Source organism: Cupriavidus sp. PB-02 (assembly GCF_058252315.1).
The window spans coordinates 2,488,306-2,714,910 of sequence record NZ_CM177694.1; the positions used below are offsets into that span (position 1 = coordinate 2,488,306).

The 226,605-nt window shown below is 65.0% G+C and carries 206 protein-coding genes and 4 pseudogenes (1 of these 210 only partly in view); 105 read left to right on the plus strand and 105 right to left on the minus strand.

Annotated features, from left to right (window positions below):
• The first annotated feature begins 12 nt into the window (after positions 1-12).
• The 4 genes from AC10V3_RS11660 (at position 13) to AC10V3_RS11675 (ending at position 2,429) form a co-directional block, all read left to right on the plus strand.
• Positions 13-279, plus strand: a complete 267-nt coding sequence (locus AC10V3_RS11660) for a PepSY domain-containing protein (RefSeq protein ID WP_022535412.1) — start codon at positions 13-15, stop codon at positions 277-279.
• A 25-nt stretch (positions 280-304) separates the two neighbouring features.
• A complete protein-coding gene (locus AC10V3_RS11665) occupies positions 305-928 on the plus strand; it encodes a cytochrome b/b6 domain-containing protein (protein WP_490922243.1) in 624 nt (207 codons plus the stop codon).
• A gap of 320 nt (positions 929-1,248) precedes the next feature.
• Positions 1,249-1,740 (plus strand): polyhydroxyalkanoate granule-associated phasin, encoded by a 492-nt coding sequence (locus AC10V3_RS11670; protein ID WP_022535414.1) that lies wholly within the window; start codon positions 1,249-1,251, stop codon positions 1,738-1,740.
• 257 nt (positions 1,741-1,997) lie between these two features.
• The gene (locus tag AC10V3_RS11675; protein WP_022535415.1) at positions 1,998-2,429 is read left to right on the plus strand and encodes an HU family DNA-binding protein; all 432 of its coding nucleotides are present in this window, start codon (positions 1,998-2,000) and stop codon (positions 2,427-2,429) included.
• 93 nt (positions 2,430-2,522) lie between these two features.
• Here AC10V3_RS11675 and AC10V3_RS11680 read toward each other — a convergent pair whose 3' ends face one another.
• Together AC10V3_RS11680 and pedF are read right to left on the minus strand one after the other, a co-directional pair.
• Positions 2,523-3,431: a substrate-binding periplasmic protein gene (locus tag AC10V3_RS11680; RefSeq protein ID WP_022535416.1), complete on the minus strand. Its 909-nt coding sequence runs from the start codon at positions 3,429-3,431 to the stop codon at positions 2,523-2,525.
• 85 nt (positions 3,432-3,516) lie between these two features.
• Positions 3,517-3,996: a cytochrome c-550 PedF gene (gene pedF / locus AC10V3_RS11685; RefSeq protein WP_022535417.1), complete on the minus strand. Its 480-nt coding sequence runs from the start codon at positions 3,994-3,996 to the stop codon at positions 3,517-3,519.
• A 287-nt stretch (positions 3,997-4,283) separates the two neighbouring features.
• Here pedF and AC10V3_RS11690 point away from each other — a divergent pair, with 287 nt between their 5' ends.
• The gene (locus AC10V3_RS11690) at positions 4,284-6,281 is read left to right on the plus strand and encodes a sigma-54-dependent Fis family transcriptional regulator (RefSeq protein ID WP_022535418.1); all 1,998 of its coding nucleotides are present in this window, start codon (positions 4,284-4,286) and stop codon (positions 6,279-6,281) included.
• Between the two features lie 64 nt (positions 6,282-6,345).
• On the opposite strand, the gene AC10V3_RS11695 is transcribed toward AC10V3_RS11690, so the two are convergent.
• Positions 6,346-7,284: an alpha/beta fold hydrolase gene (locus tag AC10V3_RS11695; RefSeq protein WP_490922246.1), complete on the minus strand. Its 939-nt coding sequence runs from the start codon at positions 7,282-7,284 to the stop codon at positions 6,346-6,348.
• An 83-nt stretch (positions 7,285-7,367) separates the two neighbouring features.
• Here AC10V3_RS11695 and pqqA point away from each other — a divergent pair, with 83 nt between their 5' ends.
• The 5 genes from pqqA (at position 7,368) to pqqE (ending at position 10,581) form a co-directional block, all read left to right on the plus strand.
• Positions 7,368-7,442, plus strand: a complete 75-nt coding sequence (gene pqqA / locus AC10V3_RS11700) for a pyrroloquinoline quinone precursor peptide PqqA (protein WP_012355514.1) — start codon at positions 7,368-7,370, stop codon at positions 7,440-7,442.
• A gap of 134 nt (positions 7,443-7,576) precedes the next feature.
• Positions 7,577-8,494 (plus strand): pyrroloquinoline quinone biosynthesis protein PqqB, encoded by a 918-nt coding sequence (gene pqqB, locus AC10V3_RS11705; protein ID WP_022535420.1) that lies wholly within the window; start codon positions 7,577-7,579, stop codon positions 8,492-8,494.
• Entirely contained in the window at positions 8,491-9,183 is a 693-nt protein-coding gene (gene pqqC, locus AC10V3_RS11710; protein ID WP_349607307.1) for a pyrroloquinoline-quinone synthase PqqC, read from the plus strand. The genes pqqB and pqqC overlap by 4 nt, the downstream gene beginning before the upstream one ends.
• Positions 9,180-9,452 carry a pyrroloquinoline quinone biosynthesis peptide chaperone PqqD gene (gene pqqD / locus AC10V3_RS11715; RefSeq protein WP_022535422.1) on the plus strand — a complete coding sequence of 91 codons (273 nt, stop codon included), beginning with the start codon at positions 9,180-9,182 and terminating at the stop codon, positions 9,450-9,452. The genes pqqC and pqqD overlap by 4 nt, the downstream gene beginning before the upstream one ends.
• Entirely contained in the window at positions 9,424-10,581 is a 1,158-nt protein-coding gene (pqqE, locus tag AC10V3_RS11720) for a pyrroloquinoline quinone biosynthesis protein PqqE (RefSeq protein WP_374063675.1), read from the plus strand. Before pqqD ends, pqqE begins: the two co-directional genes overlap by 29 nt.
• A 59-nt stretch (positions 10,582-10,640) precedes the next feature.
• On the opposite strand, the gene AC10V3_RS11725 is transcribed toward pqqE, so the two are convergent.
• On the minus strand, positions 10,641-11,324 hold the full coding sequence (locus tag AC10V3_RS11725; RefSeq protein WP_022535424.1) for a Fe2+-dependent dioxygenase: 684 nt from the start codon (positions 11,322-11,324) through the stop codon (positions 10,641-10,643).
• A 447-nt stretch (positions 11,325-11,771) separates the two neighbouring features.
• Between AC10V3_RS11725 and AC10V3_RS11730 the strand changes: the two genes are divergently transcribed.
• Positions 11,772-14,042, plus strand: coding sequence for a TonB-dependent receptor (locus tag AC10V3_RS11730; protein ID WP_349607306.1), 2,271 nt, complete (start codon positions 11,772-11,774; stop codon positions 14,040-14,042).
• Between the two features lie 183 nt (positions 14,043-14,225).
• On the opposite strand, the gene AC10V3_RS11735 is transcribed toward AC10V3_RS11730, so the two are convergent.
• From AC10V3_RS11735 to AC10V3_RS11775, 9 genes are all read right to left on the minus strand, one after another.
• Positions 14,226-14,552, minus strand: a complete 327-nt coding sequence (locus AC10V3_RS11735; RefSeq protein WP_022535426.1) for a c-type cytochrome — start codon at positions 14,550-14,552, stop codon at positions 14,226-14,228.
• 90 nt (positions 14,553-14,642) lie between these two features.
• Positions 14,643-16,385: a PQQ-dependent methanol/ethanol family dehydrogenase gene (locus AC10V3_RS11740; protein ID WP_022535427.1), complete on the minus strand. Its 1,743-nt coding sequence runs from the start codon at positions 16,383-16,385 to the stop codon at positions 14,643-14,645.
• A gap of 207 nt (positions 16,386-16,592) precedes the next feature.
• Positions 16,593-17,405, minus strand: a complete 813-nt coding sequence (locus AC10V3_RS11745) for an ABC transporter permease (RefSeq protein ID WP_349607305.1) — start codon at positions 17,403-17,405, stop codon at positions 16,593-16,595.
• A 24-nt stretch (positions 17,406-17,429) separates the two neighbouring features.
• On the minus strand, positions 17,430-18,593 hold the full coding sequence (locus tag AC10V3_RS11750) for a type 1 periplasmic-binding domain-containing protein (protein ID WP_490922248.1): 1,164 nt from the start codon (positions 18,591-18,593) through the stop codon (positions 17,430-17,432).
• Positions 18,594-18,627: 34 nt separating this feature from the next.
• A complete protein-coding gene (locus tag AC10V3_RS11755) occupies positions 18,628-19,647 on the minus strand; it encodes a PQQ-dependent catabolism-associated beta-propeller protein (RefSeq protein WP_022535430.1) in 1,020 nt (339 codons plus the stop codon).
• Positions 19,644-20,417 (minus strand): ABC transporter ATP-binding protein, encoded by a 774-nt coding sequence (locus AC10V3_RS11760; protein ID WP_022535431.1) that lies wholly within the window; start codon positions 20,415-20,417, stop codon positions 19,644-19,646. Before AC10V3_RS11760 ends, AC10V3_RS11755 begins: the two co-directional genes overlap by 4 nt.
• A complete protein-coding gene (locus AC10V3_RS11765; protein WP_349607304.1) occupies positions 20,414-21,397 on the minus strand; it encodes a tripartite tricarboxylate transporter substrate binding protein in 984 nt (327 codons plus the stop codon). The genes AC10V3_RS11760 and AC10V3_RS11765 overlap by 4 nt, the downstream gene beginning before the upstream one ends.
• A gap of 208 nt (positions 21,398-21,605) precedes the next feature.
• Positions 21,606-22,226, minus strand: coding sequence for a response regulator (locus AC10V3_RS11770; protein ID WP_022535433.1), 621 nt, complete (start codon positions 22,224-22,226; stop codon positions 21,606-21,608).
• On the minus strand, positions 22,223-23,629 hold the full coding sequence (locus AC10V3_RS11775) for a histidine kinase (RefSeq protein ID WP_349607303.1): 1,407 nt from the start codon (positions 23,627-23,629) through the stop codon (positions 22,223-22,225). The genes AC10V3_RS11770 and AC10V3_RS11775 overlap by 4 nt, the downstream gene beginning before the upstream one ends.
• A gap of 179 nt (positions 23,630-23,808) precedes the next feature.
• On the opposite strand from AC10V3_RS11775, the gene AC10V3_RS11780 reads away from it, so the two are divergent.
• The gene (locus tag AC10V3_RS11780) at positions 23,809-26,259 is read left to right on the plus strand and encodes a TonB-dependent receptor (RefSeq protein WP_490922251.1); all 2,451 of its coding nucleotides are present in this window, start codon (positions 23,809-23,811) and stop codon (positions 26,257-26,259) included.
• Between the two features lie 496 nt (positions 26,260-26,755).
• On the opposite strand, the gene AC10V3_RS11785 is transcribed toward AC10V3_RS11780, so the two are convergent.
• Together AC10V3_RS11785 and AC10V3_RS11790 are read right to left on the minus strand one after the other, a co-directional pair.
• Complete coding sequence (locus tag AC10V3_RS11785) at positions 26,756-27,016, minus strand: alpha/beta hydrolase (protein ID WP_454752584.1); 261 nt, start codon at positions 27,014-27,016, stop codon at positions 26,756-26,758.
• Between the two features lie 442 nt (positions 27,017-27,458).
• Positions 27,459-27,707 (minus strand): hypothetical protein, encoded by a 249-nt coding sequence (locus tag AC10V3_RS11790; protein ID WP_041681068.1) that lies wholly within the window; start codon positions 27,705-27,707, stop codon positions 27,459-27,461.
• Between the two features lie 502 nt (positions 27,708-28,209).
• On the opposite strand from AC10V3_RS11790, the gene AC10V3_RS11795 reads away from it, so the two are divergent.
• Complete coding sequence (locus AC10V3_RS11795) at positions 28,210-28,419, plus strand: hypothetical protein (RefSeq protein ID WP_041681069.1); 210 nt, start codon at positions 28,210-28,212, stop codon at positions 28,417-28,419.
• A 55-nt stretch (positions 28,420-28,474) separates the two neighbouring features.
• Here the strand turns inward: AC10V3_RS11795 and AC10V3_RS11800 are convergent, their stop codons facing one another.
• The 4 genes from AC10V3_RS11800 to AC10V3_RS11815 all read right to left on the minus strand — a co-directional run bounded on the left by AC10V3_RS11800 (position 28,475) and on the right by AC10V3_RS11815 (position 32,477).
• On the minus strand, positions 28,475-29,296 hold the full coding sequence (locus tag AC10V3_RS11800) for an enoyl-CoA hydratase/isomerase family protein (protein WP_022535440.1): 822 nt from the start codon (positions 29,294-29,296) through the stop codon (positions 28,475-28,477).
• Positions 29,297-29,298: 2 nt separating this feature from the next.
• On the minus strand, positions 29,299-29,958 hold the full coding sequence (locus tag AC10V3_RS11805) for an enoyl-CoA hydratase-related protein (protein WP_490922252.1): 660 nt from the start codon (positions 29,956-29,958) through the stop codon (positions 29,299-29,301).
• 448 nt (positions 29,959-30,406) lie between these two features.
• On the minus strand, positions 30,407-30,724 hold the full coding sequence (locus tag AC10V3_RS11810; protein ID WP_022535442.1) for a hypothetical protein: 318 nt from the start codon (positions 30,722-30,724) through the stop codon (positions 30,407-30,409).
• Between the two features lie 427 nt (positions 30,725-31,151).
• Positions 31,152-32,477: an aminotransferase-like domain-containing protein gene (locus AC10V3_RS11815; protein WP_022535443.1), complete on the minus strand. Its 1,326-nt coding sequence runs from the start codon at positions 32,475-32,477 to the stop codon at positions 31,152-31,154.
• A 78-nt stretch (positions 32,478-32,555) separates the two neighbouring features.
• Here AC10V3_RS11815 and AC10V3_RS11820 point away from each other — a divergent pair, with 78 nt between their 5' ends.
• Together AC10V3_RS11820 and AC10V3_RS11825 are read left to right on the plus strand one after the other, a co-directional pair.
• Positions 32,556-33,185 carry a LysE family translocator gene (locus tag AC10V3_RS11820; protein ID WP_022535444.1) on the plus strand — a complete coding sequence of 210 codons (630 nt, stop codon included), beginning with the start codon at positions 32,556-32,558 and terminating at the stop codon, positions 33,183-33,185.
• Between the two features lie 35 nt (positions 33,186-33,220).
• Positions 33,221-33,628, plus strand: coding sequence for a VOC family protein (locus AC10V3_RS11825; protein ID WP_022535445.1), 408 nt, complete (start codon positions 33,221-33,223; stop codon positions 33,626-33,628).
• Between the two features lie 132 nt (positions 33,629-33,760).
• Here AC10V3_RS11825 and AC10V3_RS11830 read toward each other — a convergent pair whose 3' ends face one another.
• The 11 genes from AC10V3_RS11830 to AC10V3_RS11880 form a co-directional block, all read right to left on the minus strand.
• Positions 33,761-34,909, minus strand: coding sequence for a glycerate kinase (locus tag AC10V3_RS11830; RefSeq protein ID WP_022535446.1), 1,149 nt, complete (start codon positions 34,907-34,909; stop codon positions 33,761-33,763).
• The gene (pyk, locus tag AC10V3_RS11835) at positions 34,906-36,390 is read right to left on the minus strand and encodes a pyruvate kinase (protein ID WP_022535447.1); all 1,485 of its coding nucleotides are present in this window, start codon (positions 36,388-36,390) and stop codon (positions 34,906-34,908) included. The genes AC10V3_RS11830 and pyk overlap by 4 nt, the downstream gene beginning before the upstream one ends.
• 36 nt (positions 36,391-36,426) lie before the next feature.
• Positions 36,427-37,383, minus strand: coding sequence for a D-2-hydroxyacid dehydrogenase (locus AC10V3_RS11840; protein WP_022535448.1), 957 nt, complete (start codon positions 37,381-37,383; stop codon positions 36,427-36,429).
• Positions 37,384-37,630: 247 nt separating this feature from the next.
• Positions 37,631-38,605: a Bug family tripartite tricarboxylate transporter substrate binding protein gene (locus tag AC10V3_RS11845; protein WP_022535449.1), complete on the minus strand. Its 975-nt coding sequence runs from the start codon at positions 38,603-38,605 to the stop codon at positions 37,631-37,633.
• 61 nt (positions 38,606-38,666) lie between these two features.
• A complete protein-coding gene (locus AC10V3_RS11850) occupies positions 38,667-39,575 on the minus strand; it encodes an HpcH/HpaI aldolase/citrate lyase family protein (RefSeq protein WP_349606014.1) in 909 nt (302 codons plus the stop codon).
• Positions 39,572-40,762 (minus strand): CaiB/BaiF CoA transferase family protein, encoded by a 1,191-nt coding sequence (locus AC10V3_RS11855; protein WP_022535451.1) that lies wholly within the window; start codon positions 40,760-40,762, stop codon positions 39,572-39,574. The genes AC10V3_RS11850 and AC10V3_RS11855 overlap by 4 nt, the downstream gene beginning before the upstream one ends.
• 105 nt (positions 40,763-40,867) lie before the next feature.
• A complete protein-coding gene (locus AC10V3_RS11860) occupies positions 40,868-41,767 on the minus strand; it encodes a LysR family transcriptional regulator (RefSeq protein WP_022535452.1) in 900 nt (299 codons plus the stop codon).
• 100 nt (positions 41,768-41,867) lie between these two features.
• Positions 41,868-42,020 carry a hypothetical protein gene (locus AC10V3_RS11865; protein WP_349606012.1) on the minus strand — a complete coding sequence of 51 codons (153 nt, stop codon included), beginning with the start codon at positions 42,018-42,020 and terminating at the stop codon, positions 41,868-41,870.
• Positions 42,021-42,272: 252 nt separating this feature from the next.
• Positions 42,273-42,755, minus strand: coding sequence for a DUF4440 domain-containing protein (locus AC10V3_RS11870; protein WP_022535454.1), 483 nt, complete (start codon positions 42,753-42,755; stop codon positions 42,273-42,275).
• A 106-nt stretch (positions 42,756-42,861) separates the two neighbouring features.
• Positions 42,862-43,965, minus strand: coding sequence for a mandelate racemase/muconate lactonizing enzyme family protein (locus tag AC10V3_RS11875; RefSeq protein ID WP_022535455.1), 1,104 nt, complete (start codon positions 43,963-43,965; stop codon positions 42,862-42,864).
• A 54-nt stretch (positions 43,966-44,019) separates the two neighbouring features.
• Positions 44,020-44,235, minus strand: a complete 216-nt coding sequence (locus tag AC10V3_RS11880) for a CDGSH iron-sulfur domain-containing protein (protein WP_022535456.1) — start codon at positions 44,233-44,235, stop codon at positions 44,020-44,022.
• 408 nt (positions 44,236-44,643) lie between these two features.
• On the opposite strand from AC10V3_RS11880, the gene AC10V3_RS11885 reads away from it, so the two are divergent.
• Positions 44,644-45,669 (plus strand): ribonuclease Z, encoded by a 1,026-nt coding sequence (locus tag AC10V3_RS11885; RefSeq protein WP_022535457.1) that lies wholly within the window; start codon positions 44,644-44,646, stop codon positions 45,667-45,669.
• Positions 45,670-45,760: 91 nt separating this feature from the next.
• Here the strand turns inward: AC10V3_RS11885 and AC10V3_RS11890 are convergent, their stop codons facing one another.
• A complete protein-coding gene (locus AC10V3_RS11890) occupies positions 45,761-46,084 on the minus strand; it encodes a hypothetical protein (RefSeq protein WP_022535458.1) in 324 nt (107 codons plus the stop codon).
• A gap of 261 nt (positions 46,085-46,345) precedes the next feature.
• Positions 46,346-46,588 carry an AMP-binding enzyme gene (locus AC10V3_RS11895; RefSeq protein ID WP_022535459.1) on the minus strand — a complete coding sequence of 81 codons (243 nt, stop codon included), beginning with the start codon at positions 46,586-46,588 and terminating at the stop codon, positions 46,346-46,348.
• A 364-nt stretch (positions 46,589-46,952) separates the two neighbouring features.
• Here AC10V3_RS11895 and phaP3 point away from each other — a divergent pair, with 364 nt between their 5' ends.
• Both phaP3 and phbB read left to right on the plus strand, forming a co-directional pair.
• On the plus strand, positions 46,953-47,510 hold the full coding sequence (phaP3, locus tag AC10V3_RS11900) for a TIGR01841 family phasin PhaP3 (protein ID WP_022535460.1): 558 nt from the start codon (positions 46,953-46,955) through the stop codon (positions 47,508-47,510).
• Positions 47,511-47,778: 268 nt separating this feature from the next.
• Positions 47,779-48,522 carry an acetoacetyl-CoA reductase gene (gene phbB, locus AC10V3_RS11905; RefSeq protein ID WP_041681073.1) on the plus strand — a complete coding sequence of 248 codons (744 nt, stop codon included), beginning with the start codon at positions 47,779-47,781 and terminating at the stop codon, positions 48,520-48,522.
• 125 nt (positions 48,523-48,647) lie between these two features.
• Here phbB and AC10V3_RS11910 read toward each other — a convergent pair whose 3' ends face one another.
• Positions 48,648-49,544, minus strand: coding sequence for an AraC family transcriptional regulator (locus AC10V3_RS11910; RefSeq protein ID WP_022535462.1), 897 nt, complete (start codon positions 49,542-49,544; stop codon positions 48,648-48,650).
• Positions 49,545-49,641: 97 nt separating this feature from the next.
• On the opposite strand from AC10V3_RS11910, the gene AC10V3_RS11915 reads away from it, so the two are divergent.
• On the plus strand, positions 49,642-50,385 hold the full coding sequence (locus tag AC10V3_RS11915; protein WP_022535463.1) for an SDR family oxidoreductase: 744 nt from the start codon (positions 49,642-49,644) through the stop codon (positions 50,383-50,385).
• A 148-nt stretch (positions 50,386-50,533) separates the two neighbouring features.
• Here AC10V3_RS11915 and AC10V3_RS11920 read toward each other — a convergent pair whose 3' ends face one another.
• The 3 genes from AC10V3_RS11920 to AC10V3_RS11930 are packed head-to-tail and all read right to left on the minus strand — an operon-like array spanning position 50,534 to position 52,958.
• Positions 50,534-51,118, minus strand: coding sequence for an isochorismatase family protein (locus AC10V3_RS11920; RefSeq protein WP_022535464.1), 585 nt, complete (start codon positions 51,116-51,118; stop codon positions 50,534-50,536).
• A gap of 18 nt (positions 51,119-51,136) precedes the next feature.
• Entirely contained in the window at positions 51,137-51,874 is a 738-nt protein-coding gene (locus AC10V3_RS11925; RefSeq protein ID WP_022535465.1) for a pirin family protein, read from the minus strand.
• Positions 51,875-51,884: 10 nt separating this feature from the next.
• Entirely contained in the window at positions 51,885-52,958 is a 1,074-nt protein-coding gene (locus AC10V3_RS11930) for an alkene reductase (RefSeq protein WP_022535466.1), read from the minus strand.
• Between the two features lie 106 nt (positions 52,959-53,064).
• On the opposite strand from AC10V3_RS11930, the gene AC10V3_RS11935 reads away from it, so the two are divergent.
• The 6 genes from AC10V3_RS11935 to AC10V3_RS11960 all read left to right on the plus strand — a co-directional run bounded on the left by AC10V3_RS11935 (position 53,065) and on the right by AC10V3_RS11960 (position 58,230).
• Positions 53,065-53,943 carry a LysR family transcriptional regulator gene (locus AC10V3_RS11935; RefSeq protein WP_022535467.1) on the plus strand — a complete coding sequence of 293 codons (879 nt, stop codon included), beginning with the start codon at positions 53,065-53,067 and terminating at the stop codon, positions 53,941-53,943.
• Positions 53,944-54,014: 71 nt separating this feature from the next.
• A complete protein-coding gene (locus AC10V3_RS11940) occupies positions 54,015-54,932 on the plus strand; it encodes a LysR family transcriptional regulator (protein ID WP_022535468.1) in 918 nt (305 codons plus the stop codon).
• A gap of 300 nt (positions 54,933-55,232) precedes the next feature.
• The gene (locus tag AC10V3_RS11945; protein WP_022535469.1) at positions 55,233-56,276 is read left to right on the plus strand and encodes a CDP-6-deoxy-delta-3,4-glucoseen reductase; all 1,044 of its coding nucleotides are present in this window, start codon (positions 55,233-55,235) and stop codon (positions 56,274-56,276) included.
• 30 nt (positions 56,277-56,306) lie between these two features.
• Positions 56,307-56,858, plus strand: coding sequence for a VOC family protein (locus AC10V3_RS11950; protein WP_022535470.1), 552 nt, complete (start codon positions 56,307-56,309; stop codon positions 56,856-56,858).
• Positions 56,859-57,752, plus strand: coding sequence for a fumarylacetoacetate hydrolase family protein (locus AC10V3_RS11955; RefSeq protein WP_022535471.1), 894 nt, complete (start codon positions 56,859-56,861; stop codon positions 57,750-57,752).
• 73 nt (positions 57,753-57,825) lie between these two features.
• Entirely contained in the window at positions 57,826-58,230 is a 405-nt protein-coding gene (locus AC10V3_RS11960) for a heme-binding protein (RefSeq protein WP_022535472.1), read from the plus strand.
• Positions 58,231-58,389: 159 nt separating this feature from the next.
• On the opposite strand, the gene AC10V3_RS11965 is transcribed toward AC10V3_RS11960, so the two are convergent.
• From AC10V3_RS11965 to AC10V3_RS12030, 14 genes are all read right to left on the minus strand, one after another.
• Positions 58,390-59,082 carry an ABC transporter ATP-binding protein gene (locus AC10V3_RS11965; protein WP_022535473.1) on the minus strand — a complete coding sequence of 231 codons (693 nt, stop codon included), beginning with the start codon at positions 59,080-59,082 and terminating at the stop codon, positions 58,390-58,392.
• A 1-nt stretch (position 59,083) separates the two neighbouring features.
• Positions 59,084-59,827, minus strand: coding sequence for an ABC transporter ATP-binding protein (locus tag AC10V3_RS11970; protein ID WP_022535474.1), 744 nt, complete (start codon positions 59,825-59,827; stop codon positions 59,084-59,086).
• Positions 59,820-60,827 carry a branched-chain amino acid ABC transporter permease gene (locus AC10V3_RS11975; protein ID WP_022535475.1) on the minus strand — a complete coding sequence of 336 codons (1,008 nt, stop codon included), beginning with the start codon at positions 60,825-60,827 and terminating at the stop codon, positions 59,820-59,822. The genes AC10V3_RS11970 and AC10V3_RS11975 overlap by 8 nt, the downstream gene beginning before the upstream one ends.
• A gap of 7 nt (positions 60,828-60,834) precedes the next feature.
• Positions 60,835-61,746 carry a branched-chain amino acid ABC transporter permease gene (locus AC10V3_RS11980; RefSeq protein WP_022535476.1) on the minus strand — a complete coding sequence of 304 codons (912 nt, stop codon included), beginning with the start codon at positions 61,744-61,746 and terminating at the stop codon, positions 60,835-60,837.
• 24 nt (positions 61,747-61,770) lie between these two features.
• A complete protein-coding gene (locus tag AC10V3_RS11985; protein ID WP_022535477.1) occupies positions 61,771-62,958 on the minus strand; it encodes an ABC transporter substrate-binding protein in 1,188 nt (395 codons plus the stop codon).
• A gap of 180 nt (positions 62,959-63,138) precedes the next feature.
• Positions 63,139-64,230: a porin gene (locus AC10V3_RS11990; protein ID WP_022535478.1), complete on the minus strand. Its 1,092-nt coding sequence runs from the start codon at positions 64,228-64,230 to the stop codon at positions 63,139-63,141.
• Positions 64,231-64,503: 273 nt separating this feature from the next.
• Entirely contained in the window at positions 64,504-65,541 is a 1,038-nt protein-coding gene (gene dmpG / locus AC10V3_RS11995) for a 4-hydroxy-2-oxovalerate aldolase (RefSeq protein ID WP_022535479.1), read from the minus strand.
• Between the two features lie 20 nt (positions 65,542-65,561).
• Positions 65,562-66,506, minus strand: coding sequence for an acetaldehyde dehydrogenase (acetylating) (locus tag AC10V3_RS12000; RefSeq protein ID WP_022535480.1), 945 nt, complete (start codon positions 66,504-66,506; stop codon positions 65,562-65,564).
• A 40-nt stretch (positions 66,507-66,546) separates the two neighbouring features.
• Positions 66,547-66,771: a 2-hydroxymuconate tautomerase gene (gene thmT / locus AC10V3_RS12005; RefSeq protein WP_349606005.1), complete on the minus strand. Its 225-nt coding sequence runs from the start codon at positions 66,769-66,771 to the stop codon at positions 66,547-66,549.
• Between the two features lie 30 nt (positions 66,772-66,801).
• The gene (gene dmpH, locus AC10V3_RS12010) at positions 66,802-67,590 is read right to left on the minus strand and encodes a 2-oxo-3-hexenedioate decarboxylase (RefSeq protein WP_022535482.1); all 789 of its coding nucleotides are present in this window, start codon (positions 67,588-67,590) and stop codon (positions 66,802-66,804) included.
• A gap of 32 nt (positions 67,591-67,622) precedes the next feature.
• Positions 67,623-68,405, minus strand: coding sequence for a 2-oxopent-4-enoate hydratase (dmpE, locus tag AC10V3_RS12015; protein WP_022535483.1), 783 nt, complete (start codon positions 68,403-68,405; stop codon positions 67,623-67,625).
• 8 nt (positions 68,406-68,413) lie between these two features.
• A complete protein-coding gene (locus tag AC10V3_RS12020) occupies positions 68,414-69,868 on the minus strand; it encodes a 2-hydroxymuconic semialdehyde dehydrogenase (protein ID WP_022535484.1) in 1,455 nt (484 codons plus the stop codon).
• A 93-nt stretch (positions 69,869-69,961) separates the two neighbouring features.
• Positions 69,962-70,669 (minus strand): class II aldolase/adducin family protein, encoded by a 708-nt coding sequence (locus tag AC10V3_RS12025; protein WP_022535485.1) that lies wholly within the window; start codon positions 70,667-70,669, stop codon positions 69,962-69,964.
• Positions 70,666-71,532, minus strand: a complete 867-nt coding sequence (locus AC10V3_RS12030; RefSeq protein WP_022535486.1) for a VOC family protein — start codon at positions 71,530-71,532, stop codon at positions 70,666-70,668. The genes AC10V3_RS12025 and AC10V3_RS12030 overlap by 4 nt, the downstream gene beginning before the upstream one ends.
• Before the next feature lie 218 nt (positions 71,533-71,750).
• Here AC10V3_RS12030 and AC10V3_RS12035 point away from each other — a divergent pair, with 218 nt between their 5' ends.
• A complete protein-coding gene (locus tag AC10V3_RS12035; RefSeq protein WP_022535487.1) occupies positions 71,751-72,656 on the plus strand; it encodes a LysR family transcriptional regulator in 906 nt (301 codons plus the stop codon).
• A gap of 108 nt (positions 72,657-72,764) precedes the next feature.
• On the opposite strand, the gene AC10V3_RS12040 is transcribed toward AC10V3_RS12035, so the two are convergent.
• The 5 genes from AC10V3_RS12040 to AC10V3_RS12060 all read right to left on the minus strand — a co-directional run bounded on the left by AC10V3_RS12040 (position 72,765) and on the right by AC10V3_RS12060 (position 76,240).
• Positions 72,765-73,499, minus strand: coding sequence for a head GIN domain-containing protein (locus AC10V3_RS12040; protein ID WP_022535488.1), 735 nt, complete (start codon positions 73,497-73,499; stop codon positions 72,765-72,767).
• 93 nt (positions 73,500-73,592) lie between these two features.
• Entirely contained in the window at positions 73,593-73,898 is a 306-nt protein-coding gene (locus AC10V3_RS12045; protein ID WP_022535489.1) for a hypothetical protein, read from the minus strand.
• Positions 73,899-73,971: 73 nt separating this feature from the next.
• Positions 73,972-74,967 (minus strand): hypothetical protein, encoded by a 996-nt coding sequence (locus tag AC10V3_RS12050; RefSeq protein ID WP_022535490.1) that lies wholly within the window; start codon positions 74,965-74,967, stop codon positions 73,972-73,974.
• A gap of 191 nt (positions 74,968-75,158) precedes the next feature.
• On the minus strand, positions 75,159-75,284 hold the full coding sequence (locus tag AC10V3_RS12055) for an integrase core domain-containing protein (RefSeq protein WP_022535491.1): 126 nt from the start codon (positions 75,282-75,284) through the stop codon (positions 75,159-75,161).
• Positions 75,281-76,240 (minus strand): LysR family transcriptional regulator, encoded by a 960-nt coding sequence (locus tag AC10V3_RS12060; protein ID WP_022535492.1) that lies wholly within the window; start codon positions 76,238-76,240, stop codon positions 75,281-75,283. The genes AC10V3_RS12055 and AC10V3_RS12060 overlap by 4 nt, the downstream gene beginning before the upstream one ends.
• A 122-nt stretch (positions 76,241-76,362) precedes the next feature.
• Between AC10V3_RS12060 and AC10V3_RS12065 the strand changes: the two genes are divergently transcribed.
• From AC10V3_RS12065 to AC10V3_RS12100, 8 genes and pseudogenes are all read left to right on the plus strand, one after another.
• On the plus strand, positions 76,363-77,592 hold the full coding sequence (locus AC10V3_RS12065) for an acyl-CoA dehydrogenase family protein (protein ID WP_022535493.1): 1,230 nt from the start codon (positions 76,363-76,365) through the stop codon (positions 77,590-77,592).
• Positions 77,592-78,701, plus strand: coding sequence for an NAD(P)H-dependent flavin oxidoreductase (locus AC10V3_RS12070; protein WP_022535494.1), 1,110 nt, complete (start codon positions 77,592-77,594; stop codon positions 78,699-78,701). The genes AC10V3_RS12065 and AC10V3_RS12070 overlap by 1 nt, the downstream gene beginning before the upstream one ends.
• A gap of 48 nt (positions 78,702-78,749) precedes the next feature.
• The gene (locus AC10V3_RS12075) at positions 78,750-79,748 is read left to right on the plus strand and encodes a Bug family tripartite tricarboxylate transporter substrate binding protein (RefSeq protein ID WP_041681074.1); all 999 of its coding nucleotides are present in this window, start codon (positions 78,750-78,752) and stop codon (positions 79,746-79,748) included.
• A gap of 26 nt (positions 79,749-79,774) precedes the next feature.
• A complete protein-coding gene (locus tag AC10V3_RS12080) occupies positions 79,775-81,004 on the plus strand; it encodes a CaiB/BaiF CoA transferase family protein (protein ID WP_022535496.1) in 1,230 nt (409 codons plus the stop codon).
• 265 nt (positions 81,005-81,269) lie between these two features.
• Positions 81,270-81,422, plus strand: a pseudogene (locus AC10V3_RS12085) (double zinc ribbon domain-containing protein); the annotation flags it as partial.
• 624 nt (positions 81,423-82,046) lie between these two features.
• On the plus strand, positions 82,047-82,238 hold the full coding sequence (locus AC10V3_RS12090; RefSeq protein ID WP_041681076.1) for a hypothetical protein: 192 nt from the start codon (positions 82,047-82,049) through the stop codon (positions 82,236-82,238).
• 14 nt (positions 82,239-82,252) lie between these two features.
• Positions 82,253-82,924, plus strand: a complete 672-nt coding sequence (locus AC10V3_RS12095) for a hypothetical protein (protein WP_022535498.1) — start codon at positions 82,253-82,255, stop codon at positions 82,922-82,924.
• A gap of 53 nt (positions 82,925-82,977) precedes the next feature.
• The gene (locus AC10V3_RS12100; protein ID WP_022535499.1) at positions 82,978-84,144 is read left to right on the plus strand and encodes a hypothetical protein; all 1,167 of its coding nucleotides are present in this window, start codon (positions 82,978-82,980) and stop codon (positions 84,142-84,144) included.
• 164 nt (positions 84,145-84,308) lie between these two features.
• On the opposite strand, the gene AC10V3_RS12105 is transcribed toward AC10V3_RS12100, so the two are convergent.
• Positions 84,309-86,312, minus strand: a complete 2,004-nt coding sequence (locus tag AC10V3_RS12105) for a transcriptional regulator (protein WP_490922260.1) — start codon at positions 86,310-86,312, stop codon at positions 84,309-84,311.
• An 84-nt stretch (positions 86,313-86,396) separates the two neighbouring features.
• Between AC10V3_RS12105 and AC10V3_RS12110 the strand changes: the two genes are divergently transcribed.
• Positions 86,397-87,635, plus strand: coding sequence for an MFS transporter (locus tag AC10V3_RS12110; RefSeq protein WP_349605998.1), 1,239 nt, complete (start codon positions 86,397-86,399; stop codon positions 87,633-87,635).
• A gap of 10 nt (positions 87,636-87,645) precedes the next feature.
• On the plus strand, positions 87,646-88,545 hold the full coding sequence (locus AC10V3_RS12115; RefSeq protein WP_022535502.1) for an alpha/beta fold hydrolase: 900 nt from the start codon (positions 87,646-87,648) through the stop codon (positions 88,543-88,545).
• Between the two features lie 52 nt (positions 88,546-88,597).
• Here the strand turns inward: AC10V3_RS12115 and AC10V3_RS12120 are convergent, their stop codons facing one another.
• Positions 88,598-89,515 carry an AraC family transcriptional regulator gene (locus AC10V3_RS12120; RefSeq protein ID WP_022535503.1) on the minus strand — a complete coding sequence of 306 codons (918 nt, stop codon included), beginning with the start codon at positions 89,513-89,515 and terminating at the stop codon, positions 88,598-88,600.
• A 173-nt stretch (positions 89,516-89,688) separates the two neighbouring features.
• Between AC10V3_RS12120 and AC10V3_RS12125 the strand changes: the two genes are divergently transcribed.
• Genes AC10V3_RS12125 through AC10V3_RS12135 form a run of 3 tightly spaced genes read left to right on the plus strand, consistent with a single transcriptional unit; the run spans position 89,689 to position 93,572 of the window.
• Positions 89,689-90,783, plus strand: coding sequence for an NADH:flavin oxidoreductase/NADH oxidase (locus AC10V3_RS12125; protein ID WP_022535504.1), 1,095 nt, complete (start codon positions 89,689-89,691; stop codon positions 90,781-90,783).
• 58 nt (positions 90,784-90,841) lie between these two features.
• Positions 90,842-91,315 carry a (2Fe-2S)-binding protein gene (locus tag AC10V3_RS12130; RefSeq protein WP_022535505.1) on the plus strand — a complete coding sequence of 158 codons (474 nt, stop codon included), beginning with the start codon at positions 90,842-90,844 and terminating at the stop codon, positions 91,313-91,315.
• A gap of 10 nt (positions 91,316-91,325) precedes the next feature.
• On the plus strand, positions 91,326-93,572 hold the full coding sequence (locus tag AC10V3_RS12135) for a xanthine dehydrogenase family protein molybdopterin-binding subunit (protein WP_022535506.1): 2,247 nt from the start codon (positions 91,326-91,328) through the stop codon (positions 93,570-93,572).
• 57 nt (positions 93,573-93,629) lie between these two features.
• On the opposite strand, the gene AC10V3_RS12140 is transcribed toward AC10V3_RS12135, so the two are convergent.
• Positions 93,630-94,340 (minus strand): Crp/Fnr family transcriptional regulator, encoded by a 711-nt coding sequence (locus AC10V3_RS12140; protein WP_051369763.1) that lies wholly within the window; start codon positions 94,338-94,340, stop codon positions 93,630-93,632.
• A 77-nt stretch (positions 94,341-94,417) separates the two neighbouring features.
• A complete protein-coding gene (locus tag AC10V3_RS12145; RefSeq protein ID WP_022535508.1) occupies positions 94,418-95,113 on the minus strand; it encodes a TetR/AcrR family transcriptional regulator in 696 nt (231 codons plus the stop codon).
• A 290-nt stretch (positions 95,114-95,403) separates the two neighbouring features.
• Between AC10V3_RS12145 and AC10V3_RS12150 the strand changes: the two genes are divergently transcribed.
• From AC10V3_RS12150 to AC10V3_RS12170, 5 genes and pseudogenes are all read left to right on the plus strand, one after another.
• Entirely contained in the window at positions 95,404-97,128 is a 1,725-nt protein-coding gene (locus AC10V3_RS12150; protein WP_022535509.1) for an AMP-binding protein, read from the plus strand.
• Positions 97,129-97,199: 71 nt separating this feature from the next.
• Positions 97,200-98,381 (plus strand): isovaleryl-CoA dehydrogenase, encoded by a 1,182-nt coding sequence (locus AC10V3_RS12155; RefSeq protein ID WP_022535510.1) that lies wholly within the window; start codon positions 97,200-97,202, stop codon positions 98,379-98,381.
• Positions 98,382-98,458: 77 nt separating this feature from the next.
• On the plus strand, positions 98,459-100,066 hold the full coding sequence (locus tag AC10V3_RS12160; RefSeq protein WP_022535511.1) for a carboxyl transferase domain-containing protein: 1,608 nt from the start codon (positions 98,459-98,461) through the stop codon (positions 100,064-100,066).
• 18 nt (positions 100,067-100,084) lie between these two features.
• Positions 100,085-102,100 carry an acetyl/propionyl/methylcrotonyl-CoA carboxylase subunit alpha gene (locus AC10V3_RS12165; RefSeq protein WP_022535512.1) on the plus strand — a complete coding sequence of 672 codons (2,016 nt, stop codon included), beginning with the start codon at positions 100,085-100,087 and terminating at the stop codon, positions 102,098-102,100.
• A 387-nt stretch (positions 102,101-102,487) separates the two neighbouring features.
• A pseudogene (locus AC10V3_RS12170) lies at positions 102,488-104,231 on the plus strand (IS1634 family transposase).
• 273 nt (positions 104,232-104,504) lie between these two features.
• On the opposite strand, the gene AC10V3_RS12175 reads toward AC10V3_RS12170, so the two are convergent.
• The 3 genes from AC10V3_RS12175 to AC10V3_RS12185 all read right to left on the minus strand — a co-directional run bounded on the left by AC10V3_RS12175 (position 104,505) and on the right by AC10V3_RS12185 (position 107,734).
• Positions 104,505-105,887, minus strand: coding sequence for an MFS transporter (locus AC10V3_RS12175; RefSeq protein WP_022535515.1), 1,383 nt, complete (start codon positions 105,885-105,887; stop codon positions 104,505-104,507).
• A 225-nt stretch (positions 105,888-106,112) separates the two neighbouring features.
• Complete coding sequence (locus AC10V3_RS12180; RefSeq protein ID WP_022535516.1) at positions 106,113-106,787, minus strand: glutathione S-transferase family protein; 675 nt, start codon at positions 106,785-106,787, stop codon at positions 106,113-106,115.
• The gene (locus AC10V3_RS12185; protein WP_022535517.1) at positions 106,784-107,734 is read right to left on the minus strand and encodes a hydroxymethylglutaryl-CoA lyase; all 951 of its coding nucleotides are present in this window, start codon (positions 107,732-107,734) and stop codon (positions 106,784-106,786) included. Before AC10V3_RS12185 ends, AC10V3_RS12180 begins: the two co-directional genes overlap by 4 nt.
• Before the next feature lie 113 nt (positions 107,735-107,847).
• Between AC10V3_RS12185 and AC10V3_RS12190 the strand changes: the two genes are divergently transcribed.
• Both AC10V3_RS12190 and glnA read left to right on the plus strand, forming a co-directional pair.
• Positions 107,848-108,861, plus strand: a complete 1,014-nt coding sequence (locus tag AC10V3_RS12190; RefSeq protein WP_022535518.1) for an AraC family transcriptional regulator — start codon at positions 107,848-107,850, stop codon at positions 108,859-108,861.
• A 209-nt stretch (positions 108,862-109,070) separates the two neighbouring features.
• Positions 109,071-110,546 carry a type I glutamate--ammonia ligase gene (gene glnA, locus AC10V3_RS12195; protein WP_022535519.1) on the plus strand — a complete coding sequence of 492 codons (1,476 nt, stop codon included), beginning with the start codon at positions 109,071-109,073 and terminating at the stop codon, positions 110,544-110,546.
• Between the two features lie 635 nt (positions 110,547-111,181).
• Here the strand turns inward: glnA and AC10V3_RS12200 are convergent.
• Together AC10V3_RS12200 and AC10V3_RS12205 are read right to left on the minus strand one after the other, a co-directional pair.
• Complete coding sequence (locus AC10V3_RS12200; protein ID WP_022535521.1) at positions 111,182-112,153, minus strand: tripartite tricarboxylate transporter substrate binding protein; 972 nt, start codon at positions 112,151-112,153, stop codon at positions 111,182-111,184.
• Between the two features lie 20 nt (positions 112,154-112,173).
• Positions 112,174-113,370, minus strand: coding sequence for a threonine synthase (locus AC10V3_RS12205; protein WP_041681079.1), 1,197 nt, complete (start codon positions 113,368-113,370; stop codon positions 112,174-112,176).
• Positions 113,371-113,457: 87 nt separating this feature from the next.
• Here AC10V3_RS12205 and AC10V3_RS12210 point away from each other — a divergent pair, with 87 nt between their 5' ends.
• A complete protein-coding gene (locus tag AC10V3_RS12210; protein ID WP_022535523.1) occupies positions 113,458-114,357 on the plus strand; it encodes a LysR substrate-binding domain-containing protein in 900 nt (299 codons plus the stop codon).
• A gap of 137 nt (positions 114,358-114,494) precedes the next feature.
• Positions 114,495-114,950 carry a helix-turn-helix domain-containing protein gene (locus AC10V3_RS12215; protein ID WP_490922263.1) on the plus strand — a complete coding sequence of 152 codons (456 nt, stop codon included), beginning with the start codon at positions 114,495-114,497 and terminating at the stop codon, positions 114,948-114,950.
• Here AC10V3_RS12215 and AC10V3_RS12220 read toward each other — a convergent pair.
• From AC10V3_RS12220 to AC10V3_RS12230, 3 genes are all read right to left on the minus strand, one after another.
• Positions 114,914-115,408: an Lrp/AsnC family transcriptional regulator gene (locus AC10V3_RS12220; protein ID WP_013956719.1), complete on the minus strand. Its 495-nt coding sequence runs from the start codon at positions 115,406-115,408 to the stop codon at positions 114,914-114,916. The two genes, AC10V3_RS12215 and AC10V3_RS12220, sit on opposite strands and share 37 nt — an antisense overlap.
• 97 nt (positions 115,409-115,505) lie before the next feature.
• On the minus strand, positions 115,506-116,444 hold the full coding sequence (locus AC10V3_RS12225; protein WP_349607180.1) for a 2-hydroxyacid dehydrogenase: 939 nt from the start codon (positions 116,442-116,444) through the stop codon (positions 115,506-115,508).
• 5 nt (positions 116,445-116,449) lie between these two features.
• Positions 116,450-117,271 carry a GNAT family N-acetyltransferase gene (locus AC10V3_RS12230; RefSeq protein WP_490922264.1) on the minus strand — a complete coding sequence of 274 codons (822 nt, stop codon included), beginning with the start codon at positions 117,269-117,271 and terminating at the stop codon, positions 116,450-116,452.
• Positions 117,272-117,711: 440 nt separating this feature from the next.
• Between AC10V3_RS12230 and AC10V3_RS12235 the strand changes: the two genes are divergently transcribed.
• The 8 genes from AC10V3_RS12235 (at position 117,712) to AC10V3_RS12270 (ending at position 128,542) form a co-directional block, all read left to right on the plus strand.
• Positions 117,712-117,876 carry a hypothetical protein gene (locus tag AC10V3_RS12235; RefSeq protein WP_490922265.1) on the plus strand — a complete coding sequence of 55 codons (165 nt, stop codon included), beginning with the start codon at positions 117,712-117,714 and terminating at the stop codon, positions 117,874-117,876.
• Complete coding sequence (locus AC10V3_RS12240; protein WP_490922267.1) at positions 117,873-118,829, plus strand: ABC transporter permease; 957 nt, start codon at positions 117,873-117,875, stop codon at positions 118,827-118,829. The genes AC10V3_RS12235 and AC10V3_RS12240 overlap by 4 nt, the downstream gene beginning before the upstream one ends.
• Positions 118,830-118,860: 31 nt before the next feature.
• On the plus strand, positions 118,861-119,742 hold the full coding sequence (locus tag AC10V3_RS12245) for an ABC transporter permease (protein ID WP_490922268.1): 882 nt from the start codon (positions 118,861-118,863) through the stop codon (positions 119,740-119,742).
• Positions 119,743-121,386: an ABC transporter ATP-binding protein gene (locus AC10V3_RS12250; protein WP_022535530.1), complete on the plus strand. Its 1,644-nt coding sequence runs from the start codon at positions 119,743-119,745 to the stop codon at positions 121,384-121,386.
• A 25-nt stretch (positions 121,387-121,411) separates the two neighbouring features.
• Positions 121,412-122,893, plus strand: coding sequence for an NAD-dependent succinate-semialdehyde dehydrogenase (locus tag AC10V3_RS12255; RefSeq protein WP_022535531.1), 1,482 nt, complete (start codon positions 121,412-121,414; stop codon positions 122,891-122,893).
• 428 nt (positions 122,894-123,321) lie between these two features.
• A complete protein-coding gene (locus tag AC10V3_RS12260) occupies positions 123,322-126,279 on the plus strand; it encodes an FAD-binding and (Fe-S)-binding domain-containing protein (RefSeq protein ID WP_041681082.1) in 2,958 nt (985 codons plus the stop codon).
• Positions 126,276-127,568 carry a 4-aminobutyrate--2-oxoglutarate transaminase gene (gene gabT / locus AC10V3_RS12265; protein WP_022535533.1) on the plus strand — a complete coding sequence of 431 codons (1,293 nt, stop codon included), beginning with the start codon at positions 126,276-126,278 and terminating at the stop codon, positions 127,566-127,568. The genes AC10V3_RS12260 and gabT overlap by 4 nt, the downstream gene beginning before the upstream one ends.
• Positions 127,569-127,741: 173 nt before the next feature.
• Positions 127,742-128,542 (plus strand): transporter substrate-binding domain-containing protein, encoded by an 801-nt coding sequence (locus AC10V3_RS12270; RefSeq protein ID WP_022535534.1) that lies wholly within the window; start codon positions 127,742-127,744, stop codon positions 128,540-128,542.
• 62 nt (positions 128,543-128,604) lie between these two features.
• Here AC10V3_RS12270 and AC10V3_RS12275 read toward each other — a convergent pair whose 3' ends face one another.
• Positions 128,605-130,224, minus strand: a complete 1,620-nt coding sequence (locus AC10V3_RS12275; protein WP_041681083.1) for an ABC transporter substrate-binding protein — start codon at positions 130,222-130,224, stop codon at positions 128,605-128,607.
• Positions 130,225-130,491: 267 nt separating this feature from the next.
• On the opposite strand from AC10V3_RS12275, the gene AC10V3_RS12280 reads away from it, so the two are divergent.
• From AC10V3_RS12280 to AC10V3_RS12305, 6 genes are all read left to right on the plus strand, one after another.
• Positions 130,492-131,379, plus strand: a complete 888-nt coding sequence (locus AC10V3_RS12280; protein WP_022535536.1) for a GNAT family N-acetyltransferase — start codon at positions 130,492-130,494, stop codon at positions 131,377-131,379.
• A 181-nt stretch (positions 131,380-131,560) separates the two neighbouring features.
• Positions 131,561-132,964, plus strand: coding sequence for an aspartate aminotransferase family protein (locus tag AC10V3_RS12285; protein WP_022535537.1), 1,404 nt, complete (start codon positions 131,561-131,563; stop codon positions 132,962-132,964).
• A 49-nt stretch (positions 132,965-133,013) separates the two neighbouring features.
• Complete coding sequence (locus tag AC10V3_RS12290) at positions 133,014-133,388, plus strand: (2Fe-2S)-binding protein (protein WP_041681495.1); 375 nt, start codon at positions 133,014-133,016, stop codon at positions 133,386-133,388.
• On the plus strand, positions 133,385-134,785 hold the full coding sequence (locus AC10V3_RS12295) for an FAD/NAD(P)-dependent oxidoreductase (protein WP_454752026.1): 1,401 nt from the start codon (positions 133,385-133,387) through the stop codon (positions 134,783-134,785). Before AC10V3_RS12290 ends, AC10V3_RS12295 begins: the two co-directional genes overlap by 4 nt.
• Positions 134,782-135,972, plus strand: coding sequence for an NAD(P)/FAD-dependent oxidoreductase (locus AC10V3_RS12300; RefSeq protein WP_490922271.1), 1,191 nt, complete (start codon positions 134,782-134,784; stop codon positions 135,970-135,972). The genes AC10V3_RS12295 and AC10V3_RS12300 overlap by 4 nt, the downstream gene beginning before the upstream one ends.
• Positions 135,973-136,135: 163 nt before the next feature.
• Positions 136,136-137,527 carry an IS4 family transposase gene (locus AC10V3_RS12305; protein WP_490922273.1) on the plus strand — a complete coding sequence of 464 codons (1,392 nt, stop codon included), beginning with the start codon at positions 136,136-136,138 and terminating at the stop codon, positions 137,525-137,527.
• Between the two features lie 214 nt (positions 137,528-137,741).
• On the opposite strand, the gene AC10V3_RS12310 is transcribed toward AC10V3_RS12305, so the two are convergent.
• From AC10V3_RS12310 to AC10V3_RS12320, 3 genes are all read right to left on the minus strand, one after another.
• A complete protein-coding gene (locus tag AC10V3_RS12310; RefSeq protein WP_022535543.1) occupies positions 137,742-138,092 on the minus strand; it encodes a cupin domain-containing protein in 351 nt (116 codons plus the stop codon).
• An 87-nt stretch (positions 138,093-138,179) separates the two neighbouring features.
• On the minus strand, positions 138,180-138,881 hold the full coding sequence (locus AC10V3_RS12315) for an HAD-IA family hydrolase (RefSeq protein WP_022535544.1): 702 nt from the start codon (positions 138,879-138,881) through the stop codon (positions 138,180-138,182).
• A 117-nt stretch (positions 138,882-138,998) separates the two neighbouring features.
• Positions 138,999-140,321 carry an NAD(P)/FAD-dependent oxidoreductase gene (locus tag AC10V3_RS12320; protein ID WP_490923677.1) on the minus strand — a complete coding sequence of 441 codons (1,323 nt, stop codon included), beginning with the start codon at positions 140,319-140,321 and terminating at the stop codon, positions 138,999-139,001.
• Between the two features lie 273 nt (positions 140,322-140,594).
• On the opposite strand from AC10V3_RS12320, the gene AC10V3_RS12325 reads away from it, so the two are divergent.
• Positions 140,595-141,530, plus strand: a complete 936-nt coding sequence (locus AC10V3_RS12325) for a LysR family transcriptional regulator (protein ID WP_022535546.1) — start codon at positions 140,595-140,597, stop codon at positions 141,528-141,530.
• Between the two features lie 141 nt (positions 141,531-141,671).
• Here the strand turns inward: AC10V3_RS12325 and AC10V3_RS12330 are convergent, their stop codons facing one another.
• Positions 141,672-142,541, minus strand: coding sequence for a cupin domain-containing protein (locus AC10V3_RS12330; protein ID WP_349607188.1), 870 nt, complete (start codon positions 142,539-142,541; stop codon positions 141,672-141,674).
• A gap of 369 nt (positions 142,542-142,910) precedes the next feature.
• Here AC10V3_RS12330 and AC10V3_RS12335 point away from each other — a divergent pair, with 369 nt between their 5' ends.
• Positions 142,911-143,795: a GNAT family N-acetyltransferase gene (locus AC10V3_RS12335; RefSeq protein ID WP_454752586.1), complete on the plus strand. Its 885-nt coding sequence runs from the start codon at positions 142,911-142,913 to the stop codon at positions 143,793-143,795.
• A 25-nt stretch (positions 143,796-143,820) separates the two neighbouring features.
• Positions 143,821-145,020 carry an aminotransferase class V-fold PLP-dependent enzyme gene (locus AC10V3_RS12340; RefSeq protein WP_022535549.1) on the plus strand — a complete coding sequence of 400 codons (1,200 nt, stop codon included), beginning with the start codon at positions 143,821-143,823 and terminating at the stop codon, positions 145,018-145,020.
• 104 nt (positions 145,021-145,124) lie between these two features.
• On the opposite strand, the gene AC10V3_RS12345 is transcribed toward AC10V3_RS12340, so the two are convergent.
• The 5 genes from AC10V3_RS12345 to AC10V3_RS12365 form a co-directional block, all read right to left on the minus strand.
• A complete protein-coding gene (locus AC10V3_RS12345; RefSeq protein ID WP_022535550.1) occupies positions 145,125-145,448 on the minus strand; it encodes a hypothetical protein in 324 nt (107 codons plus the stop codon).
• Positions 145,438-145,572: a hypothetical protein gene (locus AC10V3_RS12350; RefSeq protein ID WP_349607184.1), complete on the minus strand. Its 135-nt coding sequence runs from the start codon at positions 145,570-145,572 to the stop codon at positions 145,438-145,440. The genes AC10V3_RS12345 and AC10V3_RS12350 overlap by 11 nt, the downstream gene beginning before the upstream one ends.
• A gap of 94 nt (positions 145,573-145,666) precedes the next feature.
• Positions 145,667-147,649, minus strand: a complete 1,983-nt coding sequence (acs, locus tag AC10V3_RS12355; protein ID WP_349607183.1) for an acetate--CoA ligase — start codon at positions 147,647-147,649, stop codon at positions 145,667-145,669.
• A 441-nt stretch (positions 147,650-148,090) separates the two neighbouring features.
• On the minus strand, positions 148,091-149,206 hold the full coding sequence (locus AC10V3_RS12360) for a porin (RefSeq protein ID WP_022535555.1): 1,116 nt from the start codon (positions 149,204-149,206) through the stop codon (positions 148,091-148,093).
• A 321-nt stretch (positions 149,207-149,527) separates the two neighbouring features.
• Positions 149,528-150,184: a response regulator gene (locus AC10V3_RS12365; RefSeq protein WP_022535556.1), complete on the minus strand. Its 657-nt coding sequence runs from the start codon at positions 150,182-150,184 to the stop codon at positions 149,528-149,530.
• A 462-nt stretch (positions 150,185-150,646) separates the two neighbouring features.
• On the opposite strand from AC10V3_RS12365, the gene AC10V3_RS12370 reads away from it, so the two are divergent.
• The 4 genes from AC10V3_RS12370 to AC10V3_RS12385 all read left to right on the plus strand — a co-directional run bounded on the left by AC10V3_RS12370 (position 150,647) and on the right by AC10V3_RS12385 (position 154,436).
• The gene (locus AC10V3_RS12370) at positions 150,647-150,808 is read left to right on the plus strand and encodes a hypothetical protein (RefSeq protein ID WP_022535558.1); all 162 of its coding nucleotides are present in this window, start codon (positions 150,647-150,649) and stop codon (positions 150,806-150,808) included.
• Positions 150,809-150,874: 66 nt separating this feature from the next.
• Positions 150,875-151,831 carry an ABC transporter permease gene (locus tag AC10V3_RS12375; RefSeq protein WP_022535559.1) on the plus strand — a complete coding sequence of 319 codons (957 nt, stop codon included), beginning with the start codon at positions 150,875-150,877 and terminating at the stop codon, positions 151,829-151,831.
• 31 nt (positions 151,832-151,862) lie between these two features.
• Positions 151,863-152,747: an ABC transporter permease gene (locus tag AC10V3_RS12380; protein ID WP_041681494.1), complete on the plus strand. Its 885-nt coding sequence runs from the start codon at positions 151,863-151,865 to the stop codon at positions 152,745-152,747.
• A complete protein-coding gene (locus AC10V3_RS12385) occupies positions 152,748-154,436 on the plus strand; it encodes an ABC transporter ATP-binding protein (RefSeq protein WP_022535560.1) in 1,689 nt (562 codons plus the stop codon). It abuts the gene before it with no gap.
• A gap of 268 nt (positions 154,437-154,704) precedes the next feature.
• Here the strand turns inward: AC10V3_RS12385 and AC10V3_RS12390 are convergent, their stop codons facing one another.
• From AC10V3_RS12390 to AC10V3_RS12405, 4 genes are all read right to left on the minus strand, one after another.
• The gene (locus AC10V3_RS12390) at positions 154,705-156,324 is read right to left on the minus strand and encodes an ABC transporter substrate-binding protein (RefSeq protein WP_022535561.1); all 1,620 of its coding nucleotides are present in this window, start codon (positions 156,322-156,324) and stop codon (positions 154,705-154,707) included.
• 74 nt (positions 156,325-156,398) lie between these two features.
• On the minus strand, positions 156,399-157,688 hold the full coding sequence (locus AC10V3_RS12395; protein ID WP_041681501.1) for an NAD(P)/FAD-dependent oxidoreductase: 1,290 nt from the start codon (positions 157,686-157,688) through the stop codon (positions 156,399-156,401).
• 28 nt (positions 157,689-157,716) lie between these two features.
• On the minus strand, positions 157,717-158,382 hold the full coding sequence (locus tag AC10V3_RS12400; protein ID WP_022535563.1) for a haloacid dehalogenase type II: 666 nt from the start codon (positions 158,380-158,382) through the stop codon (positions 157,717-157,719).
• A gap of 222 nt (positions 158,383-158,604) precedes the next feature.
• A complete protein-coding gene (locus AC10V3_RS12405; protein ID WP_022535564.1) occupies positions 158,605-160,128 on the minus strand; it encodes an aldehyde dehydrogenase family protein in 1,524 nt (507 codons plus the stop codon).
• 447 nt (positions 160,129-160,575) lie between these two features.
• Between AC10V3_RS12405 and AC10V3_RS12410 the strand changes: the two genes are divergently transcribed.
• The 3 genes from AC10V3_RS12410 to AC10V3_RS12420 are packed head-to-tail and all read left to right on the plus strand — an operon-like array spanning position 160,576 to position 163,534.
• Positions 160,576-160,950: a (2Fe-2S)-binding protein gene (locus AC10V3_RS12410; RefSeq protein WP_041681503.1), complete on the plus strand. Its 375-nt coding sequence runs from the start codon at positions 160,576-160,578 to the stop codon at positions 160,948-160,950.
• Positions 160,947-162,347, plus strand: coding sequence for an FAD/NAD(P)-dependent oxidoreductase (locus AC10V3_RS12415; RefSeq protein ID WP_022535566.1), 1,401 nt, complete (start codon positions 160,947-160,949; stop codon positions 162,345-162,347). The genes AC10V3_RS12410 and AC10V3_RS12415 overlap by 4 nt, the downstream gene beginning before the upstream one ends.
• Positions 162,344-163,534, plus strand: coding sequence for an NAD(P)/FAD-dependent oxidoreductase (locus AC10V3_RS12420; RefSeq protein ID WP_022535567.1), 1,191 nt, complete (start codon positions 162,344-162,346; stop codon positions 163,532-163,534). The genes AC10V3_RS12415 and AC10V3_RS12420 overlap by 4 nt, the downstream gene beginning before the upstream one ends.
• A 143-nt stretch (positions 163,535-163,677) precedes the next feature.
• Here AC10V3_RS12420 and AC10V3_RS12425 read toward each other — a convergent pair whose 3' ends face one another.
• Positions 163,678-165,099, minus strand: coding sequence for an aspartate ammonia-lyase (locus tag AC10V3_RS12425; RefSeq protein ID WP_349609259.1), 1,422 nt, complete (start codon positions 165,097-165,099; stop codon positions 163,678-163,680).
• A 28-nt stretch (positions 165,100-165,127) separates the two neighbouring features.
• A complete protein-coding gene (locus AC10V3_RS12430) occupies positions 165,128-166,312 on the minus strand; it encodes an amidohydrolase (RefSeq protein ID WP_022535569.1) in 1,185 nt (394 codons plus the stop codon).
• Between the two features lie 245 nt (positions 166,313-166,557).
• Here AC10V3_RS12430 and AC10V3_RS12435 point away from each other — a divergent pair, with 245 nt between their 5' ends.
• The 3 genes and pseudogenes from AC10V3_RS12435 to AC10V3_RS12445 all read left to right on the plus strand — a co-directional run.
• Positions 166,558-167,397: a TonB-dependent siderophore receptor gene (locus tag AC10V3_RS12435; RefSeq protein WP_022535571.1), complete on the plus strand. Its 840-nt coding sequence runs from the start codon at positions 166,558-166,560 to the stop codon at positions 167,395-167,397.
• Between the two features lie 28 nt (positions 167,398-167,425).
• Positions 167,426-167,587 carry a hypothetical protein gene (locus AC10V3_RS12440; RefSeq protein WP_374063604.1) on the plus strand — a complete coding sequence of 54 codons (162 nt, stop codon included), beginning with the start codon at positions 167,426-167,428 and terminating at the stop codon, positions 167,585-167,587.
• Positions 167,588-167,647: 60 nt separating this feature from the next.
• Positions 167,648-167,972 (plus strand): annotated as a pseudogene (locus tag AC10V3_RS12445) (isocitrate/isopropylmalate family dehydrogenase); the annotation flags it as partial.
• Between the two features lie 61 nt (positions 167,973-168,033).
• Here AC10V3_RS12445 and AC10V3_RS12450 read toward each other — a convergent pair.
• The 3 genes from AC10V3_RS12450 to AC10V3_RS12460 form a co-directional block, all read right to left on the minus strand.
• Complete coding sequence (locus AC10V3_RS12450) at positions 168,034-168,363, minus strand: hypothetical protein (protein ID WP_490922277.1); 330 nt, start codon at positions 168,361-168,363, stop codon at positions 168,034-168,036.
• Positions 168,364-168,407: 44 nt separating this feature from the next.
• Positions 168,408-169,493 carry an IS630 family transposase gene (locus AC10V3_RS12455; RefSeq protein ID WP_490922279.1) on the minus strand — a complete coding sequence of 362 codons (1,086 nt, stop codon included), beginning with the start codon at positions 169,491-169,493 and terminating at the stop codon, positions 168,408-168,410.
• 75 nt (positions 169,494-169,568) lie between these two features.
• Entirely contained in the window at positions 169,569-172,592 is a 3,024-nt protein-coding gene (locus AC10V3_RS12460; protein ID WP_490922280.1) for an adenylate/guanylate cyclase domain-containing protein, read from the minus strand.
• 346 nt (positions 172,593-172,938) lie between these two features.
• Here AC10V3_RS12460 and AC10V3_RS12465 point away from each other — a divergent pair.
• Together AC10V3_RS12465 and AC10V3_RS12470 are read left to right on the plus strand one after the other, a co-directional pair.
• Positions 172,939-173,143: pseudogene (locus AC10V3_RS12465) on the plus strand (rod shape-determining protein); the annotation flags it as partial.
• A gap of 135 nt (positions 173,144-173,278) precedes the next feature.
• Positions 173,279-174,433: a hypothetical protein gene (locus AC10V3_RS12470; RefSeq protein ID WP_022535575.1), complete on the plus strand. Its 1,155-nt coding sequence runs from the start codon at positions 173,279-173,281 to the stop codon at positions 174,431-174,433.
• A gap of 89 nt (positions 174,434-174,522) precedes the next feature.
• Here AC10V3_RS12470 and AC10V3_RS12475 read toward each other — a convergent pair whose 3' ends face one another.
• The 4 genes from AC10V3_RS12475 to AC10V3_RS12490 all read right to left on the minus strand — a co-directional run bounded on the left by AC10V3_RS12475 (position 174,523) and on the right by AC10V3_RS12490 (position 178,435).
• A complete protein-coding gene (locus AC10V3_RS12475) occupies positions 174,523-174,921 on the minus strand; it encodes a nuclear transport factor 2 family protein (RefSeq protein WP_022535576.1) in 399 nt (132 codons plus the stop codon).
• A 144-nt stretch (positions 174,922-175,065) separates the two neighbouring features.
• Positions 175,066-175,893 (minus strand): phosphate/phosphite/phosphonate ABC transporter substrate-binding protein, encoded by an 828-nt coding sequence (locus AC10V3_RS12480; protein WP_041681087.1) that lies wholly within the window; start codon positions 175,891-175,893, stop codon positions 175,066-175,068.
• Entirely contained in the window at positions 175,880-176,854 is a 975-nt protein-coding gene (locus AC10V3_RS12485; RefSeq protein ID WP_349609256.1) for a fatty acid desaturase, read from the minus strand. Before AC10V3_RS12485 ends, AC10V3_RS12480 begins: the two co-directional genes overlap by 14 nt.
• Positions 176,855-177,043: 189 nt before the next feature.
• On the minus strand, positions 177,044-178,435 hold the full coding sequence (locus AC10V3_RS12490) for an aminotransferase-like domain-containing protein (protein ID WP_041681088.1): 1,392 nt from the start codon (positions 178,433-178,435) through the stop codon (positions 177,044-177,046).
• Positions 178,436-178,633: 198 nt separating this feature from the next.
• Between AC10V3_RS12490 and cyoA the strand changes: the two genes are divergently transcribed.
• Genes cyoA through AC10V3_RS12520 form a run of 6 tightly spaced genes read left to right on the plus strand, consistent with a single transcriptional unit; the run spans position 178,634 to position 184,893 of the window.
• Positions 178,634-179,626: a ubiquinol oxidase subunit II gene (cyoA, locus tag AC10V3_RS12495; protein WP_022535580.1), complete on the plus strand. Its 993-nt coding sequence runs from the start codon at positions 178,634-178,636 to the stop codon at positions 179,624-179,626.
• A gap of 1 nt (position 179,627) precedes the next feature.
• Positions 179,628-181,604: a cytochrome o ubiquinol oxidase subunit I gene (cyoB, locus tag AC10V3_RS12500; RefSeq protein WP_022535581.1), complete on the plus strand. Its 1,977-nt coding sequence runs from the start codon at positions 179,628-179,630 to the stop codon at positions 181,602-181,604.
• Positions 181,605-181,606: 2 nt separating this feature from the next.
• A complete protein-coding gene (gene cyoC, locus AC10V3_RS12505) occupies positions 181,607-182,239 on the plus strand; it encodes a cytochrome o ubiquinol oxidase subunit III (protein WP_022535582.1) in 633 nt (210 codons plus the stop codon).
• Positions 182,236-182,613 (plus strand): cytochrome o ubiquinol oxidase subunit IV, encoded by a 378-nt coding sequence (gene cyoD, locus AC10V3_RS12510; protein ID WP_022535583.1) that lies wholly within the window; start codon positions 182,236-182,238, stop codon positions 182,611-182,613. Before cyoC ends, cyoD begins: the two co-directional genes overlap by 4 nt.
• A gap of 26 nt (positions 182,614-182,639) precedes the next feature.
• On the plus strand, positions 182,640-184,379 hold the full coding sequence (locus AC10V3_RS12515) for a nitrite/sulfite reductase (protein WP_022535584.1): 1,740 nt from the start codon (positions 182,640-182,642) through the stop codon (positions 184,377-184,379).
• A complete protein-coding gene (locus tag AC10V3_RS12520) occupies positions 184,372-184,893 on the plus strand; it encodes a DUF934 domain-containing protein (protein WP_022535585.1) in 522 nt (173 codons plus the stop codon). Before AC10V3_RS12515 ends, AC10V3_RS12520 begins: the two co-directional genes overlap by 8 nt.
• A gap of 66 nt (positions 184,894-184,959) precedes the next feature.
• On the opposite strand, the gene AC10V3_RS12525 is transcribed toward AC10V3_RS12520, so the two are convergent.
• On the minus strand, positions 184,960-185,868 hold the full coding sequence (locus AC10V3_RS12525) for a LysR substrate-binding domain-containing protein (RefSeq protein WP_022535586.1): 909 nt from the start codon (positions 185,866-185,868) through the stop codon (positions 184,960-184,962).
• A gap of 189 nt (positions 185,869-186,057) precedes the next feature.
• Here AC10V3_RS12525 and AC10V3_RS12530 point away from each other — a divergent pair, with 189 nt between their 5' ends.
• Genes AC10V3_RS12530 through AC10V3_RS12570 form a run of 9 tightly spaced genes read left to right on the plus strand, consistent with a single transcriptional unit; the run spans position 186,058 to position 194,365 of the window.
• On the plus strand, positions 186,058-187,089 hold the full coding sequence (locus tag AC10V3_RS12530; RefSeq protein WP_022535587.1) for an ABC transporter substrate-binding protein: 1,032 nt from the start codon (positions 186,058-186,060) through the stop codon (positions 187,087-187,089).
• A 50-nt stretch (positions 187,090-187,139) separates the two neighbouring features.
• On the plus strand, positions 187,140-188,207 hold the full coding sequence (locus tag AC10V3_RS12535) for an ABC transporter ATP-binding protein (protein ID WP_041681505.1): 1,068 nt from the start codon (positions 187,140-187,142) through the stop codon (positions 188,205-188,207).
• On the plus strand, positions 188,200-189,135 hold the full coding sequence (locus tag AC10V3_RS12540; RefSeq protein WP_022535589.1) for an ABC transporter permease: 936 nt from the start codon (positions 188,200-188,202) through the stop codon (positions 189,133-189,135). Before AC10V3_RS12535 ends, AC10V3_RS12540 begins: the two co-directional genes overlap by 8 nt.
• A 12-nt stretch (positions 189,136-189,147) precedes the next feature.
• On the plus strand, positions 189,148-189,942 hold the full coding sequence (locus tag AC10V3_RS12545; protein ID WP_022535590.1) for an ABC transporter permease: 795 nt from the start codon (positions 189,148-189,150) through the stop codon (positions 189,940-189,942).
• Positions 189,943-189,968: 26 nt separating this feature from the next.
• Positions 189,969-191,096 carry an NAD(P)/FAD-dependent oxidoreductase gene (locus AC10V3_RS12550; protein ID WP_022535591.1) on the plus strand — a complete coding sequence of 376 codons (1,128 nt, stop codon included), beginning with the start codon at positions 189,969-189,971 and terminating at the stop codon, positions 191,094-191,096.
• On the plus strand, positions 191,086-191,451 hold the full coding sequence (locus tag AC10V3_RS12555; RefSeq protein WP_022535592.1) for a (2Fe-2S)-binding protein: 366 nt from the start codon (positions 191,086-191,088) through the stop codon (positions 191,449-191,451). Before AC10V3_RS12550 ends, AC10V3_RS12555 begins: the two co-directional genes overlap by 11 nt.
• Positions 191,444-192,823 (plus strand): FAD/NAD(P)-dependent oxidoreductase, encoded by a 1,380-nt coding sequence (locus tag AC10V3_RS12560; RefSeq protein WP_022535593.1) that lies wholly within the window; start codon positions 191,444-191,446, stop codon positions 192,821-192,823. Before AC10V3_RS12555 ends, AC10V3_RS12560 begins: the two co-directional genes overlap by 8 nt.
• Positions 192,798-193,970 (plus strand): NAD(P)/FAD-dependent oxidoreductase, encoded by a 1,173-nt coding sequence (locus AC10V3_RS12565; RefSeq protein ID WP_349609250.1) that lies wholly within the window; start codon positions 192,798-192,800, stop codon positions 193,968-193,970. Before AC10V3_RS12560 ends, AC10V3_RS12565 begins: the two co-directional genes overlap by 26 nt.
• Before the next feature lie 41 nt (positions 193,971-194,011).
• A complete protein-coding gene (locus AC10V3_RS12570) occupies positions 194,012-194,365 on the plus strand; it encodes a RidA family protein (RefSeq protein ID WP_490922285.1) in 354 nt (117 codons plus the stop codon).
• Between the two features lie 69 nt (positions 194,366-194,434).
• Here AC10V3_RS12570 and AC10V3_RS12575 read toward each other — a convergent pair whose 3' ends face one another.
• A complete protein-coding gene (locus tag AC10V3_RS12575; RefSeq protein WP_022535596.1) occupies positions 194,435-195,352 on the minus strand; it encodes a YihY/virulence factor BrkB family protein in 918 nt (305 codons plus the stop codon).
• A 359-nt stretch (positions 195,353-195,711) separates the two neighbouring features.
• Here AC10V3_RS12575 and AC10V3_RS12580 point away from each other — a divergent pair, with 359 nt between their 5' ends.
• On the plus strand, positions 195,712-196,101 hold the full coding sequence (locus AC10V3_RS12580; RefSeq protein WP_022535597.1) for a hypothetical protein: 390 nt from the start codon (positions 195,712-195,714) through the stop codon (positions 196,099-196,101).
• 194 nt (positions 196,102-196,295) lie between these two features.
• Positions 196,296-196,757 (plus strand): transposase, encoded by a 462-nt coding sequence (locus AC10V3_RS12585; RefSeq protein WP_022535598.1) that lies wholly within the window; start codon positions 196,296-196,298, stop codon positions 196,755-196,757.
• 121 nt (positions 196,758-196,878) lie between these two features.
• On the opposite strand, the gene AC10V3_RS12590 is transcribed toward AC10V3_RS12585, so the two are convergent.
• From AC10V3_RS12590 to AC10V3_RS12610, 5 genes are all read right to left on the minus strand, one after another.
• Entirely contained in the window at positions 196,879-197,607 is a 729-nt protein-coding gene (locus tag AC10V3_RS12590; protein ID WP_022535599.1) for a GntR family transcriptional regulator, read from the minus strand.
• Between the two features lie 95 nt (positions 197,608-197,702).
• Entirely contained in the window at positions 197,703-198,944 is a 1,242-nt protein-coding gene (locus AC10V3_RS12595) for an NAD(P)/FAD-dependent oxidoreductase (RefSeq protein ID WP_022535600.1), read from the minus strand.
• Positions 198,945-198,947: 3 nt separating this feature from the next.
• A complete protein-coding gene (locus AC10V3_RS12600; protein WP_022535601.1) occupies positions 198,948-199,271 on the minus strand; it encodes a 2Fe-2S iron-sulfur cluster-binding protein in 324 nt (107 codons plus the stop codon).
• A 21-nt stretch (positions 199,272-199,292) separates the two neighbouring features.
• The gene (locus AC10V3_RS12605; protein WP_454752034.1) at positions 199,293-200,729 is read right to left on the minus strand and encodes a glutamine synthetase family protein; all 1,437 of its coding nucleotides are present in this window, start codon (positions 200,727-200,729) and stop codon (positions 199,293-199,295) included.
• Between the two features lie 79 nt (positions 200,730-200,808).
• Entirely contained in the window at positions 200,809-202,122 is a 1,314-nt protein-coding gene (locus tag AC10V3_RS12610; protein WP_490922288.1) for a Rieske 2Fe-2S domain-containing protein, read from the minus strand.
• A 375-nt stretch (positions 202,123-202,497) separates the two neighbouring features.
• On the opposite strand from AC10V3_RS12610, the gene AC10V3_RS12615 reads away from it, so the two are divergent.
• Positions 202,498-203,280 (plus strand): gamma-glutamyl-gamma-aminobutyrate hydrolase family protein, encoded by a 783-nt coding sequence (locus AC10V3_RS12615; RefSeq protein WP_022535604.1) that lies wholly within the window; start codon positions 202,498-202,500, stop codon positions 203,278-203,280.
• A 443-nt stretch (positions 203,281-203,723) separates the two neighbouring features.
• On the opposite strand, the gene AC10V3_RS12620 is transcribed toward AC10V3_RS12615, so the two are convergent.
• Positions 203,724-204,071 carry a hypothetical protein gene (locus tag AC10V3_RS12620; protein ID WP_022535605.1) on the minus strand — a complete coding sequence of 116 codons (348 nt, stop codon included), beginning with the start codon at positions 204,069-204,071 and terminating at the stop codon, positions 203,724-203,726.
• Between the two features lie 309 nt (positions 204,072-204,380).
• On the opposite strand from AC10V3_RS12620, the gene AC10V3_RS12625 reads away from it, so the two are divergent.
• From AC10V3_RS12625 to AC10V3_RS12640, 4 genes are all read left to right on the plus strand, one after another.
• A complete protein-coding gene (locus AC10V3_RS12625) occupies positions 204,381-205,064 on the plus strand; it encodes a heavy metal response regulator transcription factor (RefSeq protein ID WP_022535606.1) in 684 nt (227 codons plus the stop codon).
• Positions 205,061-206,479, plus strand: coding sequence for a heavy metal sensor histidine kinase (locus AC10V3_RS12630; protein ID WP_349609241.1), 1,419 nt, complete (start codon positions 205,061-205,063; stop codon positions 206,477-206,479). Before AC10V3_RS12625 ends, AC10V3_RS12630 begins: the two co-directional genes overlap by 4 nt.
• Before the next feature lie 290 nt (positions 206,480-206,769).
• Complete coding sequence (locus tag AC10V3_RS12635; RefSeq protein ID WP_022535608.1) at positions 206,770-208,362, plus strand: aspartate:alanine exchanger family transporter; 1,593 nt, start codon at positions 206,770-206,772, stop codon at positions 208,360-208,362.
• Between the two features lie 52 nt (positions 208,363-208,414).
• On the plus strand, positions 208,415-209,410 hold the full coding sequence (locus tag AC10V3_RS12640; protein WP_022535609.1) for a 2-hydroxyacid dehydrogenase: 996 nt from the start codon (positions 208,415-208,417) through the stop codon (positions 209,408-209,410).
• An 18-nt stretch (positions 209,411-209,428) separates the two neighbouring features.
• Here the strand turns inward: AC10V3_RS12640 and AC10V3_RS12645 are convergent, their stop codons facing one another.
• The 5 genes from AC10V3_RS12645 to AC10V3_RS12665 form a co-directional block, all read right to left on the minus strand.
• Positions 209,429-210,346 carry a LysR family transcriptional regulator gene (locus AC10V3_RS12645; protein ID WP_022535610.1) on the minus strand — a complete coding sequence of 306 codons (918 nt, stop codon included), beginning with the start codon at positions 210,344-210,346 and terminating at the stop codon, positions 209,429-209,431.
• A 198-nt stretch (positions 210,347-210,544) separates the two neighbouring features.
• Complete coding sequence (locus AC10V3_RS12650; protein WP_022535611.1) at positions 210,545-211,987, minus strand: efflux transporter outer membrane subunit; 1,443 nt, start codon at positions 211,985-211,987, stop codon at positions 210,545-210,547.
• The gene (locus AC10V3_RS12655; RefSeq protein WP_022535612.1) at positions 211,984-215,166 is read right to left on the minus strand and encodes an efflux RND transporter permease subunit; all 3,183 of its coding nucleotides are present in this window, start codon (positions 215,164-215,166) and stop codon (positions 211,984-211,986) included. The genes AC10V3_RS12650 and AC10V3_RS12655 overlap by 4 nt, the downstream gene beginning before the upstream one ends.
• Positions 215,163-216,350, minus strand: coding sequence for an efflux RND transporter periplasmic adaptor subunit (locus AC10V3_RS12660; protein WP_349609237.1), 1,188 nt, complete (start codon positions 216,348-216,350; stop codon positions 215,163-215,165). Before AC10V3_RS12660 ends, AC10V3_RS12655 begins: the two co-directional genes overlap by 4 nt.
• A gap of 72 nt (positions 216,351-216,422) precedes the next feature.
• A complete protein-coding gene (locus AC10V3_RS12665) occupies positions 216,423-216,827 on the minus strand; it encodes a hypothetical protein (protein WP_022535614.1) in 405 nt (134 codons plus the stop codon).
• Positions 216,828-217,256: 429 nt separating this feature from the next.
• On the opposite strand from AC10V3_RS12665, the gene AC10V3_RS12670 reads away from it, so the two are divergent.
• From AC10V3_RS12670 to AC10V3_RS12680, 3 genes are read left to right on the plus strand one after another with little or no spacing between them, the layout of a single operon-like run.
• On the plus strand, positions 217,257-218,399 hold the full coding sequence (locus AC10V3_RS12670; protein WP_022535615.1) for an alkene reductase: 1,143 nt from the start codon (positions 217,257-217,259) through the stop codon (positions 218,397-218,399).
• Between the two features lie 57 nt (positions 218,400-218,456).
• Positions 218,457-219,395: a TIGR03571 family LLM class oxidoreductase gene (locus tag AC10V3_RS12675; protein WP_022535616.1), complete on the plus strand. Its 939-nt coding sequence runs from the start codon at positions 218,457-218,459 to the stop codon at positions 219,393-219,395.
• Positions 219,392-220,294 carry a LysR substrate-binding domain-containing protein gene (locus AC10V3_RS12680; RefSeq protein WP_022535617.1) on the plus strand — a complete coding sequence of 301 codons (903 nt, stop codon included), beginning with the start codon at positions 219,392-219,394 and terminating at the stop codon, positions 220,292-220,294. Before AC10V3_RS12675 ends, AC10V3_RS12680 begins: the two co-directional genes overlap by 4 nt.
• 73 nt (positions 220,295-220,367) lie before the next feature.
• Here the strand turns inward: AC10V3_RS12680 and AC10V3_RS12685 are convergent, their stop codons facing one another.
• Entirely contained in the window at positions 220,368-223,835 is a 3,468-nt protein-coding gene (locus tag AC10V3_RS12685; protein ID WP_349609233.1) for an adenylate/guanylate cyclase domain-containing protein, read from the minus strand.
• Between the two features lie 201 nt (positions 223,836-224,036).
• Here AC10V3_RS12685 and AC10V3_RS12690 point away from each other — a divergent pair, with 201 nt between their 5' ends.
• From AC10V3_RS12690 to AC10V3_RS12700, 3 genes are all read left to right on the plus strand, one after another.
• Positions 224,037-224,453: a cupin domain-containing protein gene (locus AC10V3_RS12690; RefSeq protein ID WP_022535619.1), complete on the plus strand. Its 417-nt coding sequence runs from the start codon at positions 224,037-224,039 to the stop codon at positions 224,451-224,453.
• Between the two features lie 9 nt (positions 224,454-224,462).
• Positions 224,463-224,918, plus strand: a complete 456-nt coding sequence (locus tag AC10V3_RS12695) for a carboxymuconolactone decarboxylase family protein (RefSeq protein WP_022535620.1) — start codon at positions 224,463-224,465, stop codon at positions 224,916-224,918.
• Positions 224,919-225,187: 269 nt separating this feature from the next.
• On the plus strand, positions 225,188-225,727 hold the full coding sequence (locus tag AC10V3_RS12700; RefSeq protein WP_022535621.1) for a YkgB family protein: 540 nt from the start codon (positions 225,188-225,190) through the stop codon (positions 225,725-225,727).
• Positions 225,728-225,883: 156 nt separating this feature from the next.
• Here the strand turns inward: AC10V3_RS12700 and AC10V3_RS12705 are convergent, their stop codons facing one another.
• On the minus strand, positions 225,884-226,605 hold the 3' portion of the coding sequence (locus AC10V3_RS12705) for a galactose oxidase early set domain-containing protein (RefSeq protein ID WP_349609230.1). It continues 1,306 nt past the right edge of the window; only the last 722 of its 2,028 coding nucleotides appear in the window; the start codon falls outside the window, past its right edge; its stop codon occupies positions 225,884-225,886.

Here is a 226,605-nt window from a genome sequence, read left to right on the forward strand (position 1 = left end):
CGGAGACTTTTCATGCTTAGAATTGGCGCGCTGATGGCAATGATCCTGGTGTCCGGTTCCGCGCTGGCCAGCGCGAAATGTCCCGCGCATCCCAAAAGCGAATGGATGAAGGAAAGCGACGCCCGCGCAAAGATTGAAGCGCAGGGCTACAACATCAAGAAGTTTAAGGTAGATGGAAATTGCTACGAGATCTACGGCACGACCAAGGATGGAAAGAAGGCGGAGATCTACTTCGATACCAAGACACTGGATGTGGTAAAGGCGGAAATAGAGAAGTAACGTCGCACCTTCCTGTAGCCCCGCCGTGAAGCCGCCGCGCCCGACCATCCTGGTCTGGGATCCCGTCGTCCGTATCACGCACTGGAGCGTGGCGGTACTGGTGCTGTGGGACCTGTACGAGGATTCCGGCGGGCCGCTGCACCGCAATCTTGGCTACGCGGCCGCGTGCCTGGTGCTTATTCGCGTGGCCTGGGGCATGGTGGGCAACGGCGCAGGGAATTTCCGCGAATGGGTTCCCGGCCGCGCAGGCGTTGTCGCGTACGTCAAAGCCGCTGTTGCCGGGCATCCGCCCCGCTACCTTGGCCACAATCCACTGGGCGCGATGATGATGCTGGCGCTGTGGATCCTCATCCTCTCACTGGCGGCCACAGGCTGGATATCGCGGCTGGAAAGGTTCTGGGGTGAAGACTTGCCCAAGGACGTCCATGCCATCCTTGCATACGTGCTGCTGGCGCTGGTATGCGTCCACATTGGCGCCGCGATTCTCATGAGCCGGCTGCACAAGGAAAACCTGATCCTGGCCATGGTGACCGGCAGGAAGCCTGCGGGGGATCAAGGCAACCTATCCCCACAGGACGAATCCGCACGCCCATCGGGCTCAGCCGCGATCCCGAACTCCCCTGCTGTGTCGCCGGACCGCCACCCGTAGTCTTTCCACGAACTGCTGCATGGTATCCGACGGATGGCACGCAGGATAAGCGGCTGCTCTGCCACTTTTCCATCCCAACACGAAAGATATGTTGCAGTGCAACATATATGCACTTATCCTTGAGCATACGTTGGATCCGCGAGAAACAAAGCCTGCCCAGACGCCCTCATGAATACGAGTGCGCCCCCGTGCTTGTTGCGGCCTGACCTGTTCAGTTGTCGGCAAGCTGGGCCTCTACCCGACAACTCTTCGAACGCAGAGCCCCACGATCCTTACCCTCTTCCACTGTCCGTATCAAACGGACACCCAAGGAAAACACCTTGCCTTCCTCCGCTATCTCCCAGCCCGTCATTGACGTTTCCACAAATTGGTCGCGCCTCTTTAGTGAAATGTGCGAATTGCTCCAGGCGACGATCCATGTCGTCACCGTTCGCACGACGCGCATGGCGATAGCGGGTCCGTCGCCTGATGAGCAGGACCGGCACGAATTCAGCCTCATGAGTGTTGAAAAGGGGGAAGCCGCATCCGAATCGCTCCTTGCGATGCAATCGGGATTGATAAATCTGACCCTGGGGCTCGCAAAGGACACCAGCGATCATCTCTGGGCTACATCGGCTGCAGCCACGACGCTGGCGTCGAGTGGTTCGGCCGCGCAATGGTTCGAACGCCAGACCGAACTCTTGAGGTTGGCAACTGACTTCCCCGCCAGTCCCCTGCAATTGGTCAGTTCGGCGACATCCCTGATGCAGGAGATCCTCGCGCCGATTCACGGCCGTGCCACGGCAAATGCGCGACGCTTGGGCGCGGCATGAACGCCATCGCTGGCGGTGCTCGTCGCACCTGCTGAAGTTCAGCTTTTTCGGGCCGTAGCCAGATGCCTGGGCCGGCAAGCCACCGTACCTGCGACCGCATCGCGGCCACTATCCCGGCCGAGACGTTGCAAAAGCGCACCAGCCGGTGAGCGGCAGTGCTTTCCAGCCCTTGCATGCGCGGCAGCTTTTGCTATCCTTCGCCGGTGCGCTGCAACTGACTCCAGCCTGCAGGCGCGCATTTCCAACCAGACACGACTATGGCCACGAAAGCAAAACCTGTAGCAAAGACTGCCACGAAGACCGCTGCGAAGAAGGCTGCTCCGGCGAAGAACGCCGCTCCGGCCAAGAAGGCTGCCGCGCCTGCCCCGGTCGCCAAGCCGCTGAAGGACACGTTCACCAAGTCGAGCCTGCTGGCACACCTTGTCGCCCAGACCGAACTGGACAAGAAGACCGTGCAGACTGTGCTTACCCAGCTTGAAAACACCATGGTGAGCGCGATTCACAAGAAGGGCGCGGGTGAATTCACGCTGCCGGGTCTGTTCAAGGTGTCGGCCATTCAAGTGCCGGCCACGAAGAAGCGCTTTGGGAAGAACCCCTTCACCGGCGAAGATCAATGGTTTGCCGCAAAGCCGGCCAGTGTGAAGGTGAAGGTGCGTCCGATGAAGAAACTGAAGGACGCCGCCCTGTAATCGCGTCCGGCCACCGGCTGTCCCGAAAGAAAAGCCCCGGAATCTCGCGATTCCGGGGCTTTTTTATGGCTGCGACTACAGGTCGCAGCCGCCTCACGGCTCCTGCATCGTCACCCCATATCGCGCAAAGATCCGCTCCAGCTCGCCCTTCTTGCGCAGCGCGTCCAGCGCATTCTCCAGCGATTCCGCCAGGTCCTTCTGGCCGGCCTTGATGGCCATGCCCACGGCCCAGCCGCGCGGCGGCAGCAGCGGCGAGCTGATATCCGCCGTGGCAAAACGGGCGGCGGACTGATCGGCGCCCTTGAGTGCGCTTTCGTATTGCGCGCGCGTCACCATCGCCGCGGCGATATCACCGGCGAACAGCGCGCGCAGCGCGTCCTCGGCTTCGGGGTAGATCCTGACCTTGTTGCGCAAGGCGCCGCCCGCGCCGGCCAGCAGCGCATTGGCGCCGGCTGAGCCGGCGGCTGCGCCGGTCGGCTGCCCGGCCAGGTCTGCCAGGTTGCGGACGGCCGGCAGGCGCTGGCGGTCCAGCACCAGCACGAAGGTCTCGCGGTAATAGGGCGCGAAGATCAGCGCCTTGTCGTTCTCGCGCATGAAGGCCCGGTCGACCGGTACGTGCAGCATCACGTCCGCCGGCCCATAGCCAAGGTAATGGCCGCGCCAGACCATGGCGCGCAGGTCGTCCGACATGTTTTCATCGGCGTCGAACGGCAACAGCGACACGGACAAACCCAGCTCCTTGCCCAATGCCCTGGCCAGCGCCACGTCGATGCCCGCGTACTGGCTGCCCGCCGCCGCGGAGAATGGCGGCAAGCCTTTGTAGACCGCAACTTTCAGGGTGCCGCTCTGGCGGATCCGGTCCAGGTCTGCCATGGCAGGCTGCATGCCGAGCAGTGCGATCGCAGCCAGCAACGCGCCGCACAGCCAGCGCACGGCATTGGCCGCAGACGCCGGCGGTTGGATCACGGAACGCCTCGGGCCACAGGCAGGGCTGGCAGGCATGGGGGTCTCCTCGGGTTTTCATTGGGCCCCGCCGCTGCGGGGCCGGAAGCAGGACGATGGCAAAGGATGCTGACGTGCCCTCCCCTCACTCCCGCCGCGATTCCAGGTAGGTCTTGATCGCCCACACCGCTTCCTGGCTCAGCACGCCGTCAAATGGCGGCATATACACGCGCCCGTCGCGCGTGCGGCCCTTGCGCACGGTGGTGGTGTAGAACTGCGAGATCTCGCTCATGCACGCCTGCTTCTTCTTGGCATCGGCCAGCGAGGTGCAGTCGCTGTCGAGCTTGCGCAGGTCCGGCGCGATCCCGCCCGACACCGCTTCCAGGCCGTGGCAGCGCGCGCAGTTCTGGTTGTAGGCCGAGCTGCCGATGCGCATGGCTTCATCGTGCGCCGCGCCGGTCCGGTAGGGATTGTCCGGACGCCATTCGTCGCCAAGCGGCGGCAGCGCCTTGGTATCGACGGCTTGTGGCGTGACGTCGCCGTGGGCCAGCACGGTCCCGGCCGGGACGAGCGTCAGGGTTGCGCAAAGCGAGAGCAAGGCAAGCAGGCGGCGCTGCGGTTTCATGGATGTCTCCTACGGTGAATGGGTTTTGCTCTGTTGTTTGCCTCCCTTTCCGCAAGAGCCATACCAGCGGGACGGCAACGACACGCGCCTGGTTTTCACGGGCCTGGCGGGGCCTGCGCCGGCATGTGCAACGCAGCATCGGCTGCCCGTGTCCCGGAATGCCACACTCTGGCAAGCGTTTTGCTTCATGACGCAACACTGTCGACCAAGCCCCCGGTAAAGGCGGCGAAGGCGCCGACAGCGACCCGCGCAAAGATCGCGGGCGATTTTCCACAGGAGACACAGAGATGACCTTGCAAGCGGAACCTGTCCGCCCACAGACAGCTGGCGCGGCCCAGCCTGAACGCGCCGACCTGATTGCCCAGGCCCACCAGCGCTCCGCCTCCTACGGCCTGCGTCCCTACGAATCGCCGGACTTCTGTCCGGTACTGCAAAGCGAGCTCAAAACGCGGATCGAGCGCAGCCAGTCCCTGTTCACCTACGCGCTGCCGGTGATGGAAACGCTCTACGACCAGATCGTGAACACGCAGAGCATGGTCATCCTGACGGACGCCGACGGGCTGATCCTGCACTCAATGGGCGACGACGACTTCCTCGCCCGGGCCGACAAGGTGGCGCTGCGCCCGGGCGCGGACTGGTCGGAAGAACGCCGCGGCACCAACGCCATCGGCACGGCCCTGGCCGAGGACCGCGCCACCCTGGTACACGGCGCCGACCACTTCCTGGAGGCCAACCAGTTCCTGACGTGCTCGTGCATGACCATCCTCGATCCCTATGGCAAGACCGTCGGGGCCCTAGATGTAACCGGCGACCAGCGCGGTTTCCACAAGCACACCATGGCGCTGGTACGGATGTCGGCACAGATGATCGAGAACCAGCTCTTCGGCAACGCCTTCCGCGACATGGTCTGCATCCGCTTCCATTCGCGCGCGGAGTTCCTGGGCACGCTGGTGGAGGGCATCGTCTCGTTCACGCCCGGCGGCCGCTTCCTGTCGGCCAACCGCAGCGGGCAGTTCCAGCTTGGCCTGTCCAACGGCGCGCTGCAGGCGCACACGTTTTCCTCGCTGTTCGGCCTGTCGATGTCGCAGCTGTTCGATGCCGTGCGCGCCGGGCAGGCCGGCATGGTGCAGCTGCAGTTGCCGAGCGGCGTCAAGGTCAGCGCGCGGGTCGAGTCGAAAGCCTCGCCAGCCGGGGTGTCCACCGGCGGCGCGTATGCCGTCCACGCAGGCGCCGGGGACACGGCCATCGTGCCACGCAGCCTGTGCGCCGAGCCGGCACGGCCGGCGGGGCTGGACGACCTGGACACCGGCGATGCCCAGATCCGGGCGGTCATCACCAAGCTGCGCAAGGTGATCGGCAAGGACATTCCGGTGATGGTGCTGGGCGAAACCGGCACCGGCAAGGAACTGATGGCGCGCGCCATCCATGCCGACAGCCCGCGCCACGCCGGGCCGTTTATCGCCGTGAACTGCGCTTCGATCCCCGAGAACCTGATCGAGTCGGAGCTGTTCGGCTACGAGGAAGGTGCCTTCACCGGCGCCCGCAAGAAGGGCGGCATCGGCAAGATGCTGCTGGCCAACGGCGGCACGCTGTTCCTGGACGAGATCGGCGACATGCCGCTGCACCTGCAGGGCCGGCTGCTGCGCGCGCTACAGGAACGCGCGGTATCGCCGCTGGGCAGCAGCAAGGTGATCCATATCGACGTGTCGCTGGTCTGCGCCACCAATCGCAACCTGCGCGAGCTGGTGGCCAACGGCCAGTTCCGGGAAGACCTGTACTACCGCCTCAACGGGCTGGTGGTGCGGCTGCCGGCGTTGCGCGAGCGCAGCGATCTCGACGTGGTGGCAAACAAGCTGCTGCGCCTGGGCCAGGCGGAAAGCCACGCCACAAGCGAACCGCCCCGCATCGCCGCCGAGGTCATGGAGCTGTTCCGCCGCTACCACTGGCCGGGCAATATCCGCCAGCTCTGCAACCTGTTGCGTACGGCGCGGCTGATGGCCGAAGGCGAGGCCGAAATCACCCAGGACCATTTGCCCGACGATTTCCTGGACGACCTGCGCGAGCGGCAAGGGACGGCTGCCGTGCCTGTGAGCCAGCTACTGCCAGGCGCGCAACCAGGCGCCCTGCCGGCGCGGCTGGCCGATGTCGAGGCAATGGCCATCGTCGCCACGGTGAAGGCGCACAACGGCAATATCTCGGCGGCGGCCAAGGCGCTGGGCATCTCGCGCAACACGGTCTACCGGAAGATGGAAGAGGCGCGCGGGCTGCCGCACCAGGCGGGCTGATCTTCGCAGCCATCCGCAGCCCCGGCGAGCATCGCATCGGGAAAGCCACGCCGGGCCAGCGCTGTCACCGCTGCCAGCCGGCTGCGCGGATGGCAGCCGCCAGGGCATCGCCCATGACGCCACTGGCAAGGTGCCCGCCGGCCACCCATTCCAGTCGGGCGCCCGGCATGGCCGCCTGCAGGCGCAGTGCATTGGCGGGACGGCACACCGCATCGGCACGGCCATGCAGCACCGTTACTGGCAGGCCTCGCGCGGCGATCCTGCGCGCCGCCTTCAGCAAGGCGGGCTTGCCCAGCCCGGCCCGGTTGCGCAGGTAATGCGCCTGAATGCGGTACTTGTTCACCGTCGCGTCCCGCTCGCGCCGGGACTGGCGGCGGCAACGCAGCCGGGGCGACAGGCCTAGCAGCGCCTGTTCGCTGACTCGCCATGCCGCGGCAGTGTCCCGTTTTTGAACAGTCGTACCACTTTGCAACAGCCGTGACACAGTGAGCAGCCGGGCGCGCGGATCGGGCAGGCGTTCGCCCTGCGGCTTGACGCATTGCAGCATCCGGCGCCCTCCATGGCGCGGCGCGAACAACGCGAACACGTCGTCACGCCCGGTCAGGAAGGTGCCACGCAGCACCAGCGCCGCCACGGCGTCCGGGCATCGCGCCGCATACGCCAGTGCGAGCGCCGCGCCCCACGATCCGCCCACCACCCCCCATCGTTCGATTCCCAGGGTCCGGCGCAACTGTTCGAGGTCGGCCAGCAGCGCGCCCACGCTATTGCGGCGCAGGCCACCTGCCGGCGTGGATCGCCCCGCGCCGCGCTGGTCCGGCATCACCACGCGATGCCGTTCATGGTCGAACCATCCCGCCATCGCGTCAGTGCAGCCGCTACCAGGCCCGCCATGCAGGACGAGCCATGGCTCGCCATCCGCGGGGCCGACCAGTCGTACATGGATGCGCTGCGCGTCCGGCGTACGCAGGCAAAAACGGGCCGATGTCATGGGTGCGTCGGGCATGGATGTTGCCTTGTCAGCGAGGCGGCAGCCGCGCTGCCGTACCAGGACGATATTCACTAACCATGCCACCCAAGGAGACAGACATGACATGGACCACGCCCGCCTACACCGAGCTGCGGCTTGGCTTTGAAATCACGATGTACATCGCCAACCGTTGAGCGTGCGTGCGGTCGGGCAGGCGCAATGCCCGTCTTGCTGGCTGTTCAGCTAACGCATCGGCTTCTGCCGTCATTCCCGCGCAGGCGGGAACGACGGCGGTAAATGCCATGACTCACCACAAAGCGCACGCGCCATGACAACCATCCGGGTACTGGGGTCGGCCGCCGGCGGCGGCTTTCCGCAATGGAACTGCAATTGCCACAACTGCGATGGCGTGCGCCGGGGCTCGGTACGCGCCACGCCGCGCACGCAATCATCGATCGTGCTGCACGGTGAAGGACCGGACGCGATCCTCGTCAACGTCTCGCCCGATATCCTGCAGCAGCTACGCCAGTCGCCTGCGCTGCAACCGGCGCGCGCGCCGCGCGATACCGCCATCGCGGCGGTGGTGCTGATGGATGCGCAGATCGACCACGTGACCGGCCTGCTGATGCTGCGCGAGCACCGCCAGGCGCTGCCGGTCTACGCGACGGCATCCGTGCTCGATGATCTTGGCGCGGCCTTCCCGCTGACGCGCATCCTGTCGCACTACTGCGGGCTGCACACGCACGCCCTGCCCTGCGACGGCACGCCGCTTTCGATACCACCGCTGGACGGCGTGACGCTTGCCGCCGTACCGCTGCAAAGCAAGGCCCCGCCCTACTCGCCCAATCGCCACGCGCCCCGCCCCGGCGACAATATCGGCCTGCGCATCGAAGACCGCCGCAGCGGCCGCCGTGCCTTCTATGCGCCCGGCCTCGGCATGGTCGACGACCACGTCCTCACCGAGCTGCGCAGCGCGGACATCGTGCTGGTCGACGGCACCTTCTGGCGCGACGATGAAATGCAGGCCCTCGGCTTCTCCGGCAAGACCGCCGCCGACATGGGCCACCTGCCGCTGTCCGGCCCCGGCGGCATGATCGAAATCCTCGACCGGCTGCCCGCCAGCCGCAAGATCCTTATCCACATCAACAACACGAATCCGGTGCTGGTCGAAGACTCGCCGGAGCGCGCCGTGCTGACGCGGCACGGCATCGAACTCGCCTACGACGGCATGGAGATCACGCTATGACAGAACCGATCGCATGGAGCCCGGCAGAGTTCGAAGCCCGTCTGCGCGCCAAAGAAAGCGGCTACCACATCCATCATCCCTTCAACCAACGCATGGCCGCGGGGCAGTGCTCGCCCGCGCAGATCCGCGCGTGGGTGGCCAACCGCTTCTACTACCAGGCCTGCATCCCGCTGAAGGATGCCGCGATCCTGTCGAACTGCCCGGATCGCGATACCCGCCGGGAGTGGGTGGTGCGCATCCTCGACCACGATGGCACCGGCGAGCAGCCCGGCGGGATCGAGGCCTGGTTGCGCCTTGGCCAGGCGGTGGGGCTGGAACGCGAGGCACTGGTCCAACACCGGCACGTGCTGCCCGGCGTGCGCTTCGCCGTCGACGCCTATGTCAATTTCGCCCGGCGCGCGCCGTGGCAGGAAGCCGTGTGCTCGTCGCTGACGGAGATGTTCGCGCCCGCGATCCACAAGGAGCGCCTGGCCGGCTGGCCGACGCATTACCCGTGGATCGATGCAGCGGGCCTCGACTACTTCCGCTCGCGCATTCCGCTGGCCCAGCGCGACGTGGACCACGGCCTGCACGTGACGCTGGGCTACTTCCGCACCGCGGCGCAACAGCAACGCGCCCTCGATATCCTGCAATTCAAGCTCGACGTGCTCTGGTCGATGCTCGACGCCATCCAGCAAGCCAACCCATGACAGCCAGCGCTCCCGACCTTGCCAGACCGGTGCTGCAACGGACCTTCCGATTGCAATGGGAGGAGTCCCAGCAAAGCTGGGTGCTGCTGTACCCGGAAGGCATGGTCACCCTCAACGACAGCGCCGCGGCGATCCTGCAGCGCTGCGACGGCGGCCACACGCTGGACATGCTGATCGACGACCTGCAGGCCGCCTTCGGCGTGCAGGGCATCGCCCCGGAGGTACATGCCTTTGTCAAACATGCAATCGAACGCGGCTGGCTGGTCTGAGGTGTCGCCCGGCCCGCCACTGTGGCTGCTGGCGGAACTGACCTACCGCTGCCCGCTGCACTGCGCCTTCTGCTCCAACCCGGTGGACTACGCCCGCAACACGGCCGAGCTCGATACCGTGCAGTGGTGCGACGTATTCACCCAGGCCCGTGCGCTGGGCGCCGTACAGCTCGGCCTGTCCGGCGGCGAGCCGCTGCTGCGCAAGGACCTGGAGGCGCTGGTGCGGCACGCGCACGGCCTCGGCTTCTACACCAACCTGATCACCTCGGGCGTGGGGCTGACCGACGCCCGCCTGGCCGGCCTGCGTGAAGCTGGCCTGGACCATATCCAGCTCTCGTTCCAGGACTCCACCCGCGAGCTCAACGACTTCCTCTCCAGCACCCGCACCTTCGACCTGAAGCAGCGCGTGGCCCGCCTGATCAAGGCGCACGGCTACCCGATGGTGATGAACTGCGTGCTGCACCGGCACAACCTGGCGCATGTCGGCACCATCATCGAGATGGCGCTGCAGATGGGCGCCGAATACCTGGAACTGGCCAATACGCAGTACTACGGCTGGGCATGGGAGAACCGGCTCGCGCTGATGCCCACGCAGGAGCAGCTGCGCGACGCCGAGGCGGTGGTCAACCAGTACCGCGCGCGCATCGGCAGGCAATGCCAGATCCTGTTCGTGGTGCCTGACTATTTCGAGCCGCGGCCCAAGAAATGCATGAACGGCTGGGGCACGACCTTCCTTGGCGTCGCGCCGGATGGCACCGCGCTGCCGTGCCATGCGGCGCGCATGCTGCCGGGGCTGGTGCTGCCGAACGTCACCACGCAGAGCCTGCGCGCGATCTGGACCGAAAGCGATGCGTTCCGCCGCTTCCGCGGCACGCACTGGATGCAGGAGCCTTGCCGCTCGTGCGACCACCGCGAGGAAGACTACGGCGGCTGCCGCTGCCAGGCCTTCCTGCTCACCGGCGACCCTGCCGCGACCGATCCTGTCTGCGATCGCTCGGGCGAGCATGGGAAGGTCAGCGAGATCGTGCTGCAGGGCCGGCTGGCCGCTGTCCAGGCGCGTGATCAGGCGTACCCGATGGTGTTCCGCAGCGACGGCAACTCACTGCGGCTGAGCAGCGGCAAGACGTAAAAAAGGTTCTTTGCTCCAAGTGGAGTCAAATGCTGGCGTCGGGAACCGCGGAAGAGCGATCAGGCGTCGGCCCAGCGCCGCAGCAGATTGTGGTAGACGCCAGTCAGCCCTACCACATCGGGATTGTTCTGCCCAACGGTCTGCGCCACGCGCTGAATCCGCGTATCCAGCTCAAACAGCAGCGCGCGCTGGCCATCGTCGCGCACCATGCTCTGGATCCAGAAAAAGGACGACACCCGCGCTCCGCGCGTGACCGGCGTGACGTGGTGCAGGCTGGTGGCCGGATACAACACCATGTGGCCGGCAGGCAGCTTGACCCGCTGCTGGCCGTAGGTGTCTTCGATCACCAGCTCGCCGCCGTCATAGTCCTCCGGCTCGGTCAGGAACAGCGTTGCCGACAGGTCGCTGCGCACGCGGAAAGCGGTGCCGCGCAGGTAGCGGATGGCGTTGTCGACATGGTTGTCGAACGCCTGCCCGCCCTCGTAGCGGTTGAACAGCGGCGGGAACACCTTGAGCGGCAGCGCCGCCGAGAAGAACAGCGCATTGGCCCCGAGCGCGTCCTGGATCAGGTCGCCCACCTGACGCGCGACCGGCGACCCTTCGGGCAGCTGCAAATTGCGCTTGGCCAGGGCCGACTGGTGCCCGGAGGTCGCATTGCCATCGGTCCATTCGGACGCATCCAGCAGTTGCCGGCATTGCGCCACCTGCGTTTTGGACAGGACGTCAGGAATCTGCAGCATCATCGCTTGGGCCTTCCTTGGAATCGAAGTGAGAGCGGGCGGGCCGGGGCGACATCGCAAGCACAGAAGAGCGAGTTCACCGGCCAAGCCGCCGATTGTAGGAGATATGCCATGCCGGGCGCAAATAGGAATCATTCGCGACTTTAGCCTGGAGGCGGTGCAAAAGCCGCAAATCGGCGCTCCGGACAAGAAATGATCAAGGGGCTCTGGCAATCCTGCGCGGGATGATCCACGCCGCGCTCACAGAGATGCCGTTTCCATCACCTTTCTGTTGTTACTCTGTCTATTTTATGTAATAGGAATGATTCGTATTTGTCTTTTTGTTTCCATCCTTCTACAATCGGCCGCCGTTATGGACGACTAGCATCAACGGCTTTACCGCTGGCTGAACTTGTCTTCATGACCCATGTATGGATCGAGTCAGAACTAGAAAGACGGGGAGTTAGCAGCGTGAAACAAGAACAGGACAAATTGCGGCTGAAGCCGCTCGCCGCGGCATTGGCCGGCGCCATCGCAGCCTTCGCCGTGCAGGGCGCGGCCGCGCAGGAGAGCCAGCCTGCGGCCGGGGCCGCGCCCGCAGCCAGGCCGGTGACACTGCAGAGCGTGACGGTGACGGGCAAGCAGGATGATGGTTACAGGGTGGACGAGGCCCAGTCGCCCAAGTTCACCGCGCCGCTGCTGGACACGCCAAAGTCCGTCACGGTGGTGCCGGCCCAGGTGCTGCAGCAAACCGGCTCGAACTCGCTGCAGGACGCGCTGCGCACTACGCCGGGCATCACGTTCGGCGCCGGCGAAGGCGGCAACCCGATCGGCGACCGTCCGTTCATCCGCGGTTTCGATTCGATGTCGAGCATCTATGTCGACGGCGTGCGCGACACCGCCTCGCAGGTCCGCGACACCTTCAACATCGAGAGCATCGAAGTCATCAAGGGCCCGAGCTCGGCGTTTGGCGGCAAGGGTTCGGCCGGCGGCATGATCAACATCGTGTCGAAGCTGCCGACCGCCGAGAATTTCGTGCAAGGCTCGGTCGGCGTGGGCACGGACTCGTATTTCCGCGCCACGGCTGACGGCAACTACGTGCTCAACGACAACACCGCCGTGCGCCTGAACGCGCTGGGGTACAGCGCCGACGTGCCGGGCCGCAATGAAGTCGATCAGAACTCCTGGGGCTTCGCGCCGTCGGTGACCTTCGGCCTGAATTCGCCCACGCAGGTCACACTGTCGTACTACCACCTGCAGGGCAATGGGATGCCGGACTACAGCATTCCGTATTCCCGCCCCGCCAGCCAGTCGACCAAAGCCAATCCATCGCAGCCGGTCAACGTCAACCGCGACAACTTCTACGGCCTGACCGCCCGCGATTTCCAGAAGACGCAGTCCGACATTGCGACGGCCTCGGTCAAGCATGACTTCCGCAACGGCCTGGTGTTCCGCAACACCACGCGCTGGGGCCGCGCGAGCAACGACTACATTGTCACCAACCCTGACGACAGCCGGGGCAACGTGCCGCGCGGCTTCGTCTGGCGCAACACCAAGAACCGCGACTCTGCCACCGAGACGCTCACCAACCAGACCGACCTAAGCGCCGAGTTCAACACCGGCAGCCTCAAGCACAACCTGCTGTTCGGCTTCGAGTTCAGCCGCGACGATACCAACAACACGCCGTACAACGTGGTCTCGGCCAACCCCGCGGCCGCGGCAGGCACCTGCAACGCGTCGCTGGTGGCCAGCTTCGACTGCACGCCGCTCGCCAACCCGAACCCGAACGATCCGTGGCGCGGCAACATCACCAAGATGCCGTTCACGACCAACACGACCACCAATACGCGCTCCGTCTATCTGTTCGATACGGTGGAGATCACCAAGCAGTGGATGGTCAACGGTGGCGTCCGCTACGACAGCTATGACACGCGCGCATTCACCAACGCCTACACCAACCCGAACACCGGGGCGGCGGTGGCGCAGGTGGACATCCACAACAAGTCACACTTCTTTAACTACCAGGCTGGCGTGGTCTACAAGCCGGTCGAGTACGGCAGCATCTACGTGTCGTACGGCACCTCGTCGACACCGCCGGGTTCCACCAACGGCGACGGTGCCGACAACATCACCGCCGCGCAGCGCAACCTGGAACCGGAAACCGCGCGTTCGGTGGAAATCGGCACCAAGTGGGACCTGCTCGCCCGACGCCTGTCGCTGACCGGCGCCATCTTCCAGATCGAGAAGAACAACGCGCGCGTGGCAGTCGACGCCAACACCACGGTCAACGCCGGCAAACAGCGCGTGAAGGGCTTCGAACTGGGCTTCGCTGGCAACCTGACCGATAAATGGGGCGTGTTCGGCGGCTATACCTACCTGAACAGCGAACTGATCGACAACGGCCCGCAGGCAGCCAACGCGGCCAACAACGGCAACCAGTTCCCCAACACGCCGAAGAACAGCTTCAGCCTGTGGACCACCTACCAGGTGCTGCCGGCGCTGACAGTCGGCGGCGGTGCGTACTATGTTGACAAGGTCTACGCCAACCCGGCCAACTCGCTGTACGTGCCCTCCTACTGGCGCGTCGACCTGATGGCCGCTTATCGCGTCAACAAGAACCTGTCGCTGCAGCTCAATATCCAGAACCTGTTCGACAAGACGTACTACACCAAGGCCCACAACCACTACGGTGCGCTGGGGGCCGGGCGCTTTGGCATGCTGACGGCGAACTTCAGGTTCTGACCGATGTTCTGACGCCGGCAGGCAGGCTGAGATAGCCTTTGCGAGCAACCGCGGGTTCCGGTTTGATGCCGGACCCGCGGTTTTTTGTTTTTGAAGATCGGGCGGCTTTCCCCGGAAATCGGCGATGAACCAAAAAAAGGCCTGGCGCCTGCCAGGCCGGAGTATCGCCCACACCCTGCTTCCTTAACCCACCTTCAACACCCACTCCGCCAGCTTCTTCGCATCGTCCTCGCCAAGACTGCCGTGCGGCGGCATCGGAATCCGGCCCCACACGCCCTTGCCGCCTTCGCGGATCTTCCTGGCCAGCCGTTCGGCCGCCTGCCCATCGCCCTTGTACTTTGCCGCCACCTCGGCAAATCCCGGTCCCACCAGCTTCGACTGCATGCCATGGCAGGAAAAGCAGCCGTTCTTGTCAGCCAGCGCTTGCATATCGGCCGCCGTGGCGCCCGGTGCAGCAAAGGGCAGCAGCACCGCAGCCGCGGCTGCCTGCGCCATCCATTGTTTCTTCATACCTGTGTCCCGCTGTTTCGTGTTGCAACCGCGCCCGCGGCACGCCTGCGTCCACCACCGGCATGCCGCGGACAGCTTCCGTGAGCGCGTTCAGCTCTTATGCAGCTTGAACACCCACACCGATCCGCCCTGCTCCAGGAAATTCACCCGCTTGGCGACCTCGCCACCCCATAGCGGCACGGCGCCGCCCCAGCCGGACACCACGGCCACGTACTGCTCGCCGTTGTCCTCCCACGTGACCGGCGGCGCCACCACGCCGCTGCCGGTCTGGAACTGCCAGAGCTCCTTGCCGGTCTTCGCGTCGGCCGCCTTCAGGTAGCCCTCCGGCGTGCCCCAGAACACCAGCCCGCCGGCCGTGGTCATCGCGCCACCCCACAGCGGCGCGCTGTTCTTGACCTCCCATACGATCTTGCCGGTCTTGGGATTGATGGCGCGCAGCGAGCCGATGTAATCCTCGTTCAGCGGATGGATGGTGAAGCCGGCGCCAAGGAAGGCAGCGCCCTTCTTGTAGCTGACCGGCTCGTTCCAGATGTCCATGCCCCATTCGTTGGCGGGCACGTAGAACAGGCCGGTCTGCGGGCTGTAGGCCATCGGCTGCTGGTTCTTGCCACCAAGGAAGCCCGGCGCCGCGAACACGGTTTTGCCCTTCTTGGGGTCGCCGCCGTTGGCCGGGTCGCCAGGGCGGCCTTCGTTGATGAAATTGGGGCGGCCGGTCTTCAGGTCGATGCCGGTGGCCCAGGTGATCTTCCTGACGAAGGGGAAGGCGTTGACCAGCTTTCCGTTGGCCGCGTCGTTGACGTAGAAGAAGCCATTGCGGTCGGCTTTGCCGCCCATGCGCTTGCCGTCGAGGTCGAAGGTCACGAACTCATTGACCCCGTCAAAATCCCAGCCGTCGTTCGGCGTGTTCTGGTAGTGCCAGACGATCTTGCCGGTGGCCGGATCGATCGCCACCGTCGACGCGGAGTAAAGATTGTCGCCCTTGCGGATATGGCTGTTCCACGGCCCCGGGTTGCCGGTGCCAAAGTAGACCAACCCGGTCGCCGGATCATAGGTGCCGCCGAGCCAGGTGGCCGCGCCGCCGGTCTTCCAGGTCTCGCCCGGCCAGCTCGCGCCCTGGGCTCCCGTTACGCCATTCTCGGACTTGTTGCCGTCCTTGTCGTACTTGTAGCCCATATGGCCTTCGACCACCGGCCGCGACCAGACCAGTTGCCCGGTCTTTGCGTCGCGCGCATCGACCCGGCCCACCACGCCGAACTCGCCGCCGGAGATGCCGGTCAGCACCATGCCCTTGGCGATCAGCGGCGCCGCCGTATAGGAATAACCGGCGGCATAGTCCTCCAGCTTCTCCTTCCACACCACCTTGCCGGTGTTCTGGTCGAGCGCCACGAGCTGCGCGTCGAGCGTGCCGAAGATCACCAGGTTGTCGTAGAGCGCCGCGCCGCGGTTGACCACGTCACAGCACGGCATGATGCCTTCGGGCAGCCGGTGTTCATACTTCCACAGCTTGCGGCCGGTCTTCAGGTCCAGCGCGTAGATGCGCGAATACGAGGCCGTCACGAACATCTTGCCGTCATGGATCACCGGCTGCGATTCCTGCCCGCGTTGCTTCTCGCCGCCGAACGAGAACGACCAGGCCGGCACCAGGTGGCTGACGTTCTTCGTATTGATGCGCGACAGCGTGGAATAGCGCTGGCCTTGCGGGCCCATGCCCCACGACAGCACGTCGCCAGGGGTCTTTGCGTCGTTTTCGATCATGGCATCGGTCACCGCCGCCTGCGCGGCCAGACCTGCCATGGCAGCCGCAACTGCCACCACTGCTCGTAACGTCCTCATTGCCTTCTCCTCTCTTGTTTTGGTTTCCCTGGTGCGCCAACACCAGGCATGCATTTGGCAATTCCCGTGCCAATCGCAAACCCGCGCAAACCGGCCCCTTGGGGCCTGGTTGCGTTGTTGTCGCCGTGCCAGCGCGCAACACTGCGTTGCAGTTGCTCCAGGATTGAACAGTCCCAGAAGTCAGCACCGCGCAACGCCATCGGCCGCTCATGCCTGCTGACGGCGGCGCGCCATACCGCGCTGCGGGTCGTAACCCTGCAGCGCCAGCGCAAAGAACACCACGGCGCAGCCCGCCACCACCGCCAAGCTCACCGGTGCCGTCTGCCCGTACAGGGCAAAGCGGATCGCCTCGACCGCGTGCGTGAAAGGGTTGAAGCGGGCGAGCTGGTACACTACCTCCGCGCCCGACTCCTGCAGCTTCCACAGCGGATACAGCGCCGAGCTGACAAAGAACATCGGGAAGATCACGAAATTCATGGTGCCGGCAAAGTTCTCGAGCTGGCGCACATGGACTGACAGCAGCAGCCCCAGCGCACCCAGCATCAATGCGGCCAGCGCCATGGCGCCCGTCGCCGCCAGCAGGTTCAGCGGCTCGAAGCGGATGCCAAAGGCCATCGCCACCAGCAGGAACGCGGCCATCTGCAACAGCGACAGCACCATGCCCGCCGCCAGCTTGCAGCCCAGCAGCCAGCCGCGCGGCAACGGCGCGGTCAGCAGCAGCCGCATCACGCCCATCTCGCGGTCGTACACCATGGCGAGCGACGACTGCATGCCGTTGAACAGCGCGATCATGCCGAGCAGGCCGGGCGCCACGTAAACCTTGTATTCGATATAGATGTCGTAGGGCGGCGCAATGGCGACGCCCAGCGCGTTCTGGAAGCCGGCGGCGAACACCAGCAGCCACAGCAGCGGGCGCACCAGCGACGACAGCAGGCGCCCGGGCTGGCGCAGGTACTTGCCCAATTCGCGCCCGCAGATGGCGCGCAGCGCGCGCCAGCGATGGATCAGGATCGAGGCCATGGCGAGGTGCCTTAGGTGGATGCCTTAGGTGGACGGGGTGCGGCACGCCGTGTCGGCTTCATCGGCGCCCAGGGTGTCGAGATTGCTCTTTGGATGCAGCACGCCTTCCACCGGTGCCACGCTGACCACGCCGTCCGTGTGGGCGAGCAAGACCGGCTGGCGCAACTGGCGGTCCCAGCGCCGGAACGACAGTGGCGGGCCCTTGAAACCATCCACCACCACATTGCCCGCGGCCAGCGCTTGCGCCTGCGCGGCAAAGCCAGCGTTGGGCTGCCGCGCCACGCTCTCTGCAATCGCCTTGACCGCAACCCATGCAGCCCAGTCGTAGCCCGTCATCGGACGGCCCGCTGCCCGCGTGAAGCGCCGGTTGAGCTGCGGCCCGCCGTTTCGCTCCCAGGCCCAGTGCCACGCCTGCGCGCCGAGGCCGCTGGCGCCGACTACCGGGCGCGGCAGTTGCGTGGCGTAGGGCACGCTGCGGGCGAACTCGCCGTCGGCGTCGGCCACCACCACCACGTCGTAGTCCACGCCGGTGGTCAGCAGGTTGAGGTTGGCCTGGTCGCGCTCGCGCGGATCGTTGGAGAGCCGGAACGTGCGCTGTCCCGACCAGGCGATGCCGAAGCGCCGCGCCGACTTCGCCAGCGCGTCGCGCTGCGCCGCGTCGGCCGCGGACGGGCCGGTGAGCAGCAAGGCGCGGCGCCATTTGCGCAGGGCCAGGTATTGCATCAGGGCATCGGCGTGCATGCGCAGGCTGGGCAGCGTGTGCAGCAGCACCGGCGAACAGCCGGCGCCGCGCAGTTCGTCGTCATCGGCCGAGACGTTGAACAGCAAGGCCTCGCCCGGCCTGACCGAGCCCGCGGCCGCCCGCACCGCTGCGGACGGCAGGTCGAGCAGGATAAAGCGCGTGCCCTGGCGCACCAGGGCGGCGACCGTCGGCCCGATCTCGGCTTCGCTGCGCGCTTCATGCGGGTCGAGCCGGAGCGACTGGCCGGCAGCCTCCAGCGCGAAGCGCGCCTCGGCGGCCGCCACTTGCGCGCCGTCGAGCGCACGGCCTTGCGGCTGGCCGGGCAAGCGCTGCGCGAGGCGCCGCGCGTCATGGCGGGGGTCGCCGGCCAGCGAGACCACTGCCACGCGCACCTCGGCCGCCTGTGCCAGGGCCGACAGCAAGGCCAGCGTGGCGGTGGCAAGCATGGCCCGCCCTCCCCTGCATGCGCGGCGCGACGGGTCAGTCATCGATCGCCACCGAATGCGGCACCCGGCCCGCCTTGAGCGTGGCCACCGCCTTGCCGCTGGCGGTATCCACCACGCTGACATCGTCGGACAGGCCGTTGGCGACGTAGAGGCGGGCGTTGTCGCGGCTAAGCGCCAGCCCCCATGCGCGCCGGCCGACCAGCACGTAGTCCAGCACCCGGCGCGATGCCACCTCGACCACCGCGACATGATTGGCGCGTCCCAGCCCGATATACGCGCGCGTACCGTCGCGGCTGGCCGCCATGCCCACCGGGGTCACGTCCTCCGCGCGGAAGCCTCGCGGCGCGAACGCGATGGTCTGGGCAACCTCCAGCGTATCGGTACGGATCACGCTGACGCTGGCAGACAGCTCGTTGGACACCCACAGCTCCTTGCCGTCGCGCACCAGCAGCAGCCGGCGCGGCCGGTTGCCGACCTGGATGTTCCGGATCACCTTGCGCGCTGCCACGTCGATCACATGGACCAGGTTGGCGACCTCCGAGGTCACGTACACGTGCCGGCCGTCAGCACTGACCTTGACGCCTTCCGGCTCCTCGCCCACCTTGACCGCGAACACGCGCTTGCCCGAGGCGGTATCGTAGGCCGACAACAGCGCGTCTTCCTCGTTCGAGACATAGAGCGTGCGGCCATCCTGGCTCAGGTCGAACAGCTCCGGATCATCTCCCACCGGCAGCGAGGCAAGCGTCTTGCGGCTGGCCACGTCGACCACGTCCACGCGGTTGTCGTCGCTGCACGCCACGTACAGGCGCGCACGGTCCGGTGAAAGCTGCAGGTGGCGCGGCCGCTTGCACTGGCGCCACACCGCCAGCAGTTGCCGGGTGCGCGCATGGTAGGCGGCGACCGCATCGTCCTTCTCGCTTGACACAAAAACCTGTTCGCTGGCGACGCGCGCCGCGCCGCCTTGCGCGGCTTCGGCCAGGCCGGCGGCGACCAGCAAGGTCGTCGCCAGCAGCAGCGTGGCAGCAAACCAGCGCAGCGATGGCATCTCGTTCATGCGGGAACCCTCCTTCTCGCCGGGTTGTCCGAAGGCGGCGTCATTGCGAGGAAAGCGCTTTCGAGGCTGTCGCGCTGCGCGGCGCCGCGCAGCGCCGCAGGCGTGCCGTCGAAACGCACGCCGCCGCGATCCAGCACGATCACGCGGTCCGCGTGCTCCACTTCCTGCACCAGGTGGGTGGCCCACAGCACGCCGGCGTGCGCCTGCGCCGTGAGCCGCCTGGCATCGGCAACTAGCTGCGCGCGCGAGGCCGGATCGAGTCCTGCCGTGGGCTCGTCCAGCAGCAGTACCGCGGGTTCATGCAGCAGCGCGCGTGCCAGCTCCACCTTGCGCCGGTTGCCGCCCGACAGTTCGCGCACCGGCGCACGCGCACGCCCGGCCAGGCCAAAGGCATCCAGCAGCCGTTCAATGCGCTGCTTCGCGACGGCGCGCGGCAGCCCGTGCAGATCGGCATGGAAGCGCAGGTTGGCCAGCACCGGCAGGTCCAGGTCGATGGCCGGCTGCTGGAACACGATGCCGAGCTGCGCCAGCGCGCTCACCGGATCGCGGCGCATATCGCTGCCCATCACCGTCACGCGGCCGGCATCGGCAACGAACAGGCCGCCGAGGATCTGGAACAGCGTGGTCTTGCCCGCCCCGTTGGGCCCGAGCAGCGCCACGAATTCGCCGCGCCGCACGCCAAGCGAAACCCCGTCCAGCGCGGCGCGGCCGCCGAACGATTTGCGCACGCCGTCGCAACACAGCGCCAGCGGGGCTTGCGTGGCTGTCATAGCTGCCCCTTCGGAAGCGCCGTGCCCACGCGCTCGGCAAAGAGCCGCTCGGTGTCCCAGGCCTGACGCAGGTAGGCGTCGTACTGCGCGGTATTCAGGTAGGTAAGTTCCTGGTCGTACCTGGCCAACTCGGCCAGGTGGCGCGGGTGCCGCATGGCGGTGCGGAAGGCATCGTGCAGGCGGCTGACGATCGCCGGGTCCGTGCCGCGCGGCGCGCCGATGCCGTACGGCGAGTGATGGACCGCGTCGGCAAAGCCCAGTTCGCTGACCGTGGGCACGTCAGGCCAGCGCGCCGGGCGCTGCGCGCTGAACACCGCCAGCAACCGCAGCTTGCCGTTCTCCACGAAGGGCGCGAAGCCGGTGGAATTGACGCCCGCCATCAGCGTGCCGTTGGCGACCGCCAGCATCTGGTCGGCGGTGCCGTGGTACGGCACATGGATATAGCGCACGCCGCTGCGGCCGAGCACGTCTTCCATGGCGAGATGCGCGGTGGTGCCGATGCCGGTCGAGCCCACGGTCAGCGCGCCCGGATGCGCGCGGCCCCAGGCGACCAGCTCACGCAGCGAGCGGAACGGGCTGTCGGCCGGCACCACGATGCCGAAGGTATAGCCCGAGATCATCAATACGGGCTGGATGTCCCGCAGCGGCTGCCAGGCGGTCTTCTGCTGGTGCGGGAAACGATAGACCGTCAGCGGCAACTGGCCAATGGTGTAGCCGTCCGGCCGCGCTGCGGCCAGCACGCCGCCCACCAGTGTCCCGCCGACACCGGACCGGTTCTCCACCACGATGGGCTGGCCCAGTTCGCGCCCGGCCAGTTCCGCCAGGATGCGCATGGAGATATCGGTGGCGCCGCCCGCCGGCCACGGCACCACCAGCGTGATCGGCCGCGAGGGGTAAGCCTGTGCGCCTTCGGCCTGCGCTTCGCCCGCATGGGCGAAGCCGAGGCACAGCAACAGCAGGCAGGCGAGGCGTCGGAACATGATCGGGCGAGGTTGAGTGTGGATGCGGGAGAACAACGCAAAGCCGATACCATGTGCGGCGCAGCATGAGCGTGGTGTCCGTGCCGGTTGTTGTCCACGCAGGGCCGGAGGCGCTGCCAGCGGCCATCGCAGGTCCGTGCGTTGTGCGCTGCGCCGTGCATGACTGTCTCGTGGTGGAACACATCGCTGTCCTGCTTTGTGACAGCGATCACCCGAAGCCATGCTCGACCGCATAGCGGTGCATCTCGACGCGGTTGGCCAGCCCCATCTTCTTGCGGATCAGCGTCTGGTAGTTGGCGACGGTCTTCGTGCTCAGGCAGAAGCGGGCCGCCACGTCCTCGATCGCGATGCCGCGCGCGAACTGGCGGAACAGGTCGAACTCCCTTGGCGACAGCGTAAGGTGAGGCGGCGGCGCGCCGGTATCCACCAGCCCTGCCACGTCCGCGGACATCACCTGCTGCCCGGCCGCCACCTTGCGCACGGCATCGACCAGCGCCTCCGGCGCGCTGCTCTTGGTCAGGTAGCCGGCGGCGCCGGCGCGCATGGCCTGCATCACGATCGCCGCGCTGTCATGCATGCTGAACACCAGTGTCCGCAGCGCGGGAACACGCGCGCCCAGCCGATGCAGCATCTCCAGGCCGCCCCGGCCCGGCATCGACAGGTCCAGCACCAGCACATCGGCCGGATGCTGCGTGAGCCAGGCATAGGCGGCATCGCCATCGCCGAACTCGGCCACCACGCGCATGCCGTCCTCCAGTTCGAGCAGGCGCCGGTATCCCGTGCGCACGACCGCGTGGTCGTCCGCGATGACAACATCGATCATGTTCATGCTGGATGTCTCCCAAACGTAAGCGGCGCGGCTGCCGGCGCCGGCAGTGGAAAACTTGCGCTGAGGCGGCAGCCTACTGCTTCGCCCATCACTTCGGCCGGTCCGATGCACAGCGTGGCGCAATGCGCCCAGGCGCGCTCCTGCATGCCGCGCAGGCCATGGCTGCGCTGCTGTGCCGCGGTGATATCGCCGATGCCCCGGCCATCGTCTTCCACGCACCAGTGCACCGCGCCCCGGACCGTCGCGGCAATGCGGATCGCCACGCGGCGCGCGCCGGCATGGCGCATCACATTGGTCAGCGCCTCCTGCGTGATCCGGTAGAGCGTCAGCGTCAGGTCGGGCCCGAGCGCAGCGTCGCCAATGTCGACATCGCAATCGAGCCGCACCGACTGCCCCGGCTGTTCGCGCCAGCTCCGCACCAGGTCCTGCAGCAGCCGCTCCAGCGATGCCAGCCGCCCGTCGGGCCGCGCGCCATGCGGGCGCAGCCGGTGCAGCAGGTGGCGGACTTCGTCCTGGATCCTGGCGCAATGCCCGGCCAGGTCGTTCGCCACGATCTGCAGCATCGGCGCATGGGCGCTCTTGCGCACCAGATAGGTCGCGTCGGCGCGCATCGCGGTCAGCACCTGGCCGAACTCGTCGTGCAGCTCTCGCGCCAGCCGCGCGCGTTCGCATTCCTGCGCGTCGAGCAGCTTGCGGCTCAGCGCGCGGCGTTCGGCCTGGTGCTCGGCCAGCGCGCCGGCCAGGTGGTTCAGCGCGCCGCGGATCAGGTCCAGCTCGCGGATGCGCATGGCAGGCAGGCGCACGCTGTAGTCCTTCTGCTCGTAGTGACCGATGGCGTCGAGGATCTGCTGCAGCGGCGTGAAGGCGCGCCGCACCGTCCACAGCAGGCAGCCCAGCAGCAGCACGCCATAGAGCGCCAGCATGGCCAGGTTGCCGGCCACGTCGGCGCGCGCTTCGCGCAGCTCGCTGGCCGGGTCCCAGCGCAGCGCGGCACGGTAGACGGTGCCGTCGCGGGCACCGATTTCCCATGCGCTTTCCGCGGCCGCCATGTCGGCCTGCAAGAAGGTCAGCAAGCGGTCCTGGTCCTCCGCATCCTTGCGCCTGGCCGGTTGCGACGCGTCCACCAGTACGCGGCCAGCGCCGTCCTCCAGGTGCAGCCGCAGGTGCCGCATCTGCCCGGACGCGTTGATGGCGCGCAGCGCCGCCAGGTGCGCCGCGCGCTCCGCCGGCGTGGCGGACTGCAGCGCCGACAGTCGCGGAATGAGCTGCGCCAGCGCGGCCGCGCCGCTGCGTTCTTCGCTGACGGCCTGCCGCGCCAGCCACAGCGCCGCCAGCAGCGCGCAGCACAGGCACGCGGCAGACAGCCCGATGGCTCGGCTGGCCAGGTAGCGCGACATCGTCATGGCAGTGCTCCTCCGGAGGATGGCGGGCGTCGGTACGGGTCGCGGTTTCAGGCCGATTGCAGATCGGGAGTTTTTCCCGATGCCTGAGGTGCGAAAAGTGCTCCCGGTACCGTCAGCTTGTTCCAATTCAGGCGCTACCCAATGCAGGTAATGCGCCGGTATCCAGGAGGAGATGCAAGATGCCAGCCAACCCGTCCCGGGCACAGCAACGACAGCTGCCCAACCACGCCACGGCCCGCTGCGGCAGACCCGGCTGCGGCACTGCCACCGCGATCACGATTGCCGTGGCCCTGCTGGCCCAGCAGCCCGCTGTTGCACAATGGGACACCCCGGTACACCCTGTACCAAACCAGGACAGCGCGGTGCTGCCAGAGGTGCTGGTGGTGGCGGCCGCGCCGCTTCCCGGCATCGGCGTGGACAGCGACCTGGTGCCCTACACCGTGCAGACCGTGCGCGGCGATGCGCTGGACGGGTCGCGCGCCGGCAACCTGACCGACTACCTGGCGCGCAACCTGGCCGGCGTCAATGTCAACGACATCCAGGGCAGCCCGTTCCAGACCGACCTCACCTATCGCGGCTTCCGCGCCTCTTCGATCCCGGGCGTGCCGCAAGGCCTGTCGGTCTACCTCGACGGCATCCGCGTCAACGAGCCCTTCGGCGACGTGGTGAGCTGGGACATGGTCCCGGAAGCCGCGCTCGCGAGCGTATCGATGATCTCCAGCGCAAACCCGGCCTACGGCCTCAACACCCTGGGCGGCTCCCTGGCCATGACCACGCGCTCAGGCCTGGACTCGCCCGGCTTCACGGCCGACCTGTCCTACGGCAGCGGCAGCCGCAAGCGTGCCGACCTGTCCGGCGGCGTGCGCAGTGCCGGCGGCTGGCATGCCTTTGCCGCCGGCACGCTGTTCCAGGAGCACGGCTGGCGCGACCATTCGGATGGGCGGCTCGGCAACGTCTTCGCCAAGGCAGGCTATGCCGGCGACACCGATAGCTGGGACGTCTCCGTGCTGCACGGACGCAGTACGCTGACCGGCAACGGCCTGGTCCCTGCCTTCCGTACCAGCGGCGATGTCACCCTGCCCGACATCTACCAGGCCAATCGCCGTGCCGTATATACCTATCCGGACAAGACCAGCAACCAGGTGACCCAGGTCGCCTTCAACGGCCGCCACTGGTTCGACGACAAGACCAGCGCCGCGGCCCTCGCCTATGTGCGCACCAGCCGCCGCGACACCGTCAACGGCGACGTGAACCCCGACTACGAGGCCTATGCCGAAAACTGCGAGGACGGCTTCAACGCCGACGGCAGCCCCCGCGGCGAAGACTGTGGCGTGACCCGCGCCGAAGGCGCCGCGCTGCATCCCGCCGTGCTCAACTCCACCCATATGCGGCAGCGGACCGTCGGCGTGGCCCTCAGCCTGGCAAAGGAAACCGAGCACCACGTGATGAACGCCGGCGCAAGCCTCGACCGCAGCAACCTGACCTATTCACAGTACGCGCAGCCCGCCACCTTCACCGCCGACCGTGGCGCCGTGGCCGATCCGGACGAACCGAATGCCTTGTTCTCCGGGGTCAGCGGCACCTCACGCACCTTCGGCCTGTATTTGTCCGACACGTGGTCGCTGACGCCCAGCACCTTCCTGACCGCCTCGGCAAGATGGAATCTCGCCACGGTCAGCAATACGCTGCGCAACAGCGACGGCAGCGAACAGCCGCGCGAGCAATTTACCTACCGCCGGCTCAATCCTGCGCTGGGACTTGCGCAGAAGCTCGGCGGCGGCGTCACCGTGTTCGGCGGCTATGCCCAGAACAACCGCGTGCCGACGGTGCTCGAACTGGGCTGTGCCGACCCGACCAGGCCGTGCCGCCTGCCGGCAGGATTGCAGGCCGACCCTTACCTGAAGCAGGTCGTCTCCCACGCCTACGAAGCCGGCGTGCGCTGGCGCCCCGGCAAGGACACCGAAGTCACTGCCACGCTGTACCGCATCGATAATCACGACGACATCCTGTTCCTGCGCGCGCCCAACACCCAGCTGGGGTATTTCGCCAACTTCGACCGCACCCGCAACCAGGGCGCCGATTTCACGGCGCGCCAGCGGCTGGGCGATGTCACGCTGCGGCTTGGCTACAGCTACCTGCAGGCCACCTACCAGGCCGCAGGGCAACTCGCGGCAGGCGAACGCACCATCGACATCCGCCCGGGCATGCGCATGGCCGGCTTGCCGCGCCACACGCTCAAGCTCGGCGTCGACTGGCAGGCAATGGCTGGCCTGACGCTCGGGGCCGACATGGTGGCGGTGTCCAGCACTGTCGCCAGCGGCAACGAAGACGCCCTGCGCAGCGATCCCCAGCCGGGCGCGGCGCCGAAGACCGCCGACTGGCGCGTGCCTGGCTACGCGACCGTCAACCTGCGTGCGGCGTACAAGGTGAACAAGCGGTTCGAGATCTATGCGCGCGTGGCGAACCTGTTCGATCGCCGGTATGAGACCTATGGCCAGATCGCCAACAACGTATTTCCGGATGGCAACCTGGTGCAGCCGCATGTCGCGCCGGGGGATGGCGCCAGCGCATTGTTCGTGGCACCGGGGGCGCCGCGGAGTTTTTGGGTGGGGGTGGTGTATCGGATGTAGGCGATGTGGGGCGCCGTCCCGCGAATTCCTGGCCTGATAGTAAGAGCCGGCTAACAAAATCACTTAACGAATCTTTAAAAATGACGACGCAGTCCCGAGTGTGCAATGCCACATGGATGTCTGACTATCCCCAAGGCCACCGCACCGCTCAAGCCCAAGAGAGTAGCCGTCCTCCTCTGATCAGAGGATTTGCTTGTTGAAAAAAAAGCCCCCGGGGTCCGGGGGGGTGCCCCGAGAGCTTGGAAAAGCGGAGCGAACACCTGCTCCGCATATTCAATGCTGAACGATGGTCATTGAATCGGCATCCGTCAGAGTGTCTACATCCTTTCACATTTAAGTGTGTTTCAAAGGCGAACAGGACAATTCACTGCCATGCAGCGTTCGGAAAACAGCGCTCGGTCAGATAGTGAGGCATCGCACATACGTCATTCAGACGCAGATGGAGGGATGCAAATTTCCATGCCAGAGCGCATGTTCACCTTGAGGATGCGCTCATTCAGCAGCAATTGGTGGACCTGGAATGGCTGGATTCAGTCTGACGCCCCAGTTGGTCGAAGTTGCTGAATCCTTCCCGGATCAGCCGGCCGAAGTTGACGCCAGTGATCGAGGTCAGCGCCTTGATGCGGTGATCAGTCATCGCGGCGTGGATCGTATAGGCACCGCCGCCGCAGACGCCGATGGCGCCGATGCGGTTTTCATCGACATAGGGCAGCGTGACCAGATAGTCGATCGCAAATCGGATGTCGGACTCGCGGATGGGCTATCAAGCGCTATCCATTTGCCAGGAACGCGACACGACCGTCCTTCCGCACATACAAACCTGAAAACGACAGCACAGCGTTCAGTTCATCCCGGCACCAACGAAGCCCGTCGGCTTCACGAGCGGCCTGGTCAATCAGCAAAATTAGATGATTGCCCACCCGATATCGATTCTGTGCACTCGCCAGTGCCTTGAATAAGCGCTTCCACTTGGTCATGGTCTGGCATGGGTCCGGGAGTCCGATTTCCCGAAGCAGCCTCCCTATTTGCGGTCCGGTAAGGCCCCGTTCTGTGTCTCCAAGAACCCGGCATGCCGTTTCGAGATGCTGCGTAGTGAAGGGTACGAAATGCGTCATGAAAATATCTCCTTGCAGCGTTACCCGCCGCCCAAGGGTCCCGTCGTCAGAATGTCCCGATCGTCGGTGCCGCAGCAGTCTGATCTAGTCATCCCCACCCAGAATCACATCAATTGCGGCCCTTCCGGCCAACTCGCCGACGAGATAGGCCCAGCGCCGGCTGAACGGCCCCCCGAAGACTTTGACACGCTTTCCCAGCGCGGCCACCCCCGGCGGCTTCGTGGGCCCCTCTATCTGGAACCAGGTTTCGAACATGTCCTTAGAGCAAGCATTAAGGACAACCTGAATGTCGTATCCACGGTAGTGGGTAAGCCGCATTTCATCGATATCCATGTGCCGGGGCCCATAAGGTCGTCCCAAATGTGTCAAATTGTGAAGGTAGACGAGACGCTTCAGCGATGATTACCTGACGAGGCAATTCCCGTGCCGCGGGGCGGCGCGATTATCAAGCAAGGCCACTTTCTCAACCCACCGGTTCACCCGAGGCCGCTGCCAGATACCTTCTCGCTGACTGGGAGCACTGGGCTGTCGCTCCCCGCCAGCTGAAAATTGCGCTGCAGTCCCGGTAACTTAGACGGTGTCTTGTAGAAAGCGGCGTACCGGGGGTGGCTGAACCGAGTGCGGCGAGAGATGCCTGAAGGACTGGCCCTCCGCCGCCCTCGCCGGGCGAAATTAGTACTCTCGGCCATGGTGGCGCCTCACAGGACGATGACCACTACCCAGCGGCGCCGGTATGACGTGGCCGGCGTCGCCCTGGCACGGCGCTTGCGCACCGGGATATGTGGCATTCAGCCGCGCCAGCAAGGCGGTCAGCCAATCGCACCCGGAAAACCCTATGAAGAACCCCTGGAACAAGAAGAATCCGTTCATGAGCATGTGGCTCAGCAATGCCCACCGCATCGCCGGCGCGACACGCGGCCGGATGACGGCGGAGGGCAAGCGTCAGGCTTCAAACGCAATGACGGAAGGGGCGAAACAGGTGATGACGTATTGGTCCGATGCGCTGACAATCAAGAAGCCGGCCCCAAAGCGCAAACGCCGTTGAGCCTCGGCATATCGTTGAAGGAGATGGAGGCGGCTTGGGCCGCCTCTATTTCGGGCTATATTTCCGACTTGACGCTTTGAACATTAAACCGGGGCGGCTGCTTCTCGATGAAGGCGCGGACTCCTTCCAGTGCATCGTCGCTCCTCGTGCAATCCACAAGCAACGCCTGCTCCAGCGCGAGATGCTCCTGCAGATTGCGGTCCGGCAATCGGCGGCACAGCATCTTGATACTGGCCAGCGACCCGCTCGGGGATGCTGCCAGGCGCTGCGCCAGCTTCTCCGCGGCGTCGGCAAGCTCGGCGCCATCCGCGTACAACGCGTCAACCACGCCGTGCTCAAGGCAGCTCCGCGCATCGATGACATCGCTAAGCATCAACCACTGCTGGGCCCGCACTGTGCCAACGCGCCGGGCAAGGAAGTACGAGGCGCCTACGTCAGGCGACAGCCCGATCGCGGCGTAGCCGGTGCGGAGTTTTGTCGAAGCGGTGCCCAGTACGAAATCCGCACACAACGCCAGTCCGATGCCCGCACCGGCTACCGGGCCACCGACTGCCGCCACCACCGGGACAGGCGCAGTCGCCAGCCGGTGAATCGCGGGATGCGCGGCAGCCAGGATCTCTTCCACGTGCACATCCAACGCCGAGCCTGCAGACACAAAGCCATCGATATCGCCACCAGCACAGAAAACGCGTCCCTCGGCCGTGAGTAACACGACGCGTGCCTTGCGGTCCAGGACGTCATCGATGGCGTGCACCAATGTCTTGGTCGAAGCAGCCGTAATCGCATTCGCTCGCTCGGGCCGCACCAGCACGATACGGCCGATGCCATCGGTGACGCCCCAGGCAATGCCATCGGCCCGTTGCATTTGCTGTTCCATGTTCAAGCCTTCTCCTCCGTTGATTTCGCGCTCTTGTTTCCCGCAAGCGTCGATAGCCTGGCCAGCGGCGGTACACCTGCCGGATCGATTAGCATGCCAAAGCGCAGCATGTTGTGGCTGTGCGCGACCTGATGCAAGGCGAACGAGGTTTGCATCGCATTGACGCGCCCCTGGGCATCCTGTGCAGCATTGATCGATTCCTTCGCCAACTTCAATGCAAACAGCGGCTTCTGCGCTATCTTCGCGGCCAGGGCCAGCGTAAAGTCGGCAAGCTTGCCAGGTTCGACGACATGGTTGACCATCCCCATCCGCCATGCGTCCTTTGCGCTGAGCCAAGCAGAGGTGAACAGGAATTCCTTGGCCTGGCGCACGCCCAGCTCCCAGGGATGGGCAATGAACTCCGCGTCGTTGATGCCCATGGTGACGGTCTGGTCCATGAACATCGCGTCTTCCGCAGCCACGATCAGGTCGCACGGCCAGACAAGCATCAGGCCGCAGGCAATGCATTTTCCCTGTACCTGCGCGATGGTGGGCTTGGGAATATTGCGCCAACGCTCCGAAATTCCGACGCGCCTCGCCGCACTCGGCGCTGGAGCCCGAGTGCTGTCCGGAACAGCCTTCCTGCATGTCCGACCGCTTCCGCTGTGCGACCTGCAAAACACCCTGGGTACGACGCGTGCCGATGTGGGAGCCCTTTGCTGTATGGTCAGTCATACAGGACTGACAGAGCCGGCGCCGGCACCAGCATCCCGAGGAACCTCCGGACATGTGGCGGTGCATGCAAGCACGCCTCGCGGGAGTCGGATCCACGCGATGGCTTTGACCTCCGGCCGAGTGCCGGAGTTTTTTTGCTCGTCGCCGATCTGCGGGGAAGTATGAGCGTCCATCTCGGTCAGTCGGCCTGGCAGAAGCCAATGGCAGCGTCGGCCGATGAGCCGCCATCCAGCCTCCGCTCGCAGAACGGCCGGTGTGGGGTGGCTTGGGGTCTTCCAGTTCGAGGTGGGCGATCGCCGTTTCACGGGCCAACGCGGTCATGCGTTAGCGCGGCGTGCGTTCTACGCCTTTGACGGACCGGGTTGCAACGCTCACGACCAGCGCGAAGCGCTCCCGCTAGTGCGTATCTCCTTTCATGCTCTCGGCTTCCATCGCGGCATGCAATTCCTCATACGCCTCGATTGGCTCCATGTCCTGGTCGACGAACGCGGCTGCACGCTCTGCGGCGGCCAACGCGTCGCGCGGGATGTCGCTCTGGCTGTCGTCCTCGGTACTCGGCGGCAGCAGCATGTCCTCAAGCATCCCGCGCAGCTCGGGGGTATTCCATGGCTTGCCCAGCCTAGCCTTCCTGTTCAGGTAGTGACGAATTTCCGAGTCTTGCTCGGCGGTGAGCGGAAGCCCGCGAAAAGTGGGGTCCGTGATGTGATGGATCATGATGCGCCTCCCGAAGCGGTCTGCGCTTTCAATGTAGAGATATCAATTTCCTGCGGTGAACGTTGCAAGTTGCGTGTGATCACTGTGCCGCGTGTCCGCGGCCAACCGATTTACGTCTTCTTCTTGGCGACGCCTCCTTCGTTCCCGACCCTCGGATGAACTGTGCTGAACGGGGTTGCCGGCACTGACGGCTTCTTGGGCTGCTTGGGCTTCTTCGCTTCGCGAGTGCTGCGTAGTTGACTCTTGGCCATGGGTTGCTCCTGGTGCGTTGCTTGCCAAGGTGGCAGTTCCAGCATACGCCCATAGAAGCTCTAACCAAATAACTTTTAATAACGTCCGCACGAAAGCGCCGCTCGGCGCCCGCGTGGTCCCCGGCGCTCATGCGCTCGCGGATCGGTCCCAGCAGATCGGCCTGATGCGTTTCCGATCACTGCCCGACCACGGCCCGGATTTCACAAAGCGCCCGCTGCAGCGTTCCCAGTCCAATGGAGCCCAGCGCCACCCGCAATGCATGAGGGACATGAGGCGTTGTGGCAAATGGCTCGGCGGTCGTCACCAATACCCCCTTGCGCTCAAGTTCGGCCACGACACGGTCGGCGCGCAAGCCTTCGCCGAGTTCCAGCCAAAGGTAATAGGAGCAAGGGTGGGCAATGACCGTGCAGCCTTGCAAGACCTGGCGGGCAAGCTCCTGGCGCTGCCTGGCGTCTTTGCGCTTGCGGTCTTCCAGGGCATCCACCGTACCCGCTTCGATCCAGCGGCAGGCCAGGGCGACGGTCAGCGAAGGGGTATTCCAGGTGGATACGCGAATGGCTTGTTCGAGGGCGGGAATGTGGGCGTGGGGCGCCGCGACGAATCCAAACCGCAATCCGGATGCCACGCTCTTTGAAAGGCCCGACACATAGATGGTCCGATGTGGGGCATGGGTAAACACGGGTTTCGGCGATGGCTCGGCCAGGAAGGCATAGGCGCCATCCTCGACGATCAGAAAATCGTGCGCATCGGCAAGCGACGCCAGGCGGGCGCGATCCTGCTCCGGCATGACCGTTCCCAGCGGATTGTGCAGCGTGGGCATCGTATAGATGGCCCGCACGGGCCGCCGCCTGCAGAGCGCGGCCAGGGCATCGAGGTCAGTGCGGCAGGCGGACTGGGGTAGCGGCTCGAGATCCAGCCGGTACGCGTGCGCCAGCGCCTTCATGCCGGGATAGGTGAGGGCATCGACGGCCAGTACGTCGCCAGGCTTGAACAGGGCCATGACGGTCACGGCCAACCCTTGCTGGGCGCCGTTGACGATCAGTACCTGGTCGCCGCCCACGCGGATATCGCGGTTCCGCAAATGCCTGGCCACGGTCTGCCGCTCGTGCGGCCGGCCGCCCTGGGGCGCCGAATGCAGCAGGGCATCGAGATCGCCCGAGACGGCCAGGCTGCGCAGGCCCTCCCGCAATGTTTCCACCTGGTCCGGCAGCGAGGGGTAATTGAAGGTCAGGTCCACCGCACCGGCCTTGAGCGGATGCTGCTGCAGCCCCAGCCCGCGCGGCAGCGAGGTATCGCGTACGAAGGTGCCGCGGCCGGGTTCGCAGACCACCAGCCCGACCGCCTCGAGTTCGCCGTATACCCGCAAGGCCGTGGCCAGCGCGACGCGATGCTCCCGCATCAGCGCGCGAACTGTGGGCAACTGCGTGCCCGGTAATAGTTCGCCCACGCGGATGCGCGCCGCTATCCGATCCATGATCGACTTGTATCGCGCTCTGGTCATGGTTGTATCTAGAACAATTTTTTGGTTGTATCAGGTGATGGTCTTACTCTACCAGCATTCAACCAACAGGCAGCAGGCATGACGGATCTGGCAACCCTTTCTGTATTCGCCGTGGCGGTGATGCTCCTGCTGATGTCGCCGGGGCCCAATATGATGTTCGTGATCACGCATGGCGTGACCTACGGCTGGAGCGGCGGCGTGGCTTCGGCGCTCGGCATTGGCGCGGCGGATCTGGTACTGACGATACTCACCGCGACCGGCATCGCGGCCGTGGTCGGCAACATGCCGGCGGCCTTCGACGTCATTCGCTATTGCGGGGCCGCGTACCTTTTGTGGATGGCCTACAAGTGCCTGCAGGCACCGGCGGCACCAGGCGGGGCCATCGCGTCGCAGGCGACGCTGACAGCCGTGTTCGCGCGTGCCATGCTGAACAGCCTGCTCAACCCCAAGGCCTTGCTGTTCTTCGTGGTGTTCCTCCCGCAATTCGTCGTGCCAGGCCATGGGCCAGTCGCCCGGCAATTGCTGATCCTCGGGAGCGTGCTGACCGCGATCGCCTTCGTGTTCCACGCCGCCCTCGGCGTGGGCAGCGGCGCAGTCCGCCGCTTCCTGGATGGCAATCCGAAGTTCGCTCGCCTGCAATCGTTGGGGCTCGCCACCGTATTGGTGCTGCTGGCCCTCCGGCTGATCGTGATGGCGCGTCCGGCCTAAGTGGCAGGGCGCGGCAACAAGCAAGGATGACCCCAATGTTCAGCCACATCGCGGTCGGGTGCGCCGATCTGGAGCGTGCCGCCGCGTTCTATGACGCGGTGCTTATCCCCCTCGGCCTGGTACGGCGGGTGGTAGCAGCGGACAGCGGGCCTGCCGCGGCATGCTGGGTGCGCCCAGGACACGCGCTGCCAAGGTTCTACGTCTACCTCCCCTTCGACGGCAATGCCGCCAGTGCCGGGAACGGCAGCATGGTCGCCTTCGCCGCGCCGTCGCTCGCGGCCGTCGACACCGCCTACACGGCAGGGCTGGCCATGCGCGGAAGCTGCGAGGGAGAACCCGGGCCGCGTCCGCACTACGGCCATGGGTACTACGGCGCCTACCTGCGCGACCCGGATGGCAACAAGGTGCACATCGCCTACCGTGGCGATATCGCCGATCCCTGAGAGCTGCTCTGATATCGGAACCGACCGGCACCGACGGCCGCCGCAGTCCGTGGCTCGACGGCGAGCCGGAAGCGGCATCGCCACGCGCAAGGTCCATCCGATGAACGACTAGTGCGGATAGCCGATCTTCTTCTATGCGCCCCCTTGCTGCCTCGCGGCGACGTAAAGCCTCGCAAGCTGGAATGCAGCATCCTCAAGCAACGCCGCCGCATTCTCCATCGCAAAACCGATCGATACCGGCCCCTGCTGGATCGAGATACACCCATCGAAGGCTTCGGCCAAGCCGGCATCGGGCTCGACGGCGCCGGAGAGCAGCGTTACCGGCACGCCAGCCTCGCGCGCCATCCGCGCGATCATCGCCGGCCCCTTCCCCATCATCGTCTGCGCATCGGACCGTCCCTCGCCGGTCATGACCCAGTCGAACGCGCCGAGCCCCGCGTCGAGACCGGCAGCGCCAAGTACGAAAGCCGCCCCGGACACCATCTCTGCGCCAAGCAAGCGCAGCGCAAAGCCTATGCCGCCGGCGGCGCCGCTGCCTTCCGCATCGGCAACATCCTCCCCGACGGCGGCCGCGCATCGCTTCGCAAACCGTTCCAGCCTTGCATCTGCCGTAGCCAGGTCCTGTACGCCCTTCTGCGTGCCAAAGACAAAGGTCGCGCCGTTTGGGCCGCAGAGCGGATTGTTGACGTCTGACAGGCCGAGCAGCCGGACGCGGCCGAGCTGCGCAGGCCGCTGACAGGTTGCGGTGCGGATCGCGTCCAGCGTATCGAGGCTTGGCCACAAGGTCTTGCCATCCGCATCGGTGAAGCGGAAGCCTGTTTCCGCCAGCAGGCCGGCGCCCGCGTCATTGGTGGAAGATCCGCCCAGCCCGATCGCGATGGTATCGACACCCTGACCCGCGATCGCCCGGATGACATGGCCGATCCCCCTGGTCGTGCGTTGCCCCGGCTCCACCAGGGCGTGCGGAAGGCCGACCACTTCGGCCACCTCGAATATCGCGAGTTCGCCAAACTCCGGCGTGTGGCCGCGGAAGTAGCGGACCGGCTTTTGCGCGCCGTTGGCGTCGGTGGCGATCACCTCTTCCCAGACGCCCGGGAGCGTGGCCGCCAGGACCTCGGCGGTGCCCTCGCCGCCATCGGCAATCGGTGCCAGGGTAACGTCGGCACGAGGTACAGCGCGGCGGATGCCGGCGCGGATGCGGTCAGCCACCTCGGTGGCGGAAAGGCTGCCCTTGAACGAGTCAGGGGCAACCAGGACTTTCAGCACTGCTGCTTCCATCATTGTGAGATCGATCCGTCGTTGGCGAGCGCCTGCTCGTTGTGAACCGTCACGGCATCGGGGCTGCGCGGTGCCGTCACCTTTGCCACGTGAAGCAAATTGGTCGAGCCGTGCATGCCAAACGGCATCCCTGCCACGATCACGATTTCCTCGCCTTCGGCAGCAAAGCCTTCAGTCACCGCTGCGTTGCTGGCGACAGCGACCATCTCGTCGACATCCCGGACGTCAGGACTTACCGCCGCGTGAATGCCCCATGCCAGGCTGATGCGCCGCGCAACCTCCATCGACGGCGTCACGCCAACGATTGGCGTCTGTGGACGCACGCGCGCGGCGCGCAGCGTGGTTGCGCCAGACGATGTGTAGGCGATGGTGGTCTTGGCGCCCACGGTGCGGGTGATGTCGCGCAGCGCGCCGCATACCGCGTCCTGCCGGTTGGCAAGCGGGGCCACCTGCTGGGCATCCATGATGTTCCGATAGAGTGGATCGCTTTCGACCTCGCGGATGATCCGATCCATCATCGTGACCGCGGCGACCGGATAGCGCCCGGTGGCGGACTCGGCAGACAGCATGACAGCGTCAACGCCGTCATAAATCGCGCTGGCCACATCCGATGCTTCTGCCCGCGTGGGTACCGGCGCGGAGATCATGGATTCGAGCATCTGCGTGGCAACGATCACGGGACGGCCCAACTGCCGGCACAGGCGAGAGATCCGCTTCTGCACCGCTGGCACGCGTTCGGGCGGCAATTCAACGCCGAGGTCGCCCCGGGCCACCATGACGGCGTCAGACAGCGTGGCGATCGCTTCCAGATGTTCGATTGCGGAAGGCTTCTCGAGCTTGGCGATGACCGCCGCCCTGCCGCCGATCCGCTGCTTCGCGGCTGCCACATCGCCCGGCGTCTGCACGAAGCTCAGCGCTACCCAGTCCACGCCGAGCGCCAGGGCGAATTCCAGATCGGCAAGATCCTTGTCGGTCAGTGCGGGAATGGGGATCACGGCATCCGGCACATTGATACCCTTGCGCGATGACAGCGCGCCGCCGGTGACAACGGTTGTCACCAGTCTTGCCGGCTCGACTGCGTCGATACGCAGATGCAGCTTACCGTCGTCGAGCAGCAGGGTTCTTCCTGGCTCGGCACAGTCGAACAACTCCCGATGCGGCAGGAAGACCCGCGATGCATCGCCCGCTTCCTGAGACTGGTCCAGGATAAAGCGCTGTCCTTCCTCAAGCATGCCGGGTTGGCCCATCATGCCGACGCGAAGCTTGGGGCCCTGCAGGTCGGCCAGCACGGCGATCGGCCTTCCCACCTCCTTTTCCACTTGCCGTACCACGTCATAGGTATGACGATGGTCGTCGTGCGTGCCATGGCTGAAATTGAAACGGAAGACATCCGCGCCAGCGAGGAACAGCGCGCGGATGGCGTCCGCGGAGGAACTGACGGGTCCCAGCGTGGCTACGATCTTGGCCTTGCGAAATCGTCTCATCAGAGAGCTCAGCTTGTTGGTTGACGAACCGTGTTCCTACCCGACGACAACATTCCTGGGCGTTCCCTCCGCGAAGGCACGGATGTTGTCGATCAGCTGGTCGGCCAGGCCTTGCACTGCCTCGTCGCTCGCCCATGCCACGTGCGGCGTCAGGATGAAGTTGGGCGCATCCTTCAGTTGTTGGAATGGGTGGTCCGCGCCGGGCGGCTCTTCCGTCGCGACGTCAAACCCGGCCCCGGACACCTTCCCGGATTGCAGCGCTTCCACCAGCGCCGCTTCGTTGACCAGCCCACCGCGCGCGGTGTTGATCAGCAACGGACGCCGTTCCATCTGCGCGAACTCGGCCGTGTCGATCAGGTTGCGTGTCTGCGCCACCAGCGGGCAATGCAAGGTGATGATGTCGCTACGGCGCAGAACTTCCTCGAAAGGCGTATAGAGCGGACCCATATCCTGGCGTCCCTTGTAGGCGGCAAACAGCGGTTTCATGCCCAGCGCACTCGCCATCCGGGCCACCGATTGTCCGAGCACGCCGTCGCCGATAATGCCAAGCACCGATCCGTGCAAGTCCTTGATCGGGTAGTCAAAGAAGCAGAAGGCCCCGGATTCCTGCCAGCGGCCACGCCTGACGGCATCGTGGTAGGCCGCGAGGCTGCGCCGCAGCGCGAAGATCAGGGCGAAGGTATGCTCCGGCACCGTATGGACGGCATAGTTGCGGATGTTGGATACGACGATGCCGCAGGCGGAACAGGCTTTCAGGTCGACGATATCCGTGCCGGTCGCCGCGATGGCGACAAGCTTCAGGTTCGGCGCCTGCTCGAGCTGCCGGGCATCCAGCTTCACCTTGTTTGTGATGACCACGTCCGCGCCGGCGATGCGTGCGGCGACGTCCTCGTCAGCCGTTTCTCCGTGGAGTTCGAGCTCATGCGGGAACGGCAGCGCTCGCAGCGTGGTCTGCGGTGAGATGGTGGAACGGTCCAGGAATACGATCTTCATTGGAGTCACTTCGAGGTTTGGTGGTCTGCACGCAGCGTGCCGATGTGCGACACGAGTCATCCCACTGGCTTTGTATCGACGAGCGGCGGTCGATGGGCGGCGTTGAACCGCCCCCTTGCCGCGGTAAAGACATGATGAGGGGAAGGCGGGCCGAGGTGGAACCGCGGCTTTCTCCACCTTCCTTTCTCAAATGGAAAGGGACAGTGGCCACACCAGGCGCCGCGTCGGCCGCCCGGAGGCGGCGTGTTCAGTCGACGGTGGCGCCAGATGCCTTGACGATCCTGGCCCACTTGTCCATGTCGGACCTGAGCATGGCCGACAGTTGCTGAGGCGTGGCGCGCGGCAGCTCGGCGCCCTGCGCCTTGAGCTTGTCCTGGACGGCCTTGTCGTCAAGCACCTTGTCCACTGCCGCCGTCAGCTTGCTGGTGACATCCTTTGGCGTGCCGCGCACGGCGAACAGGCCGACCCAGAGATCTCCGCTGTAGTTGGGCACGGTTTCACTGATCGCCGGGATCTCCGGCGCAGCACTTGAACGCCTGGCCGAACTGATCCCGAGCGCCTTCAGCTTGCCGGCCCTGATGTGCGGCAGCACCGACGGCAGGCTGGCGAAGGCAAGCGGAACCTGGTTGCCCAGCAGGTCATTGAGTGCAGGCCCGATGCCCTTGTACGGCACATGTTCCAGCGAGATGCCGGCCATGCTGTTCAGCATCTCGCCAAGCAGGTGATTCAGCGAGCCGTTGCCGGCCGAGGCGTAGCGGAACTCATTCGGCTTGCGCTTGGCCAGCTCGATCAGTTCCTTCATCGACGATGCCGGGAACGACGGGTTGGCAACCAGCACATTGGGCACGCTGGCGACCAACGCGATGGGCTCGAAGTCCTTGACGGGGTCGAACGGTATCTTCTTGTACACCGCCGGATTGATCGCCTGGGTACTGCTGATCGTCAGCAGTACGGTGTAGCCGTCGGGGTTGCTCCTGGCGGCGTGCTGGCTGCCGATATTGCCGCCAGCCCCGGGACGGTTGTCGACGATAAACTGCTGGCCGGTCGACTGCGACAACGCCGCGGCCAGGATGCGCCCGACGATGTCGTTGGTCCCGCCCGGCGCCTGTGGCACCACGATCGTGACCGGCTTGGAAGGATAGGCATCGCTGGTGGGCGCTGCCTGTGCGAGGGAAGTGCCAAATACCAGGCACGCGAGTGCGGTCCGGATTCGTCGGTTCATACTGAGTCTCCTGGATTGATTCCGGCCATCTGTGGCGGCCGGTTGATTGGGTGATGACTGGCTACGCGCCGGCTCGGCCACGCATGCCGACGACCTTCATCGCCATCCTGATATTGGCGTAGTCGACCAGCTTGCCGTCGAGCTGCACCGCTCCGCGGCCCTCCCGCTCGGCATCGGCCAGCGCGGCCACCACGCGCTGCGCGGCCTGGAATTCATCATCGGTGGGGGTAAAGGCGCGGTTCGTGCTGTCCAGCTGCATCGGGTGAATGACCTGCTTGCCGTCATAGCCGAGCGCCGCGGCTTTCAGCGCGCTGGATTCGGTCAGCCTAGCGTCACGGAAGGCACCGCAAGGTCCGTCGATCGCACGCAGGCCAAACGCGCGCGCGGCCACCAGGATGCGCATCATCGGATAGGCCCACATATCAAGGGGGGTGTCGGCATAGCCCTCCGTGGCGCGCGCGGTCATGGCATAGCCCGGGTCGGACAGGCCGATTTCCACGCCCTTGGCCCCAATCGATGCGCCAAAATCGCCGACACCAAAATGCAGGGATTCGAGATTGCCGCCAGCCGCGGCGATCTGCTCGCAGAAGACCAGGCCTTTTGCGGTTTCGATCATTGCCTCGATGCCTATCCTGGTGCCGTCGAGCTGGCCCTGCACCTGGGCGATCTCCTGCGCCGACTCGACCTTCGGCAGCAACACGGCATTCAGGCGGCCGCAGCGTTCCACCAGCGCCTGGATCTCCTTGCGCTGCCGCTCCCCTGCCCCGTTCACGCGCACGACCACCACCTTGTCGCCCCAATCGAGCCCGTTGAGGGCCTCGATAGCGGCCGTCAGCGCGGCGGCTTTCATCGACTCCGGCACCGCGTCTTCCAGATCGAGGAAGACGGCATCGGCCTCGGATCGCGCTGCGGATGCCACCAGCCGATCCTGGTGGGCCGGCACGGCCAGGTAAGTCCGGGTGACTTTCATTGTGCGCACCCATATGCGCGGGCATCCGTCTCGCCTGGTTCCGCCGCGTCCAGGCCAAATTCTGCAAGTACCGCAGCGGTATGCTCGCCGATCGCCGGGACTGGTCCCATTACCGGTTCGATACCATCGATGATGAGGGGCGGCTTGAAGACATGGAGCGGCCCGACCGGGCTGGCAACCTCCTGGACCCGCCCGCGCTCGTGCAATTGCGGATGCTGCAGGAACTCGGCCACGTCATTCAGCCTGGCGTTCGCGATCGACGCCGCTTCCAGCTTCTCTGCGACCTCGGCGCTCGACCACCTGGCAAACCGTTCGGTGATGATCGCCTCGAGCGCCTCATGGTTGGCAAGGCGCTGGGGGTTGGCGCTGAAACGTGGGTCCGAAGCCAGCGCTTCATCCTCAAGCACGCGCGCGCAGAATGCCTGCCATTCGCGCTCGTTCTGGATGCCAAAGAAGACCGCCTTGCCGTCGCCTGCCTTGAATGGCCCGTACGGCGCGATGGTGGCGTGGCGGGCGCCCGCACGCGCAAGCGGGCTGCCGCTGTCGCGCGTGTAGTAGGCGGGATAGCTCATCCATTCCGCCATGCTGTCGAACAGCGAGACTTCGAACGCCGTGCCGCTGCCGGTGCGCTCGCGCCGGTACAACGCCATCAGGACCCCGTTCAACGCATACATGCCGGTCGCGATATCCACGATGGAGAGCCCGCATTTGGCCTGCGCCTCGGGCGTGCCGTTGATCGACAGGAAGCCGGTCTCGCACTGGACCAGCAGGTCATAGGCCTTCTTGTTGCGGAACGGCCCGGTTGAGCCGTAGCCGGAGATGTCGCAGGCAATCAGGGCCGGGTGACGCTCCACCAGCGTCCTGGCGTCCAGGCCGAGCTTGCGGGCCGCTCCGGGCGCCAGGTTCTGCAGGAAGACATCGGCCTTGCCGAGCATTGCATCCAGCGCGCGCCGGCCTTCCTCGGTCTTGATGTCGAGCGCCACGCTTTCCTTGGTCCGGTTGGCCCATACGAACTGGCTCGACATGCCTTGCATGACCTTGTCGTATCCGCGTGCAAAATCGCCGGCACCGGGGCGTTCGACCTTGATGACACGCGCGCCCCAATCGGCGAGGTGGCGCGTGGCCAGAGGGGCCGCTATGGCCTGCTCCAGCGCTACTACGGTGATACCGGTCAGAGGGAGATTCATGGGACGCCAGCCGTTTCGTTGCTCGAGTGGCTAGTGTCCGCAACTGTGGGGCGGCCGTAAATTATTGGATTTCGATGGCGGCCGTTCCTGATTCTGATGGCCGGCTCAGGCGGAAGCAGCGATGGACGGCGACAGGCTCTCGACGAAGAGCTGCGCGGCGCGCGGCAGCTCGGCAAAGTCCCGATATCCGACCAGCATGGCCAGCGAGGCCCAGTCGTCCAGAAGGGGTACGACATGGAGCCCACCGCTATTGGGCTGCGCAGCAACCGTCACGTCGGACATGATTCCAAGCCCCACGCCTGCAGACACCATGGTCCGCATAGCGTCGAAACTCGTGACCTGCAAGCGTGTCCGGATCGACCTCTGCAGCGCGGCCGCGCCCTGCTCCGTCAGCCGGTAGAGCATGCTGCCCTCATGGAAGGCGACGTGATCGTAGTTCAGGGTATCGCCGAAGAAGACTCCGGATTTGCCTGCCAGCGGGTGGCCGGCTGGCATTACCACCACCAGGCGAGCGGAACGGTAAGGCACCGTTGCCAGCCCCGCATGCGGGGTGTCGGCCCAGAACAGGCCGACGTCAGCCAGGCCGTCCTTCAGCGACCGCACGATGTACGGGCTGCTCCATTCTTCCAGGCGAACCTCCACCTCCGGATAGCGCCGCAGGAACGCCGGCAGATCGCTGCCGAGGAAGCCGACAATCGATGTACTGTTGGCGAAGACGCGCACGTCGCCCTTGGTGCCCTCGCTGTAACGGCTCATGTCAGCGCGCAACCGCCCCAACAGATCGACGATGCCTTTGGCGTATGCCACCAGTTCAAGCCCGGCCGCCGTCGGGCGCACCCCACCGCTGTGCCGGTCAAGAAGGCGTGCGGACAGCACGTCCTCCAGGTCGCTGATGCGCTTGCTGACCGCAGAGGCGGCCATGAAATGCCGCTCCGCCGCCCGCGCCAGGCTCCTTTCTTCCACGACCGTCAGGAAAATGGTCAGGGTGGTGGGGTCGATACGCACTGTGAATGCCCGCTGGTGGATGTGTTGGTAAGCAGCCAGCGCAGAGGATAAACCATGGAGGGCCGTATCGTGGGCTGGCCGCCGGAGCCTGGGCTCTGGCCTACCCGGTTCGTAGCATCTGCACTTTCAACCAGCGCTGACCCGGGCGGCAGCCCAGCCGATGCGCCATGGCATCGTCGCAGACGACCGCGCTGATCGTCCGGACATGCCGTTCGGTTATGGCCGCGTATTGCACCAGGTCGTTGACCGTCATCACGGACCCTGCGTAGTTCGTGGTCGGCTGCGCGCTTTCAGCAGGATTGGCGGCGGGTATGTGGAGCCGACGGATGCGCCAGGTTCTGGATTGGAAGAGAATGAGGGTCTCGCCGGAACGTTCGCCGGCCTTGCCCTCCAGGGAGAGGGGGTGAACAGCGCCACAAGGCACGAGGTACTGCCATCAGACAGTGTTCGCCCTTTGCAAATACTCCGGTCGCGCAAGCCTCGGGAACTGAGGCTTACGCCTCAGTTACGTCTTCTCCGGCATGGCCGACGAGTGATGACTTGTAATTAGCCATTGCGCACCATCCCAGCGATAGGTGTACGTATAGCGTGCCTTAACAACGGTTCCCGTTCGTGCGAAGGTGAATGTGTAGAGCCCGGAATCCACAGCAGAATTGCATCCCAGTTCAATGCTGCGGGAGTCGATCTTTCCGGACGGACCATCCTTCAGGAAGTGCTGGAAATAGTCTTCTTTCTCTGCGACCGTCAGCCGAGGCTTGTTGGATACTGTCGGAAGAAGAATTGACCGCTGTGCATAGTTGGCCACCACCTTGCGTGGATCGCCTGTCTGCAGTGACTGATTCCATCGATCAAACAACGCCGCAATCTCCTGCTCTGACGTGGCTTTACAAGGTTCTGTGCGCGACGCCTGCGTAGTGCCTGGCGTGCCCTGGTTCGTGGCGCATCCCGCGAGCGCTAGCGCCAGGACAGCGATGCGAAATGGCTTCATGGCGGAACTCCTCAGGTCAGGGGTTGAGAGCCAAGGTACACGGCTGAAGTATGGTACATCCCGCAAGCGTTAGCCATCTCCGACAACGCCTTGCAGCGCGGCCTTGTCACGAAATGCGATAGCGCCGGACGACCTCCGGATCCGGGTCGATGCCAAGACCCGGACCATCTGGGACTGCGATCACGCCGGCTTTCGGCACGATGGTATCGCCCAGCACCTGCGCTTCCATATCGAAGTAGCGCCACTCAATCATGGCCTCGGCGTCCCCTAGCGCTGCCGTGGCATGAATGCTGGCCAGCAGGCCCGGGCCATCGTAGAAGGTGTGGACCATCACCTGGGTGTTGTGCGCCTCGGCCAGTGCAAAGACCTTGCGCAGCGCGCTGATGCCGCCCATCTTCGCCGGGCTGGGTTGCAGGATATCGACGGCACCCGCGCTGAGCATCTGCTGGAACTCCAACAGCGTGGTGGCATTCTCTCCGGCGGCGATCGGGATAGCACAATGCTGGCGCAGCGCAGCAAGCCCGCTGAAGTTTTCCGGCGGCCAAAGGGGTTCTTCCAGCCATCGTAGCGACAACGGCGCCAGCGCTCGCGCCATCCCGATCGCCTCATGGAGTGTCCACGGGCAGTTCGTATCCAGCGTGATCTCAACGTCCGGGCCTGCGGCATCGCGGGCGGCCCGGATCACCGTGAGGTCGACTTCGTGCAGCTTCAGGCTCCGGTAGCCGTCTTCAATGGCGCGCCTGACGTTGGTCGCAATCGATTCCGGGTTCGCATACCGGATCAGGCTGGCATATGCAGGCAGGCGATCCCGACGTGCACCGCCGAGCAGCCGGTGGATGGGCAGTCCGGCCACTTTGCCGCAGATATCCCACAGCGCGATATCGAGCGCCGACAGGCCGTAGAAGATTGCGCCGCTGCGCCCGAAGACATGGAACCTGCGCTGGAGGTCGAGGCCGAGCGCGTCGATCTGCGCCGCGTCCCTGCCGATGCAGGCCGGCGCCAGCATCTGTTCAATCGCCACCTTGACCGCAGGAATGCCAACGAATCCGAAGGTCTCTCCCCAGCCAACCAGGCCATCGTCCGTGGTCACCTTGACGAGCAGCGAATCGGCGGCCTGCATCCCGGCACCGCCCCACACGCCGGCAGCGGAAACACCGCCCACCGCAAACGGAATGCGCAGGACGATGGCTTCGATGTTCCCGATCTTCATGGCGCAGGCACTGAACCGAGGTCTGCTACGCAGCGGTGCACGATCGAAGGCGGTTCAAGACTTCGGTTGTGGCGTGCTGATGAACCCCTGTCGCTTGTGCGAGCCATCACAGAAAGGCTTGTTTTCAGAATGGCCACACCGGCATAACCAGACCTGATCACCTTCGAAAGCAAAGGTGGCGCCTGCCGGGGTCACGATCCTGACGGGACCCTTTATGCGGTAGGGGCCATTGTCCTGTACCGTAACCGTGACGACGGTGTCTTCATCCATGATGCCCCCCATTCCCGAGCGGCGGCGACGCTGGCGCCTTTGGCAGGTAGCCAGCGCAACCTTGTGTGAGCCGGTCTTTCTTAATCTACTCCAGTTTGTGGCGGACCGGCGTCGAAGTTGTGCCTTGCGCGGCAGTCCCTTGCAAAGCACTTTTGGGCCAGGGACGGCCAGCTTCACGCACTCCGCCACGGCTGCCCAGCCCGGGTGTCACTTCCGGGCCACAATCGCATCGGGTGGCCTCCGATGAAATCTCGTCACGGTCCGCAGGTATCGCGCGGCTTCTCTATCCTTGATGAGAAGAGCCGGCCAGTACAGTCAGCCGAACACCAGCCATCCGGGCGACGTCTGGCTGCCCGGACGAGCACGCACCTTACCTGAGCCTCGGTGACTGTCGCACCGCGAGTGATCATGCGTCCCTTGCTGGAAGCCCGCCTCGTCAACGATGCCTTCGGCGACCCGGGACTGTTCGTAGACTTCCTGGACGAACGGCGCGCGCTGCTATTCGACCTGGGCGACATCACCACGCTGATGCCGCGCGAGCTGATGCGCCTGTCGCATGTGTTTATCACGCATGCGCACATGGATCATTTCTCTGGCTTCGACCATCTGCTGCGGGTGCTGCTCGGACGCAAGCCGCACATCGTGCTGTACGGCGGGCCAGGATTCGTGGCGCAGGTCGAGCACAAGCTGCTTGCCTATACGTGGAACGTGGTGCATCGCTACGCGATCGGGCTGGTCGTCGAAGCGATCGAACTCGGACTGGACGGGCAGATGCGGCGCGCATGCTTTTCCAGCCGTCACGGCTTCGCCAGGGAGGCCGAGGCACCCATCGAAAGGACCGGCGATATCGTTCACGACGAGACTACGTTTCGGGTGCGTGCCTGCTTTGTCGATCATGGGATTCCATGCCTGGCCTACCTTGTCGAGGAAAAGGTCCGGCTCGGCATCAACAAGGAGCGCCTGGCTGAATCTGGCTTGACCACCGGCGCCTGGCTGCGCGAACTGAAGCATGCCGTCCTGACCGGCGCCGCCGGCGATGCGCCGATTCTTGTGCAGTGGCGGGACAGGAGCGGCGACCATGCGGTGACGCGAACGGTCGGCGAGCTAAGCCGGCTGATCCTGGATGTCGAGCCCGGCCGGCGCATCGGCTACGTTACCGACCTGCGCTATACGAGCGAGAACGTGAAAGCACTGTCGCACCTGATGCAAGGCGTCGACCAGCTCTTTATCGAGAGCGTGTTTCTGGATGTCGACAGCGCGCACGGCCTGCGCAAGAACCACCTGACCGCTACCCAGGCCGGCCTGATCGCGCGCAGCGCAGGGGCCCGCGCGGTCACGCCATTCCATTTCTCGCCACGCTACCAGGGCCGTGCCACCGCACTGGCCGCCGAGGTACGGGATGCCTGGGGTGGGAGCAATCAGACGCCTTGCTGACCAAGCTGTGCAGACCCAGGACGGCATGGTCGGCAGGCGGCATGATCGCGCTGCGGTGTGCCACACCACAGCACGACAACGAGGCTGGCTGCTATTTGGACTTCGCGCCGTCCGTGTATGGATCCGCCTTGCCGGCCTTGGCGCCGTCGGTGTACGGATCGGCCTTGCCAGCCTTGGCGCCGTCCGTATACGGGTCGGCCTTGCCTTGTGTGGGATTGAGGGTTGATTGCGTGGATTGCTTTGCGCCGTCGGTGTAGGGGTCGAACTTTCCGGATTTTGCACCATCGGTATAGGGATCGGCTTTACCCGCCTTGGCCCCATCGGTGTACGGGTCGGCCTTCTTCTGCTGACCATAGCTCAAGCCTGAAGCCGTTGCAGCGGCAATAAGAAGCGTCATCGTGAGTGCTCTGCGCATGAGTTGCTCCAGTAGTGAACAAGTGTGTTGCGATTCCCCGGTCATTTGACAAGCCCTTGCTGCGCCGACACAAAGCTTCGGGCAGGCACCTCAAAACGCCCGCGGCGTACGCAGGTGATGCTTGCGGAATTCCTGCACCACCCACACGTATGCTACGCGCTTTACCCGCTGTCGAAGCGCCGCCTTTTTTGTAAACAAGCCGCTCTCCGGCAGAGAGTGCGCCATGGATTACTCGCTGTGCGCAAAGCCGCCCCATCCTGATCAGGCCGAGCGTTCGCGTAGCGCTTTCTCATTGATCTCGCCGACACTGGTTCGCGGAATCTCGGAAACAAAGACCATGCGGTCCAATTCCGGGACGGCATATTTGCTGATTCGCTTCGATTCGGCATGCTCCAGCAGTCGTTCGCAGATTGCGCCTGGCTCCAGCCGGATACCAGGCTTGCAGACGATGAACGCCATCGGGCGCTCGCCCCAGCCGAGTCTGCCGGCCTCTATCCCGGCCACTTTCGATTTTGACCTGACTCTGGCGACAGGTCGGTCTGGTCAGCGAAGACGCAGCGCTTCATCGAGTTCCAAAGGGAGCGTTCAGGGCCAGCCGGGCGTGCCGAAGAAGCGCGCACATCGCACCGCAGCATTTCTACGTAAGCATATGTAATTTATATGCCTCTTAAAGCACTTATATTGTCCGGCTTTCAATACTTTTTGGGTATATACCTAGGGATCGAATTAGAAGAAACACTCTAGGATTCGCACTCGGATGGTGCGCCGTAGGATTGGCGGCACTGCCAATCCGGAAACCGTACCTTGCCGGGTAACATTTGCAGCACTTTTGCGAGAATCCGGTCGATCAATCCACAGGAGATTACGCATGTCCCCTTTTATGCCCGATCAGTTTGCTGCAGTGCAAAAGGCCAATCTGGGCCATCTGTTCACGCTGACGAACATGGCTTTTGAAGGCTTCCAGAAGTTGACCGAGCTGAACCTGCAGGCAGTCAGGACGACGCTAGCCGAAGGCCAGGGCAATGTCGAAGCGGTGCTGGCCGGGAAGGACCTGCGTGAAGTGTTCGCCGTGCAGGGCAATCTGGCCCAGCCGGCGGCGGAGAAGGCTGTTGCGTATGCACGCGATGTATACGAAATCGCATCGAACACACAGGTGGAACTGACCAAGGCAGTCGAGGCCCAGTACGAGCAGCACAGCCGTAACGTGCAAGCCTTCGTTGACACCTTCGTGAAGAACGCGCCGGCCGGGTCTGAAGCGATCACCGCGCTGCTGCAATCGAGCGTAGCAGCCGCCAGCAGCACCTATCAATCGATCCAGAACGCGGCAAAGCAGACGGCTGAAGTTGCCAAGGCCAACTTTGCCACGACGGCCGCAGCCGCCTCTGGCGCGGCCCAGCAGGCAGCGCCCCGCGCTTCCAAGCAGTAACGGCGTTCCGCTGGCAAGGCAGGCCAGGCCAGCGCGCAAAACGGAGATCGCAGGCTTGCAGGCCAGGGACATCAACGCTCCTGGCTTGCGGCACCGCGACGCCAACCTTCCCGCATAAGCATACAAAGCGGGGCCGGAATTCATCCGGCCCCGCTCGCCCTCGCCTTTTGCGCTCCAGGGCAACGGGAACTTGCTCGGGACAACCGGGGCAAAAGCCCTTCCCGGCAAGGCAGGGGTCTTTCAACTTTACGAGAACGAAGCAAGCAGAATGACGAAGAAAATCGCACTAGTAACAGGTGGTATGGGTGGGCTGGGAGAAGCCATCAGCATCAAGTTGCACGACGCCGGCTATGCCGTGGTGGTAACGCACTCGCCGGGCAATGCCACCGCTCAGGACTGGCTTGCCGCGATGGACGCCACCGGCCGCCAGATGCGCGCCTACGAAGTTGACGTATCCGACTACGATGCCTGCCAGGCTTGCGCTGCGCAGATCCTGGCTGACGTAGGCCGCGTGGATATCCTGGTGAACAACGCCGGCATTACCCGCGACATGGCCTTCAAGAAGATGGACAAGCCGAACTGGGATGCCGTGATGCGGACCAATCTCGACTCGGTATTCAATCTCACCAAGCCGCTTTGCGAAGGCATGGTCGAACGCGGCTGGGGCCGCATCATCAACATCTCGTCGGTCAACGGATCCAAGGGCGCCTTCGGCCAGACCAACTATGCTGCCGCCAAGGCCGGGATGCACGGCTTCACCAAGTCGCTGGCGCTGGAAGTGGCAAGAAAGGGCGTGACGGTCAACACCGTCTCTCCGGGCTACCTTGCCACCAAGATGGTCAACGCCGTGCCCAAGGAAATCATGGAGACCAAGATCCTGCCGCAGATTCCGGTCGGCCGCGTCGGAAAACCGGAAGAAGTCGCAGCGCTGGTTGCCTACCTGTGCTCGGAGGAAGCGGCCTATGTGACCGGGTCCAATATCGCCATCAACGGCGGGCAGCACATGCAGTAAGGGCTGGTCGAGTGCTGGGCCGCTTGCGTTCGGCTACCCCCCGTACCCGAGCGCGCCCTCACCGCCTCTCCAGGCTACCCAAAAGCGGCCAATCGGTCCGGCGGAGTCGCGTTCGATGCGACGTTCTAATGTTCGCGCGCGAAGCGACCCGGCGCCTGGCCCACGTGCCGGCGGAACGCGGTGCTGAAGGTGCTCGCCGAGCCGTAGCCGACGCGTTCGGCGACCTCGGCGATCCCGAAGTCATGGCGACGGAGCAGATCCTTCGCGATGGCCATGCGCCAGGCGAGCAGGTATTCCATCGGCGGCATTCCCACCGCACGCGTGAAGCGATCGAAAAAAGCCGAGCGCGAAAGCGCGGCCTTCTTCGCGAGCTGGGCCACCGTCCACGGGCGCGCGGGATCGGCATGCATATGCCGCATCGCTGACCCGAGTCGCACATCGGCCAGTCCGCGCAGCAACCCCGGAGGCGCTTCCTCACCCGACGTCGAGCGTAGCGCTTCGATGAGCAGCACCTCCACGAGGCGCGTGAGCACGAGCTCGCGGCCCGACCTCCGTTCACCCGACTCCTCGCCGACGAGGCGCACCAGTACGGAAAGCCGCTCGGCGCCGCGCACGTGCACGAGCGCCGGCAACAGCGACACCAGCAAGGCCGCATTGGACGAGTCGAAGACAAAGTAGCCACCGAGCAAACGCACGTCGGGACGTCCGCCGCGCGTACCGTGGCGAACCTCACCCGTCGGCGCGGGCGTCACCTTCGGGTCGATGCGCTCGGGCGTCACCGGCTCAAAGCCCGACAGGATGAAGCCCGGCGTTGCCGGCAGGAGCACGAAGTCGCCCGCCTCGAGCGTGAGGGCATCCTGGCCGTCGACGGCGAGGCGACAGCTACCCTCGAGCACGGCACAGAAGCTTGGCTGGCCGAAGTCAGCGTAGCGAACCCCCCAGCGACCTGCGCCGCTGATGAGCTTCGAGAACACGGCACGCGGCTGAAGCAGTGAGATGACTTGCGAGAGGGGGTCGCGCATGGTGGACGATTGCAAATCAAATCTGGACTTCTCATTGTAGAAAGTCCGTCGCGTCCCCGCTATCGTTTCTGCCATCGAAACCACCATCGAAAGCCCCATGAAAACTGTACTGATTACTGGCTGCTCTTCTGGCTATGGCCTTGAAACCGCGCGCCACTTCCACTCGCAGGGCTGGAACGTCATCGCCACCATGCGTACGCCGAACGAAGACCTCCTGCCCCGATCCGACCGGATCCGCGTGCTGGCGCTCGACGTGACGAAGCCCGACAGTATCGCCGCCGCGCTTGAAGCGAGCGGGCCCATCGACGTCCTCATCAACAATGCAGGCATCGGCCTCTTTGGCGCCTTCGAAGCCACCCCGATGGCCACGACGCGCGAGGTGTTCGAAACCAACACCTTCGGTGTGATGGCGATGACGCAGGCGGTCCTGCCCCAGTTCCGTGCGCGCAGGTCTGGCGTGATAGTGAACGTGACTTCTAGCGTGACGCTGGCGCCGATGCCGATGGTGGCCGTCTACACCGCGAGCAAGATGGCCATCGAAGGGTTCACCGCGTCACTGGCGTTCGAGCTCGAAGCGTTCAACGTGAGCGTGAAGCTGGTCGAGCCTGGCTACGGGCCGACCACGCGCTTTACCAGCAATGGGATACCGCGCATGGAGGGCCTCGTCCCCGAGGCGTACGCACCTTTCGCGCAGCGCATCTTTACTTCATTCGCGCATCCGGCAGCGGTGACAAGCGAGGCCGATGTGGCCGAGGTGGTGTGGCGCGCCGCGAACGATACGTCCGGGCTGCTTCGATTTCCGGCAGGTGCGGATGCGGTGGCGCTGGCTCATTCAGGCTGAACTCCACGCAATTGGCCTGCTCGAACAACGCGTCTTCGTCGCAGGAACCGAATGGCTACTTGATTGAGAAGCGGACCACCAGCAGCCACAAGCACGTGGGCCTGCATCGGCATCAACATCTCTTCGCTCATTCGGTGCCTGCCTTTTCTCAAGCTTGCAGCGCCCCCATCAGCACCTGTACCAACTGGCCACCTTCTGGCGTGGCCCAGCTACCGGCAAGTTCCGCGATCAATTGATTGGTGCTGGTCAGGGTTACACCGCCGCGCTCCATCCGGCGCAGGGCGATGTCGTCGGCCATCTTGCTCGGCGAGCCGCCTGCATCAGCGACCACCTGTACCTCGAAACCATCGCGCACCAGGCTCAGCGCCGGATAGACCGTGCACACGTCGTTGGTGACGCCGGCAATGATCAGCTTCTTGCGCCCGGTCGCCTTGACGGCCGCGGCAAAATTCTCGTCGTCCATGGCATTGACGATGCCAAGCCGCTGGATGCGGGCAGCGAATTCGGACGGCAGGATCGATTCCAACTCTTCCAGCAGCGGCCCCTGCGCATGCTCCTCCATGCTGGAGGTCAGCACAACCGGCAGCTTCAGGATGCGAGCCGCCTGCGCCAGCATCAGCGCATTGCGTTTCATCTCCTCGAAGGAGATGGAATGTACCCAGCTCATGGTGCCGACCTGGTGGTCGATCAACAGAAGCGCGGCGTTATCTCCGGTGAATCGTTCGTAAGCCATGATGAGACTCCTTTGTGGTCATGTGGCAGTGGAGTGCAGCGGCGGGCCGGCAAAAAGCATGACCTTGGCGCTGCCGTGAGGGGCTTGAAGCGTGATCGCGCGAGGCGTGTCCCGTGCGGGAAAAACAGGGAGCTTGAGATCGTTGTGCTCGAAGCTTTGGCCGTCCACCATCGCCGTGCCGAAAATCGGCATGACGAAGGCGCAATGGCCCGCCGCGACGGGCACCGCCAGTTCGGCACCCTCCTCCAGCGAAATGTCGAGCATCGTCACTTCGGTTGGCGGGTTCAGTGGGGAACGTGCATCTCCGAAGCTCCCCACGGGCACGCGCACCCTGGCGCCTGGCAACTGCACCACCGGCACATCCTGCGGTTCCACGGTCAATGCGAAAGGCGCGATGCTCTGTCGCTCCGGGGCGAGGTTGACGAAGATCTGCAGCGAATGGACGGTCTTGCCGGTCTCGGCCGGAACTTCCTCATGGACGATGCCGCTCCCGGCCGTCGCCCAGTGCAGGCCACCGGGCCGGATCAGGTTGCGGGTACCGAGCGAGTCACGGTTGTCGATGCCGGTTTCCGAATCGAGGAACAGGTAGGACACCGCGGAGAAGCCGGCATGGGGATGCGGCGGAAAGGTCGGCGCGCTCATCCAGGCATGATCGACCCCGATGAAGGGGTCGATCAGCGCGACCACGCCACGCAGGCCATAGGCCCGGAAGTGGCTGCCGTGGTTGGCGCGCTGGAGCGGGGCAATGACGGACATGTTGGTGGCCTCAGGCAGCCTGCGCTTCGCTCAAGGTCGGGTAATCGGTGTAGCCCTGCGCCGTACCGCCGAAGAAACCATTGCGGTCCGCCTCGTTCATCGGCGCGCTGTCCTTCAACCGGGCGACGAAATCCGGGTTGGCAAGAATCAACTGACCGTAGGCTTCCAGATCGGCCAGCCCCGATGCCAGGTCGGCCCCGATCTGCTCACGCGGGCGGCCCGGCCGGTTCAGGATCAGCGTGCCCTGCCAGAGCTTGCGGATGTCGGCCAGCAGCGGTTCGTTGCCCTGGTGCATGATGTGCAAATAGGCCAGCCCCAGCTTGTCGAGTTCGGCGACCAGGTAGCGGTAGAGATCCGGCCCTTCAGCGCCTTCGTCGATGCCCCACATCGTCGTGCCGGGCGACAGGCGGATGGCGGTGCGATCCGCACCGATTTCCTCGGCAATCGCGGTGGCCACTTCGATGGCAAAGCGGGCGCGGTTCTCGATCGACCCGCCGTATGCATCGGTGCGCGTGTTCGCGCTCGGGGCGAAGAACTGCTGGATCAGGTAGGCGTTCGCACCGTGGATTTCGACGCCATCGGCACCGGCCTCGATCGCGCGGCGCGCCGCGTAGCGGAAATCCTGGACGGTCTGGCGCACTTCCTCGGTAGAGAGCGCACGCGGCACGGGAATATCCTGCATGCCCTTGGCCGTAAACATTTGCGTGCCCGGCGCGATGGCCGAAGGCGCGACGCCCGGGCGATGATGCGGCGTGTTGTCCGGGTGTGACATGCGCCCGGCGTGCATGAGCTGGATGAAGAGGTGGCCACCCTTGTCATGCACGGCATCGGTGGTCGTCTTCCAGCCGGCGACGTGCGCGTCGGTGTAAATGCCCGGCGTGGTCAGGTAGCCCTGTCCGTCGTCCGACGGCTGGGTGCCTTCGGTGACGATCAGGCCGACGCCGGCGCGCTGGGCGTAATACTCGGCGGCCAGCTCTCCCGGCGTGCCGTCGTACTGGGCGCGGCTGCGGGTCATCGGTGCCATGACCAGGCGGTTTTGCAGGGTGTCGCGGCCGACGCGGACGGGATCGAACAGTTTGCTCATGATGGAATGGCTTCCTCTGATTTGGATGGAAGCATCATCGCCTGCTTCTCGCGTGGGATAAATATGGTAACTTGGATAACATTGATCCACTGATGGAGCAGTGAGCGTGGAACTGCTGAACGACATGGCCTTGTTCGTGGAGGTCGTCAAAGCCAAGGGCTTTCGCAGCGCATCGGAGGCGATGGGAGTGCCGAATTCCACCCTGTCGCGGCGAATCAGCGCATTGGAGAAGGCGATCGGGCTGCGCCTGCTGCATCGCACGACGCGCAAGATCGAATTGACCGAGGCCGGCCAGATTTACTTCGAGCGATGCAAGCGCATCGTCGATGAAGCCCGGCTGGCACATGAGCAACTCGGCGAAATGGTCGCCCAGCCCAGCGGCGTGCTGCACGCGTCACTGCCGGTGGATTTCGCCAATGTCTTCCTCGCCCCCCTGATCGCGGAATTCGCGAACCGATATCCCGGCATCAGCTTCGAATTCGACCTCACGCCGCGGCGCGTCGATCTGGTGGCCGAGCCGTTCGATGTCGCGATCCGCATGGGGGAGCCGCCAAGTTCGAACCTGATCGCGCGCCGGCTCGCCCGCCTGCCCCGCTATCTATACGCTTCGCCGCAATATATCGAACGCTTCGGCGAGCCAGGCCAGCCGGCCGACCTCGTGCGGCATGAGTGCCTGCGGCTCCGCACGACGGAGGCCAGCACATGGACACTGCACGACGCGACGAAAACGGTTGACGTCACAGTCGGCGGCCGGTTCTTGCTCAACAGCGTCGGCATGATCCGGCGCCTGGCGACGCTCGACCTCGGCATCGCCGTATTGGCGGAAGAAATCATCGGGGACGACGTGGCCAATGGGCTGCTGCGTCGAGTGCTGCCACAGTGGCAGGCCACGCCCATCCCCGTCTATGCCATCACCGAGACGCGCCTGCTGCCGGCGAAGACGCAGCGCTTTATCGAGTTCCTGCGAGAGCGCCTGGTGCAGTGATACCGCTCTCCCCGGAGGCGCTCGCAGCGAACTACTATTGATGCAATCAATTCGCCCACCCCGATGCAACGATGAACAAGCTCTACTCACTGGACCTGAATCTCCTGCTGGTGTTTGATGCGATGCTCCGCGTCGGCAGCGTGTCCAGGACCGCAGAGGAGATCGGACTGACCCAGCCTTCCACGAGCAACGCGCTCGCGCGCCTGCGGAACTTCTTTGGCGACCCGCTGTTCGTGCGTTCTGACGGCGCCATGAGGCCGACGCCGCTGGCCTTGCAAATGGCGGAACCGGTCCAGGAGGCGCTGGGACAACTCCGCCGTGCGATCGAGGACAAGCGGCACTTTGACCCGATGACCTCCTGTCGGCGTTTTTCCATCTGCATGAACGAGATGGGACAACGCGTCTTCCTGCCGAAGATCGTCACCCACTTCGCCGAGATCGCGCCCGGGGTAGACCTCGAGGCGATCGAAATGACATCGCAGCAGGCCCAGGCGGCGATGCCCAATGGCGACGTGGACCTTGTGATCGGCTATTTTTCAGATTTCGGGCCGAGCTTTTTCCGCCAGCGCGTGACGACAGGTCATTACGTCGCCGTTGCGCGCAAGGGGCATCCCCATATAGACGGGACCCTGACCCTGCCCGCCTACCTGAACGCCTCGCACATTTCCTACGTGCCTGCACTCGGCAATCATGCTGCGCTGGAGGCGCTCCTCGCGGAAGAATTCATGAAACACGGCGTGCGGCGCCGTGTCGCGTTGCGCGTAGCGAATTCGCTCGGCATTCCGAGGATCATCTCCAGCACCGACCTGATCATGACCATACCGTCTGTGCTGGCGCAGGCGTTCTGCGAAACGGCCCCCGTACAGGTGTTCGACCTGCCGTTCGATATTCCGGATATCGAGATATTCCAATACTGGCACGCACGCTATCACCACGATCCCGCCAATCAGTGGCTGCGCGCCCAGTTCAAGAGCTTGTTTCCCGCCTGACACTCCGAACGCTATTGGCAGGATCAATCCTCTGCAGATGCTTGCAGGGCACATTTCATCGTCAGACCGTCCTGATCCCGGCGACTTCTCCCGCGCGCCTTCCGACTTCCTCCCCCGGTATTCACTGCGCCAATAACTTACATTGACGCTACTGCATAGACGCCCCGAGGGTCGCGCTCTAACCTCCCTTCACATTCCGGAAGAAGGAGGAGACGCAATGAAGATATCTGAGCTGCGGCCGTCAGCGCGTGTTACGGCAGCGCCCAAATCCGCGATCGCAGTGGCCTTGGAGCTTTTGCCATGACCAGGCACACGATCACCCTGCTGCCCAGTGGCAACCAGTTCGAGTGCGATGACGGCGAGACCATCCTGAAGGCCGGCCTGGCCGCCGGCCTGCTCATGCCTTTCAGCTGCCGCTCTGGTGTCTGCAACACCTGCCGCGGCACCGTCAGGCAAGGCACGGTGGATTTCGGCAATGTCCACCCGACCTACCTCAGTGAAGACGACAAGCGTGCCGGCAAGGCGCTGCTGTGCTCGGCCAAAGCCATCGGCGACTCCAGCATCGAAGTCGGCGAGCTGGACCCCGCGGAGGCTTTCCCGGTGCGCCGTTTGCCGTGCCGCGTACTGCATCTCGAACGGGTAGCGCCAGACGTCATGCTGATCACCATCGGCCTGCCGCCCAACGAGCCAACCGCCTTCAAGGCCGGCCAGTACGTTGACTTCGTGCTCAAGGACGGCACGCGCCGCAGCTACTCGATCGCGACCGCCCCCGCCAGCGAAGGGGTAAGGCAGTTCGACCTGCACGTCCGCCTCGTTCCCGGTGGTCGCTTCACGGAACACGTGTTCAGCACGATGAGGCTGCGCGAAACCATGATGCTGGAAATGCCGCTCGGGTCTTTCTATTGGCGCGCACGCAGCGACAAACCGATGATCATGCTTGCTTCGGGCACCGGCTTCGCACCGATCAAGTCCATCATCGACCACAGCATCGCTTGCGGAAACAAGCGTCCCATCACCCTCTACTGGGGCGGTCGCACACGTGCATGCATCTACATGGCGGCGCTTGCCGAGAAATGGGTCGCCGAGCACGACCACATCAAGTTCATTCCTGTCGTGAGTGACGCCACCCCGGAATGCAACTGGACTGGTCGCAGCGGATTCGTGCACGAGGCGGTCATGGAAGACTTCCCCGACATGTCCGCCTGCCAGGTGTATGCCTGCGGCGCGCCGGTCGTGGTCGATTCCGCCCGCCGCGATTTTACGGCGCGGTGCGGCCTTCCGGAAGGCGAGTTCTACGCCGATTCTTTCATCAACGAAGCAGACCGGCAGAAAGCCGCAGCTTGAGCCGACCGGCAATACTGAGGAGACAACACCATGGAAATCAATATCGAGGACGCCATTCCCGCGGACTTCACTGCGCCCGTCCCAGAGCGCAATTCTCACGTGAAACCCTTCTGCCTGGGACATGGCACCCTGGAATGCTACAGCCTGAAGGAGTCACGCAAGTTCTACGAGGAGTTCCTCGGCCTGGAGTGCCGCCGTCACGCCAAACCGTCGATGTCGGTTCGACTGGGTATGCGCTTCCACATTGTGTGCGTGGAAGTCGGCGACGCGGTCCACCCCTGCAACGTGCTTAACCACTGGGGGCTGGACGTCACGTCGCGCGAGAGCGTGGACGCTGCCTACCAGGCGGCGCTCAAGCACAAAGACCAATACAAGATCCGGCAGGTGCTGGAACCGCACGAACAGCACAGCGTGTACTCGTTCTACCTGGAAGACCTGGACCACAACTGGTGGGAGATCCAGTACTACCCGAACGGGTTCCAGCATGACGACTTCTTCGATTTCGGTGACCGATTCTCCGACGACGAAAAAGCCGACCTCAACGCGCTCCCTGAACTCAATATCTTCGGAAAGGCAGACTAAATGATCCAGCTCGTTACCTTCAAGGTGCCCGAGGGCGTGCGCACCGGCATGCTGACCAACGGCAAGATTTACCAGTCCCGCGCTTACCACGACATGCTCGAAGTGCTCGCGGACTGGTCCAACGCCTCCGCAAAGCTCGCGACGCTTGGCTCCAAACTGGCCGAGCGAGAAGACGTGAAGAATGCCGAACTGGTTGCGCCGCTTCTGGCGCCGCGGAACATCTATTTCGCGGGTGCGAACTACAAGGACCACGTAGAGGAAATGAGGGAGCGCCTCAAGCTCAATATCAACCCCGATCCGAAGGGCAGCGGCGAGAAACCCTGGCACTCACTCAAGGCGACCGGCTCGAGCGTGGTGGGTCCCGGCACCAGGGTGGCGCTGCCCGGCGGGTCGAAGATGCTCGACTGGGAGGTGGAACTGGCGGTCATCATCGGCAAGCCCGCAAAGGATGTGTCGCGGGACGAAGCGCTTGGCCATGTCGCTGGCTATACCGTTGCCAACGACCTGTCCGCTCGCGACCACATCTTCCGCCCCGAAGCGGCAGAGACCTCGCCCTTCCGCTATGACTGGATCGGCCAGAAGTCATTCGACGGTTCCTGCCCGATGGGCCCGGCAATCACGCCCGCGCAATTCATCGGCGACCCGATGAACCTGGGCATGAAGCTGTGGGTCAACGGCAGGCTCAAGCAGGATTCCAACACCAACCAGATGCTGTTCGACATCGCCGACCAGATCTCCCATCTGTCCTCGCGCGTCACGCTCCTCCCGGGCGACGTTGTCCTGACGGGTACGCCGGCCGGAGTTGGCATGCCGAACAGCGACTTCCTGAAGCCGGGCGATATCGTCAAGCAGTGGATCGAAAACATCGGCGAGTTCGAGTTCACGATCGCATAAGCGGCATCGAGATTGGCGGACCGCGCCGGCGCACCCTGGCGCCGGCGCTCGCATTATTGGAGAGGACTTAAAGATGTATCAGAAGATCAGTCTCGGTATGGCGGAACTGAAGCAGGTGGCCGACGCTGCCCTCGCCTATGCCAGCGCGAAGCAATGGGTCGTGACGATTGCCATCGTCGACGATGGAGGCCATCTGCAATGGCTGCAGCGGGCTGACGGTGCCCCGCCGGCGACCGCTTACATCGCAGCCGCCAAGGCCCGCACGGCGGCGATGGGCCAGCGTGAAAGCAAGTTCTATGAAGACATGGTAAATGCCGGCCGGCAGGCGTTCTTGTCGGCGCCCGGCCTGGATTGCCTGCTGGAAGGCGGCGTGCCGATCATGGTCAGCGGCAGCTGCGCGGGGGCGATCGGTGTGAGCGGCGTCCGCTCCAACGAAGACGCTGAAATCGCGCACGCCGGCATCGCTGCGCTCGCATAGCCCGTCTGCACGGGCGGCCAGGTTGGCCCGCACGGCAAGCGTCGACGCCAGATAACGACGCAGTTTGCGCACACGTGTTTCTGCAATGAAAAAGGCCGGAAATGTTTTTGGCAACATTTCCGGCCTTTCCTCGTTCACGCGGCTCCTACAGGCGAACGATCAAACGCCAAGATATCGCTCCCAGATCTCCGATTGCTCACTCAGCTGTGCGCTGCTTCCTGTCCATCCGATCCGTCCGTTTTCGATGAAGTAGTGACGATCCGCGAGGCCGATCAGGTTCTGGACATACTTATCGATCACCAGGATCGACTGGCCTTCCTTCTTCACCTCGTGCAGGCAGTGCCAGATCTCCTGGCGGATCAGCGGCGCCAGCCCCTCGGTCGCCTCGTCGATCAGCAGCAGCCTGGCGTTGGTCAGCAGCGCCCGCGAAATGGCCAGCATCTGCTGCTCGCCGCCAGATAGCTGGAAGCCCATGTTGTCCTTACGCCTTTCCAGTACCGGAAACAGCTTGTATATCCGCTGCAGGGTCCACTGGCCCCGGCGGGCGAACGCAACGAGGTTCTCGTATACCGTCAGGTTGGAAAAAATCCGGCGGCCTTCCGGCACCAGGCCGATCCCACTTCGACTGATGCGTTCCGGCGCCATCCCGGCCACCTCGCATCCGTTGAAGCGCACCCTGCCGCGCCTCGGCCGTAGCAGGCCGGAGATGGCCTTGACAGTCGTGCTCTTGCCCATGCCGTTGCGGCCGAGCAGCGTCACCACTTCGCCTTCATCGATGAAGAGGTCGACACCGAACAGCACCTGGCTCGCGCCGTAGCCGGCCTCAACCGACGTCAGTTCCAGCAGGCTCATATCACTCTCCCAGATAGGCGCGCTTTACTTCCGCGCTGTTCTTGACTTCGTCGGGAGAACCGTTGAAGATCCGCTTTCCCGACACAAACACCGAGATCCGGTCGGACAGCCTGAAGACTGCGTCCATGTCGTGCTCGATCAGCAGGATGGACAGGTCCTTGCCCTTCAGGCTCCTGATGAAGTCGACAAACCAGGGCACCTGGTTCGGGGACAGCCCGGCCATCGGCTCATCAAGCAGCAGCAGGCGCGGCCTGAGCGCCAGTGCGAGCCCAATTTCCAGCTGGCGCTGCTGGCCATACGACAAGTGGCAGGCCAGGGTGTGAAGTTCGTCCGCCAACTGGATGCGGTGCGCAACCGAAACCACTTCCTCGCGCAGCTGTTCGACCAATGCCTTGCCAAAGAAGCGGAAGCTTGCCTTCAGCCGCGACTGAATGCTGATGGCGAGATTCTCGAATACCGAGAGGTTGCGGAAAATGCTGGTGATCTGGTAAGAGCGCACCAGGCCCATGTCGGCACGCTCGGCCATGCTCAGGCGGGTTATGTCGGTTCCGTAGAATGAAATGGATCCCTTATCCGAAAGCAGACCGCCGGCGAGCTGCGATATGAACGTGGTCTTGCCTGCTCCGTTTGGCCCGATCAGCGCGTGGATCTGGTTGTCCGTAATGTCGAAGTCGACATGATCGGTGGCCATCAGTCCGCCAAAACGCTTGACGAGGCCCCTTACCGCTAACACTTGCTCAGCCATTACCCACCTCGCTCGACGAACGGCGCTGCGCCGCATGCGGGACGCGGACGCGCCACCGCAGGCCGGTCAATCCTTCCGGCACACGCATGACAACCAGGATGACAAAGACGCCCATGGCGATCTGCCAGTACCTGGTCAGGTGTGGCAGCACTTCTTCCAGCGCACAAAAGACGATGGCACCTACGGCGCCACCCCAGAAGTTCACGCTGCCTCCGAGGATCACCATGATGAGCAGGTTGCCGGACTGCAGCCAGCTGAACAGGCTCGGGCTGGCATAACTGTTCTGGTTGGCCAGCAGTGCGCCGGACAGCCCGGCTGCGGCGCCGGCGATCGCGAACACCATCAGCTTGTACCAGTAGGTGCGGTAGCCGAGCGCCTGCATCCGGGTTTCGTTCTCCTTGATGCCTTTCATCACGCGCCCCAGCGGCGACCGGATCAGGAAGCGGAAGAGCAGGTTCACCAGGACCACGGTAGCGAGGACCACGTAGTAGAACGTGACGTTGTCACCAGTATCGAGACCGAAGCCAAGCCTGGAGCGGTGCGCCATGTTGATGCCCTCGTCGCCACCGTACATCTTCAGTGATTCGAACAAATAGAACGTCATCTGGGCGAACGCAAGCGTGATCATGATGAAGTAAGCGCCCTTCGTGCGCAGCGAGATCATGCCGATCACCACCGCCAGCAACGCCGACACCATGACGGCAATCGGCCAGGCGATCCATGCGGAATCCGTACCAGGCAGCAATCCGACTGGTGCCGTCAGTTCCTTTGACAAGATGGCGACCACGAAGGCGCCGGTGCCAAAGAAGGCGGCGTGTCCAAAGGAAACGAGGGCCAGCTCGCCGACCAGCAGTCGCAGGCTGGTTGCGGCCAAGGCCAGGATCAGCACGCGCGTGGCGAAGCCGACGTAGAAGCTGCCGCCGAACGCCTGTGCCATCGCAGGGAAAGCGATCAGAAGGACGGCAAGCAGTGCCCAGGCAATGAGAGATTGGGATTTCATGACAGCCTCAGCGGGAGAATAGACCTTGCGGCCGCCAGTACAAGACCAGCGCCATCAGTAGATAGATCGAAACGGCGGACAGCGTGGATGCCAGCGAATCGGCCAGCCCCTGATCCGGCAAGCCGCGCAGCGCCATCGGAATCAACGCCCGGCCCAGCGCGTCGACAACGCCGACGAGCACGGCGCCGGCAAGCGCGCCCTGGACGGAACCGATGCCACCGATCACCACCACCACGAAGGCCAGGATCAGGATGCTCTCGCCCATGCCGACGTTGATCGACAGCAGAGGACCGAGCAGGCCTCCGGCGATGGCGCACAGCGCCGCGCCGAGACCGAAGACGAGCGAGAACACAAGGTTGATGTTCGCCCCCATGGCGCAGGCCATCTCACGGTCGGACGCACCCGCCCGGATCCACATGCCCACCCGCGTCTTCTTGATGAGCAGCGCCAGCAGTGCGGCGATCAGCAGGCCGACGACGATAATGAACAGCCGGAAGACCGGATATTCGAAGCTGCCGACGAGCGGCACAGACTCACTCAGCGAGGCCGGCATGCTGGTCATGATCGGCTGCGCCCCCCAGATCTCCTGCACCGCCTGGTTGGCGATCAGGATGATGCCGAAGGTGACAAGCACCTGGGTAAGATGGTCCTTGTCATAAAGCCGGCGCAACAGGCTCATTTCGAGCAGGATGCCAATCGCCGCGGTCAGCGCCACGCCGCCGATCAGCCCGAACAGGAAGCTGTCCGTCTTCAGGGTCAGCGTGGCGACCAGATAGGCGCCGATCATGTACAGCGACCCATGCGCCAGATTGATCATGTTCATGATGCCGAACACGAGTGTCAGGCCCGCCGACAGCAGAAACAGCATGAGCCCGAACTGCACGCCGTTGAGGAGCTGTTCGAACAGAAAAACCAGCATGATGTACTCCTTCCAACGGTTGTCCTATTTCGCCGCGAGCTTGCATTCGCCCATGTAGGGATCGCTCTGGTCGGCATATACCGGCGTGCTACTGACAGTCTTGTTGGTCAGCTTGCCCTTCTCGTTTTTCACCACCTGGCGCAAGTAGATGTGCTGGGTCGCGTTCTGGTTTGAGGAGAACTTGAAGTAGCTGCGTACCGATTCGTACTTTGCCGACATGATCGCGTCGTGCAGTACCTTGTCATCCTTGAACTTGCCCTTGCTGTCGCGAATCGCGGCATCCAGAAGCAGCCCAACCTCGTAGCCCTGCGAGGCGTAGCTCGATGCCGGACGCTTGAATTCCTTCTCAAAATCCTCGACGAATCTCCTGTTGACCGCGTTGGGAAAGTCCGGGCTCCACTGGCTGGTGTTGTAGATGCCGACAGCTGCATCACCCAGCGCAGGCAGGATGTCGGCGTCGACGGCGAAGCCGGCCGTGACCAGGTCGATCGTCTTGTTCAGGCCGGCCTGGTTGAACTGCTTGACAAAATTGATCGCCATCGGCCCCCACAGTGCGAAGAAGACCGCGTCAGGCTTGGCGGCGCGGATCTGGCCGATTTCTACCGAGAAATCCAGCTGGCCCACTTTGTTGCGGGCGCGGCCTGCGATCTCGCCCTTGTATTCTTTCTCGAAGCCCTCGGCATGCTCGCGACCTGCCTGGTAGTTCGGCGCAATCACGAATATCCGCTTGTACCCCTTCTGGGTGGCGAAGCGGCCAGCGGCCTCGGACAGCGCGCTGGTATGCCAGGTGGGATTGAAGTAATAGTAGTTGCACGAGGCCCCGGCGAGTTCCTTGGGGCCTGCGTTGGAATTGACGAAGAAGATCTTGTCCTTGAATGCCGTTGGCGCCACGGCCAGCATCACGTTGGTGAATGCCATGCCGGTGATGATGTCGACATTCTCGCTTTTGGCCATGCGCTCGTAGACCTGCTTGCCGGTATCCGGGTTGGCCTGGTCGTCGCCGTAAGCCACGACTGTGTCGACACCGCCCAGCTTGCCCCCCTTGTGCTTGAGCGCGAGATTGAATCCGTCTTTCATGTCGGTCGACAGCGTCGACAGTGGTCCGGTGAGGGAGCCGATGAAACCGATCTTGATTGGGTCAGCGGCCTGTGCACTCGGCGTGCAGGACAGGGCGATGGCAGCGAAGGCGATCCATCTCTTTGCTTGAAGCATGTGTGTCTCCTCTTTGTGTATTTGTGGTCCGTCTATTCCCGGCGGCCACTGTGTGCAAAGCGCATTGCGTACGGCAATACGGAATGCATGCGGAATGATTCTGTGGGGACCAGATGTAGCCTGAAGGCTGGCTGGATCCTCAAGGGGCGCCGCTCCCCGGCGCCAGGCAAAATGACTTGCCTAAAAGATGTGCTTCACGCCGACCATTGCGCCGAACTGGTTCCCACCTGGCGCCGGGTTGGTGCCGGCCTGACCACTGTTGACGGACAAGGCGAGGTTGCCGAGATTGTCGATAAAGCCTGCGGTCGCATACGCGGATGTCCGTTTTGAGAACGCATAGGTGCCGCGGCCTGCGAACATCCATGCCTTGTTCGGACTGTTGTGAAAGCGAAGGTGGAAGGCCTCAGCATCGACGCTGATCCTCGGCGTGATCGGGTAGGACGTCCCAAGGTAGTAGAGATCGCTGCGCGGCGTCGCGCTTGCCCGGTTGTCGCGGCGCAGCCATCCGCCCCCGATCTTCGCCTCTCCCACCATGAAGTACCCGTTGAGCGAAAGCCGGTCGTCGGTCAGGGCGCTGCTTGTCAGGCCACCAAAGGCACCAGGTCCGCCTCGCAACGAATCGTAGGCCGCCGCTACGCTCCAGCGCGCCGCATCGTATTTCAGGAGCACCGACCACTCGCGACACGCGCGCTGGTCTGCCGGGTTCTCCCCCGCGCAATTGGTGCCGCCCGGACTCGGGCCGGCATTGACCGTGTCGCGACCGAAGCTGTAGGTGGCGCCGACCGTCAGGCCACCAAAGGTGCCCTTGTAGGACACGGCATTGTCCGCGCGCGTATTGGGTATGTAGCTGTCGAGCGATCCGGAACCAAAGAGATTCGGCCCAAGCATGTCGGGCTCGGCCATGGCCCAGAACAGCATCGTGTACTGGCGCCCGATGGCCACCTGCCCCCAGCGCCCGGACAGGCCTACCAGCGCCTGGCGGCCGAACAGCCGCCCTCCCTGGCTCGACGCGCCGCTGTCTGGCAGGAAACCCGACTCCAACCAGAAGATCGCCTTGTTACCGCCACCGATGTCTTCGCTCCCGCGCAAGCCCCAACGGGACGGAACGGTACTGGTCAGGCCAGGCATGAAGGTTTGTGTGTCGCGTGCCTGACCGACTCCATTGACGAAGGCGATGCCGGTGTCAATGACTCCATATAACGTCACGTTTTGCGCGGCGGCCAATCCGGGAACTGCCATCAGAAGCGCAGCGGCCATCTTACGAATCTTCATGTCTCCTCCATTACTCTCATATAGTTATTGGCAGACGTTGCGGGAGCGCCACCAAGCCCCCGTCAAGGTGGGCAAATGCCCCGCCATACGTGCCTGCAATGCCTGTCAACGGGCGCGAGAATACGGAGCCCCGCGGCGAGCGCGGCGCCTTCTTTTTCTTGTTTCCATGCGATTTAAGCCCGGCCCGTTCGGCGGTCGTTCCAGCCTTCAGCCGCTGCGTGACCCGGCTCGCCTGAAGTTCGCCGCGTCAGCAATCCACGGCGAAGGATGTCCCTAAACCTCAGCGGGTTCCCCGCCTCGCTGCGCAACCAGGTCGAGCGCCACATCGACGATCATGTCCTCCTGGCCACCCACCATGCGACGCTTCCCCAGTTCCACCAGGATGTCGACGGTTTTCAGCTTGTAGCGTGCCGCTGCGGCTTCGGCGTGGCGCAGGAAGCTCGAGTAGACGCCGGCGTAGCCCAGCGCCAGGGTTTCCCGATCCACGCGTACGGGCCTATCCTGCAACGGGCGTACGATGTCGTCTGCAGCATCCATCAGGGTGTAAAGGTCGCAACCATGCTTCCAGCCCAGCCGGCTGGCGGCTGCGATGAACACCTCCAGCGGCGCGTTCCCTGCGCCCGCGCCCATGCCGGCCAGGCTCGCGTCCACGCGGTCGCAGCCCTCTTCCACCGCGACGATGGAGTTGGCCACACCCAGGCTCAGGTTGTGGTGGGCGTGAATGCCGGTCTGGGTCTCTGACTTGAGCACGTCCTTGAAGGCGCGGAAACGATCGCGCACATCGTTCATGTTCAGCGCCCCACCGGAATCGACCACGTAGATGCACTGTGCGCCATAGCTTTCCATCAGCTTCGCCTGCTGCGCCAGCGCGGCGGGATCGGTCATATGACTCATCATCAGGAAGCCGACGGCATCCATGCCGAGTTCACGCGCGAATTCAATGTGCTGGCGCGAGACGTCCGCCTCGGTGCAGTGCGTGGCTACGCGCACGACCCTCGCGCCGGCATCGTAGGCAGCGCGCAGGTCGTGCACCGTGCCCACTCCGGGCAGCAGCAGCGTCGCCACCTTGGCGCGACGCACGGTATCGGCTACCGCGGCGATCCACTCGACATCGGTATGCGCGCCGAAGCCATAGTTGAAGCTCGAACCCGAGAGGCCGTCACCGTGCGCGACCTCGATCGAGTCCACGCCCGCTGCGTCCAGCGCGGCGGCAATGCGGCGCACGTGGTCCAGGCTGTACTGGTGGCGGATGGCATGGCTGCCGTCGCGCAGGGTGACATCCGAGATATAAAGCTTCTTGTTCAGATCCATGTCTGTCTCCTTCTGCACGGTCAGGCGGCTGCCAGGCTGGTCTCGGCCAGGCGTTCGGCGCAAGCCAGCGCGGCGCTGGTCATGATGTCAAGATTGCCGGCATAGGCCGGCAGGTAGTGAGCGGCGCCCTCCACTTCCAGGAACACGGTGGTCTTCAATCCGCTGGCAGGCCCGATGCCCGGCACGTTCAGCGGCGCGGAAGCGGGAATGCGCTCAAACTGCACGCGCTGCTTGAGTCGGTAGCCTGGCACATAGGCCTGCACGGCCTGCACCATCTGCGCAATGCTCGCCTCGATCTCCGCCTCGTCGGCAAGATCGGACAGCGTGAACACCGTATCGCGCATGATCAGCGGCGGCTCGGCGGGGTTCAGCACGATGATGGCCTTGCCGCGCGCGGCGCCGCCTACCGAGCAGATCGCCTGGCTGGTGGTCTCGGTGAACTCGTCAATATTGGCGCGCGTGCCCGGCCCGGCCGACTTGCTGGAGATCGACGCCACGATCTCTGCATAGTGCACCTTCGCCACGCGCGATACCGCGGCCACCATCGGAATGGTGGCCTGGCCGCCGCAGGTGACCATATTGATATTGCTGGCCTCCAGGTGCTGGTCCAGGTTGACCACCGGCACCACATAGGGGCCGATCGCCGCTGGCGTCAGGTCGATCACCCGCACGCCGTGTTGCTGCAGCAACTGGTTATGGTGCGCGTGCGCACCTGCCGAAGTGGCGTCGAAGGCGATGCGGATATCGCCAAAGCCCTCCATCGCCAGCAGGCCTTCGATGCCCCCGGCGGTAGTCGGCACGCCCAGGCGCGCGGCGCGCGCCAGGCCGTCGGAGGCGGGATCGATGCCGACCATCGCGCCCATCTCCAGATGACGGCCGTGCCGCATCACCTTGATCATCAGGTCGGTGCCGATATTGCCCGAGCCGATGATGGCAACCTTGTGCTTGCCTGCTTTCATGTCCATCTTGATTCTCCCTTGCCGCCGCTGTCCGTTAGCGGCCTGATTAGCGGCCCAATTCCTTGGCGGATTTCCCGCCGATGCCGAAATGCGCCTTGGGCATTTCGGTGATCAGCACACGCACGGATTCGCGCGGGACGCCGATCGACGCCACCGCCGCGTCAGTGAGCGCGCTGATCAGGCCCGCCTTCTGTTCCTCGGTCCTTCCTTCCATCAGGAAAACTTGCATGATGGGCATTGCCTTACTCCTGTCATTTGCCATTGGAAGCACACAGTCTTGCTCCCGCCGGCTGTGCTGCGATCAGACAAAGCGCATCGATACCGTCCCCAGGTGCTGGTAGCGCACGGTGACGTTGTCGCCCGCCTGCACCGCCACCGCCTCGGTCACGCCGCCGGTCATGATGAAGGTGCCGGCCGGCAGTTCGCGCCCCCGCGCACCCAGCATGTTGGCCAGCATGGCCACGCTGCTGGCCGGGTGGCCGAGCACGGCGGCGCCGGCGGCGGTGGCGACCACGTCGCCGTTCTTTTCCATCACCACGCCGAGGTTCTTCAGATCGATGCCATCGGCGCTTCGATGTGTGCCGCCCACCACGAAGCGGGCCGATGAGGTGTTGTCCGCGATCACGCTCTTCAGGTCGAAACGGAAGTTCTCGTAGCGCGAGTCGATCACCTCCACCGCCGGCAGCACGAAGTCGGTCGCGGCCAGCACGTCGCCGATATGGCAGCCGGGCCCCTTGAGCGGACGCTTAAGGACGAAGGCGATCTCCGCCTCCACCTTGGGATGGATCAGCGATGCGGTATCGATGGCGCCGCCATCCATGCAGGCGCCGTAGTCGGTCACGAAGCCATAGACCGGCTCGGTTACGCCCATCTGGCGCATCTTGGCGAACGAGGTCAGCCCCATCTTGAGGCCGGCAATGCGCGTGCCGCGTGCCTCCTTGCGTGCCCGGATCGCGTCCTGGATCGCATAGGCGTCGTCCCAGTCCATGTCGGGATGGTCGTCGGTGATCTTGCGCACCGGTTCGCGGTTGAGTTCGGCGGTCTCCAGGTGCTCAGCGAGCTGCTGGATGATGTCTTGGGTGAGATTCATGGCGATGTCGTGGGCTGCTATGTGGAATCCGTTCAGATGAAGCGCACGCCGGCCGAGCCGATGCCGCCCAGGCTGATGCGAAGCTGGTCGCCGGCCTTGACCGGCACCATCGCGGCCAGCGAGCCGGACAGGATCACCTCGCCCTTCTTCAGCCCCATGCCGAGGCGGCCCAGCGTATTGGCCAGCCACGCCACGGCGTTGGCCGGATGGCCGAGGGCGGCGGCACCGGCGCCGGTGGCAACGATCTCGCCGTTCTTCTCCAGCGTCATCCCGACCGTGCCGAGATCCAGCCCGCGCGGGTCCACGGCGGCGTCGCCCAGCACAAACACGCCGGACGATGCGTTATCCGCCACCGTGTCCTGGATGCGAATCTTCCAGTCGCGGATGCGCGAGTCGACGATCTCGAAGCACGGCAGCACGTAGGCGGTGGCGCGCAGCACATCGGCATTGGTCACGCCCGGGCCTTCCAGGTCTTCCTTGAGCACGAAGGCAATCTCGCCCTCGGCCTTGGGCGCGATCAGCGTGTCGGCGGCAATGGCGGCGCCATCGCCGTAGACCATGCCGGACAGCAGGTGCCCGAAGTCCGGCTGGCGCACATCGAGCATGTCCATCACCACCCGGCTGGTCACGCCGATCTTCTTGCCGATGACACGCTCGCCGGCATCCAGCCGATGCTGCACCATGGCGAGCTGGATGCCGTAGGCGTCGTCGAGGGACAGATCTGGATAGCCTTCGGTCAGCGGTGCGATGGCCTGGCGCGCGGACAGCGCGTGGTGAAGGCCAGCAGCGATGTCGAGGATTTGTTCTGGTTTCATGGCCTGGCTCACAGTTTCACGCACACATTGCGCAGCTCGGTATAGAACTCCAGCGAATGCACCCCGCCCTCGCGGCCGATGCCGGATTGCTTGGCGCCGCCGAAGGCGGTGCGCAGGTCGCGCAGGAACCACGCGTTGATCCAGCAGATGCCCACCTCCAGGGCGCTGCCCATGCGGTGTGCCGTGCCGAGATCGGACGTCCACACCGTCGCAGCCAGGCCGTAGGGCGTGTCGTTGGCGAGCCGGACGGCTTCTTGCTCGGTATCGAACGGCGCGATATGGCAGCAAGGGCCAAAGATCTCTTCGTGGATCACGGCCGCATCCTCGGGCAGGCCTGTCCAGATGGTGGGCTGCACCCAGGCGCCTTCGGCCAGCGCTTCGGGCATCTCGGGCACGCCGCCGCCGGTGACTACGGTGGCGCCTGCGTCAGCCGCCTTCCTGTAGTAGGACAGCACCTTGGCCTGATGCTCCAGCGAAACCAGTGGGCCCATGTTCACACCGTCGGCGTCCGGGGAGCCCAGCCGCAAGCCTTCGGCCTTTGCCTTGAGCGCCGCGACGAAGCGCTCGAAAATCGGCCGCTGCACGTAGACGCGCTCGGTGCCCAGGCACACCTGACCGCTGTTCTCGAAGGCCGAGCGCGCAATGCCGGCGACGGCCTTGTCGAAATCCGCGTCGGCGAACACGATGCCGGCGTTCTTGCCGCCCAGCTCCAACGAAACCGGACGCACGCCATGGGCAGCTGCCTTCATGATGGCCTCGCCGGTACGGGTTTCGCCGGTGAAGGTGATGCCGTTCACATCCGGGTGCGAGGTCAGGAAGGCACCGGCAGAATCCGGGCCAAAGCCGTGGACGACGTTGTACACGCCAGGAGGCACGCCAGCCTCGTTCATGACTTCGCCGAGCAAGGTGGCTGTAGCCGGGGTTTCCTCGGACGGCTTGACCACTACCGTATTGCCGCAGGCCAGCGCCGGGCCAACCTTCCAGGTCATCAGCAGCAGCGGCAGGTTCCACGGGCACACCACGCCGATCACGCCGCGCGGCGAGCGCACCGCGTAGTTGATGGCCTCGCCGCCATCGGGCGTGGCCATGGCGAAACTCTCAGCCGGTACGTTCCTGATCAGGTCGGCGAACACCTTGAAGTTGGCCGCGCCGCGTGGAATGTCGACATGGCTGGCGAGCGACAGCGGCTTGCCGGTGTCGGCAATCTCGGCCTGCAGGAATTCGTCGAAGCGGCGGTTGATGCCGTCGGCCACGGCGTGCAGCAGTTCGACGCGCCGGGCCACCGTCATGCGCCCCCACTCGCCCTGCAACGCGCGGCGCGCGGCCGCCACGGCGGCGTCGACCTCTGCCTGGCCGGCCTCGTGGACATGCCCGATCAGGCTGTTGTCGACCGGATTACGGTTCTCAAAGGTCCGTTCGGTGCCGACCCATTCGCCGTTAATGAAGTTGCGAAATTGTTTCATGCAATTGCCTCGGTGACTGATTTTGAAAGGGATTGGGATCCGCACCGTCCAGGGCGCGTCGGAGCCGAGCAGCACGGCCTCTCGCCTGGAGCGCTAGGCTGGTCCGATTGCCGTGCCCTCCGAATCGCCGGCGGTCAGGTATTCCCACATCCGTTCGAAGATCCGGCCAACGCGAGTCGCGCGCAATTCGGCGTCCGCCTGCGGGATGACCGCGGCATGGTCGCTCAGTCCCGCACCGCGCAACGCGAGATCCATGCGTGCCGCATCTTCCAGGTACCACGTCAGCACCACCGCATCCTCCAGCGAGGCGCCGGCAACCACGGCGCCGTTGCCCCGCATCACCACCGCGCTGGCCGTACCCAGGGTTTCGACCACCGCTGCCGCCTGCCCAGGCGTGCGGACCAGTTGCGGGTTGTCCCACAGCGGCACCCCGGCGGAGAAATACGTGCCAATGCCGTGCAGGCAGCGCGGTGTCAGGCGTGCTGCCGACAACGCCATCACGGCCGGTGGCATGCTGCGCACGACGCCGCCAATGTGCGGATGCTGCCGGTAGATCTCCTGGTGAATGCGGACTTCGCCCAGCACGCCTTCAGGAAGCGTCCCGTTGACGCTCACCACCGTGCCGGTGTCGCTTGCCCCGATCAGCCCCATCGGCTTGGCCGCACACACCAGAAACTCGCCCGGGCTGAGGCGCACACTGCAATGTCCATAGGCATGGGCGAGATGAGCCCGACCGATCGCCCGTGCTGCTACACGCACGAGGCGTTGTTGCGCGTCAATGAGCGTGGAGGTCGTGCTCATGAACGAAACTCGGCAATGTCCGGCTTGGCACCCCACATGCAGAAGGATGACGAAGTCCCGGTGGGAAAATGCCGAGGGCGGTAGGTCTTCTCGTCTTCCACCGAGATGGTCCTGACGCCTGTCGAGTACTCGTAGATCATGTCGTCCGGACCTTCGAAATAGAGGAACACGGCGCCCGAGGTGGGATGCCGTCCCGGGCCGAACAGGATGCGTACGCCCCGTTCGCGCAGCAGGTAGTAAGACCGCATCAGGTCGTCGACACTCTCCACCTGGTGGTTGATATGCTGGACGCCGGCGTAACTCGAAGGGAACAGCGCGATCTTGTGGTGGATCTCGTCGATTCGCAGCAATGGCGCCTCGCCGATCCAGTCACTTACCTTTGCATTGCAAAGCCCCGTCCAGAACGTTTCGTCGCGCGCCGGATTGGTCGAGCGCAAGCCGATGTGGCTGAAGCCGGTGATGCCGGCATCGCGCGACGGAAAATAACGACGACCGCTGTGGTCGGGCGCGACCACGAGATCGATGCTGTTGCCGGACGGATCACGAAAGTTGATGAAGGCACCAACGCGTCGTAACTCGCACTGCTCTTTCGAGCCCGTGACGACACGCACGTCGTTGCGATCGAGCAAGTCGGCGGACGCGGCAAGCTCGGCGGGAGACGCTACCTCGAAGGCGGAAGTATGGTCTTTGGGGTCGCCCTCGAAATAGCACAGCGTGTGGTCGCGACTGTCCGAGCGGAAGTAGAGGGCGCCTCTCTCGCGATGCGCGACCTCCAGGCCCAGCACCTGCGTAGCGTACTGCTCGCAACCTTGCAGGTCGCGCGTCCCAAGGCGCACATAGCGGATATCGGAAAGGTGAATCATCTGGTCTCCTGTTGATCGCCGCCGGCAGATCACGAGGCAGGAGTCCTCAGGCATGTGCTTCCCGGTCACAGCGGGAACCTGCCTGCCTACGTTCGTCTCCTGCCCCGCAGGCATCGATGCTGAGCATCCCGCCGGCTGGTTTTCGGAAAATGTAGCGGCGCCGAACGCATAAACAAAGCAAATTGTTATAATTCAGATTATTTGATTTTCAAATATCCATGCGACTCGATCTGAATTTGCTGCGGGTTTTGCTGGCGATCTACGACACCGGCAGCGTGACGGCAGCGGCCAAGCGTCTGAACATGAGCCAGCCGGCGGCCAGCGCCGCTCTCGCCCGGTTGCGCGAGTCATTGGGAGATGCCCTGTTTATCCGCCAGGTCGATGGCATGTCGCCTACGCCCCGCGCGCAAAGCCTGGCGGGCAAGGCAAGGGAAGTCCTGGACGCCATCGATCACGATATCCTGCGGGCGCCGGAATTTGATCCGGGGGTGTGCGGCGATGAATTCGTCTTTTGCCTGAGCGCGATCGGAGAGATCGTGTTTCTGCCGAAGCTGGTGCAACACATCCGTGCTACGGCCCCGTCGGCGCGCATTCGTGGCGTCAGCCTCGCCCCTGCCCAGTTGGAAGAAGCCTTGCGGGTTGGCGAGGTCGATCTGGCGCTCGGCTATTTCCCGGATTTACGCAAGGCCGAATTCTTCCAGCGGCGCCTGTTCTCGCATGACCTTGTCTGTATGGTGCGCACCGGGCACAGGATCAAGGGACCGCGCATGACCCTGACGCAGTTCCAGGCGGCAGAGCATGCCTTCGTCAAGGATGGAAGTCGTAGCCAGGAGATGTTTGAAGAGGTTCTCGCCAAGCAGGGCATCCAGCGCAATATCGTGTTGCATACCGCGCACTATATGAGCATCCCCACCATCATCGCCGAATCCGACCTGGTGGTGGTGCTGCCGCGTACGGTCGCCAACGTGTTTGCCGACTCAAAAAGGGTGCGCATCGTAGCGCCTCCGGTTGAAATTCCGCATTACGATCTGAAGGTGTACTGGCATCGGCGCTTTGCCAAGGATCCCAAATCGAAATGGCTGCGCTCCGTGGTCACGGAGGTTTTCGCCACCGACGCCGACTGAGCAATTGGGTCGTAAATCGCTATCTGTTAACCGGCGACCAACCCGATTTTTCCAGTGCTCTCGATAACGCATATACCTGCGCACTGCAAAGCAGCCCGGGCATGGCGGCTACTCGAACCGTACGGATCCCGCACCGCTTCGGTCTACCGATCGCCTGGCAGGATTGCCGGAAATATGAACATTGCCAGCGCCACTCAACTCCACTTGCGCGGATTCAGAAGCATATGCCGAGACTAGCCCGGCTCCCGATACCTCAGCGGAAATCGACTTCGCGCGGAGGTTGGCCAGTTCCACACTGCCTGAGCCCGACACCGTAGCCTTGACTTCGCTGGCAGTGCCGTCGGCTACGATCGTGCCCGAACCGGACACCTGGAGCATGACGGCATTGACGTGCAGGCCGTTGGCCACAAGCTTGCCCGACCCAGAGATGACCGCGCGCGACAACTCCGGTCCTTCGACCAGCAGCCTGATTGGCTTTTCCGAAGAAAACGAGCCATCGGGGGCGATCACCAGAGTGCCGCCCTCAACGGTCGTTTTGATCTTCGACATGATGTCGGACTGGGCCAAGACGGTAATGCTTGGGTCGGGAGCGAACCGGTACGTCGCATCTGCACTCAGCATCATGTCAATGCCCTGAAACGCAGGTAGCGAACGGCGCTGGCTGACGACTGGACCCTTCGCTTTCACCATATTGGCGCCGCCGTAGACCTTGCCGTTGATGATAGCGACCGAGTCGCCCGTCACTACAACGTTCGAGCCATTGACGATCACGGTGCCGTCGCCATGCGCAATACCGGAGACCGCCGCAAGCATCGAAACACACAACTTGACGAGTTGCTTCACGGTGGTCCTTTTGTTAGTCCGCACTGAGCTGCGCGGGACTTGCACGCCGATAGCGCTCAAGCGCTTTACAGACGATAACCGGTAGCACGGTCGCTATTGCCACTTCGACCCAAGTGTTCCCAGTCCTGCCTTCCTGAGGTCCTCAGGGGCCATCACCACGCGAAACTCGCAATCAGCGTTGAACATCAGAAACCAGGGTTCTGCGAATGCGGGGATCTGCGATGGTTCGTCGAGATTGACGACGAGAATCGCTCCGCGCGCTCCGTTCTGCTCGGTAAAGTAGACGGCCTCCGGTTTCGTCTCTGCCAGAATCCTCTCTATAACGTCACCGATCGTGCCATCGCGCACAAAAGCATTGAATGGCTCGTGAGGTATTCGGATGTTGAGAAGCATGCGCATGTTAACCCTCCTTGATGGAACGATCTCTTCCGGCAGACTCGGGCGCGCCAGTGCCTTCCCATGACGAGCGCGTTTACTTCAAACCAAGCGTGAACGGCAGCAACAGTGCATTCACAAAAAGCAGGACATAGGCGATAACCATGACCGCCCGGACGGTGGAACGTGGCCGGTCCTGTGCGCGAGCGTTATGGCGAGTCCACAGGAAACCCACGCCCATGCCCAGGACGGCAAGCCCGGAAAACAGGCTCTCCACGGCAAGCGCGGCCGGACGGGATTTGCCAGGGCTGCTGTGCATGCCGTCTGCAATGGGGCGCGCCGCCGCTTGCCGGGCAGCCGGTGTTTCAACGGGGGTTGCAGTCAGCAGAGTGAACTCGGTGAGTTCCGGTCCGACCTGCATGGCAAGCGACGCAGTCGACGTCGGCTGTTCTTGCGCGCTCTGTGTCGGCGTAGTTGCCGGTGCCGGCTCATGCGTGGCCGGGCTTGAAATGGGGGCTTCGGTCGACCGAGTGAACTCGGTGGGTTCCGGGCTGTGCATGGCAAGCGACTCGGTCGACGCCGGCTGTTCTTGCGCGCTCTGCGTCGGCGCAGTCGACGGTGCCGGCTCATGCGTGGCCGGGCCTGACATAGCCGTGGCAGCCTGGGGTGGGGAGGCGGGCCGGGCCGGCGCGTTTCGCATCGAGTCCCGCTCCCGCCAGAACCTGGCGAACATGCCTTCCAGGCAGCGTACCGAGTCGCAGGCATCGCGCCGGGCACGCCAGGCCGTGATGTCCGAGTTTTGAATCCTACCCTTGCGCAGCATTCTCTGCTGCTCGGCGTAGATGCGCTCGTAGCGCTCTGACAGCCTGGTCGAATCGCAGATCAGGTGATGGCGCGCGCGCGGGCGGGGGTCGTCGGTCGCCAGCGTGCATCGCATCCCGACGCCGCGCGGGTCTTCGCAGCGGACCGAGGATCCGCCCGCAGGTGATTTACAGTCGATGTCGGAGGCCCGCGCACCGCTGACGCCGGACAGGCCCACTGCGAAGCCCACGGCAACAATCGTGGCCAGACGCCTTATGACCCTCTTCATCATGATTCCTCATCGAAGCGGCCCAAGGCTTTCAAGCTAGTCGATGTCGCGGCTTACCCCAAGTACCTGTTGTGGAGCGCGTGCGGTACGACACTTACCGCTGCATCGTCGGGCCAGAATGCGCCCTCTCCTTCTCCTGCCGGCGCGAGCTGGCAGATGTGCTGGGCAAGTCGATGTGATGTCCGACACGCTGCTCAAGGGACGATCACTTTCAGTGCAGCGGGTCCCTTGCCAGCCGTGCGCTGATCCAGCGCTTCATGCGGGCGCTGTTCGTTGCGGAAGCGCCGGAACGCATCCATGCGTCGTTGCTGCGCCGTCATCGTCTCCACTGGCCTTCGCGGATTAAAGCCTCGGCAATGCCGGGGATCATCTGCGCCACCTGCCTGGCGGCCGCCGTGAATGGGCGCTGACTGCTCGTGGCCAGCACGACGGTCTGCCGCAAGGCGCGGTCGGCCAGTGGCACGGCGTCGAACTCACCGGCCTCCAGTTCTGGTGCTACCGCGTGGTAAGGCAGCACGGAGAAAGCGGCATGGTCGAACATGATGCGCTTGATGACCACCGACGAGCTGGCCTCCATGCAGACGTTGAGCGCGATGCGGTGCGCGATGGCCATTTCGTCGAGGAGGTTGCGGATAGCGTTGGGGGGCACCGGCAGCACCAGCGGCAGGCCGCCGAGCTGGCGCAGCGGGATCGACGTCGGCCTGGCTCCCACTGCGCGCCAGTGGGCCTGCAATGCCTCGCGCCGGCCCACCAGCATCAGCGCCGTGTCCAGCAGGCGCCGGTAGCTGTTCCTGCCTTCGGCACGATAGCGGTTCAGCACGGCAAGATCGATGCCGCCCTGCGTCAGCTGTGTCTCGATCTCCCCGCTGTAGCCCTCCACGATGCGCAGCCGGACGGCCGGCAGGCGCTCCTGCACTGCTGCGTAGAGCCGGCTCGATAGCAGCGGCGCCACTGCCGGCACCAATCCGAGCGTGACCATTCCGCTTACCTTGCCCGCCTGGCCGCGTGCCGACTCGACCAGCTGCCGGGCGCCGGACAGCAGCGGCTCGGCGTCGGCCAGCACCTGCGCTGCCAGCGTGGTCGGCCGCACGCCGCGCCCCGTGCGATAGAACAGCGGCCCGCCAAACATCTTCTCCAGCTCGGCGACCTGCCGGCTGATGGCGGACTGCGCCAGCCCGAGCTGCGCCGCGGCCCCCGATACGCTGCCCGTGCGCGCCACGGCCACGAACGTGGCCAGCGCCTTGAACGTGAGGTCCTGCCCTGTTTCAGCCTGCATCGATCCGCTCCAGCTATCTTGTATCGAGAAATCTGCTTTCTCCTGTCGGCATTGATCGGAGAGTAGCGCCTCTTTATCGTTAGAGGCAAGCACACCGACCCACCTCGAGGAGACGACGACCCATGCCCCTATCTGCTGAACGCCATCCGCTGGCGCCGCTCGACGCGGCGGAGACCGGCACCCTGGCCCGAGTCCAGGCGCTGGTCCAGGAGACCATCGGCCCCAGGGCCAATGCGGTCAACCGCAATGACGAATTCGCGTGGGACACCTTCCGCGCGCTGGCCGGGAGCGGCGTCATCGCCACGGCGTTCCCCCGGGAGCTTGGCGGCACGGCTGCATCGATGCTGCTGCGTGTCAGGATCATCGAGGAGATCGCCCGTGTGTGCAGCACCGCGGCTTCGCTCGTCACGGGCACGGATCTGTCGTCGCGCCCGATTGTCGCGGGGGGATCGCCCGAACTGTGCGCGCAGACGGTCCCGCTGCTGGCCAGCGGCGAGAAGCAATCCGCCTTCGCGCTGACCGAACCCGGCGCGGGCTCGGACCTCGCGCGGCTGCGCACCGTCGCCAGCCGGCACCCTGGCGGCTATCGGCTGTCCGGCGAGAAGAAGTTCATTACCCGCGCCACGGTGGCCGACATGTTTGTCGTGGTGGCGTCACTCGCCGACGGACCTGGCGGCAGCAAGGGGCTGACGGCATTCCTCGTGCCGCGCGATGCCGAAGGGCTCAGCGTGTCGCCGGCCATCCCCAAGCTCGGCTGGCACGGCGTGCCGATCGCGGAAGTACGCCTGGACGATGTCTTCGTACCGCTGGCGGATCGCCTTGGCGAGGAGGGACAGGGCATGGCGCTGGCGCAGGACACGCTGGTGCGCGCCCGGATCGGCCATGCGGCCATTGCGCTGGGGCGGATGTCCGGGGCGCTGCAGATCGCGGCGCAGTACGCCGGGCACCGGCAGGTGTCCGGCAAGGCAGTCGGCGAGCACCAGGGCATCCAGTGGATGCTGGCCGACATGGCCGCGCGCATCGAGGCCGCACGCTGCCTGGTCTACAGCGCGGCGCAGCGCTACGACCGCAAGGACGCCGAGACTTCGATTCACGCATCGATCGCCAAGATGCACAGCACCGACCTGTGCATGCGCGTCGTGGTGGACTGCGCGCAGCTGCTCGGCGGCAACGGCTACCTGAATGCCTATCCGATCGAACGCTTCCTGCGCGATGCCAAGATGAACCAGATCGGCGAGGGAACCAGCGAGGTCCACAAGAACCTGATCGGCCGGCACGTGATGAAGACGGCGTCGGCGATGCCGCAGCACCCCTGCCTCGACCTTGAGCCGGACCTGTTCGGAGCGCACTGATGACCCAGACCCGCAACAATGCCCTGGCCAACGCGCTGTGCCGCCGCCTGGGCATCCGCTACCCGATCTTCGGGCTGGCACACAGCATCGAAGCTGCCGCGGCTATCTCCAATGCGGGCGGACTCGGCGTCTATGCCGCCGCGCGCGACGGCCCCGACGAACTCGCCCGGAAGCTGCGCGACCTGCGCGCGCTGTGCCCCGACGTCCCCGTCGGCGTGGACCTGCTGCTGCCGACCGCATTGCCGGGCGTCTCCACCCCCGATGACGTGGCGGCAGCCATTCCGGAGGGGCATCGCCGCTTTATCGATGGCCTGTTCGAGCGCTTCGCCGTGCCACCCGCCACGCAGGGCAACTTCTTCTCGCAATACGTGCGCTCGCAGGCGTTGTTCGAGGAGCAGGTCGTCGCCGTGGCGCAGAGCCAGATCGATGTCTTCGCGGCCGGGGTCGGCACGCCAGCCGGCACCATCGCGCAAGTGCGGCGCGCGGGCAAGACCACCATGGCGCTGGTCGGCGCCGTCAAGCATGCGCGCAAGGCCATCGAGGCCGGCGTCGACGTGCTGGTCGCGCAGGGCTATGACGCGGGCGGGCATACCGGGACGACCGGCACCTTCACGCTGGTACCGCAGATCATCGCGGCAGCCGGGGGGCGGCCGGTGCTTGCCGCCGGCGGCATCGGCGAAGGCAGCCAGATCGCCGCCGCACTGGCGATGGGCGCACAGGGCGCGTGGCTCGGCACGGTGTGGCTGGGCAGCACGGAGCACCGGCTGCCGGCCGCGCTGACCGAGCGGCTGCTGGCTGCCGGCAGCGAAGACACGGTCATCACGCGCGCGCACAGCGGCAAGCCGTGCCGCGTGGTGCGCAGCGCGTTCTCCGATGCGTGGGAAGCACCCGAGGCCCCCGAGCCGCTCGACATGCCCTACCAGCAGGCGCTGACCGGGCGGTTGCTGGCGGCCGTGGAAGAGCACGAGATCGCGCCGCTGATGTACGAGGCGGCGGGCCAGAGCGTCGCCTGGGTGCGGGAAGTCGAACCGGTGGCACGGATCATGGACCGGCTGGTACGGCAGACGCGCCAGTCCCTGGATGGCCTGCGCAGCTACCTGCCGGGCTGACCGGCAATACCCGACGGAAACAACGGGTTACCAGAACGAGGAGACAGCATGGATCGCCGAGCATTCGCAAGGACTGCGTTGCAAACCGCCCTGGCGCTGGCCGCGCCCGGCTGGCTGCCGGGGCTCGCCCGGGCCGCAACGGGCCCGGGCAATTTCCCCGACCGGCCGCTGCGCGCGGTGGTGCCTTACCCGGCGGGGGGCGTCGTCGACGTCACGCTGCGCGCGGCGCTCGACCGGATGTCGCTTGACTTGCCGCAGCGCGTGGTCGTGGAGAACCGGCCGGGTGCCGACGGCCGTATCGGCATCGAGTTCGCCAGCCGCGCACCGGCTGACGGGTACACGCTGCTCGGCGTGACCCCGGTGCTGGCGGTGGCCCAGACGCTCTATCCCGATTCCGGCATTCGTATCCAGAACTTCCGGGCCATCGGCGCAGTGGCGGCAGTGCCGTCGGTATTCGTGGTCCACAACGACGTGCCCGTGAAGACGCTGAAGGAATTCGCGGCATGGGGCAAGGCGCGGCCGGGTGCGGTGAACGTTCCGGTTCCGGGCGCTGGCAGCTCGCTGCATCTGGCGCAGGAGCTGTTCTTCGAATCCACCGGCGTGCGGGTGACCAACGTCGGCTACAAGGGCCAGCCGCCTTCGGTCTTGGATCTGGGGCGCGGGCAATTGCAGTTCGCGCTGGTGTCGCAAAACCTGGTGCTGCCGCTGATCCAGTCGAAGCGCGTGCGGCCGCTGGCGGTCAATGCCGCCAGGCGGACGCGTTCGCTGCCGGACATTCCGACCATCGCGGAAGCGGGCTACCCGGACGCCCTGGTGCAGTCGTGGTATGGCCTGGCGGTCCACGCGCGCACCGCGCCGGCCATCGTCGACTACCTCGGCGCTGCGCTGCAGGCGGCCATGGCCACCGCAGACGTGCGCAACAAGCTTGCGGCACTCGACGCGGAAATCCTCGCGCTCGACCCGAAGCAGTTCGACAGCCTTCTGCAGGCCGAAGCCACGCGCTGGGCAGCCCTGATCAAGGCACGGGAAATCAAGGTGGACGCATGAAGCCAGCTACGCATCCGGAAGCACGCATGACCGAAAACGCCGAGGGAGGCGCCAGGGGTAGCGCCAACGGCCCGCTCGCCGGCCTGCGCATCCTCGACATGGCCACGGTGCTGGCGGCGCCGCTGGCCAGCACGCTGTGCGCGGATATGGGCGCGGACGTCGTCAAACTCGAACTGCCCGACGGCAGCGACCCGCTGCGCGGCCTCGCTCCCGTCAAGGACGGCCTGCCGCTTTATTGGAAGGTGGCCAACCGCGGCAAGCGCGGCATCTCGCTCGACGTCCGGCAACCCCAGGGCCGCGAACTGTTTCTCAAGCTGCTGCCCGAATTCGACGTGCTGGTGGAGAACTTCCGCACGGGTACGCTGGACCGATGGGGCCTCGACGCCGACACCCTGCGCGCCGCGAACCCGCGCCTGATCATCCTGCGCCTCACGGGCTTCGGCCAGACCGGACCGTATGCGTCGCGCGCCGGCTTCGCGCGCGTGTTTGAAGCCATGAGCGGCTTCACCAACCTGGCCGGCGAGCCGGACGGCCCCCCGCTGCACATGAACTATCCGGCCGGAGACGTGATGGCCGGATTGTTCGGCGCCTTCGCCATCGCCACGGCGGCGGCCGAGCGTCGCCTGGATTCCGCCGCACCTGGCCGCGACATCGACTTGTCCGCGACCGAAGCGCTGTTCCGCCTGCTGGAGCCGCTCGCGGTGGAATACGAACAGCTCGGGCAGATCCGGCAGCGTGCGGGCAACCGGGCCACCTACACCGCGCCGTCGAACATGTATGCCACCGCGGACGGCCACTGGGTGTCGATGGTGGCTTCCTCCAACCCGATCTTCCGGCGTCTTTGCCTGGCGATCGGCAAGCCCGAACTGGCCGATGACCCGCGCTATGCCACCAACCCCGCGCGCGTCCGGCACCTCGAATCGCTGGATGCCGCGATCGGAAGCTGGTTCGCGGCCCACGACTACGACACGGTCGCTGCAGCACTGGAGGCGCAACAGATACCGTTCAGCAAGATCTTCACCATCCAGGACATCGTCAACGACCCGCACTTCCGTGCGCGCGAGGCGATCGTCCGCCTGCCCGACCCCGACCTGGGCTCCGTCCCGGCGCCGTGCCACGTGCCGCGCTTTTCCGGCTACGCGCCCGGCGCGCCACGAACCGGGCCGTCAGTCGGCGAGCATAACGAGGAGATCTATGCCAGGGTCGGCCTGACCCGACAAGACATGGCAACGCTGCGCGCGGATGGCGTTATCTGACATCGTTGCCGCTACAGCTAAAAAATCCCAGTCCCCTCCAATGTGGGGTTCAGCGCACACAACCGTCGTCCGTTAAAGCCCGGCAAGCCGAGCGTTCGAGGCAGGGCTCAAGTTGAGCCTGCCCCGGCCGGCCTCGCGATTTAGCAAAGAGTTTCGAATCGCGCGGGCCGTGACCATTTCCCTGCTGAGTCCCAACGAAAACACGATATCAGCCAATAGGAAACGAACGCCTGGAGAGATACCAATAGATTGCTAAGGGAATGGAATGACGAGTTGTACGAATTGCGGTGTCAGTACGCCAGCCGGCGCCCGCTTCTGCAAATCATGTGGAACACCAGTAAAAGTCCAGGCGGCGCCGGTAGCCGCATTGGGCTGCAGTGGCTGTGGCGCTGAACTGATCGCCGGGGCAAAGTTCTGCAGGAAGTGCGGAACGCGGCCGACGGATGCAAAAGCAGCGCAAGCGGAGGGTGCTTCGCTGCCTGCGGCTACGCCAGCGCCAGAGCGCCTGGCAACTGCCGAGGTAGTACTCGAGCCTGCGCAAGTGGAAGCGATCCCGATTCGCGACATAACACCAGAGGTCGCCCCGCCGGTAGCACTGCCGGCCGAAACTACCGTGGCCCGGGAAGCCGAGCCTGAGCACGTGCCTCGGCGCATCGCTCCCGAGCCCGCCCCGCGACAACCGTCGAATGCATTGATCGCCGCCGGCATCGCCGCCGCAGTCGCTGTTGGCGGAGGAGCCCTGTTCTGGTGGTATGGCGGCAAGCAGCCCAGCACGCCAGTCGATCAGGCGACGCAGGTGCAGGCTTCCCAGCCGACGTTGCCCACTGAAGCCACGGTGGCCACTCAACCGAGCGAACCTGCTCAGCCCATCCAGCCCCCCGAACCCCCGGCGCAGCCGGAGCCAGGCGTACCCGTGGCGTCTGCCCTACCGCCCGCACCAGCACCCGCGACGCAACCACCCCCGATCGCTGCCGCAGTGCCGGCCCTCCCCGCGCCCACAGCCCCGGTCAAACCCGCCAAGCCCGTAGTCCAGCCCGATCCCATGGAAGCAAAGATCGATGAGCTGTTGCGCAAAGCGAAAGTCCACGTCTCCAAAGGGCAGTTTGACAAAGCCATCGCTACGGCCGAAAGCGTCCTGGCAGTCGACGCCGGCAACCGCGCCGCAAGGTCTGTGATCAGCAACGCCAAAGCCAGGCAAATGGAAGCGCTCCGATCCAACACCTCTCTCGAATAACTACCAGCAATACCATGAAACTCCAGAAGACGATTCTTGTGGCGGCCCTTGGCACGCTACTGGCCAGCGGCTGTGCAACCCAGGGTGGCGAAGGCACCGTCGCCAGTGACACGGTCCTGCGCTGCGCGGCGCTCGGCACGGGTGGTGCCATTGTGGGCGCATTGATCGGCGGCACCAAGGGCGCCATTGGCGGTGCAGCTGCCGGCCTGGCTGCATGCTCGGTGATTGAGGTTGCCACGCGGCAGACCAAGACTGCGGCGGAGGTGGATCGCGAGTACAAGGTGAACAATCGCAATCGCCTGCCCCGCACTGCCGAGGTGAATGCGTACAACACCATTGTTACCCCCAGTGGTGCGGTGAAGGCTGGCGAAGCGATCAAGCTGCAATCGACGATCCGCGCCGTGTCTGGCACAAATGAACCGGTTCAGGAGGTGAAGGAGATCCTGACCGTTTACGCGCCGTCCGGGGAGGAGTTCAAGCGTGGCGAGAAGATCGTCAACGCGGCGTCGGGCAGCGGTGAGTATGACAACAGCTTCACGTTGAGGCTGCCGTCCGGCGCGCCGCAGGGCACCTATCGCCTGAAGAGCCAGGTGGTGCTGAATGGCAAGCCTGGCATTAGCCGGGAAAACCACCTGCAGCTGGCGCGGGTGGGAGACACGTTCACCGTTGCCATGCTGGACCACTGAGTCGATCACCGAAGCAACCGCAGAGCCAATAACAATACGGATAAACCAAGTTCATGACAACAAGCGAAAAAGCTGCAGCGGCGCCCTACGCCCTGCTTCGAGCGGCTGAGGCGATTACAAACTGGCGCGCATTGGCGATGTGCGGCATGGCGGGCGTGGCGACGCTGATTGCGGGCATGCTCACCAAGTACACGATTGCCCACAGCGTCTTCCTGGGGCTGGTGTTGGGATTGGTCACGCTGGGGGTGATGCTGGTGGGGTATTCCGCCGTGGGCATCACGCTGATGCGGCAGGCGCAGGGTCATACTATCGGCTTTGTCGATGCGGTGCTGCAGGCTGTGTTCACCGCGCACAGGTTCCTTGGCGTTGGCATCTTGCTGCTGCTGGGCTACCTGGCCGTGCTGCTCGCTGGACTGTTGATCTTCCTGCTGTGCAAGATCCCCGGGCTGGGGCCACTGCTGTACGCGTTCGCGTTTCCGGTGGTAGCGGTGGTCGTTGGCGTGACCTCCGCGGGACTGTGGTACGTGGGCTACCCGCTGGCCGCGCCGGCTATCTGGGAGGGCAACACGGCGGTGCAGACGGTGGCGCGCCTGATGCAGATCAGCCGCCACCGGCTGCTGCAGGTGATCGTGAACATGTTCCTGCTGCTGGTGCTGGTGGCTGTGCTGTCGATCGTGGTCTTTGGCATTCTGGCCTATGGGGCCATGATGGCGACGTCGCTGTCGAGCGCGGTTGGCGCCAGCCCGATGAGCACGCTGATGTCGATGTTCTCTGGCTTCCTGGGTCCGTTTGGTCGCAGCTACGGCGGCGGCTTTGGCCGTGGTGACATGGCAGCCTTGCAGGAAGGCATGGCCTACGCTTCGTCGTTTGGCTTTGGCGCGGGCTTGCTGTTGACGATTGCCTTGGTGATCCCGTTCCTCACCTTTATCAATGGTACTTGCCTGATCTATCTGCAGACCGTCAACGGTATGGACTTCTCGGACTCGGAAGCGATGCTGAAGGAGCGCATGGCACAAGCCAAGCGGCAGGCGGAACAAGCGCGTGATCGCGCCGTGGAGGGCATGCGTGAGACGAAGGCGTCGCCACAAGCCAGGCCCGCGGTGCAGGCTGCGCAAGTGGCTGCGCCTGCAACGGTGGCGTTGGCCTGCGGTAGCTGCCATGCACCCATGGCGGCCGATGACCTGTTCTGTGGCGACTGTGGGGCAAAACGGCCGGCCTGACGGCAAGGCTGCCTGTCAACTGGCAGGCGAGATGGCGAATGCAATGTCCGCCATCTCCCCACCGGAGCAACGCAACTTAGTGACAGAGAGTCCCCGAATCGATGGGCTCTTGACATCCTCCCTTGCGGCCGGCAACTTGCGCAGGCCCCGAACTTCCGTGCCGCTCACGCCATCCCAATGCGCCTGGCGCCTTCCCGGAATAGCGCTTCGCCTTCTGGATCGAAAGGGAAGGTCATCAGAAATTCGGCAAGGCTGTAGCCTGGGGCGATCTTGCGGATCGCAGCGGCCTGGGAACGCGCCTGGTCCAGCGAGTCAGCGAGCGCGAGCGTGCAGGCAGCAATCGCGTGGATGTGCGGAAAGACGTTGGGCCGCGCGGCTGCCTTGACGGCCCAGCCGGCCGCTTCCTCGAACCGCCCGAGACGGACCAGCGCCATCGCTCGGGTGGCGAGCATGCCAAAAAGCATGGGATCGAAAGGACTCAACTGGCGTGAGAGGTCCGAGGAAGCGATGGCAGCCTGCGGGTCGCCGGAAATCGAGCGGACGAATGACAGGTTGTAGTGACCCAACGCGAAGTTCGGGCTGAGATCGATGGACTGCTCAAGTTCGGCGACGGACTCTTCGGGGCGGCCCCGCAGCCAGAGCGCACGACCCATCGCCCAGTGCACCGCAGGGTCGCGGTCGTCGACCATGAGGCCCTGCGCCGCGGCGCCGTAGGCCTTGTCGATTTCCGGCCCGCGCTTCTCCCAATTCTGGAACGCGTCCTGGAAATGCGTGAAGGAGAGTCCGGCGTAGGCGCGCGAGAAGGTTGGGTCGAGCCGCAGCGCAGTCTGGAAGAAATGGCGGGCCCTCTCGTTGTCTTCCCTGCGATACCGGTACATATGCCACAGGCCGCAGTGGTAGGCCTCCCACGCATCGAGGGAACTCGGCGGCTTGAGAATGGCGCGGTTGCGCTCGAGGATCTCGATCTCGCTGGCGATGGAAGCGACGATCCGGTTGCCGACCTCCTCCAGCACGAGGAAAGCATCGTCCAGCTTATGGTGGAAGGTGTCCGCCCAGACGATCCGGGCGCTGCGCGTCTCGGCGAGTTCGACGGTCACCGTGAGGCGCCCGTTGCGCGTGCTCACCGATCCGCCCACGACGTAGTCGACATCCAGGGTCCGGCCTGCTTCTTCCGCGCCGACGTGCCGCTCATGCAGTGCGAACACCGTCCCTTGTGCGATGACAAACAGGCTGCGCAGTTTGGCGAGCCGCGTGATGACATCGTGCGCCAGCGCATCGGCCACGCCGCCGCGGGCCAGGGCCTCGGTGGAAGCATCGACAAACGGCATGACTGCGATGGAGCCGTGCCGGGGAATCGCTGCGGCGACCTTGGAGACCTGGGCGACCTCGGTGACCTCTGCGCGACCTTCGAACTCGACCACCGTCGCTGTCACGGCCGACCGCCAGGCGTTGCGGATCGGCCTGCTATCGAGGCCTTCGGCCTCGAACAGCCTGGCGGTCGTCGCCACATGCTCCTCCCCTTCGCGAATGCGGCCTTGCCGGGCGAGCGCGGCGAGAATGGTCGCGTGGACTTGCTGGTCGAATGGCGCGAGCTCGCGCCACTTGTCCAGATACTCAAACGTCTCTTCGCCGGCAGCGCGCTTCGCCAGATTCTCCAGCAGTGCGGTATGGCAAGCACGAAAGCGCCGGCGTTGCGCGGTGAGCCACGCGCTGAACTCCGGACAGCGGGCAAGTTCCAGACCGTCCAGGAAATCCCCTTCGAACAGCATCGCAATGCTTCTCTGCCGCTCCGGGCTCAGTGCCGTGACGCCTGCCTCGAGCGCATGAGCGATCTCGAGCGCATCGACGAAACCATCGGCGAGGTCGAGCCAGATCGTGTCTCCGCTGGTCTTAAGGCGCTGCCGTTCGCCCGAGTCAACGAGCCTCCTGATCCGGCTGAGGCACCAGCGCAACTCGCCGCGTGGATCGTTGGGCACCTCCCACAGCAATTCGCACAGATGGCTGCGCAAGACCGGGCGTGGCGCAAGCGCCAGATAGGCGAGGAGCGCGCGCACCTTCCTGGACGCCGGCAGCGAGAGGGCAACGCCATGCTGCCGGACGCGAAGCGGCCCAAGCATCTGAATCTGCACCGGAGGGAGGCCGTTTTCAGGCGGCCGATCTGATTCCACGGCAATTCCCACGCTGCCTACCACGCACGCGGCAAAAGATCGGGACCGGGACGACCTGGAACGGACGGAAAAGGAGAAGCAGTCATGGACACCATCGTGCACGTGCGCAGCCGCAGTCATCTGACCATCGCGCTCGCCGCGGGAGCGGTCTTCGCGCTTGGGCTCGGCCTGCGCCAGGCGCAGCCGCTCTTCATCAGCTTACTCAATTCCCATACCGGCGTCGGGTACGCCACGGTCAGCCTTGCCTTTGGCGTCTCACAGCTCATGTGGGGCGTGGCGCAGCCGGTGGCCGGCGCTGTCGCGGACCGCTGGGGACCGCGTCGGGTGATGATCGCAGGCGCGATCCTTTTTTCCGCCGCGATCGCAGCGACGCCGGTCTCGGACAATGCCTTCATGCTCATGCTGCTGATCGGCGTGGCGGGCGCCGCCGGCGCTGGCGCGATCGGCCCGGCAATGCTCATGTCGGCAGCGAATCGCCTGATCCCCGAGGCGAAGCGCGCGGTTGCGAGCGGCATCGTCAATGCGGGCGGCTCGGTCGGCCAGTTCACCATCCTGCCCCTCACCCAGTTGCTGATCGGGACCGCGGGCTGGCAGCAGGCAATGGTGCTCCTCGGCGTGGTGGGACTGGCCGCGGTCCCGGCAATCATGATCGTCACGCGCGCTGCGCCAGCGCCCTCTGTTCCGGGTGTGGCCGGCGGATGCACGATCGGCGTGGCATTGCGCCGGGCGCTGAACGATCCGGGCTTCCTCTTGCTCAACGCCGGCTTCTTCGCCTGCGGATTCCACGTCGCTTTTATCTCGACGCATCTGCCTGGCGTGGTGGCGCTTTGTGGAATGCCCGCCACAGTCAGCGCGTGGTCGCTGGCCATCATCGGGCTGTTCAACATCCTGGGGAGCCTGTCGATCGGCAAGGCCATCCAGACGGTCTCCATGAAACACGCGCTGGCTGCCCTCTACCTGGCGCGGGCGGTGCTGATCCTCGCGTTCTTCCTGGCCCCGAAGACACCGGTGGCCTTCGCCCTGTTCGCCGCCGGACTCGGCTTCACGTATCTCTCGACCGTCCCGCCGACCATCGGCCTGGTCGCAAACCTGCTGGGCGCCCGCTATCTCGCCACGCTCTTCGGCATCGTCATGCTCTCGCACCAGATCGGTGGATTCCTCGGCGCCTGGCTCGGCGGAAAGGCCTTCGAAGCAACCCGAAGCTATGACTGGATGTGGCTGGCAGACATCGCACTTTGTTTGTTTGCCGCCGCCCTTCACTTGCCGATCCGGGAGGTACGCCCCGTACCTGTCGTTGCCAGCCCAATACGCCAACCCACCTGAGGAGACAGCCATGCGTCCATTTCTCTCGACATCCTCGCTCCTGCCGCAGCAGACTCTGGATACTGCTGCCCGAGCGGAGAAAACCGTGAATACCGCGCTGCCAACAGGCATGCCCCAGCATGAGCCCTTCTTTCGCGAGGCGGGGGCCGGACCCGGGGTTGTATGCATCCATTCGAATGCGAGCAACTCCGGGCAATGGCGTGCGCTGATGGAACACCTCGCACCGAAGTTCCACGTCCTTGCGCCGGATTCGTATGATTCCGGCAAGGGTCCACACTGGCCCTCGGAGCGGGTCATTTGCCTGCGAGACGAGGCGGCGCTCATCGAGCCGGTGGTCAGGAGGGCTGGCTCATCGCTGGCATTCGTGGGCCACTCATACGGAGCCGCCGTCGCACTCATCGCGGCCCTGGCGAATCCTGAGCGCGTGCGCGCGCTGGCCCTCTACGAGCCAACGCTGTTTGCCCTGCTCGATGCGGAGATGCCCGCGCCGAACGAGGCGGATGGCATCCGCAATACCGTCGCTGGCGCGGGCGCCGCCCTCGATGCAGGGAACCAGGACGCCGCCGCCGAGCGCTTTATCGACTATTGGATGGGAACCGGGGCCTGGAAGCAGACCCCCGAACAACGCAGGCTGCCAATTGCCGCATCGGTGAAGAATGTCCGCAGATGGGCCCATGCGCTGTTCACAGAGCCCACTCGCTTGCAGGCATTCCGTTCATTTGACGTCCCGGTGCTCTACCTGGTGGGCAAGCGCTCGACCCCGTCAGCGCATGGGGTGGCACGGCTGCTTACCGCAGCACTGCCCCGTGTTGAACTGGTGGAATTTGAGAATCTTGGCCACATGGGCCCCGTTACCCATCCTGGCACGGTCAATCAGGTGATCGGGGAATTTCTCGAACGCCACCCATAGCAAGGCGGGAATGCACCCTCCGTTGGGCAGTCCTCACAAAGAAGCTGCCCTTTCAGCCAACGCGCATCCGTTGGATATCCCGCAAGGGAGGAGCACCGAAAAGCCGGGCATATTCCCGGCTGAACTGTGATGCGCTTTCATACCCGACGCGCAGGCTTGCCGTTCCTGCGTCGAGGTTCTGGCTCAGCATCAACTGGCGTGCTTCCTGGAGGCGCAGCTGTTTCTGGTATTGCAGCGGGCTGGTCCCGGTAATCGCGCGAAAGTGCTGGCGGAATGTGGACGGGCTCATGTGTGCATTGGCTGCGAGTTCTTCCACCTGGAACGACTGTGCAAAATTCAGCTTGAGCCACGCCACTGCCCTGGCAATCTGCTCACTTGGCGAGCCAGTGGCCGCGAACTTTCGAAGTAGCGGTCCATAGGCCCCGGCCAGCAGGCGAATGGCGATTTCCTGCTGAATCAATGCAGCGACGTGAGGCATGAGTTCTGGCTCGTCGAGCAGTCGTACGAGCCGGATCAATGCGTCCAGGACAGGCGGCTCAAGCTCACTAACGGAAATTGCGAGATTAGGACTCTCCTTCCGGGGCGCCATCCCTTCCATTTCCGCGGCCAGTTCCATGACGATGCGCGGCTCAAGCGCCAGCATCAGGCCAAGGAACGGCTTGGCCGGCGTAGCGACCGTGACGTTCGACACGACAGGCACGTCGATTGTCGTCAGCAAGGATTGTCCGGCAGCGTAGTTGAACACCTCGTTGCCAAGCATGACCTGCTTGCCACCCTGGGCGACCACCCCTAACCCGAACCCGTAGATGCATGGCATCGGCGCTGCGCTGGCGCTCCTGCGGTGGACTGTCAGGCCCCGAATCCCGGTGAAATAGTCGCCGTCATTTTGGGCAATTCGGCCGATTGCCTCGGCGAGGGTGTCAATGGCCGCAGCCATGCCAGGATGTCCAGTCTTGTCACGCGCATTCATGCTGCTGCTCCGCCCTCCTTTGCTGCAGGAAGTCTAGCACCGGCCCGAAGCCAGGCGGGCGTGACGGGCATGAAATCGTCGGATTGGGCAAAAAGTGGGGCGGAATTGGCAAACAGTTTTCAGACACCCTGCCTCAAACTGGGCCCCGTCGCTACTCTCCACGGGCTTGCCGGATGTCGTCCCTCTTCTCCCCCTACGCATTGAAGGGAGTCACCCTTCGAAATCGCATCGTCGTCTCTCCCATGTGCCAGTACATGGCCGAGGTCGGGCATCTGAGCGACTGGCATCAGAGCCACTACGCTTCGCTGGCGCGCGGCGGCGCCGGACTCGTGATCGTTGAAGCGACCGCCGTGTCACCGGAGGGACGGATTACGCCCGGTGACGTGGGTCTCTGGAGTGATTCGCACATTGCAGGCCTTGCCGAGGTGGCGAAGGCCATCATGGACGCCGGCGCCGTAGCCGGCATCCAGATCGGTCACGCCGGCCGCAAGGCCGGCTGCACGCCCCCTTGGGAAGGCGGTGCCCCACTGGACAGGAACGATCCGCGTGCCTGGCAGCCGGTGGCGCCGAGCGCGCTGCCGTTCATGCCCGCGAACCTGCATATGCCGCGCGAGATGAGCCTGGAGGACATCCGGCGCACGCAACAGCATTTCATGGATGCCGCCGCTCGTGCCCTGCAGGCGGGATTCCAGTGGCTCGAGCTTCATTTTGCCCATGGCTTCCTCGCGCAGAATTTCCTGTCCGCTCTCACCAATGCGCGGGACGACCAGTACGGCGGCTCCCTCGAAAATCGCGCTCGCTTCCTGATCGAGACGGTGGCCGCCGTAAGAGAGGTATGGCCGAAAAGCCTGCCGCTGACGGCACGCCTGGGTGTCGTGGAATTCAACGGTCGGAAAGACGAGACACTCGCGGAGTCCGTTCAGGTCCTGAAATGGCTGAAGGATGCCGGCCTGGATCTCGTCGACGTCGGACTCGCGCTGTCCACTGCGGACGAACAAGTGCCATGGGGACCCAACTTCCTGGTTCCCTACGCGCGACAGATTCGCGCGCAAACCGGACTGCCGGTTGCAACCAGCTGGCAGATCACGAGTGCGTCAGAGGCGGACGCCCTGATTCGCGAGGGGCAGCTCGACCTCGCGCTGTTCGGCCGTACCTTGCTGGCGAATCCGCACTGGCCGTTCCAGGCGGCGCGGGACCTCAAGGTCGAGCAGGCGGCGTCAGTGCTGCCAACGCCGTACGCCTTCTGGTTGCAGAGCTGGGCGGGCTGAGGCCAGGCGATTCACGGCACTCGTACCCTGACCACCACCTACGGAGAACCCATCCCCGATGAGCACGCTCAACGTTAACGGCCGTAAGCACACGATCGATGTCGATCCCGGCACGCCCATCCTCTGGGCGCTGCGCGACTCGCTTGGCATGACCGGCACCAAGTTCGGCTGCGGTGCCGCACTGTGCGGCGCCTGTACCGTGCATCTGGACGGCCAGGCCATCCGCTCGTGCATCACGCCGGTCTCTGCCGCCGAAGGGAAGACCATCGTCACCATCGAAGCTGCCACCGGTGGCAGCGACCGGGTCGGCAGCGCAGTCCATGCGGCCTGGGTCAAGCACGACGTGGCGCAATGCGGTTACTGCCAGAGCGGCCAGATCATGAGCGCCACGGCCTTCCTCAAATCCCTGCCTCGCGGCAAGCAACCCAGCGCTGCCGAGATCGACGCCGCCATGGCGGGCAATATCTGCCGCTGTGGCACCTACCCCCGCATTCGCGCCGCGGTGGCCGATGCCGCCAAAACCCTCGCCTGAAGGATCCACCATGTTGCCCAGTTTCGATCACGGCGAAATGCCGCGCAACCTGCAGCGGCTGCTGGCGCGGAGCCAGCGCGATGAACCCGCCATGCTGCCGCGCCGCAGCTTCCTGAAGCTGGCCGGCTCCGCCGGCCTGGCGCTCGGTGCATTTCCGCATCTGGCCATCACGCAGGCCGCCAGTGCCGGCGGTGCCGCGAGCGCCCTGAAGCCGACGCAGCAGCCATTGGCCTTTGTACAGATCGCTCCCGGCGGCGAGGTCACCGTGACCGTCAACCGGCTGGAGTTCGGCCAGGGCGTGCAGACTGCCTTGCCGATGATCCTGGCCGAGGAGCTCGACGCGGACTGGAGCCTGGTGCGCAGCCGGCACGGCTCGAACGACGCTGCCTACGTCGACCCGCTGTTCGGCATTCATCTCACCGGCGGTTCGCATTCGGTCAAGAACAGCTTCACGCAGTACCGTGAGCTTGGCGCCCGGGCCCGCGCGATGCTGCTGTCGGCGGCGGCGACGCGATGGAAAGTGGACGTGACCACGCTGCGCTCCCGCGCAGGGGTGGTGTTGGGTCCGGGTGGCAGCACGCTGACCTACGGCGAACTGGCCGAGGCCGCCATGGCCCTGCCGGTGCCGGAGAAGGTCACGCTGAAGGACCCGAAGGACTTTCGCATCATCGGCACGCCCACCACGCGCATCGATGCGCGTGCCAAGAGCAGCGGGCGCCAGGACTTCGGCATCGACACACGCCTGCCCGGCCAGCTCACTGCCGTGGTGGCACATCCACCTGTGTTTGGCGCGCGACTGACTACGGTGGACGACAGCGCCGCACGCGCCATCAAGGGTGTCAAGGCAGTGCTGCGCGTGCCGGTCGACCGCGGTGGCGAAGGCGTGGCCGTGGTCGCCGACGGTTTCTGGGCGGCCAGGCAAGGACGCGACGCGCTGAAGCTGCAATGGAACACGGCCGCAGTCGAAAAGGCTGACAGCGAACGGTTGCTGGCCCAGTACCGCGAACTGGCGGCGCGGCCCGGCCGGCGTCAGTTCGACGCGGACATGGCGCCGCTGGCCACCGCGCCGCGCAAGCTGGAAGCGGAATTCGTGTTTCCCTATCTGGCGCATGCGCCAATGGAGCCACTGAACTGCACCGTGCAGTTGTCCGACGGGCGCGCCGACCTGTGGGTAGGGAGCCAGTGCCCCGGCCTGGACGGTGCCGCTGCCGCGCGCGCACTTGGACTCAAGCCCGAGCAGGTGAAGATCCATGTGCAGATGGCGGGCGGCGGCTTTGGCCGGCGCTTCGCGAGCACGAGCGACTACGTGGTCGAGGCCTGCGCGATCGCCAGGGCCGCGCGCGCCGCCGGCATGAAGGCACCGATACGCACGCTGTGGAGCCGCGAGGACGACATCAAGGGTGGGTATTACCGCCCCATGCACCTGCATCGCGCGCGCATCGGCTTCGACGAGCAAGGCAAGGTGCTGGCCTGGGATCATGTCATCGTTGGCCAGTCGATTACCTCGGGCACGGTGTTCGGGGAGTTCCAGGTGAAGAACGGCATCGACGCCACGGCCACGGAGGGCATGCGCGATCCCTACCCGCTACCGATGCGCCTGACCGTGCATCACCCCACGCCCAACGTGCCGGTGCTGTGGTGGCGCAGTGTCGGGTCCACCCACACTGCCTACGTCATGGAGACACTGCTCGACGAGATTGCGCGCGTCACCAGGCAAGACCCGGTGGCTTATCGCATGCGCCTGTTCGGCGACAAGCATCCGCGCCATCGCGCTGCGTTGCAACTGGCGGTGGACAAGAGCGGGTACGGCAAGAAGAAGCTGCCCGCCGGCCGCGCCTGGGGGGTTGCGGTACATGAGTCGTTCGATTCCGTGGTGGCGTATGTCGTGGAGGCCTCGGTGAAGGAAGGCCGCCCGCAACTGCATCGCGTCACCGCCGGCGTGCATTGCAACCTGGTAGTGAATCCCCGCACCGTGGAAGCACAGGTGCAGGGCGCGGCAGTCATGGGGCTGTCCATGTGCCTGGCGGGCTCGGCCATTACGCTGAAGGACGGTGTCATCGAGCAAAGCAACTTTGGCGACTTCACGGTGGCGCGCATGACCGACACCCCCGCGTTCGACGTCCACATCGTGCCCAGCGCCGATCCACCCACGGGCATGGGCGAGCCCGGCCTGCCGCCGTTGGCGCCGGCGTTTGCCAACGCCATTGCGCGTCTCACCGGCAAGCCGCTGCGCCAGCTTCCCTTCAAACTGACCTGATTGTGAATGCCCGCCGACGGCAGGCAGGCATTGCCTGCTGCTGTCGGCGCGTGGCCGTCAGACCTGGGGCATCGATGCGGGATCTTGCTGCCTCGGGTCGATGCCTCGTCCAAACGCATGCAAGGCTGCGACATCCAGTACATGGATCGTGCCGTATTGCATTCGAACCAGGCCAGTTGCCTCAAGTTCATGCAGGGCGCGATTCACGACCTGACGGGACAGGCCACACAGGCGTGCGATCTCCTCCTGTGAAATCCGCAGGACGTCAGACGTAGCCGTGCATAGTGCCGGGTTGAACAGTTCCGCGACGCAAATGGCTACCTGGGCCGTGGTTGTCTGCATGCGGTAACTCTCCACGACCGCTACAAACTGGCCGAGTCGCGCGTTCAACTGGCGCACCAGAAACTGGTTGAAGCTCAGGCTAGTTTCGAACAGCCAGTCAAAGGTCTCTGCTGGCACCAACGCGATCCAGCTGTCGCGCAGCGTGACCACTTCGTAGGGGCGAAGCTCGTGCTTGAGCAGTGCCCCTTCTCCCAGCCATCCGCCAGTAGAAACGCCGATAAACGTGGTTCCCCGCCCATCCGGCGATACGGTATTGACCTTCACCATGCCGTCCAGCACGCCGACCCAATGCAGGGCCGCTGCGCCTTGCTGGCAGACCAGCGACCCCGCGGCGTAGCTCGACACGCGGGTGTCTCGTTCAACGCGCCCCCGCTGCTCTGCAGAGAGGTGTTGCGCCCACGGCGCTTCCAGCAGGCGATCGCGCATGACGGCGTATGAATCCGGCAAGAGTCCCTCGCAAGAACTAGATTAGTGGACCGGCGCTTCCAAGGCGCCCCCGCGCGTCAAGCGTTGCCCGCCCTTCTCAAGGCCGCCCCGACTTCTCCATAGAATGCCCGCAACTTCTCCACCTTGACATCCACAGGCAGCAAGGCGGGCCACAACAGCGCCACCATATCCCTGGCCGTCTTCTCGATATCCACCTGCCGCTGCCGGGCGATTGCGTCCCACAGGATGTGCTCCATCGGCCCGAGGATTGCCGAGCGCAACAGGCTCAACGGCAAGTCATCCCGGATCTCGCCGTTGTCCCGCGCCCGCGCCAGCAAGTCCATCAACGGCGCCGTATAGCGGCGCTGCAGCGGTACAAACACCTCTCCGAGCCCCGGCCCTTTGGCACGCCCCTCCGACAACACCAGCGCACACAAGCCCGTTCCCTGGATCAGGAACAGCCTCAAGTGCGTCCTGACATAGAACTCCAGCTGCACCTTTGTGCTCTGCCCGTGCGGCATGCCTTGTTCCACGGTGCCGATGATCTCGTCATACCAGTCCTCGATCACGCGTGCGCATAGCTCGCGCTTGCCATGGAAGTAGGTGAACACCGTGCCCTCGGAGATGCCCAGGCGCTGGGCGATCTCGGTGGTCGTGGTTCGCTCATAGCCGAGCTCGGCGAATACCTCGCGGCTGACGCGCAGGATGTCCCGGATGCGTTGCTCCGCCTTGGCGCCTGCCGGCACACGGCGGGGCGATGTGACGTCTTCCATCTTGATTGAGTCCTTGCTTGCCCGAAGGCGAGATTATAGGGCCGGCTCAACCCTTACTTGAGCTTTACTCAATTTTAGGTTGCCATTTCGATCTGCACCATGTATTTTTCAATCATCGCACCAACGGGCGTCAGGCGGACCTCGAAAGAATACCTCGAAATCCTAGCAACCAGCCAACAATATCCGGGAAAACCCGGAGACGCCGCCCCAGAATCCATCGATACGATGTTTGTTGAGTAATACTCACAAATGTCAACGAGACGAACCACAACCGGGCTTTGGAGACAAGTATGACGATGCAGGCCGAGTCCTCTTCCACCACCCTGCCGATTGGCGGGCTTTCGCATGTGAAGGGGGACACCACCATTCCGCTGTCGGAGCAAACCGTGCCGGAGTTGCTGGCGCAAACGGTGGCGCGCCACCCCGAGCGGGAAGCCGTTGCCTTTCGCGAGCAAGGGGTGCGCTGGAACTGGCGCGAATTCTCCGACGCCGTGGACGCACTGGCGGCAGGCCTGCACACGTTGGGGCTGGCGAGAGGCGACCGGGTCGGCATCTGGTCCCCCAACCGGGTCGAGTGGCTGGTCACCCAATTCGCCACCGCGCGGCTGGGGCTGGTGCTGGTGAACATCAATCCCGCCTACCGCCTGTCCGAGCTGGAATACGCGCTGAACAAGGTGGGCGTCAAGGCGATCGTCGCGGCGGAAGCCTTCAAGACCTCACGGTACCTGGAGATGCTCCAGGTACTCGCCCCGGAACTGGCCACCTGCGCGCCGGGCGAACTGCAGGCGGCGCGGCTGCCGGCCCTGCGCTGCGTCATCCGGATGGGCGACGACCATACGCCCGGGATGCTCCGCTATGCCGATGTGATTGCGCGCGGCACAGGCGTGGCGCGGTCGACGCTGGATGCCATCACGGCACAGCTGGATCGCCATGACCCGATCAACGTGCAGTTCACCAGCGGCACCACTGGCGCGCCCAAGGGTGCCACGCTGACCCATCGCAATATCGTCAACAACGCGCGCTTCATTGCCATGGCGATGCGTTTCTCCGAGCAGGACAAGCTCTGCATTCCGGTGCCCTTCTATCACTGCTTCGGCATGGTCCTGGCGGTGCTGGCCTGCGTGTCCTCCGGCGCGGCAATGGTGTTCCCCGGCCAGGCCTTCGAGCCGGAAGCCACCATGCAGGCAGTCAGCGAAGAGCGCTGCACGGCGCTGCATGGCGTGCCGACCATGTTCATCGCCCAGCTCGATCACCCGAATTTCTCGCGGTACGACTTCTCTTCCCTGCGCACCGGCATCATGGCAGGGTCACCCTGCCCGATTGAGACCATGAAGCGCGTCGTGTCGCAGATGCACATGTCCGAGGTGACCATCGCCTATGGCATGACGGAGACGAGTCCGGTTTCCTTCCAGAGCAGCACCACCGATCCGCTGGACAAGCGCACCACCACGGTCGGCCGCATCCAGCCGCACCTCGAGGTCAGGATCGTGGATGCGGCAGGTGCCACGGTCCCGGTAGGCGAAACCGGCGAGCTGTGTACCCGCGGCTATTCGGTGATGCTGGGCTACTGGGATGACGAGGCGCGTACCGCCGAAGCCATCCGCGACGGCTGGATGCACACCGGCGACCTCGCCACCATCGACGCCGAAGGCTACTGCAACATCGTCGGCCGCGTGAAGGACATGCTGATTCGCGGCGGCGAGAACATCTACCCGCGCGAGATCGAGGAGTTCCTGTTCCGTCATCCGAAGGTCCAGGCGGTCCAGGTGTTCGGCGTTCCCGACCAGAAGTACGGCGAGGAGGTCTGCGCGTGGATCGTGCTCAAACCCGGCGCGAGCGCCACGGAGGATGAAATTCGCGATTTCTGCCGCGACCAGATCGCGCATTACAAGATCCCGCGCTACATCCGCTTTGTCGACGAGATGCCCATGACCATCACTGGCAAGGTACAGAAATTCGTGATGCGCGAGCACATGACGCAGGAACTGAAGCTCAGCGAATCCAGGACGGCCTGACGCGCTGGCGCCAGTGCACGGCGCCAGCCATTCCCCCCGATCCCACAGACAACACCAGAGACGACACCGCTATGAACACCCTCCCCGGCCTCAAGTTCGACCTCGGCGAAGACATCGAAATGCTGCGCGATTCCGTGCGCGCCTGGGCCCAGGCCGAACTGGCCCCGCGCGCCGCCGAGATCGACCGCACCGACCAGTTCCCGATGGACGCCTGGAAGAAGATGGGCGACCTGGGCGTGCTCGGCATCACCGTGGCCGAGGAATACGGCGGCGCCAACATGGGCTACCTGGCGCACATGATCGCCATGGAAGAAATCAGCCGCGCCTCGGCCTCGGTCGGCCTGTCCTACGGCGCGCACTCCAACCTGTGCGTGAACCAGATCCACCGCAACGGCACGCCGGCGCAGAAGGCCAGGTACCTGCCCAGGCTGGTGTCGGGCGAGTGGATCGGCGCGCTGGCGATGAGCGAGCCCAACGCCGGCTCCGACGTGGTCAGCATGAAGCTGCGCGCGGAGCTCAAGGGCGACCGCTACGTGCTCAACGGCACCAAGATGTGGATCACCAACGGCCCGGACTGCGATGTGCTGGTGGTTTACGCCAAGACCGAGCCCGACCTGGGCGCGCGCGGCATGACCGCGTTTATCGTCGAGAAGGGCATGAAGGGCTTCTCGGTGGCGCAGAAGCTGGACAAGCTGGGCATGCGCGGCTCGCACACCGGCGAGTTGGTGTTCCAGGACGTGGAAGTGCCGGTCGAGAACATCCTGGGCGCCGAAAATGCCGGCGCCAAAGTGCTGATGAGTGGGCTGGACTACGAGCGCGCGGTGTTGTCGGGCGGCCCGGTCGGCATCATGCAGGCCTGCATGGACGTGGTCACGCCGTATATCCACGACCGCAAGCAGTTCGGCCAGAGCATCGGCGAGTTCCAGCTGATCCAGGGCAAGGTGGCGGACATGTACACCACGCTGCAGGCCGCGCGCAGCTACCTGTACACGGTCGGCAAGAACCTGGACGGGCTCGGCAGCGACCACGTGCGCCAGGTGCGCAAGGACTGCGCCGCGGTGATCCTGTACACGGCCGAGAAGGCCACCTGGATGGCGGGCGAGACCGTACAGATCCTGGGCGGCAACGGCTATATCAATGAATACCCCGCCGGCCGGCTGTGGCGCGATGCCAAGCTGTACGAGATCGGCGCCGGCACCTCGGAGATCCGCCGCATGCTGATCGGCCGCGAACTGTTCGCCGAGACCATGTAAGCGCGCCATAGCCGTACGCCTGCCTTCGCCATCTGCCGACCGACAGCACCATCTCGCGGCACACCAAGTAGCACGATATGCCAATCATCGAAACCAAACTGAACGCCCGCTCCGAATCCTTCAAGGGCAACGCCGAGGCCATGCAGGCCCTGGTAGCCGACCTGGAGGCCAGGATCGCCAAGCTCGCCGAGGGCGGCGGCAAAGACGCGCGCGACAAGCACCTGTCGCGCGGCAAGCTGCTGCCGCGCGACCGCGTGCAGCAACTGCTCGATCCGGGCACGCCGTTCCTGGAGCTGTCGCAGCTCGCGGCCTATGACATGTACGACGATGCCGCGCCCGGCGCGGGCATCATCACCGGCATCGGCCGCGTGGCCGGGCAGGAATGCGTGATCGTCTGCAACGACGCCACCGTCAAGGGCGGCACTTACTACCCGATGACGGTCAAGAAGCACGTGCGCGCGCAGGAGATCGCCGAGCAAAACAACCTGCCCTGCATCTACCTGGTCGATTCCGGCGGCGCCAACCTGCCCAACCAGGACGACGTGTTTCCCGACCGCGACCACTTCGGCCGCATCTTCTACAACCAGGCCAACCTGTCCAGGCAGGGTATTCCGCAGATCGCGGTGGTGATGGGTTCGTGCACCGCCGGCGGCGCCTACGTGCCGGCGATGAGCGACGAGTCCATCATCGTCAAGAACCAGGGCACCATCTTCCTGGGCGGCCCGCCGCTGGTGAAGGCCGCCACCGGCGAGGAAGTCAGCGCCGAGGACCTGGGCGGCGCCGACGTGCATACGCGCCTGTCGGGCGTGGCCGACTACTTCGCGCAGAACGACCACCATGCGCTGTCGCTGGCGCGCAATATCGTGCAGCACCTGAACCGCCGCAAGCCGGACCAGATCCGCCTGCACGAGCCGGTGGAGCCGCTGTACCCGGTGCAAGAGCTGTACGGCGTGATCCCCACCGACACGCGCAAGCCCTATGACGTGCGCGAGGTGATCGCGCGCCTGGTCGACGGCTCCGAGTTCGACGAGTTCAAGGCACGCTACGGCACCACGCTGGTGTGCGGCTTCGCGCGCATCTGGGGCTACCCGGTCGGCATCATCGCCAACAACGGCATCCTGTTCTCGGAGTCGGCGCTCAAGGGCGCGCACTTTATCGAGCTGTGCTGCCAGCGCAAGATCCCGCTGGTGTTCCTGCAGAACATCACCGGTTTCATGGTGGGCCGCAAGTACGAGAACGAAGGCATCGCCCGCAATGGCGCCAAGATGGTGACCGCGGTTGCCACCGCGCAGGTACCCAAGTTCACCGTGATCATCGGCGGCTCGTTCGGTGCCGGCAACTACGGCATGTGCGGGCGCGCCTATTCGCCGCGCTTCCTGTGGATGTGGCCGAACGCGCGCATCTCGGTGATGGGCGGCGAGCAGGCCGCGAGCGTGCTGGCGACGGTGCGCCGCGACGGCATCGAGGCCAAGGGCGGCAAGTGGAGCGCGGAGGAGGAAGACGCCTTCAAGCAGCCGATCCGCGACCAGTACGAGCACCAGGGCCACCCCTATTACGCCAGCGCGCGCCTGTGGGACGACGGCGTGATCGATCCCGCGCAGACCCGCACCGTGCTGGGCCTGGGCCTGTCCGCGAGCCTGAACGCGCCGATCGAGGACATGAAGTTCGGCGTGTTCCGCATGTAACCACGACAAGGAAGATCGATGTTCAACAAGATCCTGATCGCCAACCGCGGTGAAATCGCCTGCCGCGTGGCCGCCACCTGCCGCCGGCTCGGCATCCGCACCGTCGCGGTGTACTCGGACGCCGACGCCGACGCGCGCCACGTCGCCTTCTGCGACGAGGCCGTGCATATCGGCGGCGCGGCCGCGCGCGACAGCTACCTGCGCGCCGACCACATCATCGAGATGGCGAAGGAGACCGGCGCCCAGGCCATCCACCCGGGCTACGGCTTCCTGTCCGAGAACGAGGCCTTTGCCGAGGCCTGCGCCGCGGCCGGGCTGGTCTTTATCGGACCGCCCGCGTCCGCCATCAACGCGATGGGCAGCAAGAGCGCGGCCAAGCAGCTGATGGAGAAGGCTTCGGTGCCGCTGGTGCCGGGCTACCATGGCGAGGACCAGGATCCGGCCCTGCTGCGCCGCGAGTCCGATCGCATCGGCTACCCGGTGCTGCTCAAGGCCAGCGCGGGCGGCGGCGGCAAGGGCATGCGCGTGGTCGAGTCTGGCGATGGCTTCGAGGCCGCGCTGGCCTCGGTCAAGCGCGAGGCGTCGGCCAGCTTCGGCGACGACAAGGTGCTGGTGGAGAAATACCTGACCCGCCCGCGCCACATCGAGATCCAGGTGTTCGCCGATACCCACGGCAACTGCGTCTACCTGTTCGAGCGCGACTGCTCGGTGCAGCGCCGCCACCAGAAGGTGCTGGAAGAAGCGCCGGCACCGGGCATGACCGAAGCACGCCGCCGCGCCATGGGCGAGGCCGCGGTCGCCGCGGCCAAAGCCGTAGGCTATGTCGGCGCCGGCACGGTGGAGTTCATCGCCAACCAGGACGGCTCCTTCTACTTCATGGAGATGAACACGCGCCTGCAGGTCGAGCATCCGGTCACCGAGATGATCACCGGGCAGGACCTGGTCGAGTGGCAGCTGCGCGTCGCCGCCGGCGAGCCGCTGCCGCTGACGCAGGAGCAATTGCGCATCGACGGCCACGCGCTGGAAGCGCGTATCTACGCCGAGAATCCCGACAAGCAGTTCCTGCCCTCCACCGGCACGCTGCGCTTCCTGCGCACGCCGCCGGCGGTGCAGTTCATGCGCGGCGGTGATACGCACGGCCCGGCCGGCATCCGCATCGATGCCGGCGTGCGCGAGGGCGACACCATCAGCCCGTTCTACGACCCGATGATCGCCAAGCTGATCGTCTGGGGCAAGGATCGCGACGAAGCGCTGGCACGCATGCGCCAGGCGCTGGCGTCGTATCACGTGGTGGGCCTGTCGACCAACGTCGCCTTCCTGCAGAGGCTGGTGTCGTCCGAGGCGTTCCGCACCGCCGATCTCGACACCGGCCTGATCGAGCGCAACGAGAAGGTCCTGTTCCCGGCGCCGGCGCCGGTCGGCATGGAGATCATCGCGCTGGCCGTGGCCGCGCTGATGGATCGCGAGAACAAGGAACGACGCATCGACGCCGCCGACCAGCATTCGCCGTGGACCCACGGCGGCGCGTGGCGGCTGAACGGTGGCGCGACGCGCCAGTTGCGCTTTGCCTATGGCGAGCAGGTGCTCGACGTCACGCTGAACACCAATGAGCGCGGCAGCACGCTGTACTACGCAGGCATGGCCGGGCAGTTCTCCGCGCAATGCCAGGCAGACGATATCCGCGTCGACCTTGGCACGCGCCGCGCGCATGGGCAAGTGCATCTCGACGGCGAGACGTTCCACGTCTTCAGTGCCGGTCGTCACGTCACGCTGACCTGGCTCGATCCCCTGGCCCATGCGGGCGAATCGGAAAGCGAAGGCGGCAAGCTGACCGCGCCGATGCCGGGCAAGGTCATCGCGGTGATGGTCGAGGCCGGCAGCACCGTCACGCGCGGCGCCCCGCTGCTGGTAATGGAGGCGATGAAGATGGAGCACACCATCAGCGCGCCGGCCGACGGCGTGGTCAGCGAAGTGCTGTACGGCATCGGCGAGCAGGTGACAGAAGGGGCGCAACTGCTGGCGTTTGAGGCTTGATATGGGCAGGTTGCCGACAAGGCTCTGGCCTGTAGGCGCGGTAGCGCAACGTTGGTGCGGCAATGTGTTGAACGCGAGTCACCACCCTTGGTGAACGCTCCCCTCTCCCGCTTGCGGGAGAGGGGAGCAAACCGGCAGCACGCAGGCTTTGGCAGCAAAACGAGGTGGCATCGCAAGCGATGCCACCTCGTTTTTTTTGCAGGAAGCACGGAGCCCGCAAACCGGGGAACTAGTCCTCGTTTCAGGCAATACGCACGTGGGTTCCGGCTAGCCCGAACTTTGACTTCCCAAATAGCCGGAACCCGCATCGACGCTGGGTTTCGGCTATTTTTGAGACTATTATGTAGCCATGTAACTTAGTATTTATTTGTGCTTGAATAAGTGTTCATGTATATCGAACACGTCCCGAACCGCAACTCGCCCCCCGCCATCCTGCTGCGCGAGTCCTATCGCGACGGCAACACGGTCAAGAAGCGCACCCTCGCCAATCTCTCGTCGCTGCCCGCCGAGGTCATCGAAGGCTTGAAGGTGCTGCTACGCGGTGGCGTCGCGGTGTCGTCCGCCGATGAGGCCTTCGTGATCGAGCGCAGCCTGCCACACGGACACGTGGCCGCCGTGCTTGGCGCGGCGCGCGCCTGCGGCGCCGAGCAGTGGTTTGCCTCGGCACCGGCCGCGCTGCGCTCGGTGGTGATGGCACTGCTGGTGACGCGGGTGGTGTCACCCGCTTCCAAGCTCGCCACGCATCGCATGTTGCGCGACGAGACCGCGACCCACTCGGTGTCGCGGCTGCTGAAGTTGGGCGACGTCGAACTCGAACAGGTCTATGCCGCGCTCGACTGGCTGGGAGAAGCTCAGGAAGGCATCGAGAAGCGCCTTGCCAGGCAGCATCTGAGCGGCAGTACGCTGGTGCTCTATGACCTCACTTCCACGTGGGTGACGGGACGCTGCTGCGAGCTTGCCGCCCACGGCTACAGTCGCGATGGCAAGCGCGACGACCCGCAGATCGTGTTCGGTCTGGTTTGCACTCGTGAGGGCTGTCCGGTGGCGGTCGAAGTCTTCGCCGGCAACACCGCCGATCCGGCTACCGTGGCCTCGCAGGTGGACAAGCTCAAGAACCGCTATGGCATCGAGAAGCTCGCGTGGGTGGGCGACCGGGGCATGCTCACGCAGGCGCGCATCGACACGGTATTGCGCCCGGCTGGCCTGGACTGGGTGAGCAGCCTGCGCGCGCCGCAGATGGCCGCACTTGCCCGGGAGAAGGGCCCCCTTCCAGCCCTCGCTATTCGATGAGCGCAACCTGCTAGAGGTGACCAGCGAGGCGTTCCCCGGCGAGCGGCTCATCGTGTGTCGCAATCCGCTACTGGCCGAGGAGCGCAGCCGCAAACGCGAGGCGCTGCTGCAGGCCACCGAAGCCGAGTTGATGAAGATCACCGACGCGACCACGCGTGCCCGCAATCGCCTCAAGGGCACCGAGGAGATTGCCCTGCGCGTAGGCCGCGTCATCGATCACTTCAGGATGGGCAAGCACTTCGAGTTGAACATCACCGACTCGAGCTTCACGTGGGAACGCAAGGCCGAACAGATTCAGCAGGAGGCCGCACTCGATGGCCTTTACGTGGTGCGTACGAGCCTGCCGGCAACGGACTTGCCGGCTGAGGCGGCCGTGACGGCCTACAAGGGTCTGGCGGTGGTGGAGCGGGCCTTCCGTTCGCTCAAGACGGTCGATCTGCAGGTGCGTCCCATATTCCATTGGAACGCAGCGCGCGTGCGCGCTCACGTCTTTCTGTGCATGCTTGCCTACTACATCGAGTGGCACATGCGCGAGAAGTTAAAGCCGATGCTGTTCGACGATGAATACGTCGAGCTCGCGCGTACGGCCCGGCCCTCGCCAGTGGCCAAGGCACGACGCTCGGACCAGGCGAAAGCCAAGGACGCCACCAGGCTTGGCGAGGACGGCTTGCCGGTGCACAGCTTCCGCACGTTGCTCGATGATCTGGCCACGCTCGCGTACAACGTCTGTCACACACCCCTCAACCCGCAAGCAAAGATCGTCATGATCACGCGGCCGACCCCAGTTCAAGAAAAGGCCTTCCGCCTGCTCAACGTCAGCCCCGTCGCCTGTACCCAGTAATCGACTCGCTCGCGCGCACATAACCGTGAGAAACCAAAGCATTATGCGCGCCGCCAGCTCAAAGTTCGGGCTAGCGCCTCTCTGGCTCTCCCGGTGACAATGATCCCAGGTCGGCCGCCCCGGCGCCGCGGAGGCAGCTCCTGGCAGAAGGAACTGACAGAGCCTCCTGCAGGCGGTCCAAGCTCAAATTGGCGAATTCAGGTGAAGAAATAAAAAAAGGCCCCCTGCATCAGGGAGCCCCGAGGCGCGTTGCCGCACCCTCTGCATGCGACCTCAGTGGCGCAGTGTCGCCGGACGCGTGCCGGTTGCAACCGGCTCAGGAAGCTCGGCGCTGACGTCCTCGTCATGCGCCGAGGCCGAGCGGCGATGGTCCACCATTGCGATGGCGGCCAATGCAATCACCGCCGGCACGGCGATCGCGAAGAAGTTCTGCTGCAATGGCAGGTTCATCCCGACCAGGGTGCCGATCACGATCGGCGCCAGGATCGCGCCGCTGCGGCCGACGCCTGAAGCCCAGCCGATGCCGGTCGAGCGCACAGCCATGGGGTAGAACTGGCCAACGTATGCGTAGGCGAGGATCTGCGTGCCGATCGTCGTGGCGCCGGCCATGCCGACAAGGAAGTACAACATTGCGGTCGGAACCTTGTAGCCGAGCATGGAGATCGACACGGCCGCCAGCGCGAAGAACACCACCAGCACGTGCTTGATGTGAAAGCGGTCAGCCAGCCAGCCTCCGCCCACCGCACCAGCGATCGCGCCGAAATTCAACACCAGCACGAAAGTCAGCGCGGAGCCAAGGCTGTAGCCTGCATTGGCCATCAATTTTGTCAGCCAGGAACTGAGCGCGTACACCATGAACAAACACATGAAGAATGCGATCCAGAACATGACCGTGCTGAAACCGCGTCCCTCATGGAACAGGTGGCGAATCGGCGCATCGTCGGCCTTGTGCTCGGACGGCAGTGCGAAGCGGTCATTCGCATGCGGCTGGTAGCTCGGCTCCAGCTTCGCGACGGTTTGCTTCAGTTCGTCAATGCGGCCCGACTTGATCAGGAACGGCATCGATTCGGGCAGCGACTTCATGATCAGCGGGATCAGGATTGCCGGGAGTCCCGCCGCGACGAACACGGATTGCCAGCCGTAGGTCTCGATCAGGCCTTTGCCGAGGACTGCGGCCAACATGCCGCCCACCGCATACCCGCTGAACATCAATGTGACCATGGTGCTGCGGATCCGCTTCGGCGAGTACTCGGTCATCTGCGCCACCACGTTGGGCATCACACCGCCGATGCCGAGGCCGGCAAGGAACCTGGTCACGCTGAACGTTACCGGGTCGCTGGTGAAGCCGGCCGCCGCGGTGAAGACGCTGAACAGCCCGACGCAGATGGCAATGGCCCGGCGACGGCCGATCCTGTCCGCGATCGTTCCCAGGAAAATGGCGCCGACCATCATCCCGAACAGCGCTGAGCTGACCATGAATCCCGCACTGGTCGAGTTGACGCCCATGTCCTTCATGATCGACGGCAGCGCGATCCCGGCGACTGCCAGGTCGTAGCCATCGAAGACGATGATGAGCGCGCACCAGAATAGTACGAGCCTGTGAAAACCATTGAAGCGGGCCTCGTCGGCCAGCTTGTGAACGTCGACTTGACGCATTGCTTGTCTCCCCGGTGCTGCCTGCACCCATGTTGGCGGCCCGCATAACTCTGCAGGCCATTCCCCCGCGAACGTCGAGATTCAGGGGGGTTGTCTAATGACCGTAGCAGCATAGGCAATCCGTACGCATCGATCTGTCGTTGCAATGACAATCCGCACCGGGGATTTCCCTAGCGCGTTCGCGCCCTGCCCCCATCAAGTAGAGGATGCGTCGCGCGCCGCCACTTACGTGCCTGGCGCGGTGTCCGGCGCGGGGACAATCGAGATGCCCTGCGCCAGCGCTGCCGCCTCCTGGGCTTTCAGGGCACGGATGAAGCCGGGTCGCAGCTGCAAACGCTGCCAGTAATCCGCTATCGCCGGCGTGAAGCGCGGCTGAAGTCCCAAGTGCTGTGCGAGCAGCAAGGCGTAACTCACGGAAACATCGGCCGCGGTGAAACGACCCGAGCACAGGTATGCGTGCTTCTCGATGACCGGCTCCAATGTGCGCAATCGCGCCAGGAACCATTTCGCGTAATCCGCTGCGACGGTCGGCTGGCGCCGCTCTTCTGGCTCGAATCTCGAATAGCGAAGGACCAGCGTCTGCGGAAACGTAAGAGTAGCCTCACCGAAATGAAGGTAATTCAGGTAGGCGCCGAAATCGTCCTCCCCTGCCTCGACCTGCAGCGAGGTGGGCGCACCGGTTGCGCAGAGGTACTGGCAGATCGCAGCCGATTCTGACATCCGGGTCGTCCCGTCGATCAGGAATGGAACCGTACCCAGCGGATTGATCTCCAGGTAATCCCGCGACAGGACGCGCGGCGGGAAAGGAAGCATCACCAGCTCATATTGCCGGCCCAGCTCCTCCAGCATCCAGAGGGGACGGAAGGAGCGCGCACTCATGCAGTGATAGAGAATGGTCATGACTGGCAGGTCAACGATGTGACGTGACCGCGCTTCGCCATCAGTGCCCGTGCCGCTTTGGAAGCTGGCAGGCGGCCCAGATGATCCGAGATAAAGGCGCTTGCCGATAGCAGCTTGTCCATATCGACACCGGTCTCGATCCCCACGGAGCCGAGCAAGTAGACAACGTCCTCGGTGGCAACGTTGCCCGAAGCACCCGCGGCGTAGGGGCATCCCCCGAGCCCGGCAACAGAGCTGTCAAATACCGCCATCCCCAGCTCGAGTGCGGCGCAGATATTTGCAATGGCCATGCCAAAGGTGTCATGAAAATGACCGGCAAGCATTGCCATCGGCAAGCCTTGGCCGACGGCATCGAGCATTCGCCGCACCGACGTGGGCGTACCCGTTCCGATGGTGTCGCCCAGCGACACTTCATAGCAACCCATGTCAGCGAGCCCCCTGGCCACCTGCGCAACCTGGGCCGGTGCCACCGCGCCTTCATAAGGGCATCCGACCACGCAGGATACGTAGCCGCGCACCTTGATATCGTGGGCAAGCGCGGCAGACACGAGCGGCTCGAAGCGCCTCAAGCTTTCACTGATGGAGCAATTGATATTCCTCTGCGAAAATGCCTCTGAGGCAGCCCCAAATACTGCCACTTCGTCGGCGCCCGCCTCGATGGCAGCCTCCAGGCCCTTGAGATTCGGTGTCAGTACAGGATAGGAGGTGCCAGGTCTGCGCCGAATGCCCTTGAGGACCACTGCGTTGTCTGCCATCTGCGGCACCCACTTTGGCGAGACGAAGGCCGTGGCCTCCACCGCCGGCAGTCCCGCATCCGCCAGGCGTTCGATAAGCTCGATTTTTACTGCGGCGGGAACTATCTGCTTTTCACTCTGGAGGCCGTCCCGCGGTCCGACTTCGACAATCCTTACCTGTTTTGGCCATGACTTGCTGATTCCATCATCCATCTCGACTCTCCTCCGACTTCAAGATTCCCACGACGCGAGCATAGGGCAACAGCGGATGCAAAGCGTGCCAACTCCCTTGCAGATCGTGCCAGTTGGACCAAAACTCACCAGACATGAAATCGGTAGCAGAAACACCCATCGCGTTTGTTCGTTCGATCGTCCTGGCGTACGAGCGCTACGGCGTGGACCCGCGGCGAGCGCTGCGCGCAGCGCACATTTCACCGTCGATACTGCGCAGCGAGGATGCGCGCGTGACTGCCGATCAGTTCGAGGCGCTGTCGGCGACTGCCATGCAGGAGCTTGATGACGAGGGGCTTGGCTGGTTCTCGCGGCGCCTCCCCTGGGGAACCAATGGCATGCTTTGCCGTGCCTCGTTGCCGTCGCAGAATTTGCGGGTAGCGCTGCTGCGCTGGTGCCGGCACTATGGCTTGCTGGTGGATGACATCAAGCTGGAACTGAGCGTTGAGGCTCGGCTGGCGCACCTCATCATCCGCGAGAACCGTGACCTGCTCCGCCAACGTGAGTTTTGCCTGGTAAGTACCCTGCGGAACATCCACGGCTTCGCGTGTTGGCTGGTCGATTCCCGCATCCCGCTGTCGCGCGCCACCTTCCCGTTCAAGAAGCCGCGGCACGCCAGGGCCTATAACTTGATGTTTCGCGGGTCAATCGATTTCGAGGCGCCCCACGCCAGCCTGGTTTTCGACGCGGAGTATCTGCAATTGCCCGTACGACGGGACGATCACGATCTACGGCAGATGCTGCTTCGTCCTCTGCCGCTCATCGTGCTCCAGTACAGGCGCGACCGGCTCCTTTCGCAGCGAATTCGCAAGCTGTTCCGTACGCGTGGCTTCGAGGTTTCGACATCCGCCGCTGTGGCGGCGATGCTGAACGTTTCAACGAGAACCCTTTACCGGCACCTGGCAGAAGAAGGCGTCTCGCTTCAGGGCCTGAAGGATGAGGTCAGACGTGATCTGGCGATCCAGCAACTTACACGCACCGCCAGGCCGTTGAAGCAGATAGCGATCGCTGCGGGGTTCGGCAGCGAAGCCAGTTTCATCCGGGCATTCCGGCAGTGGACGGGGAAAAGTCCAGGGGAGCTCAGGCGAACAACATCCGTGGATAGGTGAGGCGCGCCGCCAGCAAGAAAGATTCCCAAAAAGATCGCCATGCATCACTTGTTTCCAGCCGTGGTGCGGTGAACTGCCTGGGGAGAACGCGGATTTCACCGCATCGGAGCCGTCTCGGGCAGACTGCAACGGGTTGCTATAGGCACTTTGCATTCGGAATTTGACAGGCTAATGTTGGACTATGCCGCGGGCAGACGAGGGAGGCAGTCATGGGCATGGTCTCGATAGAACCCGGCAGCTATCAATTTGCGCTGCCGCAAAACCCCGGTGAAGTCATCGATCTGATCAGGAAGCACGCGATCCAGGTCGTTGACCTCAGGTTCACCGACTTGCCCGGAGTGTGGCAGCACTTCTCGATCACGCTGCCGGAAATCAACGACGATCTGTTCTCGACCGGCATCGGGTTCGACGGGTCGTCCATTCGTGGATTCCAGGAGATTCACGAGTCCGACATGCTGGTCAGGCCTGACCCGGCCACGGCATTCATCGACTCGTTCTGCACGGCACCAACGCTGGTGTTGATCTGCGACGTGCTGGATCCTGTCCTGCACCAGCCGTACTCGCGCGATCCGCGCTACATCGCACGGAAAGCGGAGCTGTACCTGCAGCAAACCGGTCTTGCCACCGATTGCTACTTCGGCCCCGAACTGGAATTCTTCATTTTCGACTCCATTCGCTTCGGGCAGGACCAGCACTCAGGCTACTACTATGTCGAATCCGCCGAAGGCGACTGGGCCTCGGGCCGTGACGAAGGTGCCTATGGCGGAGGCAATCTTGGCTACAAGCAGCGCTATAAGGGAGGATACTTTCCCGTGCCGCCAAGCGATACGCTTCAGGACATCCGCTCCGAAATCGTACTCGCGCTGATGCAGGCCGGCATCCAGGTCGAGGTGCATCACCATGAGGTCGCTACGGCGGGCCAGAATGAAATCGACATGCGCTTCGCACGCCTGGCGCGCATGGCAGACAACGTGATGATGTACAAGTACATCTGCAAGAACGTTGCGCGCCGACACGGCAAGGTCGCGACATTCATGCCCAAGCCCCTGTTTGCCGACAACGCGAGCGGCATGCATTGCCACCAGAGCCTCTGGCGCGGCGGCGAGAACCTCTTCTATGACGCGAACGGTTGGGCGCAGACGTCCCAGATGTGCCGCTGGTACATCGGCGGCCTGCTCAGGCATGCGCCCGCCCTGATGGCGTTCTGTGCACCGAGTACAAATTCCTACAAGCGACTGGTGCCTGGCTACGAGGCACCTGTCAACCTGGCCATGTCGCAGCGCAACCGATCCGCCGCAGCCAGGATTCCAATGGTTTCGGATTCACCAAGCGCCAGACGCGTTGAATTTCGCTGCCCTGACCCGTCCGCCAATGCCTACCTCGCCTTCTCGGCAATGCTGCTCGCCGGCCTTGACGGCATTGAAAACCAGACGGACCCCGGCGACCCGCTCGACAAGAACATCTATGACCTGCCACCAGAGGAAGCCGCCGGCATCCGGCAGGTTCCAGGGTCCCTCGAAGAGTCGCTTGCCGCGCTGGAAGCCGACTCAGCGTTCCTGCGAAAGGGAGATGTCTTTACTGAAGACCTGATCAGGACCTGGATTGACTACAAGCGCACGCACGAGATCGATACCTTGAAGTTGCGGCCACATCCGTGGGAGTTCCAACTCTACTTTGACATCTGATCACCGTGCGCCCCATGCCAACTCAGGCACGGGTGTCGAGAATGGCGATGGCACTGCTTGCACTGCCACAGCAATTCACTGACAAGACGCCCGATAAGCTGGACGGCTTCTGGCGCGAATGCGCCCCAAAGCCTTGAGAAAATGGTACCCCTGGATTGTCACCTGAGGACGGCTGTGGTCTGGTCCGAGGCGTTCAAGCGTAATCAACTGATGCGTGAGCAGCATCTCCACATCCGTTCGGTCCAACTCACGCGCATCAGCGCTGTCGTTTACGAGTACGAGAGTAGCGAACTCATGATGACTCAGCACAGGCGTCTCCTCAGCAAATGGGGGTAGTTTTGCAGCGGGACTTCTTAATACGGGGAGTTGGCGGCAGAGACCTTGTCCTGGTGAGGCAAGATCTGGCCTGCGGGCACTTGCTCTTCGCGCCCGGAAAGTCCATGTTAGTTGATCACTCGGCTCTGATCAATACGAGACGCGCTGTTGCAGGTCGCGGCACGCATTACGGCATGCTTCAACGGTCGCCACTTTTCACTCCCGCATCGCGGCCGGGCCGACGGTTATGTCCGACCGTTCGGTCGGGATACGGGAGCGGACCGAGTCCACGCAGGATTGACACGCTAATCCCTGCTCCGTTATTCCGGCTGAATGCCGGCCTCCCGCACCACCTTGGCCCACCGGGCGATCTCGCTGCGCATGAACGCAGCGAGCTGTTCGCGTGAGGAACCCTTCAGCTCGACGCCCTGGCTACTGAGCCGGTCGCGTGTCGGTCCATACGCCAGCGCCTGGTTGACCTCCATGTTCAGTCGCGCCGCGATGTCCGGCGGCGTCCCGGCCGGCACCACGATGGCCCACCACTGGCTCAGCTGCATGCCGGGCAGCCTGGCTTCCATGGCCGTTGGCACCGCTGGAAGCGCCGTCAGCCTCGACGTGCTCGTGACCATCAACGCGGCAACCTTGCCAGCGCCCAGCAAGCTGCTGCCACTGGCCAGCGTGGCGAAGTGCGCGCCGACCAGTTGCGCCGCAACATCGCTCAACGCGGGCGCCGAACCCCGATAGGGGACCGGATCCACCTTCACACTGGCCTGCGCCTCCAGCATCTTTGCGGAAAGGTGGCTGATGGAACCGTTGCCGCTAGTCGCTATGAGCAGAGGCGCATCACCGCCCTTGCGTGCGTCGGCGAGAAAACGCTGGATGTCGCCGGTCTTGTAGCGAGCACTGTCGGCGAATAGGATCAGCGGCGACTCACCGATGAGCGAAACCGGCGCGAAGTCTCGCACCAGGTCGTACGGCATCTGCGTAAAAACGGCGGGAGCGATCGCGTGCGGCAGTTCCACGACCGCAAGGGTATAGCCGTCCGGGGGAGCTTTGGCGGCAATCTCCAGGCCGATCCGCCCAGAGGCGCCGGAGCGGTTCTCGACCACCACGGTCTGTCCCATGGTCTGGCTCATGCGCTGCGCGATGGCACGTGCGAGGGCGTCGGTGCTGCCGCCTGGCGCCCATGGCACGATCAGCCGCAGCGGCTTGTCCGGATACGCCGCCAGCGCAGCACTACTGCAAGCCGCGGCGAGAAAGAGCAGCGAAGCGATGATGCTGCGAATCGTCATGCCAACACTCCTTGGGAAGTTCATAGGGAATCGAATGGGAACGGGTCGCGGTCGCCCTTGGCCGTCAGCAGCAACAGCACTTGCTGGGACGGCGCAATACGCCCTGCGCAGCGCAACTGCCTGGCGGCGCTGTAGCATGCGCCGGCGCACAGCTCGACCCAAAAGCCGGCCTTCGCCAGGCGGGACATACCCTCCGCTGCGGCGCGATCGTCGACCACCACCGCGCCCCCGCCGGAAAGGCGGGCCGCCATTGCTTGTTGCAGCGTGACGGTGGTGCCCGCCGTGGAAAACTGCGCGGTCCGACCCTCGAATTCGGACTGGAGCGCCACGCCGTCCAGCACCCGCGACAAACGCGCAAACGGCTCGACCGCCCACAGTTGCGGCATGCGCGCGAGCATGCCGCCATGCACCAGGTCGCGCAGCGCGCTGTAGACGCCCCAGAGCAGGTCGCCCCGCGCCGTCGGCACCAGCACATGGTCCGGCCGGACGCCTTGGGCCACCCACTCAAGCGCCACGGCACGGTATCCCTCGACACCGAATACCGGACTGCCGACAGGCGGCACACAGTAGTTGGTCACGGCAAAAGCGCCGTCGCGCTCCACGCGCCGCCGTACGTGTTCCCAGCGCGCGTGCCCGCTGTCGAAGGCCACGCGCATCGCGCCGTACTCGTGAAGGGCGCGCGCGAACGGCGCAGGCAGGTCGCGATAGGTGGCGATCTCGCAGGGAAGGCCCGCGGCGGCGCAGTACGCCGCCGCCGAAACCGCCGCGTTGCCGCTGGACGCCAGCACGACAAGCCCGGCGCCAACGTGCAGGGCACGGCTGACGGCTTGCGCCGACATCCTGTCCTTGTGTGAACCGGTCGGGTTCATGCCCTCGTGCTTGATCCACAACTGCTCGACATCGAGGGTTCGCGCGAGCACGGGCACATCGAGGCAAGGTGTATTGCCCTCGCCCAGCGAAATGCCATCCGAATAGGGCAGCCATGCCCCCCACATATAACCCTGGCTTTTCGGCTGAAGCGGCAATGGCGCGCCAGCGTAGACCGCCTCGACGCTGCTCGGACGTCCCGCCCCGGCACAGCGCGGACAGCCCCTCGGCATGTCGGCTATGGGATACTGGGTGTGACATGCAATACAGCGCAAGGCGGCGAGGCGCTCATTGCGGCGCACGCGGCCCGTGGCGCGTATTTCGGATGGTGGTTGAAAGGATGTTTGCATGCGGTGGATGTTAGCGCCACTGCTCGCCCTGCACCGTCATGCGTCAGGTGCAATAATTAAGTAAAACTTATACCGTCAGATTTGCCCATGAGCATCAGCGCACGTCAGATCGAAATATTCCGCATGGTGATGCTGCTCGGTTCGGCGAAGCGCGCCGCCACCGCGCTGCACATCAGTCAGCCGGCGGTCACGCAATTGCTGCTCCAGCTGGAGGGCGGGTCAGGACTGAAGCTGTTCGACCGGCTCAAGGGCCGACTGGTCCCGACACCTGAAGCGCACGCCTTGATGACGGAGGTCGAGCGCGTCTATGTCGGCCTTGACATGGTGCAGCGCAAGATCGACATGCTTCGCTCGCACGAGGATTCAGTGCTGCGCGTAGGCACCCTGCACGCGATGTCAGCCAGCATCATGCCCGCGGTGGTGTCGGAGTTCCTGCATCTCTATCCGCGCATCCGCTGCCAGCTGGTGGTGGACAGTTCGCTCGCGCTGCGCGCCAGCTTGCTGCAGGGCGAACTGGACCTCGCGTTTATGGGCGACGAGGCTGACACTAGTGGGCTGGTGGCCTCGGCGTTCTATGAGGCGCCCGCGGTGTGCGCCGTGCCGGCCACGCATCCCTTCGCCCACCTCGCCCGCATCGAGCCGCGCGATCTGCAGGATGCGCCACTGATAGCGTTGTCGGCATCCGATCCCGCGCAGCGGCGGCTTGAGCAGTTATTCGCCGCGGCCGGAAAATCAGCCCGTTTTGTCGCCGAGACGCCGTACAGTGCGACGCAATGCGCGCTGGTGCTGGCGGGCGCTGGCCTGGCGATCACCAACCCGCTGGTTGCGCGCGAGTATGCGGCGCTGGGGCTGCGCGCAGTACCGTTTGCCCCAGCCTTTCATTTTCGTGCCCTGCTCGCCTTCCACCCGGGACAGGGACAATCGCGAGCCGCGCAGGAATTCGTCGCCCTGTGCCGCCGCCCGGTTGCGGACGTGCTGGCCACCTAGCGCATACCCGTAAGATCAGCCCGGCTGCACCCCTACCGCAGATTCTGCGTTCCGGACAAAGCAGTTCGCAATTCGATGTGGACTGGCGCGGCAAGATCAGCGTGATGCATGGCAACGTTGCACTTATGCTCGATAGCATGTCCACGACCGTTGCATCCTCTGAGCCGCCCCTCGCCGGCCCCACTGCGGACGAGCACGCCCATCCCCGCCTGGGCGCCGCGCTCGCCTACATTCACCAGCACCTGGGCGAACCGCTGCCGCTGCCGCTGCTGGCCGACCTCGTCCAGCTGAGCGTCGGGCGCTTCGTGACCGTGTTCCGGCTGACGGTGGGCATGACGCCGCATCGCTACATCAGCCTGAAGCGAATCCGGCGCGCGCAATGGTTGCTCAGGCAGGGCCACTCTCCGGCGCTGACGGCGCACGAGTGCGGGTTCTATGACCAGAGCCACTTCACTCGCTGCCTGAAGAGCGTTTGCGGCATGACTCCACGGCAGTTCCAGACGGCCAGCGCACCGCTCCCCGGGAATGCCGGCCGCAGCCTGCCAATGCCCAGGGCTCAGGTTGCTGATGGAAACAGCCGTTCGATGGGATAGTGCGTCTTAATGAAAGGCGACTTGATCACGATGAAGCTGAAGTACTTCTCGATGCCGATATTGCGCTCCAGCAGGCTTTCCATTAGTTCCTGGTAGTGGTTGACCCCACGGGTGATGAACTTGAGCAGGTAGTCATAGCCGCCGCTGACAAGGTGGCATTCGACGATCTCGTCCACCGCGCACACCGCCTTCTCGAAGCGCGCAAAGTCCTCGCGATGGTGGTCCTCCAGCGTGATCTCGGTGAACACCGTAAGAATATCGCCCAGCTTGTCCATCCGGATCTGGGCGCTGTATCCGCCGATATAGCCGGCCTGCTCCAGCCGCTTGACGCGAATCAGGCATGGGCTGGCGGAAAGACCCACCGCATCGGCGAGGTCGACGTTGGTCATGCGGCCGTTCTTTTGCAGCTGGGCAAGGATGCGGAGGTCGAGTCGGTCAAGTTTGATGGGGGCGGACATGGGCTTTCAAGACTGGAATGACTGAATCACATTGTCCCCGCATGGTTCGGCGAGGGCAATCGGGGCACGCCCGGAAAGTGAGGCACCGCATCGCCTTTCAGTACCCTTTCGCACGGTCCACCAGCCCGATCAGCGGCTCGCCGCGCTGCAGGCGGCGCAGATTGTCGAGCACGACCCGCGCCGCCGTGCCCGGCTGCGTCATGCTGGCGATATGGGGCGTGAGCCAGACCCTGGGGTGGCGCCACAACGGGTGGCCGGCAGGCAGCGGCTCTGGGTGCGTGACGTCGAGAATGGCATCGCCGATCTGCCCCGAATCCAGCGCGGCCAGCAGGTCGGCATCGTCGAGATGCTGCCCGCGCCCGACATGCACCAGCCCCGCCCCATTTGGCAGGGCGTCAAACACGCGAGCGCTCAATACTCCACGTGTTTCATCTGTCAGCGGCAGCAGGCAAACCAGGACATCGGTGCGGGCCAGGAACGCGTCCAGGGTCTGCGGGCCGGCATAGCACTGCACCCCTTCCAGGCTGCGCGGCGACCTTGCCCAGCCGGCACAATCGAACCCGAACAGCCGCAGCCGCTCCAGCACGGCCTGCCCCAGCGAGCCCAGACCAAGCACGCCGACGCGGCACTCGTGTGCCGCGCGCACCTGCAGGGGCCTCCACGCTTCCTGCGCCTGCTGCCGCCGGTAAGCCGGCATGTCGCGATGCAGCGCAAGGACCGAGAACACGACGTACTCCACCATCCCGTCGACGATGCCGGGCTCGATCATCCGCACCAGCGGTACGTGCGCAGGGAGCGCGTCCAGGTCGAACTGGTCGATGCCGGCCCCCGTTGAAAACAGTACCTGCAGGTTCGGGAACCGCTCTGCAATGCGGTCCGGCGCCTCCCAGGCCGCCAGGTAGCGGACCTTCCCGGGATCGCCGATATCGGGCCAGATGCGGAAATCGATGCCAGGCGCCTCGCGCGCAAAGACCTTGGCCCAGTCCCGGCCACGCACGGGATCCGCCTTGTACAGAAATGTCGTGTCTTGATGCATTGTTTCTATCCGAGGGCCTTGTCGGCCAGCGCAAAGGGTAGGAATGGTGCCGTTGGCGAAGCCGGGGTGCCGCGGGCCAGCACGGTCGCGTCGGCGACGTGCGCCAGGCCCAGGGAGCCGAGCCAGTCCTCGAGTTCACCATCGGCGTGAACGTCCAGGCGGAGTACGCGGCCTGTCACCAGGCCGGCCAGGTGCGCGATCATGGCTTTGGCCGCCATCGCGCAGGGTGCAACCACGGGGCCAACCATCGCGCCGCGGCCAAAGCGCCGCAGGATCGCGAAGCCGCGGGGCCCGTCGGAGTGATCGAGCACCACCGTGCCAATCGACTGGCGCAGCCAGGCCTGGATCAGGGACGGGCGTGCAACACCGCGGGCCCCCTGCTCCATGCCGACCAGCAGTTGCAGGTCATTGCGCCCGCCAGGCCGCAGGCGGCAGCCATCAGGTAGTGCCATCAACGGCGCCGGCAACGCCTTGCCCTGGTACTGACGCACCTCGCCGATGCGCTCGAACCCCATGCCCGCATAGAAGCGATGCAGCTTCCCGGGGGCGTGAAGCAGCACGGTGCGGGCGTCCAGGCCGGCACACAGCGCCTCCAGCAACGCGCTGCCGATTCCCCGCTCGCGGAAGGCCGGGGCGACGACGAGCAGCCCGACCGACGCGCCGCGCTCGTCCCACAGCCAGCGCATGCCGACACCGACCACCGCGCCGCCGACTTCGGCAACGCGGCCCTCGCCCATCTGGAACAGCGTCTTCCAGTCGCTGAGACGATGCGGCCAGCGTACATCTTCGGAAAGCGAAAGCGCGACGGGCAGATCGGACTGTGCCATCACGCGGATGGCAGGCGGTCCATCGCTTGCATGGAGTGGGAGCTGCGCGGAGTTCATTGCAGTAAAGGCCAGCGCCGGACGAAAAGAGAGAGCCCTGATGATGCGATGAACAGGCAAGACGCGGATAGGAAAAATTTGCTGCGTCGGACGATGCACCGACGCTGTGCCATGCCTAGGGTAATCCCGAAGATTGTTGCGGTGCACATGCACGCACGCAGTGCGCATGGCAGGCAATGCCAAACCGCCCACGCGAAACCGCAGGTTTTACTGCCACGGCTTGCAATACCCCACAAAGCCATCGGTCGCACATGCTTCAATGGCAGGGAAATGACACGCTGCGCGCCGTGCTGCCGCAGCAGCAGCCTGCCCCCGCGCCGCATGGTCCTGAGCTTGCACTTTCGCGATCCCCAGAACTCCGGCCCCCACCAGGAGCTATTGCCATGTCAGACAAGAAGCCATTCGACGGCCTCAGCGGCCCTGCCGAATTTACCCCGATCATCAGCGCCTTGCAGACGCCGCGCCGCGGCTGCCGCATCGGTGCCGGCATACCGCGCCTTATTGCCACCATCGACGGCTGCAACAAGGGGAAAGGAGAGACACCATGAACCGGTTCATCTTGCGTCTGCTGGCGCGGCGCGTCGGCATGGCGCTGATCTCATTGCTGGCCGTCTCGGCCATCGTCTTCGCGATCACCGCGGTATTGCCCGGCGATGCCGCGGAGGAGCAACTCGGACAGGACGCCACACCGGAAGCCCTGGCTGCGTTGCGTACCCAGATGGGGCTCGATGTCCCCGCGCCGGTGCGCTACGCGCACTGGCTGGGCGGCATGGCGACCGGCAACGCCGGCGAGTCGCTGGTCACGCGCATGCCGGTGTCGGAAGCCATCGGCAGCCGCCTGCCCCAATCGCTGCTGCTGGCCGGCCTGACCGCGCTGATCTCGGTGCCGGTGGCGCTCGGCCTCGGCATTCTGGCGGCGGTCTACCGCGGCACCTGGTTTGACCGCAGCGTCAGCCTGGGCGCGGTGGCAGTGGTCTCGGTGCCGGAGTTCCTGGTCGCGACGCTGGCGGTGTTGCTGTTCGCGGTCCACCTGCGCTGGCTGCCGGCGCTCGCCTATGTCGGCGCTGAAGATTCGTGGGACAAGATCCTGCGTTCGCTGGCCATGCCGGTGCTGAGCCTGTGCTGCGTGATCATCGCGCAGATGCTGCGCATGACCCGCGCGGCGGTGATCGACCAGCTCAAGGCGCCTTACATCGAGATGGTGCGGCTCAAGGGCGCCTCCTCCACCCGCATGGTGCTGTTCCACGCCCTGCCCAACGCCATCGGCCCGATTGCCAATGCCGTGGCGCTGAGCCTGTCTTACCTGCTTGGCGGCGTCATCATCATCGAGACCATCTTCAACTACCCGGGGATCGCCAAGCTGATGGTGGACAGCGTCGCCCAGCGCGACATGCCCGTAGTCCAGGTGTGCGCCATGATCTTCTGTTGCGCGTACCTGATCCTCGTCACGCTTGCCGATGTGTGCGGCATCGTCGCCAATCCGCGTCTGCGCCACCGCTGAAGCCTTGAACGCCATGCAGGAGCTGCAACTCATGTCCACTACCTCCAACACGCACGCCACCGCCGCCGTGAGTGCCCCCCAAAAAGGCGGTCGCCGCCCGCGCCTGCCCAGGCTGGGAATCGGCTGGATCGGCTGCCTGATCCTTATCGGCTGGCTGTTCGCCGCCATCCTCGGCCCGATCCTGATCAACGCTGACGCCACGCCCACGGGCGAGATCCAGGTCTTCGGCCCGATCAGTGCCCACCACTGGCTCGGCACCGACTACCTGGGACGCGACATGCTGACGCGCGTGATCCTGGGCGCGCGCTACACCGTCTGCGTGGCCCTGGTCTCGACCCTGTGCGCCAGCGGCATCGGCATCACGCTGGCATTGCTGGCCACCGTCAGCGGCCGCTGGATCGATGCCGGCCTGAGCCGCGGCCTCGATACGCTCACGGCGATCCCGAGCAAGATGTTCGCGCTGATCATGGTCGCGGCCTTCGGTTCGTCAGTCTGGATGCTCGCCCTCACGGCGGCGATCATCTACATCCCGGGCGCCTATCGCATCGCGCGCTCGCTGGCGGTCAACATCAATGCGATGGACTACGTGACCGTCGCGCGCACCCGCGGCGAAGGCACTGCCTACATCATGCGGCAGGAAATCCTGCCGAACATCCTCGGCCCCATGCTGGCTGACCTGGGGCTGCGCTTCGTCTACGTCGTGCTGCTGCTCGCGAGCCTCAGCTTCCTGGGCCTGGGCATCCAGCCGCCCGATGCCGACTGGGGTTCGCTGGTGCGCGAGAACATCGGGGCACTGTCCGAAGGCAGCATGGCCGTGGTGGCGCCGGCGCTGGCCATCGCCAGCCTGACCCTCGCCGTCAACCTTGTTATCGACAACCTGCCGGGTCGCTCGGCACGTAACGGAGTCAAATAAATGGGCACGTCCGTAAAGGTCAGCAATCTGCGCATCACCGCAGGCCAGGCGACGTTGGTAGATGGTGTGGACTTCGAGATCGAGCCCGGCAAGGTGCTGGCACTGATCGGTGAGTCCGGCTCGGGCAAGACCACGACCGCGCTGGCGCTGATGGGCTTCGCGCGCCACGGCTGCGAGATCTCCGGCAGCATCCGGGTCGGCACCACCGACGTGCTGCACCTGTCGCCGGGCGAACAGCGCCGGCTGCGCGGGCGCGAGATCACCTATATCGCGCAGAGCGCGGCGGCCTCGTTCAACCCGTCGCGCACCATCATGGACCAAGTGGTCGAACCGGCGCTGATCCACCGGCTCATGGATCGCAAGGCTGCCGAGAAGAAGGCGGTCGCGCTGTTCCGCGAACTGGCGCTGCCCGACCCTGATTCCATCGGCGAGCGCTACCCCCACCAGGTTTCCGGTGGCCAGCTACAGCGCCTGATGGCCGCAATGGCCCTGATCACCGATCCCGACCTGGTGATCCTGGACGAGCCGACCACGGCACTGGACGTCACCACGCAGGTCGAAGTGCTGCGCGTGTTCCGACGCGCGGTGCAGGAACGCCGCACCACCGCGGTCTATGTCAGCCACGACCTGGCCGTGGTGGCCCAGGTGGCGGACCACATCCTGGTGCTGCGCGAAGGCAAGATGCGCGAGCTGGGCGAGACCGACCAGATCCTGTACCAGCCCGCCGACGACTACACGCGCTGCCTGCTGGCCGCGGCGCGGCCGACCGAGCGTCCCGGCGCGCCGGTGGACCCGGACAAGAGCCCCCTGCTGCTCGAGGTCCGCGATCTTTCCGCCGGCTACGGTGCCGTCGATGCGCACGGGCAGCCGGCCTCGAAGATCCTGGAGGGCGTGGGCCTGAAGCTGTACCGGGGCCAGGCGATCGGCGTCATCGGCGAGTCGGGTTCGGGCAAGACCACGCTGGCGCGCGCGATTGCCGGCCTGGTGGCGCCGTGCTGTGGCAGCATCGCGTTCAACGGCCGTCCGCTGAAGCCGACAGTGGCCGAACGCAGCCGCGATGAGCTGCGGCGCATCCAGATCGTGTTCCAGATGGCCGACACCGCGCTCAATCCCGCGCGCACCATCGAGGAGATCCTGGCGCGGCCGCTGCAGTTCTTCCACGGCTTGCGCGGCGAAGCCCAGCGGGCGCGGATTCGCCAGTTGCTCGATCTGGTGCGGCTGCCGATCGGCGTGGCCCAGCGCACGCCCGGTGGCCTGTCCGGAGGGCAGAAGCAGCGCGTGAACCTGGCCCGGGCACTCGCGGCCGATCCTGAGCTGATCCTGTGCGACGAGATCACCTCGGCGCTGGACACCGTGGTCGGCGCGGCCATCCTCGACCTGATGGCCGAGCTGCGCAAGGAGCTGGGTGTCTCGTATCTCTTCATCAGCCACGACCTGCACACCGTGCGCTCGATCTGCGACGAGATCGTGGTGATGCAGCATGGCCGCAAGCTGACCCAGGTCGCGCACCAGGACTACGACCGCGGTCCGCACCACCCCTACTACGCGCTGCTGGCGCGCTCGGTGCCCGAGTTGCGCCGCGGCTGGATCGATGAAGTCGATCTCCATAGCGAAGGCGCAGTGGCCACCGCTGCCACCGCCTGACCCCATTCTTAAGGAGAGTTTGTTCATGCCTTTGTCCCTACAGAACCAGACCTTGCTTCCCGGCCGCAACTATATCGGCGGCGAATGGTGCGGCGCGGCCGACGATCGCACACTGTCCGTGGCGGACCCCGCGACGGATGAAGTCTTTGCGGCGGTACCGGATAGCAGTGCGGCGGACGCACGCCGCGCCGTCGATGTCGCGCACGCAGCGTTCCCAAGCTGGCGCAAAACGCCGGCCAAGCAGCGCGCGCAGATCATCAAGCGCTGGAACGACCTGATCGTCAGCCATGTGGAAGACCTTGGCCGCCTGATCTCGCGCGAGCAGGGCAAGCCATTGGCGGAAGGCAAAGGCGAGGTGCTGTACGCCGCGAGCTATGTCGAATGGTTTGCCGAAGAAGCCACCCGCGCCGATGGCGACGTGATCGCCGCGCCGGTCCCCGGTCGGCGCATGCTGGCACTGCGCGAGCCGGTTGGCGTCATCGCGGCGATCACGCCGTGGAACTTCCCGGCTGCGATGATCGCGCGCAAGATCGCGCCGGCGCTGGCGGCCGGTTGCACGGTAGTGTGCAAACCTGCCGAGGATACGCCGCTCACCTCGCTGGCGCTGGTCAGGCTCGCGGAACAGGCGGGCGTGCCGCCGGGCGTGCTGAATATCGTCACCGCCTCGCGCGAGCGCGCGGCCGAAGTCGTCGACGTATGGCTGGACGATGCCCGGGTGCGCAAAATCACCTTTACCGGCTCGACCCCGGTAGGCAAGCACCTGGCGCGCCGCTCCGCCGATACACTGAAGAAGCTGTCGCTGGAACTGGGCGGCAATGCCCCGTTTATCGTGTTCGACGATGCCGACCTCGACGCCGCCGTCGACGGCCTGATGGTTTCCAAGTTCCGCAACGGCGGGCAGACCTGCGTGTGCCCGAACCGCATCTATGTCCAGGACAAGGTGCATGACGCCTTCGTCGACAAGCTTGCCGCCCGCGTTGGCGCGCTGGTAGTCGCCCCTGCCACCAATCCCGCCGCGCAGATCGGTCCGATGATCAACGCGCGGGCGGTCGACAAGATCGAGCGTCATGTGAAGAACGCGGTCAGCCGCGGTGCGCGCGTGGTCGTTGGCGGCGAGCGCATCCGCAACGAGCAGTGCCCGGGGCCGAACTACTATGCGCCCACCGTGCTGGCCGACGTGGATGCGTCCATGGACTGCTCCTGCGAGGAGACCTTCGGGCCGGTTGCGCCGGTCACGCGCTTCGGTACCGAGGCGGACGTGGTCGCGGCAGCAAATGCGACCCCGTTTGGGCTGGCGGCGTATTTCTACTCGAATGACGTGCGGCGGATCTGGCGCCTTGCCGATGCGCTCGAGTCGGGCATTGTCGGTATCAACGAGGGAGCGCTGGCCGCGGAAGCGGCGCCTTTTGGCGGCGTGAAGGACTCGGGCTACGGGCGCGAAGGGTCTCGCTATGGGCTCGAAGAGTACATGCATATCAAGTACGTCTGCCAGGGGCTGCTGGACTGAGCTGTCGCGAAGCCACCGGGTCTTGAACTACCTTTTGGGTGCTCCCTCTCCCGCTTGCGGGAGAGGGTTGGGGAGAGGGCCGGCATGTCGACGAAGTCAAGCGCTGTGGTATGCCACCGCCTGCCCTCTCCCCCGCCCCTCTCCCGCAAGCGGGAGAGGGGCGCAAACCGGCAGCCCATAAAAGTCTCTCAGCAATCCCGCGGCCGGCGCAAGCCGGCCGCTTTGCATTTAGAGCCCCCCAGCAAGCTCCTCATCCATCCCATCGAAGGAACTGCTGTTCCTCCCGCCACAACAGAATTCACTGCTGATCCAGGCCCAGAATTCGGTAAGAGCGCGACGACCCTCGTCCCTATACTGGTCCCGGTGATTGCCAGAAAGCGTTGGCGATAGAACCCCAGCAGGCTTCGACCGTACCGCCCACGAATTCCATGAAAGCGATGCCCCAACGCCAGCCCAGTGCCCCCGCCGACCTCAATGCGCTGCTGCGATTGCGCACGCGCCTGGAAGCCGAAACCACGGCGGAAGTGCGCTTCGACGCAGTCACGCGCGCCATCTACGCATCGGAAGCCTCGAATTATCGACAGGTCCCCCTTGGCGTCGTCATTCCGAAGTCTGTCAAAGACCTGGAGACCACCGTGCGCCTGTGCGGCGAGCTCGGCGTGGCCATGGTGCCGCGCGGCGCGGGTACCTCGATGAGCGGCCAGTCGGTCAACGTTGCTGTCTGCATCGACCATTCCAAGTACTTGCACGCGGTTGAGCTGGTCGATCCGGCCCAACGCATCGGCCGCGTGCAACCCGGCGTCATCTGCGACCACCTGAAGCAGGCCGCCGCTGCGCACGGCCTCACCTTTGGCCCGGATCCGGCCACCCACAGCCGCTGCACGCTGGGCGGCATGATCGGCAACAACTCATGCGGCGCCCATTCGGTGATGGCTGGCAAGACCGTCGAGAACATCGAGCGACTGGAGATCGTGACCGCCACCGGCGCGCGCTTCTGGGTCGGCGCCACCGACGAGGCCGCGTATGCCGAACATCTGGCGGCAGGCGGGGAACAGGCGCGCATCGTCAAGTCCCTGCGCGAACTGGCCGAGCGCTATGCGGACGATATCCGCGCCGGCTTCCCGCGGCTCAAGCGCCGTGTCTCGGGCTACAACCTCGACCAGTTGCTGCCGGAAAACGGCTTCCACATCGCCCGCGCCCTGGTGGGGTCCGAGGGGACCTGCGCTACCGTGCTGCGTGCCGACACGTCGCTGGTGGAGGGACTGCCCGAGCGCGTACTGCTGGTGCTCGGCTTCGATACCATCTTCGATGCCGCCGACTGCGTGCCCGAGCTGCTGCCGCTCGGACCGATCGCAATGGAAGGCCTGGACACCGGCATCATCGGCGGACTGAAGCAACTCGGACTGAAGCTCGACGACATCGCCGAGCTGCCGGCCGGCAATGCCTGGCTGATGGTGGAGTTCGGTGCTGCCCTGCGCGACCAGGCCCGCGAACTGGCGGCCCGCGCCGCCAGCGCGGCACGCTCGTTCCCTACGCAGCCGAATGTAAGGCTGGTCGACGATCCCTCGCTGATGGGACGCCTCTGGGCCATCCGCGAGACCGGGGCTTCGGCAACGTCATTGTCGACCGTTCCCGGACAACCCGATCCCACCGTGGGCTGGGAAGATGCCGCGGTCGAGCCGGCCCGGCTTGGCGCCTACCTGAGGGAATTCTCCGCCCTGGTCGAACACTATGGCTACAAGACCAATATGTACGGCCACTTTGGCGATGGCTGCATTCATTCGCGCATCACCTTCGACCTGCGTTCCCCCACAGGCGTTGGCGACTGGCGTCGGTTCCTGGCGGAAGCCGCCGCGCTGGTCGTCAAGTACCAGGGCTCATTGTCCGGCGAGCATGGCGACGGCCAGGCAAAGGGAGAGTTCCTGCCCCTGATGTTCACGCCCCGGCTGATGCAGGCATTCCGCGAGTTCAAGGCCATCTGGGACCCGAACGGCCTGATGAACCCCGGCAAGCTGATCGATGCAATGCCGGTGGACGCCAACCTGCGCATGGGTCCGTCATACCGGCAGGATCAGGCAACCAGCGTCTTCACCTACCCGATGGGCGATGGCCCGGGCACCGGCTTTGGCCGCGAAACCGAGCGCTGCATCGGCATGGGCAAGTGCCGGTCGCTCGATGGCGGCACCATGTGCCCCAGCTTCAAGGCCACCCGTGAAGAGCGCTACGCCACGCGCGGCCGCGCACGCCTGTTCTTCGAGATGCTCAACGGCGAGGTCATCAGCGAGACCCGTGACGGCGAGGCGGTCAAGGACTCGATGGACCTGTGCCTGTCGTGCAAGGGCTGCAAGCACGACTGTCCGACGCATGTCGATATCCCCAAGTACCGCAGCGAGTTCCTGTATCGCTACTACAAGCGGCGCCTGCGCGCGCCAATGGATGCCGCAATCGGGCGCCTGGGGCAATGGCTGCCCACGGCCACGCGCGCGGCTGGTCTGCTCAATGCCCTGATGCGCAATCCGCTGACCCGGCGCGTTGGCCACGCTTTCGGCCTGGCGCGCTCGGCCGTGTTCCCCGAGATCGCCGCCACCGCATTCCGCCGCACCGGCACAGCGACACGCCTGCGGCAGGCCGGCACGCGGCCGTACGGCCAGCGCGACGTCGTCATATGGACCGATACCTTCAATAACGGCTTCACCCCGCATGTGCTCGAGGCCGCCGTCGCGGTGGTCGAGCGGCAAGGATGGAACGCGCGGCTGAGCACGCGCCACGTCTGCTGCGGCCGACCGTTCTATGACGTCGGCATGCTGGACCAGGCGCGCCGCAACCTGCTCGAGATCCTGGACGTACTGTCCGCGCCGATTGCCGCCGGCGTTCCGGTGCTGGTGCTGGAACCAAGCTGCCTGTCGGTGTTCCGGGATGAAATGCCGGCCCTGCTGCCTGACGACCCGCGCGCCAAAGCGCTGGCAGCACTGACGGTCACGATGGCCGAGTTCGCCACCCGCGCCGGCATGGCGCTGGACAACGATGCCGAGGTCCACCTGCACGCCCACTGCCATCACCGCGCCTGCGGCGGCACGGCGGCGGAGCGCCAGCTTGGCGCAAGCGTCCTCGACACCGGTTGTTGCGGGATGGCCGGCGCCTTTGGCTATCACCGCAAGACAGCCGAGCTGTCGCGGCGGATTGGCGAGAGCACGCTGCAGCCAAAGCTTGCCGCACTCCCGGCCGATGCGCTGGTTGCCGCGGACGGCTTCAGCTGCCGCACCCAGATCCGCAAGCTGACCGGACGCGAACCGCGCCACCTCGCAGAGATCCTTGCCGACTCCAACCCTTCGCAACCACACCGCGACACCGACTTCGCGGAACCTGAAAGAGGCGTAACGCAATGACCCAGTCCAACCAGGCCCATATCGCGGCCCGCACCCAACATGTTCCGCATGGCGTCGTCACCGCCCATCCGATCTTTGCCGACAAGGCCGAAGGCTCGTTCCTGTGGGATGTGGAAGGACGTCGCTATATCGATTTCGTCGGCGGCATCGGCGTGCAGAATATCGGCCATAACCACCCCAAGGTCGTCGAGGCGGTGCGCAGGCAACTGGGTCGGGTGACGCACGCAGCGTTCCAGGTGGTCGGCTATGACGTCTATGTCGAGCTGGCCGCGCGGCTGAACAAGCTGGTCGGCGGCGCCGAACACTACAAGACGCTGTTCGCGACAACCGGCGCGGAAGCGGTGGAGAACGCGGTCAAGATCGCGCGCGCCTACCGCAATGTGCCGGGGATCATCGCGTTCCGCGGCGGCTTCCACGGGCGCACGCTGCTCGGCTCGACGCTGACCGGCATGAGCACGCCGTACAAGCAGAACTTCGGACCGCTGGCCGGCGACGTCTATCACACGCCCTATCCCGATGAATTCCGCGGTTTCTCCGGCGCGGATGCGATCCGCGCACTGGAAGACCTCTTTGCCACGCAGATCGCCCCGGATCGCATCGCGGCCATCATCCTGGAACCGGTGCAAGGCGACGGCGGCTTCCTGCCGGCCGGCAACGAGTTCCTGCAGGCCCTGCGCGCGCTGACCCGCAAGCATGGCATCGTGCTGATCCTGGATGAGATCCAGGCCGGATTCGGCCGGACCGGCAAGATGTTCGGCTTCCAGCATGCGGGCATCCAGCCGGACCTGGTCACGGTCGCGAAGAGCCTGGCCGGCGGCATGCCGCTGTCCGGCGTGGTCGGGCGTGCCGAGATCATGGACGCGCCGGCACCCGGCGGGCTGGGCGGCACGTATGCGGGCAATCCGCTCGCCTGCGCCGCAGCGCTGGCGGTGCTCGACCTGTTCGAGGAAGAACAGTTGCTCGCCAGTGCGCTCGCACTGGCTGAAACGCTGCGCGCGGGGCTCGACCAGCTCGCGCGCGAGTTTCCCGCCATCGGGACCGTGCGCGGCGTTGGCGCGATGCTGGCGCTGGAGTTCGTCAAGGACAGCGATCCGTTCCAGCCCGACGCGACATTCGCTCAAGCAGTGATCGACCGCTGCCGCGAGCGCGGCCTGCTGGTGATCAAGTGCGGCGTGCATCGGAACAACGTGCGCCTGCTGGCGCCGCTCAACACCTCCTCGGAAACGGCGCAGGAAGCCCTGGAGATCTTGCGCGCCGCGATTGCGCAAACCAGCAACGAGGCCCGGTAATACGCCGCCCTCGCCGGGTCCGGCGGACAACAGCGGGCCCGGGCGAAGTATGATTGGGACGCCTCCGCCTGGAGGCCGCCCCTGTCCCGCATACCAGCCGAGGCTGCAGGGAGCGTGACCGCGGCGACGCCATCGGGAGCCGCCGTATCGAGTCCTCGCATGGGAGCTAACACGTGAAATTCCTGATTGCGCCAGTCTTGGCGCTGCTGTCGTCCGTGGCTGCGGCACAAACGGTGTCCGCCGTACCAACGAACCCGCCCACCTCACCGTCTGCCCTGAACCGGGTCGCCCAGAGCGGCACCCTGCGCGTATGTACGCCGGGTGACTACAAGCCTTTCAGCTTCCAGCGCCCGGACGGGAGTTTCGAAGGACTGGATGTGGACCTGATGGGCTCGCTCGCGACGGCGCTCGGCGCCAGGCCGCAATTCGTCAAGACTACCTGGGCGAACCTGATGCCCGACTTTGTCGCGGGCAAATGCGATATTGCGGCCGGCGGCATCTCGGTCACGCTGGAGCGCCAGAAGCTCGCCTTCTTCAGCGCGCCCTATATGGTCAACGGCAAGACGCCGATCGCGCGCTGCGAGAATGCGGCGAAGTACCAGAGCGTCGAGGCCATCAACCGGCCGGAGGTGCGCGTCATCGCCAATCCCGGCGGCAGCAACGAGCGCTTTGCCAAGACGCGGCTGCAACGTGCCCAGCTCACCGTCCACCGCGACAACCTCACCATCTTCGACGAACTGATCGCCGGCCGGGCCGATGTCTTTGTCACCGAGGCGGCGGAGGCCGTGGCGCAAAGCCGGATTCATCCGGAGCTTTGCGCCATCAACCCGGAGCAGCCGCTGCAATACGCGGAGATGGCCTTCCTGCTGCCCAACGGGGACACGGTATTCAAGGGCTTTGTCGACCAATGGCTGCACCTGGCCAGGGCAGGCGGTGACTACCAGGTGCATGCGGCCAAGTGGCTCGGCAAATAAGCCTGGCCCAACCGCGCAGGGGCGCAGGCGGAAACCTTGCGCAACAAGGCCCGCCCGCCCCGTCAGGCATCAAGCCAGACATGCTCCGCAAACGAATAGCCCATCAGCCCACCCAGCGGGATCGGTGACAAGCCCTTTAGCTTCGATGAATGTCCGTCGATGCTGGCCAGGAACAGCGGGATGCCGATGCCGGCGTCCTCGTGGATCATGGTCTGCATGTCGGCATACATCTGGCTGCGTTTGGCGGTGTCGGTTTCGGCCCGCGCCGCCAGCAGCAGCTGGTCGAACTTGGGGTTCTTCCAGCGCGATTCGTTCCACGGCGCATCGGACTTGAAGAACTGCGTGAGGATGGTGTCGGCGCTGGGGCGCGGGTTGACATTGCCGAAGCCCACGGGGCTGTTGAGCCAGTGGTTCGACCAGTAGCCGTCGGCAGGCATGCGCTTGATGTCGAGGTCCAGGCCCACGCGCTGCGCAGTCTGCTGCAGCACCGTCGCCATCTCGACCGAATACAGGGCGGCGGGCGAGGTCACCATCGGCACCTTGCCCGTCACGCCGGACTTGCGCAAATGGTACTTAGCCTTGTCAAGGTCGAAGGCGCGCTGCGGCAGGCCCTTGAAAAAGAAGCGGTTGGTGGGGTCGATCGGCTGATCGTTGCCGAGCACCGCGTAGTCGAGCGCGATGGCCTTCTTCATCTGCGCGCGGTCCTGCAGGTACTTCATCCCCATCACAAAGTCGGGGTTCATGCCTGGACCCGCGTCCTTGCGCATGATCAGGTCCGTGTACTGCCCCGATTGCGTGACGAGGGTGCCGAAGCCCGGCGTACCCTTGACGCGGGCCACGGAGCGCGGGTTGACAGAGCCCACCAGGTCCATGCCGCCGGAGAGCAGCGCGTTGATGCGCGCGCTCTCATCGCCGATACCGACGAACTCGATCTCGTCGAGGTAGGGCCTTCCCTGCCTCCAGTACGCATCGTTGCGCACTACCACCGTGCGCACGCCCGGCCTGAACTCCTTGATCTTGTAAGGCCCGGTACCGATGCCCGCGTTGAAGTCGGTGGTGCCGTCCTTGACGATGAGGAAGTGGAAGGTGCCCAGGATCACTGGCAGGTCGGCATTGGGGCTGGTGAGCACCACCGTGACCTCGTTCGGGCCGGTGGCTTTCACGCTCTCGATCTGCTCGGCCAGCACCTTGGCCTTGGAAGCGGTGGCGGGGTCCTTGTGGCGCATGATCGAGTACACCACGTCGGCCGGGGACAATGCCTTGCCGTCGTGGAAGGCCACGCCCTTGCGCAGCGTGAAGACCCAGGTCTTGGCATCGGTCGTGTTGAACGACTCGGCCAGCGCCGGCCGCGGCGTCAGGCTGCCATCGAGCGAGGTCAGGCCGTTGTAGACCATGTTGCAGCGCACGTAGTCGTTCTGGTTCGACTGTTTGGACGGGTCCAGCGTATCTGAGGCGGCCGCCGTGGCGGCTGCCACGCGGATGCGGCCGCCCCGCTTCGGCGTCTGCGCATGGGCCTTGACGGCCACGCCGGCCAGGCTGCCGGCCAGCGTGGCCTGCATGCCTCCCGCCAGCAGCATCGCGAGGACGTCACGCCGCGTCGCGCCGCGCTTGAGCAAATCCATCACACGAAGGCTTTCGCCGGGGCCGACAAGGTTCTCGAACTCTTTACGGCTTTCGCTCATCGTAGTGCTCCTGGTTGGTCTGGAAAGGCCGGCAGGCGCGGACTTGTCATGACGCACCGCTAATGACTGCAGGTCATTCATGCTAGTCAAGAAGGCTCAGCATTTGTCCCTGTTACAGCCTGCGCTACCGCATTGAATTGCAAAACCGGCACCTCCGGCAGACGAATCTTGCAAGTTACGGATAAACCCCAACTCGTTCTGGCTCGACCGCCCGATGTCGTTCAAGATAAATGTCGGTGCCAACCTTTCTTCCCGAGGACAACGCCCATGTTTGCCCCGCTACCACATGCCCAGGACACCATTGCCGACGACGGCGTGGTGCTGCGCCCGATGACTGCCGACGACCTGACGCGGGCCCACGCCCTGTCGCAGGAACAGCGCTGGCCCCATCGCCTGACCGACTGGGAGCAGATGTTCGCGCACGCCGAGGGCATCGTAGCCGAACTCGATGGCCAACTCGTCGCCACTGCCCTGCGCTGGCGCTGGGGCAAGCACCACGCCACCATCGGCATGGTGATCGTCACGCCGGCGTGCCAGGGCCGGCGCATCGGCTACCGGCTGATGCGCGCGCTGCTTGAAGGCCTGGACGACTGCACCGTGCTGCTGCACGCCACGGCCGATGGCCGCGGCCTGTACGAGCGCCTGGGCTTTGCGTGCACCGGCGCGGTCTGCCAGCACCAGGGCACGGCCCAGCCTGCCCCTTTGATCGCCCTGCCTGACGGCTGGCGTCTGCGCCCCGCGGGTCACAACGAGGCCGCCGCACTGCACCGGCTCGACGCGCAGGCGCGCGGTATGCCGCGCGAGGCGTTGGTCGACGACCTGCAGGCCAGCGCCGAGGCCTGCGTGGTGCTGGACTTCGAGGGCGAGCCGCGCGGCTTCGCCATGCTGCGCCGCTTCGGGCGCGGCCATGCCATCGGCCCCGTGGTAGCGCCCGGGGACAATGGCGCCAGGGCGCTGGTCGCGTACCTGGCCGGCCTGAATGCGGGCAACTTCACGCGCATCGACATCGACTGCGCCAGCGGGCTGGGCGAATGGCTGGAGAGCATTGGCCTGCCGCGTGTGGACGCGCCCGCGACCATGGTGCGCGGTGCGGCGCCGGCCACGTCACCGGGGGCGGCGGCGCTGTTCGCGCTCGTGACCCAGGCCATGGGCTGAAGACGCGCCAGGCTGCGGAAAGCGCACTGCCAAACAATCTGCTGCCACGGCCCGCATAACAGCAGCGTGCTTCGTTCAGTCCCCTCAATGCAGCATCCCGCCATGTTCAGCCTGCCGTAATCTTGAGGCATAGGCCAGCCTGTTGTGCTGCGCACACGAATGGACGCGAACGGACCCTGCCATGACCCAACTCACCGACCTGCCCCAGCTCGCCGCGCTTGAAGCCGCCGATCGCGCACACCTTATCCACCCTGTGTCGCCGTGGCGCGTGCACGAGCAGCGCGGCCCCACGGTGCTGTCGTCGGGCCGCGGCGCGTGGCTGACCGACGCCAACGGCCACGAAGTGCTCGATGCCTTCGCCGGGCTGTGGTGCGTCAACGTGGGCTACGGCCAGGAAAGCGTGGTGCAGGCCGCCGCCGAGCAAATGCGCCGCCTGCCCTACGCTACCGGCTACTTCCATTTCAGCAGCGAGCCGGCGATCCGCCTCGCCGACAAGCTGGTGCAGATCACGCCCCGCTCGCTGAACCACGTATATCTCACTCTCGGCGGCTCCGAGGCGGTCGATACGGCGGTGCGTTTCATCACGCAGTACTTCAACGCCACCGCGCGCCCGTCGAAGAAGCACTTCATCTCGCTGGAGCGCGGCTACCACGGCTCCTCGTCGACGGGCGCCGGCCTCACCGCCCTGCCTGCGTTCCACCGCGGCTTTGACCTGCCGCTGCCGACGCAGCACTACATCCCCTCGCCCAATCCCTACCGCGCCGCCGATCCCACCGATGCGCAAGGCATCATCGCCGCCTCGGTGGCGGCACTGCGCGCGAAAGTCGCCGAGCTGGGCGCGGACAATGTGGCCGCGTTCTTCTGCGAACCGATCCAGGGCTCCGGCGGCGTGATCGTGCCGCCCAAGGGCTGGCTCAGGGCCATGCGCGACGCGGCGCGCGAGCTGGACATCCTGTTCGTCGTCGACGAGGTCATCACGGGCTTCGGCCGCACCGGCCCCATGTTTGCCTGTGATGCCGAAGACGTCGCGCCGGACATCATGACGCTGGCCAAGGGCCTCACCGCCGGCTACGTCCCGATGGGCGCGACGCTGATCTCCGACCAGGTCTATGCCGGCATTGCCGATGGCGCACCCGGCGCAGCGCCCATCGGCCACGGCGCCACGTATTCGGCCCACCCGGTCAGTGCGGCAGTGGCGCTGGAAGTCCTGCGGCTGTATGAGGAAGGGGGCATCCTGGCCAATGGGCAGCGTGGCGCGGCAACCTTCGCAGCCGGACTGGATGCGCTGCGCAGTCATCCGCTGGTGGGCGACTCGCGCCATCGCGGGCTGCTGGGCGCGCTGGAACTGGTCAGCGACAAGGCCAGCAAGCGCGGCTTCGACGCATCGCTGGGCCTGTCCGATCGCATTGCCGCGACCGCCTACCGCAACGGCATCGTGTTCCGCGCCTTTGGCGACAATATCCTCGGCTTTGCCCCGGCGCTGACGTACACGGAACACGAATTCGAGCTGATGTTCGCGCGCGTGAAGCAGACGCTCGACGACGTGCTCGCCTTCCCCGAGGTGCGTGCCGCGCTTGCGAGCTGAGATAGCAGCAGTCAGACCATTGTTCCAAACCAACGCCGAGCCGCCGCCCATGCCCGACAACGCTCCCCCACTGCCTGCGCGATTCATGCGGCTGGCAGAATCCGACCGTCCCGCCATCACCCTGCGCATCGATGGCCAAACTGCCACTGCACTGGCGGGTGACACCCTTCTGGTCGCCCTGCTGCTGCATGGCCGGCGCGTGCGCGACAGCGAATTCGGCGACGGCCCGCGCGCGGGCTTCTGCCTGATGGGCGCCTGCCAGGACTGCTGGGTATGGACGCCCGCCGGCGAGCGCCTGCGCGCCTGTTCCACGCCTGCCGAGGCCGGCATGGAAGTGCTGACCCGACCGCCCGCGCACCACTGGCCCGCGACGCCAGACCTGCAGGAATCGCTCGCGCGCCACGCGCCGGGAGCCGCCGCATGAACGCGCCATCAGTATCGCCCCGCATCGTCGTGGTCGGCACCGGCCCCGCCGGCGTACGCGCGGCCCAGGCACTGGTGCAGGCCGGGCTGCGCCCTACCGTGATCGACGAAGGCCGGCGCGACGGCGGCCAGATCTACCGCCGCCAGCCCGAAGGCTTCAAACGCTCCTACGCCAAGCTCTATGGCAGCGAGGCCGACAAGGCCCAGGCGCTGCACCGCGACTTCGACGCACTGCGCGCGCAGATCGACTACCGCCCTAACACGCTGGCGTGGAACCTGACCGAGGGCGAGCTGCACGTCGTGCGCGAGGACGAGCCGCAGACGCTGCCCTTCGACGCACTGCTGGTGTGCTCCGGTGCCACCGACCGGCTCATGCCGGTGCCTGGCTGGCACCGCGCCGGCTGCTACAGCCTGGGCGCCTCGCAGATCGCGCTGAAGGCACAGGCCTGCGCCATCGGTACGCAAGTCGTCTTCCTCGGCAGCGGGCCGCTGCTCTACCTGGTGGCCTCGCAGTACGTGCAGGCCGGCGCGCGCGTGGCGGCGGTACTCGACACCGCCCCCGCTAATAAATCCTGGGGCGCCATTGCCGGCCTGCTGGCGCGCCCCCGGCTGGCGCTGCGCGGGCTCGGACTGATCCGCGGCCTCAAGCATGCCGGCATACCGGTGCTGCAGGGCGTGACCCCGCTGGCGATCGACGGCGATGACCGCCTTGGCGTGCAGGCCGTGACCGTGCGCGATGCGCGCGGGCGCGAGCAGCGCTTCGAATGCGACGCCGTGGGCCTGGGCTGGCACCTGCGCGCCGAGACGCAACTGGCCGACCTCGCGCGCTGCGAGTTCGCCTTCGAACCCGTGAGCCGCCAGTGGCTGCCGCGCATCGACACGGACGGCCGCAGCAGCACGCGCGGCGTGTACCTGGCCGGCGACGGCGCGCGCATCCTCGGTGCCGATGGGGCCGAGGCCGCGGGCCGGCTCGCGGCCCTGGCGGCGCTGGCCGACCTCGGGCATGAGCGGGGCCGCGCACAATATGCCGCGGAATCGGCTGCGCTGCGCCGCACCCTCGACCAGATGGACCGCTTCCGCCAGGGGCTGGCGCGCGCCTTCCCGTGGCCGCACGCGCAGGCCGCCGCCCTGCCCGATGCCGCGGTGGTATGCCGCTGCGAAGCCGTGACGGTGGGCGAGCTGCGCCGCTGCGTGACCGAACTGGACAGCCAGGAGGTCAACCGGGCCAAGGCCTTCAGCCGCGTTGGCATGGGCCGCTGCCAGGGCCGCTTCTGCGGCCATGCCGCGGCCGAGATCGTGGCGCAGGCCTGCGCCATCCCGGTCGAACAAGTCGGTCGCCTGCGCTCGCAGGCACCGGTCAAGCCACTGATGATGAATACACGTGAGGTGCAGCCATGAGTGGCACCAAAACTAGCACGACAGCGAGCACGGCAACCAGGACGCACGACGCCGATGTGCTGGTGCTCGGTGGCGGCCTGATGGGCACCACCACCGCCTTCTTCCTGCGCCAGCAGGGCCTCTCGGTGGTGCTGCTGGAACGCGAGCTGGTCGGGCGCCAGGCCAGCGGCACCAACTTCGGCAATGTGCGCCGCCAGGGACGCGCGCTGCACCAGATGCCGCTGGCCAATCGCGCGCGTGCCGTCTGGGGGCGCGTGAAGGAACTGCTGGGTGAAGACCTCGAGTTCGTCCCATACGGCCACCTGCGCGTGTGCTACACCGAACAGCAGGCCGCGGTGCTCGAGCAGCACGCGCGCGACGTGAAGCCGCTCGGACTGGAGCTGGAGCTCTTCAGCGCCGAGCAGTTGCGCCGGCGCTGGGGCATCTTTGCGCCCGGCGTGGTGGCGGGTTCGTATTCACCGCAGGACGGCCATGCCAACCCGCGCCTGGCCGGCCCGGCCTTCGCACGCGCCGCGCGTCGCGCCGGCGCACAGATCGTCGAGCACGCCGAGGTGATGCAGGTCGAGCACGACGCCAATGGCTTTGTTGCCTACACCGCCGATGGCCGGCGCTTTCGTGCTCCGCAGATGCTGGTGGCCTGCGGCGCCTGGTCCAACCACCTGGCCGAGCAGTTCGGCGAGGCCGTGCCGATGGACGCGCGCGGCCCGCAGATGGGCGTGACCGAGCCGCTGCCCTATGCCATCGGCCCTTCCATCGGCGTTTCGACGCCGATCGAGCATGAGAGCCTGTACTTCCGCCAGATCGCACGCGGCAACATCGTCTTCGGCGGCGGCCTCAAGGGGCCGGCCTACATCGACCGCATTCGCGCCTACGTGAAGCCCGACAACGTGCTGCGCCAGCTGCGCGAACTGCGCCACTTCGTGCCGGCCTTCGAGCATGTGCAGCTGATTCGCGTGTGGAGCGGCATCGAAGGCTATACCGCCGACTGGCAGCCCGTGATGGGCCCCAGCGCCACGGTGCCCGGCCTGTACTACGCCTTCGGCTTCAATGGTGAAGGCTTTGCGATCAGCCCCGGCGTCGGCGAAACCATGGCGGAGCTGATCGCCACGGGGAGTACCTCGATTCCCCTGGAGCCTTATGCCATCTGGCGCTTTGCGCGTGCGCAGGTGCTGCTGGAAACGAACTGATCCGCGTGGCTTTGATCCGATGACGCGGGTGTGCGATGCGCGAGCGTGCGGTGCACGCTTGTTTGCTCCCCTCTCCCGCTTGCGCTTGCCTTTACCCACATCTCGATAGGAAAGGTTGTAAACCGGATTGGACGGTGTTAACTTCGGGTGAAGTTGACAATCAGTGGTGGCAATTTTGCCTGATACGGAAGATCTGGAAGATTGGGCCAGCGACGAATTCGGTGGCGCTCAGTTGGGCGATGCACGTCGCACGCAGCGCCTTGTGGCATTGGCGCGCGGACTGGCGCAAAAGGCCCATGTTTCGTTCCCGCAGGCCTTGAGTGGTGCCCAACTCAAGGCGGCATATCGCTTCTTTGATAATGAGGCGGTTGACCCGGACGGAATACTGGCGAGCCACGTCGCTCAAACCGTGGGTCGCATGCAGCAGGTGCCTGTCGTCCTGACGGTGCAGGACACCACGGAATTCAATCTGGCAAATTTGCCCGCGACTGAGGGACTTGGTCACGGCACGGGCGGCAATTTGCACGGATTCATGTTGCACAGCGTGCTGGCGGTGACGCCTGAGGGCCTGCCACTGGGCGTGTTGAGCATGAAGACGTGGGTGCGTGCGCCGCAAGCATCGGGCAAGGCCAGGCAGCGCCGGGCGCTGTCCATTCGCGAGAAGGAAAGCGTGAAGTGGCTGGAGGGGCTGGAATGCCTTGAGCCGCTCAAGATGCAGTGTCCGGACACGCACCTTGTTGCCGTCAGCGATCGCGAGGGCGATGTGTATGACGTGTTTCTGGCGCCGCGCCCAGCGGGGGTGGACTGGTTGGTGCGGGCCGCCTGGAATCGGGGCGTGGACCACCCAGAGAAGTATCTGTGGGAGACGGTTGCCGCGGCTCCTGTACTTGGGGAGACCGTACTGCACGTGCCCAGGTCCGGCGCCAGGCAGGCACGTAGTGCCCGACTGGCTTTGCGCTGTGTGCCGGTCCAACTGCGAGCGCCGCGCAGCCGCGGTGCAGAGGGGCTACCGAGTCTCGAAGTGTTTGCCATTCACGCGCTGGAAATCGAGCCGCCCGAAGGCGTTGAGCCGCTCGAATGGATGTTGCTCAGTTCGATGCCCACCCAAACGCTGGAAGATGTGCTCGAACGGCTGAGCTGGTACGCCCGTCGCTGGACCATTGAATCCTGGCATCGTGTCCTGAAAAGTGGCTGCCAGATCGAGGCCCGGCAGTTCGGGACGCTGGAGCGGTTCCTGCGGGCCACGGCGCTGTTCGCCGTGATCGGCTGGCGCATTATGTACGCGACCATGCTGGGCCGGCTCGAAGCCGATATCCCTTGCTCGGTGCTACTGCAATCGCTCGAATGGCAGGCCTTGTACTGCCGCACGCACGGCACAACCAAGCCACCGGAGCAGGCACCCAAACTCAGCGAAGCGGTCCTTTGGATCGCCAAGCTCGGTGGCTACCTGGGTCGCAAAAACGACGATCCCCCCGGTGCTACTGTCCTCTGGCGCGGCTTCCTCGCCCTGCACGAAATCACCGAAATGTATCGGATCTTCCAGAAAAACGAGTAAGCCGCCGGAAGTTGTGGGTAAAGGCAAGCTTGCGGGAGAGGGGCCGGGGGAGAGGGCAGGCGCTGGCAACACCGGCGCGCGTTACTTCGTTGACGCTCCAGCCCTCACCCCACCCCTCTCCCGCACGCGGGAGAGGGGTGCGTATGCGTGAGCTCGCGACTTTGTCAGATGCGCGAGCGTGCAACGAGCGGCTTTCGTCCCGCTCGCGTTCCGATCACTGCAGGATCACATAGACCTTGCGCAAGGGTTCCAGAATTTCCCAGATGCCGGTCGTGTTCGCCGGGAAGAACAGCGTGTCGCCGGCCTTGATCCGGATCGGCGTGCCACCCGCCGGCGTGAACAGGCACTCACCGGCAAGGATGTGCATGACTTCGGCTTCCTCGACTTGCCGTTCGTAGGAGCCGACCGTGCATTCCCACAGTCCGGTCCGGTTCTGTCCGGCCCCCTCGAGGTCAACCTTGAAGCTGCTGGTGCGGCATGGTGGTTGGCTTAACGGCCTGCCGACAGGACCGTCGTCGGTCAGGTCGCTGCAAGTCACGGATTGCGGAATGATAGTGATGGGCATGTAGATCAGGGAGCGAGAGAAGGGAAAAGATAGGGAACGAACAAGGCGGTGCGACGCAGCGACACCGCCCCCCCGGATGGGACTGCCTTACTGGTTGTCCTCTACAGCGTCCGCCAGTTGTGCCAGCGAATGGAAGTGGTAGTCCGGCTTGGTCAGCTCCGGCACTTCCATGGTGCCGCCGAATCCCTTCTGCGCATGACGGCGCTCGATCCAGCAGGTCTTCAGCCCAAGCTTCTTCGCAATGCCGATGTCGTGGTATTGGCTCTGCGCCACATGAAGATTGTCTGCCTGCTTGTAACCCCATTTGCCGTCATAGCGGCCACGCGCATAGGCGAAGTACTGCGGATCGGGCTTTTCCGTCAGGGCATCGTCACAGGTGACGGTGTCGTCAAACGGGAAGTCCAGCGTCTTCTCGAAGTGAGTCAGTGCCCAGCGCTGGGCGTTGGTCATCGCCACCAGCTTGAAATGCTTGCGCAAACGCTTCAGCGCCTCGACCGAATCCGGGAACGCCTTCCAGTTGACCACGGAGTCCCGCAGGCCACAGGCGAGTTCGTCGGAGTCGGGGAGGCCAAGGCTCTGCGCCATCAGGTGCCAGCAACGTTCCAGGTCATCGGGATACCACATCGTCTTGTCAGCGGCGCGGGTACGGCGATAGGCGGCCAGGAAATCCTCATCGCTGATGGCGCTGCCGGGCACGGCGCGACGGAAGTAGTCGAGCATCCCGCCCTCGAAGTCAATCAGCGTGCCAACCACGTCGAACGTAAGTACCTTGAAGTCTTTGAGTGCCATGAAATACCTCTGCTAGTAAAGAAGAGAAAAAAAACTGCCTACTGGTCGCGTATGGAGGCGACCGCGGTGCCAGACATCGAAACAAAGCTTGCTTGCGCCACTTCCGTTACAGTGGGCTCACGACACCAGGTCCTTGAGCTTGAAGTACAGGCCGACGGCGGGAAGGAACCACGGCGGTCCCAGATGGCCCGGGATGGCCGGCCAGTCGCGCGTGCGCCAGGGGTTGGCCAGGATATCCCCCGCCATCACGCGGGCCATGCGCTGCCCCATCAGCACGGCCATCTGCGTGCCATGCCCGCTGAATCCCATCGCGTAGTAAAGGCCGTCGCGCTCGCCGGCGTGCGGCAGGCGGTCTTGCGTCATGTCGACCAGCCCGCCCCAGCAGTGCGTGATCGCCACGTCGGCAAGCTGCGGAAAGGCTTCCAGCATGGTTGCGCGCAGGATTTCGCCGCTGCGGCTATCGGACTGCGGTAGCGAGGCGGTAAAGCGCGCCCGGCCGCCGAACAGCAGACGGTCGTCGGGCGTGAGGCGGAAATAGTTGTGCAGGTTCGCGGTCGTGACATAGGTACGCCGCTCCGACAGCAGCGCCTGCGCGCGAGCGCGGCCCAGCGGCTCCGTGGCCATGACAAAGCTGCCGATGGGAACGATGCGCCGGCGGATCCATCCGAAGCTGCGGTAACCGCCGTGCTGCGTCGTGCCGGTGGCCAACAGCACCTGATTGGCCTGCACCGTACCGCGGGTCGTGTACAGGCGGTGTCCCTGCGCCTGCCCGATACGCTCGATCTTCTCCACGGCCGTGCGCAGATGAATTTGCGCGCCCTGGCGTGCAGCTGCCTGCGCCAGCCCGTGGGCAAAGCGGCCCATGTGCATCTGGCCGCTCTTGCGGTACAGCAGCCCGCCGGCGTAGCGGTCGCTGGCAACTTCCTGCCTGACGCGGCTTGCGCTCAGCAGCTCGACATCCGGGTCCACACCCGAACTCACCAGTTGTTCGCAGCTGCGCGCCAGCATGTCATAGTGCTCGGGCCGCGAGGCGAGCTTGAGCTTGCCATGGCGAACGAAATCGCAGTCGATGCCCTCGTCCCGAATCAGCGCCTCCACGGCATCCACGCCGGCGTCGTACGCGTGGTACCACTCGCGCGCCTGGTCGGCGCCGACGCGCGCGGCAAGCGTGGCGTAGTCGACGGCCAGGCCGTTGTTGACATGGCCGCCGTTGCGGCCGGACGCTTCCGCTGCAATGGACGCCTGCGCTTCCAGGACCACGACATTCGCCCCTTGCCTGGCCAACGCCAGCGCCGCGGACAAGCCGCAGAATCCGGCGCCGACGATTGCCACGTCGACTTTGGTGGGCAGTTCAGTCGCCGAGGTCGGGAATGGCGCGATGCCATCGTGCCAATAGCTGTCAGCAGAGGAATGCGCGCTCGACCGAGTGCGGTCTGACAGGATGCCGTTGCGGGTGATGAGAACGTTTCCCCATTTGCCGGCGCCGGGTGATGCTTGCGCCGGTTCTTGCCGGACCGTGCTGGTGCTCAATGTAATAGGCGTGTTGACGACGGCCTCGCCTCTCTTCTCGCCGGAAAAACCCACCGCCGATAACCCCATGTGACGCACAGACACGGCATTGCTCCGATAATCCGTTGTACGATGCACAAAGTGTAGGGAGCCCCCGCCAGCACGACAACTTCCTAATTGTTGGGGCGAACATAATCTGAGGTTATGGCTGATTTCCGGCGAAAACTTCCCAGCGCCAACGCATTGTTTGTCTTCGAGGCCGCCGGGCGATGCGGCAGCCTGACCAAGGCCGCCGCCGAGCTTTATGTCAGCCAGCCTGCCGTCAGCCGGATGCTGGCGCGCATGGAAGACCGCATGGGCGTGCAGTTGTTCGATCGGGTACGCGGCGGTGTCGAACTGACCGAGAATGGCCGCCTGCTACATCGCGCCATCACCGAAGGCTTCAACGTCATCCAGGCGTCGATCAGCGAGATTGAAGCGCGCGCAACGGGAATGGAGACCATCACACTCTCCGTTTCAACGGCCTTTACGACGCACTGGATCATGCCGCGCATGGAGAAGCTGCGGCGGGACTTCCCTGGCGTCGACCTGCGGTTCCAGCTGATCTCCGGCAAGGTGGGCGGGCCGATGCATGACGTCGACCTGGGGCTGCGCTTTTTCTCGCCCGGTGAAGCACCGTCGAACAGCGTACTGCTGATGCCGGAAATCATCCTGCCGCTATGCAGCCCGGCCTATCGGGACGATACCGGCCGCGACAGCGACGTGCTCATCAACCTGACCGACAGCAACCGGGACTGGCCGACGCTGTTCCCCGAGCTCGGCCAACGTAGCCGGGACTTGTACAACCTGAATTTTTCCGACTATTCGATCGTGGTACAGACAGCGATGCTCGGCCAGGGCATTGCGCCGGGCTGGCTGAACGTAGTTACCCACTGGATGAGACAGGGGGCACTGGTACCGGCCATCAACCAGGTCCACGTCGCGAACCGACAATGCTATCTGGTGCAGCAAGCGACCCCGTCACCTCGCCCTACCGTAACCAGGCTGCGCGACTGGATCCTCGAGGAGACCTACCAGGATCTGGTGGAGATCGACCGCATGTATCCGGGCCTGGGCCTGTTGAAGCTGGTCGGACGCTAATGATGCCCCTTGTGGCGCAGTCCATTGCGCAGCGCATCAGAGGCACCATCAAATAAAAAGCCCACAGGCATGACCGCCTGTGGGCAAGGCTTCACAGTGAAGCGGAGACCACCAGTGAACGTCAACGGCTCGCAATACTAATTAGGCCGGCCGGAAAATTCCATAAACCTTGGTCACCTGCTCACGGCTATCCCAGCTGCACTCCGCATTCTGTTCGACCAGGAAGATATCGCCGCGCGAAAATGTCCCGCTACGGCCGGTTTCATCTTCAAACGTCACGCTGCCTTCCAACAGATACATAAGTTCGTAGTGGGGATAGAACATCGCCCGACGATGGTAGGGAGTGGAATCCCAGGTGCCACAGACGAACTGCCCGTCCTGAGAGCGATAGTCTGTGTAGTTGCGACAAGCTGGAGTCGGCGTGAGCAGCAACTCGGCCGAAGGCGCGCCGGACGGTTCCAGTGCCGGCTCTTCCGCGATCGGCAGCAGCGCGCATACCCCAGGGCGGCTGTAGTTGTAGCGCATGAAGATGATCGACACCGAACAGTCAGCAGACCAGGCGAACTCTGCGTCATGTAACAGCACAGCGCTGTTGCCCGGACCCAGCACGGCCGTGCGATCCGGATGGGTCAGCGTCAGCTTGCCCTCGCAGACGATGATGAATTCATCTGCCGGCTGTGCCTTTACCGACCCGCGCCCGCTGTCCAGTGTGATAACGCCCACCGTTACCGGTCCCGGCGGCAAGTCCAGCATGCGACGGCGGAAAAGGAAGTCGTTCTCCTCGGAAGCGTCGGTGAAGGGTACACCGAGGGAACGGTCTTGCGCAAACGCGCGCAAATTGACAAACGTGGCCGGCGTGGCGCGCACGGTGGCACCCTGCTGCAAACTCGACATGACTTGTTCTCGCGATTCGATGAGGATTACGCTGCGTGAGACATGAGCCGCGCAAGCCTTCAATAGGAAAAAGTTCGATCGGTGTAGGTGTTGCCCGACATGGTTCAGCTTCGCCATGACGTCGCCTACGCCCCGGACAGAATTACAGCACTATCGAGCCTCTGAAGTATCGTGTTTGGACAGCGTTCAGGCATAGAAACAGTGGCATTTAACGTGCCGATCAGCAGAATTTGCTGCATCCGGAAAAAGTCGCTGATGATGGGCGTCGGTCAATCCCCTGCTGTGGGAAAGCGGGCTGCATCTCGCAAGCCCATTGCAGGTGCGCTGGCGTAGCAATTTGTGCGGTCTGGCGCGGGCCCAACGGCATAAGCTCTGCGTGACGAAGCGGCAGTCAGACGATCATGTGGAATCGCATTTCCGCCGTATAGAGGCGGGAACACTGTGGCAAGATTGCTTCAGTTCATAGCCCTGCCAGACGTGTTGCTGATTCGGCTTACTCAAAAGGAGGACACCATGCCAAGCCACGCTATCCTTGCTCCAGTTACCTACCGCGCGATGAGCGAAGAGGACGTGCCCGCGGCACATGAGCTGTCGCAAGCCTTGCGCTGGCCGCATCGTGCCGAAGACTGGCAATTTGTCCTTCGCCATGGAACCGGCTTTGTCGCCAAGGAAGCTGGCGTGGTGATCGGCACCGGGCTCTGCTGGAAGCAGGGACAGCAGGCATCGCTTGGAATGATCATTGTGTCGCCGGCGCATCAAGGCAAGGGCATCGGCAGTGAGTTGATGCGCCTGGTGCTGGAAGCGCTCGGCGACCGCTGCACGCTGCTCAATGCAACCCCCGCCGGACAGCCGCTGTATGAGCGCCTCGGCTTCGTCGCGACCGGCACCATCAACCAGCATCAGGGCACGATGAATGGCGTCGACCCGGTTGCACTTGACGGAAGGGAAACTCTGCGTCCATTCGAACCAGGCGATATCGAGACGATCATCGAACTGGGGAATCGCGCTACCGGCATGTCGCGGGGCGAAGTGCTGAAGGCATTGCTCTCCATGGCCGAGACCGTGGTGCTGGAGCGCAATGGCGAAGCGGTCGGATTCTCGGTCATGCGCCCCTTCGGGCGGGGCTATGCGATCGGGCCGGTGGTGGCCTCCGACAGTGAACGCGCGAAAGCCTTGATTGCCTGCTGGTCTGCCGCCTACACCGGGTCTTTCGTGCGCGTGGATGTCACGGGAACGAGCGGCCTGCAGGACTGGCTCACGCAGGCGGGACTGGTTCAGGTGGATACCGTCGTGGCGATGGCACGTAATGGCGTACCGCCGGCGGATAGCACGCTCAAGCAGTTCGCAATCATCAACCAGGCGCTCTGCTGAGCCACGTCGAAACAGCCGCCATCTTATGAATCGGGAAAAGGCAGGCGAATACCCAATGTCGAGTAGTCATCCCACCGATGAAGCATTCTGGGAACGCATTCGCGACGCGTATCCCAGGCAACAGCCGTTGCTGAACCTCAACAATGCCGCGGTCAGTCCCCCGCCGCTTGTGGTCGAACAGGCCATGATTGATGCCTATCGCCTCATCAGCCATAACCCGGATGTCAACATGTGGAGCAAGCTCGACGCCGCTCTCCCTGCCATCAAGCAGCAGCTCGCGCAACTGGCGGACTGCAGCCCGGAAGAAGTCGCGTTGAACCGCAATACTTCGGAGGGTCTGAGCACTGCCATTTTCGGCATACCGCTCACTGCCGGCGACCAGGTCCTGATTTCCGCGTGGGACTATCCGAGCGCGTGCGCGGCATGGCAGCAGCGCCAGCAAAGGGAGGGCATCGAGGTTGCGTGTGTCGACTTCGACCTGACGGCCAGCGACCAGGATATCTTCAAGGCGTACGAAGCGGGCATCACGCCGAAGACGCGAGTGATGCAGATCACCCACATGTATCACTGGAACGGCCGCGTCTTGCCGGTGAAGCGGCTCTGCGAGCTGGCCCGATCCAAAGGCATCATCACCATCATCGACGGCGCCCAGACTTTCGCCCAGATGCCGGTCAGCTTCCGCGATCTCGACTGCGACTACTTTGTTACAAGCCTGCATAAATGGCTTGGCGCACCGGTCGGCAACGGCATGTTGATCGTCAGGGAAAGCCGGATCGACAGCACCTGGCCGTTGCTGGCACCGTTCGATCCGCCGCCGCTGCGCATCAACAAGTTCGACCACTGGAATCTGGGCACCTATAACTCCGCGGTACAGGCGGGCATTGCGCCCGCGATCCACTTCCACCGGGAAATCGGCACCGAGAACATTCACGCGCGGCTGCGCGAGCTGACCCGCTATTGGGTGAACCAGGTTCGCGACCTCCCCGGATTCCGGCTATACACGCCGATCGATACGGACGAACTTGGCGCGGTAAGTTTGTTCTCCATGGATCGTCTGGATGCCAGGAAGATCGAGCAGGAACTCCGGCAGACCCACCGCGTGCACGTCAAGTTCCGCCAGGCCAGGCATGTCGCCGGACTTCGCGTATCTCCACATGTTTATATGCTGAAAAGCGATCTCGATCTCTTCGTGGATGCACTCAGGCGGGTCATCAGGCATGCCTGAGCATGCCGCGCTCCGCCGTCGACTTGGATGCTGCGGGCACGGTTCCCTGCGTTGACCAGTGCGCTGTCGGTCTTGCCGACAGCATGCACCGACGATGCAGGCGCTTACTCATCGCCTGCATGGAACTCTGATACGAATGCCGGCGCCTCTTCCATGCGATAGCGTCCGTTCTGGCACACGTAGTACATGGCCTGCTGGCCGCTGCGTGCGAACGTCACACAGCAGGAATGCTCGAAGCGTCCGAAACGGGTGATGCCGATCCCCGGCGAACCCGGCCACTCCCATACGCGCTGTTCTTCAACGCAGTCCAGCACGCGATGCTGCGTCCTGGGATGCATCGACGAATTGAGCATCATGTCGATGTACCCGAATACACCCAGCGATGGATAGCGCTGCCGCATTGCCGTCCATCGTTGCTTAGGCGACATTGCGGCCCTCCATGTCCGGCTTGATGTTCGCGGCCTTCAGCATTGCAATTGCCTGCAGATGATGGCTCCAGTGCCCGTCCTTGATCGTTTCGAGCATACGCATGGACTTGAAAACGTTCGTCATCAGTTCCTGAGTCTCTTCATATAGTCGCTTGTTGACAAACGTGCAGCGACCGGCAGCCCCGCCCGCTGTGCGGAGCGCCGGTCGGATTGCACGATTACTGCGCTTGCCTGAGTTGCTCCAGGATGCCAGCATCCTCAAGGGTCGACAGGTCTTGCGTAATCGGTTCGCCCTTTGCGATGGCGCGCAGCAGCCGGCGCATCACCTTGCCCGAGCGGGTCTTGGGCAGGTTGTCGGCAAAGCGGATTTCCTTTGGCTTGGCGATGGGGCTGATCTCCCTGGCGACCCAGTCGCGCAACTCCCTGGCGATCCGCTGCGCTTCATCGCCCTGAGGCCGAGTGCCCTTCAGCACGACATAGGCGCAGATGGCTTCGCCGGTGGTATCGTCCGGCTTGCCCACCACGGCGGCCTCCGCGACGTGCGGGTTGGCGACCAGCACCGATTCGATCTCCATGGTGCCCATACGGTGACCGGAGACGTTGAGCACGTCGTCGATGCGACCTGTAATGCTGAAGTAGCCGGTCTTTTCATTGCGCACCGCGCCGTCACCTGCCAGATAAAGCTTGCCGCCCAGCTCCTGCGGGAAATAGCTTGACTTGAACCGTTCCGGATCGCCCCAGACCGTACGAATCATGGACGGCCACGGGCGCTTGAAGACCAGGATGCCGCCTCGCCCATGCGGCAGTTCGTTGCCGGCTTCATCTACCACCGCGGCCATGATTCCCGGCAACGGCAGCGTGCACGAGCCCGGCAGCAACGGCGTCACGCCAGGCAACGGGCTGATCATGTGCCCGCCGGTTTCGGTTTGCCAGAAGGTGTCGACGATCGGGCATTTCTCGTTGCCAACATTCTTGTGGTACCACATCCACACTTCCGGATTAATCGGCTCGCCCACCGAGCCGAGCAGCCGCAGGCTGGACAGATCGTAGTGCTTCGGATGCAGGTCCGGGTCCTTGTCGCAAGCCTTGATCAGCGCGCGGATCGCCGTCGGGGCGGTATAGAAGATCGTGGTTCGATGCTTGCGGACCATGTCCCAGAAGCGATCGGCATTGGGGTAGGTCGGCACACCTTCGAACACGACCTGGGTCGCGCCCACCGCAAGCGGGCCGTAGGCGATATAGGTGTGGCCGGTGATCCAGCCGATGTCGGCCGTGCACCAGAATACGTCAGAGGGCTTAATGTCGAAGGTCCACTTCATCGTCAGCATCGCCCACAGCAGATAGCCACCGCATGCATGCTGCACCCCTTTGGGCTTGCCGGTAGAACCTGACGTGTAGAGGACGAACAGCGGATGCTCGGCTCCGACCCATTCCGGCTCGCAGGTGGTGAGCTGATCGACGATCAGCGAATCCAGCCAAAGGTCACGTCCGGGGACGAGATCGATGCTGGCGCCGGTGCGCTTGTAAACGATAACGTTGTTGACAGTGTCGCAACCGCCCAGGTCCAGGGCTTCGTCGACGATGGATTTCAGCGGCAGATGCTTGCCGCCACGCACCTGCTCGTCGGCCGTGATCACTGCCACCGCGCCAGCATCCGCAATCCGTTCGCGCAGGGACCTGGCCGAGAAGCCGGCGAAGACCACGGAATGCACCGCACCGATGCGCGCGCAAGCCTGCATGGCGGCGATACCTTCGATGGACATCGGCATGTAGATGACTACGCGATCACCCTGCCCGATGCCAAGCGCCCGCAAGCCGTTGGCAAACTGACAGACCCTTGCGTGAAGCTGCGCATACGTGATCCGCGTGACATGGCCGTCGTCGGCCTCAAAGATGATGGCTGTCTTCCCGGCATTGCCGTTCGCCAGATTCCGGTCCAGGCAGTTGTACGAAACGTTAAGCTCACCGTCCTCGAACCAACGGTAGAACGGGGCTCGCTCCTCATTCAGCGTCCTGGTGAACGGCTTATGCCAGCTGATGAGGTCATGCGCCTGCCGGGCCCAGAAGCCTTCGTAATCTCCTTCGGCTGCGGCGCATATCGCCCGGTAGCCATCCATGCCGGAAATGTTCGCGTTGTTGACAAACAGCGCGGACGGATTGAACAGCTCGGGTTCCCGTTTCAGGGGGGCGATGTCGGACATGGCTACTTCTCTGAGCGTTTTAGAAAATTTCCAACCGATGATCCAGCGTGCTGGTATCACCAGTAGCGATGTCTAAATGGCATCATGGCGACGAGGGGATCGGCGCAGCGCATGACAGTGATGGCTGTCGGCTACGGCGGTACGTACTTTGTATGTCCTCGGCATGAAGAGCGAGAGCAGGCTCGCGATCCGGATGAAGTATCGCATCGCAGCTCTGGCAGAAGCTGCCGAATACGCTTTGAACTTGCAATTTCCGGTGTTTTCTCGCCCGCTGTTGGAGGCCTGAACGCTGCGCCCCTGTGGCTGACAGGATGCGGAGGCCGGCGGCCAACGCGAAGCCGTCCCGGGACGGACGGCGCTCCAAACCTGGCAACCCTGAAGCAGAGCGGACTTGTATCAAAAACCCGGAGATGCCCCGGGTCTGCACTAACGGACTTAAGCTCAGAACTTGTGGCGGATGCCAACGACAGCGCCAAACTGGTTTGCACCCGGCTGCACGGCTTCGCTGCTCGCACCCAGCTGGTCATTGAACCCGTTCACCCCCAGGTTCGACTTGCCGCGGTTCAGTGCGTACGAAACCGTGGTGTAAAGATCCGTGCGTTTCGACAGTGCATAGTCAACCAGCGCAACGAACTGCCACGGGTTGCCGGCGTTCGACTGACGCAGGTTCTGGTAGTACGCAGAGCCGCTGACCGACAGCGCCGGCGATACCTGGTAGCCAACGCCGACCCAACCGAGGTTCGACACTGTGTTGGTCAGCGCAACGCCAGGCAGGGTGGCACCGTTGAACGCGTGGGCATATCGGTAACCGCCGTAGAGCTTGGCAGGACCGAATGTGTATGTCCCGGCGACTGCGGCCCGTCTGATCAGACTATTGGTCGACAGAGCCGTGGCCGCCGACCGGTTCGACTGGTCGTAAATGGCACCAACGGCGAATCCGCCTGCGGCATAGTTCACGGCGAACGAGTACTCACGCCCGTTGGTGAAATTGCCGGCGCGCTCCTGGTTGTTATTGTTGAAGCTATACAGGGCAGTCACGCTCAGGCCGCCGAACGTCCCCATATACTTGGCGGAGTTGTCGGCACGAGCCCCGCCCATGAAGGGGTCCTGTGCACCGATAGAATAGCGGCTCGCGATCGACATCGGGTCGTAGGTTACGCCAAAGTCATAGAATGGGGTCGTGTGCCGGCCCAGGGTCAGCTGGCCCCACTGGTTCTGCAGACCGACGTAGGCGCCGCGGCCAAAGAGTCGACCACCCTGCCCCGAGGCGCCGGTATCGAGGTTGAAGCCGCTTTCCAGCAGGAAAATGCCCTTCATGCCGCCGCCCAGGTCTTCTACGCCGCGCAATCCCCAGCGCGACCCGGACTGGTTGCCCGATTGCAGGGCCCACAGATTGTTGCCTTGAGCACCGGCGGGTACGGTACCCGTCGAAGCAACAGCCTTGTTCAGGTATTCAATACCCACATCAGCAACACCGTACAGCGTGACGTTCGATTGCGCATACGCGCTGGGGACCACCAGCAAGGCAGCCGCAATGGCTGACAGTTTGAATTTCATGAAATGATTTCCTCGAATAATGGTAAGTAGCCCATTCGCATCGGTTCGAATTCGGGCGAAGCAGATTCTGCATTAAATCCTCAAGACTTAACAATCTGCATTCAAGCCAGAATGTTGGTATTACATCTAAAGCTATTTTTAGGCCGGTGCTTATTTTCTTTTCAGAATTATCAGCCTAGAATGTGCGGGAGCTCTGCTGTCGCGTGTATGTCATCAGCATATATCGACACTTTCCATGGCTTTGCGGTAGAGCCCGTCCGGGGCTGCCCTTGGGCAGCCCTTCTTTTTATCAGCAACGGTTACACACTGCAGCGCTTGTAGTCAGGACGGGATCACCGCATGCCTGTGCTTCACCAGATACAACGCCAGTTCTATTTCATTTCGCAGCCCGAGCTTGCTCATGGCCGAGCACTTCTGGACGCTGATCGTCTTGACGCTGCGCTGGAATTTCCGTGCAATCTCCTGCAGCGGATAGCCTTGCACCAGAAGGCGAAGAACCTCGCGTTCGCGTGGGCTAAGACGATCGTCGCGCTGGTCTGCGCAATGGCGGGTCGGAGCAATCAACAACCCCTCAGTGGCCGGGTCTATGTACTTGGCACCTGAGAGGACGGTTTGGCATGCATCGGCCACGAACTGCAGACCCATCGATTTTGCAACAAACGCGTCGGCACCTTTCGCCAGCAATTGACGAACCAGACCGTGTGGACGCTCCCCCGAGAAGACCACGATCTTCACCTTCGGGTACATCCGGTGTAGCCGTTCGATCAAGCGCAACCCGTCGACCTCTCCACCATAGTCATAGCCGGTGATCACGATATCCGGCAGTAGCAGTGCATGCTTCCTGAGCTCCGAGAGAAGCCCATTGACGCTATCCGCGATGGCTATGACGTCAATGCCTTGACGGGCCATGTACGGCGCCAGTCCGGCGAGCACCACGGGATGATCGTCGGCAATCACAGCGGTAGTTTTGGTGCTCATTGCCCGGAAGCAGAATAGAGCCGCACAATCTTTCAGTATCCGTTTGCACGGTCGGCAAGACCGCTGAGCGGCTCACCGCGCTCGCCGCGGCGCAGATTGTCCAGGTCGGCCAGGACTGCCGTATCGTCTACCTCGTGCGGGGTCGTGGCGTATGTCATCGCAGTCGTAGCAGCGCCGGGCGAAAAAGGGGAAATCATGATGCGATGAACACGCCAGCATCTGATAGGAAAAAATTACTGCATCCGGGCACGCACCAAGATGACGCACTCCTAGGGTAAATCCCGACGAATATTGCGGTGCACATGTACGCGCGCTGTGCGCACGGCATGCAATGCCAAACGGGACACATGAAACCGCAGCTATTACTGTCATGGCCCGGAATACCCCACCAAGCGCGTGGGCGCACATGCTTCAATGTCGCATCCCACAAAGACCCTGGCCCCCGGTCCAGGAGTCGTTGCCATGTCAGAGAAGAAGCCGTTCGAGAGCTTTATCGGCCAAGACGAATCAACCCGGATCATGAGCGCCCTGCACCACCGGATTTCGGGATCTTGCAGCGCGAGGCGTTCCACACTGCAGCGGAAGCCGATCCAGGGCATTTGCCTGATCCCGCCGGGCGTCTGATGGGTGATTCGTCAGTCGATCACGTGCGACTCGCGGCCTGATTTATCCACTAAGAAAGGAGACACCGTGAACCCCTTCATCTTGCGTCTGCTGGCGCGGCGCATCGGTCTGGCGCTGATCTCGCTGCTGGCCGTCTCGGCCATCGTCTTCGCCATCACCGCGGTATTGCCCGGCGATGCCGCGCAGGAACAACTCGGCCAGGACGCCACACCCGAAGCCCTGGCCGCGCTGCGTTCCCAGATGGGCCTCGATGTCCCCGCGCCGGTGCGCTACGCGCAATGGCTGGGCGGTATGGTGACCGGCAATGCCGGCGAGTCGCTGGTCACCCGCATGCCGGTCTCGGAGGCCATCGGCAGCCGCCTACCCCAATCGCTGCTGCTGGCCGGCCTGACCGCGCTGATCTCGGTGCCGGTGGCGCTCGGCCTCGGCATCCTGGCGGCGGTCTACCGCGGGACCTGGTTTGACCGCAGCGTCAGCCTGGGCGCGGTGGCAGTGGTTTCCGTGCCGGAGTTCCTGGTCGCCACGCTGGCCGTATTGCTGTTCGCGGTCCACCTGCGCTGGCTGCCGGCGCTCGCCTATATCGGCACCGACGATTCCTGGGACAAGATCGTGCGTTCGCTGGCCATGCCGGTGCTGAGCCTGTGCTGCGTGATCGTCGCGCAGATGCTGCGCATGACCCGCGCGGCGGTGATCGACCAGCTCAACGCGCCCTACATCGAGATGGTGCGGCTCAAGGGCGCATCCTCGACCCGCATGGTGCTGTTCCACGCGCTGCCCAACGCCATCGGCCCGATTGCCAATGCCGTGGCGCTGAGCCTGTCTTACCTGCTTGGCGGCGTCATCATCATCGAGACCATCTTCAACTACCCGGGGATCGCCAAGCTGATGGTGGACAGCGTCGCCCAGCGCGACATGCCCGTGGTCCAGGTGTGCGCCATGATTTTCTGTTGTGCGTACCTGATCCTCGTCACGCTTGCCGATGTGTGCGGCATCGTCGCCAATCCGCGTCTGCGCCACCGCTGAAGCCTTGAACGCCATGCAGGAGCTGCAACTCATGTCCCCTACCTCCAACACGCACGCCACCCCCGCCGTGAGTGCCCCCGACCAAGGCGGTCGCCGCCCGCGCCTGCCCAAACTGGGCATCACCGGCTGGATCGGCAGCCTGATCCTCATCGGCTGGCTGGTCGCCGCCATTGTTGGCCCGATCCTGATCAGCCATGACGGCACGCCCACGGGCGAGATCCAGGTCTTCGGCCCGATCAGCGCCGCGCACTGGCTCGGCACCGACTACCTGGGACGCGACATGCTGACGCGCGTGATCCTGGGCGCGCGCTACACCGTCTGCGTGGCCCTGGTCTCGACCCTGTGCGCCAGCGGCATCGGCATCACGCTGGCATTGCTGGCCACCGTCAGCGGCCGCTGGATCGATGCCGGCCTGAGCCGCGGCCTCGATACGCTCACGGCGATCCCGAGCAAGATGTTCGCGCTGATCATGGTCGCGGCCTTCGGTTCGTCAGTCTGGATGCTCGCCCTCACGGCGGCGATCATCTACATCCCGGGCGCCTATCGCATCGCGCGCTCGCTGGCGGTCAACATCAATGCGATGGACTACGTGACCGTCGCGCGCACCCGCGGCGAAGGCACTGCCTACATCATGCGGCAGGAAATCCTGCCGAACATCCTCGGCCCCATGCTGGCTGACCTGGGGCTGCGCTTCGTCTACGTCGTGCTGCTGCTCGCGAGCCTCAGCTTCCTGGGCCTGGGCATCCAGCCGCCCGATGCCGACTGGGGTTCGCTGGTGCGCGAGAACATCGGGGCACTGTCCGAAGGCAGCATGGCCGTGGTGGCGCCGGCGCTGGCCATCGCCAGCCTGACCCTCGCCGTCAACCTTGTTATCGACAACCTGCCGGGTCGCTCGGCACGTAACGGAGTCAAATAAATGGGCACGTCCGTAAAGGTCAGCAATCTGCGCATCACCGCAGGCCAGGCGACGTTGGTAGATGGTGTGGACTTCGAGATCGAGCCCGGCAAGGTGCTGGCACTGATCGGTGAGTCCGGCTCGGGCAAGACCACGACCGCGCTGGCGCTGATGGGCTTCGCGCGCCACGGCTGCGAGATCTCCGGCAGCATCCGGGTCGGCACCACCGACGTGCTGCACCTGTCGCCGGGCGAACAGCGCCGGCTGCGCGGGCGCGAGATCACCTATATCGCGCAGAGCGCGGCGGCCTCGTTCAACCCGTCGCGCACCATCATGGACCAAGTGGTCGAACCGGCGCTGATCCACCGGCTCATGGATCGCAAGGCTGCCGAGAAGAAGGCGGTCGCGCTGTTCCGCGAACTGGCGCTGCCCGACCCTGATTCCATCGGCGAGCGCTACCCCCACCAGGTTTCCGGTGGCCAGCTACAGCGCCTGATGGCCGCAATGGCCCTGATCACCGATCCCGACCTGGTGATCCTGGACGAGCCGACCACGGCACTGGACGTCACCACGCAGGTCGAAGTGCTGCGCGTGTTCCGACGCGCGGTGCAGGAACGCCGCACCACCGCGGTCTATGTCAGCCACGACCTGGCCGTGGTGGCCCAGGTGGCGGACCACATCCTGGTGCTGCGCGAAGGCAAGATGCGCGAGCTGGGCGAGACCGACCAGATCCTGTACCAGCCCGCCGACGACTACACGCGCTGCCTGCTGGCCGCGGCGCGGCCGACCGAGCGTCCCGGCGCGCCGGTGGACCCGGACAAGAGCCCCCTGCTGCTCGAGGTCCGCGATCTTTCCGCCGGCTACGGTGCCGTCGATGCGCACGGGCAGCCGGCCTCGAAGATCCTGGAGGGCGTGGGCCTGAAGCTGTACCGGGGCCAGGCGATCGGCGTCATCGGCGAGTCGGGTTCGGGCAAGACCACGCTGGCGCGCGCGATTGCCGGCCTGGTGGCGCCGTGCTGTGGCAGCATCGCGTTCAACGGCCGTCCGCTGAAGCCGACAGTGGCCGAACGCAGCCGCGATGAGCTGCGGCGCATCCAGATCGTGTTCCAGATGGCCGACACCGCGCTCAATCCCGCGCGCACCATCGAGGAGATCCTGGCGCGGCCGCTGCAGTTCTTCCACGGCTTGCGCGGCGAAGCCCAGCGGGCGCGGATTCGCCAGTTGCTCGATCTGGTGCGGCTGCCGATCGGCGTGGCCCAGCGCACGCCCGGTGGCCTGTCCGGAGGGCAGAAGCAGCGCGTGAACCTGGCCCGGGCACTCGCGGCCGATCCTGAGCTGATCCTGTGCGACGAGATCACCTCGGCGCTGGACACCGTGGTCGGCGCGGCCATCCTCGACCTGATGGCCGAGCTGCGCAAGGAGCTGGGTGTCTCGTATCTCTTCATCAGCCACGACCTGCACACCGTGCGCTCGATCTGCGACGAGATCGTGGTGATGCAGCATGGCCGCAAGCTGACCCAGGTCGCGCACCAGGACTACGACCGCGGTCCGCACCACCCCTACTACGCGCTGCTGGCGCGCTCGGTGCCCGAGTTGCGCCGCGGCTGGATCGATGAAGTCGATCTCCATGGCGAAAGTGGGATCGCGGTTGGGGTCGCCGGCCCCGAATTCCACTACAAACAGCCGCGCATTGCATGCCCGCGCATCTGAACAAAGCCACGAGCCGACGCATACACTCCCCTCTCCCGCAAGCGGGAGAGGGGAGCAAACCATCATCCAGGGCTTGTCAGTAATCCGGGCCGGCTTGCGCCGGCCGCTTGTGAGGACTTCTTTTAAAGTCACTGGGTTCCCGCGCACGTGCCCCGGAGGGGTATGTGCGGGAACGACGGTCGTTAGCTAAACGACGTTAGCGCCGTCGCGCCGGATCTGCGAGAGCACGGTGGAGCCAAGGCCTACCGCACTCCCTGCCCCTTCAAGCTCAGGCATCCAGCCAGACGTTCTCAGCAAACGAATAGCCCATCAGCCCACCCAGCGGGATCGGCGACAAGCCTTTGAGCTTCGACGAATGTGCGTCGATGCTGGCCAGGAACAGCGGGATGCCGATGCCCGCTTCCGCATGGATCATGGTCTGCATGTCGGCATACAACTGCTTGCGTTTGGCGGTATCGGTTTCGCCCCGCGCGGCCACCAGCAGTTGGTCGAACTTGGGGTTCTTCCAGCGCGATTCGTTCCAGGGCGCATCGGACTTGTAGAACTGCGTGAGGATGGTGTCGGCGCTGGGGCGCGGGTTGACATTGCCGAAGCCCACGGGGCTGTTGAGCCAGTGGTTCGACCAGTAGCCGTCGGCAGGCATGCGCTTGATGTCGAGGTCCAGGCCGACGCGCTGCGCTGTCTGCTGCAACACCGTCGCAATCTCCACCGAATACAACGCGGCCGGCGAGGTCACCACCGGCACCTTGCCCGTCACGCCGGCTTTGCGGAAATGAAACTTCGCCTTCTCCGGATCGAAGGGTCGCTGCGGCAAATCCTTGAAGAAGAACCGGTTGGTGGGGTCGATTGGCTGGTCGTTGCCGACCATCGCATAGTCGAGCGCGATAGCTTTTTTCATCTGTTCGCGGTCTTGCAGGTACTTCATGCCCATCAAGAAGTCCGGGTTCATGCCTGGACCCGCGTCCTTGCGCATGATCAGGTCTGTGTACTGCCCCGATTGCGTGACGAGGATGCCAAAGCCCGGTGTACCTTTGACGCGGGCCACGGCGCGGGGGTTGACCATGGCCACCAGGTCCATGCCGCCCGACAGCAGCGCGTTGACACGCGCACTGTCATCGGCGATGCCGACGAACTCGATTTCGTCGAGATAGGGCTTGCCGGGCTTCCAGTAGGCGCCGTTGCGCACCACGAGCGTGCGCACGCCGGGCCTGAATTCCTTGATCTTGTAGGGTCCGGTACCGATGCCGGCACTGAAGTCGGTGGTGCCGTCCTTGACGATGTGGAAATGGAAGGTCCCAAGGATCACCGGCAGGTCGGCATTGGGGCTGGTGAGCACCACCGTGACCTCGTTCGGGCCGGTGGCTTTCACGCTCTCGATCTGCTCGGCCAGCACCTTGGCCTTGGAAACGGTGGCGGGATCCTTGTGGCGCATGATCGAATACACCACGTCAGCCGGGGACAACGCCTTGCCGTCGTGGAAGGTCACGCCCTTGCGCAGCGTGAAGATCCAGGTCTTGGCATCGGTGGTGTTGAACGACTCGGCCAGGGCAGCCCGCGGCGTCAGGCTTCTGTCGAGCGAGGTCAGCCCGTTGTAGACCATGTTGCAGCGCACGTAGTCGCTCTGGTTCGACTGCTTGGCCGGATCGAGCGTATCTGAGGCGGCTGCGGTGGCGACGGCCACGCGGATACGGCCGCCGCGCTTCGGCGTCTCTGCATGGGCCGTGGCGGCTACGCCGGCAAGGCTGCCAGCCAGCGTGGCCTGCATGCCGCCTGCCAGCAGCATCGCCAGCACGTCACGCCGCGTGGCGCCGCGCTTGAGCAGATCCATCACACGAAGGCTTTCGCCGGGGCCGACAATGTTCTCGAACTCGTTACCGCTATCGTTCATGGTTGGTTGTGCTCCTGATTATTCTAAGAGGGGAACAGGGGGACCGCGGCGAAAACCCAACAGCTGCGCAAGGCTTAGGCAAGCCGGTCCTTGAGCTGGTAGTACAAGCCCACGGCCGGCAGGAACCAGGGCGGGCCGAAATGCCCGGGAATGGCAGGCCAGTCGCGCTCGCGCCATGGATTGGCAGCCGCGTCGCCGGCCATCACCGCAGCCATGCGCTCGCCCATGTGCACCGACATCTGCGTGCCGTGGCCGCTGTAGCCCATGGAGTAGAAGAGGCCGTCGCGCTCGCCGGCATGCGGCAGGCGGTCCTGCGTCATGTCGACCAGTCCGCCCCAGCAATAGTCGAGCCTGACGTGGCCGAGTTGCGGGAAAATCTCGGCCAGGCCGGCGCGCAGGATCTCCCCGCTGGCGGCATCCTGCTGGGGGCTGGAAATGGCAAAGCGCGCCCTCCCGCCGAACACCAGCCGGTGGTCCGGCGTGAGGCGGAAGTAATGGTGAATGTTGGCCACCGTGACATAGGTGCGGCGTTTGGCCAGCAGTGCATTAGCACGCTTGGCGCCCAGCGGCTCCGTGGTCACGATGAAGCTGCCGATCGGCACGATGCGCCGGCGCAGCCACCCGAAGCTGCCGTAGCCACCGTGGCGCGAAGCCCCGGTGGCGAGCAGCACCTGCCGGGCCAGCACCGTGCCGCGCGCGGTGTGCAGGCGGTGCACCTGCCCCTGCACGCGTTCAATGCGGCTTACGCAGGTGCCAGTGTGGATCTGTGCGCCGTGGCGCTCTGCGGCCACGGCCAGGCCTTGCGCGAAACGGCCCATATGCATCTGGCCGCTGCGCTTGTACAGCAGGCCGCCATGGAAGCGCTCGCTCTGTACCTCGGCACGTACGCGCGCCGCGCTGAGAATTTCCACATCGGTATCCACGCCGTCGGCGATCAGGCGCTCGGCGCTGCGCCGCAGCGCGTCCATTTGGTGAGCCTTGGTGGCGAGCTTGAGCTTGCCGTTGCGCTGGAAGTCGCAGGCGATGCCCTCGTCGCGCACGATGCGCTCCACTGTATCGACTGCGTCGTCATAGGCGTGGTACCAGCCGCGGGCGCGTTCCACGCCCACCCGGGCGGCCAGTTCCGCGTAATCCACCGCGAGCCCGTTGTTCACATGGCCGCCATTGCGCCCCGAGGCCTCGGGCGCCACGGTGGCGCCGGCCTCCAGCACCACCACGCTGACGCCACGCCGCGCCAGCGCCAGCGCCGCCGAGAGCCCCGTGAAGCCGCCGCCGATGATGGCCACGTCGACCTGCGGCGGCAGATTGTGCGCGTCCAGTGCCAGTGTTGGCACTGAATCGTTCCAGTAGGAATCAAGCTTCATGGTGGGGACGGAGCTGTGGAAGCTAAATTCAAAGGCCGACGACGCCGGGCAGGCCACCGATGTCCTGGATCTCGGTGTAGCGGTACGCCGCGTTGCCCGGGCCGTGGCCGCGGTTCACGAATACCTTGTTGACGATGCCGATGTCGTCGGCCGACATCAGGTCGTAGCGCAGGCTCGACGACACGTGCAGCACATCTTCGGGATTGCAGCCCAGGGAGTCCAGCATGTACTCGAAGGCCTTCAGGCGCGGCTTGTAGGCCTGGGCCTGCTGCGCGGTGTAGACGCGGTGGAACGGCGCGCCGAGCATGGCCACATTCTTCTGGATCTGGGAGTCCGAGGCGTTCGACAGGATCACCAGCGGAATCTCCTTGGCCACCTTGGCCAAGCCGGCGGGCACATCCTCATGCGGGCCCCACGTCGGCACGGCGTCATAGTACTGCTGGCCATCGGTGTCGAAGTACTGGATCTTCCACTTCTTGCACAGGCGGCGCACGGCGTTCTTCAGCACCACTTCGTAGGGCTGCCAGTCGCCCAGCACCTCGTCGAAACGGTAGGCGCTGAAATCGGCGATGAACTGCTCCATCTGCTCGGCAGGGATGCGATCGGCGAACAGTTCGCGCGTCATTTCGCTCATGCGGAAACGCGTAAGCGTGCCGTAGCAGTCGAAGGTCACATACTTGGGACGGAAGGTCATGGTCTCTGATCCTCAGGGTTTACCGGTCGTCGACCGGGGTGGAGCCGCGCCTTGTCCGGCGCAGGCGACAGAATTATTGCGAAGGAATTAAAGCACGCGGCCGAACAGTGTTTGTACGGAAATGAGAGCGTGGCACGCGGCGAAACTGCGGTTTGTCATGGGTCCCGCGGCATGTCATGCGGTCGGCACCGCGGGCGAGCGCAGGCGAGTGATGACGCACCGCTAACGCGCCGCAGCAAAATCGATCAGCACGCTTTTGAAGCGCAAATTCGCCTCTACGGCCTGGCGCCCCAGATCCTTGCCGATGCCCGACTGGTGGTAGCCCCCGGTGGGAATCACGAAATCCGAACTGCGCCCGTAGCGGTTGATCCACACCGTGCCGGCGGCGATGCCGCGCATGGCGCGCAGCGCTCTTCCGATATCGGCCGTGTGTACGCCGGCGGCCAGGCCGTAACGCTCGTGCGAGGCGAGCGCCAGGCCCTCTTCTTCGTCGTCGAAGGTTTGCACCGTGAGCACCGGACCGAAGATTTCCTCCTGCACGGCAGGATTGTCCGCGCGCACGCCCTCGATCAGCGTGGGCTGGAAGTATGCGCCGCCCGGCCCGCCGTCGAACAGCCCGCCGCCGCTGCGCACCTGCGCGCCCGGGCCGCACGCGCGCTCGACGATGTCGAGGATGCGCGCCGCTTGCGCTGCGGAGATGATGGGCGGCAGCGTCGCCGCGTCATCCCAGGTCGCACCGGGCCGCAGCGCGGCAAAGCGCGCCGCGATGCGCTCGATCAGCGCCTCGGCGATGCCGCGCTGCACAATCAGGCGCGAGCCCGCGACGCATACCTGGCCGGCATTGCCGGTGATGGCGCCGGCAATAATGCCAGCCAGCCGATCGAGGTCCGGCGCATCATCGAATACCAATTGCGGGCTCTTGCCGCCCAGCTCCAGCGTGACTGGCTTGGGGCCGTGTAACGCGCAACTGGCCATGATCGCGGCGCCCGTTTGCGTCGATCCCGTAAAGGTCATTTTCGAGATCAGCGGGTGGCGCGTGAGCGCATCGCCCGTGGTCCGCCCGTCGCCCTGCACCACGTTGAACAAGCCCGGCGGCACGCCCGCCTCGATCGCCAGTTGGGCCAGGCGCACGGCGGAGAACGGCGTCAGCTCGGAAGGCTTGAGCACCACCGCGTTGCCGGCGGCAAGCGCCGCACCCACCTTCCACGACACCATCACCAGAGGGAAATTCCACGGGGTGATCGCACCCACCACGCCGTACGGCTCGGCCACCACCATGCCCAGGTGATCGTGCTGCGTGGCCGCCACGTCGCCACCGAGCTTGTCGGCATATTCGGCGAAGAATCGCAGGCCTTCGGCGGTGAAAGGCACATCCCAGGCCGAGGCAGCCCGCACCGGCCGCGTGGAGCACACGGCTTCGAGCGGCGCGAGACCCTGCACATCCGCTTCGATCAGGTCGGCCCAGCGGCGCAGCACGCGCGCCCGCTCACGCGGGGCACGGCGCGCCCAGTCGCTGGTGCGCCAGGCCTTCCACGCGTCCTGCACCGCTGCATCCACGGCGGCGGCGTCAGCCAGCGGCAGCTCGGCATGCACCTCGTTATCGGAGGGGCGCCGCACGGGGATGCGGCCGGCATCAGGCACGAGCCGTCCGCCGATGAAATGGCCCGAGGGAACGGAGACAGTCTGGGGGTCGAATAGTTGCACGGAAAGCGGGGCGCCGGGGGTCGGCACCGATAGTGGATTCATGCCTCCATGCTAGACAAGAAGCCTCAGCATTTGTCTCCGTTACGGACCGCGCTACCGCATCGAATTGCGAAACTGCCACCCCACGCGGACGATTCTTGCATCCTCCGGATAAACCCGAGGGCGTCCTGGCTCCGCGCGAACGATATGGTCCAGGATAAGTCCGATCGATCACCACAACGACATCGCCATGCCTGCGGCAGCGGGCCGGCCCAATGGCTGGACAGCTTTGACCTGCCGCGCCAGGCTGCCGGAAGCCTTCTGCCAAACATTCTGCTGCCACGGCCCGCATAACAGCAGCGTGCTTCATTCAGTCCCCTGAATGCAGCACCACGCCATGTGCCACCCGTCCTAAGCTTGAGGCAAAGACCTGCCTGTTGTGAAGTCCGCAAAGCGCGTTCTGTCAGTCCGGTCAGACCCTTGTTCCAAACCAACGCCGAGCCGCCGCCCATGCCCGACAACGCTCCCCCACTGCCTGCGCGATTCATGCGGCTGGCAGAATCCGACCGTCCCGCCATCACCCTGCGCATCGATGGCCACAGTGCCACCGCACTGGCGGGCGACACCCTTCTGGTTGCACTGCTGCTGCATGGCCGGCGCGTGCGCGACAGCGAATTCGGCGACGGCCCGCGCGCGGGCTTCTGCCTGATGGGCGCCTGCCAGGACTGCTGGGTATGGACGCCCGCGGGCGAGCGCCTGCGTGCCTGTTCCACGCCTGCCGAGGCCGGCATGGAGGTGCTGACCCGACCGCCCGCGCACCACTGGCCCGCGACGCCAGACCTGCAGGAATCGCTCGCGCGCCACGCGCCGGGAGCCACCGCATGAGCGCGCCGTCAGCATTGCCCCGCATCGTCGTGGTCGGCACCGGCCCCGCCGGCGTACGCGCGGCCCAGGCACTGGTACAGGCCGGACTGCGCCCTACCGTGATCGACGAAGGCCGGCGCGACGGCGGCCAGATCTACCGCCGCCAGCCCGAAGGCTTCAAACGCTCCTACGCCAAGCTCTATGGCAGCGAGGCCGACAAGGCCCAGGCGCTGCACCGCGACTTCGACGCACTGCGCGCGCAGATCGACTACCGCCCTAACACGCTGGCGTGGAACCTGACCGAGGGCGAGCTGCACGTCGTGCGCGAGGACGAGCCGCAGACGCTGCCCTTCGACGCACTGCTGGTGTGCTCCGGTGCCACCGACCGGCTCATGCCGGTGCCTGGCTGGCACCGCGCCGGCTGCTACAGCCTGGGCGCCTCGCAGATCGCGCTGAAGGCACAGGCCTGCGCCATCGGTACGCAAGTCGTCTTCCTCGGCAGCGGGCCGCTGCTCTACCTGGTGGCCTCGCAGTACGTGCAGGCCGGCGCGCGCGTGGCGGCGGTACTCGACACCGCCCCCGCTAATAAATCCTGGGGCGCCATTGCCGGCCTGCTGGCGCGCCCCCGGCTGGCGCTGCGCGGGCTCGGACTGATCCGCGGCCTCAAGCATGCCGGCATACCGGTGCTGCAGGGCGTGACCCCGCTGGCGATCGACGGCGATGACCGCCTTGGCGTGCAGGCCGTGACCGTGCGCGATGCGCGCGGGCGCGAGCAGCGCTTCGAATGTGACGCCGTGGGCCTGGGCTGGCACCTGCGCGCCGAGACGCAACTGGCCGACCTCGCGCGCTGCGAGTTCGCCTTCGAACCCGTGAGCCGCCAGTGGCTGCCGCGCATCGACACGGACGGCCGCAGCAGCACGCGCGGCGTGTACCTGGCCGGCGACGGCGCCCGCATCCTCGGTGCCGATGGGGCCGAGGCCGCGGGTCGGCTCGCGGCGCTGGCGGCTCTGGCCGACCTCGGGCATGAGCGGGGCCGCGCACAATATGCCGCGGAATCGGCTGCGCTGCGCCGCACCCTCGACCAGATGGACCGCTTCCGCCAGGGGCTGGCGCGCGCCTTCCCGTGGCCGCACGCGCAGGCCGCCGCCCTGCCCGATGCCGCGGTGGTATGCCGCTGCGAAGCCGTGACGGTGGGCGAGCTGCGCCGCTGCGTGACCGAACTGGACAGCCAGGAGGTCAACCGGGCCAAGGCCTTCAGCCGCGTTGGCATGGGCCGCTGCCAGGGCCGCTTCTGCGGCCATGCCGCGGCCGAGATCGTGGCGCAGGCCTGCGCCATCCCGGTCGAACAAGTCGGTCGCCTGCGCTCGCAGGCACCGGTCAAGCCACTGATGATGAATACACGTGAGGTGCAGCCATGAGTGGCACCAAAACTAGCACGACAGCGAGCACGGCAACCAGGACGCACGACGCCGATGTGCTGGTGCTCGGTGGCGGCCTGATGGGCACCACCACCGCCTTCTTCCTGCGCCAGCAGGGCCTCTCGGTGGTGCTGCTGGAACGCGAGCTGGTCGGGCGCCAGGCCAGCGGCACCAACTTCGGCAATGTGCGCCGCCAGGGACGCGCGCTGCACCAGATGCCGCTGGCCAATCGCGCGCGTGCCGTCTGGGGGCGCGTGAAGGAACTGCTGGGTGAAGACCTCGAGTTCGTCCCATACGGCCACCTGCGCGTGTGCTACACCGAACAGCAGGCCGCGGTGCTCGAGCAGCACGCGCGCGACGTGAAGCCGCTCGGACTGGAGCTGGAGCTCTTCAGCGCCGAGCAGTTGCGCCGGCGCTGGGGCATCTTTGCGCCCGGCGTGGTGGCGGGTTCGTATTCACCGCAGGACGGCCATGCCAACCCGCGCCTGGCCGGCCCGGCCTTCGCACGCGCCGCGCGTCGCGCCGGCGCACAGATCGTCGAGCACGCCGAGGTGATGCAGGTCGAGCACGACGCCAATGGCTTTGTTGCCTACACCGCCGATGGCCGGCGCTTTCGTGCTCCGCAGATGCTGGTGGCCTGCGGCGCCTGGTCCAACCACCTGGCCGAGCAGTTCGGCGAGGCCGTGCCGATGGACGCGCGCGGCCCGCAGATGGGCGTGACCGAGCCGCTGCCCTATGCCATCGGCCCTTCCATCGGCGTTTCGACGCCGATCGAGCATGAGAGCCTGTACTTCCGCCAGATCGCACGCGGCAACATCGTCTTCGGCGGCGGCCTCAAGGGGCCGGCCTACATCGACCGCATTCGCGCCTACGTGAAGCCCGACAACGTGCTGCGCCAGCTGCGCGAACTGCGCCACTTCGTGCCGGCCTTCGAGCATGTGCAGCTGATTCGGGTGTGGAGCGGCATCGAAGGCTATACCGCCGACTGGCAGCCCGTGATCGGCCCCAGCGCCACGGTGCCCGGCCTGTACTACGCCTTCGGCTTCAATGGCGAGGGCTTTGCGATCAGCCCCGGCGTGGGCGAAACCATGGCCGAGCTGATCGCCACGGGCCGTACCTCGATTCCGCTGGAGCCCTATGCCATCGGGCGCTTTGCCCGCGCGCAGGTGCTGCAGGAAACAAACTGATGCTTCCCTCGCCCGCTTGCGGGAGAGGGACCGGGGGTTGAGGGCAGGCGTTGGCAACAACACCGAAGCGCGTTACTTCGTTGACGCTCCAGCCCTCACCCCTCTCCCACTTCGCGAGAGGGGGAAAAAAACACTCGCAGCTATCAGGCCCTTGCTACCGCACGAGGCGCCACCATGTTCTCCGGGCGCAAGATTTCGGCCAGAAGCTCACTACTGATGAGCCGCTCGGATTGCACTAGCTCCACGACGGTGCGACCAGTCTCCTGTGCTAGCCTTGCGATCCGCGTAGCATTCTCATATCCGATGTACGGATTGAGCGCTGTCACAATACCAATCGACCGCTGAACCAGCGCGGAACACCGATCCGGGTTCGCGGTAATGCCCGCGATGCACTCGCGGTCCAGCATACGCACCGCCCGATCGAGTAGCCGGATGGAGTCAAAAAGCTTATATGCAATGAGGGGTTCCATGGCATTAAGTTGCAACTGACCGGCCTCGGCGGCCAGGGTCAGCGCCGCATCGTTGCCTGCGATTTCATAGGCCACCTGGTTCACCGCTTCTGGAATAACCGGATTGACTTTTCCGGGCATGATCGAGCTACCAGGCTGGCGCGGAGGAAGGTTGAGTTCCCCAAGGCCAGCCCGGGGACCGCTCGACAGCAAGCGCAAGTCATTGCTGATTTTCGAGAGCCGCAGGGCGGTCTTCTTGATCAGGCCTGAAAGCAGTACGAAGTCGCCCATGTCCGATGTTGCCGCAATGAGGTTGGCTGCGGAACGAATCGGGAAGCCGGAGAGCGCCGCCAGTTCCTCGATGGCGATCGCCTGATAGCGCGGGTCTGCGTTGATGCCAGTGCCGATCGCCGTACCACCGAGATTAACGGCGCACAGCGCAGCGGGGATGAGCGTGTGAAGCTGCTCGAGGTCCGCGGATACGGTGTCAGCCATGGCCCGGAACTCCTGTCCAAGCGTCATGGGAACCGCATCCTGGAGCTGGGTGCGGCCCATCTTCAGGATGGTGTCGAACTGCTCCGCCTTGCTCGCCAGGGTCGTGGCGAGGTGGCTGAGGCTCTCCAATAGCGGGAGATGGGCAAGCAGCAGCCCCACGCGGATGGCGCTCGGATACGCATCATTCGTCGATTGCGACATATTGATGTCGTTGTTGGGATGGAGGTGCCTGTAATCGCCTTTTTCTTGTCCCAGGTGTTCCAGTGCACGGTTGGCGAGCACTTCATTGACATTCATGTTCGAGGAGGTGCCAGCGCCGCCCTGAATCATGTCAACGACAAACTCGTCATGTAAGGCACCGTCGATGACTTCCGCGCACGCCTTTGCAATGGCCGCATGCTTGGCCGCATCCAGCAGGCCGATCCGGTAATTGGCATTGGCGGCCGCATGCTTGACAAGGGCCAGTGCCTTGACAAATTCTGCGTACTCGCCAATGCGGCGGCCGGAGAGATGAAAATTCTCCTTTGCTCGCAGCGTTTGAACGCCGTAGTACAAAGTGTTATCGAGATTTCTGACGCCCAGGAAGTCCTTTTCCTGGCGAGTGGATTGAAGTGCGGTCATAGTATGGCTGGAGTGCTGATCTGTTGAATTACGGCGCGGCCACCAGCGCCCGCCGGGCGACTTCGCAGAACCAGCGCACGCCCAACGGCAGCGCATCGTCGTTGAAGTCGTAGCAAGGGTGGTGCAGTGGACGCTCGCCGTCGGGCCCCGGTTCGGCACGGCCCTGGCCCAGCCAGAGATAAGCGCCGGGCTTGCGCTGCAGCATGAAGGCGAAGTCCTCCGAGGTGAAGGCGGCACGCGGAGCGATCTGTGCCTGCAAACCGATGGCGCGTGCCGCGTCCAGGGCCAGCGCCGCCTCGGGCGGCGTATTCACGGTGGCCGGATAGTAGCGGACGTAGTTGACTTCAACCTGCGTGCCGCTCCCCCGCGCCACGCCCTCGGCCATGGCACGCAGCGCGCTCTCGATGCGGTCCTGCGACGCGGCATCGAAGCTGCGCACCGTGCCGGTAATCTGCACTTCGGCCGGCAGCACGTTGTGGCTGTGCCCGCCCTCGATACGCGTGACCGACAGCACGGCCGATTCAGCGGGGTCGATGCAGCGCGCCACGATGGTGTGCAATTGCGACACCAGTTGGCTGGCGGCAAGAATGGCGTCGGGGGTGTGGTGCGGTTGCGCGGCATGTCCGCCGCGCCCGCGCAGCACGATGTCGAACCGGTCGGCAGCCGCCATGATGGCGCCTGGGCGCGTCTGCGCGTGGCCCAGCGGCAGGTCGGGCCAGTTATGCAGCGCATAGACGCTGTCGCAGCGAAAGCGCTCGAACAGGCCGTCTTCGATCATCCGGCCCGCGCCACCCTGCCCTTCCTCGGCCGGCTGGAAGATGAAGTGCACCGTACCGTCGACGCCGGTGCGCGCGAGCTGGCGCGCGGCGCCGACGAGCATGCTGGTGTGGCCGTCGTGCCCGCAGCCGTGGTGCTTGCCGGGCGCGCGGCTGGCATGGGCCGCACGGCCAAGTTCCATCATAGGTAGCGCGTCCATATCTGCGCGCAGGCCCACGGTCCGCTTGCCCTGGCCGCCGCGCAGCGTGCCCACCACACCGGTGCCGCCAATGCCCTCTTGCACCGTAAGACCAAGCAGGCGCAACGACTGCGCCACGATGCCTGCCGTGCGATGTTCCTCGTAGGCCAGTTCAGGATTGGCATGGAGGTCGCGGCGCAGCGCGACCAGGTCCGGCAGCAGATCGGCCACCGGTTCGGCGATCATGCTCCAGGTCACAGGCCGGCCTCCGCAGCATCAGCGAGTTGCGCCAGCGTGTGAAAGTGATAGTCCGTAGTAGGGACTTTGAAATCCCGAAGGGCCATGAGAACGCTCCTGAAAGGTTGGATGCCAAGAAGACACAGCACAGCGGCGCAGTCATGCTGCGTAACCCAAGCTTAAGAGCAGTCGCACCGACGATGGTACCGATCGCAGCGCACCGCACCGCAGTGAATTGCGTTTTGCCGCACCGTACGAGCAGATTGTTGGGCGCCTCAAATGGATCGCTTGTTGGCGTCGAAGCGTCGCGCCTGTTCATGGGTATGGATATCGCCTATTCGAACCTGGCGACGAATCCGTACGCGATTGATATCTACGAGCCGGTGTACGGGCAAGCGAAACCGCCGGTATCGCCAAACATACCGACGCGTGAAAACCAGCGTAATGTCGGCGCCTATCTTCAGGATGAGGTTTCGCTTGGAGAGCGATGGAAGCTGCTGGCAGGCGTCCGGTTCGACAACTACCACCAGTCGGTCGATAACCTCCTCACCGGGAGGTCGACCAACCAAAGCCAGACAGCCGTTTCGCCAAGAATCGGGCTGACGTGGTTGCCGACCGCCCAGCTCTCGGCGTACCTGTCCCTTGGCAAGTCTTTCCGCCCCAACAGCAGCGTGGACGAAGCTGGCAATGCGTTCGATCCTCAGCATGCACGCGCCGTCGAGGCGGGCCTGAAGTGGCAGTCCAGCGACGCGCGACTGGGAGCGACACTTGCGGCATTCGATATCCGCAAGAACAACGTCCTGACGCGCAGCCCCACCAACCCCAACTTCAACGTCGCCGCCGGCGAAGCCACGAGCCGCGGGCTGGAGGTGGACGCATTCGCGCAGCTCGATCAGCATTGGCGCATCAGCACCAGCTTCGCCCTGGCCAACGCCAAAGTCACCGAGGACAACTTCATTGCGCCCGGCACCCGCCTGACCAACATCCTCAAAGGTCAGCGCCAGTCTGCTGGCGATTCGGGAAGATGCCATGCCTTGGTCCGGCGGACGCTATGGCGTCGGCACGGGTATCGTCTATGTGGGATCGCGCTCGGGCAACGCCACTGATACGTACTCGCTACCCGCCTACGCCACCGTGAAGCTGATTACTTACTGGCAGATCGATCGCCGCACGCGCGTCTTCATGGACGTCCATAACGCGTTCAACAAGAACTACTATCCTGCGTCGTGGGGCAACCTTGCGGTCATTCCGGGACTCGGCCGGCAATTTGTCGCCGGACTGCGATATCAGTTCTGATTTCGGACCGATGCCATCGGCAAAGGATGGCCCGGTGCCAGCATGCAAGCATGCCAATGCACCGGAACGCTCGGACTGGCGCCTTCAGCCAATCTGGAATCCGGAGCGCAGGTTCCCGTCGCTGTTTGAGCCGGTGCATGGCTCTGCGCCCGACATCTATGGGAAGAATCTGGCGAACCCCATCGGGATGATCTGGTCAGGCGCCATGATGCTCGATTTCCTCGACACGGATGGCGATGCAGGGCGGAAGGCGCACGATGCCATTCTTGCCGCCATTCAGCATGTGCTGGTTCACGGCCCGCGCAGCGCCGACCTCGGCGGCAACGCGTCGACAACGGAACTGGGCATGGCCATCGCTGCCGAAGTGGAAAACGCCGGGCTGTGAAGCCAAGGGTAACCGTTGCGTTTCAGTGGCCCCGGCGGCCACGCTTCCGAGTCCTTCGGCATCAGGACAAAATCTCTTGCAGCTCTTTTGCCTGACGCCAATCCACGGAATCAAGCCCCTCCCTGAAGAGGCCTTGTATCTCGGCAAGCATCTGCCGCGCTGCACGGTTCCTGCCCTGGCTGTGCCAAAGCCGGGCCAGGCTCAGCGCGCACCGGAACTCGATCGACCTGGCCCCTTCGTCCCGGGCGAGGGCAATCGCTTTCCGAAAACACGCTTCCGCTTCCTTGTCCTCCGCCGTCATCAGCAGCAGCTCTCCTTTAAGCCGAATCAGTGTCGGTTCATCGAACCGCTCGCCGGTGCAGCTTACCAGTGTCAGCGCCTCGCTCAGCACGCGAAGTGCCGCCTCGCCTTGTCCGGCCCTTCCATAAGCATCGGCTAGTGCAGTGTTCCATTCTGTTTGGAACTTAAGCGGCGGTTGGCGCGAATGACTTTCTGCAAGATGTCGCGAGCGCTCTTGGTCCAGATGAACGGCTTGGGGTTGGTGTTGTGGTGAGCGATGTATTCGTTGATGGCGTCGACCAGTTCCGGCACGCTGGTGAATACGCCGCGGCGAAGTCGCTCGGTCGTGATGTCGCGAAAGAACCGCTCGACCATGTTCAGCCATGACGCCGAGGTGGGCGTGAAGTGCATGTTGAATCGCGGATGCTTGGCCAGCCAGTCTTGCACCGCAGGATGCTTGTGCGTGGCGTAGTTGTCGGCGATCAGATGCAGCGTTTTGTCCTTGGGCGTCTCGCGGTCAATCTTGCGCAGGAACTTCAACCACTCGGTATGGCGGTGGCGCTGCTGGCACTGGGCAATGACCTGGCCATCGAGCACGTTGAGCGCGGCAAACAGCGTGGTCGTGCCATTGCGCTTGTAATCGTGGGTCATGGTGGCCGCGCGCCCCTTCTTCAGCGGCAGCCCGGGCTGTGTGCGATCCAACGCCTGCACCTGGCTCTTCTCGTCGCAGCACAGCACCAGCGCGTGCTCGGGTGGCGACATGTACAGGCCCACGATGTCCTCAAGCTTGTCGACGAACTTCGGATCGCGCGAGACCTTGAAGCCGCGCACGAGGTGCGGCTTCAACCCATGGGCGTGCCAATGGCGCATGACCGTGCTGGCGCTCACGCCCAACTCGGCGGCCATCTTGCGCGTGCTCCAGTGTGTGGCCGCCACGGGCTTGGCTTGAGTGGTCAGCTCCACCAACCGCGCCGTGTCCACCTTCACCGGCGGCGCACCGCGCGGCAAGTCGCGTTCGATACCGGCCAGCCCCGATTGCGCATATCGCTCACGCCAACGCGAGACCTGCACGCGTCCGACTCCCAACTGCTCGGCGATGTCCTTGTTCTGCATTCCGTTGGCGGCCAGCAGCACGATACGCGCGCGCTGCGCCAGCCTCACGCTCGTGAGTTTCGACCGAACCAGCCTCGTCAACTTGGTTCGCTCCTCGTCGGTCAACATGATCTCGGGGGCAACTCGCACTCGCTCTCTCCACGCTGTGTCGCAGTAGCGCATTGGAGACGCCGAATTCATATAAGTTCCATCAAGAACAGAACGCTACACTAGCAGTCCCAGAAGCGAGGGCCGCCCGAGTACCGCTCCGGTGGCTTCGAGAGCGCGGAAGCCTTGCCGCATTTGGGCGATACCGTCCTCATGGGAACCGTGTTCGGCGAGCGCCCAGCCGCGGAGGATCGTTCCCCACGCCAGATAGAGCTGGAACCCATGGTCATTCGACAGTGCGATCGCTGCGTCTGCACACTCCAGTGCCCGTTGCACGTCGCACCGGCGCTGATGCAATTCGGCCGCGAAAATCAGGCTCAGCGCCAGGCCGAACGGATCGGAGGCCTTCCTGGCCAGGTCCATTGCCTCCTCACTTCGGGTGCAGGCCTGGTCCGCCAGGCCCAGATACCAAAGAATCCAGCTCAAGGTGCTGCGCATATGAACGGCCGGGTTTCGCGCATAACGCAGCAGATGTCCGTATGACTGCCGATCGGGGCGGTGCAGTGTCAGCGCCTCTTCCATGTGGGTGCGGGCCATGCTTATCTTCCCCTGGCGGAACAGCGTGACTCCCAGAACGCGGTGCGCCTCCGCGAGCTGTTCCGGTTCCTGCGTGTCCTGCGCGAGACCGTGCAGCCGCTCTGCCAGAGCCTGTGCCGTTTGGAGCTGTCCCCGCAACAGGTAAAAAGACCACATCCCCAACTGCGCGGAGAACACCTGTGGTGTTTCCCCGCCCTGTTCGCACAAGGCTAATGCACGTGTGTAGATCGTCTGCACCTCCGGCGCTCCGTGACCTCGAGCAGTGATGCAGGCAATGCCAAGGCTCAGCAGCAGGCTGAGTTCCTGGCGTGCGCGTTCGGGAGTGTCAGGCAACGACTTGAGGAACTCGAGAGCTGCGCTGAGATGACGGATCGCTTCGAGATGAGCCGACTGCTGCAAGGCCTGCTGGCCCGCCAGGTGCAGATATTCGATTGCCTTCCGGGTATTTCCGCTCTTGCTGTAATGGTGAGCCAACTCGCTACAGTAGTCCCTCAGCCGGCCTGGAAACAGTATCTCAATGGCCCGGGCCGTGCGTTCATGCAGCACACTGCGCCGGTCAGTCAGCAGCGAATTCGCGGCTACCTCCTGGGTAAGCGCGTGCTTGAACGCGTACTCCACTTCGGGGAATGCGGGACGCTCATAGATGAAATCGCCGGCCTGCAGGTCGCCCAGAAGCGAGCGCAGTTCATCATCCGGCAGTGCGGTGACATGTTGGATCAGACTTAAGGGAAACTCTTTGCCGATGATCGCGAGCGTCTGCAGCAACTCCTTCTGCGCGACAGCAAGCCGGTCCATGCGCGCTGCGAGCACCCCCTGCACAGTGGTCGGAATATGAAGTGAAACCAGGCCCTTCTCGACATGGAAGCTGCCCGGCTGGCCAAGCAAGACGTTTTCTTCGGCCAGCGTCGTGACGACTTCTTCCATAAAAAATGGGTTGCCCTCCGTCTTCGCCAGGATTTGCAGTTTCAGCGGCTCGAGCGAGAGATGCTCACCCAGCAGTGCCGTGAGGAGGCCCCGTGCCTCCCCTTGCCCCAGTGGTTCCAGATGCAATCGGGTGTAATAGGGCTTCCGGCCCCAGTCATGGGCGTATTCGGGACGGTAGTTGACAAGCAGAAGCATTCTCGCGCCCGACACATGTTCGATGAGGAGTTTGAGAAAGGTCTCCGTCTCACTGTCCAGCCATTGCAAGTCGTCGAACAGCACCATCAGCGGCTGATTCTGGCTCTCGCGCACCAGCAGCCTGGCAATGGCTTCGAACGTGCGCTGGCGCCGAAGGAAGGCGTCCATCGCGGGCAATGCCGAGCCCGGTTCGCTGATACCCAGCAGATAGAGCAGATAAGGAAGTTGGTCCTCCAGCGTACGATCCAGAGTGAGCAGCCTGCCGGTGACCTTCTCGCGATTCAGCCGTTCGTCATCCTGCGCGGTGATCTGAAAGTAGTTTCTCAACAGATCGATCAACGGCAGATAGGGAAACGCCTTGCCATGCGAAACCGAGAAGGTTTCGAGCACCTTGTATCCCTGCTGCGAGCGTGCCTTGAACTCGTGAAACAAGCGCGACTTGCCAACGCCCGCCTCGCCGACCACGCCGATGATCCGCCCATGCCCAGCCTTGGCCGACTCCAGCGCCTCGTGCAGGCACCCCAGTTCGGGCTGCCGGCCGACAAACCGCGCCAGCCCGCGATGCGCCGCCACTTGCAGGCGTGTGCGCAACACGCCGGGGCCAAGCACCTCATACACCGAAAGCGGATCCCGGAGGCCCTTTACGCGCGTAATCCCCAGGGCTCTGAATTCGAAGTACCCCTCGGTGAGCTTGTGGGTCGATTCGCTGACGAGGATCGACGACGGTGTCGCGACGCCTTCCATCCGGGAGGCGATATGGATTGTGTGCCCCACCGGATCGTAGTCCGTGCGCAGGTCATCCTTGCGAATCGAGCGCACCACGACTTCGCCGGTATGCACGCCAACCCGGACCTGCAGCGGGATACCCATCTCCAGGCGGACCCGGTCACCATGGCGGCGCATCGCTTCCTGCATGCGCAGCGCTGCGTACAACGCCCTCAGAGCGTGATCCTCGTGCGCAATCGGCGCACCGAACAGCGCCAGGATGCCATCACCCAGGCATTTGGCGACGTAGCCCTCATAGTGGTGAACGGCCTCCATCATCAGCGCCACCACGGGGTCGATCAGCCCGCGCGCCTCTTCCGGGTCGAGGTCCTGGATCAGGGCCGTCGAGCCGGCCATGTCCGCAAACAGCGCGGTTATGGTCTTGCGTTCGCCGGCAGCCTGTCCCCTGGCTTCCATCGCCGCATGCTCGGCAAGAATGCGCTCGGCGAGACGGGAGGGCGTGTAGTGAACCGGTGCAGGAACGACGGGCGTTGCGGCTGCGGCCGGCCTCGTAAGCAGTACGCCGCACGCGCCACAGAATTTTGCGGTCGGACCTGACTCGTAGCCGCATTGCGCGCAGATCTGCACAAGGCGTTCCCCACACTCCTCGCAGAATTTTCCTCCCGCAGGGTTGTCGAACCCGCACTTGCTGCAGCGCATATCACCCTCTGACAGTTACTGCCTGTCAATAGCCCATTAGAGGCGCAAGGATCGCGACGCGCAAGAGATAGGCGGCGCGCTTGCCACCTTGCCACGGGGGCAGGGTCTGGTGAGAGGGCCTGGAGCCGGGAGTGAACAGAGTCATCATGTATCATCCCGCTTCCGCTGACTATTCGGTCCTACGGGCCAGAACGAAGGAAGTCAGGTTCGCGTCACTCGTGGCGTCGGACTGAGAGGCTGTTCCGTTCCGTGGTGGTAGGCGATGTAATCAACAGTTCTCCTACATCACTACCCCAGGTGGTCTTGGCTGCCCCGGGGCTCTTCGGCAGCTCGTAACAGCTAGCAAGAACAGACCCCATCGGAACGCTGTGCCGACATTGCCGAGCGCGGCCTGATGCTGACCGGCGATGGCGCGCAGCCGCGTGACCTGGATCGCCTCCTGGCCGGGGAAACCAGCCTACCCAATGCTGGTGGCCGAAGATCCGTTGACCTGCGCAGTGCGGGGCGCCGCCATGGCGCCCAAACGCATTGACAAGCTCGGCAGCTTCTTTCTCGTACGAGTAATGACTACGCCGCAATGCGCCGAGCACGTACTGCTTGATCGCGAAGTGCTGTCGAATCGGTCCGACGCACGGACATGAATAGCCTTCGATCTGAAATTCGGATTTAAATCAATAGAAATCAATATGGATGTGAAATTTATTTACCCTTTGCATGGCCGTCCCTCCAGGGGATTGGTGCTCTTGACCGCTCTTTCGATGGCGCTGGCCGGTTGCGGCGGCGGCGACTCTTCAGAATCCACCGCGGCGCCTGCCGGTTCAACCGCAACGCATCAGCTTGCCAACGCAAATCAATCCGGATTCGATGTCCTCGCGAATTTGGACGCATTGAAGATTACCACCGGACCCTTTGCCGGGGCCTATCAGGTTGGCGCCGGAAGCCATTGGCTGAATTGGTACTTCGCAAATATTGGCTTGTTCGCATTCATCAAGGACCGCCCGAACGAGGTGCGGACTTACATGGATTTGTACATCAAGAACGTCAATCCCGCGAACCACACCATCAACGACATTAAATTTGCCGGTGATTTTAATTCGCCAATCCAGTGCCCCGCCGACTCTAACGATTCGTATGCGTCGACCTTCCTGTCGCTGGCGGCAGAGTATATGCGAGTGACGGGCGACGTCGCATGGTTTCGGAATAACCTGCCGCAGCTGAAAGCCATCGCCTACGCCAATCTGGCCGTTCCACAAAAGCCGGATGGCCTGATTTCGGTTTTCCGGCAAGACTACACGCCACCGACCCATCCGACTTATTGTGCGAGCTTTACGTCATCCAGCATTGCTTACACAGAGGACAATACGGAAAATTACCGGGGACTGGTGGACTTTGCCAATGCGCTCAATGCACTCGGCGATGCGGACTCGGGCTATTACAACCAGATTGCCGCATCGGTAGCCGTCGGCATTCAGGGGCGATCCAATGGCGCGGCCCTTACTGTCGCGGATTCCGAGAACACGATCAATCCGAATTTCTATCCCGGCACGGTCACGCAAGTTTTCCCGCAGCTTTATGAAGTCCCGCTATCGCCGGATACCCAGCGCCACTATGACAATGGCTATGCCTATTTGAACGCGCATGCGCCGGCCTGGTCCACGCAGATCGACCCAGGCGCAGGCTACCCATGGATGCTTTTGGGCTACGTGGCGGCGAAACGAGGCGATACGGCGCGCGCGCAGCAGCAGATGGCATTGCTGCGAGCCAATAGTGGCAAGGCGATCATCAACGAACTCGGCTTTTACAAACGCATTCTTAATGCAGGCGTTAGCGAAACGAGCTAGCGAACCGAGTTCGGCGCGCTGGAATGCACACGCCTACCCGCCGCAGACGCCGGACGCGGCATCGACCCTCGCTGTCGTCCGGCTTTCCACTACGCGTATTTATCGCCGACCGTACTACGGATCGGATGCGTATCGTAGACGATGACCATCCGCTCGATCAGTCCGTTCACGTCGAACTCGAACACGTCGACACATTCGAAGCGCACAGTCGATCCGTCTTTCAACATCCAGTCGTAGATAAAGTAACCGGTCGCACGTCGAGCTCCGGTCGTGCTCACACAGACGTCGATAGGCGTAATCGTGCTGCGGCCCGATGCTTCACTGACTTTGGCAAAGAATGGCGCAGGCGCCATCCAGCCGAGAAACGGCGAGTAGATCTGCGCATCCGGTGTAAACAACGCACAGATGGCAGCGACATCGCCGCGCTCCAACAACCCGAGGTAGGTGCGAACTTGCTGCGTGTATAGCGCTTCCGGTGGTGTGACCACAATAGTCCTCCGATCATTCGTTGAAAACGCAGACCGTCGGCAGCGTGGGCGAAAAGCTGCTGGTGTTCGCTGGCGACACGTCGCAAGAACGCCCTGGCACCTGCTGCACGATGGCGGCTTCACATATTAAGTGTTTCCATGAGGTCAGCCCAGCGCGCAATACCCTCGCATTCGCGCCTCCTGCGCCATCGCCGCAATTGGCAGATAGTGGGCCACGGTGCTTGGCACGATGTCTTCCAGGCGCAGCCGGGAGCGCAGGCCCGCGTCATCGCGCAATACCTCCCGCATTGCCACCCTCAGCTGCGTCACCAGCGAAGCACCAACCCGGCGTGAGGCGATAAACGGCAGCCCGGCGACCGCCTGCGTCGATCCGATCTGCCGGAGCCCAGCCACCAGCGCCGGGAAGTGTTCGGCGGCAAACGCCAGCGTCACGCAATCGATGGCTGCCACATCCGCCTCGCCATTGGCGACGGCGGCCAGCGACCCGAGATGCGAACCCGTGTGCAGGATTGCCCCGAAAAACCGGCCCGCCTGCGCGAGCGGCGCTACGGCATGGCGCAGCGCATTCATGCCGCTATGCGAGTCGGAGCTGTTGCAGGCAGCGCGTGCTCCTCTGCATGCGGCCAGCGTAGCGGGACCATCATTCGCGCGAACGACGATCGCGCTGCTATATGTCCCCCGGTCGCAACCCGGCACCGCAAACCGGGGCGTGCCGATCAGCCGCACATGCGGTGCGAGCCCGTGCACCAGCGGATAGCCACACGTATGCGACAGCAGTACATCCTCGCGCCGCCAGAACGCGTGCAGCGCGTCTGGCTCCTCCCCCGGGTCCACCGCCGTCAGGATCAACTGTGCATTGGTACGCTGCAGCGTCTCGGCGACGCGATCGATCAGCGTGAGCCAGTCCGCTCGCAACGACGGCGAGACGTTATACATCGGTAGCGCCGCTACCCAGCGCTCAGGCTTCGCCATAAGGATGCCGACCCGAGGGCCCATGGAACAACGGATGCGCAACCGGCGCCGCCGCACGCAATCCATACCGGACCAGCCATTCGCCATAGCCCCGGACGATAAAGCCGTCATTGCGCGCGAGGTAGTCATCGGCGCGGCGGCGATAGACCCAGGCCAGCGCGAACCACGGCACCGACGGAAGATCGTGGTGAACCAGGTGGTAATTGTTGTTGAGGAACAGCAGGCGCCACGCCAGCCCAGCGTCATTGATCACGCTGCGTGCCGCATGCGAGTCGGTGGCGCGATGCTCGTGGAAGGAACGGATCGCCGACAGCGACAGCGCCGGATAGGCTACGCCCGCAAGCATCAGCCACGCCGGCATGCCGCAGGACGTTTGCAGCCATGCAAGCAGCCAGGCCAGCGCCAGCAGGTGGGCCAGCCACATCGGCAGGTCGCGCCAGTCCCCGGCCCGCAGCCTGGTCCAGGCATCGGCAGCAATGGCGAAGATCGAGAAAGCCGGTTGCAGCAGCACCCGCCCCGCCAACGTATTGCGGGCCGCATATAGCCTGCGCATCGCGGGTCCCGTGGCATGCCAGTCCACCGCGTACAGGAAATAGCTTTCGGGATCGCTGGCCGGATGCGTCAGCTCGGCGTCGTGGTGCTGCAGGTGCGAGCGACGGTACAGGCCATATGGCAGCCAGACCCCGAGCGGCGCAGCGCCAAGCAGCGCATTGAGCCACGGCAGGCGCGTCGGATGGCCATGCAGCAGTTCGTGTTGCAATGACAGGTACCATGTGGTGCACAGTGTCAGCAGCACGCATGCCAGCGGCAATCCAAGGCGGCTCGCATTCGCGGCCACGCCAAACCAGGCGGCATACACCGCAGCGATAAGCAGCCACGTCGGCAGTTCGCTGCGCCACAACCAGTGACGGGCAGCGTGCGCGAGCTCCGCGCGCTGTCGTTCGTCGAGATAGTTGGCCATCGGTCCGGGATTGCGCTGTGAAACGAAGGCACAGCATACGGGCGCCGTGCGCGCAGCCGGAACGAAGGATTGCCGATAACGATATGACCCGCCGGGCGGGCAGCGCACATCGCGTGCGCGAACGCATCAGGTCAGATGGAATCTTTCTTTGGCGTGATGAGAGGGGGGCTTCCCTCCCCTCGCCACAACTCAGACCACCAGATCCGGCCCCGGCGTTGGCCTGCGCTCCAGCAACGCCGCCAGTTTGCGCAATGCCTGTGACAGCTGCGCACGGTCTTCGACGCCGCCGAGCGAGATACGGATCGCGTTCGGCGGACCAGGCCCGTCCCAGAATGCGTCAGAAGGCGTGACCCGCAAATCCTCCGCCAGCGCTGCCTTGGTGAGCTGATGCGTTGACCAGTGGTCCGGCAGGCGGTGCCATGCGTGGATCGCGCTCGGGGGCAGTTGCCCGATCCCGCTCAGCCATCGCCTGGCCAGTTCACATCGCGCGAAGGCCTCGGTGCGGATGCCGTCGAGCAATTGCATCGCCGAGCCGTCGTGCATCCATTGCGTCGCCAGGGCCGCCGTCATGGGTGCGGCCATCAGGGCAAAAGCGCGCAGTGCCGCGAGCAGGTCGTCGCCACCGCGGCCTTCCGGCAGCAGGACATAGGCGGTCCGCAATCCGGGGCTGAGCGTCTTGGACAGTGTCGATACGTAGTAGGTCCGTGCGGGCGCAAACTGCGCCAGCGGCGCAGGCGCGGCGGGCGTCAGCAGCCAGTAGGGATCGTCCTCCAGCAGGGTGATGTCGCATCGCGCGGCAGCGCGGGCGATTTCCTCCCTGCGCGAGGCCGGCATGGTATGCGTGGTCGGGTTCTGCGTCGTGGGGTTCAGGTAGGCCAGCGTCGCACCGTCGGCGCTGGCCGCTTCGAGCGCGCCAGGCAGCATCCCGTCTGCATCGCATTTCGCCGTGATGACGCGCCGCCCGAGCCGGGCCGCAGCCGCGCGAATGCCTGGATAAGCCAGTGGCTCGGTCACGATCGCATCACCAGGCCGGGTCCGGGTCAGGATCAGGGCGGCCAGGGCGGCCTGCGCACCGGGGCAGACTACCAGCCGCGACGTATCGGTGTGCCCGAAGATCTGACCGAGCCAGAGCGCACCCGCCGCCCGGTCGGAAGCGCTGCCGCCGCCAAGCTGGTAGGTCATCAGCAGATGCGGGTCACTGCGCAACAAGACCTGCGACAGGCCGCGCCGCAACAGGTCCTGGAAGTCCAGCCCGGCTGGTGGCGGCGGCACGTTCATGCTCATGTCCACCACCCTGGCCAGTTCGGCGCGCGGGGCGGCAATGAAGGTGCCAAGCGCCCCCCTGGCATCGATCAGGTGCCGCCGCTTGGCCTCGGTATAGGCGCGCGTCACGGTGGTGAGATCGACACCTAGCGCCTTGGCGAGACTGCGTTGCGGCGGCACGCGGTCTCCGGCGACGAGCCGCCCCTCCCCGATGGCCCGCTCGATGAACTCGACGATCTGCACGTACCGGGCACCGGCCCCACGCGTGATCCTTAAATCCCATTTTGTGTCGGAATCCGCCTCTTGCATGGCTTCCATGGAGAAAAATGTCCTCGATGTATGGGTTTTGTCTTCCGCTAGCATGCCAGACATCATCACGGTAATCCATACAACCTTCCCTTCACGCCGGCGTGACCGTCGCGCAGCGGGTACGGGCTGATGCCGACACGGCAGGCGCTTGCGCCGGACGACAAGGTTCGACGGATACCGCAGTGATGCGTAACCAAGGTGTCCGAAATGCTCAAACCTCCCGCCGGGCCGGCAGACAAGAACCGACATGGCCCGTTCCCCCTTACGTCCCCGCAATCGCCCCCTCGCTTCGCCACGCTTGCCCTGGCCGCTGCCGGCAGCGCGCTGCTGGCTGGCTGCGACCTGGAATTGCTCTCGCCCAAAGGCAGCGTCGGCGAACAGGAGAAGTCGCTGATCCTGATCGCCCTGTTCGTGATGCTGATGGTCGTGATCCCGGTGATCGTCCTGACGCTGTGGTTCGCCTGGCGCTACCGCGAGACCAACACGCGCGCCACCTACGCCCCGAAATGGGCGCACTCCACCAGGATCGAGATCGTGGTCTGGGGCATCCCCTGCGTGATCGTGGCCTGCCTGGCCGTGCTGATCTGGGACTCGACGCACAAGCTCGATCCTTTCCGGCCGCTGCAGTCGGAGGTCAAGCCGATCCAGGTCGATGTGATCGCGCTTAACTGGAAGTGGCTGTTCATTTATCCCGAGTACGGCGTCGCCTCGCTGAACCAGCTTGCGATCCCGGTCGGCACGCCGGTCAATTTCCGGCTGACCTCGGAATCGATGATGAACTCGTTCTTCATTCCGCAACTGGGCAGCATGGTCTACGCCATGGCGGGGATGCAGACACGCCTGCACCTGATTGCCGACACGCCAGGCGTCTATCTCGGGCAGTCTGCCGCCTACAGCGGCCCAGGCTTCTCGGACATGCATTTCAAGACCCTGGCCACCTCGCGCGAGGAATTCGACGCCTGGATCCGCGCCGCCAGGGCTTCGTCCCAGGCGCTCGACCTCAAGACCTACCGCTCGCTGGAACTGCCCAGCAGCAAGGACCCGGTCACGCTGTACGCCTCCGTCGCGCCGAAGCTGTTCGACCAGGTCGCCGACAAATACATGATGGCAAACGGCCAGGTCTGCCGCGCGGACGCCCCCGAATCTCTGCAGGCCTTCCAGCGCGTCCCGTCGGCGCCCGTGGGCCGCATGGAGCAATAACATGCTTGGAAAACTCAACCTCGACGCCATCCCGCTGCATGAGCCAATCATCATGGGGACCCTGGCCGTCGTGATCGTGCTGGGCGCCGCACTGATGGGCGCCATCACGTACTACGGCAAGTGGAAGACCCTGTGGAGCGACTGGATCTGCTCCGTCGACCACAAGAAGGTCGGCGTGATGTACATCATCCTGGCGCTGGTGATGCTACTGCGCGGCTTTGCCGACGCCATCATGATGCGCGCCCAGCAGGCGATCGCCTATGGCGATGCCGCGGGCTACCTGCCGCCGCACCACTACGACCAGATCTTCACGGCGCACGGCGTGATCATGATCTTCTTTGTCGCGACGCCGCTGGTGCTCGGGCTGATGAACGTGATCGTGCCGCTGCAGATCGGCGCGCGCGACGTCGCCTTCCCGTTCGTCAATTCCCTGAGCTTCTGGATGTCGGCAATGGGCGCGGTGCTGGTGATGATGTCGATGTTCGTCGGCGACTTCGCGGCCACCGGGTGGGTCGCCTACCCGCCGTTGTCCGAGCTCGGCTACAGCCCCACGCCAGGCGTTGACTACTACATCTGGTCACTGCAGATATCCGGGCTTGGCACCACGCTGACGGGCATCAACTTCATCGTCACGATCCTGCGCATGCGCGCACCGGGCCTGAACCTGATGAAGATGCCGGTCTTCACCTGGACCGCCCTGATCACCAACATCCTGATCGTGGCGATCTTCCCGGTACTGACCGCCACGCTCGCCCTGCTCACCGCCGACCGCTACCTCGGCATGCATTTCTTCACCAACGAGCTCGGCGGCAACGCCATGATGTACGTGAACCTGATCTGGATCTGGGGCCACCCGGAGGTCTACGTGCTGATCCTGCCGGCGTTCGGCGCCTTCTCCGAGATCATCGCCACGTTCTCGCGCAAGCCCCTGTTCGGCTACAAGTCGATGGTGTACGCGACCTCCTCGATCGGCGTGCTGTCGTTCTTCGTCTGGCTGCACCACTTCTTCACCATGGGGTCGGGGGCGAACGTCAATGCCTTCTTCGGCATCATGACCTCGATCATCTCGATCCCCACCGGCGTGAAGCTCTTCAACTGGCTGTTCACCATGTACCGGGGACGGATCCGCTTCCATACCTCGACCATGTGGACCATCGGCTTTATGGTGACGTTCGCGGTCGGTGGCATGACCGGCGTGCTGCTCGCCATTCCGGGCGCCGACTTTGTCCTGCACAACAGCCTGTTCCTGGTCGCGCACTTCCATAACGTGATCATCGGCGGCGTGCTCTTCGGCTGCCTGGCCGCGATCAGCTTCTGGTTCCCGAAGGTGTTCGGTTTCAAGCTCAATGAGTTCTGGGGCAAGGTGTCGTTCTGGTGCTGGCTGACCGGCTTCTTCCTGGCCTTCATGCCGCTCTACGTGCTCGGCTTCAAGGGCATGACCCGCCGGATGAACCACTATGCCAACGTCGACTGGCATCCCTACCTGGTGGTGGCGCTGGTGGGCGCCTTCGTCATCGGCGCAGGCATCCTGGCGATGATGGTGCAGTTCGCGGTCAGTATCCGCGACCGCAAGCAGAACCAGGACCTGACCGGCGACCCGTGGGATGGCCGCAGCCTGGAATGGTCGACGGCATCGCCCGCGCCGTTCTACAACTTCGCCCATGTGCCGCAGATCACGTCGCTGGAACAGCACTGGGATGACAAGGAAGCCGGGCGCGCGTGGCGCCAGCCCGCCCGCTACGAAGACATCCACATGCCTCGCAACACCTCGGCAGGCTTCATCGTGTCGGCGTTCGGGCTGCTGTGCTGCTTCGCGCTGGTCTGGCACATGTGGCTGGTTGCCGTTGTCGGCCTGGTCGGCGCCATCGCGACCTTCGTCGTGCGCAGCTATGACCGCGACGTGGACTATTACGTGCCGGCCGCCGAAGTCGAGCGCATCGAGCGCGCGCGCTATGCACAACTGCAGGAAGCTGCCTGACCATGAACCCGACTCTCTCCCCTACCCTGCACCATCCCGGGCACGAGGCGGCCCACGACGCGGCGCACCACCATCACGAAGCCGGCTCGCACACCCCGCTGGGGTTCTGGCTCTACCTGATGAGCGACTGCCTGATCTTCGCGGTGTTGTTCGCCACCTTCGGCGTGCTGTCCGGAAACACCGCCGGCGGCCCCGGCGGGCGGCAACTGTTCGAGCTGCCGTTCGTGTTCGCCGAAACCATGGTGCTGCTGCTGAGCAGCTATACCTTCGGCCTGGCCATGCTCAGGCAGGGCGCCGACGACGCGCCGCGGATGATCCGCTGGCTGGCGGTGACGTTCGCGCTCGGCGCACTGTTCATCGCCATGGAGGTCTATGAGTTCGCGCACCTGCTGCACCAGGGCGCGGGTCCCGGTGTCAGCGCCTACCTGTCGGCCTTCTTCACGCTGGTCGGCACGCACGGGCTGCATGTCACGTCTGGCCTGCTGTGGCTTGCGGTGATGATCCACCAGGTCAGGCATTTCGGGCTGGACGATATCGTGCGCCGCCGCCTGGCCTGCCTGAGCCTGTTCTGGCACTTCCTGGACCTGGTCTGGATCTGCGTCTTCACCTTTGTCTACCTGCGGGAGTTCGCATGAAGCCGTCCCATCTGCATTCCGTCCATGCGGACGAGCCAGCCGTGCATGGCAGCGTGCGCGGCTACACCGTCGGCCTGCTGCTGTCGGTCGCGCTCACCATTGCGTCCTTTGCGGCGGTGATGACCGGATCGCTGCAGACGCATGCCGCGATCGCGCTGGTGGTCGGCCTTTGCGTCGCGCAACTGCTGGTGCAGCTCGTCTACTTCCTGCACCTCGGCACCGGTCCTGGCCAGCGTGGCAACACCGCCATCTTTGCCTGTACCGGTTTCCTGATCGTCATCGTCGTGGCCGGCTCGCTGTGGGTGATGCACAACGCCGATATCAACATGATGCCGACCGACATGTCCATCGAACGGGCCCGTGCCAAAGACTAGCGCGCTTGCGCAAGGAGCTTTCCACCATGTATGTCTATGACGCCATTGACCAGCAACTGGTCGACGAACGGGTCGTACAGTTCGCCGACCAGACCCGCCGCTTCCTGCGCGGCGAACTGACCGAGGACGAGTTCCGCGTGCTGCGGCTGCAGAACGGCCTCTATATCCAGCGCCATGCGCCCATGCTGCGCGTGGCGATTCCATACGGCATGCTGGCGTCGCGGCAGTTGCGCAAGCTCGCGGAGATCGCTCGGCGCTGGGATCGCGGCTATGGGCATTTCAGCACGCGCCAGAACCTGCAGTTCAACTGGCCGAAACTCGAGGATGCTCCCGCCATTCTCGCGGAGCTGGCCACGGTGCAGATGCACGCGATCCAGACCAGCGGCAACTGCATCCGCAATACCACCACCGATCACTTTGCCGGCATCGCGCCCGATGAACTGGTGAACCCGCTGGTGTGGTGCGAGATCGTGCGGCAATGGTCGATGCTGCATCCCGAGTTCGCCTTCCTGCCGCGCAAGTTCAAGATCGCCATCAGCGGCGCGCAGACCGACCGGGCGGCGGTCGGCGTCCATGACATCGGACTGCAGGCCGTGGCGCAGGACGGGCAGACCGGCTTCAAGGTCTGGGTCGGTGGCGGCATGGGCCGCACGCCGATGGTCGGCAAGCTGATCAACCCCTTCGTGCCGTGGCAGGACCTGCTGACCTACCTGCAGGCCACGCTGCGCGTCTACAACCTGCACGGCCGCCGCGACAACAAGTACAAGGCGCGCATCAAGATCCTGGTGAAGGACCTGACTCCGGAGGTTTTCCGGGCGCAGGTCGACGAGCAGTGGCAACGCATCCGCGGGGGCCCGGACACCGTGTCCGAAGCCTTCGTCGCGTCCATCGCCGCGCGCTTCACGTTGCCGCCGTATGACCCCGCTGCCGCGGACGAGCCGGACGAGTCAGCCGAACTGGCAAAGACTGACCGCGCCTTCCGCCTCTGGCTGAAGAGCAACGTGCATCGGCACCGGGTACCTGGCTACGCGGCCGTCACGGCATCACTGAAAGCCACGGGGCAGGCGCCCGGTGACATCACCGCCGACCAGATGGAAATCATGGCCGATCTCGCCGAGCGTCACGGCTCTGGCGAGCTGCGCGTGTCGCACGAGCAGAACCTGATCCTTGCCGACGTCCGCCGCAGCCGCCTGCACGCCTTGTGGCGGGAGCTGGATGCCGCCGGGCTGGCCACGCCGAACGTGGGCCTGATCACCAACATCATCGCCTGCCCCGGCGGCGACTTCTGCTCGCTGGCCAATGCCGTCTCGATTCCGCTGGCCCAGGCCATCCAGGAGCGCTTCGAAGATCTCGATCACGTGCACGACATCGGCGAGCTGGACCTGAACATCTCGGGCTGCATCAACTCCTGCGGACACCATCATGTCGGCCATATCGGCATCCTCGGCGTCGACAAGGCCGGCGAAGCCTGGTACCAGATCACCATCGGCGGGCGCCAGAACGGCGCCGACGACCCGGGCCGCACGGATGGCGTGGCGGCCGGCGGCGCGGCCATCGGGCGCATCATCGGGCCCTCCTTCGCCCAGGAGCAGGTTCCTGATGTGGTCGAGCGGCTGATCGAGACCTACCTGGCGCACCGCGACAGCGAAGCCGAGCGCTTTGTCGACGTGGTGGGCCGCATCGGTCTCGAGCCCTTCCAGCGGGCCGTATACCCGGACGCCGGCAACGGCACGCGGCGCCCGCGCCAGGAGGCGGCGAATGTCTGAGCATGACCAACCCATCGGCAAGGTCCGGCCCAACGTGATCCGGGACGGACGCCTGACCACGGATGACTGGCGCGCGCACCTTGGCGATGCCTGCCCCCCTGACGAGCCCGGCTACCTTGTGACGCTGGAGAACTGGATCGCTTGCCGCCACCTGTACCGGGTGCGCCGGCATCCGGTCGCGGTATACCTGTCGCCGGATGCCGAGCCCGAGCACTTGCTGGAACCCGGCGCCACCATCATCGACCCGACCGGCATCGCGATGATCGCGATCGACTTCCCGGTCTACACGGACGGCCGTGGCTATTCGATTGCGCAGCTGCTGCGACGCCAGCTCGGCTGGACCGGCGAGCTGCGCGCCGTGGGCGACGTGATGATCGATACCGTGCACTACCTCGCGCGCTGCGGCTTCAACAGCTTCGCGGTCAAACCGGGGCACGATCCGGAAGCGGCGTTGCGCGCCCTGACGACGTTCTCTGCGTCGTACCAGCGCGCGTACGACGCGGTGCGTCCATAGTTCACGATACGGACGCGTCCGGGCCGGATGTCCATGCGGCCCGTCGCCCGTCGTCGCGAAGCGCCCTCAACTCACCACAAGCCGCGGATCCAGCTGCGCCACAGCAAATTCGCGCGTATGGGTAACAAAGGACTTCAGCAGGATCGAAGGGACCCGCTGCGCCGAGAACAGGACTGAAAAGTCCGTCGTCAGCAGCGGTTCAAACATGCGGAAGCAGACGCCCTTGCCCTGATAGTCCAGCGCCGTAATCGGATCGATCAGCGCCACCCCTAGCCCCGCCTCCACAAACGCGCAGATGCTCCACGACACCTGCGTCTCCACCTGCAGCTTGCGCTCGATCCCGTAGGACGCAAACAGCGCGTCGATCTGCAGGCGCGAATCCAGCACCCGCGGGTGCGACACAAAGCTCTCGCCCGCCAGGTCGTGCGGCGTGATCACCTCCTGGCTGGATAACCGATGCCCCACCGGCAATGCGCAGACCATCCGCGTGGTGATCAGCCGCTCCCCGTGGGTACTGGGGTGGTTCATCGACAGGATGGCGAAGCCCACGTCGCAACGCTGCTCCGACACCATGTTCACCACCGTGCGCGACGAATGCGCGAGCAAGGTGATCTGCGTCTGCGTGTGTTGCTGCATGAATGCCGCGATGGCCCGCGGCAGGAACGACAGGGCCAGCGCCGGCGCTGCCGCGATCTGCAATGACCCGCGCCGCATGTCGCGGATCTCCAGCGCGGTCTGGGCGATGCGGTCGATGCCGACCAGCGAGCGCTGCACTTCCTCGAATAGCGCCTGCGCCTCGGCCGTCGGGTGGAGCCGGCCGCGCATCCGCTCGAACAGGGTAAACCCCACACCCTCTTCCAGATCGGCGATCAGCCGTGTCGTGGCCGGCTGCGAGATATGCAGCATCTCGGCGGCGCGCGTGACCGTCTGGCAAAGCATCACGGCCCGGAAGGCTTCGAGCTGGCGGATCTTCATGCGGCAATTCTATAGCACGATGTTATGGACGTCGAAAAAAAAAGAATTTTCCACTGCCAATGCATCGCCCTACTCTATGCCGAGGCCGCATTTCTTCAGTCATTTTTCGTTGCGGTGCAACCATAACCCGTATGCATGGATTTTGTGATCGTTTGCATTTAGATGGTGCACAGGAGGAGGAGGAAAAACATGAAGCAACAAATTCTGGCAGCAGCCCTTGTCACGTTGTGCGGCACGTCCGCCGCACTGGCCCAGCAGCCCACGCTGTATGTCGGCTCTTACGGCGGCTCGACCGAGAAGGTGTTCAAGGAGAAAATCCTTCCGCCCTTCGAGGCGAAGCACAAGGTCAAGGTGGTATATGTGCCCGGCAATTCCACCGACACGCTGGCGAAGCTGCAGGCGCAGAAGGCCAGGCAGGAACTCGACGTGGTGCTGCTTGACGATGGCCCGATGTACCAGGCCATGCAGTTCGGCTTCTGCGACACCATCAAGGACGCGGCGGTCTACAAGGACCTGTACCCGCTGGCGAAGATGGGCGACAAGGCCACGGGCATCGGCGTGGTGGCAACCGGCCTCGCCTACAACGCCGAAGCCTTCAGGAAGGCCGGGCTGCCGAAGCCGGATTCCTGGGAAGTGCTGACCGACAAGAAGTACCGCCAGAAGATCGCGATCCCGCCCATCAGCAATACCTACGGCCTGCAGACGCTGATGCTGTTCGCCAAGATGCGCAAGGGCAGCGACCAGAACATCGATCCCGGCTTCACGGCGCTGACCAGGGAGGTCGGACCCAATGTGCTGGCATGGGAGCCGTCGCCGGGCAAGATGACGGAGCTGTTCCAGAACGGCGATATCACCCTGGCGGTCTGGGGTAGCGGCCGCGTGCAGAGCCTGAAGGACACGGGGTTCCCGGTCGAGTTCGTCTATCCGAAAGAAGGCGCCCCGGCACTGCTGACCGCCGCCTGCCCGGTGGTACAGAGCGACGTGCCCGAGCAATCGCAGGCACTGCTGCAGTACCTGCTGTCGCCCGAGGTGCAGGCCATCCTGGCCGACAGCCAGGGCTGGGGCCCGATCAACGGCAAGGTCAGGCTCGAACCGAAGGTGGCGGCGAAGGTCCCGTATGGCAAGGAGCAGATCGACAAGCTGCTCCCCACCAACTGGACCCTCGTCAACGAGAAGCGCGCCGAGTGGACCAATCGCTGGAACCGCACGGTGGAACGCTAGTACGGCATCCCATCAAGACCGCCCCCCCACACGACAGCCTCCGGATGACCATGAGCTTCCTCACACTGACCGGCCTCGCCAAGGCCTACGGCAGCGCCTTTGCCGTCGAGAACCTCAGTCTCGAAGTCCAGCGCGGAGAATTCCTTTCGCTGCTCGGGCCTTCGGGCTGCGGCAAGACCACCACGCTGCAGATGATCGCGGGATTCATCGAACCGACGCGCGGCCGCGTCGTGCTGGACGGGCGCGACATCACCGCGCTGCGCCCGGAGAAGCGCGGCATGGGCGTGGTGTTCCAGAGCTATGCGCTGTTTCCCCATATGACGGTGGCAGCGAACATCGGCTTCGGGCTGGAAATGCGCGGCGTGGCAGCGGCCGAGCGCTCGCGTCGCATCGACGAGGCGCTGGAGCTCGTGCGCCTTGGTGGTCTGGGCAAGCGTTATCCGAAGGAACTGTCCGGCGGCCAGCGCCAGCGCGTGGCGATCGCCCGCGCGCTGGCCATCCGGCCGGAAGTGCTGCTGCTCGATGAACCGATGTCCAACCTCGATGCCAAGCTGCGAGAGGACATGCATATCGAGCTGCGCGCAATCCAGCGGCATCTCGGCATCACCACGATCCTGGTAACGCACGACCAGGTCGAGGCCATGACCATGAGCGACCGCATTGCAGTGATGCATGGCGGCCGCATCGTGCAACTGGCCACGCCCTTCGAAGCGTACGAGCGACCGCAATCGGCGTTTGCTTCCGGCTTCCTCGGCAAGACCAACAGCATCCGGGGCGTGGTCGAGAACACCAATCCACGTTGTTGCGAGATACGCCTGGGCGAGACCCTGGCGCACGTACCGCACGAGGGCCGCGAGGTCGGGCGCGACGTCCATGTCTACGTCCGTCCAGAGAAGATCCGCCTGGGCCAGGCCGGCGACGGCGGCATTCCCGCCACGGTACAGACGCGCCTGTTCCTCGGCAATCACTGGATGCTGGAAGTGGACAGCGCGCTGGGCCCCCTGCGCGTGAGCCAGCCCAACCTCGGCGTGGCGCCGCCGGCGGAAGGCGCGGCGGTAAGCGTGCTGTGGTCCGATCACGACCTGCGCGTGCTGGCAACGGAGTCGCACCATGGCTGATACCGCCACGCCGAACCTGCCCGGCGGCAATATCGCCGCCCCTTCCTCCACATCGACCAACAACCGCAGGCCGCTCGCCAATGCCGCGCCGTGGCTGCTGTCGGCCCCGGCCCTGCTGCTGTTCTGTGGCTTGCTGCTGATCCCGCTGGCGCTGACGGCGTTGCTGTCCTTGCACGCCTTCGACGGCACGCGCGGCGTGCTGCCGGAGATGACGGCGGCCAACTACCTGGAGATCCTGGGCGACAGCTATTACCACGAGATCTTCCTGCGCACGGCGGGCATGGCGCTGGCGGTCACGTTGCTGTCGATCCTGTTCGGCGTGCCGGAGACGATCATCCTGTCGCGCATGGGCAGCCCCTGGCGCGGCCTGTTCCTGATCGTGATTCTCGGGCCGCTGCTGATCTCGGTGGTGGTGCGCACGCTGGGCTGGGCCATCCTGATGGGCAACAACGGGCTGATCAACGAGGCGCTGCAATGGCTGGGCATCGTGGACGGACCCGTGAAGCTGGTCTTCACGCAGACCGGCGTGATCGTCGCGCTGACGCACGTGATGATGCCCTTCATGGTGATCTCGGTCTGGGCCTCGCTGCAGAAGCTCGATCCCCAGGTCGAGCAGGCCGGCCAGGCCTTTGGCGCCTCGCCCTTCACCGTGTTCCGCCGCGTGGTGCTGCCGCAGATCATGCCGGGCATCCTGTCGGGCAGCATCATCGTCTTCGCGCTCTCGGCATCGGCCTTCGCCACGCCGGCGATCCTGGGCGGGCGCCGCCTCAAGGTGGTGGCCACGGCCGCCTACGACGAGTTCCTGAATACGTTGAACTGGCCGCTGGGCGCCTCGATCGCCGTGCTGCTGCTGATGGCCAACGTGGTCGTGATCGTCGGCTGCAACCGGCTGGTGGAGCGTCGCTTCCGCCAGGTATTCGAAGGGTAAGGAGTCGCAAGCATGCGCAAGAATGGACTGGTCTCGCTGCTGTACCACAGCCTCTTCATCGCTTTCATGGTCGCGCCGCTGCTGGTGGTGGTCGCGGTGTCCTTCACCGGCAAGGGCTATATCTCGATGCCGACCGACGGCCTATCGCTGCGCTGGTTCCGCGCCATCGGGGATGCGCGCGAGATCGTCGATGCGTTCCGGCTGTCGCTGATGCTCGGCCTGGTCAGCGCCACCATCGCCGTGGCGCTGGCCGTGCCGGCGGCGCTGGCACTGGTGCGCCACCGCTTTCCCGGCCGGGGTGCGCTGATGGGGTTCTTCCTGTCGCCGCTGATGATTCCGCACGTCGTGCTCGGGGTGGCGTTCCTGCGGTTCTTCACCACGCTGGGCGTGACCGGATCGTTCTTCTGGCTTGCGCTGACGCATGTGGTGGTGGTGATGCCCTACGCCTTGCGGCTGGTCCTGGCGGCTGCCACCGGGCTGGATCGCGATGCCGAACGGGCCGCGCTGTCGCTGGGCGCGACCCGCTTCACCGCGTTCCGCCGCGTGGTGCTGCCGCTGATCCTGCCCGGCGTTGCCGGTGGCTGGATGCTCGCCTTTATCCAGAGCTTCGACGAACTGACCATGACGGTGTTCGTGGCCACGCCCGGCACCACTACGTTGCCCGTGGCGATGTACAACCAGATCGCCCAGACCATCGACCCGCTGGTGGTCTCGGTTTCCACCGTGCTGATCGTGGGCACGCTGGTGCTGATGGTGCTGCTTGACCGCATCGTGGGCCTTGACCGCGTGCTGATCGGCCGCCATTGAGCGCCGTTCCCGAAACTTCCATTGACATGACGACAAGCGATCTGATCGTGATCGGCGGCGGCCTGGTAGGCACCGCCATCGCCTATGGCGCGGCACGCCAGGGCGCGCGCGTAACCATGCTCGACGAGGGCGACGATGCCTTCCGTGCCTCGCGCGGGAACTTCGGCCTGGTCTGGGTGCAGGGCAAAGGCTTCGGCATGGCGCCCTATGCACGCTGGACCATGGGCTCGGCCCGGCTCTGGCCGCAACTGCGCGATGCCTTGCGCGATGAAACCGATATCGATGTGCAGCTCAGGCAGCCAGGCGGATTTCATCTGTGTTTCTCCGGGCAGGAGATGGCGGCACGCCAGCAGCGCCTGCAGAGCATTCAGGACGATCTGGGCGGCGACTATCCGTTCGAGATGCTCGACCATCATGCGGTCGCACAACGACTGCCCGGTGTGGGCCCCGCTGTCATCGGTGCCAGCTACACGCCGATGGACGGGCACACTAATCCGCTGAAGCTTCTGCGCGCCCTGCACAGCGCCTGCCAGCGCCGCGGTGTGCACATCCTTGGCCGGCACGGCGCGCAGCGAATCACGCCCGAAGCGGGCGGCTTTACGGTCCATTCCGGCAATACCCGTTTTGCGGCACCGCGCATCGTGCTCGCCGCCGGCCTTGGCAATCGCCTTCTGGCGGAACAAGTCGGCCTGCATGCACCGGTGGCACCGAACCGCGGGCAGGTCCTCATCGGCGAACGCGTCGCGCATTGGCTCGACTTCCCGACGACCTACGTCCGCCAGACCGACGAAGGCACGATCCAGCTCGGCGACTCGATGGAGGACGTCGGCCTTGACGACGGCACCACCGTCGACGTGCTCGCCAGCATCGCGCAACGCGGCGTGCGCAGCTTCCCGGCCCTGGCCGGGCTCAAGCTGGTACGCGCGTGGGGCGCGTTGCGCGTGATGAGCCCGGACGGCTTTCCGATCTACCAGGAAAGCGCCAGCCATCCGGGCGCTTTCGTCACGACCTGCCACAGCGGCGTCACGCTGGCGGCCGCGCACGCCTTCCTGGTCGCCCCGTGGGTGGCCGGCGGCTCGCAGCCACCGGGCATCGACGTCTTTGCGGGCGACCGCTTCCTGAATGCCAACCAGCCTTTCCATCATGCCCACTGAGCGCTTGTTCCAACGGATCGCCCCGCCTGCAGGCAGTGCCGGCGCGGCCACCGTCACCATCGAATTCAACGGCGACCCGCGCCAGGTGCCGGCACAGTGCAGCGTCGCCGCGGCACTGCTGGCCAGCGGCGTGACGCGCTTCCGCAATTCCCCCGTCAGCGGCGCACCGCGCGCGCCGTACTGCATGATGGGCGTGTGCTTCGAATGCCTGATGGAGATCGACGGCGAGCCCAGCCGGCAGAGCTGCCTGGTCACGGTCCGCGAGGGGATGCGCGTGCGCACCCAGGATGGCGCCCGCACGCTGCCCTTGCCGCCCGTGCAAATCGATCACGCCGAGGAGGTCGAGCATGGCTGACATGGACGTCGATATCGCCATCATCGGCGCGGGCCCGGCCGGCATGGCTGCCGCGGTGGCCGCCGCCGCAAACGGCGCACGCGTGGCGCTGCTCGACGAGCAGGACGCCTGCGGCGGACAGATCTATCGCGCGATCCAGAGCGCCACGCCGGAACGCCTGCGCATTCTCGGCCCCGATTATGCCGCGGGGCGCGCGCTGGCCGACCGGTTCGCCGCCAGTGGCGCGCTGCATATCACCGGTGCGGCGGTCTGGCAGGTCACACGCGAGCACACCGTCCACTACCTGCGCGGGGGCAGCGTCGCCAGCCTGCAGGCAAGGCAGGTCATCCTGTGCACTGGCGCCATGGAACGCCCCTTCCCGATTCCGGGCTGGACCTTGCCCGGCGTACTGACCGCGGGCGCCGCGCAGATCCTGCTCAAGAGCGCTGACGTGGTACCGGCCGAACCCGTGGTGCTGGCCGGCTGCGGGCCGCTGCTCTACCTGCTGGGATGGCAGTACGTCCGCGCCGGGGTGCCGATTCGCGCCATCGTCGATACGACGGATGGCGCGGATCACCAGCGCGCACTCGCGCACCTGGGCGGTGCGCTCGCCGGCTGGCGCTACCTGAAGAAGGGACTGGCGCTGATGCGAACGCTCAAGCGCAGCGGTGTGCCGTTCCACAAGGGCGCCGCCGCGCTGCACGTGGAAGGCGAGACGGCCGTGCAAGCACTGCGCTTCACCAGCGGCGGCAAGGCCCAACGCATCAAGACGTCAGCCGTACTGCTGCACCAGGGCGTCGTGCCGAATACCCAGTTCACCTGGGCCCTGCGCGCGGCGCATCGCTGGGACGACGCCCAGCTTTGCTGGCAACCCGTAGTCGATGAATGGGGCGCGCTGGACATCCCCGGCATCCTGGTGGCTGGCGACGGCGGCGGCATTGGCGGCGCCGTGGCTGCCGCCCTGCAGGGCGAGCTGGCCGGCCTTGCCGCAGCCCACAATGTCGGCAAACTCGACGCGGCGCAACGTGACCGGCTGGCGGCGCCGCTGCGCCCGGCGCTTCGGTCCAACCTCAGGATCCGGCCTTTCCTCGATGCGTTGTACCGCCCCAAGGCGGCAAACCGCGTGCCGGCGGACGATGTGGTCGTCTGCCGCTGCGAGGAAGTGACCGCGGGCGATATCCGCGGCTTTGTGCAGCTCGGCTGCAGCGGCCCCAACCAGACCAAGTCCTTTGGACGATGCGGCATGGGCCCGTGCCAGGGCCGCCAGTGCGGGCTGACCGTGACCGAGATCATCGCCGACGCGCGCAAGGTCTCGCCGCAGGAAGTGGGCTACTACCGCATCCGCCCCCCCATCAAGCCAATCACGCTTGGAGAGCTGGCCCGTGAACCCTGATACCGCAACGGGTGCCGATGTCATTGTCATCGGCGGCGGGCTGCAGGGAACCTCCAGCGCGCTGCATCTGGCACGCCGGGGTCTGCGCGTCACGCTGCTGGAAGCCGAGTATTGCGGCCGGCATGCCTCCGGCGTCAATGCCGGGGGGGTGCGCACGCTGGGCCGGCACGTCGCCGAGATCCCGCTCGCGTTGGCCGCGCGCGAGTTGTGGCACCGGCTCGCCGAACTGACCGGAGACGACGCGGACTTCGTGCCGAGCGGACAGCTGAAAGTGGCGGAAACCGACGCGGAACTCGATGTCCTGCGCCAACGCGTGGCGGAACTCGAGGCCCTCGGCTTCACCCACGAGACCATCGTTGACGGGCACACCGTGCGCGAACTCGTACCCGCCATCGCGCCGCATGTGACGGGCGCTATCTGGGTGCGGGACGATGGCCACGCGTTGCCCTATCGTGCCGTCACCGCCTTCCGCAGGGCCGCCGAGCGCGCGGGCGTGAGCGTGCATGAAGCCACGCCGGCACAGCGCGTGGCGTACATGGGCAACCAATGGCAGGTGAACACGCCGCGCGGCGTATTCCGCGCAGGCCAGCTGGTCAACACAGCCGGCGCCTGGGCAGGCGAGTTCGCGGCGCAGATCGGCGAACCGGTGCCCGTCGAGGCGGGCGGACTGATGCTGATGATCACCCATCGTGTCGCGCCGTTCGTCAAACCCGTGCTTGGCGCGACCGGACGTGCCCTTTCATTCAAGCAGTTTGCCAACGGCACGGTACTGATCGGCGGCGGCCTGCGCTGCCCGGCGGACATCGAGGCGCGTCACGGCGAAGTCGACATGCTCAAACTCGGCACCAGCGCGCAGACCGTGACCGCCCTCTTCCCGCATCTCGGCCCGCTCGGCATCAATCGCGCGTGGGCCGGCGTGGAGGCCTTCATGCCCGACCAGATCCCGGTCATCGGTCCCAGCCGCACGGCGCCGGGCGTGGTGCATGCGTTCGGGTTTTCCGCACATGGCTTCGAGCTGGGGCCAATCGTCGGGCAGATCGTCGCCGAGCTGGTCACCAAAGGACGTAGTACATTGCCGATCGACGCCTTTGCCGTCGACCGCTTCAGCAAACCCCGCGCCGCCGTTGCAGGCGCGTTGCGGGACTAGCCATCTTTCTTGTTCAACCCTGAGCCTTGAGGAAATACACAATGAGCGAAATCCAGCGCTTCGATTCCAGCAAACGCCTGTCCCGCATCGTCGTGTACAACGGCGTGGTCTACGTAGCCGGCGTCACCGCAAGCGACACCTCCGGCGATATCGGCGCGCAAACCCGCGACGTGCTTGCCAAGATCGAGGGCTATCTCTCCAGCGTCGGCAGCGACAAGACCAGGCTGCTGTCCGCGCAGATCTGGCTCAAGGACATCGACAGCGATTTCGCCGGCATGAACGCAGCCTGGGAAGCGTGGATCCCGGAAGATGCCGTGCCGACCCGCGCCACCTGCGAAGCGAAGCTGGCCCGGCCGGAATTGCTGGTCGAGATTATCGTGACTGCGGCGGTCTGATGACCATCCGAAATCGATAGCCAGTGAAGCGGCCTGTCCCGTGCGTTGAGAGAACGGACAGCGCCGCCTTCAGTTCGTCGCCTCGGCGGCTTTTGCGCGCTCCTCCGCCGCTTCTTGCCGGCGCGAGCCGAAACGCCGTGCGTACTGCCAGGTAAATTCCGCGCCCAGCAGGAATATCTGCGCGGAGTAGTACACCCACAGCAGCACCACCACCAGTGATCCAGCTGCCCCATACCCGTTGGCCACGCCGCTCTTGCCGATATAGAGGCCGATCAGGAACTTCCCGAGCGTGAACAGCAACGCCGTCACCGCTGCCCCCAGCCACACGTCGGGCCATCGCACTTTCACCCGGGGCATGATCTTGTAGATCATCGCGAACACCACCGTGATCAGGACCAGGCTGACGATCATATCGAGCAGGTGCCCGATCAACTCTTCCGCGCCAAACAGCGGCCCCCAAAGCCGGTTAAGCGCCGAGATGGCCGCGCTCAGCACCAGCGACACCACCAGCAGGAAGCCGATGCCGAGAATCATGCCGAAGGACAGCAACCTCGCGCGCAGCAGCGCCAGGATGCCGGAGATCTTGCGGCGCTCCGGCACGCGCCAGATCCGGTCCAGCGCTGATTGCAGCTCGGCGAATACCGTGGTCGCGCCCACCAGCAGGACAAAGACCCCGAGCACCGCGGTCAGCGTGCTGGCAGCCGGCTCGCTGACCGCCAGCAACATGGTCTCGATGGTCTTGGCCCCATCCGGCCCCAGCAGGCCCTGCAGCTGCGCCACCACCTCGCCGCGCGCGGCTTCGGCCCCGAACACCACGCCGGCCACCGAGATCACGATCAGCAGCAGCGGCGCGATGGAAAAGACTGTGTAATAAGCCAGGGCCGCGCCCATGCTGGGCGCGTAGTCGTCGATCCACGCACTGACCGTATCACGGAGCAGTTCGAAGAGTAGGCGAGGTGAGGACACAATAACGGACAGGGACGGCATCGCTCGGAGGGAATGAGGGACACTGACCCACTGCTGCAATTCTCGTTCCCGCCGGCCTGGCAACGCTGTCATGGCGGGAGTGGCGGCGGCCAGATGTGGCGCCGTGCCGTTTTTCACCGCATTCCGTGCCGGGTTGTTTGCATCCTTTACAACTGGCGCCTTGCACCAGATGGCCAATCTGCAATGGCTACCCAGCCAAACACTGCGGGCGCTAATCAACAACACGCGCGCGTACCTAACCCGCCCCGGTGTCGATGGCAAGTCTCGTAAATCACCGTTGCAAAATCAAACAGAATGTCAGGGGCCTCGGCGCTAAAGTGGCTATTCCCATGCCTGTAGGCACTCTAGGAGGTACACGAATGAAGCAACATCTGGCGAAATCCCTGTTGATGGCTGGCGCGATGATCGCGTCCTACCCGCTGTTCGCACAGCAGGCACAGCCCCTTCAGCCGGCCCAGCCGATGCCCATGACTCAGCCGATGCAATCCACCCAGCCGGCGCCATCCGCCCAGCCCACGCAAGCCATGCCGGCGGCAGCACCGATGGCGCAGGGAACGGTACCCGCCGCGCGCGACCCCTATGCGCAACCTGCCGGCCAGGCGGCGCAGCCCGGCATGGCGCCCGCACCGGGTGCCCCGGCGCTGGCCGGCAGCCCTGATCCGTCGCTTGACCCCGCCAACCGGACCCTGCCTCCCGATGCGCTCGGGACCCGCGTGGGCCAGCGCAGCCCGTTCCTCGACGGCGCCTGAGCGTTACAGCTTGTATCGCCCGTTGATTCGGTGTTAGCTGTCATGCGCAGCAGTTCGTCGTGCGCCCGGAACAAAAAGGCCGCGGCATAGGCCACGGCCACTGATTCTTGACAAGCTTTACGCGCGGCATACCGACGCGCGCTCCTTCGTTGAGGCTCCGGCCCTCTCCCCCACCCATCTCCCGCGCGCGGGAGATGGGTGCGTATGCCTGGGCACGGGGCTTTGCTCAGATGTGCGAGCGTGCGGATGCGCGGCTTTTAACTCGATGGCCTACCGAGAAACACTTCACCGCATGGATGGGCCTGGCACCGGGAAGCCGCCAAAGCGGCAAGCGCCGCGGCAGCGTCAAACGCCACCGCAATCGCGCCGGTCGACTGTTCTGCCTGATGGCCCGGAGTCTGGCGCGTAGCAAGGACATCGCCTTGGGTGGCTTCTACCGACGCATGGCAGCACGACGCGGCGCACTGATTGCCAACATTGCGTTGGCACGCAAGCTGGCCATCCTCTTCTGGCGCGTCATGGTTAAGGGAATGCAGTACGTCGAAAGTGGCTTGGCACACTACGAGGCCCGCGTCCTCGAAACCAAACGGCGGGCACTCAGGCACCTGGCCAAACAACTCGGCCAGGAGCTAGTTCCCCTCCCTACTGCCGCATAGAAACCAATGGTTCATGGAAAGGGGCGGGCGAGAGGGCAGGCGCTTCCGGATGCGTCGCGCCTTGCCAAACCAAACCACCTCTCCCACTGAGACGACGCCCATTGCGCAGCGGCGCTTAACCTTAAGCCGCGCTGACAAACAACCGCATCGCCGGCATCACCTGCGATGCCTGTTCAGGCCGATCCAGCGCACTCTCCAGATTCATGCGTGCCACGTTGACGTGTTCCGTCGCAAGCGCCTGCGCGCGCGCGCCTTCGCCGCGCCGCATGGCGTCGAACAAGCTGTGATGCTGCCGGTGTGCATAGACCAGCCATTGCCCGCCCTCTTCCACCGCCGACTGCATCGGCAACATGGCGCTCGCCGCGGCGAATGGCAACCGGTTGTTGAGTTCGATGGCCCGTGCCAGCGCGCTGTTGCCGCTGCCCTCGACGATCAGCGCGTGAAAGCGATCGTTCATATTGCTGTACGCGACATAGTCGTCGTAGTCGAGCTGTGCCTTGGTCAGGACCCGGTCGCCTTCGCGCAGGCAGTCCTGGAGGTCCAGCGATAGTTGCCGTGACAGCCCATGCTCGGCAACCAGCCGCGCGGCCATGCCCTCCAGGTGTCCGCGTACCGCGATCGCATCCTGGATCTCCCGCGGCGTGAAGCGGCGCATCATGTAGCCGCTGCTCGGCGAAGGCTCGATCAGCCCCTCCTGCTCCAGCGCGGCGAGCGCAAGCCGGACCGGCGTGCGCGAGACGCCGAGCTTCTCAGCCAGCGGGATCTCGGCCAGGCGGGCGCCCGGTTCGAATTCGCCCTTAAGAATCAGGTCGCGCAGTTGCACCAAGACCCGTGTCTGGTGGGATTCCATTACACACCCTCGTCAAATCGTAGCCGCGGCCGCTGCATGCGAGGTTGGCCGGGCTGCATACAATATGCGACATGGTACACCAGACAACGGCCTGATCAGCTCGGAAACAGGCTCTTCAGCGCGACAGAGTCATCAGCGAGCACATCGGGATCGGGGCGAACGCGCGCGGCGATCAGGCGCCGTGCCGCCATGTGATCCTGCGGGCGGTTGATCGAATCCGCGGCGACGATCACTTCCTGCTTCAGGTACACGGCCGTGAATCGCCCCGCCAGCACGTCGCCGCGCACCACCGCCTGGTCATGCCCCGCCGAGAAGCCAGCCATCTGCAGCTTGTAGCCATGCTGGTCCGACCAGAACCACGGCACCGCCTCGTACGGCGCGGGACGATCGGCAACCGTCGCACCGGCCACCCTGGCGAGGTCGTTCGCGCTTTGTATAGATTCGACGCGCACGCACCGGCCTTGCGCTTCGCTCGCATCCGTAGGCATCCATGGATTTGGATACGCAGCACAATCGCCGGCCGCGACAATGGCGGGATCGCTGGTGCGCGCAAAGCGGTCGACCACGATGCCGTTGTCCACCGTCAGGCCGCAGTCCTCGGCAAGCTCCACGTTCGGTACCACGCCGAGGCCTGCGATGACCAATTCCGCCGGAAGGACCTCGCCGGAATCGAGCTCGACCCCGCTGACCGCATCATTGCCGAGCAGCCGCAGAATCCGGGTCGCAAGCCGAATGCGGACCCCTTGCCGCTGATGCACCGTCTGCAGGAACGTCGAGATCAGTGGCGGCACCGCGCGCTGCAGCAACCGCTCCTGCAACTCGACCACGGTCACATCGAGGCCGAGCGTGCGCAACGACGCCGCCACCTCCAGCCCGATAAAGCCGCCGCCCACTACCACGGCCTTGCTGGCCTCCCGCGCACGCGCCTTGATGTCGCACGCATCCGCGAGGTCGCGCAGGTAGTAGACGTGGCGCAGTTCCGCTCCCTCGCATGGCAGGCGCCGACAGCGCGCCCCAGTGGTCAGGGCCAGGTGGTCGTAGCGCAGCAGTGCCCCGTCGGACAATGCAACCGTGCGCGCCTGCCGGTCGATGCGGCGCGCCGAGACTCCGGTCCGCAGCGTGATCCGCTCTTCCCTGAACCGCTCGGGCGACTGCAGCGGCAGGCTCGATGCATCCACCGCGTCGCTCAGGAAGCCCTTGGACAGCGGCGGCCGCTGGTACGGTGCGTGGGGCTCGTCGCCGATCATGGTGATGCTGCCCTGGAAGCCGTTGGCGCGCGCGGCCAGCGCCAGCTGGGTGCCCGCGTAGGAGGCCCCGATGATGACGAGATCGGCCATGGTCTACCCCTGCTTTTCCGGGACGCGCACGACCAGGCCGTCGAGCGCGTCGGTCACGACGATCTGGCAGCTGAGCCGGCTGGCCGGCTGCCGTACGGCCGCCACGCCCTCGAGCAGTTCGTCTTCCATTTCGTCGGGCGCGGGCATATGGTCGGCCCAGGGCGAATCGATATACACATGGCAGGTCGCGCAGGAACAGCAACCGCCGCACTCCGCATCGATCCCGCGGACATTGTTGGCGATCGCGACTTCCATCAGCGTCTTGCCGCTGGCCGAAGCCACTTCCTTGCGGCTGCCGTCTTTCAGGACATAGGTAATCGTCGGCATGACATCCTCACTGCGGTTCGGTTAAAACGTGTCGAAGTACTCGCGCTGCTCCCAGTCGCTCACCTCAAGATTGAAGCGCGCGATCTCGGCCTGCTTGATATGGCAGAAGTAGTCGACAAAGCCACTGCCCATGCCTTCACGCAGGGCATCGTCTTCTTTCAGGCAGGCCAGCGCCTCGTCGAGCGTCCTGGGCAGATGGGGTGCGGGGGTCTCGTATGGCGAATCGGCGGACGGGCCCGGATCCAGGCGCCACTGGATACCGTCCAGCCCCGAGATGGCCTGCGACGCGAGATAGAGATAGGGATTTGCCGCGGGTTCGCCCACGCGGTTTTCGATGCGCGTGGCCGCATCGCCCGCGCCGCCCAGCACCCGCAGCATTGCGCCGCGGTTGTCGCGCGCCCAGATCGCGCGGTCGGGCGCCAGCGAATAGGCACGGAACCGCTTGTAGCCATTGATGGTCGGCGTGGAGAACGCGGTCGCCGCGCAGGCGTGCTGCAGCAGGCCGGCCAGGTAATGACGCCCGGTCGCGGACAGGTCTTGCCCGACCTCGTCCGGCATCATCGCATTCGCGCCGTTGTCCAGCCGCTTCAGCGACTGGTGCAGGTGCCATCCGCTCGACACTACGTTGCGGATCTTCGGGCGGCACATAAAGGTCGCGTGGTAGCCATGCCGCTTGCACACCTGCTTGACGGCGCTGCGGAACAACACCATCGCGTCCGCGGTGGCAACCGGCGTCGCCGGCGCGAAGGTGAATTCGAACTGGCTGGGACCGAACTCGATTTCCAGCGACCGCACCGGCAGGCCGAGCTGCTGCACGTTCTTGCGGATCAGCTCGATCACTTCCTCGGTCGCGTCATAGCGCAGCTCTGTCAGGAACTGGTAGCCGTGCGACAACAGCTCGACCTCGGGCGGCTCGCCCGGCTGGCCGGCATCGTCCGGCGTCATGTGTTCGCGCAGCAGGCGGAACACATGGAACTCGACTTCCAGTCCGGTGACGAGCTGGTATCCCGCTGCCGCGAGGCGCTCCTCCGCGTTGCGCAGGATGCGGCGGGTGGCAAAGGGCACCGCCCTGCCATCCTGGAAATACGGATCGCAAAGCAGCCAGCCGGTGCGCGGCGACCAGGGCAGCACGCGGAAGGTGGTGGGATCGGGAACCAGCGTGACGTCCGCCCCGCCCAGCATGCCAGGCATGTCGAAGCCGCCGCCAGAACTGAACACGGGGAACACCGTCCGGTGCGAAGTGTCCTTGGCGAACAGCGTGGTGGTCACGTTCACGCCGCCGCGCAACGCCTTGATCGCCTCCGACGCGACCAGCGTCTTGCCGCGCAGCACGCCATGCTGGTCCGGGAAGGAAAAGCGCACCACGTCGATGTCTCCCCCGGCGAGCTGACGCGCAACGTCGTCAGCAGCACGGGCATGGGTATCGGTCCAGAGGCCGAATTGTTCTACAAGCGCCATATGGGTCCGGCTCGCCGCATCGTGCAACGCGGTGGAGCCGCCTCGGTTAGTTAGTCGTGATCCTGTGGCTGCGTACCGGTCAGGCGCGCGACGCCCATTCCGATTCGGCCCGGCGCTTGGCATCGGCCCCGACCCAGTAGTCGTCGGGCGACTGCTCCACGCTGACCCCGTCGATCGATGCCGGCCCGGTAAGCGTACTGGCCTGCTGCGCGTCCACCATCATCAGCGCCCTCTCGCCGCGCTGGTTTGCCTCGATCGCCGCGACCAGCTGCTTGCGGTAGGCGATGATGCCCTTGTCGGTGGTGCCCAGGTGCTCGCGGGTGCGGTCCTGGATCGCGCCCTGCGATTCCACGGCCCACTGGTCGTGGACGTTGATGTCGTGGCCCATGCCCGTGTAGGTCTGCGTGCGCTGCTCGTAGGGGTTGAAGCCGTAGTGGTTGCGCTTGTTCAGCCGCGGGCGGTAGTCGGGCAGTTCGTACAGCGCCAGGCGCTGGTCGCGCATCTGCTGCTTGTCGACCGGCGCGGTGAAGCTGGTGAAGATGGCGTACCAGTAGCAACTGGTGTCGTCGACCGGCACATGCCATTGCGCAATCGTCATCTCGGCGCTCATCGGGATAATGAACGCCTGCGGAAACACGACGTTGGTCACGCGCACATGCTGCTGGCCGTCGCCGAGTTCGCGCAAGGCGGTCAGCCGCATGCCGTAGTCGGTCGGCGCGATGCTGATTTCCGGGCAGTCGAATTCACGGAGCACCTTCGTGATCGGCATGCCGGAATCGGCCGACGCGCCGCGAAACTGCTTGCCGTAGCTTTCCGCGACGTCTTCATCCTCGAAGAACCGGTGCAGGAAGGAAGCGTGCGCCGGATCGATGCCGACCTCGAGCGCCTGCAGCCAGTTGCACTCGAGCAATCCCTTGAAGGCGAAGGTGTACTGGTCAGGGGCGACAAAGCAGTCAAAGGCCGGGAATGCCGGCGGCTCGCCTTCGCCGATAAAGGCAAACAGCACGCCGCCGCGCTCGACGATCGGATAGGCGTTCTGGCGGATGAGCTGGCACAGCTTGCTGCCGGCGGGTTCCGCGGGCGTTTCCAGGCACGTGCCGGTACGGTCGAACAGCCAGCCGTGAAACGGGCAGCGCAGGCCGCCGTCCTCCAGCCTCCCGAAGCTCAGGTCCGCACCGCGGTGCGGGCAATCACGATCCAGCATCGCGTAGTGGCCTTGCTCGTCGCGGAACACGACGAAGTCCTGGCCCATCAGGCGCACGGCGCGCACCGGGCGCTCACCTTCGAACTCGTCCACCAGCGCAACCGGTTGCCAGTATTGCCGCAACAGCTTGCCGGCTGGGGTATCCGCGCCGACGCGGGTGATGAGTTCGTTCTGTTCCTTGGACATCATGATGGGGACATCTCCTGCTGGGTGGGTGGTTCCTGGGTGGGTTTTGCTGTATGCAGCGTCGTTGTATGCAGCATATTATTTGCTGCATACAGTCAAGACAAGGTCGATTTTGGGCGCATGCTCGGAAGCCATGCCGAACTTACTCCGCACTCGCGCCATTAAGTCACAATAGGCTATTGTTTTTATTATATATTTTCAGATATTTAGGGCCCATGAACTGAGGATTTAAGTGTTTACCCGCACCAACGAGGCGAGCTTCATATGACTGCTAAATAGCGCCTGTTGGTGCACATATTTTCATCTTTCTGGAATATCTGCATGCAGCGATATATTATCTGCATGCAGTGATGACCAGATGACCCAGGAGACCCACCTTTGCCCGCCCCCAACCCAATATCCGCCCAGCCCACACGTACCCATTGCCCGCTGGTCGGCATCGTCTGCGACCGGTTCTTCGTCGGGGATCACGACGTGCATGGCGTCAAGGAGAGCTACCGGCGCGCCCTTACCGAGGTCGCGCGCGTCGCACCGGTCTTTATCCCGGCCAGCGAGGACATCGATGACTTCAGCCCCTATCTGGCGTCGCTGTCCGGGCTGCTCTTTCCTGGCGGCGCGTCCAATGTCTCGCCCGGCCGTTACGGTGGACGCGAGTCTGCCGAATTCCTGGTCGACCGAGCGCGCGATCATGTCGCGCTGCACCTGATCCGGCGTGCCGCCGACCTCGGCATCCCGATGCTGGCGATCTGCCGCGGCTTCCAGGAAATGAACGTGGCCTTCGGCGGCACGCTGCGTGCCGATATCCATGCGGCCGGCCATTCGCCGGAGCACCGGGAAGACGCGTCGGAAGACCTGGTCGCACGCTATCGCTACAAGCACACGGTCGCGCTCGCGCGGGACGGCATGTTCAGCGCATGGATCGGTGACGCAAGCGCGCGCGTCAATTCCCTGCATACGCAAGGCATCGACACATTGGGGAACAACCTCGCGGTCGAGGCCAGCACCGATGACGGCCTGGTCGAGGCGATCCGCGTCGAGGGCGTCAAGTTTGCGGTGGGTGTGCAATGGCACCCGGAAGTCACGGCCGATTCCGATCCGCTATCCCGGTCGTTGTTCACCCACTTCGGCGACGCGTGCCGGCGTTACGCACGGCACGCCTGAGCGCCGCCTTGCCGGAACCTGGACGGGTTCCGGATCGAACCCCTCGAATGAGGCGAACTCATTCACCGCAACATGGTGGTGGCGCTCAACGACGGCGCAGCGCTCGGTGACCCGAGAGGATGGTGCTACGGCGGCTGGGCGGTTCCTGTCCTCGAAGATCGCGTCAAACACGCGCAACAGGTTGAGATCGACTCTGCCGAGGTTCATGGCGCCGCTCCAGCTCGCTACCGATTCACGAGTGTATTGAGCTGGAAGCGGCGTCCCGTTGTGCGCGGGGCGCGTGGATTCTCTCTGGCGATCGCCCTCCTGCGTGTGGGTCAAAGCCATGAGCCGGCACGCGGCGTGTGCCGGCCAGACTGCAAGGCGATAGTGATACCGACAGCGACGGACGCGGCCGCCAGCGGTCGGGGGTGCGGTTGGGGTGTTTACGGCCCTTCGCGGGCTCAGCCGTTCGCGTCCGCCGGCCGCGACTCACTACGCGCGCCATCCGTGAATGTGTCGCGCGGACCATTCACGCTGGCCCCGTCGGTGTACACATCGAAGCGCTTCTCGGCCGCCGCCGCGCTGGCCGCGCCATCGGTGTACGGATCCGCCGGCCGCGGCGCCGCCTTGGCCGATAGCGCAAAGGTGGCGCTGACCATCATCAGCAATGTCGGGAGCAAGGCATGCAGCATGGCGCGGCGGTAAGTTCCGGCATGCAGCCAACGCAGGTGCGGCCAGCGCGTTCTGGTCGCCCGCGCGGCGCGGCGGCCTGCGGTGTCAGGGAGGCGGGAGAGCTTGGATAAGGTCATGGAAGGACTCCGGTGCGTGAAGGAAAGCCGGCCTGGCCAGGCACCGGTGGAGTCTAGCGATCGCAGCCGACGCCGCCCTGACCCTACCCTGACAATTCCGTCAGGCAGGCGCGTTATCGGGGTGTGCCTTGCGCCAACAGTCTTTCCAGCCACGCAGAATCATGCCGGCGCGCAGCTGTGCCATGCTTGCGCAGCAGGCGCGCTCGGCACGCCCGCACCTGTTCAGTGCAGCCCCCGCAAAACTGACAAGACTGACAGGTTGGATTCGCACGCATCTTCTATATTTCTAGGATTCCGAGGAATGGACCCATGAAACTCCTGCTGGTCGAAGATGAGATCAAGACGGTCGACTACCTGCGCCGCGGCCTGTCCGAGAACGGCTACGTGGTCGACACGGCGCACAACGGGCTGGACGGCCTGCACCTGGCCTGTACCGAGCCGTATGACGCGATCGTGCTCGACGTCATGTTGCCCGCGCTGGACGGTGTCTCGCTGCTGAAGTCGCTGCGCCGCGAGCAGCAGACACCGGTGCTGATGCTGACCGCGCGCGACGACCTCGACGATCGCCTCAACGCCTTTGATGCCGGTGCCGACGACTACCTGTCCAAGCCCTTCTCCTTCCTGGAACTGCTGGCGCGCCTCAACGTGCTGACGCGCCGCGGCCGGCAGACCGAGCCATCGCAACTCACCGTCGGCGACCTGCGCATTGACCTGCTGTCGCGGCGGGCGACACGCGGCACGCGCCGGCTGGACCTGAGCGCGCGCGAATTCACGCTGCTGTCCGTGCTGGCGCGGCGGCAGGGGCAGATCGTTTCCAAGACCGCGATCACCGAACTGGTCTGGGACATCTCCTTCGACTGCAACACCAACGTGGTCGAGGTCGCCGTCAAGCGCCTGCGCGCCAAGCTGGACTGGCCCGGCGAGCCCAAGCTGCTGCACACCATCCGCGGCATGGGCTACGTGCTGGAACCCCGCGACGGGCTGACGGCATGAACCGGCATCGCTCCATCGCAGCGCGCCTGGCCGCGATGTTCGGCCTCGCGGCGGCCTTTGTCTTCGCCATCACGGGCGTGGTGCTCTACCAGGTGCAGTGCGTGGAACTGGAGAAGCGCCAGCTCGAAGAGATCCACGCGCGCTTCGACCTCGCCGGCCCCAAGGCGGCAGGCCTGGGCACCACGGCGCAATGGGAGCGCTTTGCCACCATGCTGCGCAGCATGACGCCGGCAGACCGCAGCGTGCGCTACTTTGTCGAGAGCACCGATCCGCGCTTCCGCTACGGCGAGCCGTTCCCGCGCGAGGCCGAAGCCACGCCGCGCGCCCCGCACGTGTGGGCGGTGGAGTTCGGCGACAACCGTTTCCTGATGCTCAAGCGCCCCATCCCCGCACTGCAGGACCGGCCGGAGGTGGCGCTGGCGGTCGCGGTCGACCAGGCGCCCTTCTTCGAGACCAGCCGCACGCTGGGCATTGCGCTGGTGGTGTCCTCGGTGCTGGGCGTGATCGCGGTGAGCCTGCTCGGTTGGCGTATCGCCAAGTCGGGCCTCGCGCCGATCGAGCGCTTGTCGCGCCATGCCAGCGCGCTCGATCCCAAGCAGCTCGAGCGCCTGCCCGACGCCAACCTGCCGGGCGAACTGTGTGGCCTGGTCCATGCCTTCAACGGCGCGCTCGACAAGCTCGAGCGTGCCTACCGGCAGCTTTCCGCCTTCAATGCCGACGTGGCGCATGAATTGCGCACGCCGCTGGGCAATGTCATCGGCCAGACCCAGGTGGCGCTGTCGCGGCCACGCAGCACTGCCGAGCTGGAAGAGATCCTGCAGTCCAACCTGGAAGACCTGGAGCGGCTCAGCCGCATCGTGATCGACATGCTGTTCCTGGCCCAGTCCGACCGCGGCGCGCTGGCGCGCGACCTGGTCGAGGTCTCGGTCGCGCACGAGGTGCGGCGCAGCGCGGACTTCCTCGACCTGCTGTTCGAAGACGCCGGCTCCACGCTGCACGTGACGGGCGATGCGCGGGTGCGCGTCAATGTCTCGCTGCTGCAGCGCGCGCTGACCAACCTGATGAGCAACGCCCTGCAGCATGGAAGGCCCGGGCGGCCGGTGACGGTGGCGATCGCGCAGGCGGCAGGCACGCTGACCATCACCGTGCGCAACGAGTCGGACCGCCTGTCCGCGATCCAGCCGAACCGCCTGTTCGACCGCTTCTACCGTGCCGACGCGGCGCGCAGCGACAGCCGGCAGAACCACGGGCTGGGGCTGGCCATCGTCAAGGCGATCGCCACCATGCACGGCGGCAGCGTGTTCGCGCAGGTGGAGCCGCACGCGATCCGGATCGGCATGACGCTGCCGGTCAGCCAGCCGGTGCCCGACGCGCCCGCGCCGGCGCGCCCGCTGGCGCGTCCCGCCGCAGCCTGAGGGCGGGCCGATTGCAGGTTTGGCAGATTTGGCAGGCCTGGCATCCACCACTGGCGCGCCGCTTCGATTCTTGAATTCGTGCGGCGCATCGTATATTTTCGAGGGGCATTCCCGTGGTTGCGCCGTGCCAGCCAGTGCCTGTCACGATGATCGGATTCGCGGCAAGCCACACCCGACAACGCATGTCCGGAACCGAAGGGCCTGGCAACCCCGTCCGCGCGGTGTGCGCGTGATCCTGCGCGGTTGCCTGTCGCTGCGCCCTTGCTCCTGTCCATCGAAGAGGAGCTGCCATGGATGCAGTCAGGACATTGCTCGAAACCCAGCCGCTGCTCACGCTGTTCCTCACGGTTGCGCTGGGCTATGTCATCGGCGAGATCAATATCAAGGGTGTGTCGCTCGGGTCGGGCGCGGTGCTGTTCGTCGGGCTGGCGATCGGCGGGTTCGCGCCCAAGTCCGCACCGCCCGCCCTGCTCGGCACGCTTGGGCTGCTGCTCTTTCTCTATGGCATCGGGATCCAGTACGGCGAGCAGTTCTTCAAAGGCCTGACCAGCCCGGACGGCCTCAAGGCCAACGCCGCCGCCGTGCTCGGCGTGGTCGGCTCAGGGCTGGTCGCGGTCGCGCTGGTGCCGCTGGTCGGCGTGAAACTCGACGAGTCGCTGGGCATGTTCGCCGGCGCGGGCACCAGCACGGCAAGCCTGCAGGCCGCAATGGCGGCGATGAAGAGCGACGGCGCCGCGGTGGGCTACAGCGTCGCGTACCCGGTCGGCGTGGCCGGGCCGATCCTGTTCCTGTATGCCCTCACCGCGCTGCTCAAGCCGAATATCGTGCGGCCGCCGCCAAAGCTGATCGAGACCGCCGAGATCGCACTGACAAACCCTGCGTTCATCGGCGCGCGGCTGTCGGAGCTGGTCGCACGCCTGCCGGACGGGGTGGTGATTGCTGCAGTGCGTCGCGCACACCACAACCAGCCGCCCGCCGACGACCTGGTCCTGCAGGCGGACGACGTGCTGCTCGCGACCGCCACCGACCCGGCCGTGCTGCGTGAAGCCACCTCGCTGTGCGGAGAGCTGCAGCCAGGCCGCATGACGAGCCATCGCGAAGACCTGGACTATATGCGCGTGTTCGCCTCGAGCCGGCTCGTGGTCGGGCACACGCTGCGCGACATCCGCTTTCCCGAAGGCATGGCCTGCTCGATCGCCCATGTGCGGCGCGGCGATGCCGACCTGATGCCCAGCCAGGATCTCATCCTCGAATTCGGCGACCGCGTCGGCCTGCTGGTCAATCGCGCCCACATGAAGCCGATTCGCGCGCTGTTCGGCGACTCCATCAAGGGCACCGCCGAGCTTAGCTTTATCTCGATCGGCATCGGCGCGGCCCTCGGGCTGCTGGTCGGGCTGGTCCCGGTGCCGATTCCCGGCGTCGGCACGCTGGCGCTGGGGCTCGCCGCGCTGCTGCTGGTCGCCCTCGTGCTCGGCCGGGTGCGCCGTCTCGGGCCGTTCGTCTGGACCATGCCGCTATCGGCCAACCTGGTGCTGCGCAACTTCGGGCTGACCATCTTCCTGGCACAGGTGGGCATTGCGTCGGGGCCGAAGTTCTTCGCCACCATCGGCGTAACCGGGGTGTCCTTCCTGATCTATGGCGTGGTGATCCTGCTCGCCCTGCTGCTGATCACTGCGATCTTCTGCCTCTGGGTCTTCAGGCTGCCGTTCGACCTGGCGGTGGGCGTGATCTGCGGCGCGACCGGCAATCCCGCCATCCTGGCCTTTGCCAACCGCGTCGCGCCCACCGACCGTCCCGACCTCGGCTACTCGATGATCTTCCCGTCGATGACCATCGTGAAAATCCTGTTCGTACAGGTCGCCGCCACGCTGGCTGGCGGATAGTGCGGCGCAACTTGGGCGCATCGCTGCACGCGATTCGCCGCGGAGACACATCATGGAAATCGCCGTCTTCAGCGCAAAGTCCTACGATCGCCAACATCTGGATGCCGCGAATGCGGCGGAAGGTCATCAGCTCAAGTACTTCGAAGTCCCCCTGGACAGTGAAACGGTGGGCCTCGCCGCGGGCCACGGCGCGGTGTGCATCTTCGTCAATGACCGGGCCGATGCGACTGTGCTGGAAGCGCTCGTGCGCGGCGGCACCAAGCTGGTCGCGCTGCGCTGCACCGGGTTCAACAACGTCGACCTGAAAGCCGCCCAAGCGCTCGGGATCAAGGTAGTCCGCGTGGTCGACTACTCGCCCAATTCGGTCGCCGAGCATGCGGTGGCCCTGCTGATGGCGATCAACCGCAAGATCCACCGGGCCTACAACCGCACGCGGGATTTCAATTTCTCGCTCGAAGGCCTGATGGGCTTCGACCTGTGCGGCAAGACCGTGGCCGTGATCGGCACCGGCAAGATCGGGCGCGTGTTCGCAAAGATCATGGTCGGGTTCGGCTGCAACGTAATCGGGTACGACAAGTACCCGTCTCCGGAATTCGAGGCCCTTGGCGGCCGCTACGCGGACGAGGGAGAAATCGGCGCAAGCGCGGACTGCATCTCGCTGCACTGCCCGCTCACGCCCGAGACCCATCACATCATCAACGCCGAAACGCTGTCGCGCGCCAAGACAGGCGCCTTGCTGATCAACACCAGCCGCGGCGGGCTGATCGACACGGAAGCGGTCATCGACGCGCTTAGGAGCGGACAACTCGGCGGGCTGGCGATCGACGTGTACGAGCAGGAGGCGGAGCTGTTCTTCCGCGACCTGTCCAGCACCATCGTCGACGACGCCGTGCTGCAGCAGCTCATCACGTTCCCGAACGTGATCGTGACCGGGCACCAGGCCTTCCTCACGCGCGAAGCCGTGACGACCATCTGCGAGACCACGCTGCGCAGCGCGACGGAATTCGAGGCCGGCAAGCCGCTGACGAACGAGGTCAGCGCCAGTTGAACGCGGCCGCTGCCGGCCTCATGCCGCGCCGCGCAGCGGCCCGAATCGCTCGACGTACAGCCCCGCCACCCAGTCCACGAACACGCGCACGCGCGGCGCCAGTTGCCGGTGGAACGGGTACAGCGCCGACACCGGCAGGTCCGGGCACGGCCACTGGGCCAACACCTGCACCAGCCGGCCAGCGCGCAGGTGCTCCTCGACGCGGAAGCGCGGCACCTGGACCAGGCCGCAGCCGGCCAGCGCCGCGCTGGTATAGCACTCGGCATCGCTGACCGAGATCCAGCCGCGCGCCTTGAACTCCTGCACCTCGCCATCGACGGTCAGCGTGAACGGATACCGGTTGTCACTGTTGCGCGAGAAGAAACCCACGCCCACATGCTCAGCCAGCTCGGACGGCTCCTGCGGCGTGCCGTGCGCGGCCAGGTAGCCGGGGCTGGCGCACAGCACCTCCGGCATATCCGCCAGCCGCCTGGCCACCAGCGACGAATCGCGCGGACGCCCCGCGCGCACCACGCAGTCGATGCCCTCGCCGACCAGGTCGACCAGCCGGTCGCCGCTGCTGACGACCAGGTCGATATGGGGATAGCGGTCGCGGAACTCACCGATGCGCGGCAGGATGATCATGGTCGCGTGGGTGCCGTGCAGGTCAAGCCGCAGCGTGCCGCGCGGGCTGGCCACCTGTGTGCTGAGCGAGGTCTCGGCGTCTTCCAGGTCCTGCAGCACGCGCTTGCTGCGCTCGTAGAACGCCTGGCCGTCCAGCGTCGGGCGCACCTGGCGCGTGGTGCGTTCCAGCAGCCGTGCGCCCACGCGGGCCTCCAGTTCCTTGATGGCGTGCGTGGCGGTGGCGCGCGGGATATCCAATGCGCTGGCGGCGCCGGTGAAGGAGCCCAGTTCCACGATCCGGGTGAAGAGTTGCAGCGCGTCGAAGCGGTCCATAGCGGGCAGTCATAACGGAACGGTCACCCCCGGATTGGAAGCAGGTTCGAGGCTGGCGTCAAGCCCGGCCGCAGCCGGCGCGCAGGGGCGGGTCGCGTTCGGGCCTGCCGCACAAGGGGCAGGTATGGGTCATGAACGGTCTCTTCAGGGAATGCCCCGCCGGAGGCGGGGCTGTTCAGGAAGGCCGGCGCCGGGGCCCTACTGGCCCAGCGCCGTCACCACGCCCACCTGGCTGCGCAGCGCGGCGGCCTGGGCGATGGAGAGCTCTTCCTCTGCCTCCAGCAGCGTGCGCTGGACCTGCAGCGTGTCGATAAACGCGGATTCGCCGGCGCGCCAGGAGCGGTTGATCTGGTCATACGCGGCCCGCGCACTTGACGCCGCCTGCTCCAGCCGCGCCACTCGGTCGCGGTTGCGCGCCGATGCCGCCACCGCGCCCTCGACCTCGGTGACCGCGCGCAGCACCGTGGTGCGATAGCGCTGCAGGGCCTGCTCTGCCTCGGCCTCGCGCAGTCGCACCGTGCTGCGCCGGCGCCCGCCGTCGAACAGGGGCAGCGCCGCGTCGGCGCCGAACATCCACGCCAGCGAGCGCGCCAGCGTGGCGCCGGAAACCGCATCCGCGGCCACGCCGATCGCGCCGGCCAGCCGCAGGTGCGGCAGCAGCTCGGCTCGTGCGACGCCGACACGTGCATACGCCGCCACCACGACGCTTTCGGCCGCCTTCACATCGGGACGCAAGCGCAGCAGGTCGGCCGGCGTGCCGATCCCCGCCGGCGGCGTCCACTGCGGCCGGGCCGCGAGCGGCTCCATGCGCGCATAGATGTCCTGCGGCGTGGTGGCGACCAGGATCGAGAGCCGGTGCAGCGCGTTCTGCCGCTCCAGCTCCAGCAGCGGCAGCTGCGCGTGCGTGGCTTCGGACTGGGCGCGGGCGCGGTCGACATCGGCAATGGGCACCGCGCCGGCATCGAACAGGCGCCGCGTCAGCGTCTCGGTTTCCGCCTGGCTGCGCGCGTTGGCGCTGACCAGTTGCAACCGGTGCTCCAGGTTGCGCGCGCCCAGGTAGGTCTGCACCACCTCGCCGGTCACGGCCACGCGCACGGCCTGCGCGGCGTCGGAGGCGGAGCGCAGCTCGGCATCGGCCGCGGCCACGTCCTGCCGGATGCGGCCGAACAGATCGACTTCCCATGACGCGCCCAGCCCTGCGCCGAAGACGTTGCCGGTGTCCGGGTTGCCCGAGGCCGATTGCGATGCTGACAGCCGCTGCCGGCCCGCCGAGGCGCCCAGCCCCAGCTGCGGCAGCCCCTGCGAGGCCGTGCCGGCCCGCAGCGCACGCGCGGCATCGATGCGAGCGATCGCGGACTTCAGGTCGGTGTTGCCGTCCAGCGCGGACGCGACCAGCTCGTCAAGCACCGGGTCGCCGAAGCGCTGCCACCAGTTGGACAGGTCCGGCACCTCGCCGGCCGCGGCCAGCGATGCGTTAGCGTAGCCGGTCGCCAGCGGCAGCGGTGTGGGTGCGACCGGTTGCGGTGTGGCGCAGGCAGCCAGCAGCATGGCGCCGGTGGTCAGCGCCGCTACGAGCGGGAGGCGCTTTGCGATTGCGATTGCGATTTCGATTGCGATTTCGATTGCAACTGGGGCCTTCATTGCGCCACCTCCACCGCCACAGCCGGCACAGTCTTCGCGCCACCTGCAAGCCGCCGCACCACCACATAGAACACCGGCGTGAAGATCAGCCCGAACACGGTCACGCCGATCATGCCGAGGAACACCGCCGAGCCCACCGCCTGGCGCATCTCGGCGCCGGCGCCTTCTGAGATCACCAGCGGCAGCACGCCGAGGATGAACGCCAGCGAGGTCATGATGATCGGCCGCAGCCGCTGCCGGCTCGCCTCCACCACCGCCTCGACCAGCGCACTGCCCTGCTGCTCGAGTTGCCTGGCCACCTCCACGATCAGGATCGCGTTCTTGGCCGCCAGCCCGACCAGCACGATAAAGCCGATCTGCGTCAGGATATTGATGTCCTGCCCCATGGCGCGCACGCCCAGCGACGCGGCCAGCAGGCACATCGGCACGATCAGCAGGATCGACAGCGGCAGACTCCAGCTGCCGTACTGCGCGGCCAGCACCAGGTAGACCAGCAGCACGCACAGCGGGAACACCAGCAGCCCGGTATTGCCGGCCGTGGTCTGCTGGTACGAGAGATCCGTCCACTCGTAGGTGATGCCCGGCGGCAGCACTTCTGCCGCGAGCCGCTCCATGGTCTGGATCGCGTAGGCCGAGCCCAGGCCGGGCAGCGTGTCGCCATTGATCTCGGTGGCCGGGTAGAGGTTGTAGCGCGGCGCGCGGTCCACGCCGAGCGCTTCGCTGACGCGCGTCACACTGCCGATCGGCACCATCTCGCCATCCTTGTTGCGCACCTTCAGCCGCGCCAGGTCGTCGGGGGTCACCCGGAACGGCAGGTCGGCCTGCGCGGTCACGCGGTAGGTGCGCCCGAGGATATTGAAGTCGTTGATATAGGTCGAGCCGAAATAGGTTTCCACGGCGTCATTGATCTCCTGGCTGGGCACGCCCAGCATCTCCGCCTTCTCGCGGTCCAGCTCGACGAACACCTGCGGCGTGGTGGCCGAATACGGCGAATACACGCCGACCATGCCCGGCGCCTGGTTGGCCGCCGCGATCAGGTCCTCGGTGGCCTTGGCCAGCGCGGCGGTACCCAGCCCGTTGCGGTCCTCCAGGCGCATCGAGAAGCCGCCCGTGCTGCCCAGCCCCTGCACCGGCGGCGGCATTGCCACCACGATCGAGGCTTCGGTCACGCCGGCCAGCCGCGCGCGCAGGTCGGCCGCGATCTTGTCGATGGTCAGGCCCTGAGGCTTGCGCTCCTCCCACGGCTTGAACACCGGGAACAGGCCGGCATTGCTGGCGGAGTTGGTGCCGGTGGCCGCGGAGACGCCCGAGAACACCGGCACGCGCTCCACGCCCGGCACCTGCAGCGCGATGTCTTCCACCTTGCGCGCCACCGCACTGGTGCGTTCCAGCGTAGCGCCGTCCGGCATGCGGATCAGCACCACCAGGTAGCCGCGGTCCTGCGCCGGGATAAAGCCCTTGGGCGTCGACACCAGCAGGTAGACCGTGCCGGCGATCAGCAGCACGTACAGCGCGAGCATCGCCGGCGTGATCGCCACCACGCGCCGCACCACGCGGCCGTAGCCATCGGCAAAGCGGTCGAAGCCCGCGTTGAAGCGGCCGGCGAGCCACCGCACGGGCCGCAGGATGCCGCCAAACCGGGACGCAGCCTGGCCGTGGCCGGCTTCGCCCTGCGCATGCCGCTTCAGGATCGCGGCCGACAGTGCCGGCGCCAGCGTCAGCGAACTGAACAGCGAGATCGCCGTCGATACCGCGATGGTGATGCCGAACTGCCGGAAGAACTGGCCGGAGATGCCGGTGATAAAGGCCGTCGGCACGAACACCGCGCACAGCACCAGCGTGATCGCGAACAGTGCGCCGCCCACTTCCTTCATCGTGACCAGCGTCGCTTCGCGCGGGGTGGCGCCAAGCGCCAGGTGGCGCTCCACGTTCTCGACCACCACGATGGCGTTGTCCACCACGATCCCCACCGCGAGCACCAGCCCGAACAGCGTCAGGTTGTTGATCGAATAGCCCAGCATCGCCATCACGGCAAAGGTGCCCACCAGCGACACCGGGATCGCCAGGATCGGGATGATCGACGGGCGCCAGCCCTGCAGGAACACCAGCACCACCAGCACGACCAGCACCACCGCCTCGTAGATGGTCTTGACCAGTTCGTCGATGCTGTCGCCGATAAAGGCGGTGGGGTTGTAGCCGATGTTGTAGACGATGCCCTTGGGGAAGGCCTGGCTCAGCTCGGCCATCTTGTCCTGCACCGCGGCCATGGTGGCGACGGCGTTGGCGCCGGGGCGCTGCAGCACCTGCAGCGCGATGGTGGGGTTGCGCAGCATGTAGCTGTCGGTGGCGTATGCAAGCGCGCCTACCTCCACGCGCGCCACGTCCTTCAGGCGCACCACGCGCCCGCCATCACCCTGCTTGACGACGATGTCGTTGAACGCCACCGGCTCGCGCAGCCTGCCTTCGAAGATCAGGTTGGGCTGGAAGGCCTGGTCCGTCACCGGCGGCTGCGCCACCACGCCGCCGGCCACCTGCGTGTTCTGCGCGCGCACCGCGGCAATCACGTCGCCGGGGCTGAGGTTGAACGAGGCCACGCGCTCGGGATCCAGCCAGATGCGCATCGAATATTCGCGCGCGCCCAGCGGGTTGATATCGCCCACGCCGTCGATGCGCTTGAGCGCGTCGGCGACGTTGCGGATGGCGTAGTTGGAGACATAGAGCTGGTCATAGCTCTTGTCTGGCGAGTACAGGAAGATCGTGCCCAGCTGCGTCGGCGAAGACTTGCGCACCGACACGCCGCTGCGCTGCACGGGTTGCGGCAGCCGCGGCGTCGCCAGCGCGACGCGGTTCTGCACCAGCACCTGGGCCTTGTCGACGTCGGTACCGGGCTTGAAGGTCACGGTGATATTGAGGCCGCCGTCGGAGGTGGCCTGGCTGTACAGGTACAGCATGTCTTCCACGCCGTTGACTTCCAGCTCGATCGGCGTGGAGACGGTTTGCGACACGGTCTCGGCCGAGGCGCCGGGATAGCTGGCCTGGATCACGACCGTGGGCGGCGCGATCTCGGGATATTCGGACACTGCCAGCGTGAAATACGCCAGCGCGCCCGCCAGTGTCAGCACGATCGACAGCACGATAGCGAGCACCGGCTGTTCGACGGAAAGGCGACCGAGGTTCATGGCTGCGCTCCCTGCGAAGCCGGCAGGCTCGCCGTGGCCACCGCACGCACGGTGGGCTTGACGGTCTCGCCGGGGCGCACGCGCTGGAAGCCCTCGACGATGACGCGATCGCCCGCGTTCAGCCCCGACGCGACTTCGCGCAGGTTGCCGAACAGCTTGCCGAGCACCACCGGACGCACCTCGACGCTCTGGTCCGCCTTGACGACATAGACCACGCGCCGGGTGGCGTCGGTGGCTACTGCGGCATCGGGCACCAGCAGCGCATCGTGCGCGGCCTGCGCGGCCACATGGGCGCGGCCGAACTGGCCCGGGGTCAGCTTGTGGCCCGGATTCGGCAGCCGCACGCGCTGGCGCAGCGTGCCGGTGGAGTTGTCCAGCCGGTTCTCCACGAAGTTCATGCTGCCGGCGAGCGTCGGTTCGCCGTCGCCCGGCAGCGCGATGCGGACCGTGCGCGTGCCCGCCGCGGCACTGGCTTCCTGGCGGGTGTAGCGCAGGTAGCTCTGCTCGTCGACATCGAAATAGAAATCGATCGGGTCCTGCGACACGATCGTGGTCAGCAGCGTGGCGTTGCTGTCGCCGCCGTTGACCAGGTTGCCTTCGCTGACGCGCTTGCGGCTGATGCGTCCGGACATCGGCGCGGTGATGCGCGTGAAGGACAGGTCGAGCCGGGCACGAGCAAGCGCCCCTTCGGCGCTGGCCACTTCGGCGCGTGCGCTCTGCAGCGCCTGCTCGCGCTGCTCGAACAGGCTGCGCGCGATGGTGTTGGTTTCGATCAGCACGCGCGCCCGCTCGTATTCCTGCTGGCTCAGGCTCAGTTGCGAACGCGCCTTGGCCAGCGCGCCTTCGGCCTCGTTCACCGCCGCCTGGAACGGCCGCGGGTCGATCACGAACAGCAGGTCGCCCTTTCTCACCAAGGCGCCGTCCGTGAACGCGACCTTCTCCAGGTAGCCGCTGACACGCGCCCGCACGTCCACGTTGTCGATCGCTTCGAAGCGTCCCGTGAAGGTGTCGACGTCAGTGACCTGCCGCACCAGCGGCTGGCTGACCACCACGGCCGGCGCCGCCGGTGCCTGCACAGCCTCCGACTTGCAACCCGCCAGCATCGCTGCCGCGGCAGCGGCAGCGGCAAGGGCCGCGAGCGACGCTGCGCGTGCCGCCATGCCCGTCCTTCGTACCTGTTTCATTCTGAGTTCCCTTCTGCGTGGCAAGAGCAGGCTGGCAACGGCATCGGCCGCGGCGCCTGGCGTCGGCCGGTGTCAGGCGCGGGCGCCGTCGGTGAAGACGTCGCGCGTACGCTGCGGGGGCGCCGACACGCCGCTACGGTCCATGCCGGCGAGACGGGCGCCATCGGTGAAGGGATCGACCTGGCGGGCGCCGTCCGTGAAGGGGTCCGGCTTGCGCGCGGGGTCGGCCGAGGGACCGGTGCGATCCATGCCGGCGACGCGTGCGCCGTCGGTGAACGGGTCTGCCTGGCGGGCACCGTCGATGAACGCATCAAAGGCCTTGCGGGCGCCGTCGGTGAAGGGATCGACGCGCTGGTGCGCGCCGTCGACAAACGGATTGCGTTCGCGCGTGACGCGGTTGGGGCCGTCGGCATGGGCGAGGCCGGCAAGGAGAGCAGTGAGCATGCCGCTGGCGGCGATCAGGGTACGGGTCTTCATGATGTGGATTCCAGTCAATGCGCAGCAAGCGCGAATGGCGTCGGTGGCGTTGGCCGGCACGGAACGGCCCGGCGGCCTGTCGGCATGCATCGGTTGCAAACGCCCTGACACGGAGCGCCGACGGGGCGAAGTATGGTCAGCACCTGCCCCGAAAAAAACCCGCCGCGCAACAGAAGACCTTTGCATCCGCGGAAACAATGGCGCCATGCGCGCCTGCAGCCGCCCCGTCCTCGCGGCCCGGCCGCGCCTGCCCGGCGCACGCATGGAAGGACCGGGCGCCGCGGCGCGACCCTTGACTGCCGCGCAAGAATCATTTGCCCCTGACCGGGTTTTTCCGCGCGAAGCTTGTGCCGACAATGCCCTCATCGCAGCCGTGCCTGCCGCCTGCGCAGGGCCGCTGCCCACGTCACTCACTTGCCGGAGCCGACCATGCTCTTCACCCCTTACCGCCTTGGCGAGCTCGACTTGCCCAACCGCATCGTCATGCCCCCGATGACCCGCTCTCGCGCCGGCGCCGGCGATGTCGCCACGCCGCTGATGGCCGAGTACTACCGCCAGCGCGCGTCGGCGGGCCTGATCATTTCCGAAGGCACGCAGATCAGCCGGCAAGGCCAGGGCTATGCCTGGACCCCGGGCATCTACAACGCCGCGCAGGTGCAGGGGTGGCGCCAGGTCACCGACGCCGTGCACGCCGCCGGCGGGCGCATGTTCGCCCAGTTGTGGCACGTCGGGCGCGTCTCGCATACCTCGCTCCAACCGGGCCAGGGCGCGCCGGTGTCGTCGTCGGCGCTGGTGGCCGAAGGTGTAAAGGTGTTTATCGACCCCGAGGGCCGCGGGCCCGCGCAAGGCGCGGGCGAGATGATCCAGCACTCGGCGCCGCGCGCACTGAAGCTCGAAGAGATTCCGGGCATCGTCGCGGACTACGCCAATGCGGCGCGCCATGCGCTCGAAGCCGGCTTCGACGGGGTGGAGCTGCACGGCGCCAATGGCTACCTGATCAACCAGTTCATCGATTCGCAGGCCAACCTGCGCGGCGACGCCTATGGCGGCTCGCTGCACAACCGGCTGCGCTTCCTGCGCGAGGTGGCGCAGGCGGTGACCGACGTGGTCGGCCCCGGCCGGATCGGCGTGCGGCTTGCGCCGCTGACCACGCTGCAGGGCGCGGTCGACGACACGCCGCAGGCCACCTACCTGGCCGCGGCGCATGCGCTGGCGCAGATCGGCGTGGGGTATATCCATATCGCCGAGGCCGACTGGGAAGACGCACCCGCGATGCCGGCCGCGTTCAAGGAAGCGCTGCGCGCGATCTACCCCGGCACGCTGATCTACTCGGGCAACTACAACAAGGCCCGCGCGGAAGACGCGCTGGCCCGCGGCTGGGCGGACCTGATCGGCTTCGGGCGCAGCTTTATCGGCAACCCCGACCTGCCCTACCGCCTGCGCCACGACCTGCCGCTCAACCCGGGCATCCGCGCGAAATACTTCGGCGGCGGCGCGGCCGGGTACACCGACTACCCCGCACACCAGCCAGCGCACCACGCAACGCCCGCCGCGCAGCCGGCAAGCGCCTGAAACCCCGCCTTGTACCCACTGGCTGGCGCTAGCACGCCTGCCCGGAGAGAAGCTGTCATGTCATCCGCATTGCAAACCCTCGGCGCCGGCGGCTTCAGCATCGGCGTGGAGCTGCCGCTGGACAACGACTGGTCGCCCACGGGCGACAGCGCGCGCCGCCAGGCCGGCCGCCTGCCGGGCGAGCCCGACATGGCCCGCCATGGCGAACTGGCGCGCCTGGCCGACCGGCTGGGGTACCGCGCCCTGTGGGTGCGCGACGTGCCGCTGTACGACCCGCAGTTCGGTGACGCCGCGCAGGTGTTCGAGGCCTTCACCTACCTGGGCTACCTGGCCGGCATCACCGAACGCATCCTGCTCGGCACCGCGGCAGTGGTGCTGCCGCTGCGCGAGCCGCTGCTGACCCTCAAGTCCGCCAACACGGTCAACCAGTTAAGCGGCGGGCGCCTGCTGCTCGGCGTGGCCAGCGGCGACCGCCCGGTCGAGTATCCGGTGTTCGGCCGTGATTTTGCCCAGCGTGACGATAATTTCCGCGGACAGGTGGCGATCTTGCGCAATACCGGCGCCGCCGGCCTGCCGCCCGGCGTGCAGCTGCTGCCACGCACCGAACCGCCGCTGACGCTGCTTGTTGCCGGGCTGGCGCAGCAGACGCCGCAATGGGCCGGCGTCAACATGGACGGCTGGCTGGCCTACCCCGGTTCGCCCGCCGACCACGAACGCCGCAGCGCGCTATGGCGCAATGTCGCCGGCAACAAGCCCTACATCAGCTTTATCCACCTGGACCTGCTGGACGATCCTGACGCGCCGATGCAGCGCCACCGTTTCGGCGGCACGGTCGGCCGGCACGGGCTGATCGCCGAGCTGGAGGCGATGCGCGCAGCCGGCGTGCACCATATCGGCCTGCATTTCCGCCGCAGCCGGCGGCCCGTGGCCGAGGTGATGGAAGAGATCGCAGCCCATGTGCTGCCGCACTTCCACGAGCAGGCACTGGCTGCATGAAAACGACGCTGGACGAGTTGCTCACCTTCACCACGGTGGTCGACAGCGGCTCCATCACGGCCGCGGCCGAGCAGCTGCAGCAGACCGTCTCCGCGGTCAGCCGCGGCCTGACCCGGCTCGAGGAGAAGCTGGAAACCACGCTGCTGCGGCGGACCACGCGCCGCCTGGTGCTGACCGAGGAAGGCGAGGCCTTCCTGGCCCATGCGCGGCGCGTGCTCGACGCCATCGACACCGCCGAGGAGCAGATGGCGATCCGGCGACGCAAGCCCACCGGCAAGCTGCGCGTCAACGCTGCCACGCCGTTCATGCACCACGTGATCGTGCCGCTGGTGGAGGGCTTCCGCGAACGCTATCCGGAGATCGAGCTGGAGCTGCATACCAGCGACCAGATCATCGACCTGCTGGAGCAGCGCACCGACGTGGCAATCCGCATCGGCGCGCTGCGCGACTCCACGCTGCACGCGCGGCCGCTGTGCAGCAGCCGGCTGCGGCTTCTGGCCAGCCCGGCCTACCTGAAACGCCGCGGCGTACCGAAGACCATCGAAGAGCTCTCGTCCCACAGCCTGCTGGGCTTCGCGCAGCCCGATTCGCTGAACCACTGGCCGCTGCGGCATGCGCAGGGCGACAGCCTGCGCATCGCGCCTGATGTGCGCGCCTCCAGCGGGGAAACACTGCTGCGGCTGGCGCTGGCCGGCCAGGGCATCGTCTGCCTGGCCGACTACATGACGCACGCCGGGCGCGCCAGCGGCGACCTGGTGCAGGTGCTGATGGCCCATACCGTCGATGTCCGGCAACCGATCCACGCGGTCTACTACCGCAATACGCAAGTGTCGTCGCGCATCACATGCTTCCTGGACTATGTCGGCGCGCAACTGGCCGCGGACACCGACCAGGCTTGACCCCGCCGGACCAGGCATTTGACGCAGCTTCCGGGCCCGCGTCAAGCCATTCCTGACGGCGGTAACCAGTGGTTCAAGGCTTGTCCGAGCCAACTGTTCCCGGCGCACGATGCTGCCAGGCCGAAGCCTCAAGCAGCGCTTTGGCCTGCTGCAAGTCAGCGGTATCGAATCCTTCGGTGAATGCGCCATGAATCTCGGCCAGCCTGCGCATCCCCGCTTCTGTCTTGCCTGATCGTTGCCACAGCCGAGCCAGGCTGAGGGTCGCCCGCAGCTCCAGCCACCTGGAACTTTGATGGCGAGCCACCGCGATCGCCTTGTGAAAACACGCTTCGACGTCTTCCCCACTCACGGACGCCTGGTCCCGGACGCTCGCACAGTGAAGCATCAGCTCCCCCTTGAGCCGATGCAATTCGGCTTCGTAGTAGCGTTCTCCGGATCTGTCCGCCATGTCCATCGCCTCGTTCAGCACGCTGAGCCCGGTTTCGGCCTGCCCCACCTTTCCATAGGCCTGGGCCAACAGCGCCAGAAAGTGTGACCGGCCCCGCTCGGCCCCGGTGGCGTGATAGGCGGTCAGGCCGCCACGTATCCGCGCGATGCCATCCTCTGCGCTTTCCCGCTCGGCCAGCGCCCAACCCTGAACGATGGTTGCCCACCCCAGCCAGAACGGAAAGCCCTGCTCTGTCGAGAGCGTGATGGCGGCCTCGGCGCATTCCTGCGCAAGTTGCGGGTCACGCCGGAACTGGTGAAGCTCGGCCATGAAGACCAGGGCATGCGCCAGGCTAAAGGGGTGAGACACCTTCCGGGCGAGCGTCAGCGACTCCTGCCCTCGCCTGAAAGCCTGGTCGGGGTAGCCCAGGTACCACAGGGCATGGGCCGAAATCGCAAGCGCACGGACTTCGGGATGGACCCCGTGGAGAAGCGGATGCGCGTGCTGCGCCGCAGGGCTGTAGAGGGCGAGTGCCTGCCCCAGATGGGCATGGGCCGCGTTGAATTCGCCCATGAAAAACAACGTGGCACCGAGCGAGATATGCGCTTCCCCGACCAGTTCCTGGTCTTGTCCGTCCTCGGCCAGGCTGAGCAGCCGCTTACCCAGCTCATGGGCTTTCCCGTATTCCGCGCGCAAGGAAAAGTAGGTACGCAGTCCCAGCTGCGCCGGAAACAGTTGCGGTGTTTTGCCGACCTGCCCACACAGCGCCAGCGCACGGCTATACGCAGCCTCAACCTCCGACGAGGCATAACCCCTGGCAGCAATCAAGGCCCGACCGATGGCGAGCTGCAAAGTAAGTTCCTCGCGTGCGCGTTCGGGTGTGTCGGGCATTCGCTTGAGCAACTCCAGGGCCGCGCCGAGGTGGCGGATCGCTTCGCGATAGGCGGAATGATCGAGCGCCTGCTGCCCCGTCCAGCGAAGGTACTCCACAGCTTTCGGATTGTTGCCGCTAAGGCTGTAGTGGCGCGCCAGCTCACCGCAATAGTCCTTCAGCCGATTGTGGAAGAGTGCCTCGATGGCCTGGCCTATGCGTTCATGCAGCACGCTGCGCTGCTCCGTGAGTTGAGAGTTGCCGGCAACTTCCTGGGTGAGGGCATGCTTGAACGTGTATTCCATATCGGGGAATGCGGGCCGCTCGTAAATAAACTCGCCAGCCTCCAGGCGGGCCAGCAGGTGGCGCAACTGGTCATCAGACTGGGCGACGACCCGCTGGATCAGGCTCAGGGGAAACTCCTTGCCAATCACGGCAAGTGTCTGCAACAAGTCCTTCTCGGCCCGGGGCAGCCGATCTATGCGGGCAGCGAGTACGCCTTGCACCGTGGTCGGGATATGCAGCACGGTGGGGGTTTTGTCGATGCGGTAATGTCCGGGGTCGCCGAGCAGTGCCTTCTCCTCGGACAGGGTCTGCACCACCTCTTCCATGAAAAATGGGTTGCCCTCGGTCTTCTCCAGGATGAGGGTCTTGAGGGGCATCAGCGTGGGATCCTCCCCAAGCAAGGCAGCGAGCAATCCCTGGGACTCGGACTGGCCCAACGGATCCAGCCGAAGCTGGGTGTAGTAGCTCTTGTGGCCCCAGCCATGCTGGTATTCGGGCCGGTAATTCAGGAGGAGCAGAATCCTGGCGCTTGGCAGGCGGTCGATGAGGACATCAAGGAACGCCTCGGTTTCGCTGTCCAGCCATTGCAGGTCCTCGAACAAGAGTTCAAGCGGTTGATTCAGGCTTTCGCGCACAAGCAGCCGCGCGATCGCCTCGAACGTGCGTTGGCGACGGATCTGAGGGTCCATGTTCGGTAATGCTGAACCGGACTCGCTGATGCCTAACAAATGAAGCAGGTAAGGCAAGAGATCTTCCAGACTGCGCTCGAGCATCAGGACCCTACCGGCGACCTTTTCGCGGCTGCTTCGCTCATCATCCTGGGCGTTGATCAGGAAATAGCTCTTCACGAGTTCAATCAGCGGCAGATAGGCAAAGGACTTGCCGTGCGAGACCGAGAAGGTCTCCAGCACCAGGCAGCCTCGCTGCGAGACGCCCTTGAACTCGTGGAAAAGCCGGGACTTTCCCACTCCCGCCTCGCCGACTACCCCGACGATTTGCCCGTGCCCCCCCTTGGCCCGATCCAATGCCCTGTGCAATTGCTCCAGCTCGGCCTGGCGCCCGACAAACCGTGCCAAACCGCGATGCTGCGCCACTTGCAAGCGCGTGCGCAACGCGCCGAGGCGCAGCACCTCGTACACGGCGAGCGGCTCGGGGATGCCTTTCACCTGAGTGGCCCCCAGGGCCTTGAAGTCAAAGTAACCCTCGGTCAGCTTGCGTGTCGACTCACTCACGAGAATGGACGAAGGCGTGGCGATGCTTTCCATCCGCGCGGCGATATGGATCGTGTGCCCCACCGGATCGTAGTCCGTGCGCAGGTCGTCCTTGCGAATCGAGCGCACCACCACCTCTCCAGTGTGGATCCCCACCCGAATCTGGAGCGGTATGCCTTGCTCGAGACGGATCCGGTCGCTGTGGCGGCGCATGGCTTCCTGCATGCGCAGCGCCGCGTACAAGGCTCGCTGAGGATGATCTTCGTGGGCAATGGGAGCACCGAACATAGCGAGGATGCCATCACCCAGCGACTTGGCCACGTAGCCCTCGTAGTAATGCACGGCCTCCATCATCAGGGCCACGACGGGGTCGATCAGGCGGCGTGCTTCTTCCGGGTCCAGGTCGTGGATCAATGCCGTGGAGCCGGCCATGTCGGCGAACAGGGCCGTAATGGTCTTGCGTTCGCCTGCCGTCTCTTCCCTGGCCTCCATTGCCGCCTGCTCCGCCAGGATGCGCTCGGCCAGGTGGCGCGGGGTGTAGTGGATCGGGGCGGGCGGAGCGTTTTGAGTGCGCCCCTTCGACGCTTCAAGCGAGTCGCTCAGGAATGCGCCGCATTCGCTGCAAAACCTGGCTGCAGCGCTCGACTGGTGGCCACAGTTCGGGCAGAGCTGGACAAGCCTGGTCCCGCAGTCCTCACAGAACTTGGCGCCAGCGGGGTTCTCCGCTCCGCAGTTTGTGCAGCGCATAGCGCACCTATTGTTTCCTCAGCCCTCTCCTGAACGATTAGACGCCTTCCCTACTCCCGTATCAAGTTGGGTCCGCGGCTCGGGGCACTGGACTTCGCCATCGCCCATGGTACATCCAAGATTTCGATTTTTGGTTCTTTCGCATGAACCAGGGCGAGCGCATGATGCTTTCACCAAAAGAGATCCCCAAGGAGATCAAATATGAAACTCAAGCGCACCCTCTTGCTGTTGCTGGCCGCCACCGGGATGGCCGCTGCGGGCGTCGCCGCCGCGCACGGGTCTGGAGAAACGGTCAAACCGAACTTCACACACGCGATCCCGAACATCCCGGGCAAATCGCTCGTTGCCCTGGAAGTGCTTTATGCCCCTGGCGGCGCCTCGTTGCCACACCGCCATGCCAAGTCGGCGTTCATTTACGCCTATGTCGTTTCGGGCAGCATCGCCAGCAAGGTCAATGACGGGCCGGAACGCATCTACAAGGCGGGCCAAAGCTTCTACGAGGAGCCAGGGTCAAGTCACCCGGTCAGTCGCAACGCGAGCAAAACGCAACCGGCCAAGCTGCTGGCCGTTTTCGTCGTCGATTCTGACGATAAAGAACTTACCACCAACGAAAAGTAGGAGTCTGAAATGAGACTGGATTACACGAAAGCGTCCCCCGGCGGCGTAAAGGCCTTTGGCAGTGTCTACGGCTACATCATGCAGTCGGGCCTCGACGATGTACTGGTCGAGCTGGTCTATCTGCGCGTGAGCCAGATCAACGGATGCGCATATTGCCTCGATATGCACACGCGTGACCTGGTCAAGAAGGGCGTCAAGATCGAAAAGCTCGCACTGGTGCAGGCCTGGCATGAAGCCGGCAGCCTGTTCAGCGACCGTGAAAAGGCTGCCCTTGCATGGGCCGAGTCAGTGACTCGCGTTGCTGATACGCATGTTCCTGACGACGTGTTCCTGGCAGCCGAGGCAGTCTTCAGCGAAAAGGAACTGGCCGACCTGACCATGGCCATCAGCCTGATGAATGCGTTCAATCGCCTGGCGATCAGCTTCCGCCGCGCGCCGGAAGCGGCGCTCGCGCTCAAGGACTGATTGGCCACGCACGCACTGCGGGTAGCTTCCTGACCGGGGGCGTGCGGTTTTCTGCGGCGGCTTACGCGAAGGCGTGCTTTCCGCCTGGCAAAAACAAATCATCGTCGTAGTGGCACTTGCAACCCGGTGCGCCACTACGTCGAACTCCATACCAGGCGGCGCCGCGACGCAGATGCGACCGATGCGCAGCCCACCGCCGCCGGCTTTGCCGCGGCGATCCGCGCATGCGGTCCTATGACCCACACCACCCATCTGTTCAGGAGTTGAATATGAAACCGATCTTTTCCCTCGCCCCGACACACCCCGCAGCGGCTATCCCAGACTATACGGCCTTGTTGCGCTGGTCCCTGGTCGTGGTCTTCCTATGGTTCGGCGCGATGAAGTTCACCCTCTACGAAGCGCAGGGCATTGCACCGTTTATCGAACATAGCCCCTTCATGAGTTGGCTTCTCAGCGCATTCGGCGTGCGTGGCGCCAGCGGCGTCATTGGTGCGCTGGAACTCGCCACTGCCGTCACGCTGGCCACCGGTGCCTTCCACCGCGGGGCTTCCGTGCTCGGTGCGGCAATGTCGTGCGCGACCTACGCCATCACGCTCACGTTCTTTTTCACCACCCCTGGCGTCGCGGAGCCGACAGCTGGCGGATTTCCGGCAATTTCCGCACCAATCGGTCAATTCTTGCTGAAGGACCTGGTGCTGCTGGCGGCGTCCGCCGTGCTACTGCGCACGTCCCTGGCGCACTGGCAAGTCGCGCGTGGCGCATCTCGCCGACTGCTGACCGGCAGTGCGCACCAGCCGGCCAGTGCCTGACAGCGGCGGCGCGGGCTATGCCCCGACATAGCGCCGCACGCAGACCGTCCACCGACCCCGTTCGGGCGTTCCGTGACCGGAACATCCGATCGGGGTTCAGCAGTTGGGGCGATGCCTGCCAGCTCCCGGCGGGAAGGCAATACGGGGATTGCGTCCTCAATCGGGCTCAGGATCGTCCTTGAACTTCAGTTGCACATGTCGCCCTTCGCTGACGGTTCCATTCTTGGCGACGGCGAAGAGCAAATAGTCCCCGGCAATCGCAAGCCCTGGCAACGGCGGGGCCGTGACTTCCAGCTTGCCGCTGTTTTCCTTCGCGACCGGCAGCTTCACGTACCGGTTGCCCCAAGTCCAGTTGTGGGTGATCGGACCAGTACGAATCAGCGCAACCGATTCGACCTCGGCGCCGGAGACGTCCAGCTTGAACTTCTTGCCGTAGCGGATGCTGTTCGGGGATTTGTCGATGACCGGCTTCACACCCTTGAAGAAATAAGGTGGCTTGTAGAACTCGAGTACCGGGACGGCGGCATCCCGTTGTGCCTGGGTCTGGGGTGATCCTGGTATCAGGTTGACCCTGTTGCCTCCCATCACCCATACGCCACCATTGGGCATCAGTAGCGCAGTGGAATGGTCATGCCGGGGCACCGGCGAAGTGACCACGTCGGTCCTGCTGCCGTCGGCCGGATTGAACAGCTGATAGGCAAGGCTGTTCACGTTTCCATCGGCACCACCGACGACCAGCAGTTTCCCATCTGGCAGCGCGACCACATTGTTCTGCGTGGCCGGCAGGATGAGATTGCTGAGGGGCTTCCATTTTGGTGTCGGACTGGAGAAATTGATCGTTTCCGCAACCGCTGAAGCGGGTGTATTGCCGCCATCCG

Bases quoted from the DNA above. Each gene is read 5' to 3' on its own strand.
- AC10V3_RS12665 (WP_022535614.1), bottom strand. From the start codon at position 216,827: ATGAAGACCCGTACCCTGATCGCCGCCAGCGGCATGCTCACTGCTCTC.
- AC10V3_RS11800 (WP_022535440.1), bottom strand. From the start codon at position 29,296: ATGGAACAGCAAATGCAACGGGCCGATGGCATTGCCTGGGGCGTCACC.
- acs (WP_349607183.1), bottom strand. From the start codon at position 147,649: ATGTCCGACATCGCCCCCCTGAAACGGGAACCCGAGCTGTTCAATCCG.
- AC10V3_RS12525 (WP_022535586.1), bottom strand. From the start codon at position 185,868: ATGAAGATCCGCCAGCTCGAAGCCTTCCGGGCCGTGATGCTTTGCCAG.
- cyoA (WP_022535580.1), top strand. From the start codon at position 178,634: ATGCTCAAACCTCCCGCCGGGCCGGCAGACAAGAACCGACATGGCCCG.
- cyoC (WP_022535582.1), top strand. From the start codon at position 181,607: ATGAACCCGACTCTCTCCCCTACCCTGCACCATCCCGGGCACGAGGCG.
- AC10V3_RS12110 (WP_349605998.1), top strand. From the start codon at position 86,397: ATGGACACCATCGTGCACGTGCGCAGCCGCAGTCATCTGACCATCGCG.
- AC10V3_RS12535 (WP_041681505.1), top strand. From the start codon at position 187,140: ATGAGCTTCCTCACACTGACCGGCCTCGCCAAGGCCTACGGCAGCGCC.
- AC10V3_RS12600 (WP_022535601.1), bottom strand. From the start codon at position 199,271: ATGCCGACGATTACCTATGTCCTGAAAGACGGCAGCCGCAAGGAAGTG.
- AC10V3_RS12580 (WP_022535597.1), top strand. From the start codon at position 195,712: ATGAAGCAACATCTGGCGAAATCCCTGTTGATGGCTGGCGCGATGATC.
- AC10V3_RS11855 (WP_022535451.1), bottom strand. From the start codon at position 40,762: ATGAATCTCCCTCTGACCGGTATCACCGTAGTAGCGCTGGAGCAGGCC.
- AC10V3_RS12570 (WP_490922285.1), top strand. From the start codon at position 194,012: ATGAGCGAAATCCAGCGCTTCGATTCCAGCAAACGCCTGTCCCGCATC.
- AC10V3_RS12055 (WP_022535491.1), bottom strand. From the start codon at position 75,284: ATGACGGCGCAGCAACGACGCATGGATGCGTTCCGGCGCTTCCGCAAC.
- AC10V3_RS12640 (WP_022535609.1), top strand. From the start codon at position 208,415: ATGGAAATCGCCGTCTTCAGCGCAAAGTCCTACGATCGCCAACATCTG.
- AC10V3_RS11830 (WP_022535446.1), bottom strand. From the start codon at position 34,909: ATGATGGAAGCAGCAGTGCTGAAAGTCCTGGTTGCCCCTGACTCGTTC.
- AC10V3_RS12135 (WP_022535506.1), top strand. From the start codon at position 91,326: ATGTTGCCCAGTTTCGATCACGGCGAAATGCCGCGCAACCTGCAGCGG.
- AC10V3_RS12260 (WP_041681082.1), top strand. From the start codon at position 123,322: ATGAAAGCGATGCCCCAACGCCAGCCCAGTGCCCCCGCCGACCTCAAT.
- AC10V3_RS12210 (WP_022535523.1), top strand. From the start codon at position 113,458: ATGAGCATCAGCGCACGTCAGATCGAAATATTCCGCATGGTGATGCTG.
- AC10V3_RS11910 (WP_022535462.1), bottom strand. From the start codon at position 49,544: ATGCGCGACCCCCTCTCGCAAGTCATCTCACTGCTTCAGCCGCGTGCC.
- AC10V3_RS11840 (WP_022535448.1), bottom strand. From the start codon at position 37,383: ATGAAGATCGTATTCCTGGACCGTTCCACCATCTCACCGCAGACCACG.
- pyk (WP_022535447.1), bottom strand. From the start codon at position 36,390: ATGAGACGATTTCGCAAGGCCAAGATCGTAGCCACGCTGGGACCCGTC.
- dmpG (WP_022535479.1), bottom strand. From the start codon at position 65,541: ATGGATCTGAACAAGAAGCTTTATATCTCGGATGTCACCCTGCGCGAC.
- AC10V3_RS11750 (WP_490922248.1), bottom strand. From the start codon at position 18,593: ATGCTTGCCACCGCCACGCTGGCCTTGCTGTCGGCCCTGGCACAGGCG.
- AC10V3_RS12395 (WP_041681501.1), bottom strand. From the start codon at position 157,688: ATGAAGCTTGATTCCTACTGGAACGATTCAGTGCCAACACTGGCACTG.
- AC10V3_RS12460 (WP_490922280.1), bottom strand. From the start codon at position 172,592: ATGCGCTGCAGCAAGTGCGGGTTCGACAACCCTGCGGGAGGAAAATTC.
- phaP3 (WP_022535460.1), top strand. From the start codon at position 46,953: ATGTCCCCTTTTATGCCCGATCAGTTTGCTGCAGTGCAAAAGGCCAAT.
- AC10V3_RS11920 (WP_022535464.1), bottom strand. From the start codon at position 51,118: ATGGCTTACGAACGATTCACCGGAGATAACGCCGCGCTTCTGTTGATC.
- AC10V3_RS11850 (WP_349606014.1), bottom strand. From the start codon at position 39,575: ATGAAAGTCACCCGGACTTACCTGGCCGTGCCGGCCCACCAGGATCGG.
- AC10V3_RS11965 (WP_022535473.1), bottom strand. From the start codon at position 59,082: ATGAGCCTGCTGGAACTGACGTCGGTTGAGGCCGGCTACGGCGCGAGC.
- AC10V3_RS12425 (WP_349609259.1), bottom strand. From the start codon at position 165,099: ATGACCGCACTTCAATCCACTCGCCAGGAAAAGGACTTCCTGGGCGTC.
- AC10V3_RS12160 (WP_022535511.1), top strand. From the start codon at position 98,459: ATGCCAATCATCGAAACCAAACTGAACGCCCGCTCCGAATCCTTCAAG.
- pedF (WP_022535417.1), bottom strand. From the start codon at position 3,996: ATGAAACCGCAGCGCCGCCTGCTTGCCTTGCTCTCGCTTTGCGCAACC.
- AC10V3_RS12620 (WP_022535605.1), bottom strand. From the start codon at position 204,071: ATGACCTTATCCAAGCTCTCCCGCCTCCCTGACACCGCAGGCCGCCGC.
- AC10V3_RS11770 (WP_022535433.1), bottom strand. From the start codon at position 22,226: ATGAACATGATCGATGTTGTCATCGCGGACGACCACGCGGTCGTGCGC.
- AC10V3_RS11725 (WP_022535424.1), bottom strand. From the start codon at position 11,324: ATGATGCTGCAGATTCCTGACGTCCTGTCCAAAACGCAGGTGGCGCAA.
- AC10V3_RS11775 (WP_349607303.1), bottom strand. From the start codon at position 23,629: ATGACGATGTCGCGCTACCTGGCCAGCCGAGCCATCGGGCTGTCTGCC.
- AC10V3_RS12240 (WP_490922267.1), top strand. From the start codon at position 117,873: ATGAACCGGTTCATCTTGCGTCTGCTGGCGCGGCGCGTCGGCATGGCG.
- AC10V3_RS12385 (WP_022535560.1), top strand. From the start codon at position 152,748: ATGGGCACGTCCGTAAAGGTCAGCAATCTGCGCATCACCGCAGGCCAG.
- AC10V3_RS12575 (WP_022535596.1), bottom strand. From the start codon at position 195,352: ATGCCGTCCCTGTCCGTTATTGTGTCCTCACCTCGCCTACTCTTCGAA.
- AC10V3_RS12030 (WP_022535486.1), bottom strand. From the start codon at position 71,532: ATGATTCACCTTTCCGATATCCGCTATGTGCGCCTTGGGACGCGCGAC.
- AC10V3_RS11955 (WP_022535471.1), top strand. From the start codon at position 56,859: ATGATCCAGCTCGTTACCTTCAAGGTGCCCGAGGGCGTGCGCACCGGC.
- AC10V3_RS12610 (WP_490922288.1), bottom strand. From the start codon at position 202,122: ATGATGTCCAAGGAACAGAACGAACTCATCACCCGCGTCGGCGCGGAT.
- AC10V3_RS12530 (WP_022535587.1), top strand. From the start codon at position 186,058: ATGAAGCAACAAATTCTGGCAGCAGCCCTTGTCACGTTGTGCGGCACG.
- AC10V3_RS12045 (WP_022535489.1), bottom strand. From the start codon at position 73,898: ATGCGCATGCTTCTCAACATCCGAATACCTCACGAGCCATTCAATGCT.
- dmpE (WP_022535483.1), bottom strand. From the start codon at position 68,405: ATGAAACCAGAACAAATCCTCGACATCGCTGCTGGCCTTCACCACGCG.
- AC10V3_RS12380 (WP_041681494.1), top strand. From the start codon at position 151,863: ATGTCCCCTACCTCCAACACGCACGCCACCCCCGCCGTGAGTGCCCCC.
- AC10V3_RS12590 (WP_022535599.1), bottom strand. From the start codon at position 197,607: ATGGAATCCCACCAGACACGGGTCTTGGTGCAACTGCGCGACCTGATT.
- AC10V3_RS11760 (WP_022535431.1), bottom strand. From the start codon at position 20,417: ATGACAGCCACGCAAGCCCCGCTGGCGCTGTGTTGCGACGGCGTGCGC.
- AC10V3_RS12075 (WP_041681074.1), top strand. From the start codon at position 78,750: ATGGATCGCCGAGCATTCGCAAGGACTGCGTTGCAAACCGCCCTGGCG.
- AC10V3_RS12675 (WP_022535616.1), top strand. From the start codon at position 218,457: ATGTCATCCGCATTGCAAACCCTCGGCGCCGGCGGCTTCAGCATCGGC.
- AC10V3_RS12545 (WP_022535590.1), top strand. From the start codon at position 189,148: ATGCGCAAGAATGGACTGGTCTCGCTGCTGTACCACAGCCTCTTCATC.
- AC10V3_RS11945 (WP_022535469.1), top strand. From the start codon at position 55,233: ATGACCAGGCACACGATCACCCTGCTGCCCAGTGGCAACCAGTTCGAG.
- AC10V3_RS11680 (WP_022535416.1), bottom strand. From the start codon at position 3,431: ATGCCTGCCAGCCCTGCCTGTGGCCCGAGGCGTTCCGTGATCCAACCG.
- AC10V3_RS12685 (WP_349609233.1), bottom strand. From the start codon at position 223,835: ATGCGCTGCACAAACTGCGGAGCGGAGAACCCCGCTGGCGCCAAGTTC.
- AC10V3_RS12480 (WP_041681087.1), bottom strand. From the start codon at position 175,893: ATGGCGAAGCCTGAGCGCTGGGTAGCGGCGCTACCGATGTATAACGTC.
- AC10V3_RS11810 (WP_022535442.1), bottom strand. From the start codon at position 30,724: ATGATCCATCACATCACGGACCCCACTTTTCGCGGGCTTCCGCTCACC.
- AC10V3_RS12345 (WP_022535550.1), bottom strand. From the start codon at position 145,448: ATGTCGCCTAAGCAACGATGGACGGCAATGCGGCAGCGCTATCCATCG.
- AC10V3_RS12470 (WP_022535575.1), top strand. From the start codon at position 173,279: ATGGATGTGAAATTTATTTACCCTTTGCATGGCCGTCCCTCCAGGGGA.
- AC10V3_RS12420 (WP_022535567.1), top strand. From the start codon at position 162,344: ATGAGTGGCACCAAAACTAGCACGACAGCGAGCACGGCAACCAGGACG.
- AC10V3_RS12485 (WP_349609256.1), bottom strand. From the start codon at position 176,854: ATGGCCAACTATCTCGACGAACGACAGCGCGCGGAGCTCGCGCACGCT.
- AC10V3_RS12185 (WP_022535517.1), bottom strand. From the start codon at position 107,734: ATGGATGATGGAATCAGCAAGTCATGGCCAAAACAGGTAAGGATTGTC.
- AC10V3_RS12025 (WP_022535485.1), bottom strand. From the start codon at position 70,669: ATGAGCACGACCTCCACGCTCATTGACGCGCAACAACGCCTCGTGCGT.
- phbB (WP_041681073.1), top strand. From the start codon at position 47,779: ATGACGAAGAAAATCGCACTAGTAACAGGTGGTATGGGTGGGCTGGGA.
- AC10V3_RS12655 (WP_022535612.1), bottom strand. From the start codon at position 215,166: ATGAACCTCGGTCGCCTTTCCGTCGAACAGCCGGTGCTCGCTATCGTG.
- AC10V3_RS11820 (WP_022535444.1), top strand. From the start codon at position 32,556: ATGACGGATCTGGCAACCCTTTCTGTATTCGCCGTGGCGGTGATGCTC.
- AC10V3_RS12255 (WP_022535531.1), top strand. From the start codon at position 121,412: ATGCCTTTGTCCCTACAGAACCAGACCTTGCTTCCCGGCCGCAACTAT.
- AC10V3_RS11845 (WP_022535449.1), bottom strand. From the start codon at position 38,605: ATGAACCGACGAATCCGGACCGCACTCGCGTGCCTGGTATTTGGCACT.
- cyoD (WP_022535583.1), top strand. From the start codon at position 182,236: ATGAAGCCGTCCCATCTGCATTCCGTCCATGCGGACGAGCCAGCCGTG.
- AC10V3_RS12410 (WP_041681503.1), top strand. From the start codon at position 160,576: ATGCCCGACAACGCTCCCCCACTGCCTGCGCGATTCATGCGGCTGGCA.
- AC10V3_RS11690 (WP_022535418.1), top strand. From the start codon at position 4,284: ATGACCTTGCAAGCGGAACCTGTCCGCCCACAGACAGCTGGCGCGGCC.
- AC10V3_RS11815 (WP_022535443.1), bottom strand. From the start codon at position 32,477: ATGACCAGAGCGCGATACAAGTCGATCATGGATCGGATAGCGGCGCGC.
- AC10V3_RS12130 (WP_022535505.1), top strand. From the start codon at position 90,842: ATGAGCACGCTCAACGTTAACGGCCGTAAGCACACGATCGATGTCGAT.
- pqqC (WP_349607307.1), top strand. From the start codon at position 8,491: ATGACAGAACCGATCGCATGGAGCCCGGCAGAGTTCGAAGCCCGTCTG.
- AC10V3_RS12300 (WP_490922271.1), top strand. From the start codon at position 134,782: ATGAGTGGCACCAAAACTAGCACGACAGCGAGCACGGCAACCAGGACG.
- AC10V3_RS12080 (WP_022535496.1), top strand. From the start codon at position 79,775: ATGACCGAAAACGCCGAGGGAGGCGCCAGGGGTAGCGCCAACGGCCCG.
- AC10V3_RS12145 (WP_022535508.1), bottom strand. From the start codon at position 95,113: ATGGAAGACGTCACATCGCCCCGCCGTGTGCCGGCAGGCGCCAAGGCG.
- AC10V3_RS11980 (WP_022535476.1), bottom strand. From the start codon at position 61,746: ATGCTGGTTTTTCTGTTCGAACAGCTCCTCAACGGCGTGCAGTTCGGG.
- AC10V3_RS12695 (WP_022535620.1), top strand. From the start codon at position 224,463: ATGAGACTGGATTACACGAAAGCGTCCCCCGGCGGCGTAAAGGCCTTT.
- AC10V3_RS11990 (WP_022535478.1), bottom strand. From the start codon at position 64,230: ATGAAGATTCGTAAGATGGCCGCTGCGCTTCTGATGGCAGTTCCCGGA.
- AC10V3_RS11660 (WP_022535412.1), top strand. From the start codon at position 13: ATGCTTAGAATTGGCGCGCTGATGGCAATGATCCTGGTGTCCGGTTCC.
- AC10V3_RS12285 (WP_022535537.1), top strand. From the start codon at position 131,561: ATGACCCAACTCACCGACCTGCCCCAGCTCGCCGCGCTTGAAGCCGCC.
- pqqE (WP_374063675.1), top strand. From the start codon at position 9,424: ATGCAATCGAACGCGGCTGGCTGGTCTGAGGTGTCGCCCGGCCCGCCA.
- pqqD (WP_022535422.1), top strand. From the start codon at position 9,180: ATGACAGCCAGCGCTCCCGACCTTGCCAGACCGGTGCTGCAACGGACC.
- AC10V3_RS12400 (WP_022535563.1), bottom strand. From the start codon at position 158,382: ATGACCTTCCGTCCCAAGTATGTGACCTTCGACTGCTACGGCACGCTT.
- AC10V3_RS11925 (WP_022535465.1), bottom strand. From the start codon at position 51,874: ATGTCCGTCATTGCCCCGCTCCAGCGCGCCAACCACGGCAGCCACTTC.
- glnA (WP_022535519.1), top strand. From the start codon at position 109,071: ATGGGCATGGTCTCGATAGAACCCGGCAGCTATCAATTTGCGCTGCCG.
- AC10V3_RS11915 (WP_022535463.1), top strand. From the start codon at position 49,642: ATGAAAACTGTACTGATTACTGGCTGCTCTTCTGGCTATGGCCTTGAA.
- AC10V3_RS12000 (WP_022535480.1), bottom strand. From the start codon at position 66,506: ATGGACATGAAAGCAGGCAAGCACAAGGTTGCCATCATCGGCTCGGGC.
- AC10V3_RS12350 (WP_349607184.1), bottom strand. From the start codon at position 145,572: ATGACGAACGTTTTCAAGTCCATGCGTATGCTCGAAACGATCAAGGAC.
- AC10V3_RS11885 (WP_022535457.1), top strand. From the start codon at position 44,644: ATGCGTCCCTTGCTGGAAGCCCGCCTCGTCAACGATGCCTTCGGCGAC.
- AC10V3_RS12070 (WP_022535494.1), top strand. From the start codon at position 77,592: ATGACCCAGACCCGCAACAATGCCCTGGCCAACGCGCTGTGCCGCCGC.
- AC10V3_RS12650 (WP_022535611.1), bottom strand. From the start codon at position 211,987: ATGAAGGCCCCAGTTGCAATCGAAATCGCAATCGAAATCGCAATCGCA.
- AC10V3_RS12370 (WP_022535558.1), top strand. From the start codon at position 150,647: ATGTCAGAGAAGAAGCCGTTCGAGAGCTTTATCGGCCAAGACGAATCA.
- AC10V3_RS12220 (WP_013956719.1), bottom strand. From the start codon at position 115,408: ATGTCCGCCCCCATCAAACTTGACCGACTCGACCTCCGCATCCTTGCC.
- AC10V3_RS12115 (WP_022535502.1), top strand. From the start codon at position 87,646: ATGCGTCCATTTCTCTCGACATCCTCGCTCCTGCCGCAGCAGACTCTG.
- AC10V3_RS12700 (WP_022535621.1), top strand. From the start codon at position 225,188: ATGAAACCGATCTTTTCCCTCGCCCCGACACACCCCGCAGCGGCTATC.
- AC10V3_RS12060 (WP_022535492.1), bottom strand. From the start codon at position 76,240: ATGCAGGCTGAAACAGGGCAGGACCTCACGTTCAAGGCGCTGGCCACG.
- AC10V3_RS12625 (WP_022535606.1), top strand. From the start codon at position 204,381: ATGAAACTCCTGCTGGTCGAAGATGAGATCAAGACGGTCGACTACCTG.
- AC10V3_RS12360 (WP_022535555.1), bottom strand. From the start codon at position 149,206: ATGAAATTCAAACTGTCAGCCATTGCGGCTGCCTTGCTGGTGGTCCCC.
- AC10V3_RS12595 (WP_022535600.1), bottom strand. From the start codon at position 198,944: ATGGCCGATCTCGTCATCATCGGGGCCTCCTACGCGGGCACCCAGCTG.
- cyoB (WP_022535581.1), top strand. From the start codon at position 179,628: ATGCTTGGAAAACTCAACCTCGACGCCATCCCGCTGCATGAGCCAATC.
- AC10V3_RS12290 (WP_041681495.1), top strand. From the start codon at position 133,014: ATGCCCGACAACGCTCCCCCACTGCCTGCGCGATTCATGCGGCTGGCA.
- AC10V3_RS12560 (WP_022535593.1), top strand. From the start codon at position 191,444: ATGGCTGACATGGACGTCGATATCGCCATCATCGGCGCGGGCCCGGCC.
- AC10V3_RS12165 (WP_022535512.1), top strand. From the start codon at position 100,085: ATGTTCAACAAGATCCTGATCGCCAACCGCGGTGAAATCGCCTGCCGC.
- AC10V3_RS11735 (WP_022535426.1), bottom strand. From the start codon at position 14,552: ATGAAGAAACAATGGATGGCGCAGGCAGCCGCGGCTGCGGTGCTGCTG.
- AC10V3_RS12330 (WP_349607188.1), bottom strand. From the start codon at position 142,541: ATGGCGAAGCTGAACCATGTCGGGCAACACCTACACCGATCGAACTTT.
- AC10V3_RS12365 (WP_022535556.1), bottom strand. From the start codon at position 150,184: ATGAGCACCAAAACTACCGCTGTGATTGCCGACGATCATCCCGTGGTG.
- AC10V3_RS12190 (WP_022535518.1), top strand. From the start codon at position 107,848: ATGAAATCGGTAGCAGAAACACCCATCGCGTTTGTTCGTTCGATCGTC.
- AC10V3_RS12035 (WP_022535487.1), top strand. From the start codon at position 71,751: ATGCGACTCGATCTGAATTTGCTGCGGGTTTTGCTGGCGATCTACGAC.
- AC10V3_RS12140 (WP_051369763.1), bottom strand. From the start codon at position 94,340: ATGCGCGATCGCCTGCTGGAAGCGCCGTGGGCGCAACACCTCTCTGCA.
- AC10V3_RS11870 (WP_022535454.1), bottom strand. From the start codon at position 42,755: ATGAAGCCATTTCGCATCGCTGTCCTGGCGCTAGCGCTCGCGGGATGC.
- AC10V3_RS11695 (WP_490922246.1), bottom strand. From the start codon at position 7,284: ATGCCCGACGCACCCATGACATCGGCCCGTTTTTGCCTGCGTACGCCG.
- AC10V3_RS12050 (WP_022535490.1), bottom strand. From the start codon at position 74,967: ATGATGAAGAGGGTCATAAGGCGTCTGGCCACGATTGTTGCCGTGGGC.
- AC10V3_RS12175 (WP_022535515.1), bottom strand. From the start codon at position 105,887: ATGCGTCAAGTCGACGTTCACAAGCTGGCCGACGAGGCCCGCTTCAAT.
- AC10V3_RS12670 (WP_022535615.1), top strand. From the start codon at position 217,257: ATGCTCTTCACCCCTTACCGCCTTGGCGAGCTCGACTTGCCCAACCGC.
- AC10V3_RS12315 (WP_022535544.1), bottom strand. From the start codon at position 138,881: ATGGCACTCAAAGACTTCAAGGTACTTACGTTCGACGTGGTTGGCACG.
- AC10V3_RS12340 (WP_022535549.1), top strand. From the start codon at position 143,821: ATGAATCGGGAAAAGGCAGGCGAATACCCAATGTCGAGTAGTCATCCC.
- AC10V3_RS12125 (WP_022535504.1), top strand. From the start codon at position 89,689: ATGTCGTCCCTCTTCTCCCCCTACGCATTGAAGGGAGTCACCCTTCGA.
- AC10V3_RS12635 (WP_022535608.1), top strand. From the start codon at position 206,770: ATGGATGCAGTCAGGACATTGCTCGAAACCCAGCCGCTGCTCACGCTG.
- AC10V3_RS12280 (WP_022535536.1), top strand. From the start codon at position 130,492: ATGTTTGCCCCGCTACCACATGCCCAGGACACCATTGCCGACGACGGC.
- AC10V3_RS11875 (WP_022535455.1), bottom strand. From the start codon at position 43,965: ATGAAGATCGGGAACATCGAAGCCATCGTCCTGCGCATTCCGTTTGCG.
- AC10V3_RS12275 (WP_041681083.1), bottom strand. From the start codon at position 130,224: ATGAGCGAAAGCCGTAAAGAGTTCGAGAACCTTGTCGGCCCCGGCGAA.
- AC10V3_RS12490 (WP_041681088.1), bottom strand. From the start codon at position 178,435: ATGGAAGCCATGCAAGAGGCGGATTCCGACACAAAATGGGATTTAAGG.
- AC10V3_RS11755 (WP_022535430.1), bottom strand. From the start codon at position 19,647: ATGAACGAGATGCCATCGCTGCGCTGGTTTGCTGCCACGCTGCTGCTG.
- AC10V3_RS12540 (WP_022535589.1), top strand. From the start codon at position 188,200: ATGGCTGATACCGCCACGCCGAACCTGCCCGGCGGCAATATCGCCGCC.
- AC10V3_RS12020 (WP_022535484.1), bottom strand. From the start codon at position 69,868: ATGAAACAATTTCGCAACTTCATTAACGGCGAATGGGTCGGCACCGAA.
- AC10V3_RS12295 (WP_454752026.1), top strand. From the start codon at position 133,385: ATGAACGCGCCATCAGTATCGCCCCGCATCGTCGTGGTCGGCACCGGC.
- AC10V3_RS11745 (WP_349607305.1), bottom strand. From the start codon at position 17,405: ATGGCCTCGATCCTGATCCATCGCTGGCGCGCGCTGCGCGCCATCTGC.
- AC10V3_RS12325 (WP_022535546.1), top strand. From the start codon at position 140,595: ATGGCTGATTTCCGGCGAAAACTTCCCAGCGCCAACGCATTGTTTGTC.
- AC10V3_RS12200 (WP_022535521.1), bottom strand. From the start codon at position 112,153: ATGACGATTCGCAGCATCATCGCTTCGCTGCTCTTTCTCGCCGCGGCT.
- AC10V3_RS11970 (WP_022535474.1), bottom strand. From the start codon at position 59,827: ATGGCTGAGCAAGTGTTAGCGGTAAGGGGCCTCGTCAAGCGTTTTGGC.
- AC10V3_RS12205 (WP_041681079.1), bottom strand. From the start codon at position 113,370: ATGCAAACATCCTTTCAACCACCATCCGAAATACGCGCCACGGGCCGC.
- AC10V3_RS12660 (WP_349609237.1), bottom strand. From the start codon at position 216,350: ATGAAACAGGTACGAAGGACGGGCATGGCGGCACGCGCAGCGTCGCTC.
- AC10V3_RS12605 (WP_454752034.1), bottom strand. From the start codon at position 200,729: ATGGCGCTTGTAGAACAATTCGGCCTCTGGACCGATACCCATGCCCGT.
- AC10V3_RS11940 (WP_022535468.1), top strand. From the start codon at position 54,015: ATGAACAAGCTCTACTCACTGGACCTGAATCTCCTGCTGGTGTTTGAT.
- dmpH (WP_022535482.1), bottom strand. From the start codon at position 67,590: ATGAATCTCACCCAAGACATCATCCAGCAGCTCGCTGAGCACCTGGAG.
- AC10V3_RS12180 (WP_022535516.1), bottom strand. From the start codon at position 106,787: ATGACCATTCTCTATCACTGCATGAGTGCGCGCTCCTTCCGTCCCCTC.
- AC10V3_RS12250 (WP_022535530.1), top strand. From the start codon at position 119,743: ATGGGCACGTCCGTAAAGGTCAGCAATCTGCGCATCACCGCAGGCCAG.
- AC10V3_RS12520 (WP_022535585.1), top strand. From the start codon at position 184,372: ATGTCTGAGCATGACCAACCCATCGGCAAGGTCCGGCCCAACGTGATC.
- AC10V3_RS12405 (WP_022535564.1), bottom strand. From the start codon at position 160,128: ATGAATCCACTATCGGTGCCGACCCCCGGCGCCCCGCTTTCCGTGCAA.
- AC10V3_RS12230 (WP_490922264.1), bottom strand. From the start codon at position 117,271: ATGGCACAGTCCGATCTGCCCGTCGCGCTTTCGCTTTCCGAAGATGTA.
- AC10V3_RS12235 (WP_490922265.1), top strand. From the start codon at position 117,712: ATGTCAGACAAGAAGCCATTCGACGGCCTCAGCGGCCCTGCCGAATTT.
- AC10V3_RS12090 (WP_041681076.1), top strand. From the start codon at position 82,047: ATGGAAGCAAAGATCGATGAGCTGTTGCGCAAAGCGAAAGTCCACGTC.
- AC10V3_RS11765 (WP_349607304.1), bottom strand. From the start codon at position 21,397: ATGTTCCGACGCCTCGCCTGCCTGCTGTTGCTGTGCCTCGGCTTCGCC.
- AC10V3_RS11780 (WP_490922251.1), top strand. From the start codon at position 23,809: ATGCCAGCCAACCCGTCCCGGGCACAGCAACGACAGCTGCCCAACCAC.
- AC10V3_RS11790 (WP_041681068.1), bottom strand. From the start codon at position 27,707: ATGGATATCGATGAAATGCGGCTTACCCACTACCGTGGATACGACATT.
- pqqB (WP_022535420.1), top strand. From the start codon at position 7,577: ATGACAACCATCCGGGTACTGGGGTCGGCCGCCGGCGGCGGCTTTCCG.
- AC10V3_RS11960 (WP_022535472.1), top strand. From the start codon at position 57,826: ATGTATCAGAAGATCAGTCTCGGTATGGCGGAACTGAAGCAGGTGGCC.
- AC10V3_RS12150 (WP_022535509.1), top strand. From the start codon at position 95,404: ATGACGATGCAGGCCGAGTCCTCTTCCACCACCCTGCCGATTGGCGGG.
- AC10V3_RS12155 (WP_022535510.1), top strand. From the start codon at position 97,200: ATGAACACCCTCCCCGGCCTCAAGTTCGACCTCGGCGAAGACATCGAA.
- AC10V3_RS12120 (WP_022535503.1), bottom strand. From the start codon at position 89,515: ATGAATGCGCGTGACAAGACTGGACATCCTGGCATGGCTGCGGCCATT.
- AC10V3_RS12065 (WP_022535493.1), top strand. From the start codon at position 76,363: ATGCCCCTATCTGCTGAACGCCATCCGCTGGCGCCGCTCGACGCGGCG.
- AC10V3_RS12550 (WP_022535591.1), top strand. From the start codon at position 189,969: ATGACGACAAGCGATCTGATCGTGATCGGCGGCGGCCTGGTAGGCACC.
- AC10V3_RS12310 (WP_022535543.1), bottom strand. From the start codon at position 138,092: ATGCCCATCACTATCATTCCGCAATCCGTGACTTGCAGCGACCTGACC.
- AC10V3_RS11950 (WP_022535470.1), top strand. From the start codon at position 56,307: ATGGAAATCAATATCGAGGACGCCATTCCCGCGGACTTCACTGCGCCC.
- AC10V3_RS12100 (WP_022535499.1), top strand. From the start codon at position 82,978: ATGACAACAAGCGAAAAAGCTGCAGCGGCGCCCTACGCCCTGCTTCGA.
- AC10V3_RS12645 (WP_022535610.1), bottom strand. From the start codon at position 210,346: ATGGACCGCTTCGACGCGCTGCAACTCTTCACCCGGATCGTGGAACTG.
- AC10V3_RS11985 (WP_022535477.1), bottom strand. From the start codon at position 62,958: ATGCTTCAAGCAAAGAGATGGATCGCCTTCGCTGCCATCGCCCTGTCC.
- AC10V3_RS11930 (WP_022535466.1), bottom strand. From the start codon at position 52,958: ATGAGCAAACTGTTCGATCCCGTCCGCGTCGGCCGCGACACCCTGCAA.
- AC10V3_RS12215 (WP_490922263.1), top strand. From the start codon at position 114,495: ATGTCCACGACCGTTGCATCCTCTGAGCCGCCCCTCGCCGGCCCCACT.
- AC10V3_RS12515 (WP_022535584.1), top strand. From the start codon at position 182,640: ATGTATGTCTATGACGCCATTGACCAGCAACTGGTCGACGAACGGGTC.
- AC10V3_RS12690 (WP_022535619.1), top strand. From the start codon at position 224,037: ATGAAACTCAAGCGCACCCTCTTGCTGTTGCTGGCCGCCACCGGGATG.
- AC10V3_RS11795 (WP_041681069.1), top strand. From the start codon at position 28,210: ATGAAGAACCCCTGGAACAAGAAGAATCCGTTCATGAGCATGTGGCTC.
- AC10V3_RS12225 (WP_349607180.1), bottom strand. From the start codon at position 116,444: ATGCATCAAGACACGACATTTCTGTACAAGGCGGATCCCGTGCGTGGC.
- AC10V3_RS11675 (WP_022535415.1), top strand. From the start codon at position 1,998: ATGGCCACGAAAGCAAAACCTGTAGCAAAGACTGCCACGAAGACCGCT.
- AC10V3_RS12585 (WP_022535598.1), top strand. From the start codon at position 196,296: ATGGGTGCGTATGCCTGGGCACGGGGCTTTGCTCAGATGTGCGAGCGT.
- AC10V3_RS12630 (WP_349609241.1), top strand. From the start codon at position 205,061: ATGAACCGGCATCGCTCCATCGCAGCGCGCCTGGCCGCGATGTTCGGC.
- AC10V3_RS12680 (WP_022535617.1), top strand. From the start codon at position 219,392: ATGAAAACGACGCTGGACGAGTTGCTCACCTTCACCACGGTGGTCGAC.
- AC10V3_RS12555 (WP_022535592.1), top strand. From the start codon at position 191,086: ATGCCCACTGAGCGCTTGTTCCAACGGATCGCCCCGCCTGCAGGCAGT.
- AC10V3_RS11865 (WP_349606012.1), bottom strand. From the start codon at position 42,020: ATGACGGTCAACGACCTGGTGCAATACGCGGCCATAACCGAACGGCAT.
- AC10V3_RS12390 (WP_022535561.1), bottom strand. From the start codon at position 156,324: ATGAACGATAGCGGTAACGAGTTCGAGAACATTGTCGGCCCCGGCGAA.
- AC10V3_RS12245 (WP_490922268.1), top strand. From the start codon at position 118,861: ATGTCCACTACCTCCAACACGCACGCCACCGCCGCCGTGAGTGCCCCC.
- AC10V3_RS11890 (WP_022535458.1), bottom strand. From the start codon at position 46,084: ATGCGCAGAGCACTCACGATGACGCTTCTTATTGCCGCTGCAACGGCT.
- AC10V3_RS12095 (WP_022535498.1), top strand. From the start codon at position 82,253: ATGAAACTCCAGAAGACGATTCTTGTGGCGGCCCTTGGCACGCTACTG.
- AC10V3_RS11825 (WP_022535445.1), top strand. From the start codon at position 33,221: ATGTTCAGCCACATCGCGGTCGGGTGCGCCGATCTGGAGCGTGCCGCC.
- gabT (WP_022535533.1), top strand. From the start codon at position 126,276: ATGACCCAGTCCAACCAGGCCCATATCGCGGCCCGCACCCAACATGTT.
- AC10V3_RS12415 (WP_022535566.1), top strand. From the start codon at position 160,947: ATGAGCGCGCCGTCAGCATTGCCCCGCATCGTCGTGGTCGGCACCGGC.
- AC10V3_RS11880 (WP_022535456.1), bottom strand. From the start codon at position 44,235: ATGGATGAAGACACCGTCGTCACGGTTACGGTACAGGACAATGGCCCC.
- AC10V3_RS11975 (WP_022535475.1), bottom strand. From the start codon at position 60,827: ATGAAATCCCAATCTCTCATTGCCTGGGCACTGCTTGCCGTCCTTCTG.
- AC10V3_RS11740 (WP_022535427.1), bottom strand. From the start codon at position 16,385: ATGAGGACGTTACGAGCAGTGGTGGCAGTTGCGGCTGCCATGGCAGGT.